At 60.3% G+C, this 230,686-nt stretch carries 168 protein-coding genes, 44 pseudogenes and 2 riboswitches (1 of these 214 cut by a window edge); of the genes and pseudogenes, 109 read left to right on the plus strand and 103 right to left on the minus strand.

What is annotated here, in order from left to right; genetic code table 11:
- Nucleotides 1–190: 190 nt before the first annotated feature.
- Nucleotides 191–637: pseudogene (locus LJU32_15660) on the minus strand (hemerythrin domain-containing protein).
- Between the two features lie 254 nt (nt 638–891).
- Nucleotides 892–1,107, minus strand: coding sequence for a PLD nuclease N-terminal domain-containing protein (locus tag LJU32_15665; protein WKV87227.1), 216 nt, complete (start codon nt 1,105–1,107; stop codon nt 892–894).
- A 171-nt stretch (nt 1,108–1,278) separates the two neighbouring features.
- Between LJU32_15665 and LJU32_15670 the strand changes: the two are divergent.
- Nucleotides 1,279–2,405: pseudogene (locus LJU32_15670) on the plus strand (saccharopine dehydrogenase NADP-binding domain-containing protein).
- A 1-nt stretch (nt 2,406) separates the two neighbouring features.
- Complete coding sequence (locus LJU32_15675) at nt 2,407–2,904, plus strand: DUF2269 domain-containing protein (protein ID WKV87228.1); 498 nt, start codon at nt 2,407–2,409, stop codon at nt 2,902–2,904.
- On the opposite strand, the gene LJU32_15680 is transcribed toward LJU32_15675, so the two are convergent.
- The 3 genes and pseudogenes from LJU32_15680 to LJU32_15690 form a co-directional block, all read right to left on the minus strand.
- Nucleotides 2,887–3,339, minus strand: a complete 453-nt coding sequence (locus tag LJU32_15680) for a thiol-disulfide oxidoreductase DCC family protein (GenBank protein ID WKV87229.1) — start codon at nt 3,337–3,339, stop codon at nt 2,887–2,889. The genes LJU32_15675 and LJU32_15680 overlap by 18 nt on opposite strands.
- A 51-nt stretch (nt 3,340–3,390) precedes the next feature.
- Complete coding sequence (locus tag LJU32_15685) at nt 3,391–4,104, minus strand: AraC family transcriptional regulator (GenBank protein ID WKV91111.1); 714 nt, start codon at nt 4,102–4,104, stop codon at nt 3,391–3,393.
- Nucleotides 3,987–4,310 (minus strand): annotated as a pseudogene (locus tag LJU32_15690) (cupin domain-containing protein). Before LJU32_15690 ends, LJU32_15685 begins: the two are co-directional and overlap by 118 nt.
- Before the next feature lie 87 nt (nt 4,311–4,397).
- Here LJU32_15690 and LJU32_15695 point away from each other — a divergent pair.
- A complete protein-coding gene (locus LJU32_15695; GenBank protein ID WKV87230.1) occupies nt 4,398–5,366 on the plus strand; it encodes an SDR family NAD(P)-dependent oxidoreductase in 969 nt (322 codons plus the stop codon).
- A 106-nt stretch (nt 5,367–5,472) separates the two neighbouring features.
- On the opposite strand, the gene LJU32_15700 is transcribed toward LJU32_15695, so the two are convergent.
- On the minus strand, nt 5,473–6,441 hold the full coding sequence (locus LJU32_15700; protein WKV87231.1) for a LysR family transcriptional regulator: 969 nt from the start codon (nt 6,439–6,441) through the stop codon (nt 5,473–5,475).
- A 98-nt stretch (nt 6,442–6,539) separates the two neighbouring features.
- Between LJU32_15700 and LJU32_15705 the strand changes: the two genes are divergently transcribed.
- The 5 genes and pseudogenes from LJU32_15705 (at nt 6,540) to LJU32_15725 (ending at nt 10,643) form a co-directional block, all read left to right on the plus strand.
- Nucleotides 6,540–7,709, plus strand: a complete 1,170-nt coding sequence (locus tag LJU32_15705) for a mandelate racemase/muconate lactonizing enzyme family protein (protein ID WKV87232.1) — start codon at nt 6,540–6,542, stop codon at nt 7,707–7,709.
- Between the two features lie 102 nt (nt 7,710–7,811).
- Complete coding sequence (gene dctA / locus LJU32_15710; GenBank protein ID WKV87233.1) at nt 7,812–9,119, plus strand: C4-dicarboxylate transporter DctA; 1,308 nt, start codon at nt 7,812–7,814, stop codon at nt 9,117–9,119.
- 143 nt (nt 9,120–9,262) lie between these two features.
- Nucleotides 9,263–9,694, plus strand: a complete 432-nt coding sequence (locus LJU32_15715) for a MarR family transcriptional regulator (protein WKV91112.1) — start codon at nt 9,263–9,265, stop codon at nt 9,692–9,694.
- A gap of 12 nt (nt 9,695–9,706) precedes the next feature.
- Entirely contained in the window at nt 9,707–10,495 is a 789-nt protein-coding gene (locus tag LJU32_15720) for an NAD(P)-binding domain-containing protein (GenBank protein WKV91113.1), read from the plus strand.
- 58 nt (nt 10,496–10,553) lie between these two features.
- Nucleotides 10,554–10,643, plus strand: a pseudogene (locus LJU32_15725) (DUF4381 domain-containing protein).
- A gap of 568 nt (nt 10,644–11,211) precedes the next feature.
- Here the strand turns inward: LJU32_15725 and LJU32_15730 are convergent.
- Together LJU32_15730 and LJU32_15735 are read right to left on the minus strand one after the other, a co-directional pair.
- Entirely contained in the window at nt 11,212–11,520 is a 309-nt protein-coding gene (locus tag LJU32_15730) for a hypothetical protein (protein WKV91221.1), read from the minus strand.
- Nucleotides 11,521–11,567: 47 nt separating this feature from the next.
- Nucleotides 11,568–11,876, minus strand: a complete 309-nt coding sequence (locus LJU32_15735; GenBank protein ID WKV91222.1) for a hypothetical protein — start codon at nt 11,874–11,876, stop codon at nt 11,568–11,570.
- Between the two features lie 17 nt (nt 11,877–11,893).
- Between LJU32_15735 and LJU32_15740 the strand changes: the two genes are divergently transcribed.
- Nucleotides 11,894–12,751, plus strand: a complete 858-nt coding sequence (locus LJU32_15740; GenBank protein ID WKV91114.1) for an alkene reductase — start codon at nt 11,894–11,896, stop codon at nt 12,749–12,751.
- A gap of 65 nt (nt 12,752–12,816) precedes the next feature.
- On the opposite strand, the gene LJU32_15745 is transcribed toward LJU32_15740, so the two are convergent.
- Nucleotides 12,817–13,488 carry an SOS response-associated peptidase family protein gene (locus LJU32_15745; protein WKV87234.1) on the minus strand — a complete coding sequence of 224 codons (672 nt, stop codon included), beginning with the start codon at nt 13,486–13,488 and terminating at the stop codon, nt 12,817–12,819.
- A 96-nt stretch (nt 13,489–13,584) separates the two neighbouring features.
- The gene (locus tag LJU32_15750) at nt 13,585–13,842 is read right to left on the minus strand and encodes a hypothetical protein (protein WKV87235.1); all 258 of its coding nucleotides are present in this window, start codon (nt 13,840–13,842) and stop codon (nt 13,585–13,587) included.
- Between the two features lie 442 nt (nt 13,843–14,284).
- Between LJU32_15750 and LJU32_15755 the strand changes: the two genes are divergently transcribed.
- The gene (locus LJU32_15755) at nt 14,285–14,503 is read left to right on the plus strand and encodes a hypothetical protein (GenBank protein WKV87236.1); all 219 of its coding nucleotides are present in this window, start codon (nt 14,285–14,287) and stop codon (nt 14,501–14,503) included.
- An 82-nt stretch (nt 14,504–14,585) separates the two neighbouring features.
- On the opposite strand, the gene LJU32_15760 is transcribed toward LJU32_15755, so the two are convergent.
- The 5 genes and pseudogenes from LJU32_15760 to xylA form a co-directional block, all read right to left on the minus strand.
- A complete protein-coding gene (locus tag LJU32_15760; GenBank protein WKV87237.1) occupies nt 14,586–14,813 on the minus strand; it encodes a hypothetical protein in 228 nt (75 codons plus the stop codon).
- Nucleotides 14,814–15,950, minus strand: a complete 1,137-nt coding sequence (locus tag LJU32_15765) for a sugar ABC transporter permease (protein WKV87238.1) — start codon at nt 15,948–15,950, stop codon at nt 14,814–14,816. It lies immediately after the preceding gene.
- Nucleotides 15,951–17,507, minus strand: coding sequence for a D-xylose ABC transporter ATP-binding protein (gene xylG, locus LJU32_15770; GenBank protein WKV87239.1), 1,557 nt, complete (start codon nt 17,505–17,507; stop codon nt 15,951–15,953).
- A 165-nt stretch (nt 17,508–17,672) separates the two neighbouring features.
- Nucleotides 17,673–18,673 (minus strand): annotated as a pseudogene (gene xylF / locus LJU32_15775) (D-xylose ABC transporter substrate-binding protein).
- 147 nt (nt 18,674–18,820) lie between these two features.
- Nucleotides 18,821–20,136, minus strand: a pseudogene (xylA, locus tag LJU32_15780) (xylose isomerase).
- A gap of 175 nt (nt 20,137–20,311) precedes the next feature.
- Between xylA and LJU32_15785 the strand changes: the two are divergent.
- Entirely contained in the window at nt 20,312–21,487 is a 1,176-nt protein-coding gene (locus tag LJU32_15785; GenBank protein WKV87240.1) for a DNA-binding transcriptional regulator, read from the plus strand.
- Between the two features lie 13 nt (nt 21,488–21,500).
- On the opposite strand, the gene LJU32_15790 is transcribed toward LJU32_15785, so the two are convergent.
- Entirely contained in the window at nt 21,501–22,667 is a 1,167-nt protein-coding gene (locus LJU32_15790) for an MFS transporter (GenBank protein WKV87241.1), read from the minus strand.
- Nucleotides 22,668–22,762: 95 nt separating this feature from the next.
- On the opposite strand from LJU32_15790, the pseudogene LJU32_15795 reads away from it, so the two are divergent.
- Nucleotides 22,763–23,655 (plus strand): annotated as a pseudogene (locus LJU32_15795) (LysR family transcriptional regulator).
- Between the two features lie 103 nt (nt 23,656–23,758).
- On the plus strand, nt 23,759–24,148 hold the full coding sequence (locus LJU32_15800; GenBank protein ID WKV87242.1) for a hypothetical protein: 390 nt from the start codon (nt 23,759–23,761) through the stop codon (nt 24,146–24,148).
- A 112-nt stretch (nt 24,149–24,260) separates the two neighbouring features.
- Here LJU32_15800 and LJU32_15805 read toward each other — a convergent pair whose 3' ends face one another.
- On the minus strand, nt 24,261–24,776 hold the full coding sequence (locus LJU32_15805) for a hypothetical protein (protein WKV87243.1): 516 nt from the start codon (nt 24,774–24,776) through the stop codon (nt 24,261–24,263).
- A 72-nt stretch (nt 24,777–24,848) separates the two neighbouring features.
- The gene (locus LJU32_15810; protein WKV91115.1) at nt 24,849–25,799 is read right to left on the minus strand and encodes an aromatic alcohol reductase; all 951 of its coding nucleotides are present in this window, start codon (nt 25,797–25,799) and stop codon (nt 24,849–24,851) included.
- 93 nt (nt 25,800–25,892) lie between these two features.
- Here LJU32_15810 and LJU32_15815 point away from each other — a divergent pair, with 93 nt between their 5' ends.
- A complete protein-coding gene (locus tag LJU32_15815) occupies nt 25,893–26,351 on the plus strand; it encodes a helix-turn-helix transcriptional regulator (GenBank protein ID WKV87244.1) in 459 nt (152 codons plus the stop codon).
- 11 nt (nt 26,352–26,362) lie between these two features.
- On the opposite strand, the gene LJU32_15820 is transcribed toward LJU32_15815, so the two are convergent.
- The 4 genes and pseudogenes from LJU32_15820 to LJU32_15835 form a co-directional block, all read right to left on the minus strand.
- Nucleotides 26,363–26,776: a PaaI family thioesterase gene (locus LJU32_15820; GenBank protein ID WKV87245.1), complete on the minus strand. Its 414-nt coding sequence runs from the start codon at nt 26,774–26,776 to the stop codon at nt 26,363–26,365.
- 119 nt (nt 26,777–26,895) lie between these two features.
- A pseudogene (locus tag LJU32_15825) lies at nt 26,896–27,836 on the minus strand (AraC family transcriptional regulator).
- Between the two features lie 18 nt (nt 27,837–27,854).
- Nucleotides 27,855–28,679, minus strand: coding sequence for an oxidoreductase (locus tag LJU32_15830; protein WKV87246.1), 825 nt, complete (start codon nt 28,677–28,679; stop codon nt 27,855–27,857).
- Between the two features lie 186 nt (nt 28,680–28,865).
- Nucleotides 28,866–29,033: a hypothetical protein gene (locus LJU32_15835; protein ID WKV87247.1), complete on the minus strand. Its 168-nt coding sequence runs from the start codon at nt 29,031–29,033 to the stop codon at nt 28,866–28,868.
- Nucleotides 29,034–29,242: 209 nt separating this feature from the next.
- On the opposite strand from LJU32_15835, the gene LJU32_15840 reads away from it, so the two are divergent.
- Together LJU32_15840 and LJU32_15845 are read left to right on the plus strand one after the other, a co-directional pair.
- Entirely contained in the window at nt 29,243–29,629 is a 387-nt protein-coding gene (locus LJU32_15840) for a MerR family transcriptional regulator (protein ID WKV87248.1), read from the plus strand.
- A gap of 76 nt (nt 29,630–29,705) precedes the next feature.
- A complete protein-coding gene (locus LJU32_15845) occupies nt 29,706–30,092 on the plus strand; it encodes a carboxymuconolactone decarboxylase family protein (protein WKV91116.1) in 387 nt (128 codons plus the stop codon).
- A 37-nt stretch (nt 30,093–30,129) separates the two neighbouring features.
- Here the strand turns inward: LJU32_15845 and LJU32_15850 are convergent, their stop codons facing one another.
- Nucleotides 30,130–31,044: a LysR family transcriptional regulator gene (locus LJU32_15850; protein ID WKV87249.1), complete on the minus strand. Its 915-nt coding sequence runs from the start codon at nt 31,042–31,044 to the stop codon at nt 30,130–30,132.
- 157 nt (nt 31,045–31,201) lie between these two features.
- Between LJU32_15850 and LJU32_15855 the strand changes: the two genes are divergently transcribed.
- On the plus strand, nt 31,202–32,212 hold the full coding sequence (locus LJU32_15855; GenBank protein ID WKV87250.1) for an NAD(P)-dependent alcohol dehydrogenase: 1,011 nt from the start codon (nt 31,202–31,204) through the stop codon (nt 32,210–32,212).
- A 47-nt stretch (nt 32,213–32,259) separates the two neighbouring features.
- Here the strand turns inward: LJU32_15855 and LJU32_15860 are convergent, their stop codons facing one another.
- A complete protein-coding gene (locus tag LJU32_15860; protein WKV91117.1) occupies nt 32,260–32,910 on the minus strand; it encodes a glutathione S-transferase in 651 nt (216 codons plus the stop codon).
- A gap of 188 nt (nt 32,911–33,098) precedes the next feature.
- Here LJU32_15860 and LJU32_15865 point away from each other — a divergent pair, with 188 nt between their 5' ends.
- Complete coding sequence (locus LJU32_15865) at nt 33,099–33,674, plus strand: TetR/AcrR family transcriptional regulator (GenBank protein ID WKV87251.1); 576 nt, start codon at nt 33,099–33,101, stop codon at nt 33,672–33,674.
- Here LJU32_15865 and LJU32_15870 read toward each other — a convergent pair.
- Both LJU32_15870 and LJU32_15875 read right to left on the minus strand, forming a co-directional pair.
- Nucleotides 33,632–34,615 (minus strand): alpha/beta hydrolase, encoded by a 984-nt coding sequence (locus LJU32_15870; GenBank protein WKV87252.1) that lies wholly within the window; start codon nt 34,613–34,615, stop codon nt 33,632–33,634. The genes LJU32_15865 and LJU32_15870 overlap by 43 nt on opposite strands.
- On the minus strand, nt 34,612–35,055 hold the full coding sequence (locus LJU32_15875) for a tryptophan-rich sensory protein (protein WKV87253.1): 444 nt from the start codon (nt 35,053–35,055) through the stop codon (nt 34,612–34,614). Before LJU32_15875 ends, LJU32_15870 begins: the two co-directional genes overlap by 4 nt.
- Before the next feature lie 163 nt (nt 35,056–35,218).
- On the opposite strand from LJU32_15875, the gene LJU32_15880 reads away from it, so the two are divergent.
- The gene (locus LJU32_15880; GenBank protein WKV87254.1) at nt 35,219–35,455 is read left to right on the plus strand and encodes a hypothetical protein; all 237 of its coding nucleotides are present in this window, start codon (nt 35,219–35,221) and stop codon (nt 35,453–35,455) included.
- Between the two features lie 3 nt (nt 35,456–35,458).
- On the opposite strand, the gene LJU32_15885 is transcribed toward LJU32_15880, so the two are convergent.
- The gene (locus LJU32_15885; GenBank protein WKV87255.1) at nt 35,459–37,042 is read right to left on the minus strand and encodes a sensor domain-containing diguanylate cyclase; all 1,584 of its coding nucleotides are present in this window, start codon (nt 37,040–37,042) and stop codon (nt 35,459–35,461) included.
- Between the two features lie 159 nt (nt 37,043–37,201).
- Between LJU32_15885 and LJU32_15890 the strand changes: the two genes are divergently transcribed.
- Nucleotides 37,202–37,633, plus strand: a complete 432-nt coding sequence (locus LJU32_15890) for a DNA methylase (GenBank protein ID WKV91118.1) — start codon at nt 37,202–37,204, stop codon at nt 37,631–37,633.
- A gap of 19 nt (nt 37,634–37,652) precedes the next feature.
- On the opposite strand, the gene LJU32_15895 is transcribed toward LJU32_15890, so the two are convergent.
- The 4 genes and pseudogenes from LJU32_15895 to LJU32_15910 all read right to left on the minus strand — a co-directional run bounded on the left by LJU32_15895 (nt 37,653) and on the right by LJU32_15910 (nt 40,860).
- Nucleotides 37,653–37,793: a hypothetical protein gene (locus LJU32_15895; protein ID WKV87256.1), complete on the minus strand. Its 141-nt coding sequence runs from the start codon at nt 37,791–37,793 to the stop codon at nt 37,653–37,655.
- A 12-nt stretch (nt 37,794–37,805) separates the two neighbouring features.
- Nucleotides 37,806–38,108 (minus strand): hypothetical protein, encoded by a 303-nt coding sequence (locus LJU32_15900; protein WKV87257.1) that lies wholly within the window; start codon nt 38,106–38,108, stop codon nt 37,806–37,808.
- 52 nt (nt 38,109–38,160) lie between these two features.
- Nucleotides 38,161–39,042 carry a manganese catalase family protein gene (locus LJU32_15905; GenBank protein ID WKV87258.1) on the minus strand — a complete coding sequence of 294 codons (882 nt, stop codon included), beginning with the start codon at nt 39,040–39,042 and terminating at the stop codon, nt 38,161–38,163.
- Between the two features lie 280 nt (nt 39,043–39,322).
- Nucleotides 39,323–40,860, minus strand: a pseudogene (locus tag LJU32_15910) (class I SAM-dependent methyltransferase).
- A 337-nt stretch (nt 40,861–41,197) separates the two neighbouring features.
- Between LJU32_15910 and LJU32_15915 the strand changes: the two are divergent.
- Complete coding sequence (locus LJU32_15915; GenBank protein ID WKV87259.1) at nt 41,198–43,117, plus strand: tyrosine-protein phosphatase; 1,920 nt, start codon at nt 41,198–41,200, stop codon at nt 43,115–43,117.
- 36 nt (nt 43,118–43,153) lie between these two features.
- Here the strand turns inward: LJU32_15915 and LJU32_15920 are convergent, their stop codons facing one another.
- Nucleotides 43,154–44,281, minus strand: a complete 1,128-nt coding sequence (locus LJU32_15920) for a mechanosensitive ion channel family protein (protein ID WKV87260.1) — start codon at nt 44,279–44,281, stop codon at nt 43,154–43,156.
- Between the two features lie 92 nt (nt 44,282–44,373).
- Nucleotides 44,374–45,165, minus strand: a complete 792-nt coding sequence (locus LJU32_15925) for a helix-turn-helix transcriptional regulator (GenBank protein WKV87261.1) — start codon at nt 45,163–45,165, stop codon at nt 44,374–44,376.
- Between the two features lie 377 nt (nt 45,166–45,542).
- On the opposite strand from LJU32_15925, the pseudogene LJU32_15930 reads away from it, so the two are divergent.
- The 4 genes and pseudogenes from LJU32_15930 (at nt 45,543) to LJU32_15945 (ending at nt 48,996) form a co-directional block, all read left to right on the plus strand.
- Nucleotides 45,543–45,686 (plus strand): annotated as a pseudogene (locus LJU32_15930) (AraC family transcriptional regulator).
- A gap of 64 nt (nt 45,687–45,750) precedes the next feature.
- Nucleotides 45,751–46,677, plus strand: coding sequence for a DMT family transporter (locus LJU32_15935; protein ID WKV87262.1), 927 nt, complete (start codon nt 45,751–45,753; stop codon nt 46,675–46,677).
- A 909-nt stretch (nt 46,678–47,586) separates the two neighbouring features.
- Nucleotides 47,587–48,327, plus strand: a complete 741-nt coding sequence (locus tag LJU32_15940) for an NAD(P)-dependent oxidoreductase (GenBank protein ID WKV87263.1) — start codon at nt 47,587–47,589, stop codon at nt 48,325–48,327.
- 249 nt (nt 48,328–48,576) lie between these two features.
- Nucleotides 48,577–48,996, plus strand: coding sequence for a VOC family protein (locus LJU32_15945; GenBank protein ID WKV87264.1), 420 nt, complete (start codon nt 48,577–48,579; stop codon nt 48,994–48,996).
- 67 nt (nt 48,997–49,063) lie between these two features.
- Here the strand turns inward: LJU32_15945 and LJU32_15950 are convergent.
- Nucleotides 49,064–49,234, minus strand: a pseudogene (locus LJU32_15950) (ATP-binding protein).
- 341 nt (nt 49,235–49,575) lie between these two features.
- Here LJU32_15950 and LJU32_15955 point away from each other — a divergent pair.
- The 4 genes from LJU32_15955 (at nt 49,576) to LJU32_15970 (ending at nt 52,119) form a co-directional block, all read left to right on the plus strand.
- Complete coding sequence (locus tag LJU32_15955; protein ID WKV87265.1) at nt 49,576–50,058, plus strand: class I SAM-dependent methyltransferase; 483 nt, start codon at nt 49,576–49,578, stop codon at nt 50,056–50,058.
- Complete coding sequence (locus LJU32_15960) at nt 50,055–50,285, plus strand: hypothetical protein (protein WKV87266.1); 231 nt, start codon at nt 50,055–50,057, stop codon at nt 50,283–50,285. Before LJU32_15955 ends, LJU32_15960 begins: the two co-directional genes overlap by 4 nt.
- 156 nt (nt 50,286–50,441) lie before the next feature.
- Nucleotides 50,442–51,545 (plus strand): sel1 repeat family protein, encoded by a 1,104-nt coding sequence (locus LJU32_15965; GenBank protein ID WKV87267.1) that lies wholly within the window; start codon nt 50,442–50,444, stop codon nt 51,543–51,545.
- Nucleotides 51,546–51,663: 118 nt separating this feature from the next.
- Nucleotides 51,664–52,119, plus strand: a complete 456-nt coding sequence (locus LJU32_15970; protein ID WKV87268.1) for a hypothetical protein — start codon at nt 51,664–51,666, stop codon at nt 52,117–52,119.
- A 114-nt stretch (nt 52,120–52,233) separates the two neighbouring features.
- Here the strand turns inward: LJU32_15970 and LJU32_15975 are convergent, their stop codons facing one another.
- A complete protein-coding gene (locus LJU32_15975; GenBank protein WKV87269.1) occupies nt 52,234–52,845 on the minus strand; it encodes a transferase in 612 nt (203 codons plus the stop codon).
- A gap of 110 nt (nt 52,846–52,955) precedes the next feature.
- On the opposite strand from LJU32_15975, the gene LJU32_15980 reads away from it, so the two are divergent.
- On the plus strand, nt 52,956–53,255 hold the full coding sequence (locus LJU32_15980; protein WKV87270.1) for a hypothetical protein: 300 nt from the start codon (nt 52,956–52,958) through the stop codon (nt 53,253–53,255).
- Nucleotides 53,256–53,298: 43 nt separating this feature from the next.
- Here the strand turns inward: LJU32_15980 and LJU32_15985 are convergent, their stop codons facing one another.
- The 3 genes and pseudogenes from LJU32_15985 to LJU32_15995 form a co-directional block, all read right to left on the minus strand.
- On the minus strand, nt 53,299–54,201 hold the full coding sequence (locus LJU32_15985; protein WKV87271.1) for an effector protein: 903 nt from the start codon (nt 54,199–54,201) through the stop codon (nt 53,299–53,301).
- A gap of 165 nt (nt 54,202–54,366) precedes the next feature.
- Nucleotides 54,367–55,676 (minus strand): annotated as a pseudogene (locus tag LJU32_15990) (MFS transporter).
- Between the two features lie 57 nt (nt 55,677–55,733).
- Nucleotides 55,734–56,716, minus strand: a pseudogene (locus LJU32_15995) (SDR family oxidoreductase).
- Nucleotides 56,717–56,925: 209 nt separating this feature from the next.
- Here LJU32_15995 and LJU32_16000 point away from each other — a divergent pair.
- From LJU32_16000 to LJU32_16020, 5 genes and pseudogenes are all read left to right on the plus strand, one after another.
- Nucleotides 56,926–57,794: pseudogene (locus LJU32_16000) on the plus strand (LysR family transcriptional regulator).
- A 186-nt stretch (nt 57,795–57,980) separates the two neighbouring features.
- Nucleotides 57,981–58,511: a PAAR domain-containing protein gene (locus LJU32_16005; GenBank protein ID WKV91119.1), complete on the plus strand. Its 531-nt coding sequence runs from the start codon at nt 57,981–57,983 to the stop codon at nt 58,509–58,511.
- The gene (locus LJU32_16010) at nt 58,508–59,401 is read left to right on the plus strand and encodes a glycine zipper family protein (GenBank protein ID WKV87272.1); all 894 of its coding nucleotides are present in this window, start codon (nt 58,508–58,510) and stop codon (nt 59,399–59,401) included. The genes LJU32_16005 and LJU32_16010 overlap by 4 nt, the downstream gene beginning before the upstream one ends.
- A gap of 26 nt (nt 59,402–59,427) precedes the next feature.
- Nucleotides 59,428–60,033: a hypothetical protein gene (locus LJU32_16015; GenBank protein WKV87273.1), complete on the plus strand. Its 606-nt coding sequence runs from the start codon at nt 59,428–59,430 to the stop codon at nt 60,031–60,033.
- Nucleotides 60,034–60,310: 277 nt separating this feature from the next.
- On the plus strand, nt 60,311–60,949 hold the full coding sequence (locus LJU32_16020) for a hypothetical protein (GenBank protein WKV87274.1): 639 nt from the start codon (nt 60,311–60,313) through the stop codon (nt 60,947–60,949).
- A gap of 357 nt (nt 60,950–61,306) precedes the next feature.
- Here LJU32_16020 and LJU32_16025 read toward each other — a convergent pair whose 3' ends face one another.
- Entirely contained in the window at nt 61,307–61,819 is a 513-nt protein-coding gene (locus LJU32_16025; GenBank protein ID WKV87275.1) for a nuclear transport factor 2 family protein, read from the minus strand.
- Between the two features lie 272 nt (nt 61,820–62,091).
- On the opposite strand from LJU32_16025, the gene LJU32_16030 reads away from it, so the two are divergent.
- Nucleotides 62,092–62,991: an AraC family transcriptional regulator gene (locus LJU32_16030; protein ID WKV87276.1), complete on the plus strand. Its 900-nt coding sequence runs from the start codon at nt 62,092–62,094 to the stop codon at nt 62,989–62,991.
- 65 nt (nt 62,992–63,056) lie between these two features.
- On the opposite strand, the gene LJU32_16035 is transcribed toward LJU32_16030, so the two are convergent.
- The 3 genes and pseudogenes from LJU32_16035 to LJU32_16045 all read right to left on the minus strand — a co-directional run bounded on the left by LJU32_16035 (nt 63,057) and on the right by LJU32_16045 (nt 64,173).
- Nucleotides 63,057–63,374, minus strand: coding sequence for a hypothetical protein (locus LJU32_16035; GenBank protein WKV87277.1), 318 nt, complete (start codon nt 63,372–63,374; stop codon nt 63,057–63,059).
- A complete protein-coding gene (locus LJU32_16040; GenBank protein ID WKV87278.1) occupies nt 63,329–63,742 on the minus strand; it encodes a hypothetical protein in 414 nt (137 codons plus the stop codon). The genes LJU32_16035 and LJU32_16040 overlap by 46 nt, the downstream gene beginning before the upstream one ends.
- A gap of 70 nt (nt 63,743–63,812) precedes the next feature.
- Nucleotides 63,813–64,173, minus strand: a pseudogene (locus LJU32_16045) (hypothetical protein).
- Nucleotides 64,174–64,724: 551 nt separating this feature from the next.
- Here LJU32_16045 and LJU32_16050 point away from each other — a divergent pair.
- The 10 genes and pseudogenes from LJU32_16050 (at nt 64,725) to LJU32_16095 (ending at nt 76,880) form a co-directional block, all read left to right on the plus strand.
- Nucleotides 64,725–66,049, plus strand: a pseudogene (locus tag LJU32_16050) (APC family permease).
- Complete coding sequence (locus LJU32_16055; GenBank protein ID WKV87279.1) at nt 66,046–66,585, plus strand: DUF488 domain-containing protein; 540 nt, start codon at nt 66,046–66,048, stop codon at nt 66,583–66,585. The pseudogene LJU32_16050 and the gene LJU32_16055 overlap by 4 nt, the downstream one beginning before the upstream one ends.
- 130 nt (nt 66,586–66,715) lie before the next feature.
- Entirely contained in the window at nt 66,716–67,342 is a 627-nt protein-coding gene (locus tag LJU32_16060) for a TetR/AcrR family transcriptional regulator (GenBank protein ID WKV87280.1), read from the plus strand.
- A 169-nt stretch (nt 67,343–67,511) separates the two neighbouring features.
- Entirely contained in the window at nt 67,512–68,783 is a 1,272-nt protein-coding gene (locus tag LJU32_16065) for an outer membrane protein transport protein (GenBank protein ID WKV87281.1), read from the plus strand.
- 100 nt (nt 68,784–68,883) lie between these two features.
- Nucleotides 68,884–69,993, plus strand: a complete 1,110-nt coding sequence (locus tag LJU32_16070) for an efflux RND transporter periplasmic adaptor subunit (GenBank protein WKV87282.1) — start codon at nt 68,884–68,886, stop codon at nt 69,991–69,993.
- Entirely contained in the window at nt 69,990–73,058 is a 3,069-nt protein-coding gene (locus LJU32_16075; protein ID WKV87283.1) for an efflux RND transporter permease subunit, read from the plus strand. The genes LJU32_16070 and LJU32_16075 overlap by 4 nt, the downstream gene beginning before the upstream one ends.
- Nucleotides 73,059–73,200: 142 nt before the next feature.
- The gene (locus LJU32_16080) at nt 73,201–74,019 is read left to right on the plus strand and encodes an alpha/beta hydrolase (GenBank protein WKV87284.1); all 819 of its coding nucleotides are present in this window, start codon (nt 73,201–73,203) and stop codon (nt 74,017–74,019) included.
- Nucleotides 74,009–75,183 (plus strand): annotated as a pseudogene (locus LJU32_16085) (PAS domain-containing sensor histidine kinase). The gene LJU32_16080 and the pseudogene LJU32_16085 overlap by 11 nt, the downstream one beginning before the upstream one ends.
- 226 nt (nt 75,184–75,409) lie before the next feature.
- Nucleotides 75,410–76,437: pseudogene (locus tag LJU32_16090) on the plus strand (chemotaxis protein CheB).
- 194 nt (nt 76,438–76,631) lie between these two features.
- Entirely contained in the window at nt 76,632–76,880 is a 249-nt protein-coding gene (locus LJU32_16095; protein WKV87285.1) for a hypothetical protein, read from the plus strand.
- Between the two features lie 110 nt (nt 76,881–76,990).
- On the opposite strand, the gene LJU32_16100 is transcribed toward LJU32_16095, so the two are convergent.
- Both LJU32_16100 and LJU32_16105 read right to left on the minus strand, forming a co-directional pair.
- Nucleotides 76,991–78,007, minus strand: a complete 1,017-nt coding sequence (locus LJU32_16100) for an NAD(P)-dependent oxidoreductase (GenBank protein ID WKV87286.1) — start codon at nt 78,005–78,007, stop codon at nt 76,991–76,993.
- 114 nt (nt 78,008–78,121) lie between these two features.
- On the minus strand, nt 78,122–79,945 hold the full coding sequence (locus tag LJU32_16105) for an NAD(P)/FAD-dependent oxidoreductase (protein WKV87287.1): 1,824 nt from the start codon (nt 79,943–79,945) through the stop codon (nt 78,122–78,124).
- 244 nt (nt 79,946–80,189) lie between these two features.
- Here LJU32_16105 and LJU32_16110 point away from each other — a divergent pair.
- Together LJU32_16110 and LJU32_16115 are read left to right on the plus strand one after the other, a co-directional pair.
- Nucleotides 80,190–82,078: pseudogene (locus LJU32_16110) on the plus strand (sigma-54-dependent Fis family transcriptional regulator).
- 355 nt (nt 82,079–82,433) lie between these two features.
- Entirely contained in the window at nt 82,434–82,913 is a 480-nt protein-coding gene (locus LJU32_16115) for a serine protease (protein ID WKV87288.1), read from the plus strand.
- On the opposite strand, the gene LJU32_16120 is transcribed toward LJU32_16115, so the two are convergent.
- The 15 genes and pseudogenes from LJU32_16120 to LJU32_16190 all read right to left on the minus strand — a co-directional run bounded on the left by LJU32_16120 (nt 82,914) and on the right by LJU32_16190 (nt 104,930).
- Nucleotides 82,914–84,098: an HlyD family type I secretion periplasmic adaptor subunit gene (locus LJU32_16120; protein WKV91120.1), complete on the minus strand. Its 1,185-nt coding sequence runs from the start codon at nt 84,096–84,098 to the stop codon at nt 82,914–82,916.
- Nucleotides 84,099–84,114: 16 nt separating this feature from the next.
- Entirely contained in the window at nt 84,115–86,268 is a 2,154-nt protein-coding gene (locus tag LJU32_16125; GenBank protein WKV87289.1) for a type I secretion system permease/ATPase, read from the minus strand.
- Nucleotides 86,265–87,596, minus strand: a complete 1,332-nt coding sequence (locus LJU32_16130) for a TolC family outer membrane protein (protein WKV87290.1) — start codon at nt 87,594–87,596, stop codon at nt 86,265–86,267. Before LJU32_16130 ends, LJU32_16125 begins: the two co-directional genes overlap by 4 nt.
- A gap of 147 nt (nt 87,597–87,743) precedes the next feature.
- Entirely contained in the window at nt 87,744–91,055 is a 3,312-nt protein-coding gene (locus LJU32_16135; GenBank protein ID WKV91121.1) for an Ig-like domain-containing protein, read from the minus strand.
- Nucleotides 90,947–91,582, minus strand: coding sequence for an Ig-like domain-containing protein (locus tag LJU32_16140; protein WKV87291.1), 636 nt, complete (start codon nt 91,580–91,582; stop codon nt 90,947–90,949). The genes LJU32_16135 and LJU32_16140 overlap by 109 nt, the downstream gene beginning before the upstream one ends.
- Nucleotides 91,576–93,564, minus strand: a complete 1,989-nt coding sequence (locus LJU32_16145) for an Ig-like domain-containing protein (protein WKV87292.1) — start codon at nt 93,562–93,564, stop codon at nt 91,576–91,578. The genes LJU32_16140 and LJU32_16145 overlap by 7 nt, the downstream gene beginning before the upstream one ends.
- Nucleotides 93,486–96,401 carry an Ig-like domain-containing protein gene (locus LJU32_16150; GenBank protein ID WKV87293.1) on the minus strand — a complete coding sequence of 972 codons (2,916 nt, stop codon included), beginning with the start codon at nt 96,399–96,401 and terminating at the stop codon, nt 93,486–93,488. The genes LJU32_16145 and LJU32_16150 overlap by 79 nt, the downstream gene beginning before the upstream one ends.
- Nucleotides 96,296–97,213: an Ig-like domain-containing protein gene (locus LJU32_16155; GenBank protein ID WKV91122.1), complete on the minus strand. Its 918-nt coding sequence runs from the start codon at nt 97,211–97,213 to the stop codon at nt 96,296–96,298. The genes LJU32_16150 and LJU32_16155 overlap by 106 nt, the downstream gene beginning before the upstream one ends.
- Nucleotides 97,183–99,465, minus strand: coding sequence for an Ig-like domain-containing protein (locus LJU32_16160; GenBank protein WKV87294.1), 2,283 nt, complete (start codon nt 99,463–99,465; stop codon nt 97,183–97,185). The genes LJU32_16155 and LJU32_16160 overlap by 31 nt, the downstream gene beginning before the upstream one ends.
- A 421-nt stretch (nt 99,466–99,886) precedes the next feature.
- Nucleotides 99,887–100,684, minus strand: coding sequence for an alpha/beta hydrolase (locus LJU32_16165; GenBank protein ID WKV87295.1), 798 nt, complete (start codon nt 100,682–100,684; stop codon nt 99,887–99,889).
- Nucleotides 100,681–100,830 carry a hypothetical protein gene (locus tag LJU32_16170; GenBank protein ID WKV87296.1) on the minus strand — a complete coding sequence of 50 codons (150 nt, stop codon included), beginning with the start codon at nt 100,828–100,830 and terminating at the stop codon, nt 100,681–100,683. The genes LJU32_16165 and LJU32_16170 overlap by 4 nt, the downstream gene beginning before the upstream one ends.
- A 61-nt stretch (nt 100,831–100,891) precedes the next feature.
- Nucleotides 100,892–101,920, minus strand: coding sequence for a transketolase family protein (locus tag LJU32_16175; protein WKV87297.1), 1,029 nt, complete (start codon nt 101,918–101,920; stop codon nt 100,892–100,894).
- Nucleotides 101,917–102,765: a transketolase gene (locus LJU32_16180; GenBank protein WKV87298.1), complete on the minus strand. Its 849-nt coding sequence runs from the start codon at nt 102,763–102,765 to the stop codon at nt 101,917–101,919. The genes LJU32_16175 and LJU32_16180 overlap by 4 nt, the downstream gene beginning before the upstream one ends.
- 17 nt (nt 102,766–102,782) lie before the next feature.
- Nucleotides 102,783–104,080: pseudogene (locus LJU32_16185) on the minus strand (MFS transporter).
- A gap of 100 nt (nt 104,081–104,180) precedes the next feature.
- Nucleotides 104,181–104,930 (minus strand): SDR family oxidoreductase, encoded by a 750-nt coding sequence (locus LJU32_16190; protein ID WKV87299.1) that lies wholly within the window; start codon nt 104,928–104,930, stop codon nt 104,181–104,183.
- Between the two features lie 193 nt (nt 104,931–105,123).
- Between LJU32_16190 and LJU32_16195 the strand changes: the two are divergent.
- The 4 genes and pseudogenes from LJU32_16195 to LJU32_16210 all read left to right on the plus strand — a co-directional run bounded on the left by LJU32_16195 (nt 105,124) and on the right by LJU32_16210 (nt 107,168).
- Nucleotides 105,124–106,040, plus strand: a pseudogene (locus LJU32_16195) (LysR family transcriptional regulator).
- An 83-nt stretch (nt 106,041–106,123) separates the two neighbouring features.
- Nucleotides 106,124–106,348 (plus strand): DUF2188 domain-containing protein, encoded by a 225-nt coding sequence (locus LJU32_16200; GenBank protein ID WKV87300.1) that lies wholly within the window; start codon nt 106,124–106,126, stop codon nt 106,346–106,348.
- Nucleotides 106,349–106,395: 47 nt separating this feature from the next.
- On the plus strand, nt 106,396–106,926 hold the full coding sequence (locus LJU32_16205; GenBank protein WKV87301.1) for a hypothetical protein: 531 nt from the start codon (nt 106,396–106,398) through the stop codon (nt 106,924–106,926).
- Nucleotides 106,926–107,168, plus strand: coding sequence for a hypothetical protein (locus LJU32_16210; protein WKV87302.1), 243 nt, complete (start codon nt 106,926–106,928; stop codon nt 107,166–107,168). Before LJU32_16205 ends, LJU32_16210 begins: the two co-directional genes overlap by 1 nt.
- 336 nt (nt 107,169–107,504) lie before the next feature.
- Here LJU32_16210 and LJU32_16215 read toward each other — a convergent pair whose 3' ends face one another.
- Nucleotides 107,505–108,413 carry a LysR family transcriptional regulator gene (locus LJU32_16215; protein ID WKV87303.1) on the minus strand — a complete coding sequence of 303 codons (909 nt, stop codon included), beginning with the start codon at nt 108,411–108,413 and terminating at the stop codon, nt 107,505–107,507.
- Between the two features lie 134 nt (nt 108,414–108,547).
- Here LJU32_16215 and LJU32_16220 point away from each other — a divergent pair, with 134 nt between their 5' ends.
- From LJU32_16220 to LJU32_16230, 3 genes are all read left to right on the plus strand, one after another.
- Nucleotides 108,548–109,576, plus strand: a complete 1,029-nt coding sequence (locus tag LJU32_16220; protein ID WKV87304.1) for an alpha/beta hydrolase — start codon at nt 108,548–108,550, stop codon at nt 109,574–109,576.
- Nucleotides 109,577–109,693: 117 nt separating this feature from the next.
- On the plus strand, nt 109,694–110,038 hold the full coding sequence (locus LJU32_16225; protein ID WKV87305.1) for a hypothetical protein: 345 nt from the start codon (nt 109,694–109,696) through the stop codon (nt 110,036–110,038).
- Between the two features lie 141 nt (nt 110,039–110,179).
- Nucleotides 110,180–110,812, plus strand: coding sequence for a carboxymuconolactone decarboxylase family protein (locus LJU32_16230; protein WKV87306.1), 633 nt, complete (start codon nt 110,180–110,182; stop codon nt 110,810–110,812).
- A gap of 40 nt (nt 110,813–110,852) precedes the next feature.
- Here the strand turns inward: LJU32_16230 and LJU32_16235 are convergent, their stop codons facing one another.
- The gene (locus LJU32_16235) at nt 110,853–111,851 is read right to left on the minus strand and encodes an AraC family transcriptional regulator (protein ID WKV87307.1); all 999 of its coding nucleotides are present in this window, start codon (nt 111,849–111,851) and stop codon (nt 110,853–110,855) included.
- Between the two features lie 62 nt (nt 111,852–111,913).
- Between LJU32_16235 and LJU32_16240 the strand changes: the two genes are divergently transcribed.
- On the plus strand, nt 111,914–113,140 hold the full coding sequence (locus LJU32_16240) for an MFS transporter (protein WKV87308.1): 1,227 nt from the start codon (nt 111,914–111,916) through the stop codon (nt 113,138–113,140).
- Between the two features lie 54 nt (nt 113,141–113,194).
- Here the strand turns inward: LJU32_16240 and msrA are convergent, their stop codons facing one another.
- The 5 genes from msrA to LJU32_16265 form a co-directional block, all read right to left on the minus strand.
- Nucleotides 113,195–113,701, minus strand: a complete 507-nt coding sequence (msrA, locus tag LJU32_16245; protein WKV87309.1) for a peptide-methionine (S)-S-oxide reductase MsrA — start codon at nt 113,699–113,701, stop codon at nt 113,195–113,197.
- A 91-nt stretch (nt 113,702–113,792) separates the two neighbouring features.
- Entirely contained in the window at nt 113,793–114,857 is a 1,065-nt protein-coding gene (locus tag LJU32_16250) for an alpha/beta fold hydrolase (protein ID WKV87310.1), read from the minus strand.
- Nucleotides 114,857–115,645, minus strand: a complete 789-nt coding sequence (locus LJU32_16255) for an enhanced serine sensitivity protein SseB C-terminal domain-containing protein (GenBank protein ID WKV87311.1) — start codon at nt 115,643–115,645, stop codon at nt 114,857–114,859. Before LJU32_16255 ends, LJU32_16250 begins: the two co-directional genes overlap by 1 nt.
- Before the next feature lie 35 nt (nt 115,646–115,680).
- Nucleotides 115,681–116,142 (minus strand): NUDIX domain-containing protein, encoded by a 462-nt coding sequence (locus LJU32_16260; GenBank protein ID WKV87312.1) that lies wholly within the window; start codon nt 116,140–116,142, stop codon nt 115,681–115,683.
- A 542-nt stretch (nt 116,143–116,684) separates the two neighbouring features.
- Nucleotides 116,685–118,811 (minus strand): TonB-dependent receptor, encoded by a 2,127-nt coding sequence (locus LJU32_16265; GenBank protein WKV87313.1) that lies wholly within the window; start codon nt 118,809–118,811, stop codon nt 116,685–116,687.
- On the opposite strand from LJU32_16265, the gene LJU32_16270 reads away from it, so the two are divergent.
- The 5 genes and pseudogenes from LJU32_16270 to cydB all read left to right on the plus strand — a co-directional run bounded on the left by LJU32_16270 (nt 118,786) and on the right by cydB (nt 122,291).
- Nucleotides 118,786–119,061, plus strand: a complete 276-nt coding sequence (locus LJU32_16270; GenBank protein ID WKV87314.1) for a hypothetical protein — start codon at nt 118,786–118,788, stop codon at nt 119,059–119,061. The genes LJU32_16265 and LJU32_16270 overlap by 26 nt on opposite strands.
- 212 nt (nt 119,062–119,273) lie before the next feature.
- On the plus strand, nt 119,274–119,489 hold the full coding sequence (locus LJU32_16275) for a hypothetical protein (protein WKV87315.1): 216 nt from the start codon (nt 119,274–119,276) through the stop codon (nt 119,487–119,489).
- A 23-nt stretch (nt 119,490–119,512) separates the two neighbouring features.
- Nucleotides 119,513–119,902, plus strand: coding sequence for a VOC family protein (locus tag LJU32_16280; protein WKV87316.1), 390 nt, complete (start codon nt 119,513–119,515; stop codon nt 119,900–119,902).
- A 27-nt stretch (nt 119,903–119,929) separates the two neighbouring features.
- Nucleotides 119,930–121,277, plus strand: a pseudogene (locus LJU32_16285) (cytochrome ubiquinol oxidase subunit I).
- Nucleotides 121,278–121,313: 36 nt separating this feature from the next.
- Nucleotides 121,314–122,291: a cytochrome d ubiquinol oxidase subunit II gene (gene cydB, locus LJU32_16290; GenBank protein ID WKV87317.1), complete on the plus strand. Its 978-nt coding sequence runs from the start codon at nt 121,314–121,316 to the stop codon at nt 122,289–122,291.
- A gap of 3 nt (nt 122,292–122,294) precedes the next feature.
- Here cydB and LJU32_16295 read toward each other — a convergent pair.
- Nucleotides 122,295–124,902: pseudogene (locus tag LJU32_16295) on the minus strand (EAL domain-containing protein).
- A gap of 220 nt (nt 124,903–125,122) precedes the next feature.
- On the opposite strand from LJU32_16295, the pseudogene LJU32_16300 reads away from it, so the two are divergent.
- Nucleotides 125,123–127,326, plus strand: a pseudogene (locus LJU32_16300) (OsmC domain/YcaO domain-containing protein).
- Between the two features lie 217 nt (nt 127,327–127,543).
- Here the strand turns inward: LJU32_16300 and LJU32_16305 are convergent.
- The 3 genes and pseudogenes from LJU32_16305 to LJU32_16315 form a co-directional block, all read right to left on the minus strand.
- Nucleotides 127,544–128,038: a PaaI family thioesterase gene (locus LJU32_16305; GenBank protein ID WKV87318.1), complete on the minus strand. Its 495-nt coding sequence runs from the start codon at nt 128,036–128,038 to the stop codon at nt 127,544–127,546.
- 8 nt (nt 128,039–128,046) lie between these two features.
- Nucleotides 128,047–129,203: pseudogene (locus LJU32_16310) on the minus strand (GGDEF domain-containing protein).
- Between the two features lie 104 nt (nt 129,204–129,307).
- Entirely contained in the window at nt 129,308–129,556 is a 249-nt protein-coding gene (locus tag LJU32_16315; protein WKV91123.1) for a hypothetical protein, read from the minus strand.
- 166 nt (nt 129,557–129,722) lie between these two features.
- Between LJU32_16315 and LJU32_16320 the strand changes: the two genes are divergently transcribed.
- The gene (locus tag LJU32_16320; GenBank protein ID WKV91124.1) at nt 129,723–130,364 is read left to right on the plus strand and encodes a class II glutamine amidotransferase; all 642 of its coding nucleotides are present in this window, start codon (nt 129,723–129,725) and stop codon (nt 130,362–130,364) included.
- Nucleotides 130,365–130,450: 86 nt separating this feature from the next.
- Nucleotides 130,451–130,792, plus strand: a complete 342-nt coding sequence (locus tag LJU32_16325) for a hypothetical protein (GenBank protein WKV87319.1) — start codon at nt 130,451–130,453, stop codon at nt 130,790–130,792.
- Between the two features lie 1,069 nt (nt 130,793–131,861).
- Here LJU32_16325 and LJU32_16330 read toward each other — a convergent pair.
- The 4 genes and pseudogenes from LJU32_16330 to LJU32_16345 form a co-directional block, all read right to left on the minus strand.
- Nucleotides 131,862–132,818, minus strand: coding sequence for a 2-hydroxyacid dehydrogenase (locus LJU32_16330; protein ID WKV87320.1), 957 nt, complete (start codon nt 132,816–132,818; stop codon nt 131,862–131,864).
- 31 nt (nt 132,819–132,849) lie between these two features.
- Nucleotides 132,850–133,596 carry an SDR family oxidoreductase gene (locus tag LJU32_16335; GenBank protein ID WKV87321.1) on the minus strand — a complete coding sequence of 249 codons (747 nt, stop codon included), beginning with the start codon at nt 133,594–133,596 and terminating at the stop codon, nt 132,850–132,852.
- Between the two features lie 42 nt (nt 133,597–133,638).
- Nucleotides 133,639–134,330 (minus strand): annotated as a pseudogene (locus LJU32_16340) (fumarylacetoacetate hydrolase family protein).
- Nucleotides 134,331–134,429: 99 nt separating this feature from the next.
- Nucleotides 134,430–135,778 (minus strand): annotated as a pseudogene (locus tag LJU32_16345) (MFS transporter).
- A 550-nt stretch (nt 135,779–136,328) separates the two neighbouring features.
- Between LJU32_16345 and LJU32_16350 the strand changes: the two are divergent.
- Complete coding sequence (locus tag LJU32_16350; GenBank protein WKV87322.1) at nt 136,329–137,261, plus strand: AraC family transcriptional regulator; 933 nt, start codon at nt 136,329–136,331, stop codon at nt 137,259–137,261.
- Between the two features lie 8 nt (nt 137,262–137,269).
- Here LJU32_16350 and LJU32_16355 read toward each other — a convergent pair whose 3' ends face one another.
- The 4 genes and pseudogenes from LJU32_16355 to LJU32_16370 form a co-directional block, all read right to left on the minus strand.
- Complete coding sequence (locus tag LJU32_16355) at nt 137,270–138,463, minus strand: GAF domain-containing sensor histidine kinase (GenBank protein ID WKV87323.1); 1,194 nt, start codon at nt 138,461–138,463, stop codon at nt 137,270–137,272.
- Between the two features lie 126 nt (nt 138,464–138,589).
- Nucleotides 138,590–140,759: pseudogene (locus LJU32_16360) on the minus strand (TonB-dependent siderophore receptor).
- Between the two features lie 285 nt (nt 140,760–141,044).
- Nucleotides 141,045–141,884, minus strand: a complete 840-nt coding sequence (gene yghU, locus LJU32_16365) for a glutathione-dependent disulfide-bond oxidoreductase (GenBank protein WKV87324.1) — start codon at nt 141,882–141,884, stop codon at nt 141,045–141,047.
- Nucleotides 141,885–142,116: 232 nt separating this feature from the next.
- Complete coding sequence (locus LJU32_16370; protein WKV87325.1) at nt 142,117–142,620, minus strand: cupin; 504 nt, start codon at nt 142,618–142,620, stop codon at nt 142,117–142,119.
- Between the two features lie 179 nt (nt 142,621–142,799).
- Here LJU32_16370 and LJU32_16375 point away from each other — a divergent pair, with 179 nt between their 5' ends.
- From LJU32_16375 to LJU32_16450, 16 genes and pseudogenes are all read left to right on the plus strand, one after another.
- Nucleotides 142,800–144,587: a thiamine pyrophosphate-requiring protein gene (locus LJU32_16375; GenBank protein ID WKV87326.1), complete on the plus strand. Its 1,788-nt coding sequence runs from the start codon at nt 142,800–142,802 to the stop codon at nt 144,585–144,587.
- A gap of 10 nt (nt 144,588–144,597) precedes the next feature.
- Nucleotides 144,598–145,334: pseudogene (locus LJU32_16380) on the plus strand (DUF72 domain-containing protein).
- Between the two features lie 74 nt (nt 145,335–145,408).
- The gene (locus tag LJU32_16385; GenBank protein WKV87327.1) at nt 145,409–146,296 is read left to right on the plus strand and encodes a Dyp-type peroxidase; all 888 of its coding nucleotides are present in this window, start codon (nt 145,409–145,411) and stop codon (nt 146,294–146,296) included.
- A 9-nt stretch (nt 146,297–146,305) separates the two neighbouring features.
- Nucleotides 146,306–147,271 carry a Gfo/Idh/MocA family oxidoreductase gene (locus LJU32_16390; protein ID WKV87328.1) on the plus strand — a complete coding sequence of 322 codons (966 nt, stop codon included), beginning with the start codon at nt 146,306–146,308 and terminating at the stop codon, nt 147,269–147,271.
- A gap of 214 nt (nt 147,272–147,485) precedes the next feature.
- The gene (locus LJU32_16395) at nt 147,486–148,238 is read left to right on the plus strand and encodes a GntR family transcriptional regulator (protein WKV87329.1); all 753 of its coding nucleotides are present in this window, start codon (nt 147,486–147,488) and stop codon (nt 148,236–148,238) included.
- Nucleotides 148,235–149,964, plus strand: a pseudogene (locus LJU32_16400) (fumarate reductase/succinate dehydrogenase flavoprotein subunit). The gene LJU32_16395 and the pseudogene LJU32_16400 overlap by 4 nt, the downstream one beginning before the upstream one ends.
- A 27-nt stretch (nt 149,965–149,991) precedes the next feature.
- Nucleotides 149,992–150,237: a ferredoxin family protein gene (locus tag LJU32_16405; protein WKV87330.1), complete on the plus strand. Its 246-nt coding sequence runs from the start codon at nt 149,992–149,994 to the stop codon at nt 150,235–150,237.
- 223 nt (nt 150,238–150,460) lie between these two features.
- Entirely contained in the window at nt 150,461–151,885 is a 1,425-nt protein-coding gene (locus LJU32_16410) for an ABC transporter substrate-binding protein (protein ID WKV87331.1), read from the plus strand.
- Between the two features lie 50 nt (nt 151,886–151,935).
- Nucleotides 151,936–152,717, plus strand: a pseudogene (locus tag LJU32_16415) (ABC transporter permease).
- Nucleotides 152,717–153,565, plus strand: coding sequence for an ABC transporter ATP-binding protein (locus tag LJU32_16420; GenBank protein WKV87332.1), 849 nt, complete (start codon nt 152,717–152,719; stop codon nt 153,563–153,565). The pseudogene LJU32_16415 and the gene LJU32_16420 overlap by 1 nt, the downstream one beginning before the upstream one ends.
- On the plus strand, nt 153,562–154,524 hold the full coding sequence (locus tag LJU32_16425) for a HEAT repeat domain-containing protein (protein ID WKV87333.1): 963 nt from the start codon (nt 153,562–153,564) through the stop codon (nt 154,522–154,524). The genes LJU32_16420 and LJU32_16425 overlap by 4 nt, the downstream gene beginning before the upstream one ends.
- Nucleotides 154,521–154,799 carry a DUF971 domain-containing protein gene (locus tag LJU32_16430; protein WKV87334.1) on the plus strand — a complete coding sequence of 93 codons (279 nt, stop codon included), beginning with the start codon at nt 154,521–154,523 and terminating at the stop codon, nt 154,797–154,799. The genes LJU32_16425 and LJU32_16430 overlap by 4 nt, the downstream gene beginning before the upstream one ends.
- 193 nt (nt 154,800–154,992) lie before the next feature.
- Nucleotides 154,993–155,610, plus strand: a complete 618-nt coding sequence (gene lexA / locus LJU32_16435) for a transcriptional repressor LexA (GenBank protein WKV87335.1) — start codon at nt 154,993–154,995, stop codon at nt 155,608–155,610.
- Entirely contained in the window at nt 155,610–156,227 is a 618-nt protein-coding gene (gene imuA / locus LJU32_16440) for a translesion DNA synthesis-associated protein ImuA (protein WKV87336.1), read from the plus strand. Before lexA ends, imuA begins: the two co-directional genes overlap by 1 nt.
- A 5-nt stretch (nt 156,228–156,232) precedes the next feature.
- A complete protein-coding gene (locus LJU32_16445; GenBank protein WKV87337.1) occupies nt 156,233–157,648 on the plus strand; it encodes a DNA polymerase Y family protein in 1,416 nt (471 codons plus the stop codon).
- A pseudogene (locus LJU32_16450) lies at nt 157,645–160,721 on the plus strand (error-prone DNA polymerase). Before LJU32_16445 ends, LJU32_16450 begins: the two are co-directional and overlap by 4 nt.
- Nucleotides 160,722–161,666: 945 nt before the next feature.
- Here the strand turns inward: LJU32_16450 and LJU32_16455 are convergent.
- Nucleotides 161,667–161,783: pseudogene (locus LJU32_16455) on the minus strand (metal ABC transporter ATP-binding protein).
- Between the two features lie 127 nt (nt 161,784–161,910).
- On the opposite strand from LJU32_16455, the gene LJU32_16460 reads away from it, so the two are divergent.
- The 3 genes and pseudogenes from LJU32_16460 to LJU32_16470 all read left to right on the plus strand — a co-directional run bounded on the left by LJU32_16460 (nt 161,911) and on the right by LJU32_16470 (nt 167,518).
- A complete protein-coding gene (locus LJU32_16460) occupies nt 161,911–162,600 on the plus strand; it encodes a GntR family transcriptional regulator (GenBank protein WKV87338.1) in 690 nt (229 codons plus the stop codon).
- A gap of 134 nt (nt 162,601–162,734) precedes the next feature.
- A pseudogene (locus tag LJU32_16465) lies at nt 162,735–164,845 on the plus strand (PAS domain-containing protein).
- Between the two features lie 39 nt (nt 164,846–164,884).
- Nucleotides 164,885–167,518, plus strand: coding sequence for an excinuclease ABC subunit UvrA (locus tag LJU32_16470; protein WKV87339.1), 2,634 nt, complete (start codon nt 164,885–164,887; stop codon nt 167,516–167,518).
- Between the two features lie 123 nt (nt 167,519–167,641).
- Here the strand turns inward: LJU32_16470 and LJU32_16475 are convergent, their stop codons facing one another.
- The 6 genes from LJU32_16475 to LJU32_16500 are packed head-to-tail and all read right to left on the minus strand — an operon-like array spanning nt 167,642 to nt 173,072.
- Nucleotides 167,642–169,585 (minus strand): response regulator, encoded by a 1,944-nt coding sequence (locus tag LJU32_16475; protein WKV87340.1) that lies wholly within the window; start codon nt 169,583–169,585, stop codon nt 167,642–167,644.
- Nucleotides 169,575–170,450 (minus strand): histidine kinase, encoded by an 876-nt coding sequence (locus LJU32_16480; GenBank protein ID WKV87341.1) that lies wholly within the window; start codon nt 170,448–170,450, stop codon nt 169,575–169,577. The genes LJU32_16475 and LJU32_16480 overlap by 11 nt, the downstream gene beginning before the upstream one ends.
- Nucleotides 170,443–171,456, minus strand: coding sequence for an ATP-binding protein (locus tag LJU32_16485; protein WKV91125.1), 1,014 nt, complete (start codon nt 171,454–171,456; stop codon nt 170,443–170,445). Before LJU32_16485 ends, LJU32_16480 begins: the two co-directional genes overlap by 8 nt.
- Complete coding sequence (locus tag LJU32_16490; GenBank protein ID WKV87342.1) at nt 171,453–171,857, minus strand: anti-sigma regulatory factor; 405 nt, start codon at nt 171,855–171,857, stop codon at nt 171,453–171,455. The genes LJU32_16485 and LJU32_16490 overlap by 4 nt, the downstream gene beginning before the upstream one ends.
- Complete coding sequence (locus LJU32_16495; GenBank protein WKV87343.1) at nt 171,854–172,216, minus strand: STAS domain-containing protein; 363 nt, start codon at nt 172,214–172,216, stop codon at nt 171,854–171,856. The genes LJU32_16490 and LJU32_16495 overlap by 4 nt, the downstream gene beginning before the upstream one ends.
- 4 nt (nt 172,217–172,220) lie before the next feature.
- Nucleotides 172,221–173,072: an STAS domain-containing protein gene (locus tag LJU32_16500; GenBank protein ID WKV87344.1), complete on the minus strand. Its 852-nt coding sequence runs from the start codon at nt 173,070–173,072 to the stop codon at nt 172,221–172,223.
- Between the two features lie 260 nt (nt 173,073–173,332).
- Here LJU32_16500 and LJU32_16505 point away from each other — a divergent pair, with 260 nt between their 5' ends.
- The gene (locus LJU32_16505; protein WKV87345.1) at nt 173,333–173,596 is read left to right on the plus strand and encodes a hypothetical protein; all 264 of its coding nucleotides are present in this window, start codon (nt 173,333–173,335) and stop codon (nt 173,594–173,596) included.
- Between the two features lie 56 nt (nt 173,597–173,652).
- Here the strand turns inward: LJU32_16505 and LJU32_16510 are convergent.
- A pseudogene (locus LJU32_16510) lies at nt 173,653–174,173 on the minus strand (DUF4142 domain-containing protein).
- A 204-nt stretch (nt 174,174–174,377) separates the two neighbouring features.
- Between LJU32_16510 and LJU32_16515 the strand changes: the two are divergent.
- Nucleotides 174,378–174,632 (plus strand): DUF465 domain-containing protein, encoded by a 255-nt coding sequence (locus LJU32_16515; GenBank protein ID WKV87346.1) that lies wholly within the window; start codon nt 174,378–174,380, stop codon nt 174,630–174,632.
- 370 nt (nt 174,633–175,002) lie between these two features.
- Here the strand turns inward: LJU32_16515 and LJU32_16520 are convergent, their stop codons facing one another.
- The 3 genes and pseudogenes from LJU32_16520 to LJU32_16530 all read right to left on the minus strand — a co-directional run bounded on the left by LJU32_16520 (nt 175,003) and on the right by LJU32_16530 (nt 178,195).
- Nucleotides 175,003–176,079, minus strand: coding sequence for an SMP-30/gluconolactonase/LRE family protein (locus LJU32_16520; GenBank protein WKV87347.1), 1,077 nt, complete (start codon nt 176,077–176,079; stop codon nt 175,003–175,005).
- Nucleotides 176,076–177,218 (minus strand): annotated as a pseudogene (locus LJU32_16525) (SRPBCC family protein). Before LJU32_16525 ends, LJU32_16520 begins: the two are co-directional and overlap by 4 nt.
- A 113-nt stretch (nt 177,219–177,331) precedes the next feature.
- The gene (locus LJU32_16530) at nt 177,332–178,195 is read right to left on the minus strand and encodes a LysR family transcriptional regulator (protein ID WKV87348.1); all 864 of its coding nucleotides are present in this window, start codon (nt 178,193–178,195) and stop codon (nt 177,332–177,334) included.
- Between the two features lie 350 nt (nt 178,196–178,545).
- Here LJU32_16530 and LJU32_16535 point away from each other — a divergent pair, with 350 nt between their 5' ends.
- Together LJU32_16535 and LJU32_16540 are read left to right on the plus strand one after the other, a co-directional pair.
- Nucleotides 178,546–179,022, plus strand: coding sequence for an MbcA/ParS/Xre antitoxin family protein (locus tag LJU32_16535; protein ID WKV87349.1), 477 nt, complete (start codon nt 178,546–178,548; stop codon nt 179,020–179,022).
- Nucleotides 179,019–179,513, plus strand: a complete 495-nt coding sequence (locus LJU32_16540; GenBank protein ID WKV87350.1) for an RES domain-containing protein — start codon at nt 179,019–179,021, stop codon at nt 179,511–179,513. The genes LJU32_16535 and LJU32_16540 overlap by 4 nt, the downstream gene beginning before the upstream one ends.
- A 104-nt stretch (nt 179,514–179,617) precedes the next feature.
- Here the strand turns inward: LJU32_16540 and LJU32_16545 are convergent, their stop codons facing one another.
- Nucleotides 179,618–179,935 carry an SCP2 sterol-binding domain-containing protein gene (locus LJU32_16545; GenBank protein WKV87351.1) on the minus strand — a complete coding sequence of 106 codons (318 nt, stop codon included), beginning with the start codon at nt 179,933–179,935 and terminating at the stop codon, nt 179,618–179,620.
- A gap of 63 nt (nt 179,936–179,998) precedes the next feature.
- Nucleotides 179,999–180,709 carry a histidine phosphatase family protein gene (locus LJU32_16550; GenBank protein ID WKV87352.1) on the minus strand — a complete coding sequence of 237 codons (711 nt, stop codon included), beginning with the start codon at nt 180,707–180,709 and terminating at the stop codon, nt 179,999–180,001.
- Nucleotides 180,710–180,913: 204 nt separating this feature from the next.
- On the opposite strand from LJU32_16550, the gene sohB reads away from it, so the two are divergent.
- On the plus strand, nt 180,914–181,945 hold the full coding sequence (sohB, locus tag LJU32_16555) for a protease SohB (GenBank protein WKV87353.1): 1,032 nt from the start codon (nt 180,914–180,916) through the stop codon (nt 181,943–181,945).
- A gap of 67 nt (nt 181,946–182,012) precedes the next feature.
- On the opposite strand, the gene LJU32_16560 is transcribed toward sohB, so the two are convergent.
- The 3 genes and pseudogenes from LJU32_16560 to LJU32_16570 all read right to left on the minus strand — a co-directional run bounded on the left by LJU32_16560 (nt 182,013) and on the right by LJU32_16570 (nt 184,868).
- Entirely contained in the window at nt 182,013–182,507 is a 495-nt protein-coding gene (locus LJU32_16560; GenBank protein WKV87354.1) for a DUF934 domain-containing protein, read from the minus strand.
- Nucleotides 182,491–184,148, minus strand: a pseudogene (locus LJU32_16565) (nitrite/sulfite reductase). The gene LJU32_16560 and the pseudogene LJU32_16565 overlap by 17 nt, the downstream one beginning before the upstream one ends.
- Nucleotides 184,149–184,649: 501 nt before the next feature.
- Nucleotides 184,650–184,868: a DUF2970 domain-containing protein gene (locus tag LJU32_16570; GenBank protein ID WKV87355.1), complete on the minus strand. Its 219-nt coding sequence runs from the start codon at nt 184,866–184,868 to the stop codon at nt 184,650–184,652.
- 356 nt (nt 184,869–185,224) lie between these two features.
- On the opposite strand from LJU32_16570, the gene LJU32_16575 reads away from it, so the two are divergent.
- From LJU32_16575 to LJU32_16590, 4 genes are all read left to right on the plus strand, one after another.
- Nucleotides 185,225–187,393, plus strand: coding sequence for a hypothetical protein (locus LJU32_16575; GenBank protein WKV87356.1), 2,169 nt, complete (start codon nt 185,225–185,227; stop codon nt 187,391–187,393).
- Nucleotides 187,394–189,735: 2,342 nt separating this feature from the next.
- A complete protein-coding gene (locus tag LJU32_16580; protein WKV91126.1) occupies nt 189,736–192,201 on the plus strand; it encodes a hypothetical protein in 2,466 nt (821 codons plus the stop codon).
- A gap of 249 nt (nt 192,202–192,450) precedes the next feature.
- Nucleotides 192,451–197,982, plus strand: a complete 5,532-nt coding sequence (locus tag LJU32_16585; protein ID WKV87357.1) for a leucine-rich repeat domain-containing protein — start codon at nt 192,451–192,453, stop codon at nt 197,980–197,982.
- Between the two features lie 125 nt (nt 197,983–198,107).
- Nucleotides 198,108–199,691, plus strand: a complete 1,584-nt coding sequence (locus LJU32_16590; protein WKV87358.1) for a hypothetical protein — start codon at nt 198,108–198,110, stop codon at nt 199,689–199,691.
- 49 nt (nt 199,692–199,740) lie between these two features.
- On the opposite strand, the gene metH is transcribed toward LJU32_16590, so the two are convergent.
- Nucleotides 199,741–203,451, minus strand: a complete 3,711-nt coding sequence (metH, locus tag LJU32_16595; GenBank protein WKV87359.1) for a methionine synthase — start codon at nt 203,449–203,451, stop codon at nt 199,741–199,743.
- Nucleotides 203,452–203,605: 154 nt separating this feature from the next.
- Between metH and LJU32_16600 the strand changes: the two are divergent.
- Nucleotides 203,606–205,898 (plus strand): annotated as a pseudogene (locus LJU32_16600) (fatty acid cis/trans isomerase).
- Nucleotides 205,899–206,001: 103 nt separating this feature from the next.
- On the plus strand, nt 206,002–206,586 hold the full coding sequence (nfuA, locus tag LJU32_16605; GenBank protein ID WKV87360.1) for a Fe-S biogenesis protein NfuA: 585 nt from the start codon (nt 206,002–206,004) through the stop codon (nt 206,584–206,586).
- A 144-nt stretch (nt 206,587–206,730) separates the two neighbouring features.
- Here nfuA and cobM read toward each other — a convergent pair.
- From cobM to LJU32_16625, 4 genes and pseudogenes are all read right to left on the minus strand, one after another.
- Nucleotides 206,731–207,476 (minus strand): annotated as a pseudogene (gene cobM / locus LJU32_16610) (precorrin-4 C(11)-methyltransferase).
- A 73-nt stretch (nt 207,477–207,549) separates the two neighbouring features.
- Nucleotides 207,550–207,963: a cobalamin biosynthesis protein gene (locus LJU32_16615; protein ID WKV87361.1), complete on the minus strand. Its 414-nt coding sequence runs from the start codon at nt 207,961–207,963 to the stop codon at nt 207,550–207,552.
- Nucleotides 207,960–208,661: a CbtA family protein gene (locus LJU32_16620; protein ID WKV87362.1), complete on the minus strand. Its 702-nt coding sequence runs from the start codon at nt 208,659–208,661 to the stop codon at nt 207,960–207,962. The genes LJU32_16615 and LJU32_16620 overlap by 4 nt, the downstream gene beginning before the upstream one ends.
- An 11-nt stretch (nt 208,662–208,672) precedes the next feature.
- Nucleotides 208,673–208,870: a CbtB-domain containing protein gene (locus tag LJU32_16625; protein WKV87363.1), complete on the minus strand. Its 198-nt coding sequence runs from the start codon at nt 208,868–208,870 to the stop codon at nt 208,673–208,675.
- A gap of 122 nt (nt 208,871–208,992) precedes the next feature.
- A riboswitch (cobalamin riboswitch) is annotated at nt 208,993–209,212 on the minus strand.
- A 188-nt stretch (nt 209,213–209,400) separates the two neighbouring features.
- Nucleotides 209,401–209,613, plus strand: a riboswitch (cobalamin riboswitch).
- 98 nt (nt 209,614–209,711) lie between these two features.
- Here LJU32_16625 and cobW point away from each other — a divergent pair.
- The 5 genes and pseudogenes from cobW (at nt 209,712) to LJU32_16650 (ending at nt 218,356) form a co-directional block, all read left to right on the plus strand.
- Nucleotides 209,712–210,776 carry a cobalamin biosynthesis protein CobW gene (cobW, locus tag LJU32_16630; GenBank protein WKV87364.1) on the plus strand — a complete coding sequence of 355 codons (1,065 nt, stop codon included), beginning with the start codon at nt 209,712–209,714 and terminating at the stop codon, nt 210,774–210,776.
- Nucleotides 210,777–210,779: 3 nt separating this feature from the next.
- Nucleotides 210,780–214,626 (plus strand): annotated as a pseudogene (gene cobN, locus LJU32_16635) (cobaltochelatase subunit CobN).
- A gap of 141 nt (nt 214,627–214,767) precedes the next feature.
- A pseudogene (locus tag LJU32_16640) lies at nt 214,768–215,614 on the plus strand (AAA family ATPase).
- Nucleotides 215,550–216,440, plus strand: a complete 891-nt coding sequence (locus LJU32_16645) for a VWA domain-containing protein (protein ID WKV91127.1) — start codon at nt 215,550–215,552, stop codon at nt 216,438–216,440. The pseudogene LJU32_16640 and the gene LJU32_16645 overlap by 65 nt, the downstream one beginning before the upstream one ends.
- A gap of 357 nt (nt 216,441–216,797) precedes the next feature.
- Nucleotides 216,798–218,356, plus strand: a pseudogene (locus tag LJU32_16650) (TerC family protein).
- A gap of 125 nt (nt 218,357–218,481) precedes the next feature.
- Here the strand turns inward: LJU32_16650 and LJU32_16655 are convergent.
- Both LJU32_16655 and LJU32_16660 read right to left on the minus strand, forming a co-directional pair.
- A complete protein-coding gene (locus LJU32_16655; protein ID WKV87365.1) occupies nt 218,482–218,913 on the minus strand; it encodes a thioredoxin family protein in 432 nt (143 codons plus the stop codon).
- A gap of 90 nt (nt 218,914–219,003) precedes the next feature.
- Nucleotides 219,004–219,408 (minus strand): hypothetical protein, encoded by a 405-nt coding sequence (locus tag LJU32_16660; GenBank protein ID WKV87366.1) that lies wholly within the window; start codon nt 219,406–219,408, stop codon nt 219,004–219,006.
- Nucleotides 219,409–219,826: 418 nt separating this feature from the next.
- Here LJU32_16660 and LJU32_16665 point away from each other — a divergent pair, with 418 nt between their 5' ends.
- The 8 genes from LJU32_16665 to LJU32_16700 all read left to right on the plus strand — a co-directional run bounded on the left by LJU32_16665 (nt 219,827) and on the right by LJU32_16700 (nt 226,536).
- Complete coding sequence (locus LJU32_16665; protein ID WKV87367.1) at nt 219,827–220,675, plus strand: transporter substrate-binding domain-containing protein; 849 nt, start codon at nt 219,827–219,829, stop codon at nt 220,673–220,675.
- 51 nt (nt 220,676–220,726) lie between these two features.
- On the plus strand, nt 220,727–221,389 hold the full coding sequence (locus LJU32_16670; protein ID WKV87368.1) for an amino acid ABC transporter permease: 663 nt from the start codon (nt 220,727–220,729) through the stop codon (nt 221,387–221,389).
- A gap of 9 nt (nt 221,390–221,398) precedes the next feature.
- Nucleotides 221,399–222,061: an amino acid ABC transporter permease gene (locus tag LJU32_16675; protein WKV87369.1), complete on the plus strand. Its 663-nt coding sequence runs from the start codon at nt 221,399–221,401 to the stop codon at nt 222,059–222,061.
- Nucleotides 222,058–222,849 (plus strand): amino acid ABC transporter ATP-binding protein, encoded by a 792-nt coding sequence (locus LJU32_16680; GenBank protein WKV87370.1) that lies wholly within the window; start codon nt 222,058–222,060, stop codon nt 222,847–222,849. The genes LJU32_16675 and LJU32_16680 overlap by 4 nt, the downstream gene beginning before the upstream one ends.
- Before the next feature lie 31 nt (nt 222,850–222,880).
- Nucleotides 222,881–223,270 (plus strand): RidA family protein, encoded by a 390-nt coding sequence (locus LJU32_16685; protein WKV87371.1) that lies wholly within the window; start codon nt 222,881–222,883, stop codon nt 223,268–223,270.
- A 158-nt stretch (nt 223,271–223,428) separates the two neighbouring features.
- Complete coding sequence (locus LJU32_16690; protein WKV87372.1) at nt 223,429–224,193, plus strand: IclR family transcriptional regulator; 765 nt, start codon at nt 223,429–223,431, stop codon at nt 224,191–224,193.
- Between the two features lie 38 nt (nt 224,194–224,231).
- A complete protein-coding gene (locus LJU32_16695) occupies nt 224,232–225,446 on the plus strand; it encodes an amino acid deaminase (protein WKV87373.1) in 1,215 nt (404 codons plus the stop codon).
- 154 nt (nt 225,447–225,600) lie between these two features.
- Nucleotides 225,601–226,536: a sugar kinase gene (locus LJU32_16700; GenBank protein ID WKV91128.1), complete on the plus strand. Its 936-nt coding sequence runs from the start codon at nt 225,601–225,603 to the stop codon at nt 226,534–226,536.
- Between the two features lie 125 nt (nt 226,537–226,661).
- Here the strand turns inward: LJU32_16700 and LJU32_16705 are convergent, their stop codons facing one another.
- Together LJU32_16705 and LJU32_16710 are read right to left on the minus strand one after the other, a co-directional pair.
- Nucleotides 226,662–226,937, minus strand: a complete 276-nt coding sequence (locus LJU32_16705; protein WKV87374.1) for a peptidylprolyl isomerase — start codon at nt 226,935–226,937, stop codon at nt 226,662–226,664.
- 51 nt (nt 226,938–226,988) lie between these two features.
- A pseudogene (locus tag LJU32_16710) lies at nt 226,989–229,524 on the minus strand (PAS domain-containing protein).
- 109 nt (nt 229,525–229,633) lie between these two features.
- Between LJU32_16710 and LJU32_16715 the strand changes: the two are divergent.
- A pseudogene (locus LJU32_16715) lies at nt 229,634–230,686 on the plus strand (PilT/PilU family type 4a pilus ATPase) (it continues 53 nt past the right edge of the window).

Below are 230,686 nucleotides of genomic sequence, written 5' to 3' on the forward strand. Positions count from 1 at the left end.
GATCTGGCTGACCTGACGCCTTCGTGAGCAAGCTCACTCCCACAGGTTTCCTGGCTTGCCCGGAAATTCCGGAACACCCCCAAATCCAGTGTGAGAGGAGATTCATTTTGAGCGCACAAAAAAGCCCGGCATCGCTGTCGGGCTTCGGTGTCTTCAGCGCTTCATGCGGCGATCTTGTTAGCCGCCATTTCCTTTTGTGGCTCGCCTTCAAGGCTTCCATTTGCGCGCCCAGTTCCTCGAGCTTGGCTTTGCCCAGAAGCTTCTGCGCTTTCGGGAACATTTCCTCTTCTTCCTCTTCGATGTGGTGCTCCAGCAGCTCCTTGACCACTTTGACCCGACCGGCAAATTCCGGGGTGCCCGGATCGGTTTCTTTCAGATCAGGCAGCACCAGCGAGTCCACGGTGCGGTGCTCTTCCTTGGCCTCGTAGTACATGATGTCTTCTTCCTTGCTGCCGGCTTCCTTGAAGGCAGGGTAAAGAATTTCTTCTTCAAGGCGAGTGTGGATGGTGATTTCCATTTCCAGTTTGCCCAGCAACTCGACGCGTTTTTTCAGCGCGCGGTCGGTGGACTCACTCAGTTGGCTGAGGATGGCTTTTACTTTTTCATGGTCGGCTTTGAGAAGGTCGATGGCATTCATTTTTTAAGGCCTCTGCTTTTCACGGATTGAACACAGCGTTCTTTTTTCACGCTGCTGTGTATTCAGGAAGAGGCTATCGCAGGACTCATGCCAACTCGCCGATCAAGCACAACCCTTCTAAATCAAGGGCTGGCATCGAAGCAGGCACAATGCTTTCGTGCAGCCTGCAAGATCTCCGCGCAACAGACATTGCATATAACAAGCCCGGCATAAGCCGGGCTGTGGTGATGCTGAGACGGGCCTGCATCTCTGGTTCACCGGTTCGCCTGGGAAGGCGAAATGCGACCGACATGCTTGGGCCCCGCCAGTGCCCAGGCGATCAGACCGAACAGCGGCACAAACACGATCAGCACGATCCACACGCCTTTATTGCTCGATTTCCCCTCGCTTTTACGCACCCGGTTGATGGCCCAAAGCTCGATCAGCACGAGAATGACCGCCAATACGATCCACACGGTTTCGATTTGCATAGGCTTACCTCCTGATGGTCTGTGCGTTAGGCGACAAGCGGGGCGTTGGGTTCATTCTTTTTGCCCGGGACAAGCGGACGCAGTGATACCCGGTTGCAAAATAGATGTCTGATTGCCGCTGCGGCCTATATCCTCAGCGCCATACGTTTGGGCTGGAACAGGGACAGGGCAATGGCATTCAGGGTGATGGTCGTCGGTGGTTACGGCAATTTCGGCAGCATCGTCTGTCGGCATCTGGCGCAGATGCCAGAGATTGAGCTGCTGCTGTCGGGCCGCGATGCGCGCAAGTTGCAGCGCAAGGTTGACGAGCTGCAAGCGCAGTCGGGCCGCCCGTGCGAAGGCTGGTGCGGCGATGCAATGGGCGCAGATTTTCAGGCGGCGCTGCGCGAGCTCAATATCCAGTTGGTGGTGCACACCGGCGGGCCGTTTCAGGGGCAATCCTACGCAGTGGCTGAAAGCTGCATCGGCGCCGGGGTCAATTATTGCGATCTGGCTGACTGCCGCACCTTCGTCAACGGCATTGATGTACTCAACGCCCGCGCCAGGGAAGCCGGCGTAGCGGTGCTCAGCGGTTGCAGCTCCGTGCCGACCTTATCTTCGGCAATCATCGATCAGCAGCGCTCGCGTTTTGCGCGAATCGACTCGATCGAGCATGGCATTTCTTCCTCGGCAAAAATGCCGGGGCTGTCCACGGTCGAGGGGTGCTCGCCTATGCCGGCAAACCGATCAAACAATTGAAAAACGGCCAGGTTCACGAAGTATTGGGCTGGCTCGACCTGACCCTGCGCAGCATGCCGCAACTGGGCAAGCGGGTGCTGGCCAATGTCGATGTGCCGGACATGGGTATTTTCGCACGCCGCTATGGCGCACAGACGCTGCGCTTCAAGGCTGGCGCCGGCCTGAAGCTCGGCGGTGTCGCCAACGCCTTGCTCGCGCAAGCCTTGCGCTTTGGTCTGGTGCGCGATCATGTGCGCTGGGCGGCGCGTCTGCATCGCTTGGGCACGTGGTTCGAACGCTTCGGTGATGGCAAAAGCGCGATGTACATCGATGTTCAAGGCATCGGACTTGACGACCAGCCGCTGAGCATGACCGCGCAACTCACCGCACTGAATGACAAAGGCCCGGAAATTCCCAGCTGCGCCGCCGTCGCTCTCGCAATCAAAATGGCTCGGGGTTATGTACCGCAGGCCGGCGCGCGGCCGTGTGTTGGCGAAATCAGCGTCGATGAATATCTGGCGGCGATCAACGATCCGGCCAACTTGAGCCTGTCGGTTCAGTTCGCCGAAGGGCATCGTTGAGATGCTCTATCTCTGCCTGAAGTACTTGCACGTCATTGCGGCGATTTTCCTCTTTGGTTTCGGCATGGGCTCCTACCTCTACCTGATCGCCGCCAGCCGCAGCGGCAACCCGCAAGTGATCGCCCATGTCGCACGAATGGTGGTGCGCTTTGATACGTGGATCACCACGCCGGCCGGGTTTGTGCAGGTCATTACCGGCTATCTGCTGATGCGGCTCTCGGGGCTTGCGATGAGCACCGAATGGCTGCTGACTTCGCTGATCATTTTTATCTGTGTGGGCGCGTTGTGGCTGCCGGTGCTGGTGTTGCAAAAGCGTTTGCAGACCATGGCGCTGAGCGCGGGCGAGGCTGACCAGCCGCTGGATGATCGCTACGCGAGCACGTACCGCTGGTGGTTCTGGATGGGCGTCGCCGGGTTCGCCGGGATGTTTGTCATCGTGCTGATGATGGTGACGAAAATGACGCCGCTGCAACTGATCAACTTAGCCGTGGGCCTTTAGGAAACGGCTTTCGTGATCCGCTGTTGGCAGCAGGCAAGTGTCGTACCTGCCGAACAGGCGATAGCGATTCAGCGCGATGCGATCGTAAGCCCAATCGCGCAGACGACGCGGGACAATGCGCAGCAGTTTCAGCGGCTGCCAGCGCCCCGGCAATTGCCCGACCACTTCCAGGAATGCATCCGAGCGCTCCCAATAATGCCGGTCGCGGAGCACCGCCATGGTGTCGAACTCGTCCAGCGGCAAACCGGCCCACGCCAGCAAGGCCTGGCCCTCGGGCGATTGCACGGTCGCCAGCCGCACGCGGCGCTGGCGGTCATGGCGAATCAGAAAACGCGCCCAGCCGTTGCACAGTTTGCACACGCCGTCGAACAGCACCACGGTTTCGCCGGGCTTGAGCAGTGGCGCGGGGGTAGGGCAGGTTTTCATGGCAGGCATCGGCGGATGTCCTTGGCGGCGATTGTCGTGATCATAACCTCGATTATCGGACTATAAGAATGGATCGCGCCGGTAGTGCCCAGGCGATATTCCGTGCACGCGGCGGAAGGCAGCGCCAAAAGCCGCGTCGGACAGATAGCCCAGTGACGCGGCGACAGTCGCCACAGTGTCTCGACCATTGCGCAAGCGAAACGCGGCCACGCGCATCCGCCAGCGCGTGGCGTATTCGACTGGCGCTACACCCATGCATGTCTTGAACAGCGCGGCGAAACCGGATCGCGACATACAGGCAATCTCGGCCATTTGCGTCAGGCGCCAGGGCTTTTCCGGAGCCGCATGAATGGCGCGCAAGACGCCAGCGATCGCCGGTTCCCGCAGCCCGCCCAGCCACGCCAGTTGTTCGGCATCGGCGCTATTGATGTGATGGCGCAGCGCATGGATGAAGATCAGCCGCAGCAGGTCATTGCACATTGCCTGCGAGCCGGCCTGATGCGACGGCCACTCGCGGCCCAGTTCATCGAGCAGCCAGCCAAACGACGAGGCGCCTGCGGTTTCGGCACGAATGATCAGCGAGGCCGGCAACACCTCAAGCAGCTCTGTCGCGCCTGGACCCGACAGCGACACGCTGCCCCCAGCAACTCCACATCCTCGCCGACGCCGAACGTCGCCGAGGCGCCGTCGAAGGCAAAAACATCTGCAGCGTTCACCGCCTCGACATCGACGCCGCTGGCCAGAATGAACGGCGTACGCGACACCACAAAACAGTCGCCGGCCTGCAACAGGCGCGCCGGCATGCCTTGCATGCGCAGCCAGCATTCGCCTCGTCGCACAACGTTGAATTTCAGTTCGATGGGTTGGAAACGCAGCGCCCAGTCGCCTCCCGCTTGCAAGCGAACCGAGCAGGCTGCGCGCAGTTCCGAGAGTGCCAATACGGCAGAGAGTGGATCGCCAGCAGGATTTTGGATGACCACGACAGAAACCTGGATTTATCAGACTGGTTCGTCCCGAGAGCTTAGCCAAGAATGAAGGCCTTCGATAGCTCACTCAGGATTACCCTCATGGTCACGCTTCAACAACCTGTGCAATCACCGTTCAACGCCGCCAGCACAGCGGCCGAGGTCATGGCCGGCGTCGATCTGCACGGGCAACTCGCCGTGGTCACTGGCGGTTATTCCGGCCTCGGTCTGCTGACGGTGAAAAGCCTCGCGGCGGCGGGCGCGCAAGTCATTGTGCCGGCCAGAGATACGGCGCGTGCTCAGGCAGCATTGGCGGGTGTTGACGGTGTCAGCGTGATGCCCATGGATCTCATGCAGGCCGAGTCGGTGGCGGCGTTCAGCCACAGCGTGGTCAGCGCGGGTCAGCCAGTGTCATTGCTGATCAACTGCGCCGGAATCATGGCCGCGCCATTGCTGCGTGATGCCGATGGCCATGAAAGCCAGTTCGCGACCAATCACTTGGGCCACTATCGCCTGACCTGCGGCCTTTGGCCGGCGCTGGTCAAGGCTGGGCAGGCGCAGGTGCTGTCGGTGTCCTCGCGCGGGCATCAGATTGCCGGGGTCGACTTTGATGACATCGATTTCTTGCAGCGGCCGTATGACAAATGGGTCGCCTATGGTCAGTCGAAAACGGCCAACGCCTTGTTCGCGATTGCACTGGATCAGCGTGGGCGTAGCCATGGCGTTCGCGCATTTTCATTGCATCCGGGGCAGATCCTGACGGACCTGGCACGGCACTTGAGCACGGCGGAACTTGCCACATTCGATGCGCTGGATGAGCAGGGCCGGCCACGGCTGGATGCCCACAACGGACTGAAAACGGTGGAGCAGGGCGCCGCGACGGGGTTGTGGTGTGCGACCAGTGCGGCGCTTGCGGAGTTGGGTGGCGTGTATTGCGAAGACTGCAATGTTGCGCCGATCAATCAACCTGAAGTCGGCCGCAAGGGTGTTGCGAAATGGGCGGCGGATGGCGAGTTGGCGGAGCGACTCTGGGCGGTTTCGGAGCAATGGACTGGGCTCACGGTGGCATAAATCGAATCAAAGGCCAAAAGCCCCTCATCCTAGCCCTCTCCCGGAGGAGAGGGGACTGACCGAGGTGTTTAGTAGAGATACGCCGACCTGAAATACCGGGTCGAACTCAGGATTGAACCTCAGCGAAATCGGCTCCCTCTCCCTCGGGAGAGGGCTGGGGTGAGGGCTGAGGTTTCCGGCAAAACGCACAATCGCGGCGCTCACTCCCCAGCTTCGCCCAGAATTCCTCCGCCGACGGACTGATCGGTGCCGTCGGGCGAGTCAAATGAATCTCCAGTGGTATATCCCAACTTTCATCCAGTGCCCTGACCAGACGCCCGTCAGCCATTTCCTGTTCGGTCAGGCTTTTCGGCAGCCAGGCCACACCTTTGCTTTCCAGCGCCATCGACATCAGCACTGCGGCCAAGTGGCTGCTGAACAGCGGTTTCAGGTGCAGATAATCAGCCTTGCCATGCAACCTGTGGGCGACGATTCGGCCCAGTCCGGATTCGTGGGTGTAGGCCAGATAGGGCAGGGTTTCAGGCGACGTGCCGAACTGGGCTGAAGCACTCGCCAGCGGCACAAGTACGTCCTCGCCGACCTTCTTGCCAATGAACTGATCAGGCGCCAGTAATGGCGGAACGTCGGGGTGGCGATGGCATAGCAGGAACTGCACCTGGCCATGAATCAGCATCTGTTCGCACACGGCCATGCTGTCGGAATGCAGGCGAACCGCATCGATCGGCGCGCCACTTTCGGCGCTGCGCAACCAGCGTGGGAAGAAGGTGAATGACAGCGAATGAGTGGCGGCGAACTGCAAGGTTTTCGCGGCCATGCCGGCCACTTCCTGAGCCTCGGAGCGCATGCGGTACAGGCGTCTGGCCGCTTCCTGGGCGCTGGGCAAAATCTGCCGGCCGGCCTCGGTCAACGTCGCGCCTTGCGGGGTGCGCACGAACAATTCGACACCCATCCAGTTCTCCAGCGAGCGCACTCGGCGACTGAACGCCGGCTGCGTCACATGGCGCGCTTCGGCGGCCCGGACAAAGCTGCCGTACTCGGCCAGTGCTGAAAAATCCTCAAGCCAAACCAGTTCCAAGGGCAATGCCTCCTGTGCATAGGGCGCGGCATTAATAGCATTGGGCGGGTGTCGTCGCAAAGCATAACGTTGGGTCACCACAACAAGAGGAACCCGTCATGCGTATCGTCGATATCCGTGAAAAAACCGTCTCCATTGCTTCCCCGATCGCCAATGCCTACATCGATTTTTCGAAGATGACCTGCTCGGTCGTCGCGGTCATTACCGACGTGATTCGCGACGGCAAACCGGTCATCGGTTACGGCTTCAACTCCAACGGTCGCTACGGCCAGGGCGCGTTGATGCGCGACCGTTTTCTGGCGCGGATCACTGAAGCCGACCCGGAAACCCTGATCGATCACGAGAACAATAACCTCGATCCGTTCGCCATCTGGAAAACCCTGATGACCAACGAAAAACCGGGCGGGCATGGCGAGCGTTCAGTAGCGGTCGGCACCATCGATATGGCGGTGTGGGACGCGGTGGCGAAGATCGAAGGCAAGCCGCTGTATCGCCTGCTAGCCGACCGTTATCGCAACGGCGTCGCCGATGACAAAGTCTGGGTGTATGCGGCGGGTGGCTATTACTACCCGGGCAAGGACCAGAGCAAGCTCAAGGCGGAAATGCAGAGCTATCTGGATCGTGGCTACGACGTGGTCAAGATGAAGATCGGCGCGGTGCCGCTGGACGAAGATATCCGCCGCATCGAAGCGGTGCTCGAAGTGGTGGGCGACGGCCAGCGCCTGGCGGTCGACGCCAACGGCCGCTTCGATCTGCAGACCGGTATCGCCTACGCCGAAGCGATCAAGAAGTACAACCTGTTCTGGTACGAAGAAGTCGGCGACCCGCTGGATTATGCGCTCCAGGCTGAGTTGGCCAATCACTACGAACTGCCGATGGCCACCGGCGAAAACCTCTTCTCTCACCAGGATGCCCGCAACCTGTTGCGCCACGGCGGCATGCGCCCTGACCGCGACTACCTGCAATTCGACTGCGCGCTGTCCTACGGTCTCGTCGAGTACATGCGCACCCTGAAAGTGATGGAAGAGCTGGGTTGGTCCTCGCGCCGCGTGGTGCCGCATGGTGGTCACCAGATGTCGCTGAACATCGCCGCCGGTCTGCACTTGGGCGGCAACGAATCGTACCCGGACGTGTTCCAGCCATTCGGCGGGTTTGCCGATGGCATCCGAGTGGAGAACGGCTACGTCGGGCTGCCGGATATCCCGGGCGTCGGCTTCGAAGCCAAATCTGCGTTGTATGCCGTCATGCGCGAACTGGGCGAGGGCTGATTCGGTTTTATCTGCGGCCTCGTTTGCCGAGGCCGCACCTTCCGGCGTCATCCTCGACGCCAAAGCCACATGCCCACCACAACAATAAAATGAGGTGCTTCCGTGGAAACTTCAAAATCGCGCTGGTACAGCCAGCTCTATGTGCAAGTGCTGATCGGCATCGTCATCGGCGCTGCCATCGGATACTTCGTGCCCGACATCGGCGCCAAGCTGCAGCCGTTTGCCGACGGTTTCATCAAGCTGATCAAGATGCTCCTGGCGCCGATCATTTTCGGCACGGTGGTGGTCGGTATCGCCAAGATGGGCAGCATCAAGGAGGTCGGACGGATCGGTGTGAAAGCGCTGATCTACTTCGAGATTCTTTCCACCATCGCTCTGGTGGTCGGCCTGATCGTAGTCAACGTGGTCAAGCCCGGTGCCGGCATGAACATCAACGCCGGAACCCTCGATGGCAGCGCTGTCAACAAATACAGCCAGGCGGCGAGCGAGCAGGGCGGTCTGGTCGAGTTCTTCCTCAATATCATTCCGCATACCTTCCTCGGCGCTTTCTCCAATGGCGTCATGCTGCAAGTGATTCTGTTGTCGGTGCTGATGGGCGTCGCCTTGGTGCAAATGGGCGAAACCAGCAAACCGCTGATCAACACCATCGATCTGTTCCTGCAAGGTCTGTTCAAAATCGTCGCGATGGTCATGCGTCTGGCGCCGCTGGGCGCGGGGGCCGGCATGGCATTCACCATCGGCAAATACGGCATTGGCACTCTGCTGTCGCTGGGGCAGTTGCTGGTCGCGCTGTACATCACCACGCTGATCTTCATCGTCGTCGTACTGGGCACGGTGGCGCGATGGTCGGGTATGCCGATGATGCAGTTTCTGCGTTATTTCAAAGATGAAATCCTGATCACCCTGGGCACCTGTTCGACCGAAGCGGTGCTGCCGCGAATGATGGTCAAACTGGAAAAGCTCGGCTGCAAGAAATCCGTGGTCGGCATGGTCCTGCCGACGGGCTACACCTTCAATGCAGACGGCACCTGCATCTACCTGACCATGGCGGCGATTTTCATTGCCCAGGCGACCAACACGCCGCTGACGTTCATGGATCAGATGATTCTGCTCGGCGTGTTCCTGCTGACCTCCAAAGGCTCGGCCGGTGTGGCGGGGGCGGGGTTTGTAACGCTGGCGGCCACCCTCACCACCATTCACTCGATTCCTCTGGTGGGCCTGGTGCTGCTGTTGGGCATCGACCGCTTCCTCAACGAAGCGCGAGCAGTGACCAACCTGATCGGCAACGGCATCGGCACCATTGCCATTGCCAAGTGGGACAACTCTTTCGATGTCGAAGCGTGCGAGCGGGAAATCGCTGCCATGAAGCACGCCAAGGCCGAACGTAAATCGTTGCTGGCGCACAAGTAAACCCGAAGCGTGGCGATCAGCACCTCTGTTGGCGATCCGGGTCGCTGAAACAGGTGCTGATCGACACCGCACGAGCTGCCTGGGTTGACACTCCTATCGTACTCATGAAATATATAGCGCACTATACAATAGCGAACTATGAAATGAGCTCGAGCCGAAATCACGTGGGAACGCAGCTGTCGTTTTCACTCTACGCCGCCGCCAACCGGGTCGTGCGTTTGCACAAGCCGTATCTGGAACCCCTGGGCATAACCTTTCCGCAATATCTGGTGATCCTCCAACTTCTCGATGGCGCGCCACTGTCGGTGGGCGAACTCGGCACTTACCTGGCCATGGATGCGGGAACCATCACGCCGCTACTCAAACGCTTGGAAAGCGCCGGACTGGTCACGCGCAAGCGCGATCCGGCAGACGAGCGCCGCGTGCTGATCGACCTGACGCCTGAAAGCCGAGCCATGGAAAATGACATCAGAGCCATCACCGGCAAAATCAAATCTGCCTGCCAACTCGATGAGCAGGGGATTGAGGCGCTTCGTCTGACGCTGGATGCGCTTGCCCATCCGGCGGCTGACTGAGCCGACGACTCAATCCAAACGCGCGCTCAACCGGGCGATAACACACGTACCAGAGAGGGTATTGAAATGAACATCGGAATCATCGGCGCCGGCCACATCGGCGCGACGCTGGCACGCAAGCTGGCGGCCTGCGGTCATCAGATCAAACTGGCCAATTCGAAAGACCCGCAAAGCATTCAGACGCTCGCTGACGAGGTCGGTGCCAAGGCGGTGACCAAAGAGCAGGCCGTGGCCGACGTCGACGTGATCATCCTGTCGATTCCCTTCGCCCGATACCCTGATTTGAAACAAATGCTGAGCCAGGTTCCCGAGCAAGTCGTGGTCATCGATACCTCCAATTATTACCCGCAGCGTGACGGGGCAATCAGGGAAGTGGACGAGGGCAAACCTGAAAGCGTCTGGGTCAGCGAGCAGATCGGCCGCCCGCTGATCAAAGCGTGGAACGCCGTACTCGCTGCTACGCTGGCCGATCAAGGTCAACCTGCCGAATCCGCAACTCGCATCGCCTTGCCAGTCGCCGGCGATGATGTGCGTGCTGAGGCGATCGCGCAGGATCTGGTCGAAGAAACCGGATTCACCGCGCTCGCTGCCGGCGGTCTTCAGGATTCATGGCGTCAACAACCCGGGACCCCCGCTTACTGCACCGAGCTGACCCTGCCGGAACTCAAACAGGCGCTCGAAGCTGCGGACAAAGCCCGCGCGCCGCTGAACCGCGATGCTTTGATGGCCCGATTCATGGCGCCCGGCACAGAGTTCACCCGCGAGCAGATGGTTGCGATCAATCGGGAAATGACTGCCTGATTAGCGAGCCGACGCCTTCAGGTTTAAAGTCAATCTCAATTGCCATGCCGAAAAACCTGTGGGAGCGGGCTTGCTCGCGAAGGCGTCGGCACATTCGACACCATCATCGCCTGACACACCGCTTTCGCGAGCAAGCTCGCTCCCACAGTAGATAGATGATTCCCCCAGATCCTTGGCAACCTCAAAAACCAGCTTGTATTGCCACACCACAAATCCCCAGCCATGCCGAAAAAACTGTGGGAGCGAGCCTGCTCGCGAAGGCGTCGGCACATTCAACACCGTCATCGCCTGACACACCGCTTTCGCGAGCAAGCTCGCTCCCACAGTAGATAGATGATTCCCCCAGATCCTTGGCAACCTCAAAAACCAGCTTGTATTGCCACACCACAAATCCCCAGCCATGCCGAAAAAACTGTGGGAGTGAGCTTGCTCGCGAAGGCGTCGGCACATTCAACACGATCATCGCCTGACACACCGCTTTCGCGAGCAAGCCCGCTCCCCGCAGTAGATAGATGATTCACCCAGATCCTTGGCAACCTCAAAAACCAGCTTGTATTGCCACACCACAAATCCCCAGCCATGCCGAAAAAACTGTGGGAGCGAGCTTGCTCGCGAAGGCGTCGGCACATTCAACACCATCATCGCCTGACACACCGCTTTCGCGAGCAAGCCCGCTCCCACAGTAGATAGATGATTCCCCCAGATCCTTGGCAACCTCAAAAACCACCTTGTATTGCCACACCACAAATCCCCAGCCATGCCGAAAAAACTGTGGGAGCGAGCTTGCTCGCGAAGGCGTCGGCACATTCGACACCATCATCGCCTGACACACCGCTTTCGCGAGCAAGCCCGCTCCCACAGTAGATAGATGATTCCCCCAGATCCTTGGCAACCTCAAAAACCAGCTTGTATTGCCACACCACAAATCCCCAGCCATGCCGAAAAAACTGTGGGAGCGAGCCTGCTCGCGAAGGCGTCGGCACATTCAACACCGTCATCGCCTGACACACCGCTTTCGCGAGCAAGCTCGCTCCCACAGTAGATAGATGATTCCCCCAGATCCTTGGCAACCTCAAAAACCAGCTTGTGCTGCCACACCGCAAATCCCCAGCCATGCCGAAAAAACTGTGGGAGTGAGCTTGCTCGCGAAGGGGGCGGCACATTCAACAGCATCATCGCCTGACACACCGCTTTCGCGAGCAAGCCCGCTCCCACAGTAGATAGATGATTCCCCCAGATCCTTGGCAACCTCAAAAACCAGCTTGTATTGCCACACCACAAATCCCCAGCCATGCCGAAAAAACTGTGGGAGCGAGCCTGCTCGCGAAGGCGTCGGCACATTCGACACCATCATCGCCTGACACACCGCTTTCGCGAGCAAGCTCGCTCCCACAGTAGATAGATGATTCCGGCTGGCGCAAGGTCACCGATGCAGTGCATGGCGCTGGTGGCCGGATCATCGCGCAGCTGTGGCACATGGGCCGGGTCGTGCACCCGAGTTTCCTTGGCGGCGGCCAGCCGGTTTCCGCATCGGTCACCACCGCGCCGGGGCAGGCGCACACCTACGCCGGCAAGCAGCCGTATACCCCGGCGCGCGCGTTACCGCTGGAAGAAATCCCCGCATTGCTGGAAGACTTTCGACAGGCGACCCGCAATGCAATCGAGGCGGGTTTCGATGGCGTGCAGATCCACGCCGCCAACGGTTATCTGATCGACCAGTTTCTGCGCGACAGTGACAATTTCCGCAGCGATGCCTATGGCGGTTCGATCGACAACCGCATCCGCTTGCTCAAGGAAGTGACCGAGGCGGTCGCCGAAGTCATCGGCGCCGACCGCACCGGCGTGCGCTTGACCCCAAGCAGCTACGAGCAGGGCATCCTTGACAGCGATCCCGAAGCGCTGTTCATCCGCGCCGCCGAGGTGCTGTCAGCGATCGGCATTGCTCATCTGGAAGTCCGCGAGCCACCGCTGGACGGCACTTTTGGCAAGTCTGAACGACCGCCGCTGGCCGGGGTGATCCGCGATGTATTCAAAGGCGTGCTGATCCTCAATTCGGACTACGGATTTGCGCGGGCGCAAGCACAATTGGACGCAGGGCTCGCCGATGCGATTGCGTTTGGACGGCCGTATATAGCCAATCCGGATCTGCCGCTTAGATTTGCCCGCCAGTTGCCATTGGCCCAGAGCGAAATGAGTACGTGGTTCAGCCAGGGCTGGGAAGGGTATTTGGATTACCCGGCGGTGAGTGACGTTTGAACGCATGATTGCCACGTTTCGACTGCCCGCTGTGGAGTGCTCAATGGGCAGATGTTTTACCCGATTCAGCGCAAGCGCGATGTCCGTTGCGAGGACAGCACCTGTTCAAGCTGAGGTTCGAGCACGGCTTTGTGCGCGGCCAATACATGCGCCTGCGCCCACTCCAGATCAGGGTGCAGCCATTCCAGCGCATCCTTTGCGGTGAACGCCAACAGACGCTGACGTTTCATTTCTGTGTCCTCATGGGTGATCAATGCCAGGCCATCACAACCGCTACGGGTTCCGCTGACCTGAGCAAGTGCGGCGAGAAAGATCGGACAAGGCTCACGGGCTGTGGTGTAGGCAAGGTTGCGCGAATGAATGAACATTCCGGCGTCGAGGGCCTCATACCAGCCTTCCACCGCGACGAGCATGCGCCCGTCGTGTTTGACCCGGTCAAATAACTTCGAGCGCATGACCAGATGCAACGGCAAATGGGTCAGCGGAGGCAGGGCGCCCATCGACCAGGTGGGTGACCAGCCCCAGCGCACGGGCAAGCAGTCCAGAGCACCGTCGCGGCGACAGATGCCATTGACCTGCATACCCGGTTTGATGAGGTGGCGCCCGTCAGGTGCGCATTTGCCGGAAGCGCCGTCACCGGCCGTATCGGCTTGTGCGTCAACGTTTGCCATCTGGCCGGTCACCAGAAGAGTCGCCAGTTGTTGCGGGGCGGTGTGTTGAACGATGTACTCACACATTGCAAATCTCCTGGTCGGCAGAGCTTTGCGCACGGCACGCAAGTCCGGCGTTTCTCGCGTTGTGCTGCTCTGGGGCAGATGGGCGGCGCGGGTTTTTCATATCGCCAGATCCTCGTCCCAACACACCGCCTTCGATTCGTGCCATTGCACGTCGGTAACGCCGAACCGTTCGGCCATAGGCTTTGAGAAACGCTTCAGCGGAGGCCGGCCGGGCTTGGGGATCGGCGTCAACCCTGCGTCGCAACTTGCCCACTGCCAGGCTTCCGCGTTGTTCATCAATTTGGCGCGGATAATGAAGGATTTGGGCACGCCGTGAAGGCGGTATTTGATCATGTACAAATCTGTCTGGCTCATGAGGCTCTCCTGTTGCTCATGAAAGAGGGATGTTCCTCGTGCCAGGAAATTCATAGATTTTTCTAACATCTCGACATGCGTTCGTATCGGTTGAAAATAAGTTATACAGACCGCGCTTACGGTATAAGGAGCTCGTGTTTTCCACTGAGCTAGTTTGAGAAAAGAGACTAAGCGGAACGACGGAATATAATGAAGTCACATGGCCGGTGGTGGCATTTAGATGTTATTTATCTTCACGACGAATATCGCTGCGTTTATTCCGCACAACTCTGCAAATTAGCAGCCGATACAACTAAGCTGGAACGCAAGTACAAGTAAGTCTGCGGGTTCTATTAATTAGGAAGCTTTGCAAACGAAGCGACAAATTGATTTTTTTGTACAGATTTGATTCGACTCATGTAATGGTTGATGACCCGATTGTGCCTTGACAGGAAGAAGGGCCATGGAAAACGACGACCTGCGTCAAACTTGTACAAGTTGCAACAAGCTGTACAAAACCTCGCCGCAAGCAGAGCGTTACAAGGCAAGCGCCGGCCATGCGGGGCTTTGTGAGACCTGTCTCCAAACCGAACAGGAGCGGGTGATCGACGAGCGTTTGGCCCTGTGCGCCGCGAAGATGCTGGTGATTGATCGTCAGTTCAAGCCACCGGCGAAGCGCTGATGTCGTCGTCGGCTTTCAAGTAAAGCGGGGCGCCGGACTGCCGATGCCCCAGTTTTGGTTTGCCGTTTTTATTGACCAGCGTTCAAGCTCCTCGATTAATCAGCCACGCGAAAAACGCCAAGAACGGCGCCAATAAAACTGCACCGCCAATCACCACTGCCCAACCCCAGGCAAAGCCACGCTCACCCTTGAACCGCCCGCCGCTCAATAACCGCAGTACAAAGACGCCTGTGCGATGGGCCAGCAAATCAATAATGAAATCCATGTCATCACGGCTCCTTTGTGCAATCTGACTTGCCAGTTCATTCATTTAACGCCGCGCCGTGCGTGTACTCACATCCACCCAGACCGCCAACACCAGAATGCTGCCCTTGACGATCATCTGCCAGTAACTATCCACGTCGAGCATGGACATGCCGTTGTCCAGACTGGTGATCACCAGCGCGCCGAGGAGGGCGCCGTAGACGGTGCCGGAGCCACCGCGCATGGAGGTGCCGCCGATGAAGCAGGCGGCGATGGCGTCGAGTTCGCCCATGCTGCCGGCCGAGGGCGAACCGGCGGCGAGGCGTGCGGTGTTGACCACGCCGGCGAGGGCGCACATCACGCCCATGATGCCGAAGATCCACAGCTTGACCGCTTGCACATTGATGCCTGACAGGCGCGTCGCTTCCATGTTGCTGCCGACCGAATAGACCCGGCGGCCGAACACGGTCTGGCTGGTGACGTAGCTGAACACACCGAGCAGAATCAGCAACAGCAGCACCGGCACGGGAATGCCGTCGTAACTGTTGAGGGTCTGGACGAAACCGGCCAGTACCGCGCCGATCACCAGCACGCGCACAACATCACGCACCAGCGAATGCGCCGCCAGACCGTGCAGGGCGCGATTGCGTCGTTGTTTCCAGGTCAGAAAAATCGTCAGCACGAACAGCAGCACACCCAGGCCAGTGCCGATCGCGTGGGGCAGATAACCCTGGCCGACGTAGACCAGCTCCGGCGATACCGGGGCGATGGTGGTGCCGCCGGTGATCCCCAGCAGAATCCCGCGAAACGCCAACATCCCACCGAGGCCGACGATAAATGAGGGGATGCGCAAGTAGGCGGCCATGTAGCCATTGGCGAGGCCGATCATCAGGCCGCACAGGGCAACCAGACTGAGATTCGCCAGCAGCGGAATGTGATAGACCACGTCGAGAATCGCCGCGAGGCCACCCAGCAGGCCGAGCAATGAGCCCACCGACAAATCGATCTCGCCGCTGATGATCACCAGCACCATGCCGCAGGCAAGGATTCCGGTGATCGACATCTGCCGCAGCAGGTTGGAAAGGTTGCGCGGGGTGAGGAAGCCGCCCTCGGTCTGCCAGCTGAAGAACAGCCAGATCAGCACCACGGCGAATACCAGCGCGAGCATCTTGTAGCGGGTGAACAGTTGTTTGACCTGATTCATTTACGCGGTTTTCCGATCATTATTGTTATGGCTGCCCGGCTGGCTGAGGGCGGCGGCGAGTACCTGTTCCTGGGTCAGTTCATGGTTGACGAAGTCTCCACGCAACTGGCCTTCGCCGATCACCAGCACGCGGTCGGAGACGCCGAGCACTTCGGCCAGTTCCGATGAAACCATGATGATCGACACGCCTTCGGCGGCCAGCGCGCCCATCAACTTGTAGATCTCATACTTGGCGCCGACGTCCACGCCTCGGGTCGGCTCGTCGAGAATCAGTACGCGCGGTTTGGCCAGCAGCATTTTCGCCAGCACGGCTTTCTGCTGGTTACCGCCCGACAGGCTGGTGATCGGCAAGGACGGACTTGCGGTCTTCAGATGCAGACGGGAGATTTCCCGGTCGATGCAGCCCAGTTCGGCTTCGGCATCGATGCGGGTCATTTTCGAATAACTCTCGAGCACGGCGAGGGTGATGTTCTGGCCGACGCCGAGATCCGGAATGATGCCTTGGCGCTTGCGATCTTCGGGCACCAGGCACAGGCCGGCGCGGATCGCTTTCAGCGGCGTGCGCGTGTCGATTGGCTGGCCGTCCAGCCAGACTTCGCCTTCGTGGCGGCCGGGGTAAGCGCCGAACAGTGCGGTGACCAGTTCGGTGCGGCCGGCGCCGACCAGCCCGGCAATGCCAAGAATCTCGCCGCGCTTGAGGCTGAAGGAAATGTCGTCGACCCGTTTGCGCTTGGGGTTGTCGACGTCGTAGCAAGTGATGTGGCGCGCCTCGAAAATCACCTCGCCAATCTCATGCGGCTCGCTGGGGTAGAGGTTGCTCATTTCGCGGCCGACCATCTGCGTGATGATCTGCGGAATGTCCATGTCCGCCATGGCGGTGGTGGCGATGTGTTTGCCGTCGCGGATCACCGAAATGGTGTCGCACACGGCGGCGACTTCATCGAGCTTGTGCGAGATGTAGACGCAGGCGACACCCTTGGCTTTGAGGTCGCGGATGATGTCGAGCAGCACTTCGATTTCCGAGCGGCTCAGGGCCGAGGAGGGCTCATCGAGGATCAGCAGACGCGCCTGTTTGTTCAGGGCTTTGGCGATTTCCACCAGTTGCTGATAACCGCCGCCGTACTGCGAAACCGGCAGCGAAACGTTCATGTCCGGCACTTTCAATTCACGCATCAACGCTTCGGCGCGGTGGATCATCGCCGGATAGTTCATGCGCCCGCCGGGCAGCGTCAACTCATGGCCCATGAAGATGTTTTCCGCCACCGACAGATCGGGAACCAACGTCAGCTCCTGATGGATGATGACGATGCCGGCGGCTTCGGTTTCGCTGATCGATTGCGCCCGGAGCGGTTGCCCGTCCCAGAGGATTTCGCCGTCCCAGGTGCCATGGGGATAGACCGCCGAGAGGATCTTCATCAGCGTCGACTTGCCGGCGCCATTCTCGCCGCACAGGCCCACGCATTCGCCGGGCCGGACCTTGATGTCGATGCCGTTGAGCGCTTTGACACCGCCGAAGGTTTTGACGATGCCGTTCATTTGCAGCAGATAGTCGGACATGGAAAAGGCTCGTATACCAGGGACCTGAACACCACAAAGCCCTTGTGGGAGCGAGCTTGCTCGCGAAAGCGTCAGTTCAAGCAATGCATCGCTGACTGATACACCGCCTTCGCGAGCAAGCTCGCTCCCACAGGGTTCTTCGCATAACTGAGATTTGGGCTCTGGTTATTTCCCGGCAATCTGCGCCTTGGTGTAGAAGCCGTCCTGTTCGAGCAAGTCGATGTTGTCCTTGGTCAACGGCGTTGGCGTGAGCAGGATGGTGTCGACCTTTTGCTGCCGTTGTCGTACTGCGAGGTGTAGGCCGGTTTTTCGTTGCGTGCCAGTTGAACCGAGAGCTTGGCCGCTTCGGACGCAATGAGTTTCAGCGGTTTATACACGGTCATGGTTTGCGTGCCGGCGATCACGCGTTTGACCGCTGCGAGGTCGGCGTCCTGACCGGAAATCGGCACCTTGCCGGCCAGTTGTTGCGCGGCCAATGCCTGGATAGCGCCGCCAGCGGTAGCGTCGTTGGAGGCGACGATGCCGTCGATTTTGTTGTTGTTACGGGTCAGGGCGTTTTCAACGATGCTCAGCGCTTCGGTCGGGTTCCATTCCTTGACCCACTGCTGGCCGACGATCTTGATATCGCCCTTGTCGATGGCCGGTTGCAGCACCTTCATCTGGCCTTCACGGAGGATCTTGGCGTTGTTGTCGGTGGGCGCGCCACCCAGCAAGAAGTAATTGCCCTTGGGCGCTGCTTTCAGCACGCCGCCGGCCTGCATCTCGCCGACCTTTTCGTTATCGAAGGAGATATAGGCGTCGACATCGGCGTTGAGAATCAGCCGGTCATAAGACACCACTTTGATCCCGGCTTTCTTCGCCTCGGCCACGGCGTTGGTCAGCACTGTCGCGTTGAACGGCACGATGACGATCACATCGACGCCGCGAGAGATGAGGTTTTCGATCTGTGAAATCTGCTTCTGCTCATTGGCGTCCGCCGATTGCACGAAGACTTTGGCGTCCATTTTTTCCGCCGCCGCGACGAAGTAATCGCGGTCGCGCGACCAGCGTTCCAGACGCAGGTCGTCAATGGAGAAACCGATTTTCGGGTGGGTGGCGTCGGCCATTACCGGCAGGGCCAACAACGCCAGGGCACTGGCCAACAGCGTACGTTTCAAGTTGTTCATGGTGGTGCGTCCTTTTATTTTTGTTGGAAAGACACGGCCTGACGATGAATCGGGCTGGTAGAACTGTAGAGAATCTGCCGACGCAGCAGGCACAGAATTGTCGTGCAATTGTCACAGCGTCGTTGCGTCGGCAGCCTCCCTTGGCGATCAGCGATACAGGTAACGGTTGACGATGTTTTCGAGCATTTCCTGGCGGCCGCTGACGGCTTGCGGGTTCAGCTCGTTGGTGAACGCGTGCTCGGCCAGCGACTCGAGATTGAAGTCGCCCGCCATCACCGCCTGCCCGAACGGCTGACGCCAACCGGCGTAGCGTTGATCCTTGAGCACTTGCAGTTGATCGTTCTCGACCATCGCGGCAGCGCGTTCCAGCGACAGGGCGAGAACGTCCATGGCGCCGACGTGGCCGTGGAACAGGTCGATCTCGTCGAGGCTCTGCCGGCGCACCTTGGAGTCGAAGTTGAAGCCGCCATTCTTGAAACCGCCGGCCTTGAGGATTTCATAGGTCGCCAGGGTCATTTCTTCGACGCTGTTGGGGAACTGGTCGGTGTCCCAGCCGTTTTGTGGATCGCCACGGTTGGCGTCGATGCTGCCGAAAATACCCAGCGATGCAGCCGTGGCAATTTCGTGATGGAAGCTGTGGCCGGCCAGGGTCGCGTGGTTGGCTTCGATGTTGACCTTGATTTCCTTCTCCAGCCCGTACTGCTGGAGGAAGCCGAACACCGTGGCGCTGTCGTAATCGTATTGGTGCTTGGTCGGCTCCTGCGGCTGGGTTCGATCAGCAGATCGCCGGTGAAACCGATCTTGTGCTTGTGCTCGACCACCATGCGCATAAAGCGCCCGAGTTGTTCGCGCTCACGTTTCAGGTCGGTATTGAGCAGGGTTTCGTAGCCCTCACGACCGCCCCACAGCACGTAGTTGGAGCCTTTGAGGCGATGGGTGGCGTTCATTGCGCTGAACACTTGCGCAGCGGCGCAGGCGAACACTTCCGGATCGGGATTGCTCGCAGCACCGGCGGCAAAACGTGGATTGCTGAAGCAGTTGGCGGTGCCCCAGAGCAACTTGATACCGCTCTGTTCCTGATGTTGCTCAAGGCGGTCGACCATTTGCGCGAAGTGTTCGCGGTACTCCTTCAGCGAGTTGCCTTCGGGGGCGACGTCCGTGTCGTGAAAGCAGTAGTAATCGATGCCCAGTTTACTGAAGAACTCGAACGCGGCTTCAGCCTTGCCAATGGCCAGTTGCATCGGCTCGCCGCTGCGTTGCCATGGGCGTTTGAAGGTGCCGGCACCGAACACATCGGAACCCGGCCAGACGAAGGTGTGCCAGTAGCACGCGGCCATGCGCAGGTGTTCGCGCATGGGTTTGCCGAGGATCAGCTTGTCGGCGTTGTAGTGGCGGAAAGCGAGGGGCGAATCACTGTTCGGGCCTTCGTAGCGAACCGGCTCGATATTGGGGAAATACTGCATGGACCTTGTCCTTGTTGTTCTTGGCGGTGTCTCGATACTAGCAACGGCCCCGTGCCCGCTGATTATGAAAAGCCTCAACTGCGAGTGCGATTTTGCGTATTGAGCTTATACGCTCGCACGCCTAGTCTGTGTCCATCGTCGCCGCGACGAAGCGACCCGGAACAGTCTAAAAACAATGAAGAGCCTACCGCCCGTGCACCGCATCGCCCTGTTGTTCAACGGCAGCAAGATCTACGACCGTGGAATCATCAGCGGCATCGGCAACTACCTGATCAGCACCCGCGCTTCCTGGGACCTGTTTCTGGAAGAGGATTTTCTCTGCCGCTTGAAAGGCATCGAGCGCTGGCAGGGTGACGGGATCATTGCCGACTTCGATGATCCGCTGATTGGCGAGGCGCTGGCCGACATTCATTTGCCGGTGGTGGCGGTGGGCGGTTCCTACGAGGATGCACGCGCCTATCCCAAAGCGATTCCCTACGTTGCCACTGACAACAACGCATTGATCACGCTGGCTTACTCGCATCTGGTCGAGGCGGGGTTGCAGCGCTTTGCCTGTTTCAGCCTGCCCGAGGCACAAGCCAATCGCTGGGCGCAGGAGCGGGAAAAGGCCTTTCGAAAACTGATGCAACGAGACGGCCTCCACGCTGAGATCTATCGCGGCATGGGCACCAGCGCGCCGCTCTGGGACAGCGCTGTGGAACAACTGATCGCCTGGCTGCACAGCCTGCCCAAACCGATCGGCATCATCGCGGTCAGCGACGCCCGCGCCCGGCAGTTACTGCAAGCCTGCCTGACCGCCGGCATTGCTGTGCCGGAGCAGGTCGCGCTGATCGGCATCGACAACGACCCGCTGACCCGCAGCCTGACTCGTGTGCCGCTGAGTTCGGTGATTCAGGGCACCGAAACCATGGGCCGCACCGCCGCGCAATTGCTGCACCAGATGCTCCACGGCATGCCGTCCACCGGTACGCAAATCCTGATTCCGCCTGACGCGGTCAACGTGCAGGTGTCGAGCCTGCACCAACCGTTGGGCAATCCCTACGTCATGCAAGCGCTGCTGTTCATCCGCCAATATGCCTGTCAGGGCATCAAGACCGCGCAAGTCGCGGCCTATGTCGGCGTGTCGCGCTCATCGCTGGAAGCGCATTTTCGCGCCGAGCGCGGATGCAGCGTGCATGACGAGATTCTGCGTTTCAAACTGGCGGCGGCTACCAGCGGTTTGAAGAACACCGATGCGGCGATTGCCGACATTGCCCAGGCCTGCGGCTTCAAGTCTGCGCAATACCTGCACACGGTGTTCCGTCGCGAGTTCGGCTGCACGCCCCGCGAATATCAGCAGGGCGGAGCGTAGTGCTGCGAATGGCTCACGCCAGCGCAGCGGCACTGGCTCTGGAGCGCCAGGCGAACGTCAGCACCATCAGCAGGCCCAGACCAGCCATCGCCGCGCCGGCCAGGGAAATCGCTGGATAACCCAGCCCGGCATTGATCACCGCGCCACCCAGCGCCGCGCCGATCGCGTTGCCGAAATTGAACGCGCCGATGTTCACCGCCGAAGCCAGATTCGGCGCGTCCTTGGCCGCTTCCATCACGCGCATCTGCAGCGGCGGCACCAGAGCGAAGCTGGCGATACCCCAGATCAGAATGGCCACGGCGGCCGGCAGCGGCCAGCGCATCAGCACCGTGAACGCCAGCAACACCACAATCAATGCGCTCAGCGACACGATCAGGGTGCGGTCGATCGAACGGTCGGCAGCCTTGCCACCCCACATGTTGCCCAGCGTCAAACCAATTCCGAACAACACCAGCATGGCGGTGATGAACGCGGCGGAGGCGTGGGTTTCGCTGCTGAGAATCGGCGCGATGTAGGTGAACACGGTGAACATCGCACTCGAGCCGACCACGGTCAGGGCCAGCGCGGCCAACACCGGACCGCGGCCCAATACACGTATTTCCGCCAGCGCACCCGCGCCTTGCTCTGCTTTCAGATTGGGCAGGGCGAACCACAAGGCGATCATGGTCAGCACGCCGAGACCGGTAATGCCCCAGAACGCCGTGCGCCAGCCGAACAGCTCACCAAACCACGCCGCCAGCGGTACACCGCCGATGGTCGCCAACGTCAGGCCCATGAACATCGCCGCCACGGCGCCGGCACGTTTTTCCGGCGCGACCACGCTGGCGGCCACCACCGAGCCGACCCCAAAGAATGCGCCGTGGTTGAGCGAGGTGATCACCCGGGCGACCATCAGGCTGTAGTAGTCGGTGGCCAGCGCCGACATCAGATTACCCAAGGTGAAAATCGCCATCAGCCCGATCAGCAGATAGCGCCGGGGGATCTTGCCAGTGGTCAGGGTCATCAGCGGCGCGCCGAGCAGCACGCCCAAGGCGTAGGCACTGACCAGCAACCCCGCAGCGGGAATGGAAACGCCGAGATCGGCGGCGATGCCGGGCAACATGCCCATCGGCGCGAACTCGGTGACGCCGATGCCAAAGGCGCCGACAGCGAGTGCAACAAGTGGTGGATTGATACGCATGGAAAGTCTCCTCATCTATGCCGCCAATGCTACGATCCATCGTTTTCAGGCGGTAGATGGCGATTTTGGCAATCACCTTTGCGTAAGAGGCACGAATGGACTTCAACGGCAGATCAGGGGAAATGAGCGTGTTCGTCACCGTGGCGCAGGAGGGCAGCCTCTCAGCGGCTGCGCGTGCGCTGGGGCTGACGCCTTCGGCGGTCAGTCGGATCATCGCCCGCGCTGAACAGCGACTCGGCACTCGGCTGTTGCTGCGCACGACCCGCGCGCTGACGTTTACCGCCGAGGGCGAGGCCTTCCTGCGCGGTGCCCGGCGAATTCTCGCCGACATGGACGAAGTGGAAGGGGCCATCACCGATCAAGGCGTACCCAAGGGCCGCTTGCGTGTCAGTGCCGCCCTTGGCCATGGACGGCTGACCATTGTGCCGCTGGTCGCAGCCTTTACCGTCCGCTACCCGAACATCGTCGTCGACCTCAGCCTTGGCGACGAAGTCGTCGACATCCTCGCCGGTCAGGCGGACGTCGCCATCCGCTTCGGCCATTTGCCCGACAGCCCACTCACCGCGCGCCGGCTCGGTCACACCGGCCAGGTCGTGGTGGCATCGCCCGACTATCTGCAACGTCATAGCACGCCTCAGCAACCCGAAGACCTGCTCAAGCACAACTGCCTACGCTTCAACTTCCGCCGCGCCGAAGCCAACTGGCCGTTTATCCGCGACGGCAAGGAGTTCTCGCTGAAAGTCAGCGGCAACATCGAATGCAGCAGCGGCGAAGCACTGGCCCAGTTCGCCAGACTCGGCGCCGGAATTGCGCGGATTGGCGAGTTCACCGTCAGGGAAGATTTGCAGCGCGGTACGCTGATCCCGCTGCTGCAAACGTTTAACCCGGGCGATGAGGAACCGATTCATGCGGTGTTCGTCGGCGGCGCGGCGATGCCGGTGCGGGTGCGGTTGTTTGTGGATTTTTGCTGGAGCAGCATCGGATGTAAGAGGTGGCGTCTTTTCATCGGATCTGATTCTGTGCACGCAAATGCAATCATATTGCTATCATTTGCAGCTCTTCATTTTTCAGTCTGAATACAGTGAGTACCGATGTTCGTGAAAACGCTGACTGGGTTGCTTGTCTTATTGGTTTGCGGCGTGCTGGGCGCTTGCGGAAAAACAGACCGTTTTGCCGACGGCTGGGATCAAGGCGGCAACCTGCATGACGTGAGTCTGCGCGAGTGGGCCTTTGCAACCGATGCCAACCGGCTTGCCAGTGCTGCCGATTTTGTCCGGGAATTTATTCCGGCGTTGCCAGCAGTGTCTTTGCCGCTTGCGAGCGCCCTGGTTGAAAAGTGCCTGACCGAGAGTGCGTATATAGCCGCTATCGAGGAGATTGGGGTGCGAAGCAGAATTGAACCCTGTATTGAATATGCTCAACAAACCGCCCAGAGCCTCGCGCAGGAATATGCCAAGCGCCAGGCTGTTTCCAGCCAGTAAACGGTCGCCAGCGAAGTATTGTCGAGTGTCGGCTCCCAGTTACAAAGGGCCACCGCAGAATGATGGACCAGGATGTTCTTTACTGGGCGCCGAGCGAGACAGGTTGTTGTTTTCACTCGACGAATCTGAGGCATGCAAAAGCGGTTTTGATACGCAGTTGCTTGATGGGTTCGATGCTTTCCTGAGATCCGATTTTTTTGACTACGCCCAGGCCGCAGTATTGTTGATTGAAGGTGAAGATCGGGAGAAGGCCAGCCTTGGGTTCAGTCCAGTAGCCCGACTTCAACGTATAGCTGGCCCCAGCCTGAGGGGTGAAAGAGAAGGGTATCTGGCAAAACTTTCCACCAACTGTTTGTCGGTAAGTCAAAACCAGCTCTTTGTCGACAGCTACCGGCGATTGGATAAAACCCTCGGTATAGGGCAAAGGCGTGAAGCCTGCGTAACATCCCGATTCGTTGAAGGTCATCGCATCGAGGTTAGTGCCGCTTTCATATTTAAGCCTGACCGTCGCCGAGGGTTCATCCTGCCGGGGAAATTGATACTGTTTACCCTGAAACAGTGAAGTACAACCGCTAAGTGCCAATGCTCCAGCCAAAAGCGTCAAACCAAATCTGCCATTCCCGTACATGTACTGCTCCTGGATACCATCGGACTTTTCAGAAGCAGATGATACCGAAAAGTGGCCACATGCTACTAAGCTTTACGAGGTTGCAGACAGCCCAAGATTTTCCCTCGCCCACTGCTCAGCCGTCGTGACCTGAATCGCCCGCTGCTCATTGAACGTGCCTGCTTTAGGCCACGCCACACCTCGACCTTGGGCAAACACCGCGCGGTATTTTTTGATGTGGTGAGTGGGGTCTTTTTCCAGTTCCTGCATCAGGTGCGGCACTGTCCAGACGTTACGCTTGAAGGGCCGTCCGAGCACGCGTTCGAGAAGGCCCGCGACCTGTTCATAGGTCAGCGTGTCGCCCGACAGATACACGATCTCGTTGCGAAAACGCGGTTCGAAGAAAACGATTTCTGCGGTCAGCTTGCCGATGTCGTCCGGGGTCGTGAGCGTCACACTGGTGTCCAGGCTGCCCAAGGCGTTAACGGTGGCGTTGTCGAAATCAACGACTTCAAATACTGGCTCAAACAGGAAGCTGGTAAACATGCCGGTCGAGATGATCACCCATTCGGTTTTGTCCTGCGCGCGCAGCAGTTCGCGCACGTCGAGTTGAGCATCGAACAGATCCTGCGGACTGCCCCGGCCGATCACCTCGAAATCCACGCCAAACTGCCAGGGAAAGTAGCGTTTGATGCCGGACTTGAGAGCAGCGGTCGCCAGCTTCATCGGCGTCTCGCGACCAGCCACCATGCCGGCGCAGCCGATGACGGTATCGAAAGGTGCGAAGACTTCGGCCAGTTGGTCGATCGAATCGTTGACCAGATCTGCCGCCACCATCTGCATGCCGAGACGGCGCAGTTCATCGATTTCGGATTTCTTTGCCGGCACCTGACTGTCGATCGTCGAGGCCCTGAGCAGGACGCTGATCCTGCTGCCAGGCGAGCGCTTTGCCACTCGCGCAAGGTTGCGCAAAACCGGCAGGCCGAGCTCGCCTGCGCCAAGGACAAGAATGGATTGCGGGGAAGGGTGGTTCGATTCGGTCATGATGTCTCCTGAGATCTGCATGTAAGATCGGCAAATGCTGGCACGATCGGGCAGCACTCAGAAGAAGGCACACGCGTGATACCAGGTGAAGAAGTGACTGATCAGCAAGCGCTCAGTGAGGCAGAAGCAATCTGCCAGACGCTCAGACGAGACGATGATGGCGTGCGCCGCGAAGTGCTTGCGCACGCCGGTAGTCGCTGGTCTTTGGGCATCCTGCATGCCTTGGGGGTGTACGGCACGATGCGTCACGCCGAGATCAAACGGCAGATGACCGGCGTGACTCAGCGCATGTTGACCAAAACCCTGCGTGCGCTGGAACGCGACGGCCTGCTGACCCGGCGCGAGCTCGACCATGTGCCGCCGCACGTCGAGTACGAGCTGACGCCATTGGGCATGGGCTTACTGGTGCGGATGTCGCCGATCTGGACTTGGGTGGTGGAAAACGTCGAGGGTTTCCGCCAAGCGCGACGCACGTTCGATAGCCAGATCGGCAAGAAACCCTCATGGCAAATTCCTGTTCCAGCGCGGGATGATTCTGAAGCGTCAGACTGAGGTTTCGCGCTTCAGCTCAGCGGCACCGCGAACACGGCACTGGCGCGCGCAACCGTTCGCTCACCGACGTGCAGACTGACGCCAGCAAACGCCAGTTGGCGGCCCTTTTTGGAGTGTTCAAGACGCACTTCGAGCCACTCGTTGATTTGCACCGCACCGAGATAATCCAGGGTCATGCTCGCCGTGATCAACGGCTGCGGCGGATCGCTGGAGAAAGCCATGGCGTAGCCCATGCCGACATCGGCCAAAGTCGCCAATACACCACCATGCAAAGTGCCGCGACCATTGGCGTGGCGGGAGTCGGTCAGCAAGCCCAGTTCCAATTGCAGGCCGTGGCCTCTGGCGTAGATCGGGCCGAGCAGATCCAGCAATGGACTGCTACGGGTGAACGGAGTGAAACCTTCGGGAATGGCCGTGGTGTTCATGATCCCATCCTGAGGCAGGTGGCTGACCTGTGTGATTGGGCGAGGAAACACAGGAAGGGGCAAGCACTATGCGGATGGGGAATTTGCTGCGATAAGTGCGCGGGGCGGGGCACCGGAAGTCAGTGCGACGACACAAACGGCGAAGCAGTCGTCGGTGCCGGCAACGCATAGGCCTGTTTCATCCACGCCACTTCCGCAAGCGGTGTGCGGCCGAAGAGGCGTTTGAAGTCGCGGCTGAATTGCGAGGCGCTTTCGTAACCGACCAGAAATGCCGATTTTGCCGCGGTCAGGTCGTTACGCAGCATCAGCAATCGCGCCTGGTGCAGCCGCGTCGACTTCAGGTACTGCATAGGCGAAGAGTCGGTAACTTTGCGAAAGTGCAGATGAAAATTCGGCACGCTCATCTGCGCTTCCTCGGCCAAGGTTTCTACGTCGAGATGCTGGTGATAGCAACTGTGGATCTTGTGGATGGCGCGGGTCACTTTGCCGAACTGGCCCTGTTGGGCGATGGCGGCGCGCAGGGTGCCACCTTGTTCGCCGGTGAGGATACGGTAGTAGAGCTCGCGCAGCATCGCCGGGCCGAGGATTTGCGCGTCGGCATCGTTGCTCATCACTTCAAGAAAACGCAGGGTTGACCGGCGCAGCGGTTCGTCCAGAGGCGAGGCGTACATGCCCATCGGCTGCGCTCTGGGGAAATCCCACCGTTCATCGACCTGCTGAATCAGCTCGCCAGCCAAGGCGAAATCCAGACGCACGTACACCGCAAGCATCGGCTCGGTTTCGCTGGCATCGGTTTCCATGGTGAAGGGTACCGGCACCGACACCACCAGATAGTGCTGGGCGTCGTAGACGTAGATTTCATCGCCGAGATAACCGCGTTTACGCCCTGACAAAGGATGACGATGCCCGGTTCATACAGCACTGGCGTGCGGGTCAGCGGTCGGTTGGAGCGCAGGAAACGCACATCGTCCAGCTGGCTGAGGTTGTAACCCTCCAGCGGGGCGAGCTGGCTCATTAGCTGGACCATGCGCGTTGTGAGCGGGTCTTTCGGTTTCCGCATTGAGGTTCTCCGCGTTGCTCAGCCATCCGTCGAGCGGCTAAGCGCTGCCCATTGCTCAATACTCTCCGCCGTCAGTTGCAACTTGTCACGCACCAACGCCAGAGCATCACTGCCAAGCAGCAGGTGGGCCGGCGGGTTTGGACTGTCGATAATCCTCAGCATGACCCGTGCAGCTTTCTGCGGATCGCCCAGCTGATGGCCGCTTTTCTCCTCCCGGGCCTTGCGCACCGGATCGAAGCTTGCGTCGTAGTCGCTGATGCTACGCGGCGTGCGCTGCATCGAGCGGCCTGCCCAGTCGGTGCGAAATGACCCCGGCGCCACAGCGGTGACAAAAATATTGAAGGGCGCAAGCTCCTTGCTCAAGGTGTCGGAGATGCCCTCCAGAGCGAACTTGCTGCCGCAGTAGTACGCGATCCCTGGCATGGTGATATGGCCGCCCATCGAAGTGATATTGAGGATATGCCCCGCGCGGCGCTGGCGGAAATACGGGACGAAGGCCTTGGTCACCGCCACTGCGCCAAACACGTTGACGTCGAACTGGCGGCGCATTTCCTCCAGCGATGACTCTTCGAAAATCCCCTCATGGCCATAACCTGCGTTGTTGACCAGCACGTCCACCGGGCCGTGACGATCCTCCACTGCCGCAACCACCCCATCGATGGCATCGAAATCGGTAACGTCCAGAACCACCCCATGCGCGCGCTCGGGCGATAAAGCTTCGAAAGCTGCCAGAGCGGACTCACTGCGCACTGTGCCGATAATCCGGTGACCTTGAGCGAGCGCTTCCTTGGCCAGCGCCTGGCCGAAGCCGCTGCTGACACCGGTGATGAAAAGGGTCTTCATGGATCTGTACTCCAGCAGGCGATTGGAGAGTCCATGCTAGGACGGATAACGCTGTTGGACTATGCCGGATCGGATCGAAGTATTGCCTGTTCCTATCAATAGGGTTTTCCAGGTCTTGCCTCAAGAAACGGAAAAGTCCTGCGGGTTTCAAACCCGCAGGACTTTTCTTGTCTCGGCAGCACGCGCTTAGGCTGCGCGACGACCCGGGGTGCGGTCAGAACCGTCGGCAGCAACAGTCTGCTGTGGTTCGCTGACCCGGGTGAAGAAACGATCTTCCTGATTGCTCGGTACGGCGAATGCGCTGGCGCTGAGGGCAAAGGTGGCGATAGCGATCAGTTGGCTTACAGTTTTCATGGCGGTGACTCCGGTCAAATTTCGATTGAGGTCCGGGTCGTTCAGATCAGTCTCTGGCTAACCCGTTGCAGTGGTGTGTTCTGCATGGGTTCAGATTAGGGGGCAGGGCGGTGTCGGCGTTAGGCGGATACTGTTGGCGATTTGCCTGATTCTGCTCGATGGAAAATAGCCATTGACTTAGAGCGCACTCAAACCTTTACGGTGATGACATGAATTCAGAACTGACAATTTCAAAGTTGGCCAAACGCCTTGATTTGAGCGCTCACACGATCCGCTATTACGAGCGCATCGGGCTGTTCGACCCGGTTGGGCGCGGTGGCAATGGCCACCGGGTATACGCCGAGAAGGATGTGCTGTGGGCCGAGTTTCTGCTCCGGCTGAAGGCGACCGGAATGCCGATCCAGCAAATGCTGCGGTATGCCGAATTGCGTCGATCAGGCGACTCGACCCTGGCAGAACGCCGCGACCTTCTCGAGCAGCATCGCCGGCACGTGCAAGCGCAGATCAGCCAGTTGAGCCAGTCCCTGAAGGTTCTGGATAACAAGATTCAGATCTATCACCAACTTGAGCAAAAGGAGCAACACCATGATCCGTAAACTTCCCGGTTTCAACCGCTTGCTGTCCGCCACATTGATCGGCGCCAGCGTGACCAGTGTCGCAGCGCCGGTGGAGATGACTGATCGTCGAGCGCGCGGAGAAGCCGCTCTGACGCAGATTACTGGCGGACCTGGTCAGGCAGTGGTCGATTCATTGAAGGATACTGCTCCAGAGCTTGCGGACTGGATTCTGAGTTTTGCCTACGGCGATGTCTTCGCCCGCCCCGGCCTCGACCACTGCACTCGTGAGCTGGCAACCGTTGCGGCATTGACCGCACTGGGCAACGCACAGCCACAACTGAAAGTGCATATCGGCGGAGCCCTGAACGTCGGGTGCACACCGGAGGCGGTGGTCGATGTGATCTTGCAAATGACCGTATACGCAGGATTTCCCAGCGCCTTGAACGGAATAACGGCTGCGCGTGAAGTCTTTGCTGCTCGCGGGATCAGTGTTAAGTCCTAGGTGCGCACGCTGCAGAAACTGCGGGATAAAGCCAGATTCAACCTACCACCCACCCCGCATACAACTGCACAAACCGCACCTGCAACCATTCGATAAACACCTGAACCTGCGCTGGCAAGTGCGTGCGGCTCGGGTACAACAGCGATACCGGCCGAGGCTGCGGGCGCAGCGGTTGCAGAATTTCCACCAGAGCACCGTTAGCCAAATGCTCGGCCACCGCAATACCCGGTGCCTGAATGATGCCGAAACCCGACACGCCACACTGCACGTAGGCGTTCGACTCGGTGACGGTAATACCTTGGCGGCTGACGTAGGTTTTCTGTTTGCCCTCAAGTGAAAACTGCCAGGGCAAGGTGCGGTTGTTCTGGCCCGAGAGAAAGTTCACGCCTTGATGGTTCGCCAGATCTCCAAGCGTTTCCGGCGTGCCGTGGTCGCGCAGGTATTCGGGCGCGGCGCAGGTGACCATGGTCGCCAAGGCGATAGGGCGGGCGATCAGCGTTGAGTCGGGCAGCTCGCCGATGCGCAGCGCGCAGTCGATGCCTTCGCCGACCAAATCAACCGCACGATCGGTGACGCCCAGCACCATGTCGATGCCGGGGTAGGTGTCGGTGAATTCGCGCAGGCTCTTGATGAATTCCAGTTGCGCGAACGCAGTGGGGATATCGATGCGCAGGCGGCCGGACAGCGTGGCTCCGGTGCGATCGAACATCGTGGTGGCGGCGGTGATCTCGGCGAGGATTTCCTGTACCCGCTGATAGAAAAGTTCACCCTCGGCGGTGAGTGCGACTTTCCTCGTAGTGCGCTGGAACAGGCGAACGCCCAGCGATGTTTCCAGTTCCTGAATATAGCGAGTGACCTGCGGCCGGCCGATATCCAGCGACTCGGCGGCTTTGGTGAAACTGCCCAGCTCCGCCAGCCGGGCGAACAGGCGCATCGATTGCAGTAATTCCATGACTTTTCCGCTGAGCTTCAGTATCTGGATTTGTTGCCTGAGAATAGAACAATCCTGTCTGTTTCCAAGCATTTATTGCGCTGGTGTAAAAGCCAATCATGGCCCCAAGGCAAACCTGCTGAGGGTTTGCGGCCAATAACGCATCTGGAGACTCACCATGAAAGCGTGGTTACTGAAAGATTTCGGGCTCGACAATCTGCAGCTCGGCGAGACGCCAACGCCGCAGCCCAAGGCTGGCGAGCTGTTGGTCAAGGTCGGCGCGGTCTCGCTGAATTTCCGCGACAAGGCCATCGTTGACGGTATCTACGAGCCGCACCTAGTGCCAAAACCGCTGATTCCGGTGAGCGATGCCGCCGGTACCGTAGTCGCAATCGGCGCCGGTGTTACTCGTTTCAAGGTCGGCGACCGGGTCAATTCGCATCTGTACTCGCGCTGGCTGGACGGCGAGCCGGGGCCGAACGAACCGGATTATTGCTTTGGCTCGCCACTGCCCGGTGGCCTCGCCGAGTACATGATCATTCACGAGGACAGCGCCGTCGGCGCGCCGGCCAACATGAGCGATGAAGAGGCGGCGACGCTGCCAATCGCCGCGCTGACCGCGTGGTACGCGCTGGTGGATTTCGGCGCGATTCAACCGGGCCAGACCGTGTTGGTGCAGGGCACTGGCGGCGTATCGATTTTCGCCGTACAGATCGCCACCGCGCTGGGCGCCAAAGTCATCGCAACCTCAAGCAGCGATGAAAACCTGCACGCGGTAAAACGTCTGGGCGCGGTCGCCGGTATCAACTACCGCAGCACGCCGAACTGGGCGGACGAGGTGCTCAAACTCACCGAGGGCAAGGGTGTGGACCTGCTCCTTGATGTGGCGGGAGGCAATGGCATCAATCAGTCGGTATCAGCGACCATGGCCTCGGGGCGGATTGCGCAGATTGGCTTTCTCACAGGGCAGACCGTCGAGCTGAACCTGATGCCGCTGATCTTCCGCCAGACCACCATTCGCGGCATTGCGGTGGCACCGCGTTCATCGTTCGACCGGATGAACGTGTTCCTCGCCGAGCACGACATTCGCCCGGTGATCGACCATGTCTATCCGTTCGAACAGGCGCGCGAGGCCTATGAGCATCTGGCGAAGGGGGCGTTTGGCAAGGTTGTGATCAAGGTGAGCTGACAACGAAAAAGGCGCCGATCAAGGCGCCTTTTTTGCTGGTCTGGTTTTTACGGTTCGCCGCGCTCAACCATCGCGCGCCATTGCTGCACACTCGGACGTTGCTGCATGCGCGCGTGCCATTCGCGCAGTGCCGTGCAATCTTCCGGGACTTCCAGCTCAACCAGCGCCGAGAAGATCATCCCGCCCAACACGGCGATATCGGCCATGGAAAAACTCGCGCCGGCCACGAACGGTTGATCACGCAGCAAGTTGTCGAAATAGCGCATGCCGCGCACAGCTTTGTCCCGCATGCGCATGCCCCACTCGGCGTTCTGGTACAGCTCCACTTCCGGGCCAAGTCCCGGGGTTGCATGGTGGAAATACACGCTGACGGCATCGAGAAATTCGATCTCGGCACGTTTGGTCAGCATGTGGATCCGTCCTTGCTCAACCGGAGTGCGGCCGGTGAGCACCGTGTTGCCGTCGAGGGCGTCAAGATATTGCGTGATGGCGGTGCACTCGGCGATTAGCGTGCCGTCGTCCAGCTCCAGCACTGGCAGCGTTCCGGAGTAGTTCAAGCGCAAGAACTCGGGGTTCTTGTGTTCGCCTTTCCACAGATTTACCGAGACGAATTCGGTGCGCTGCAACAGCGATTTTTCCGCCAGGGCGATGCGTACGCGGGCCGGGTAGGGGCCGTTGTACCAGTCGTAGATTTTCAGTTTCGAAACGGATTGAGCATCGTTGTGAGTCGAGTCAGCGGTCATATCATTTTCCCTGCCTGTCAGTTGGTAGGCAAAGATTGCGGTCAGAATTTACTGCTGTCAATCCCCTACCTGCCAATTGGCAGGTAAATCTTACGCGAGTACAATCGGCCCCATTGATCGATGGTCATCAAGGACACACAGACATGAGCGTGAACGCACGCGAAGCGATTCTGGACGCCGCCAAAACAGCGGCGCAGACCCACGGCTACAACGGCATCAACTTCCGTAGCATCGGTGAAGTGGTGGGTATCAAGAACGCCAGCATCTACTACCACTTTCCCAGCAAGGCCGACCTCGGCGCGGCAGTCGCCGAGCGTTACTGGCAAGACGCGGCCAAGGCGCTGGACGACATTCGTGAGGCCGATCCCGAGCCGCAGCAATCTCTGAAGTTGTACCCGTCGATTTTCCGCACTTCGCTGGAAAACGGTAATCGGCTGTGCCTGGTCAGCTTCATGGCTGCCGAATATCAAGATTTGCCAGATGCGGTAAAGGATCAGGTAAAGAAATTCGCAGAGGTCAATATCGAATGGCTGACCCAAGTGTTGATCGCTGCTGGATCTGCCGACGAAGACAGCTGCAAGGCGCGGGCACGGGCGATCTACGCCGCGGTGGCGGGCGCGCAGTTGATTGCGCGCAGCCGAGGGGATATTGCGTTGTTTGATGAGTTGATCGGCAGCTACGAAAGTGCCGGGCTGATTTCGGCGGATTTCACTGAGTAGCTCGCCACTCGTGCCGAGATCCACTGCCTGCTGTAAGCCAGCACATGGTCAGCAGTGGCGGTGGGGAAGTGGATGAAGCCATGCGGACACTCCGGCAGCACGTACAACTCCACCGGCGCCGCGTGTTGCCAGCGATCGGCGATGAGCCGCGTGTCATCCAGCAGCGGATCTAGGTCGCCGGCAAACAGCAGCGCTGGCGGCAGCCCGCTGAAATCGCCATACAGCGGTGACAGCGGTGGCTGGCGTCGTTGTTCGTCGCTGATATCCGGCGTGAGCAGGCGTAACGCGTCGACCATGCCGGGGCCGTCGAGCACCAGCGTATCGGCGGGTGCGGTGCGCACGCTGGGTGTGCCGGTCAGGTCGTAGACGCCGTAATACAGCAGCGCGCCGCAGATCCGTTGCAGCAGTTCGGGCGAAGATTTGAGCGCGAGCAGGGTGGCCGCCGCCAGATGCCCGCCGGCCGACTCACCGACGACGACTGCGGGCAATCCAGCAAATTCAGCATCGTTCAAGATGCCGCGCGTGGCGCACAGACAATCGTCCAGCAAGCCCTCGATCGGCGTCGACACGGCCAACCGATAATCCACAGACACCACCGCCACGTCGCAGGTATTAACGATGGCGATGTTGAAGTTGTCGTTCATCTGCGCATTGCCGATCACCCAGCCACCGCCATGGAAGTCCAGTACCACGCCTCTGGCTTTGCCCTTGGGACGGATGATGCGTACCGGCACCGTGGCGATGATCTTCCGTTCGGCGGTCAGCCCATGCTGGCGCAACTTGCCGGCGCCGCCGAGCTGACCCGCCCGCAGCAACGCCTGAATCAGCCGTGGGGTGACTCGATTGCGCACCTTGAAACGCGGCAGCCAGGCGAGCTTTTTGTTGAACGCGCGAACCTGCGCCAGTTCGCGCTCGCCTTGCGGCCATGGAAAGTCGCTCACAGGCGATTCTTCATCAGGATCGAGCAGTTCAGCGCCAGCGCAACGCAGAGCCAGGCCAGGTACGGGAACAGAATCAGCCCGGTGACCACGTCGAGTTGCAGCGCGAGTACTACCATCACCGCGACCACCACCCACAACACCGCCAGAATCACCAACGCCGCTAGCACCTGATGCGCGCCGAAGAACACTGGCGTCCACAGCGTGTTCAGGGCGATTTGCGCGGCCCACAAGGCCAGCACCGTTTGGCTGCCGGGGATCAGGCTCAGGCGATAACCGGCCCAGGCCAGCAGCAGGTAGATGATCGTCCACGCTATCGGAAAGGCCCAGTTGGGCGGGGTGAAGGAGGGTTTGGTCAGCGCTTCGTACCACGGGCCGGGTTTGAACATCACGCCAGTGGTTGCCGCCGCCGCGCAGGCCAAGAGGAAGATGAAGAAGGTCATTGCCGGTCCTTAGCTGTGATCAGCTGTTATGGAGAGTTAAGAAGAGGACGCTTCGCTGCGCAAAAAGTTTGTTTGCAAACGCAAAATGGCAGTCAGGTTGAACTAAAAGCTGACCGTCGCGTCAGGATAAACACTGCCTTTTCCCACCGACGCGGACGACATCATGTACACCTATCACATCGAATACCGATTCAACGGCGAGCCCCGTACCTATCTGCTCGAGCTCAAGGAAGCGCAACTGGCCGAGCACGACGCGGCGATGCATCTGTTGGAACTGCATCTGGGCGATGCCGAAAACAGCCTGGTCATGCCGCCCGCGGACTCGACTCCAGAGCAGATTCTCGAGCAGGCAGAGCGGGTGGGGATTACACATATCCGGGTGGTCAGCCGGACTAATTGACCGTCACGGTCCATCACATTCCAGGCCACTGTCCCCGCCACTGCAATAACGGTCCCGGCCTTGCTGCTTTGCCGCATAGAGCATCTTGTCAGCCGATTCGATCAGCACGGCGGGGGACACGTCCTGTTCGGCTGGCTGGCCAACCGCAATGCCCGCGCTGGCAGTGACGTGACCCAGCGGGTGAGCACTGTGCTCCATCTGCAATGAGCGAATGGTCTCAAGTATGTCCTCTGCCACAAGCGCCGCCCCTCGAATATCCGTGTTGGGCAGCAACACGGAAAACTCCTCGCCGCCATAGCGCACGGCCAGATCACCCGGTCGCTTGACCGCTCGCGCAATCGCTTGGCCGACAGCGCTCAGGCAATCGTCGCCCGCCGCATGTCCGTAGGTGTCGTTGTAGAGTTTGAAGTGATCAACATCAATCATGATCAGTGAAATCGAGGAGCCCTGGCGTCTGGCCAGACGGATTTCGTCAGCCAGCGCGGTGTCCAGGCGGCGGCGGTTGGCCAGCCCGGTCAGGCTGTCGGTCAGGGCCATGTCCTTCATGGCCTGGTGTGCACGGCGCAAGTCCTTTTCCATGACCATCCGTTGGCGCAGTTGCCTCAAGACGATCCACCCAAAGATCGTGAAAGCGGTGATCACCGACATCAACACGAAGCCGGTTTTGATCAGGTCCCAGCGCCACGGCGCAATGATCGATTCGCGGGAAAGGCCTGTTTCTACCACCAACGGATAGGTGCTCAAAGCCCTGTAGCCATACAGACGCTGGGTGCCGTCGACGACGGCTCTGACTTCGGCGATGCCTTGATTGGAATAGGGCAGGTAGTTCTTGAAAACCTCGCTGTCGGCGAGGCTCTGACCGATCACCGAGGCGATAAAGGGGCGACGTACAAGAATCGTTCCGTTGCGCAACGCCAGTACCAGTGCGCCCTTGTCGTCGATCTTGAAATCGCCGTAATAGTCGACGAAATAACTGACCTTGATCGTCCCCAGCAGCACGCCGGCGAAGGAGCCGTCCGGGTTGTTCAAGCGGCGGGAAATCGGAATGATCAGGTCGTCCGTGGATTTGCTTTTGACGACATCACCGATGCGCACGTTTCGGTCGGTGTGGGTTCGGTGGTACTGGAAGTAATCGCGGTCGGCATTGTTCGCCGGATCCGGGATGTTTTCCTTGTCGGTGACGATCCAGTGCCCGTCCGGGCCGTAGATGAACAGGCCGTGCAGCTGCGGCATCAACTTGGCCTGCTGGACCAGCAACTTGTGGATCCGGGGCACATCGATGTTCTGCAAGCCATCGCCTTCGACGCGCTCGCCCAGCGCGGCGGTCAACACGTCTACCTGGCGAATGGCGTCCTCGGCGTGCTGCGCCGTTGCGCGCGCGAGGTTGGTGACCGAATCCCGGGCGGACGAAAACGCCGAATGGTAGTCACGCCACGTCCGCCATCCTTCCACTCCCAGAAACGCCAGAATCACCGTCAGCATGAAGATCACGGTCAGGCGGAAAGCGGCTATGTCGCTGGAAGCTTTGATGGGAGCGGTTTCTGCAGCGTCATGCCCTTGGCTGTCGGGCAGTTTGCGGCCGAGCATTTGAAGGTCCTTATGCTTGTCATCTCGCATCTCTGAAAGATGACCATCCTTTTCCACTGGGGATTCAATTTATTGCCCTTGTCGGGCGGCGGCCATTGGATCGTTCAAAGCCGTGCCGGGTCAACATCTGTAATAGACGCGCGCCTTGAGGTGAGACTTGTGAGTGAAATCATCACGGCCGGTGACCTGAACATCGACCTGCGAAACGCCAACGAATCCGGCCTGTTCAAATGGCTGCTGGCCAGTTTTCTGATGGGCAAAAGGATACAGGGCGCGATCGCCGCCAAGGCGTATCAAGTCATAGTAGAGCAGCATCACAAAGACACCCCGCAAAAGCTTGCGCAGTGTACTCACCGGCAACTGGTGTCGATGCTGGGGCAGGCGCGTTACGTGCGCTATGACGAGAGCACGGCGTCGCGATTACTCGCGTTGGCCAGCAAGCTCAACAACGAGTACGCCGGCAAGGTCAGTAACATCGTCGCAGCGAGCGCGGATCGCAAGGCGCTGGAGAAGCGCCTGTCCGAGTTCGAGGGGATAGGGCCGAAGACCATTGAGATCTTCATGAGGGAAGCGGCTGCGGTGCTGTTTTGAATGTGCAGCAGCGACAGGCTCACATCGCAACGACTTTCCCCGCCAGCTCGCTCATCATGATCAGCGTTCCGCCGGCGAATATCGCGCAGCCCAGCAGAAACAGGAGGCCGGGGGCGATGATCGGCCTTGAGGGCAAACCCGGATTTTTAAGTGTTCTCATGTCGCGCTCCTTTTACCGATGGAATGGTTCAGCCACCTCGATTGAACGGTTGCGCGATGCCAATGCGCGCTTGGCAAATACCGGCATCGTGGGCAAGGCGTCGTCGACGGCTGGATGTTCGTCCGCTGGCGGGACGGTGGTCTCCTCGGCGAAGTTATTCGGCAGCAGCGTACCCAGGCCAAATACATTGACGGCCATGCTGACTTTCAGCCCCCGACAGGCCTGTTTGCAGTCGAGCTCAAAACACGCGTATGCATGCTCCATCAAGCGTTGAAAATGTTCAGTGGTCAGTGCCGAGACTTTGCTGCTTTTCATGTTGTTCACCTTGAGCAAGTGGCGACCCCGGATCGGGGCCGCCGGGCTGGACTCAGACATCTTTGCCTTGCACGTAACCGGAGCCCAGATCAGCACCAGTCACCGGTTCGCTGAGTGGGTCGGAGGCCGTGCGGGTCTTCATCGCCTCAAGCACTTGTGCGTCTTCAGCCGGAAGGGAGACGGTCGCCAGACCATCGCCGCCATCGACCGCAGGTTCTGGGTTCTCGACGTACTCCCACGCACCGCCCTCGTTCCAGGGGCCACGAACGTTGGGCTCGCCGGACATGTTGAAGTACTTGTTGGTGAATTCGGGCATTCCCTGCAGCTTGCCTTGCGGGAAGTTGGGCTGGATCGAATGCAGGGCTTTTTCGAACGACTGCTGATGGGCGATTTCCCGCGTCATCAAAAAGCCCAGCGCCTCTTTGACGCCCGGATCATCGGTGATGTTGATCAAGCGTTCGTAGAGGATTTTCGCCCGTGCTTCGGCGGCGATGTTGGAGCGGAAGTCGGCGGTCGGCTCGGTGATCGAGTCAACGTAGGCCGCCGTCCACGGCACACCAGCCGAATTGACCAGAGGTGCGCCGGCACCATAGAGCAGGCTGGTGATGTGCGAGTCATTACCGGCGCCATTCAACGCGCGGTATAGCTCGCCTTCTTCCTGCACGCCCTCGGCGAGTTGACCTTTGGCACCCTTGTTGAGCATCACGATGATCGAGCCGACCACCTCTAGGTGACTCAACTCTTCGGTGGCAATGTCCAGCAGAAGGTCTTTGCGCCCCGGATCTTCCTCGGCCAAGGCTTGGGTGAAATAGCGCGCTGCTGCGGCCAGTTCGCCATTGGCACCGCCGAATTGTTCCAACAGCAGATTGGCCAGGCCCGGATTGGGCTCGGCTACTCGAACGGTGTACTGAAGTCGCTTGTTATGTATGAACATTCAAAAACTCCTCAGACCAGCTATCGCGCATCAGCCCGTGTGGGCGTCAGCGCATGCATAGTTTGTGAGGAGTCGGCGAAGCAGAAATTTCGTTTATTGCAGGGTGGCTGGACGGACGGCAGAGGGCGGAAAGTTCCGAAAACAGGACGGTTGGCTTGACCCTGTTTCATGAGCAGCGTGGGAGCGAGCCTGCTCGCGAATGCGGTACGTCAGTTACCGATTTGGCGGCTGACCTGGCGCTTTCGCGAGCAGGTTCGCTCCCACCTTGGTTCGTTTGCAATCAAGCGATTTTAAGCGCCCTCAGCACAGGCAGCGTTTGCTCGGCGAACACCTGCGCCTGTGCGGTCAGTGCGGCGATATTGGCTTCAGCGGTGAGCAGCGGTTGGCCATTGTCGATCAGCACTTCACCTTGTTCGCTGATCACCCCCACGCCAGTTGCGCCCATTCGGCCGGCTGCTGTTTGCCTTGCTTGATCGAGATCAGGAACAGTTGCTGGAAGCGGCTGACCGTCACGCCACCACCGGTGACCGGGCTGGCCAGGGTCTGGATGTTGGCGCCGTACAGCGAGCGTTTGCACAGTTGCAGATTGAGCGCGGCGCAGCGACCGCTGACCTGCGCCTCGGCGGCCTCGCTTTGGCACGGAGCGACCGCGCCCATACCGATCAGCACGGCCAGGGCTTGTTCGAGGTCGTCGTAAGCCATTGCAGTCTCGGAGAGCAATTGGCGCATGGATTTGGCCGCATAGTTCTGCGCCGCCAAGGCATCGAGCACCGGGCCGTAGATTTCCGCTTGCAGGGTCGCTTCGCCGGCAGGACCGGTGACCGAGCCCGCGACAGTTTCCCAAGATTGCAGCAACGCGAAACGGCTGTGCAGCATCCTCGCCCGGCGTTCGGCAGCGGACAGGCGCGTCGCGCCACGCACGTACAGGTCGCGGCGGAAGTGCTGGTTGACGAAGTAGTCCCGCGCTTGCTCGCGCATGATCGGGTGTTCGATGGTTTCCAGAAAGTCCATGCCTTCGGCGCTCAGGTTGAGCGGGTCGACCGAGTCCAGCGGCACTGCCGTGGTGGCGTAGTCGAGTTTGGCCGGGGCCAGCGCGTCGACCATGTCGGCGAAGTACATGCAATTCCAGTCGCGATTGAAATATTCGTGGGCGACGTAGTGACGATCCTGGCCCTTGATGCTCTGCAGCCGCGCACCGAGACTCGGCGCCGCAGCGGCATACTTCGGATTGGCCGCGAGCAGCGCTTCGGAAAACTCCAGTGCGGCGTCGATGCGCTGATCGGAGCGCGCCGAGGCGTTGGCGAATCGGTCATGCAGGCTGAACAGATTGCGCAGCGGCGCCGACGGCGACCAGCCGGGGAAGCAGTTGTAGCTGACGTAAAGCATACCGCCCGGTTTAAGGTGACGGCGGGCGAATTCGACGATCAGTTTTTGATTGTCGCGGCTGACCCAGGTCCAGATACCGTGCAGGCTGATGCTGTCGAACTGCGGCAGGTCATTGCGCGCTAGCAGCTGTTCGAAACTGTCGTCATACAGACGCGCGCCATTGTTGGCGGCAGTCGCGAGGTCGATGGCATGGGCGGCCATACCCGGGTGAAAGTCCGTACCGACAAACGAACCCGGGTTGGCCGTGGCGTGGATGTTGATCGACACGCCCTGACCGAAGCCCAGTTCGCAGTGCACGCCGTCGTTGCTTTCCAGCGTGGCGAACCCACGCAACAACAGGCAGTAACGCAGGAACACCGGATTGATCTCCCGGCTATAGCTGTAGGTGTAGCCTTCGTCGGTGAAATAACCTTCGTTCCAGGCGTTGCTCATGGGTACAGCCTCTTGTTCTTGAAAGTGATGGCAGTCTTATAAGGGGTTGGCATTGCGCGCGACAAATTGAAAAAACGGATACTTTCCCAAACCCTGTGGGAGCGAGCCTGCTCGCGAAAGCTTTTTTCAGTTTGAATATAATCGGCTGACACGCCGCTTTCATGAGCAGGCTCGCCGCCACAGGGATCGTCAACACATTCAAGCAGGATTGATGGACCGATCACGCACCCCACGGCCCATTCGCGCAGGCATTTTGTAGCCAGCCGAAACTGTCATATTCCTTCCCACTCGCCTGACCATAGTGACCAGCCCAACGCTGATTTCATGAGGCTGCACTGTGTTCCAACGTCTTCTGTGTTCGCTGTCCGTTCTGAGCCTTTCCATCGCCGCTGCCCATGCGGCCGAGCCTGTCACCCTCGACACGCCGCGCTTGTCCGGCATCGACAACTTCCGCGACATCGCCGGCATTACCACCGCGTACTCCACCGCCCACGGCGGCGTTATGCGCAGTGGCGTGTTCTACCGCTCCAACGCGCTGACCCCATCGGCGGCGGATCTGGCGACACTCAATGGTCTCGGCATCAAAACCATTTACGACCTGCGCACGCCCAGCGAAATTGCCGCCACGCCTGACACGATGATCAGCGGCGCGGTCTATCGCAACATCGACATCATCGGCAGCACCACCTCGGGTGCGAACATCACCAATATCTCGTTCCACAGCGCCGCCGAAGCGGTGGCGATGATGGAGGACACCAACCGCGCTTTCGTCAGCGATGCCGGCATGCGCGGGCAGTTCGGCCAGTTGTTCAATGAGTTGGCCAGTGTCGACGCCGCGCAGCTGTTCCACTGCACCGCCGGCAAGGATCGCACCGGCTGGACCGCCGCTGTGTTGCAGAGCATCGCTGGCGTCGATGAGGCTACGATCATGGCCAATTATCTGGCGACCAACGACTACACCGCCGCCCGTGTCGCCGCGACCTTGAAAGCGCTGCCGCCGAGCATGGCCGCTGTCTACGAGCCGTTGCTCGGGGTGCAGGCCAGTTACTTGCAGGCCGGTCTCGACCAGGTCGCCGCCGAGTACGGCAGCATGGACAATTACCTCAAGCAGGGCCTCGGTCTGTCCCAGGAAACCATTTACGTGCTGCGCGGCAAGCTGGTCGAGTACAACAGCTTGCCGGGGCAGGCCGGGCTGATCGGCAACGCCGCTGCTGGCGCCGAGTTGCTGCGGCAGTTGCAGAACTCCGAGCTGTCCGGCACTTACAGCGCCTACAACTATTACCTGCAATCCGCGATCGACGCCGGCACGCTGGGCGGTGTCGAATCTCAAGTTGGCGGACAGGTCCACGCTGATGCGGCCAGCTACCTGCTGCGGCAGAACGCGATGATCGAACAAGCCGCCGCAGCGTTCGCCAGCGGCAGCGATCTGAAAGCCGGCCAATACCGCCTCTGGAGCACCGCGCTCGCCAGCTACCTCGGCACTGACGGCTCGGCCCATGTTGAGAGCAGCAACGAACACAGCCAGGGCCTGATGCTCGGCATCACCCAGCGCTTCAACGAACAACTCAGCGCGCGCGGCGGTTTCGGCTACAGCAAGGGCAGCGTCGGCGGGGCGGGTGGCGAGGCCGAGACTGACTTGACCTTCCTCAACCTTGGTGCGCGTTACGGCCTCATCAGCCTTGAGCGCGGTATGTTTGTCGATGCCAACGCCAGCGCCGGTTACGTCGACTACGACAGCAAACGCGAGCTCGGCGGTGGCCTCGGCACAGCCAAGGGCGACACTCACGGCAATCTCACTGGCGCGACCGTGGCGTTGGGTTATCGCCTGCCGCTCAGCAGTGTGATTCTCGAGCCGAGTCTGGGCTTTCGCGTCAGTCATCTCGACTTGCAAGGTTTCAAAGAGAAGGGCAGTGAGCTGGCACTCGACGTCGATGGCATCGAGCAGACCCGCCGCAGCGCGGTTGCCAATCTCGACGTGTCATTTGCCCCAGTGGCCATGGGCGCGTGGCAGTTGGTCCCGGGCGTTCGCGTGGGCTATGAACGTGCGCTCGGCGATCAGCACGTCGACAGCGAAGGCCACCTGCTGGGGCTGGATATCGAGCAGCGCGCGGCGTTCGATAACCGCGATCAGTTCAGTGGCGGCGCCAACTTGATGGCAAACCTCGGCGCCCTGAGTGTCGGCGCTGAGGTCGGGGCCAACGGTGGCGGTGACAGCCACGGTTTCAATGGCGGACTCAAGGCCAGTTACGCGTTTTGAACACAGCGAGCCCGGCAAATTGCCGGGCTCTTCAGTTCAAGCATGCTGCGCACGCGAAGGTTGCTGTGTGCGTGCCGGCTGCGCGGTGGGTTCGGGCAGCGAGGCGACATGCACGGTGCGCGCCGGGAAGGCGAACGTCGCGTCCAGCTCGGCCACCGCTTCCATGATTGCCAGATTGATGCGTTGCTGCACGTCCATGTAGACGTTGTAGCTGGCGTCCAGAACGATGTACACCGTTTCGAATTCCAGCGCGCTTTCACCAAAACTGCGGAAATGGCAGCGGTCGAAGCGTGCCTGTTTTTCATTCTTGATGATGCTTTCTACGCGCTGGGTGATTTGGCGAATCTGTCCGGTGGTGCATTCGTAAGTCAGACGAAACTCGAACACCACCCGACGCTCCTGCAGGCGTTTGTAGTTCTGAATGGTGCTGCCGATCATGTCGGCGTTGGCCATGACAATCTGCTCACCGCCAAGACTGCGGATGCGCGTGGTCTTCAGGCCGACGTGCTCGACCGTACCGGCCAGCGTGCCGACGACGATGAAATCGCCCACCTCAAACGGCTTATCGACGGCAATCGACAGCGAGGCGAACACGTCGCCGAGAATGTTCTGCACCGCCAGCGCCACAGCGATACCGCCGACACCGAGGCTGGCGACGAACGCAGTGATGTTGACGCCCAGGTTCGACAGCATCGCCAGCAGAATCACTGCCCACAGCAACACCTTGACGCCCCACAGGCTCAGGGTCGCCAATGCGCTCGCCTGAAAAGTGCCGGTCGCGTTATGCCGCGAGAAATAGCGATGCAACCCCAGCGCCAGCGCGCGGTTGGTCCACAGGCCGACCTGCAACGCCGCCACCACGAACCATAAACTGCTGACCCGCCCGAGCCAGCGCTCCGGCAAATCCAGCAAACCGATGCCGACCAGAATCGACGCCAACAGCAGCAGCGTGGTGCTGGTCGCCGCCAGCACTTCGCTGGCCATGTAGGTCAGATGCCCATTGCCGGCGCTGGCCCGCGCCTGCACCTTGCGGAACACGAAACGGATCGCCGTGGTGGTCAGCAGATAACTAAGCGTCGCGGCGAGAAACGCCAGTACCCAGTTCGCCAGTGAAATGCCTAAAATCGTGTGTGCTGTGAAAAAGCCGATGAAATCCTCGGTCATAAAAACCCCTTTCTGCCAAGTGGCCTGTCTGGGGTTAGTCGCCCTGAGATTTCTGCTGTTCAATCAAATGCAGGTTTCGCCGGACCGAATGGTCAACGCCTGGCCTTCAACTCCGCCGGGCTCACGCCGTAAGCACTTTGAAAATACTGACAGAAGCGCCCGACATTGCTGAAGCCAAAGCGCAACGCCACTTCCGTCACGGAGCCTGCATACCCGCGCGCCAACGCCTCATAGGCGCGCTGCAAACGCACCTGACGCTGATAAGCCACAATCGTCATCCCGACAAAACGCCGAAAGCCTTCCTGCAAGGCGCGCTGGCTGACATGGCTCAACCGCGCCAGATCCACACCACTGACCAACTGCTGCGGATGCGCCTGGATAAACTCCATCGCCACCTTCACATATCGCGGCGCCACACATGGCGCCGGCTGGCGCAGCGCCTCGGTGAAATTGTGCGGCCACGCCTCCAGCACCGCATCGATCAACATCTCGCGCAAGCGCGACGGCATCAGCGTACCGCTGTTGATCAAGGCATCGAACTCAGTGCCCGTGGCCAGATCAATCAACGCCTTGAGGCCCTTGAAAGCTGGCGCATTCAGATCAACGCTGGGCTCAAACACGATCCTCTGGACAATCGGCTTCTCCAGCAGCGCCGCCAACCGCTCGGTGAGCTGCTGACGATTGATCGAGATGCCGTGATGCGCGTGATCATCAACAAAGCGCATCGAACGGATATCCGCCTTGTCGATCGCCAGACCGACATGCGCCATGCCGATGGACTCGGTGGCGTGGTTGAAAACGATCTTGCCGGCTGTGGGGATGACGAAGGTGATTTCGTTCTGCGGATCGGGGAGGGTGACGCTGAAGTCGCCGTGGTAATGCATACGCCGAAAACTCACTCCGTCGTGCCGCCCGTAGACCCCGCCGATGATGATGTTGGAGGGCGGCGGCGGAGTATCGGCGTAGCGTTTGCCGAAGAGCCTGGAGAACAGGGCGCCGAAGTCGGAAGAGGTGAGGTTGTCGGAGCGCAGGATGATTTTTGGCGGGTTGGGGAGGTGGCGGTGATGGGCAGCATTTTGGAATGCGGGCTCTTGGGGCGATGGCGGGGACTGGTAGAGCCTAAGGAGCAGGCGTGACGGTTCAGTGACAAGACTGGAGCCATGGACTGCTTTCAGGCAAAAGCAGACAGCCAATACTCGCACTTGTATATTCCCGGCAGACAGATCACCACGTCCGAACAGACTCGGGAACGTACGCATTCATGGATAGGAAAAAAGGCCAACCCGACAGCACTGACTGGGTCATCCGCAGTGTTCAACCAGGAGGAATCGAGCGTATTGAAGCGTGGTTCGGCAGCCACGGCTACGATCCTCATCGACATGACACCTACTCCATCGGCCGCACCCCGTGCCTTGGTGAAGTTTTACGAAGTGGGTAGGCTTAGAGCTTATTGGGCAGGGAAGCAATTCATGAACGAATACGGTACTCGGATCGATAACGCTCCCAAGGGTATAGCACTCATTGTCGGCGCTGTTTTTGTGCTTGCCCTGGCCGATGCAGCAGTCAAATACTTCAGCGCTAAGCTGCCCCTGTGGCAGCTATTCTTGATCGTGTCTTGCCTTTCGGTTCCCGCCCTAGGCACTTGGCTTGGCCGACGCATACGCACAGGCCGTCTCAGAATTACTTCCGTTCCGTGGATAATGGCCAGGAGTCTTCTGCTGTTATTGATGTGGGTGACTTACTACTCGGCACTGCCGTTAATCCCACTATCGGTCGCTGCCGTTGCAATCTACACGACACCGATTTTTATAGCCCTTTTCTCCACCTGCTATGGCGGTGAGCCTTTGTCTCCATCCGGCTGGGCTGCAGTGGGATCAGGTTTTGCCGGCGTAGCCTTGGTGCTGCGCCCGGGTTCGGAAATCTTCACGCTTGCGACGTTGCTGCCTGTCGTCGGCGCTGTCTTTTACGCACTCGCGATGGTGGTGACGCGCCGAAATTGTCGCAGTGAACATCCTCTCGTACTGGCGCTAGGATTGAATGTCGCTTTCCTTTTTGCCGCCTGCATGGGAGGTATCGCCTCGCTGAACGTCAGCGAGGCAACGGTTGTTCGCGCTCCGTTTTTACTATCTCCATGGCAGACACTCGGTTGGCAGGAGATAGCCTTCATTTCCTGTTATGCCTGCATGCTGATTCTGATAAATACAGCTACCGCCAGGGCCTACCAGATTGCACCTCCCGCACTTGTCGGCACCTTTGACTATGCTTACCTGGCCTTCGCTTGCCTGTGGGGTAATCTACTATTTCACGAAGTGCCAGACGGCTTTACATGGGCGGGAATGCTGTTGATCTTGATCGCGGGTTGGACGATTTTTCGCGTTCAGAAAGACGTTGAATAAGCGCCCGTTATCGCGCAACTGACGCAGGTTTTGCGGGAGAGGAGCGGGGAGCTCAAGAGTTGTTGCACCGCCTCCCGAATTCATCGAGACGGTAGCTTTGGGTCTATCAGATTTCCACTCCAGACGGCTCGACGCAATGAGACCGCGGCCTCGAGTTAAGGTGGCCGCTCACAGCCTGAGCCGAGGTCTGCCAATTACCTCTTGCCAATACGGTTGAGTTGCAGGGGCTATGTCGATAGCAGAGATACCGACTTTACCGGTCGTCCGGGTGTCCGTACTAACTATACAGTCCAATGTCATGATGATGTCATGTGGGGAGCGCCAATGCGTTTACCCACTCACTCACAATAAGCGTGATCCTATGCCTGCGACCGACGATTTCCGTTTCAACGCCCACCACCTCTTGCTTGATCTGGATGCAGCCACAAATCACCTCATGATGCTCGTTGTGGCGCACGAAGTGACAGGACACCGCTGGGATGAAGCTGTGTCTCGCCACAAGCAAGCTTACGCAGCATGGGCGTCCATACTCACTGGCATTTCAACCGATCCGCTGCCTGCCCTTGATGGTCGACCGGTAGAAGGGAACAGCTCTACCGCTAAGTAGCCTCCAACGCTCGAAAATCTTCAGAAATCTCCTTCTGTGCCTCCATGCCGAGGCGAAACAGCTTTTGTTGGCAATAATCGTCTGAGCCCTCGGTGACAGGTGGAGAGTGACCAGCGTTCGGCTACAGTTCAACGACTGCAGGGAGTGACGTATGAGCCGTTCAATTTGTCAATGGCCTGGTCAGCTCGAAAGCATTGCCAGCTACAGCGCTTGTCTGAATTCACGATTGCTCATATCGGTGGTTGTAAACCGATCACAAGGCTGGGAGGCTGGCGTGACATTTACCATAAGGACATGCCGAAATGAGCTCAAGGAAAATCCTCGTCACAGGTGCGGCAGGAAAGATCGGCACTGCTTTTTGGCAAGAGCGCGACGATAAATCCGATTTGCGTTTGGCCGATCTAGACGTAACTCAACTCCCGGACTCGGCACAGCGTTTCGCTCTGGATGTCCGGGATCAAGCCAGTTGCCTTCGAGCTTGCGAAGGTATCCATACCGTCATCCATCTTGCCGCTGACCCTGACCCAGACGCCGATTTCATGGACTCACTGCTTCCAGTGAACATCGTGAGCACTTACAACATGCTTTTTGCCGCAAAGGCACAAGGTTGCAAGCGCTTCATATTTGCAAGCAGTGCCCAAGTGATTGAGGGATATCCAACGGATGTTCAGGTCCAGGAATGCATGGCACCTAAACCAGGCAATCTCTACGGAGTCAGCAAGGCGTTCGGAGAAGCTTTGGCTTCGCTGTATGCAAACGATGGACAGATGACGACCATCGCAGTCCGGATTGCCAACGTAGCCAAATTTCAACAAGGGCAAACCCACAGTCCCAGAGACGTTGCGGCCTTCATCAGTTTTAGGGATGTTGTCGCACTTCTCAATAATTGCGTTGAAGCCGAGCTGAAGGGTTTTCACGTTATCCATGGGGTCTCAGATAACCGATATAAGCGTCTCTCTATTGATCAGAGCAGAAAAGTTGTCGGGTATGCCCCCGTTGATGACGGGTTTGAGATATTGGAAGGAGGCGCTCAATCTGATTGAACGCAAATTACCTAAAGAGGGCGGATAACGGCCAAAAGCGGACAAAGTGTTCAATGCGATGTAGCATTCAGCTGTCGAAAAAGACGGGCCGGTATGGTTAGTCCGGCCGTTCCCTCGGGAGCTCTGCGTTGGCATCAGTCCAACCCCGCGACCTTCACCTGACTTTACGGGCTCAGGATGGTGGTCGTGTGTCCCACTGCACAGCGATCCCGATTGGTGATGTTCAGTCCTTTTAAATTGGAGAACGTCATGCAAGCTAGAATTTCTGTTCTTACCCTCGGCGTACAAGATCTTGAGCGCTCCGTCAGCTTCTACCGCGACGGGCTTGGCCTTGTCACGAAAGGCATTATTGGTACTGAGTTCGAGAACGGTGCCGTCGCATTTTTTGATCTGCACGGTGGAATCAAACTCGCCTTGTGGCCGACGAAAAGCATTGCCTCGGATACTGGAATACCGCTTCTGAACGGGAATGTTTGCTCAACCATAGGGCACAACGTTTTTTCCAGGGATGAAGTCGATACGGTTCTAGAAGAAGCGAGGAAAGCCGGAGCGCAGATTGTCAAGCCGGCGGCAGAAACGTTCTACGGAGGGTATGCGGCCTATTTCGCTGACCCGGATGGGCACTTGTGGGAGATCGTGTTCAATCCGCAAATGCTTCCAATGCTGTAGTAGGTGGCCCGACAGGTCTCATCATCCAGTTCGATGTAGTGGAAACAGTGGGGAACTCCAGCAGCCGCGAAAGCCGTACGTAATCGAGCACTGATTCGACCTGATCAGGGTAGAGCTGTGAGAGCCAATGATCTTCACTGAGCAGAATGGCCGAACAATCGGATGCCAAGGACTTGGCCAATGTCGATTTGCCGGATGCAATCTTGCCTGCCATCAGGTGCAGTATTGGTTCGGGCATGAGAGACGTCTCCTTGTCGAGTTTTCATGATGTGCATTGAAAAGCGTCGAAGCAACTAGAGCTACCACTGGTAGCCTGGGGCCGAAAGCAAAAAATTCAGTCCCGGCATGGCCATCTCCATACGTCAGGCACACGCTTCCACTGAAAGATAGGGAGCCGGGCCCGTGCCGGAGGGCCATTGAATCGTGAATGAAACGGTGTCCTGGTGCTCGCTCACGCAAAGTCTGTCGGGACTGCACAGGCGATGCAGGCGCGCCAATCGCGCAAGTCCGTCGCGAAAATCAGCCGCATATAACGCCGTGATGACAATGCCGCTCAACTGACTCGACTTCACTACACGCTTGCTGATCGAGGCGGGCATCGGAGAAGGGATGCGAATTCTGGACGTAGGTTGCGGTTCGGGTGATGTTGCTTTTCTGCTGTGTGATCTTGTGGGAAGAAGCGGGGAGATCATCAGCGTTGATCATGACGCCGATTCCATTGCCATTGCACGCCAGCGCATCACAGGACATGCGCTGACTTTTCTCGAGGGCGACCTCCTGGAATTGCCGGACTCTATCGCCACGTTCGACGCCATCGTCGGCAGGCGCGTCCTGATGTATCAACGGGATGCGGTGGCGACAATCCGAGCCTTGGCGAAGTGTCTGCGTCCCGGCGGGCTCATGGTCTTTCAGGAACACGATACGACGCTGGCGCCTGCCAGCGTCGAGCCTTTCCTTTGCATCAAAGAGCGCAACTTTGGTTACAGCAGATGCTTGCTCGCGAAGGGGCGGATTTGCACATCGGATTCAACCTGCACGGCATTTTCACCCAGGCAGGCTTGACCGTTGAAAGCGTGCGCGCTGAGTGCCTGGTACAAACGCCTGACGCGCCCTACAACCTTGGTGCCATTGTTCGTGCCTGCTTGCCGCGAATCATTGCGTTAGGGGTGGCCAGTGCAGAAGAGGTCGACATTGAAACGTTGCAGGCGCGTCTGGATCAGGAGCGTTCAGTCTCTTCAGGCGTCTATGTTGGGGATGTGATGTTTGGGAGTTGGGCGAGGAAAAATTGACTTCGGTGTTTTTTATCTGACACGAAGAGTGGCAGTCGGCGAGAGTAATTGGCACTTTGTAAAGGCGATGTCATAAAGCTAATCATGAAACTGGCGATAACCTGTTGGGCGACTCGGCCCCGAACGTTGTCCTCCCATTTATGAACGGATTCAAAATTGCGCAAGTTCTCGATTGCTCTATGCCTCAGCCTCTTGGCCTTTCTTCTTGTTACCTTCGTGATCGCACTATGGCGAAGCCCTTATGGCCTTCCTGTCCTGATCGCCTCAGCTTATGAGGAGGGTTTGATAGTCAGCCGCAACCCTGGCAAAGCCGCAGACTGGTACTTGGGCGCTGCGGAAAAAGGCGACCCTGTGGCGCAGTACAAGCTCGGCATCATTCAATACTACGGTCGAGGCGTCGAAGTTGATCGACCAAAAGGTATGCAGTGGATAACGGAGTCGGCCAATCAGGGAAACGCGGACGCACAATATTACATGGGGGCTGCAAGCATCGCGGGCGGAGATGTGGCCAGTGATTTTGTCCAAGGTGCACAATGGTTCAGCAAGGCAGCAGAACAAGGTCATGCCAAGGCTCAACGACAACTCGCTATCTTTTATGACAAAGGTTACGGCGTTGAGGCAAACGACCAACAGGCGTTCAAATGGGCTAGCAAGGCAGCCGATCATGGAGATGCCGAGGCTCTGACGCTATTAGGCACACTCTATCTTTCCGGTAAAGGAACTCCAGCCGACCCTCAACACGCCGTCAAATTGCTCACCCAAGCGGCCAATGCTGGCGATAGCTTTGCATTTGAATTATTGGGGGCGGTCACTTTACAAGGCACTGGTACTCCTAAAGACGTACCCGCCGCATTGCGTTGGTATACCCGTGCCGCCGATCAGGGCCGGGTCAACGCCCAGTACGTCCTCGGCTATCTCTATAGCAGTGGCGGGGATGTACCGGTGAACTATCCACTTGCCAATCACTGGCTGTTGCAGGCGGCAGTTCAAGGTCACGCTGTGGCGCAGATTACCCTCGCCGTTCATTTCGATAATGGGCAGGGCGTCAGCCGTAACAAGCTCAAGGCTTGTGGATTGTTGCGCGTGGCGCTCAAACAGACGTTGCCGAGCGATATTGCAGGCCCCATGCGTGAGCAACTTGAGAAAGAAGAGAAAACACTTACGCCGCAGCAACTGGCTGAGATATCGGCTCTGGAGAACCTCTATTCAAGCCCGGCGGGTCTCGGGGCACTACAAGGTGATCTGACACGCGAACAGTAAGCTGCGATGGTGTCCCGCCTGATATCGCATTTTCATTTACCATTCGCACGTCGCCTGTTCCGGCGGCGTTCAGCCCAACGGCTGCATTACCAAATTGCAATGGAAGGATTCCCGCGTCATGTCCAATACGTTGTTCCGCACACTGGCTTTGTCCAGTCTGTTCGTGCTCGCCAGCTGCACCACTGCAACGCCAACCGCACCGACACCTGTCACTTCCAAAGCCATTGAAGCTTTTATCGACATTTGCCTGAAGACCGCCCCGTCGTTCGCCGGCTCGGCTGAAGCAGCCAAGAGCAATGGCATCACCGACCTTGTGGACATGGGCTTTACACGCATCGGCTTCACCGCAGACAAAAATCTCTCCGTGCAACTATCCGAAAAGGAGTGCGTCGTCGCCACTGATAGTCAGTCGGATAACAGCCTGACCCGGCAATTGCTGAGTGCCGCGCAGACTTATTCGCAAACGCCGGTTGCTGATCGTGTGCCGTCGAAAGTGCGTATTCAGGACAACAACTTTATTCTCCAGCACGACCGCAAGGGCGGTGAGACGTATGTACTATTGAGGAACAGGTGATCAGCGCTTTTATCTGTGCATGAAAAAGCCCGCTTTGCGGGCTTTTTCATGGGAATTTGCTGAGTGGTGCAGCCCCGCGCGATAGCGATTCAGTTCCGGAGGGGACATTTCGTTTTAATCGTAGGCGAACTGGTCAACCAGTCCCAGACGAGGAACACGTATGTGGGGCCGCAACAAAGCGCCAGGAGCAATCACAGCGTTTGCGCCAATCTTGCAGCCGTCACCCACCAGCGCTCCGAATTTGCTGACGCCTGTTTCGATCACCTGATTTTCGTGGCGGATCTTGATATCGGCTCCGTCCAGTTCGTTACGGTAGTTGGCGATGATCGCACCGGCTTCAATATTGACCGCTTCGCCGATCAATGAGTCGCCGACGAAGTTGAAGTGGGCAAGCTTGCTGCCATCGAGCATGAAGGTACTTTTCAGCTCGCAGCTGGGGCCAACAATGCAGTTTTTGCCGAGATATACACCTCCCCGTAGATAAGCCCCCGCCGCGACGAAGCAGCCTTCGCCGATGATGATTGCGCCTTTCAGCACAGCGCCTTGCTCAACGATGGCGGTTTCATGAATCGCACAATTATTGTGGCGCCGGTATCCCGGGCCGAGCGTTTCAAGCAATTTCAGAATCCGGCTCTCGCAATCCTGAACCACCGCCCAAGGGGCAGCGGAGTCCACGCCCAGTAATGGCCATTGAGCGATGTAATCTTCGATTTTTGGCGCTTTCATAAGAATCTTCCGGACAAGTGAGAGTGGGGCGTTGGTGGACTGTCGACGACTTGAACGACTCGCTATGCCTGCCAGTCGTACCTGTACAAGCATTTTCAAGGTACGGCGCAATGGATAAGACAATCACCGTGGATCAACTGGCAACCACTGATCTTGGATCAATCAACGAGATATGGCTCGGCGGGACCCATACTCAGTTATGCCTATGGCGTGCTGAACAAGTCTTCACCCACGAAATGCTCAGCGAGGGGACCCATGACCAAAATGTTCGACGCCTGTGCTTGCAGTTGGTTGACCCTGACGATCGAGACGCAATGGCCCGTGTTGAGGCGGTAGCGCGCGAACGACTCGAAGAAATGGGCAAGCAGGGCGAGTTTTACCCGGCCGAGGCGGCGGACACTCGTCAATAGCTGCTCCGCATCTGATGAAAAGCGCAGTTGCTAAAGCAGCGCCTCAAGCGGGCTCCTCAACCCTGCGCACATCCCCCAACGAATCACGCTGCATCGACTGCAAATTCTTTTCGATGGTTTCACACAGCGCTTCCATTTGAATCTGGTGTTCGCTGTGGCGGAACGGGCTTTGCAGATCAGTGCCGATGCGCTCGATGGCCAGCAGCATGAACCCCACCACGGTCGACGCCAGCGGCGTGAACCAGCCGAGGGATTCCACCAGACCTATCGGGACGATCAGGCAGAACAGCGAAATAAACAGCCGCGGAAAATAAACATAAGGGTAGGGCAGCGGGGTGTTGGCGATCCGCTCCATGCCGCCCTGACTGTTGGACAGGTCCACCAGCGTCGACTCAAGGCGCGCCAGGCGAATACTGTCCAGATGCCCGGCCTTGTATTCGCGAGCGAGCAAAGTCGCCGAGCCGGTGAGAATATCGTTGGCAAAGTTGTTGGTCGTGCCGCTGCGCGCGAACTCATCGGCGGGAATAAACGCCCGTACCTCGTCGGGACACGGCTGACCTTGCAGGTGCGCGGCAAGGCAATTCACGTAGGCAACGTGGCGGCGCAACAGCGTGGATTTGACCGGATTCACCTCGCCACCTGCATCGTCCAGCAGCGTCAGCACCTGCCGGGCGAAGCTGCGGGAATTGTTGATCATCGATCCCCACAGCGTCCGCGCTTCCCACCAGCGGTTGTAAGCGCTGCTGTTGCGAAAACTGATCAACACGATCAACGCTGAACCGAGCAAGGTCAGCGGCATCAACGGCAGGTTCAGCTTGGCGTTGAGAAACAGCATGAAGTCGACGGTGACGGCGATGTCCCAGAGCAGCAACCAGAACAAAGACCAGCCCACGTAGCCGAGGGTCTTGATGATCAGACGGTATTTTTTGACGATGGCAGCTTTCAAACGGAAACCTCGTGGCGAGCTGTTTGCTTAAACGCTTAAGCTCGGACGATGGTTGGCACCGGCAGTTCCCTGGTGGAGCGGTCAGCCGTCAGTCGGTCTGCAAAGCCTGGCCGTTGGAATGGTCAACGTTTGCGAGAAAAATCCCCGCCTCCCGATTCGACTGCGCTATGCGTGGGTTTGCCGCACTCCCGCGACACTGGCTCGGCGGTCCGCTCGCTCGCCGAGCCGCCATCCCAGCAGCCCCACAGCAGTGCACACAACGCGCCGACCAGCGCTGCCATGCCTGCTCCCTGGCTGAGGGCGTCCAGCGCGCTTTTCGCCCAGGCACTGATGGCGTCGCCGGCGCGGTAGACCACGGTGTCGATGAAGTTCTTTGCCTTGTACTTGCTTTCGGCATCGAGCGGGGCAAACAGCATTTCCCGACCTGGGCGCACGAAGGCGTACTCACCGATGCGGCGCACGATCATCAGCGCGGCGATCAGGCCAAAGCCGGGCGCGAAGATCAGCCCGATAAACCCCGCGCACATGACCAGCGGCACCATGGCCAACAGCACGCCGACACCTAGTTTTTGGGCGAGGCGTCCAGTGATGAACAGCTGACAGAGCAGGGCGCCTGCCTGCACGACAAAGTCGATGATGCCAAACACGCGCACCTGCGCCTCGCGGTCCGGGAAGTGTTCGGCGACGACGCGTGCCTGCTCGAAGTAAAGGAAGGTGGAGACTGTCGCCAGCAGCACCACAAAGCCGCAAATGCCGAGCAGATAGGGTGATTTCAGAACGGCGGTCATACCGCTGAACGGATTGCCCGGCAACGGCCTGCGAGGGCTTTCGCTCGGCGCGGCATCGGGGCGTCCTGCGCCACCCCGTTCACGCCAGCGCATCAGCTGGCGCTTGAACCACATCGCAGCGGCGAGCAGAACAGCGGCCAGCAGCATCAGGCCGGACTCGCCCAGCGGACCGATCAGCAAGGCGCTCAGCGCAGGTCCACTCAAGCCGCCGACGCTGGCGCCCGCCGCGATGAAAGCGAATAGACGTTTGGCCTGGGCACTGTCGAATACATCGGCCATCAGGCTCCAGGCGACCGATACGACAAACAGGTTGTAGACCGATATCCATACATAAAACACGCGCGCCAGCCACGGGCTTTCCTCGCCCAGGAACAAGACGGCGAACAACAGCAGATTGGTGCAGAAGAATCCGTACACCCAGTCCACGAAATGCAGGCGCGGCACGCGTGCGCTGAGCCAGGCGAACAGCGGAACGGCCGCCAGCATGACCAGGAAGGTCGCGGTGAACAGCCACTGCAAGTTCTCGACGCCGGCAGTGATGCCCATCGATTCGCGGATCGGACGGAGCATGAAATAGCCGGCGAACAGGCAAACGAACAGCAGAAAACCGTTGAGCGCAGGGCGCAGCTCGTGAGCCTCGGCATTGATGATGGCGCCGGCGCGGTGGGCGAGAAGAGACGTATCCATGTTGCGCTCCTGTGGGAGTGGCGGGGCAATGGCACGGGGCCTGCCCGTGCCGGGCGGTCAGCGGTAGGTGACGCCAGTCAGTCGCTCGGAGAGTTGCCACAGTGTGGCCGAATTCGAGCGATCGGCAGCGGCCGGCGGCATCTTGGCGAAGCCCAGCGGCCCGCGCTTTTCGTTATCACCGGTGGGGCCGTAGTAGGCGCCGCCAACCGCCTCAAGCGCCGTGGCTGCATACAGCGTGGGCAGCGCGCCCTGCGCTGCGGAATGATACAGGTCCCGCTCTACTGCCCATTGTTTGCCGAATTGACTGTCCAGGCCAGGCCCCGGGCGATCAGCTCCGTCACGGCAACGCCGGGGTGCGCGGCGATGCTGCGTATCCCCCAACCGGCGGCATCGCTGCGCTGCTGCAGCTCAATACTCCACTTCAGAACCGCCAGTTTCGATTGGCTGTAGCTGGCGAAAGGGTCGTAACTGCGCTCAGCCTGCAGGTCATCGAAGTTCAGGCTTGCGCGTCCGGCGGCGATGCTCGACAGGCTGACCACCCGACCATCGTCGCTTTTGCGTAGCAGGGGCATCAGCAGGCCGGTCAGGGCGAAATGCCCCAGATAATTGGTCGCCAGTTGCATCTCGTAGCCATCGGCGGAAACGCCTCGAACAGGCGGCGACATGATCGCAGCGTTGTTAATCAGCACGTCGAGCCTCGGCAGGCGCCCTTGCAGACGGTTGGCGAGATCGCGCACCGATTGCAGATTGGCAAGGTCCAGCGTTTCGAATTGCACGCGCGCCTCAGGCACGGCTTGCTTGATCCTCGTGATTGCTTCGCGGCCGCGCTCGGCGTTGCGTGCGGCGATGATCACCTCGGCACCGGCGCGCGTCAGGGCCAGCGCGTCTTCATAACCCATGCCGCTGGTTCCCCCGGTGACCAGCACGATGCGGCCTTTCTGGCTGGGCATGTCGTGGGTTGACCAGTCCGGCTTCGGCTCAGTTCGAGGAGTCGCCTGCGCAGCCAGTGTGCCGGCCATCGCGGAAATGGCGAACAGCATTCGGGTGGCCTTGAGAAGGCGTTGGGTCGCGGTATTGCTCGGCGTAGCGGGTGAATGGCTCATCGGGGGATTCTCATTCGCGTGACAGATTCCCGGTTAGCGGGGGCGAGTGAGCAGTATCGGTGTACGAATGCGCGAGGATAAGTCGGGCACTGGTGGATGGCCCGTACGACATGGCGTACAGTCAGCTGCTTGCGGAGGAAGCGTTCATGCGTAAACCAAACCTTACCGATGTGTCGATATTTGCTGCGGTGGTCGAGGCGGGGGATTTCGTGCTGCCGCGCAAAAACGCGGTCTGTCCGCCTCGTCGCTAAGCGATTGCATGCGTCGGCTGGAAAGCGACCTGGGTGTGCGCCTGCTCAATCGAACCACGCGCAGCGTCACGCCGACGGCGGCCGGCGAGCGATTGCTCGAACGCCTGCGCCCGGCCTTGCAAGAAATCGACGCCGCTTTCAACGATCTGGCCGACGACGCTCAGCGCCCGGTCGGCACGCTCAAACTCAATGTGCCAGTGCCGGTGGCACGTTTTCTGTTGCCCGACCTGCTGGCGCGTTTTCTGCGCCTCTATCCAGGGGTCAGTGTCGAAGTCGTCATGGACAACGCCTTTGTCGACGTCAACGCTGGCGGTTATGACGCCGGCGTGCGCTATGAAGAGAGCCTGGCCAAAGACATGATCGCCGTGCCCATCGGCCCGCGTCGCCAACGCTTCGTTGCAGCCGCCGCCCCGGGCTATCTGGCTGAACGCGGTACGCCCACTCACCCCGAAGAACTGCCGGGCCATGACCTGCTTGGCCATCGCTTCGAGAGCGGCAAAGTCGGCGTATTCGAGTTCCATCGAGACGGCCGTATCGTGCGTATCCCGCCTCAGGGGCAACTGCTGACATCGTCGCACGATCTGAAAATTCGCTCGGCCATCAACGGACTGGGCATCGTCTATACCTTCGAGGACTTTCTACGCGAGCCGCTTTCCGACGGTCGACTGGTGCCGATTCTCGACGACTGGTGGCAGTCCTTCGACGGCCCGTTTCTTTACTACCACGGCCGCCGCCACATGCCTTCGCCGCTCAGGGCGTTTGTGGGTTTTTGCGGGGGAAGGGCAGGTTGCGGAGAGTTCAGGTGTTTGCAGCGCTGTTTCGTAAGGCCAATCACCCCTCAATTGAACTCTGCATCAAACCCCCAATGCCCCAATCTGGGGTACATATGGTTGGCGACCCTCCTTTTATGCCAGAATTCTTCCGATTCTAATTTTACAAGGATGTTAAAGATGTCAGGCAAACCTGCCGCTCGCGTTACCGATCCTACCTCTTGCCCTCTGCCTGGTCATGGCGTTAATCCAATTGCCTCTGGGTCTCCAGACGTTTTCTTCGATGGGTTAGCTGCCGCTCGGCAAACTGATAAGAGCGCATGTGGCAGCCCTATCGTCGGAGATGTAGCTTCGACGGTGCTCATCAATGGGTTACCTGCAGCAACCGTTGGTAGCACTGGCGCCCATGGGAATAACGTCATCACTGGCTCCAGTACCGTAATAATTGGTAACTCGCATACTCCAGCGGATTTCACACCTCCTTCCGCAATGCCGCTTTGGGCACTGGTGTTCGATGAGCAGTTTCGTATCGTTGGTACTGATGGTCAGCCATTAGTTAACGTTCCCTACCACATCAAAGATGAGTCAGGAATGGTCTATACCGGGTTTTCGGATGAGTCAGGACGTACTCCGAGAATTGCTACGAGCAAACAAGAAACTCTGGAAATTACTACAGGAGTTGCGGCCCTTGAAAAGTGGGGTGAAGCATGACGGAGTTTTCTTGCAAAGTACCCACAAACAAGGAAGCCGGCTCGGTAAGTAACGTACCAGGCTATGCGATGCCGGCGAATATTCATCTTTTCGTCGCAGTCGATGAAATCGGAAAGGATGGATTTTTAGTTAGAAAAATTTACTCGTCTCCGGACAATCCTCATCTTGTTGCAAAAAATTTACCGGAATTCCAGATGAAACACGAAGTCTGGCCCGAAAAATATGGTATGCGCCCCGTCGCTCCGAACTCAAATGCCACCGTAGCAGAACATGTATTCAGCAGCAGGAAATATCCATCAAGCTATCTTTCAACAAGCTCCGAGTTTCCCGGCGGCTCTCCAAGGTTCGACGGTAAAGTTGTCTATATCGACATTGAGAAAGCGAAGGCGGCTGGAGCAAAGTTAGTTACGACGGAGGAAATCCTTAAGTCGTTAGAAGACTATAAAAAAGTAGCTCCGAAGAGCTCGGCGAGAATCGACCAGATTGCTAGCTGGGTGAGAGATATCGACAAAGAAGTACTGGTGAAAGCAGAAAAAGTACCAGCTAATGCGATTTTCACACCAAGGTCTTATCAAGTGACCAATACGCTCATGAAGGGTGCAAGAGTCGTAAGGGTTTTCGCCATTGGATTTACTGCGTATGACCTAAAATTAGCCACAGAAGAATCAATTAAGCAGAAAAGCGTTAAACCTATTTCTGTCGAAGTGGTGAAACAAGCAGGCGGCTGGGGAGGCGCGATGGCCGGTGCAAGGATAGGGTTCGTTGCAGGTGCTGCGGTTGGTATAGAAACCGGACCTGGTGCATTTGTAAGTGGTGCAATCGGTGGAATAATATTTGGCACTGCAGGGTACCTGGGCGCGACCTGGCTCGCTGACTACTTACAAGAGTGAAAAAGTATATGAGCTGGTTAGGTCGTATGAAGAAGGTGTTCAAGACTACCCCTGAGGAGCAAATCGTTGGTTATTCGGTTGTAGAGTTAAAATCTATATTTGGAATCACGATCACTGAGGCTGTAGCAGGGCATCGAAATTACCCTGCTTACTCAGCGTTGACTCCTGCAGGAATACAAGCCTATTACTCAAGTTTTGTCATCGACAAAGCTGAGGTGGCTGGTGTTGAAAACCTTATTAACGAACGGTTCTCACCCGTCAATGAAAGAGTGTTCAATGGATTGGTCGTAACTCGCTTTCAGCATCGACTGAGTGGTGAGCAGCTTATATTGTCTATTTCATATAAAGAATTCAATAGCGCTACGATTCGGCTGGTCACCAACAGTTCTCAGCTATTGTCCCTGTTAAGCGAAACAAAAATTGCGGCTCCTCCTCCGTGGTTGGTCTTCGATGGATACGAGGCGTCTTGGTGGGGAGGTGACATGCAGGGGGCACAAGGTTTTTACAACGACAACTATTTCTTTCCGTTTTTTTCATCGCTAAGTCCAGCAGAAAGAACTGCTTATTACGCAAGATATTCCGCACCTGAGGAGTGGATCAGGAGCCTAGAGTTGACTCTGGATCTTGAATAGCGATAGCTATAGCTCTGCTTCGGTCAAAAATAGGGCACAGTTCGATGGCTGCTTTCGGCCAAGAGCTGTCGTTTATTATGCCTACAGATTTTGGAGCGATCCGATGATCCGAGCACAGTCTCTACTCGAATAAAAGTGCCTCATCGCGGCTTTAATCAAGACTCACCATTTTAAATACGATCTTTTTTAGGATAAAAATGCAAGAAATCTTAGAGTCAATAACCCTTCTCGATACGAAGGACTTGATTTTGCTGGGGCTAGGGGAGTTCTCGGATATTTGCTCAGTCTTATCGCCGCCAAACAAACCGAGAAAAAGAAAGACTTGGTATTGGAAGTCTTAGGGCGCCAGATCGTTGCAGAGGCCACTGAATATTGTCCTTTTCGGATTGTCGATCTTGCTGGTGAGCCGCTGGACAACGTTTACTTTATCGTTGTGCGCGTGTGGAATAGAGGTCGAGAAGCAGTGCGAGGCGATGAAATTTCACCCAGTGCACCTATCACGATTGACTTGGGTGACGATATCAAAGTTATTGGGCCACCCCGTGTGACTAAACCTCATCAGGCGATGGATTTTTCCATCAATTTAGTAGATCAGAACAGATATCAAATTTGTTTTGACTGTTTGAATCAAGACGAATGGGTGCAAATCGGTTTTTACACGGCTGGCAATCCCAGAGCAGTAATAAAAGGGACTGGCCGTGTGTTCGGACAGCATTCAGATTTTGCTATAACCACTGATGATTCCAAGGCTACTATTTATGAAAGACTAACTGCTTTGATTGCGTTCGCGATGATCGTTAGTAGCCCGTTCTGCCTTTTTTTGCATTATGGTGGATATACGAGGACTACACATTGGCAGAAATTTTTCATCAGCCTGACAAACTACCAAAAACTCTATCAGCGATGCTATACCTAGGCATACTCATACCAGTGATCTCGGCATTCTATTTCTTTTCTCTGTGGCTAAAGCGTAAACGCAACCCTAAAGGCTACCCTATACGCGAAGATTTTGAGCCGACCCAGAGCCAGTCGTTAAAAGCTTTTTATCTGACAGCGCTGCATGGAAAACGCTACGAAGTATCTACATCAGTCCATGACTACGGTGAGATAACAGTGCGTTCTTCCCCAAGCAAAGAGCCGTAACTCATTGAGACGCAAGTAGCCTCTCATGGATGGCGGCTATTGGCCGAAACCCGACATTCGGTAGCTGGCCCCTCCGTATATCTTGCAGCTTCTTGCAAGCAGATCCTTCAGCCGATCCTGGCGGGCTTATCTATTCAACATCGCCAGCTTCAAGCGGAATTCGCCTGATAACGTCGTCGTAAGGCACCAGGTCGAGAAAGGCTACGACCTCAACTGCCTGCAAGTTTCGCATGCGCATGATCCATACGTAGCTGTTGCGATAAGGCGCGCCATCGGCTGCTGTGGCGGTGCCGTTCCAGTGCACAACGACGTCATCGCCTTCAGCCCAGATATTTACCACGGTAGGGCGAACGGGCGAGGCGAGCCGTTTTGCGAAGGGTTGGACTGCGCGTTTCATGAAGTCATCTCGGCCCCGATAAGTGCCTGCCGAGGGGCTCGTCCCCTTGATTGTCCAGATCACATCGGGAGCCAGCACATCTGTGAAGAACGTCCGGCCGCCTTGAGCCCACTGGTTGAACGCTTGCGCAACGAATTGGCGATTGCGTTCCGTAGTTGGTTCGCTGGCCACGGCGGGCGCCGGCTCTGCAATGAGTGTGGTGAGGACCAGTGCTAGCGCTGTAGAGAGGCGTTGAACAAACGTCATTTCCTGTGCTCCTTAATCTGTCCGATGAGCCCCGTCGAGTTGGATGGGCCGTTGTTGTTATCTGTAAGCCGCTAGTTGCGTTCCCTCACGCCGTTGCTCTATATGGGGCTTTGGCAAAGAATCGGCGCGGGTGTGGCCGGCAGTACCTCTGGGCTTCATCTGAAGTGTGACTTATGAGCGGAGGAGGGCTGTTGCAGGATCGTCCTGATTTCTTGCTTGATCATCCGATACCAGATGTCTAGCCGCCGCATTCCCACGTTATGGAGTTGTGTTTGAATTCCCTTTTCAAGCTTGTCGATATCGTTGGTCGTCACGCCCGGAATGACGGCATTCACAGCACCGCGATTCCGGGTGTCAGCCTGATTCGTTCGGCTTTTCCCACGATGCCTATGCCGGTGGTGTACGAGCCAACACTCTGTCTGGTCGCCCAAGGACGAAAACAAGCGATGCTGGGCACTACCGCCTATGTTTACGATCCGGCCAAGTACCTGATTGCATCGGTAGATCTTCCGGTAATGGGCTCGGTCATCGAGGCGAGTGAGGCTGTTCCCTATCTGTGCCTGGCGCTGGATCTCGATACCGCTGTATTGAGTGAACTTGCGCTGCGCCATCCGCTAAGAGAAGAGAGCGTCAGTGCACCGCCGGCAGGCATTACGCTCAACGATACGACTCCAGAACTGCTGGATGCTGCGGTTCGGCTGGCGGGGCTGCTCGACAGGCCACGGGATATCGAAGCGCTCGCTCCGCTGGTGATTCGCGAAATGCTTTATCGCCTTCTTACCGAGAATGGCAACAGCCTCATCAGGCAGATGGCACAAGCAGACAGCCGCTTGAACCAGATCGCCAAGGCTATTGCCTGGCTGCGCAGCCACTACAACGAAGCGTGTCGAATAGATCAACTCGTCGAAATCGCCGGCATGAGCCGTTCTTCGTTTCACACGCATTTCAAGGCGATCACCTCGATGAGCCCGCTGGAGTTTCGTAACCAGTTGCGGCTACAGGAAGCACGGCGGCTGATGGTCACCGAAGCGGTCGACGCCGCAGAGGCGGGATATGCAGTCGGTTATGAAAGTCCCTCGCAGTTCAGTCGGGACTACGCCCGTCTGTTCGGCATGTCACCGGCGAAGGACGCCTGGCGGCTGCGCAGGGCAGTCGAGGTGTCGAGCGGATGACCTGGCGGCTAAAGCGACTGGCGTCCATGCACGCGATCCACACTAAGCGGCATAGATTACAAACTTCACCGCTTGTATTTATAACTCTGCACCTCGCCAGTGATGCTTTTGAGCCCTGTCTTCGGTAGCTCTAACGTCTGAAATTCAACGCCTTTCGCGTCAACCTTGACTCGTTTCAGTAGATAAAGCATGTCGTCAGATTCTGAAATCTTGCACCCGCTGAACTGGTCGAGATTTTTGTAGGTCAACTGCCGCACCTCGCACGTTGTTGCCAGTTCCAGCGCTGCTGCTCGTCCCGAATTTGAAGGCACTCGGACCAACAGATACCAGGCGGTCATCAACAAAAACGCGAGCAGGAAAATAGAACCCACGATGATAAACATGCCGCGGTTTTCTGCGGCTCGTTCACGCACATTGGCGACCCATTTTGCCGGTGGGGCAGGTTGGGGCGCGTCCAGTTTTCTTTTTCGAAAAGCAGTATCAGCAGGGAAACAATCCCGACCAGAGCCACGGCGAAGAAGAGAGCAGAGAGAAAAGATCCGAACCCGGAAGCACCATAGGAAAGGTATTGCTGGGCGCTGATGTTCAATCGTTCGATGGGCACATCGAGCGTTAGATAAAACTTCTCCAGGTGAGCGAAACCGCTGAGAGTAAAAGCGCCCAGCATGCTGGCTATAAAAAGAGCTGCATCGATGCGGAGATATTTTTTCAGTCCGCGCGGGTCTGCCGATGGGTTGTTCTGGTCGCTCATCTCTTGTCCTTCAGATCTGAAGATTGGAAACCCTGTGAGAGCCTGGTAATCCGTCACAGGGCGTTTTCGTTTACTCCACCGGCACGACGTTATCCAACGCCTGATTAACCGCCAGCTCCCCGAGCATCACTACCTGCGCGATACCTTGCAGTGTCTTGCGCGCAGATCCTTCAACCATCCCGATCACATCACTCAACATCACCGAGGCGGAGCCTGGCGATTCGCTGGCGTTGACCAGCAATTCTTCGGTGGCGGTTTTCGGGTTGGCGAGGAACATGCTGCTGGTTTGGTAGGGCGTGGTTTTGAGGGTGTCGGTGGGTTTGAGGTAGTGGTCGAGGGCGCGGTCGGCGGCTTCGTGGAGTTTTTTGAGTCGAGGGATTCGTAGGGGAGGTTGCGTCTGACTGTGGCGGGTTGGGCGTGACTTTGAACATGATCTTTCTCCTCGTGCCGCTTTAAAAGGAGCCATCACCCGTTCGCTACCAAACGAAGGGTGGCGGCCATGCACAGGTTGGTAGACCGGGACACGAGGCAAAACCGGCGCGCTCGAAAGCGCCCTGCGCATGGCCACCATAAAACCGATGCGAAAGCATCTGCATACGATGACGTTATGCGCCATGTGGAGAGCGGGCTACCAAACCCGATCACTGTTTTCAGTGACCGGCCAACGATAGAACCCCGGCCCGAGGCGCACAAGCCGGCGGATTCTGGCGTAGTCGTAGGCAATGGCGCAAGGCGTTGTAGCTTGCTGGCATAGTCTGGGTATCGCTTTTAAACGAGGTGTTTAGGGAATTGGTTTTGGCGGAGGTTTTGTGTTGATCGGGCTGGCTTCTTCGCGAGCAGGCTCGCTCCCACAGGTGTCGAGTTGGCAATGTTTATAGCGTCGTGCCGACAAGCCCCATCACACATTTTGAACTTTGCCTTACCCACCATTTCCATTGTTTGAGGTGACAACTTTCCAGCTCCTCCCCACCTGAACCAAGGAATGACCGTGACGGCTCCCACTCATAAACCTGCTCTGCGCCGGGCTATCACTTTCCCGATGCTGTTTCTGTTTATTCTCGGCGATGTACTCGGCGCGGGTGTTTACGCACTCGCCGGAACGATTGCAGGGGAGGTGGGCGGCGCGATTTGGGTGCCGCTGCTGATTGCGCTGTTCTTCGCCATGTTGACGGCGGGTTCCTACGCAGAGCTGGTGACCAAATATCCCCACGCCGGCGCGGCTTCGGTGTTCGCGGAAAAGGCGTTCAAATCACCGCTCATTTCCTTCCTGGTCGGTTTTTGCATGCTGGCGGCTGCGGTCACCAGCGCTGCGGGTTTGTCGCTGGCGTTTGCCGGTGATTACCTCAACGCCTTTGTCGACGTATCGCCGCAGATTGCAGCCTTGGTCTTTCTTCTGGCTATCGGCCTGCTCAATGCGCGGGGATCAAGGAGTCGCTTGGGGCAAACCTGGTGATGACGGTGATTGAACTGTCCGGGTTGATTCTGGTGATCGTGGCTGCGGTCTGGTATTTCCGCACAGGCGATGCGGATCTGGGGCGGACGCTCACGTTCAAGCCCGGCGTCAGTCCGATGCTGGCGGTGCTGGGGGCGGCATTGTTGGCCTTCTATTCTTTCGTAGGCTTCGAAACCTCGGCGAATCTGGCGGAGGAAATCAAGGACGTGCGTAAGGTCTACCCGCGCGCCTTGTTCGCCGCTTTGCTCACCGCTGGTGTGGTTTACATGGCGGTGGGTGTGGCAGCTTCTTCGGTGTTGCCTACCGAGAAGTTGGTCGCCACGTCGGCGCCTTTGCTCGAAGTTGTCCGCGCATCGACCCTCCAAATTCCACCGACACTCTTCTCCTTCATTGCGCTGATCGCTGTCGCCAACGGTGCGCTGTTAACCATGATCATGGCCAGTCGATTGACCTATGGCATGGCCAATCTGGGGCTGTTGCCGGGTGTTTTGGGTGCGGTGCTGCCTGAACGAAAAACCCCTTGGGCTGCCATTGTCGCAACCACCCTGGTAGCGATTGCGCTGACGCTTACCGGTACTTTGGCAACGCTGGCAGAGACGGTGGTTTTGCTGCTGCTGTTCGTGTTTCTGAGTACCAATGTGGCGGTGCTCGTCCTTCGTCGCGACAGGATTGAGGAAGATCACTTCCGCGTGCCGACCTTTGTCCCGGTGCTTGCGATCGTCTCGTGTCTGGTGCTGCTCAGTCAGCAAGGCTGGGAAACGTGGTTGCGCGCGGGGGCGTTGCTCATTGTCGGGATGTTGCTGCACGGCTGCTCTCGCATGAAGTTTTCCGCGATCAGCAAGCCCAGCCAATGAGCACAGTCATTTTCACCATTGGCCATTCCACCCGGCCAATCGACGTCTTCATCCAGATGCTGAAAAGTTTCGACGTTAACGCCGTGGTGGACATCCGCACCGTGCCACGCTCGCGGACCAATCCGCAGTACAACCTCGATGTGTTGCCAGACCTGCTCGCCGAATCTGACATCCAGCATTACCAGATCGCCAGCCTCGGCGGCTTGCGCAAGAAATCGAAAACCGTGCCGGATGAGGTCAACGCATTCTGGGACAACCGCAGCTTCCACAACTATGCGGACTACGCCTTTTCGGAAGAGTTTGAAGAGGGACTCAATCAGCTGTTGCAGCTCAGCGACAGCAGACGCTGCGCGATCATGTGCTCGGAGGCTGTCTGGTGGCGCTGCCATCGTCGGATAGTTGCCGATTACCTGCTGAGCCGAGGCGTGGAGGTCTTGCACATCATGGACATAGGCAAGTCCACGGAGGCAATACTCAATCCTTCGGCCGAGCGAACAGGGATTAAGCTTTGCTATCCGAGGCGTTTGGAGGGGTAGGGTTCGACTGAGGTTCTTCGTCGATTGGGCGGGCGTCTTCGCGAGCAGGCTCGCTCCCACAGTGGGTGGATAGTGGTATTGAAATGTGTCACACGTTGTCAGTCGGCGGGCGGGTGAGTAAGCTGCCGACATGAATCAGACTTCAGTTTCCCCATCCTTCCCCGGCCCGCGTGGTCCCGTCGAACACGACATTCGTGATCAGATTGTCGCGGCGGCCAACGAGCATTTCAGCCAGTACGGCTATGCCAAAACCACGGTGTCCGATCTGGCCAAGGCCATCGGTTTCTCCAAGGCGTACATCTACAAATTCTTCGATTCCAAGCAGGCGATAGGCGAGGCCATCTGCGCGAACTGCCTGGGACAGATCGTTGCGGCGGTCGAGCAGGCGATCAATGAAGCAGACCTGACGCCGACCGAGCGCTTCCGTCGTTTGGTAAAAACCGTGATCGCCACGGGTGTGAACCTGTTCTTCAACGACCGCAAGCTCTACGACATCGCAGCCTTTGCCGCCGGCGAAAACTGGCCGAGTGCGCAGCGTTACGATGCGCAGATCAAGCGCTTTATCACCGACATTGTCCGTGAAGGGCGAGAGGCCGGTGAGTTCGAGCGCAGGACGCCGCTGGATGAAACCGTCGAATCGATCCACTTGGCCCTGCGGCCCTTCGTCAATCCGCTGATGCTGCAACACAACCTGGACTTCATCGAAGTGGCGCCCACGCTGACTTCGAACCTCATCTTGCGCAGCTTGATGCCTTGACGCTCTGCTGATCCGAGGAGTCGGATCAGTCGCCCCAAACCAATCCTGTTCCTGACGCAACAACATTTCTGCTGCTCTGAAAGTGACTGTTGACTGATATGGTCACTCGGATAACATCGCCACCGCAGTTTGGTCATTCCATTTCCGAGACACTCATAGAGTCCACACAATGAAAAAAACAATGCTCAAGCACCCGGTGGGGCTGGCTGTCGTTCTCGCGTCCTCCAACGTTCTGGCGGGCGGTTTCGCGCTCAACGAGCAAAGCGTCAGCGGCATGGGATCGGGTTTTGCCGGTCGCTCTTCTTCGGCGGAAGACGCCAGCACCGTTTTCGGCAACCCGGCAGGCATGGCGCGGCTCAAGCGCGAGCAGGCCAGCGTGGGGCAGGCGACGTTGTTTGCGAAGTCCGATATCAGCCAGACCCGCAGCACTTTCGGCGGCAAGGAAGACGGCGACATGGTGCCGACCACCACGGTGCCGATGGGTTATTACGTCAAACCGATCGACGAGCATTGGGCGTTCGGCGTCGGGTTTTACGTGCCGTTTGGCCTGATCACCGACTACGGCAGTGGTTTCGCCGGCCGCTACTACGCCAACAAAAGCGAAGTCACCACGCTGACGTTCCAGCCGACGATCAGCTATGCCTTCAACGACAAGGTGTCGATCGGCTTCGGCCCGACCATCAACCGCATCAGCGGCGAGCTGTCGGGGATGGTCGCCAATCCGCTGAGCCCCGGGCGCAACGACGGCAAAGTCAAAAGCACCGGCGACGACACCGCGCTGGGCTTCAACGCCGGGGTCATGGTGCAGGCCACCGAGCAGACCCGCCTGGGCCTGACCTATCACTCAAAAGTCAGTTACCACCTCGACGCGAAAAGCAAACTCAGCGATGGCATCTTCAACGTGCTCGGCGTAAGCGGTCGCAGCTATGACGCGTCGCTTGACGTCGACACCCCGGAATCCGTGGACTTCTCGGTCACCCATCAACTGAACAACGACTGGACGCTGTATGCCGGCAGCACCTGGACGCGCTGGAGTCGCTTCAAAGAGCTGACCATCGAAAACAGTGGATTGCCGCCATTGCTAGCCGGCCAGTTGGGCACGATCAGCGAGGAGCAGAACTGGCACGACACCTGGGCGCACGCCATCGGCGCGGCGTACCGGTTGAACAACCAATGGGTGCTGCGTACCGGGTTCTCGGTTGATCAGTCTCCGGCGAACAACACCCATCGCGGGCCGCGTATTCCCACGGGCGATCGCAAGGTGTTCAGCCTCGGCGCCGGTTGGACTCCAGCGGAGAATGTCACCATCGACGTCGCCTATTCGTATCTCTGGGAAGAGAGCGTCGAGATCAACGACACCTCGGCGGGCAAGGGTTCGTACAGCGCGAAATACAAGAACAGCGCCAGCGGGCTCGGTACTTCTGTCAGCTATCGCTTCTGATTCAGCGCTGAACATCGGGCCGGTGACTCCGTGACTGTTGACGATATTGGTCACAAGACTGAGAATATGATGATCATCCTATTTTCAGTGAAGGAATTCCATGCGCCGGCTCCGACCTTTCCCCCTCGCGGTATGTTTGTTGCCCTTGGCCCTGACGGCGTGCGGGGATTCCTCCAGCGCAAAAGATCCACGTACCTTGGCGCCGATTGTCAGATCGGCGGCGGTGCAGCCGGCAGAAAATGGAACACGATCATTCACCGGCGTCGTCGCTGCGCGCACCCAGGGCGATCTGGGCTTTCGCGTCTCTGGCAAGGTGCTCGAGCGTCTGGTTGATACCGGTCAAACGGTCAAGCGCGGTCAGCCACTGATGCGCCTCGATCCGATCGACCTCGGCCTGCAGGCGCGAGCCCAGCAAGAAGCGGTTAGCGCCGCTCGCGCCCGAGCCCTACAGACTGCCGGTGACGAAGCGCGCAATCGCAAGCTCGTCGCCGCCGGCGCTATTTCGGCATCGGCCTACGATCAGTTCAAAGCTGCGGCCGACACCGCCAGGGCGCAACTCAATGCCGCTGTGGCGCAAGCGGACGTCGCGCGCAACGCCTCGGGTTACGCGGTTCTGGTGGCAGACGCTGATGGCGTAGTGGTGGAAACCCTCGCCGAGCCCGGGCAAGTCGTCAGCCCGGGACAACCGGTGGTGCGGCTGGCGCGGGCCGGTCAGCGGGAGGCCATCATCCATTTGCCCGAGACCCTGCGGCCCGCACCGGGCTCCACCGCTCAGGCAAAACTGTATGGCGATACGTCGGCTGCCGTGAGCGCAAAACTGCGACTGCTTTCCGATTCGGCCGACAGCACCACTCGTACTTTTGAGGCGCGCTATGTGCTCGAAGGCAGGTTGGCCAATGCGCCAATCGGCTCGACGGTCACCCTTGATATCGGCCAGGGTTCTGCGCCAAGACAGGCATTGAAAGTGCCCATCGCCGCGATCTACAACGCAGGCGAGGGCCCCGGTGTGTGGGTGATCGCAGGCACACCGGCGAAAGTGAGCTGGCGCCCGGTCGAGGTGCTGGGCTTGAGCGATGATTCGGCCCGTGTCGCTGGCCAGCTCAACGTCGGTGAACCGATTGTTGCGCTGGGCGCGCATCTGCTGCGCGATGGCGAAGAAGTGCGCTTGCTTGCGCGCGACGATGGCCAGGTTGCCGGGAGCCGTCCATGAGCGAGGGCCGGTTCAACCTTTCCGCCATCGCTGTTCGCCAGCGCGCAATCACGGTGTTTCTGATTTTTCTGATCGCCGTGGCCGGCGTCCTGTCGTTCTTCAAACTGGGCCGGGCGGAGGACCCGCCGTTCACGGTCAAGCAGCTGACCGTCATCACCGCGTGGCCGGGAGCGACCGCGCAAGAGATGCAGGATCAGGTCGCCGAACCCCTCGAAAAACGCTTGCAGGAACTGAAGTGGTATGACCGCTCGGAAACCTACACCCGCCCGGGTCTCGCATTTACCGTTGTCTCGTTGCTCGACAGCACACCGCCATCGCAGGTGCAGGAAGAGTTTTATCAGGCACGGAAAAAGCTCGACGACGAAGCGATCAAGCTGCCGGCGGGTGTCATGGGGCCGATGGTCAACGACGAGTTTTCCGACGTGACCTTCGCGCTCTTCGCCTTGAAAGCCAAGGGCGAGCCGCAGCGCTTGCTGGTGCGCGACGCGGAGACTTTACGCCAACGCCTGTTGCACGTACCGGGAGTAAAAAAGGTCAACATCATTGGTGAGCAGGCCGAGCGGATATTCGTTTCGTTTTCCCATGATCGCTTGGCGACGCTGGGCTTGTCGCCGCAGGACATCTTCGCCGCGCTGAACAATCAAAACGTGCTGACGCCCGCCGGATCGGTCGAAACCCAAGGGCCAGAGGTGTTTTTGCGCGTCGACGGCGCGTTCGACACGTTGCAGAAAATTCGTGAAACGCCGGTTGTCGCGCAGGGACGCACCCTGAAGCTGTCTGATGTCGCGACGGTCGAGCGCGGCTACGAAGACCCGGCAACCTTCCTGGTGCGCAACAACGGCGAAGAAGCGTTATTGCTCGGCGTGATCATGCGCGAGGGCTGGAACGGCCTCGATCTGGGCAAGGCGCTGGATGCCGAGACAGTCAGGATCAACGAAGAAATGCCCTTGGGCATGACCCTCTCGAAAGTCACCGATCAGGCAGTGAATATCGACTCGGCGGTCGGCGAGTTCATGGTCAAATTCTTTGTCGCGCTGCTGGTGGTCATGCTGGTGTGCTTTCTCAGCATGGGCTGGCGTGTCGGCGTGGTGGTCGCAGCGGCAGTGCCGTTGACCCTGGCGATCGTGTTTGTGGTGATGGCGGCCACTGGCAAGAACTTTGACCGGATCACCTTGGGTTCGCTGATTCTGGCGCTCGGCTTGCTGGTCGATGACGCGATCATCGCCATTGAAATGATGGTGGTGAAAATGGAGGAGGGCTACGACCGCATCAAGGCCTCGGCCTATGCCTGGAGCCATACCGCAGCGCCAATGCTGGCCGGTACGCTGGTGACGGCGATTGGCTTTTTGCCCAACGGATTCGCGCAATCAACGGCAGGTGAATACACCAGCAACATGTTCTGGATTGTCGGCATCGCGCTCATTGCGTCGTGGGTCGTCGCCGTGGTTTTCACGCCGTACCTGGGCGTGAAGCTGTTGCCGGATATCAAGAAAGTCGAAGGCGGGCATGCGGCGATATACGATACGCCGCGCTACAACCGTTTTCGGCGGATTCTGGCGTGGGTGATTACGCGCAAATGGCTGGTGGCGGGCGTGGTTGTCGTGTTGTTCACCGTTGCGATCCCAGGCATGGGGCTGGTGAAGAAACAGTTCTTTCCGACCTCTGACCGCCCGGAAGTGATGATCGAAGTGCAGATGCCCTACGGCACGTCCATCGAGCAGACCAGCGCCGCGGCGGCCAAAGTCGAAGCCTGGCTGCACAAGCAGGAAGAGGCCAAAATCGTCACCGCCTATATCGGTCAGGGTGCGCCACGGTTTTTCCTGGCGATGGCGCCGGAGTTGCCGGATCCATCGTTCGCCAAAATCGTCGTGCTGACCGACAACCAGGACGCCCGTGAAACTCTGAAGTTGCGTTTACGCGAAGCGGTCGCCGAAGGGCTTGCTCCAGAAGCGCGCATTCGGGCCACGCAAATCGTCTTCGGGCCGTACTCGCCATTCCCGGTGGCCTACCGGGTGCTGGGGCCGGATCCGGCGAAATTGCGCGACATCGCCGAGCAGGTCAGGGCTGTGATGCAGGACAGCCCGATGATGAGAACCGTCAACACTGACTGGGGGCCGCTGACGCCGACCTTGCATTTCAACCTGGATCAGGACCGCTTGCAGGCAGTGGGGCTGACGTCCAGCGCGGTCGCCCAGCAGTTGCAGTTTCTGCTCAGCGGCGTGCCGATCACGGCGGTGCGCGAAGACATCCGTTCCGTGCAGGTGGTTGGTCGTGCGGCGGGCAATATCCGCCTGGACCCGGCACAGATCGAAGGCTTCACCCTGGTCGGTGCGGCGGGGCAGCGCATCCCGCTGTCGCAGATCGGCCAGGTCGAAGTGCGCATGGAAGACCCGATCCTGCGCCGCCGCGATCGCACGCCGACCATCACCGTGCGCGGCGACATCGCCGAAGGTTTGCAGCCACCGGACGTGTCCGGCGCGATCATCCAGCAGTTGCAGCCGATTATCGAAAACCTGCCTTCCGGCTACCGGATTGAACAGGCGGGCGCCATCGAAGAATCCGGCAAGGCCGGCAAAGCGATTCTGCCGTTGCTGCCGATCATGATCGCCATGACGCTGCTCATCATCATCGTCCAGGTACGCTCGATCTCGGCGATGATCATGGTCTTCCTCACCTCGCCGTTAGGCTTGATCGGTGTGGTGCCGACGCTGCTGATCTTCAACCAGCCATTCGGTATCAATGCGCTGGTCGGGTTGATTGCGCTGTCCGGGATTCTGATGCGCAACACGCTGATTCTGATCGGGCAGATCCATCACAACGAGCAGGAAGGGCTGGCGCCGTTCCATGCCGTGGTTGAAGCGACAGTGCAACGGGCGCGGCCGGTGTTGTTGACCGCGCTGGCGGCGATTCTCGCGTTCATTCCGCTGACCCACTCGGTGTTCTGGGGCACGCTGGCCTACACGCTGATCGGCGGCACGTTTGTTGGCACGATTATCACGCTGGTGTTTCTGCCGGCGATGTACGCGATCTGGTTCAGGATTCGGCCTGAGAACAAACAGCAGTAGCGGGGCTGTCGAAGGTCCGTATGAAGAAGGCTTGAATCTGAACTTTCGTGCCGGGCAAGCCCTTGACGGTGACGTGCAGCGTGCAGCTGTCTACACTGCGCGCTGCACCTGAAAATCCTTCGGGTGATTCGGAGCGTCCAGCATGTCTGTCCAGCATCGCAATAACGTGAACGTAGTAGGCGATGGCTCGGCAACGTTGGTCTTCTCCCACGGGTTTGGCTGCGATCAAACCATGTGGTGTTACCTCGTGGAGCATTTTACCGATCGCTTCAGGGTCGTCCTTTATGACCTTGTCGGTGCCGGACAGTCTGATCTCACGGCTTATGACCCGCAGAAATACAGTTCACTGGAAGGCTACGCGCAAGATCTGGCTGAAATCATCGATGAGTTCGCTGTCGGCCCGGTCATCGTCGTCGGTCACTCCGTCAGTGCCATGATTGGCGCATTGACTGACAGAGCGCATCGGGGTCGTATCGCAGCTCATGTGATGATTGGCCCGTCTCCTTGCTATGTCGACTCCGGGGGTTACGTCGGGGGATTCACACTCGAAGACATCAACTCTCTGCTGGATACCCTCGACAGCAATTATCTCGGCTGGTCGAGCACGATGGCCCCCGTCATCATGGGGGCTCCCGGCCAACCGGCGCTTGGTGAGACGCTGACGAACAGTTTTTGCCGGACTGATCCGGAAATCGCCAAGCAGTTCGCGCGGGTGACATTCATGTCGGATAACCGCGATGACGTGGTCGGTCTGGACACGCCGACCCTGATATTGCAGTCCACCGATGACATCATCGCTCCGGTCGCCGTAGGTGAGTATCTGCACCAGAGCCTGCCCAACAGCACCCTCTGTCTGGTCACCAATGTTGGTCATTGTCCGCACATGAGTGTGCCCAGCGCGTGCTCGCAAGCCATGGACCGCTTTCTTCTACCTTGGACGAAAGACGCAGATGGTCGCTGAACCCTCCCTGATTCCCGATCCTCAGGCGCTTTTTGACGACGCGCCATGCGGCCTGATCGTTACCCGCGAAGACGGCAGCATCCTGCGTGCGAATAAGACTTTCTGTACCTGGATCGGTTGGGAAAACCCCGATCTGCAAGGCCGGCGCTTTCAGGATTTGCTCACCATGGGCGGACGGATTTTTCACCAGACTCATTGGTCTCCGCTGATACAAATGCAAGGCTCGGTGTCGGAGGTGAAACTGGATCTGGTGCGTCGCGACAAGGCCTTGATACCCATGTTGCTCAATGGCGTTCGTCAGCAGCACGAGTCCGGCGTTGTCTATCAGTTGGCATTGTTCTGCACCACCGACCGGGACAAGTACGAACGTGAGCTATTGAAAGCCCGGCAACTGGCTGAAGGGCTTCTGGCGAATAAAGTGGCCGCTGAAACAGCATTGTCGCAGGCGCAGATGGAGCTGAAAGAAGCTTACGAAAAAGCGCAGCGTCGGGCGCTATTTGCTGAGCAAATGGTTGCCATTGTCAGCCATGACCTAAAGAACCCGCTGACGGCTATCAAAATGGCGGCAGAGATGCTCGGTCGGAAAATGCCTGAGGGGAGGAAAAGCTGATGCTGAGCCACATCGGCAGCTCAACGGATCGAGCGCATCGAATGATATCTGATCTGCTCGATTTCGCTTCGGCCAGAGTCGGCCGAGGGCTATCCGTTTCGCCCACGGTCATCGAATTGCATTCGGTGGTGGCTCAGAGCGTCGCAGAGCTGCGGGTGGCCTTTCCAGATGTCGCTATCGAGCATCAATCGGTTGGGTGGGGAGATGTCGAACTCGACGCTGATCGCATGCAACAGATCATCGGTAACCTGGTCGCCAACAGTGCCGCCTACGGCGACCAGAAAAGGCCGATTACTGTAATTTCCACGCTTGATGCCAACCGGGCAAGCATTTCGGTTCACAACTTCGGCCCGGCGATTGCCGAGTCAGCTCGGGCGAAGCTTTTCGAGCCCATGACCCGTGGCTCAGACCAGGATGATCACGTTCGCAGCGTCGGGCTTGGTCTCTTCATCGTCCGGGAAATCGTTACTGCCCATGCAGGCGATATCTCCGTGCGCTCGACGGCTGATGACGGCACTACGTTTACGGTGAATTTTCCTGCTCAAGCAAACTGATCAGGCTCCACACATCAGCCTTTACGGGTGCCTGGAACACAAGCCAATTCCTTTGATCAAGACCAAACATGGTGGTTTTTTCGAACCTTTTCAGCGAAATACCTATCAACACGAAGGAGAGGTTATCGCTTGACGGCGAACACAGACAAAACACTCATTCACATGGCTGGATGGGGGCGCTGAGGTATGTAGGTGCATGCGTCAGCGCGCAACCCGGGATTGATCCATGCAGCAAGAAAGCCACAATTACCCAGTCATCGTTATCGGCACTTCCAGCGGCGGACTCGCTGCGTTGCGTGAATTTGTAGCCGAGCTTTCGTCCGATTTGCATGCGGCCGTGTTCGTCACAATGCACATCGGAGAACAACCTAGCGTTCTGCCAAACCTTCTGGTCCAGGCGAGCCCATTACCCGTCGCCTTCGCCGTGCATGAAGAGCAGATACAGCCGGGGCGTGTCTACGTTGCGCCTCCGGACAAGCATCTACTGGTCAAAAAGGAATTATTCAGGTTTCTCGCAGTGCCAGGGAAAACCACTCTCGGCCTGCAATTGACCCGATGTTCAGATCGGCGGCCATCAGCTACGCAAGCAATGCCATAGGGGTGTTGATGACCGGTGATCTTGATGACGGTGTAGTTGGGCTCCAGGCAATAAAGGCCTATGGCGGACTGGCTTTTGTGCAAGATCCCGAGACTGCCGAAGCACCGTCAATGCCGTCGAGCGCTCTTCGTCATGTGAATGTGGACGGATGCCTTCCGCTCAGAGAATTGGGCAAGAGACTGGTACAGATCATCGAACAGCGTGCAGCCGAGGCGAACCTCCCTGGGGAGGCACAACGCATCGAGCCGTTCGCCACTGAAAATGATCTCACCGAGGATTTCAGCAAAGGCGGCTCCAGAGCGCTGGACGAGATAGGTGAAATCGCTGGCATGTCTTGTCCTGAATGCGGAGGCGCGCTGTGGGAGGTAGAGTCGTCCTCACCACGCTTTCGCTGCCATACCGGTCATGCCTACACCGCCGCCGCGTTATTTCACGCCCAGAATGAGACGTTGGAGGAAGCGCTCTGGGTGGCCGTTAGAGCCCTGCATGAAAAACAGTTGCTCCTGGGGCGGCTGATTCAAAGCAGCAAGGATCGCGGCCGCATTGGCGCGTTACAGGAATACGAACTCGCAAGTCAGGGGCTCGAAAGTCACAAGGAGACGCTTCGAGCATTGATCGCATCGTTACGACCGGTTTCACTGACAAGCCAAATCTAAAGCTGCCGGTGGGCATTTACTCCGGTCAAAGTAGCGAGGTAGGAACTTTCTCATGCCGATCGGAAAGCTGACCGTCAAGGATTTGCAGGTAAACGTCTCAATCTCCGGCGAGGGCCCGCCGTTACTGCTGCTTAACGGTTTGGGTGGTCTGATCAGAACATTCGATGCCTTGCCGCTTCGGTGTTGCCAGGGGCATGCTTAGCGTCAACCCGCGAACTTATTACCACCAGCTAGCCGCTTTGGCAGGTTGGACCAGCCTGCTGCGGCTAGCCCGTTTGCGCGCGCACACGCTCATTCTTGTCGGCGACCGTGACACCTTGGTACAGCCGTACAACGCGCACATTCTGCGACGTTCGATTCCACAAGCCGAACTGCGCGTGCTGAAGGGGAAGGGCATTTTTTGTGGTGACCAGCGCTCGGCGAACTGCCGAGCTGATGCTTGATTTCCTTGGCCGACATCAAGAGGAAGAACAGGATGCGTCTCTAAGTGCAAGCCGCTTCCAGATCGCCAACCACTTGTGAACTTTCAACCGCCATTTTTGACGTGTATTTTTTATCCATTCACATCCCCGTCCAGCTCAATCAACTCACCGCCGTCGTCTCTCAATCGCTGCAAAAACACTCGGGCATCCAGCAACTGATACGGAAAATACAGCCCCGGCCTTACAGGCGCTTGCCCATTCAGCCCAACCAATCGCTCCAGCAACATGGCCACACTGAGCCCGGTCAACGCCGCCGCACCCGCGCGGTGAACCACCGCATGCCGTGTGCGCAATGGCTGGCCATCGTGATCCGTGCCTTCAAGTTCGATGAGTATTTCCGTCGACATCGGCTGGCCCTGACGCCGGGTCGAGCTGATGCCGCTGGCGAGGTTGAACTCGACGTTCGGGGCGTCGGTGGCGGCGGCCAGGCCTGTCACGTCGATGGAGGAGAAGCCGGCGCCCTGCAGGGTCGTGCCGTCGACGGCGCGGAAGCTGACCTTGGCATCGTCGCCTTCACGCCAGATGAATTCGCCGTCACGGCGGGTCAGCGCGGCGGGCAGCATTTTGTTCAGGTGCTCGAAATCGACGGCTACGGTCGGGCCGCCGCCGTCCTGTTCGTCGACCAGGGCATGAATGCGGATGTCGTGCACGCGGGCGAATGCCTTGGCGATGTGCAGCGTCGCTACCGTGGTCGCGCCGACCATCCATTCGTAGCCGAGGACAATGGGCGCCGCGTCAGGCGCGTGAATGAAACTGGCGATTTGCGGGGCGATTTCGAACACGCCGGAAGAGATGCTCAGGTGCGGCACCTTGCGCTTTTGCGCAAAGCGCATCCCGGCGAGGGCGTGGTCCATGTAGAACAGGACGATAGCGCTGACCGGGCGATCACCCAGCCCCAGATCTTCTGCGCGAGCATCGATGACCACACCTTGGGCATTGCCGATGTGCTCGGCGGTTTGCTCAGCCTTGGCGAGGTCGCGTCCGCCGATCAGCAAGGGTACGTCGGGATGCGCCGCGCGCAATGCGCGGGCCGTCTGGTGGCCGATAGCGCCGGAACCGCCCATGAACAGGATGGGATGAAGTGGCATGAATCCTCCGCATTTTTCCTGGTTTGAAATGTGCTCTGGCTAGACACCCTAGCACGCACTTTCCAGTTCGCCGGTGCGCCTGGCCGGCGCACCGACGAACGACCCCTTGCGGAATCAGCCCAGATGATGCCGCTCTGCAAGGCGATAGACATCGGTGTCGAGGCCTTCGAAACGAGCCTTCAACTGCAACGCCAGGTACAGCGAATAGTGCCGTGACTGATGCAGGTTGCCGCCGTGGAACCAGAGGTTTTGCTGCTGGGTCGGCTTCCACATGTTGCGCAGTTCGCCTTCATACGGGCCGGGGTCGTTGGTGGTGCCGGAACCCAGGCCCCAGCAGCGCCCGACCTTGTCGGCGACTTGCTGAGAAATCAGCTTCGCCGCCCAGCCGTTCATCGAGCCATAACCTGTCGCATAAACGATGAGATCGGCCGGCAAGCGGCTGCCATCGGTGAGCACCACTGCATCCGCTTCGATGCGTTCGACACCGAGGCCCGGCGCGCTCTTGAGCTTGATCGTGCCGTTGGCGATCAGTTCTGAGGCGCCGACGTCGATGTAGTAACCCGAGCCACGGCGTACGTATTTCATGAACAAACCCGATTCGTCATCGCCGAAATCGAGCATGAAACCCGCGCGGGTCAGGCGTTCATAGAAGTCCTTGTCGCGCTCCTTGATCGCGTCGAAGACCGGCCGATGAAACTGTGGCATGACCTTGTACGGAATCGAGGCGAACAGCAGATCGGCCTTGTCCGTGGTCAGACCCGACTCGAGCGCCTCTTCGGAATAAAGCCCGCCGAAAACCAGTTCCATCAGGCTGTCCGAACGCACGATGTGCGTGCTCGAACGTTGCACCATAGTCACCTCGGTGCCGTTTTCCACCAGATCGGCGCAGATGTCGTGGGCCGAGTTGTTCGCGCCGATGACCACTGCGCGCTTGCCTTTCCACGCATCGCCGCCGGGGTGACGGCTGGAGTGATGTTGCTGGCCCTTGAAGTCTTCGGCGCCGGGATACACCGGCACATTCGGTACCCCAGACATGCCGGTGGCGAGGATCAGTTGCGTCGGCTGCAGGGTGATGCGCTCGCCGTTGCGCAGGACCTCCACGGTCCAGCGGCCAGTCTGTTCGTCAAACGTAGCGCCGAGGCATTCAGTGCGCGGCCAGTAGTTGAGTTCCATGACCTTGGTGTACATCTCCAGCCAGTCGCCGATCTGGTCTTTCGGGGTGAACACCGGCCAGTGGTCGGGGAAGGGCAGGTAGGGCATGTGGTCGTACCAGACCGGGTCATGCAGGCACAAAGACTTGTAGCGGCCGCGCCATTGATCGCCGGGGCGCTCGGCCTTGTCGATGATCAGCGTCGGTACGCACATGCGTTTAAGCCTCGCGCCGAGGCCGAGCCCGCCCTGACCGCCGCCGACGATCAGACAGTACGGTTGCGTGGTGATGCCCAGCGCCGCTTCTTCATCGCGGCGGCGCTCCAGCCAGTTGCGCTTGTCGGCGTGGGCATGGCCGTGACTGGCGCCGATTGGCCGGCGGCGGCCGCTGGGTTCTTCGAAGCCTTTGAGTTCGCGCATGGTGGTCAGCAGCGTCCAGCACAAACCGTCCTTCAGGCGCACGTAGCCTTTGCCGCGCGCCATGTCGGTTTCCAGGCTCATCCAGCCTTCGAGCACGCCGTCGCTGAGCGTGGCTTCACCTTCGAGTTGCCAGCGCTCGGGCCGGGTCTGCTCAAGGCGTGTTTCGAGCATGTCGCGAATCGCCGGTTTGCCTTCCAGCGTGACGAGGTTCCAGCTGAACAGCAGCAAGTCACGCCAGTGGCATTCTTCGGCAAACAGCTCCAGCGTGCCGTCCACATCTCGTTGCGCCAGACGTTCGCCGAGGCGTTCGACCCAAGCGGCAAGTTGCGCTGTTGGCGTTTGCAAAGGGGTTTCGATAGCGATGTTCATGGGGCCACTCCCGATCTTGTTGTTTTGGTAAGCCATGGCACCAGAGCAAGGCTTGGGCCAGCTCTTTGAAAGGCGCTGGCCAGAGCGTCTGATGCAAAAATCGGAGCGAGGTGCAGAGGGCGCCCTGTCACGAATTCGGGAATCGAGGATGACACTGTGTCACTCGGCGCGAAATTCCCCGCAGCGAGCTTTTCATCTAAGCTGCGGACAGACCGTGTCTTCACCGAAGCGGAGCACAACAACAATGAAACCGGCCTCGATCAACGCCCACGCACGCCAGGTGCTGCAAGCCGTGCAGGGCACTGTAGCCAGTCCCGGCGCGGCGGCAGACCTGGCGATCACTCGCTCATGGCGGCGTTGCCTGGATCAATACCAGCTCGATCCGGCCAGCCGCCGCGCGCCGGATGTGCTTGAACAGGCACGCTTGCGCGAACACCGTGCGCCGCTGGAACACATCATTTCCGTCGCCCACTGGCAGATGAACAGCCTGCACCAGCAACTGGGGCGTGACGGCCATGTCGTGCTGCTCACCGATGCACGCGGCGTGGCGATCGACAGCGTGTTCAATGAGGCTGAACGCGGTGAATTCCAGCGCTCCGGGCTGTGGCTCGGCTCGGTCTGGAGCGAGGAGCACGAGGGCACCAACGGTGTCGGCACCTGCCTGGTCGAGCGCCAGCACGTGACCATTCGCCGCGACGAGCATTTCCGTGGCAAGCACGTCGGCCTGACCTGTTCGGCCAGCCCGATATTCGACGCCAGCGGCGAGTTGCTCGCGGTGCTCAACCTGTCTTCGGTGCGCGAGGAGAGCAGCCTTGAGCAACGCTTCAAGGCCATGGCCCTGACCAATCTGTCGGCCAGGTTGATCGAGAGCTGTTTTTCCTTGGCCATGATCCGCAGCGCTATTTGCTGCGGTTTCATCCGGATGCCGGGTTTGTCGGATTGCTGGGTGAAGGCCTGCTCAGCTTCGACGAGAGTGCGCGGATCTGTTCGGTAAATGCGGCGGCGCTGGATCTGCTGGGCCTGAGCCGCGAGCAAATGGTCGGGCAGTCGCTGACCCTGCTGCTGGAAACGCCGATGGAGCAGTTGCTCGATCAGGCCAGTGCTCAGGCCCACGTCTGCTGGCCGATGCGGCTGATAGATGGACGCCTGTTCTATGGCCAGTTGCGTGAACCGATTCGCTCGGTGCCGTTGACCATCCCGGCCATCGCAAACATCAGTGACGAGCGCGTGTGCCTGGAAGACCCGCGCCTGCAACGCGGATTCGCCCGCGCGTTGCGTGTACTCGAACGTGACGTGCCGGTGTTTCTGCAGGGTGAAACCGGCACCGGCAAGGAAGCCTTTGCGGCAGCGCTGCACCGCGCCAGCTCCCGTGCAGGCCAGCCGTTTATCGCGATCAACTGCGCGGCCATTCCTGAAACGCTGATCGAGAGCGAGCTGTTCGGCTATCGCGGCGGCAGCTTCACCGGCGCACGCAGGGACGGCATGGTCGGCAAGCTGGAGCAGGCCCATGGCGGCATTCTGTTTCTCGACGAAATCGGCGACATGCCCCTCGCGCTCCAGACACGCCTGCTGCGGGTCCTCGAAGAGCGCCAGGTCGTGCCGCTGGGCAGCGCAACGCCACGCGCGCTCGATGTCCGTTTGATCAGCGCCAGCCACCAGAATCTGCAAGCCTGCGTAGCTGACGGACGCCTGCGCGAAGATCTGTTTTATCGCATTGGCGGTTTCGCCGTGGAACTGCCGCCGCTACGCGAGCGTTCCGACAAGGGCCGTCTGCTTGACCTGTTGCTGCGCGAAGAAATGGCGGGCGCCAATGTGCGGCTGGAAGCGGGAGTTCGAGAGCACTTGCTGGCGCAGCCCTGGCCGGGCAACGTCCGGCAACTGCGCACCTGTTTGCGGACGTTGGTAGCGTTAGCGGTGGACGGGCGGATCACGCTGGAGGATGTGCAGGAGTTACTGCCAGCAAGTCACGACCAACCTGTTGACGATCCACTGGGCGTATCCGAACGCCAGACGTTGCTGAGCTTGATTGAGGCGGAACACTGGCATGTCGCGCGTGTTGCCAGTCGTCTGGGCATCAGCCGCAATACGCTGTATCGCAAACTGCGTCAGCATGGAATCATTCGACCTGGTTGAAGACAATCGCGATCATTTGCGTACATTCGCTGTTGATCGCGCGCATTGCCGGGATATTGCTTGGATCCAATCATTGATTCACTATATCGCATGCCGACAAGCGGTAGGCTCAGGCTATTGCTAGAAGTGATGGCGCAATGACATATTGCAGCACCTTTCCTCACTTCAAGATGTACCGAAAATGCGCCCCCTCAAGTCACTTGTTGCAGCGTCGTTGCTGCTCAGCGGGTGCAATGGAATGCCAGTCGCTTTTGTTCAGGATCCTGTTTTAGACCAAGCCTTTGTCGTTCACTCCGGCGCGCCTTTGCCTTACGTGCTGATGGGTTCGGCTGTGCAATGGAATGAGGATTTTGCCGTGACGGTGAAGCACATTCCTTACTTGTCGGGCACGGTTTTCCAGGGGCAGGCAGACGTGCAGTTCTTCCGTCACAAGGCCAGTAGTGTGCCGGCGTGGCGCGGCTACACGCCGGGCGAAGAGCTGACTTCGGTGGGATTCAATTCGCTGTACATGTCAATCAAGGGCACCGGTCAGGCTTTACCGGCCATGGTTCGCCTCGACGTCAAAGAGGGCAACGTGCTTTACGGCACCCACAATGGCGCACTGGCCAAAGGCATGTCCGGCGGGCCGGTGTTTTCCGCCGATGGCAAAGTGGTCGGCATCAACGTGGCGTTCCTCACCCGTGACGACGTCAGCCGCCTCAAGCGCAAGGACTTGCTCGATCAACCGCGCGTAAGCATCTTTTTGCCGTACGCGGAGATCAATCGCGAGTGGTCGCGCTATCAGGCCAGCATCACCCCGACAGCGCCGCCGGCGACCAAACTGGCCAGTCGCTGATCAGCGTTCGCGCAATGCTTCGCGGGCGCGGTTGAGCGGTTTGATCAGGTAGTCCAGCACGGTTTTTTCGCCGGTGCGGATGTCCACCGTGGCGATCATCCCGGGCACGATGGCGAAGCGTTTGCCGGCCTTGTTGCGCAGCTCATCCGACGCGGTGCGGATGAACACGCGGTAGTAGAAGATTTCCGGCTTGGCTTCGTCCTGAATCGTGTCCGGCGAGATCGTCACCACTTCGCCGTCAAGGCTGCCGTAGATCGAATAGTCATAGGCGGTGATTTTCACTTTCGCCGCCTGGCCCGGGTGAATGAAGGCGATGTCGCGCGGCGAGATACGCGTCTCGATCAGCAGTTGTTCATCCAGCGGCACGATCTGCATGACCTGGCCGTTGGGTGCAATGACGCCGCCAATCGTGCTGACCTCGATGTCCTTGACGATGCCGCGCACCGGCGAGCGCAGGGTCAGACGCGACAGTGAATCGGTGCGACCACGGATTACCGCTTCGAGCATCTGCGCTTCGGCGTTGGCCTTGGCCAGGTCTTCGCGGGCGCGGACCATGTAATCGGAACGCGCCTCGGTGGCCTTCAATTCCAGCTCCGAGCGCTGACGGGTCAGGCGCAGCACTTCGACCCGGCTCGAGGCACCGATCTTCGCCAGATTTTCAGTGATCGCCAGTTCGCTGCGCACCAGTTTCAGCGAGCTTTGAATTCCGTCGAGGGTTTCCGCCAGACCTTTGCGCCGGGTCTGATAGAGCTCGGTTTCGGCGCGGATCAACTCGGGAAATTCCTGCAGCGATGCGTCGAAAGTCAGGGGCTTTTCGCTGACCTCGGCCTGCAAGCGGTTGACGCTGGCCAGCGCTGCACGGTACTTGGCCGCGCTTTCGCCGACATTGGACTGGTTCTTCACCGGGTCCAGTTGCGCGAGAATCTGCCCGCGCTCGACCAAAGCGCCTTCGCTGACGTTGAGCTGTTCGAGAATGCCGCCCTCCATCGACTGAATCACCTGCTCGCGCGAGCTGGGCACCACTTTGCCAGTGCCGGTCGAGACTTCGACCACTTCAAACCACGCCGCCCAGGCGACGAAGCAGGCGAGCATCAGCGCGCAACCCCAGATCACTTTTGCACCACCGGCGATGGCGCGCTCGTCGCGGCCGTCGAGGTAGGACATCGGGTCCGGCACGTCAGTCATCATGGTTTTCATACCGTCACTCCTTTGCCGGGGCGCGCAACCGCGCCAGTGCCGCGTCGCGATGGTCGTCGATGACGATACGTCCGTTGTCGAGAACGATGATCCGCTCGACCAGTTGCAGGACACTGACCCGGTGCGTGGCGACCACCAGCGTTCGGCCCTGCGTCCAGATCGCGAGTTTTTCCAGCAGCAGGCGCTCGGTGACGTCATCCAGCGCCGCGGTCGGTTCGTCGAGCAAAAGCACTTGTGGCTGACGGATCAACAGGCGCGACAGCAACAAGCTCTGACGCTGACCGCCCGAAAGGCCCAAGCCACCTTCAAGCACTAAATGATCCATGCCTTTGGGCAACTGCCGAACGAAGTCGAGCGCGCCAGTGACAGTCAATGCGGCGATGATTTCCTGATCGCTGGCCTGACCGGCGCCGAGGGTGATGTTGTCGCGCAAGGTGCCATGAAACAGTCGCGCCTGTTGCGACAGCAGGCCGACGTCGCGGCGTAGATCGGCCGGATCCAGATGCGCCAGGGCGATGCCGTCCAGCGTGGTTTCACCGCTGCTGAGATCCATCGCGCCGCCCAGCGCTTGCAGCAACGTCGACTTGCCAGCACCGTTGCGGCCGAGCAGGGCGATGCGCTCGCCGGGCCGAATGCTGAGGTCGATGTTGTTGAGCGCCGGGGTCAATTCCTCGCTGTAGCGAAAACTGGCCTGACGCAAGCGATAGTCGCCACGAATCGCCGGCAGGTGCACGCGCTGACTGCCTTCGGGATGATCCACCGGCATCTGCATGATCCGGTTCAAGCCTTCGAGCGCGACCTTGGCCTGCTGCCATCGGGTGAGCACGTGGGTCAGTTGCGCCATCGGCCCCATCATCCGCGACGACAGAATCGACGCCGCGACCAGACTGCCGGTGGTCAAGTCGCCGGCAATCACCATAGGCGCGCCGAACACGATGACCACCGCAAACACGCCGCCTTGTACGTTCTGCGTCCACGCCACCAGGCTGTTGGTCAAGGTGCGCAGGCGCAGGCTGCTGTCCGCCGAGGCGGCGTTGTACTGGTTCCACTGTTGCTGAAAACGCTGCTCGGCCTGCAATGCCTTGATGTCGTCGAGGCCCTGAATACTTTCCACCAGCATGGCGTTGCGCAGCGCCGCTTCACGCATCGAGGCATTGGCCAGTCGCGCCAGGCGCGGTTGCGCGATGATCCCGGGCAACAACATGAACACCAGCGCCACCAGTGGAATCAGCACCAGTGGTCCGCCGATCAAATAGAACACCAGCAGGAACAGCAGGAAAAACGGCATGTCCGCCAGTGCCGTGGCGGTGCTGGAGGTGATCAGGTCGCGGATCTGCTCCAGCTCGCGCAATTGCGAAATGAACGAACCGGTGGATTTCGGCCGTGCGGAATTGCGCAGGCGCAAAGCGTGGCCGAAGACCAGATCGGAGACGCGCAAATCGGCGCGCTTGCCCAGCACATCGGTGATGCGCAGACGCAGAATGCGCATGACGAAATCGAACAGCAGCGCCAGCATCACCCCGCCGAACAACACGTACAGGGTCGGCAGCGACTCGGCCGGAATAACCCGGTCGTACACCTGCATGGAAAACAGCACCCCGGCCATGCCCAGCAGGTTGGCGACCAGCGAGGCGATCATCACTTGGCTGTAAGGGCGCAGATCGGTGAGGACGATGCGCCGGAACCAGTGCTCGTCGTAGGGCTTGATGTAATCGTTGGTGCGCACGTCGGCCACCGGTTGCGTCGGACGCAGAATCACCGTGCGCAGGGCCTGCTCGGCGAGAGCGGCGGTGTCCATGCGACTCTGTAAACCTTGATCGCCACTGAAGCAGATGCCCAGCTCGCCGGTTTCGCCGATGCTTTCGAGCACACCGACCTGACCGTCGCGCAGTTGCACCACCAGCGGCGTGCGCCAGCGGCTCAGGCTCTTGTTATCGAAGACCGCGAATTTGACGCTCAAACCGGCCTGACGCGCCATGTGCCGAACCACTTCTTCGACGCGGCCTTCGCTGTGCACCGAGGCCAGGCGCACGCTTTCCGGCGAGACGTCGAGTCGGTAGTGGCGGGCGACCTTGAGAACGGCTTCCAGCCACGGCGAATAATCTTCGCGAGCTTCGGCCGCGACGGGTTCGGGAACAGTGATGCTGGCATCGGTCATGGCAGGATCTCGACATTCTGGATGGCGCTGTGGTCGATGCCGAAGACCCGGCGAATCGCACCGCTGTTGTAGAAGCAGTCGATCTGCAGGCGTTGCAGATCAGCCTGGGTGTTGACCAGATCGAAGCGCGACTGATGGATTTCCTGCTCGGCGTTGAGCAGGTCGAGCAGCGGCCGTGTGCCCAGTTCCAGGTATTGGCGGCCATACAACATGCGCGCCTCGGTGATGCTGCTCTGGCGAAACTCCAGCGAACGCAGCCGTCGGTTCAGGCCCGAGGTTTGCGCCTGGGCTTCAGCCAGACCCTGGCGCGCTTGCAGGCGGGCGAAGTCTTCGGCCGAGTCCGCTGCGGTCAGCGCATGTCCGGCGGCGCGGCTGCGCGCACTGATCGCACCGCCCTGATAGATCGGCACTTCGAGGTTGAGGAAGATTCCGACCTGAGTGCGATCGGCGCGCGAGTTCTGATCGTCGTAGTGGTCGTCCAGGTATTGGTTGACCGACGGTTGCAGCGACAGCGTCGGATAGGCTTCGGCCTTGGCCTGGGCCAGTTCGGCCTGGGCCTGGGTGCGTTGCGCGGCCGCCTGGAGAACAGCGGGCAGGGTGTCGGAGATTTGCGAAGCGTCGCAGGCCTGAGTCAACGTCGGCGCGGCGGCGTCGCTGACTGCCGGCGGCGTGCGCCGTCCGAGCAGGCTGGTCAGCGTCGCTTGCCAGCGCGCGTATTGCGCCTTGAATTCCTGCAATGTCGCCGTCGCGCCTTCGGCCCGGGACTGCGCCTGGACCATATCGGAACGGGTGCTGGCGCCCATGTCGCTGCGTTGTTTGGCCAGATCAACGATGCCACCGATGCCCTGAATCTGTTCGCGTGCAACCTCGAGCAGACGCTGATACCGCTGCACTTCGATGTAGGCCCTGGCGGTGTCGCGGGCGATGTCGTCGATCGCCAGCAGAATCCCCGCCTGACTGCGCGCCACCCGGGCGCGGGCGGCGTCGACCGAACTGGAAACCTTGCCGAAGTCATACAGCATCTGTTTCAGGGAAATGTTCACCGATTGGCTGCCGGCATCGCTGCCGTAACCGCTGGTGTAGCCACCCTTGATGCCGCCGGTGACCTGCGGGTAATAGCCGGATTCGGCGACGTTGACCCCTTCGCCTTGCTGGAACAGGGTGCCGATGGCCTCGCCGATGCGTGGGTGCCAGTCCACGGCCAGCCTGACCGCTTGTTCCAGCCCCAACGCGTCCGCATCGGCGGACGCTTTCAGAGCAGGGGCAGGGCGCTGACGGCTTTCATTGCCTGCCGGTTGTTGCAGTTGCGACGGGCTGATGCTGCGCAAGCTGCTGTCGAGATTGTCGTCGGCGCGAACGCCGACGGTGAAAGCGGGTATAGGCCGATGGTCAACAGGACCACCGGCCATTTCTGGCGAAAAACTGACTCCACAGACTTCCCTTACTGTTGAGAGACCAACGTTCGATGTCTTGTTTCAAACCACTTGAATGCCGTTCTGTACCCACAAGTGGTGGCTCGGATCCTCCTGTGCCGTGTATTGAACATAGTCGATGCCGTCGGCCTGTTGCGTACCATCGGCGACCCAGCCATCGGTCATGTGCACGCTGTCCCTGTCGTCACCTTTGATCAGCAGGGTGTTGTTGTCCGAAGAGGTAATCGCCAGCAGATCGCTGAGATTCAGTGTCAGCGCAACGGCACTGGAATGGTTGAGGTCAAGGATTTCGACGTTGTGGATCTTGCTCTGCAGATCGCCGAGGTTGATCGACACGTCGCCACCGGCCCAGAGCAGGGTGTCGGTGCCGCTGCCGCCGTCCACCGAGGTGAATTGCTGATCGGCGATGATCAGCGTGTCGTCGCCACCGCCACCTTGCAGGGTCACGGCGCCACCGTGCGAGCCGTCGAGGGTGTCGTTGCCCTCGGTGCCCTGGATCAACTCACTGCCAGTGGCATGGGCCAGACCGAGGTCATCACTGGCCAGTGCCGAGAACGCGGTGCTGGCAAATGCGCCGGCCTTGTTCAGGTCGATGGTCAGTGTTGCGGTGTCGACAGTGCCGTTGGGGTGGGTGAGCTGATAGGTGAAGATGTCTTCCTGACCGATCACCGCATCGGTCAGCCCGGCCTTGAGCGTGTAGGTGTAGTTGCCGTTGGCCTGGACCACCAGGGTGCCGTAATTGCCGACCAGCGAGACGCCGTTGTAACCCGGCGCAACGTAACTGCCGGCGACCAGCACGCTGAGCAAGGTGTAGACCGAGCCCAACACATCGGCTCCGCCGCCAGCGGTGTCGGTGAGCAGATTGCCCGATACCGGCGTGTAGCTGCCGACCACGAACTGATTGTTGTAGGTCGCGACGTTGATCAGGCTGGTGTTGACGCTGGTCAGCAGGCCGAGGCCGCCCACTGCCACCCGCACCTGATAACTGCCGGCGGTCTGGTCGTCGAACTTGATCCCGTAGTTGCCGCCGCCGAGATTGACCAGCGCGTTGCCGCCGTAACTCTTGACCAGCACGTACTGGTTGGTGGCGGTGTTGAGCTTGTACAGGCCCACCGTCATCGAACCGAGCAGCGCCAACAGGTTGCTCGAATTGACCACCACGGTCAGGTCACTGACGGTATCGGCCGCGACCACGGTGTTGTAGTTACCGCTGCCGCCGCCCAGCAGCACATTGAAGGTGCCGAGGGCTGAGTTGGTGGTGACTTCGCGGTTGATCAAGGTGACGTCAGTCGAGGCGATGTCCGCTGTGGCATCAACCACCAGTGCTGGGCTGCCAAGGTTGGCGTCGTTCCAGACTTCGGTGGCTTGCGGGCTGTCGATGCGCACATACAGATTGGCGGTGTCGCTCAAGCCGTTCGGGTGCACCAGTTGGTAATTGAACACGTCGACCTTGCCGACACTGCCAACACTGCCGTTCGGCTTGTAGCTGTAATTGCCGTTGGCATCGATGGTCAGCGTGCCGTACAGCCCTTGCACCGTGGTGCCGGCCCCGGCGCTGACCCAGGCGCCGTTCTTGAAGATTTGCAACTGCGCGCCGTTGTCCGGGCCGGTCTGATCGACCGTGCCATCGACGCCGACGTTGGTGATTACGTTGCCGGTCACCGCTGGCCCGGCGATGCCGTTGAACTGGGTCAGGCTGCTGACGTCCAGTTGCAGCTGGGTATTGACCGTGGTCAGCACGCCAATGCCGGTGCTCGACACCGTCAGTCGATAATCGCCCGAGAGCAGATTACCAATGTCGACCCGCACGCCCTGGCCGGCCAGGGCAATCAGATCGAGCAGGCCGCCGCTGCCGTTGACATCCAGAGTGACCCAGGTGCCGCTGGCATTCTTCACCTGCAGTGTGTAGACCACGCCGTCGATCAGCGAGATCAGGCTGTTGGTGGTCAGCGTCAGGGTTGGATCAAGACGCGTACTGCCGGCCACGGTGAAGGTAAAGGTTTTCGAGAACCCGGCCAACAGCGTGGTGAACGAGTCGTTGAAGGTCTGCGACGCGGTGACCGGGGCCAGCGTGACAGTGCCGACGGCGAGGTTATCGCTGGCGACCACTGGCGCGTTGACGTCGACATCCGGCGCGGTGACGTTGGCGGCCACCGAAACGTTGCCGCGTGCGTCGCTGAGGTTGATGGTGAGTTTTTCGCCGTTGATCTGCGCACTGCTAAGGGTGACGGTAAACACGCCGAGGTTGTTGACCGTGCCGGTGCCCAGGACAGTGCCGCTGGCCGACTTGATGGTGACGGTTGCGCCGGCTTCGCCGGTACCGGTGACGCTGAGGCCATCGGCACCGACCAGCAACGCCGTGGCCGCAGCGGGCGGCGTCAGGTCTGGTGCCGTCGCGGTCGCCGCTGCCGATACGTTGCCGCTCGGATCGGCCTGGGTGACGCTGAGCACTTGGCTGTTGATCTGCGCCGAAGCCAGCACGACGGAGAAGCTGCCGTTGGCGGCGACGGTGGCGGTGCCGAGCACCACACCGCCGACGCCGCGTACGCTGATGGTTGAACCGGGCACACCGACGCCAGTGAGCAAGGTGCCGCTGCCATTGACGCTGACGCCAGTCGGCACGCCGGGTGCGGTGATGTCCGGTGCGGTCAGGCTGGCATTGGGCGACAGGTTGCCGGCAGGGTCGACCAGCCGCACGGTCAACAGCTGTCCATCCAATTGCGCGGTGTTCAGGTTGAAGCTGAACGTGCCGCCACTGCCCACGGTGGTGGTGCCAATCAGCGCGCCGCCCGGACCGTAGACGTTGACCGTTGCACCGGCCTCACCCGAACCGCTCAAGGTCAGACCATTGGCAGCGAGCGTCAGACCGCTGGCCGCGATCGGCGCCTGTACGTCAGGGGCCGTCAGGTTGAATACCGGCGACAGATTGCCCGTCGGGTCGGCCTGTTGGACGTTGAGCTGTTGGCCGTTCAGTTGCGCGCTGGACAGTTGCACGGTGAAGGTGCCGCCAGCATTGACCACGGCGGTGCCGAGTACGGTACCGGCCGCATTGGTCACACTGACCGTGGCGCCGGCTTCACCCGTGCCGCTGACCGCCAGGCCGGTGCCGTTCAAGGTGACATTGCTCAGCGGCGCCGGCGCGGTGGTATCGGCGACGCTGAGGTTGGTCACCGGCGAAATGTTGCCTGCCGCATCACTCTGCGTAACGCTCAGCTGTTGGCCGTTGAGTTGTGCAGAGGACAAGGTCACCGAGAACGAGCCATTGCCCGCCACCGTCGCCGTGCCCAATACCGTACCGCCGACACCGCGTACGGTGACGGTGGCGCCGGCTTCACCGAGCCCGCCGAGCACCAGGCCGGCACCGCTGAGTACCAGCGCCGTCGGAGCGGCCGGGGAGTGATGTCGGGCGCGGTTACGTTAAGCCCGGATGAGGTGTTATTGGACGCATCGGTCTGAGTCGCGTTGAGCACCTGACCGTTAACCTGCGGCGCATTGAGTTGCGCGCTGAAGGTGCCATTGGCGCCAACCGTCGCATTGCCCAGCACCACGCCGCCAGCGCCGGTGATGGTCACCGACGCGCCGACTTCGCCGCGACCGGTAACCAGTGTGCCGCTGGCATTGACCGCCAGATCGCTGAGTGGCGCCGGCGCCGAAGTGTCACCTGCGGTGATTTCAGTCGGCAGCGAGGCACCACCCAACGCAGTGTTGGCGGTGACTTCAAGGCTTTGGCCGTTGGTTTGCGCGGGCGTCAGCACCACGCTGAACGTGCCATCCGGGCCAGTGACGCCGGTGCCGATCAGACTGTTGTCAGGCCCATAAACATTGATGGTGGTGCCGATCGCCGCCGTGCCGGTCAGCGTCACGCCGTCGGCTGTCAGCACAAGATTGTCCGGCGCAGCCGGGCTGGCACTGCTGGAACAGCCAGGATGGCGTCTTCCGAGACATTGGTTGCGACGTCGGTCTGAGTCACGGTCAACACCTGGCCGGCAGTGATGCCCGTGGCCAGATCGATCAGGAATGTACCGTTGGCCGCGACCGTACCAGTGCCGACAACATTGCCCAGCGCATCGGTCACCTCGACACTCGCGCCGGCTTCGCCGCGCCCGGCGAGCTGGCTCAGGTCGCCGCTGATGGTGAGGCCGGTGACGGCATCGGGAGCGGTAATGTCAGGTGCCGGGAAGAGGAATGTCGGCGATGAGTTCTGTGCCTCGTCCGTCGCGATCACTGACAACAATTGGCCATTGGCCTGGGGCGGATCAAGTTCGACGGTGTAGCTGCCGTTGCCCAGCGCCACTGCCGTGCCCAGCACGGTACCGTCAGCCGACAATACCGTGACGGTGCTGCCCGCTTCGGCGGTACCGGCGAGCAAGGTGCCGGCGCCGGTCAGCGATGTGACCGTCGGTGCGATCGGTGCGGTGCTGTCCGGCGCGTCGACCAAGGCTGGCTCGGACAGGTTGTTTTTCGCGTCGGCTTGCACCACAGAGAGTGCGCGGCCGTCCAGCTGCGCAGCTGACAGGTTGACGCTGAAACTGCCGTCTGCGGCCACGGTCGCGGTGCCGAGCAGCACCGTGCCGTCGCGCACGGTAACGATCGCCCCGGGCTCACCGGTACCGGTCACGGTCAAGCCGTCCTGGCTGACGTTGAGATCAGCGACTGCCAGCGGAGCGGTGGTGTCGCCTGCTTGTACGGGCGCGGTTGGCGACGTGTTCGACGCCAGATCGGTCTGATTGACGCTCAACAACTCGCCATTCACCTGCGGCGGGTTGAGGGTCACGCTGAACGAACCATTGCCGGCCACGGTTGCCGAGCCCAGTACCGTGCCAGTCGCGCTGAGCACGCGCACGGTGGCGCCGGCTTCACCGGTACCGGTCAGTGTCACGCCGTCGGACGTGAGAACGAGGCCGGTGGGCGCAGCGGGCAGGGTGGTGTCCGGTGCAGTGATTGGCACGATCGGCGAAGGATTGCCCGCCGCATCGCGTTGGATCACCGACAAGGCTTCGCCATTGAGCAGCGGCTGATCAAGGGTCACGCTGAAACTGCCATCGGCCTGCACGGTGCCGGTGCCGACGATGGTGCCCACCGCGTTGGTAACGACCACTTGCGCGCCAGCGGCGCCGGAACCGGTGATCAGACTGCCGCTGGCGTCGATGTCGACATCGGTCAGTGCGGCAGGAGGCGTGCTGTCCGGTGCGGTCAGGGTGCCGGCAGGCGAGGCATTGCCGACCGCGTCCGCCAACACCACGAACAGCGCTTGGCCATCGGTCTGCGCCGGGGTTACGGACACCTGGAAACGGCCATCGCTGCCCACGGTGCCGGTGCCCAGTTCGGTGCCGTCCGCCGATGTCACGCGGACAATGGCGCCGACTTCGCCGGTACCGGTGAGCGTGTCGCCATCGGCATTCAGTTGCAGATCGGCCGGTGTCGCTGGCGGGGTCAGATCCGGTGCGGTGACCGACACCGGGGCGCTGACGTTGCCGGGTGGATCGGCCTGCTGCACGCTGAGGATCTGTTCGTTGATCTGCGGCGGATTGAGGGTGACGCTGAACGTGCCGTCGCCGAGCACCACGCTGGTGCCGAGCAAAGTGCCGTTGGCATCGCGCACGGTCACGGTCGCGCCGGGTTCGCCAGTACCGATGACCAACGCGCCGGACGAGTTGATATCGACGTTGTCCAGTGGATCAGGCGGGGTGAAGTCCGGTGTGGTCAGGTTCACTGCCGGTGAGTCATTACCCGCCGCGTCGGCCTGAACCACGGTGATCACTTCAGCGTTGGTCAACGCAGGGTTCAGAGCGAGGCTGAAGGTACCGGTCGAGCTGACCACAGCGGTGCCAAGCACATTGCCGTCGCTGTCGATGACCCGCACCTGCGCCCCGGCTCGCCGCGCCCGGTCAAGCTTGCGCCGTCGCCACCGATGCTCAGTTGCGAAACAGCGGCTGGCGGTGTGCTGTCGACCGAAGTGAACGGCGTGGCTGCCGAGGTGTTGCCCGCCGCATCCGTCAGCGACACGGTCAGCGCCTGACCGTTGGCCTGCGGCGTGGTCAGGGTGATTGCAAAGGTGCCGTCGATGCTCACGGTGCCGCTGCCGATCAGCGTACCGGCAGCGTTGTACACGTTGACCGTGGTGCCGGCCTCACCGGTACCCGAGAGCAAGGTGCCGTCCGCGCTTGCCACCAGCGCCGCCGGCGCATTGGGCGCGAGCAGGTCCGGGGCGGTCAGATTGACGCTGTTGGATTCGTTGCCGGCAGCGTCGGCCTGGCTCAGGCTCAGGGTCTGGCCCGAGGTCTGTGCCGGGCTGAGGGTGACGCTGAACGTGCCGTTGGCCGCCACCACGGCGCTGCCGAGAACCACTCCGCCAGTGCCGAGCACCGTGATGGTGGCGCCGGCTTCACCGCGCCCGGTCAGGGCCGTGCCGTTCGGTGCCAGGCTCAGTTCGCTCGGCGGGGTTGGCGCAGCGATATCGGCAGCGGTGTAATCGGTCGGCGACGAGTTGATGCCGGTGCTCGACGTCGCCACGGCAGACAGCTGTTCGCCGTTCAGCTGTGCGGCATTGAGCGTGACGCTGAAAGTGCCGTTGGCCGCCACCACCGCGCTGCCGAGCAACACGCCCGAGGCATTGCGAATGCTCACGGTGCTGCCGGCGGTGGCCGAGCCGGTGAGGGTCAGACCGTCGGCGCTGAGGGCCAGATTGGTCGGTGCACTTTCCGCCAGATTGCCCGGTGCAGTTACCGGCGCCGCCGGTCCGGTGTTGCCGGCTGCATCGATCTGCACCACGGAAAGATTCGATCCGGCCACCGCCGCCGGGGACAGCGTGACGCTGAAATTGCCGTTGCTGCCAACGGTTGCGGTACCCAGCAAAACACCGCCGGCATCACGCACTTCCACGTTGGCGCCGACTTCGCCGATACCGGTCAGGGTTGCACCGTTGGCGCTGACTGCCAGATCGAAGGCCGCCAACGGCGCGGTGCTGTCGAGGGCATTGACGATGGCCGGAGCAGACGGATTGCCCGCCGCGTCAGTAGCCGTCACGTTCAGCGCCTGACCATTGGTTTGTGGGCTGTTGAGCGTTACCTGGAACGTGCCATTCGCCGTCGCCGTGGTGGTGCCGAGAAGATTGCCCTGGCTGTCGCGCACGGTCACCGTGCTGCCGGCCTCTGCATTACCGGCCAGTTGCACGCCAGCCGCGTTCAGGGTCAGAGCGCTAGGAATCGCCGGTGCAGTCAAATCCACGGCGATGACTTCAACCGCCGTCGAAACGTTGCCCGGCGGATCCTCCTGAGTGACGGTCAGCACTTCGGCATTCAGTTGTGCTGCGTTCAGGGTGACGGTGAACGCGCCGCCGCTGCCGACCTGCGCGGTGCCGAGCAAGGTGCCGTCGGCGCTTCGCACAGACACGGTGGCGCCCGGTTCGCCGTGGCCGGTGACGGTGACACCGTCGGCATTCACTGCGACTTGGGTCAGTGCGGCGGGTGGGCTGATGTCGGGCGCATTGACGCTGGTCGAGGGCGAAACGTTGCCGGCAGGGTCGGTCTGGCTGATCGCCAACGCCTCGCCATTGGTCGACGCTGGCGCCAGGGTCACAGTGAACGAGCCGTCCGCGGCAACCACAGCGCTGCCGAGCACGGTGCCGTTGGCGGTGCTGACATTCACTGTTGCGCCTGCTTCACCCGTGCCGCTGAGGGTGCTGCCATCTGCGCTGATCAGCGGATTCTGCACGGCGGCCGGCGGGGTGCCGTCGACGGTGATCACGCCAGTGGAAGTCGAGGTGTTGCCGTTGGCGTCGGTCAGGCTGACCTGCAGGGTCTCGCCGGTGTTCTGCGCGTTGGGCAAGGTGACCTGGAAGTTGCCGCTCTGATCGACCACGCCGGTGGCCAGAACATTGCCGGCGGCATCCCTGATCGTCACGGTGCTGCCGGCTTCGCCCTGGCCTTTGACCACGGTGCCGACGTCATTGATCGAAACGCCAGTCGCTGCGGCTGGCGGTTGCAGATCGCTGGCAATGATGCCGGCGGGTTGCGACAGGTTGCCGGCGGCGTCGCTCTGGATCGCCGTAAGCGCCTGGCCATTGAGCTGCGCCGGCGTCAGCGTCAGGCTGAACGTGCCGTTGCTGGCGACCAGTGCCGTACCGAGCACGGTACCTGTGGCGTCGGTGACAGTGACCGTCGCCCCGGCCTCGCCGCGTCCCGTGAGTGTCGTGCCGTTGGCATTCAGCGCCAGATTGGTCACCGCGTCCGGGGCCGTGCCATCGAGCGCCGTCACCGTGCCTGGAATCGACACGTCACCGTCGGGACTGGTGGCAGTGACTTGCAGCACTTGCGCATTGATCTGTTTGGCACTGAGCAACAGGGTGAAACGGCCAGAGCTGTTGATCAGCCCGGAGCCGAGCACAGCGCCGCTGCTGTTGGTCACGGTTACGGTGCAACCGGGCGTTCCGGCGCCGGTCAGGGTGAAACCGTCGGTACTCAAGGCCAGATCGGTCGGGGTCGCAACTTGCGTACCGTCCAGACCCGCCAGCGGCACGACGGGCGAATCATTGCCGCCGCCATCCGTGCTGATCACTTCCAGATTGCCGCCAGGCTCGGCCGCTGGATTCAGGGTCACGACGAAGCGGCCATCCGCGTCCGCCGTCGCGGTGCCCAGCACAGCGCCACCGCCCGCGATGCTGACGGTGACCATGGTGCCCGGTTCGGCAAGACCAGACACTTGCGTGCCGGCCGGGTTGAGCGCGAGATCGCTGACCGCCGCCGGCGGGTGCTGTCCGGCGCGGTGACGCTGCCGGGAAGCGAACTGTTGGCGCCGTCCGACACTACGACTTGCAAGGCTTCGCCATTGGTTTGCGCGGTATCGAGATTGACCGTGAAGGCGCCAGAGCCGTCAGCAGTTGCGGTACCGATGATGTTGCCGTCGGCGTCCCGCACCTCAACGGTATTGTTCGGCTGCGTGGTGCCGGTGACCGTGGCCCCTGCAGGATCGACGACCAACCCGGTCGGTGCGGGTGGGGCGGTGATGTCCGGTGCCGTAACCGGAGTGGCCGGCGAGGGCAGGGCACTCGCATCGGTCTGGATGACACTCAATACCTGACCGTCGAGCTGAGCCGGGCTCAGGTTGACGCTGAAATTGCCATCGCTGGCAACTACTGTCGTGCCAATTACCGTGCCGTCCGGTGCGCTGACCGTGACGGTGCTGCCGGCTTGTCCGGTGCCGGTCAAGGTCACGCCGTTGCTGGCGAGCACGACGTTGTCCGGCGCCAGCGGCGCGGTGGTGTCCGCTGCCGTCAGTGGCGCGTTCGGAGAAACGTTCACGCCATCCGATTGGCTGACTTGCAGTTGCTGGCCGTTGAGTTGCGGGCTGTTCAGCGCCACCGTGAAAGTCCCGCTGCCATCGACGATCACGGTGCCCAGCGTATTGCCGGCCGAATCCTTGACCGTCACCGTGGCACCGGGCTCGCCTGTACCGCTCAGTTCAGTGCCGCCTGCATTCAGCGTCAGATCCGAAGGGGCCGTGGGGGCCTGGATATCCGGCGCTTCAACCGGTACCGCCGGGAGCCTGAAGGCGAGCCATCGGTCTGCACCACGCTGAGATTCTGGCCATTGGTCTGTGGCGAGGACAGGGTGACTTCGAACCGGCCGTTGCTGCCGACCACGGCGGTGCCCAACACCGCACCACCAGCGTCAGTGACGGTCACGGTCGCGCCGGCCTGACCAGCACCAGAGACTACGGCGCCATTGGCGGAAATGCTCACATCGGTCACGGCTACCGGTGTGGTCAGATCGGGTGCGATCACGTTGACCGGCGCCGAAGGGTTGCCGTCTGCGTCGGTCTGGATCACTTGCAACTGTTGCGCATCGGTCTGTGGAGTCGAGAGGTTTACCGTGAAATTGCCATCGGCACCCACGGTACCGGTGCCGATGATATTGCCGGCCGGATCGCGCACGGTAATCGAAGCGCCGATTTCGCCTGTGCCGGTCAGCGTCTGCCCTTGGCCGTCGAGCGTAACGCCCGTCAGCGGCGCCGGGCCTTGCGTGTCAGGCGTTACATAGGTCAATGGGGCAGAGGTATTGCCAGCCGCATCGCTGGCACTGATCTGCAACGCTTCGCCATTGTTTTGCGGGCTGCTCAATTGCACCGTGAACGTGCCATCCGCAGCAACGACTGCCGAGCCGAGTACATTGCCGTTCGCATCGCGAACCGTGATCGTTGAACCGACCTGGCCGCGTCCTTTCATCAGCAGGCCGTCCACACTCAGGACAACGTCGCTTGGCTGAGTCAGGCCATCAAGGTCCATGGCGATAACGGTCGTTGCTGGCGACGGGTTGCCGGCGGCGTCAGTGACCAGCACGCTCAGCGCCTCACCATCGATTTGCGCGGCATTGAGTTGCACGGTGAACGAGCCGTCAGCTGCGACTAAAGCCGTGCCGAGCAGCGTACCTTGCGCGTTGGTGACGCTGACTGTGCTGCCGGGCTCGCCACGGCCGGTGACCGAGAGGCCATCGCTGCTCACGGCCAGATCCGTTGCAGCGCCGGGGCCGGTGATGTCCGGCGCATTGAAGGTCACGCTCGGTGATTGCGCACCGGCGCTGTTGACCGCAACGATACTGATGACTTCGCCATTGGCCTGCGCGCGGATCAGCGTCAGCAGGAAGGTGCCGTCAGCAGCCACCGCTGCGCGTCCGAGCAATTCGCCATTGGCGGCGCGGACTTCAATGGTGGTGCCTGCGCGAGCAATACCGGTCAGTTGGCTGCCGTCGCTGCTCAAGCCGAGATCGGTTGGCGTCTGCGGTTCGACGATCTCCGGCGCGCTGACTGTTGCGCCGGTCGAGATATTGCCTGCCGCATCGGTGGCATTCACGGTCAGCGGCTGGCCGCTGGTTTGCGCGGGGCTGAGGGCGACGCTGAAGGTGCCATCTGCCGCCACAACGGCGCTGCCGAGCAGGGTGCCATCGGCGGCGCGCACCTCAATGGCGGCGCCGGCTTCACCGGTGCCGCCGAGTTGCGTGCCATCGGCGCTTACGCTGAGGTTGCCCGGGGCGGTTGGCGCGGTGGTATCCGGCGCGGTGATCGAGCCGGGCGTGGACACGTTGCCCGCAGGGTCGGTGAGCGTCACGTCGAGCGGCTGGCCATTGTTCTGCGGTGTACCCAGGTCGACCTGGAAACTGCCGTCGGCGCCAACCGTTCCGGAGCCCAGGAGATTGCCCGCCGCGTCGCGCACTTGCACGACACTGCCAGCTTCGCCAAACCCAGTCAGCACGCGGCCATCGGACGATAGGGTCAATCCGGTCGCAGGCGCAGGAGGCGTTGCGTCACTACTGCCGCCGCCACCACCTCCGCCGCCCCCACCGCCACCACCCGTTGCGGCCGCCGCACCACCCGCGCCCAACAGGCCGAGCCCGGCAATCGCCCACGCAGGCGTTGCGCCGTCGACCACGCCGACGCCGGCGATCAGTTCGTCCAGCGAATCGATTTCGTCAAAGGTAAAGCCATTGAACGGTTCGGCGCTGTAGCGCGCCTGCCACAGCGTCGCGTCGTCACCCTGAAAGACAATGTCATTGGGCACGCCGTCAGGGCTGGTGACAAAGAAATTGGAAATTTTGATTTGCTCGCCAGACTTAAGATTGACGATCAAATCCTGACCGCTGCGACTGGTCGACGCCAGTTGGTCGGGACGGACCGGCATTTGTACAACGGAAGGCTGATTGAGCTGAACATTGCCCCAGTTCTGGGCAGTGAGCTGAGAATTGGCTTTGTCGGCAATGACGATGTTGTCCATTACTACTCCCTGTATATGGCTGGGCGGACGTCCACGGATGGTTTTAGAACCATAGATAGGGAGTTTGAAATGAGCCTGCCTGATTTCTGGCGAGTAGCCGATGTGGCGTTTTTCTAACGATCAACTGACTGAAAAATAAGGTATATCTATGCGTTACCGTTTGTCGGAACGTTGGATCCAAGCCATGATCGGATGAAACAAAATGTGTCGTTTTTCGCACAGGCAAAAAACGTGGAGAAACACCGGGATTCAAAGTGCGATGAGTGATGGCTAATCAATATTGGAACTTTGAAAAGTTGACCATCCCGGCCGCAGACGTCCATCTGCGAAGGTATTAATCAATAAGCAGAGGAAGCGCGACAGGCTCTGTATAAGAAATCGGGCTGTTTCGTTTCAGCGGACTTTTCGCCTTCAAAATACTTCATGCGCTAGCTATCGATCGCCGAAGTGATCGAAGCACATCCAGCGCCGACTGATCGGTAACACACCCGGGGTATTGATCGAACATATGTGGCGCCCCAGGGTAGACGTGCAGCTCGACGGCAACCCCGGCGCGCGACAGGCGCAGGGCAAATGCAACGTCCTCTTCAAGAAACAGATCCAGCGCCCCGACCGCCAGAAACGTCGGTGGCAAGTCACGCAGATCATCCAGCAGGGCCGGAGAAAACCAGCCGATCTGCTGATCATCCAGCGCTTGGTCAGCGCGCAGGCACTGCCAGCAGAATTGGTTGGCTTGCGCCGGCCAGCCAATCACTCCGGTCGTATCGTTTTGCTGAGGCGCGGCCGGGCTGCCCGAACGGTCATCAAGCATCGGATAAATCAGCACTTGGCTGGCGATGGGGAATTCGCCGCGATCCCGCGCCACCATTGCCAGCGCTGCTGCCAGCCCGGCGCCGGCACTGTGGCCCATGAGGATTACTTTGTCGGCGTCGATATTCAGCGATTGCTGGTGGGCGAAAACCCAGGCGAGGGCGGTGTAGCAGTCCTCGAGAGGAATGGGGAAGGGGTGTTCAGGCGCGAGACGGTAATCGACGGCGACGATGATCGCCTGCAGTGCTTCAGCGAGATCGGCGAGATAATCGTCTGCCATTTCCGGGCAGCCCAAGACGAAACCTCCACCGTGGAGGTACAGGATCACCGGAAAGTGAACACCCAGTACCGCGCCGGCGGGCCGGTAAAGACACAGGCGCAGATCCTCACCGTCGTGGGCCGTTATCAATAGGCTTTCACCGCGCGCTTGTTCTGGGGATTTGAATGTCGCATGGACACGCTCCTGATCGCGGGCAGCGTTTCCAACGTCCAGGCTTCTGCGCCGGGGGTTAAAAAGCTCTTGAAGTCGGGATCCAGCAGTTCATGTGCTTTCACGTTCTGCTTCCTGTGTGCGAATGAACGAGCGCCTCGGATGGAGGCGCCGCTCACGGTGGAGTTACAGCCAGGCTTTGATCTGCGCGCAGACAGCCGGCGTCGAAATGCCATAGCGATCATGCAGCGTCGGCAGGGCGCCGGCGTCGAGGAAAGCATCGGGCAACGCGATCTGTCTGAAGGTGGGCGTCACGCCGTTGCGCAACAACAACCCGGCAACCGCCTCGCCCAAACCGCCGATGATCGAGCTGTTCTCGGCGGTGACCACCAGACGTCCGGATTTGCGCGCTTCGGCGAGAATGGTTTGCTCATCCAGTGGCTTGATGGTCGGCACGTGCAGCACGGCCACATCAATGCCGTCGGCCTGCAATTGCTTGGCCGCTTCCAGCGAACGCATGGTCATCAGCCCGGTAGAGATGATCAGCACATCGTTGCCCGTGCGCAGGGTCTTGGCCTTGCCGATCTCGAATTGATAGCCGTACTCGTCCAGCACCAACGGCACATTGCCGCGCAGCAAACGCATGTAGACCGGGCCCTGGTGAGCGGCGATGGCCGGCACGGCCTGTTCGATTTCCAGCGCATCACAGGGGTCGACAATCATCAGATTGGGCATGGCGCGGAAGATGGCCAGGTCATCGGTGGCCTGGTGGCTCGGCCCGTAGCCGGTAGTGAGGCCGGGCAGGCCGCAGACGATTTTGACGTTGAGGTTTTCCTCGGCGATGGCCATGCAGATGAAGTCGTAAGCACGGCGCGATGCGAACACCGCGTAGGTGGTGGCGAACGGCACGAACCCTTCGCGGGCCATGCCGGCGGCAGCGCTCATCAGCAACTGCTCGGCCATACCCATCTGATAGAAACGCTCCGGGTGCGCCTTGGCGAAAATGTGCAGGTCGGTGTACTTGGACAGGTCAGCAGAAAGGCCGACGATGTCCGCGCGCTGGTCTGCCAGCGCTGCGAGCGCATGGCCGAACGGTGCCGAGCGGGTCGCCTGGCCCTCGGAAGCAATCGAGGCAATCATCGCCGAGGTGGTCAGGCGCTTTTTCACCGGAGCGCCAGTAGCAGTCGAAGGCGCAGTGTTGGCGGCGTTGCTCATTGGTCTTTTCCTTCTTCAAGGTTGCTCAGTGCCAGGTCCCATTCGTGCTCTTCGACGCGAATGAAGTGGGTCTTTTCCCGGTTCTCCAGAAACGGCACGCCTTTGCCCATTTTCGTGTCGCAGATGATCACGCGCGGTTGCCCGCCGGGGTGATTGCGCGCGGCATCGAATGCAGCGACCAGGGCGTCGAGGTCATTGCCGTCGACGCGCTGGGTGAACCAGCCAAAGGCTTGCCAGCGATCGACGATCGGTTCGAACGAGAGAATCTCGCTGGAGTAACCGTCGGCCTGCTGGTTGTTCACGTCGACGATGGCGATCAGGTTGTCGAGCTGCCAGTGCGAAGCCGACATGACTGCTTCCCAGGTCGAGCCTTCATTGAGTTCGCCATCGGAGAGCAGGTTGTAAACGAACGAGGCCGAGCCTTTGCGCTTGAGGCCCAGGCAGGCGCCGACTGCGATGCCCAGGCCCTGACCCAGGGAACCGCCGGTGATTTCCATCCCCGGGGTGTAGGCGGCCATGCCCGACATCGGCAGGCGGCTGTCATCCGAGCCGTAGGTTTCCAGCTCGTCGAGCGGAATGATCTCGGCTTCGATCAGCGCTGCGTACAGCGCAATGGCGTAGTGGCCGATGGAAAGGTAGAAGCGATCGCGCTGCTCCCATTCGGGATCTGTCGGGCGATGTTTCATTGCATGGAAATAGGAGACCGCCAGCAGGTCAGCCGCGCCGAGCGCCTGGCCCACATAGCCCTGGCCCTGAACCTGACCCATGCGCAGTGCATGGCGGCGAATGTTGTGCGCGCGCTCCGCAAGGCTTGGCGATGCAGCGTGTGAAAGATTAGTCGTCATGATGAAACTCCGTTGACTCAACGATTGACCAAAGCGGCGGGAATGCGCAGGACCAGACTGGCGCCGAGGAACAGCACGCCGGTGATCAGGTACATGCCGATGGCGCTGGAACCGGTCAGGGTGGTGATCCAGCCGATCAGATAAGGCGAGCAGAACCCGGCGAGGTTGGCGAAGCTGTTGACCGCCGCGATGCCGGCCGCCGCAGACACGCCGCCGAGCAGCGTGGTCGGCAGCATCCAGAACAACGAGGTGGCGGACAGAATGCCGGAGGCGGCCAGGCACAGACCGAGGATCGACAAGGTCGAATTACCGCCCATCATCGCTGCCAGGCTCAAACCGATCGCACCGGCGATCATCGGCACGATCAGGTGCCAGCGGCGCTCGCGATGTTTGTCGCCACTGCGGCCGAGCAGCAGCATCGCGGCGATGGCGCACAGATAAGGCAGGCTGGTCAGGAAACCGATGTGCAGCGGGTCGGAAACCCCTGCGTTGCGCACCAGTGTCGGCAGCCAGAAGGTAATCGCATACTGGCCCATGACCACACAGAAGTAGATCGCCGCCAGCAGCCACAAGCGCCGGTCGCGGATGAACTCGCCGATCGAGGCGTGGGTGACTTTTGCTGGTCGTCTTCAGCCAGTTCGCGAGTGATCAGGGCTTTTTCATCGTCATTGAGCCAGGTCGCCTGATGCACGCCGTCTTTCAGGTAGCTCAGCACCAGCAGGCCGACGACCACGGTGGGCACCGCCTCGAGCACGAACATCCACTGCCAGCCGGCCCAGCCGTGCACACCGGCAAAGTGGTTCATGATCCAGCCCGACAGCGGGCCGCCGACCATGCCCGACAGCGGAATGGCGATGAACCACAACACGGTCATACGCGCCCGCCGATAGGACGGAAACCAATAAGTGAGATAGAGCAGCAGGCCCGGCGCCAGGCCGGCTTCGGCAATCCCCAGCAGAAAGCGCAGGGCATAGAACTGCCACGCGGTTTCGACGAAGGCGAACAGCGCCGAGACGATGCCCCAGGTGATCATGATCCGCGCAATCCACACCCGCGCGCCGACCTTGTGCAGGATGATATTGCTGGGCACTTCGCAGAGGAAATAGCCGATGAAAAACACCCCGGCACCCAGTCCGTAGACCGTTTCGCTGAGGGCCAGATCGTTCATCATTTGCAGCTTGGCGAAACCGACGTTGACCCGATCCAGATACGCGCACAAGTAGCACAGCATCAGGAACGGCATCAGCCGCCAGGCCGTTTTGCGGTAGGCAGAAGAGCGCACGGTCGAAACCGCTTCGAGCGACAGGGTAGTCATGATGGCCTGATCTCTTGTTTTTATTGACCGCCAGGCCATCAGGCCCGGCTGCGTCATCGATCCAGAACCGCACGGGCCACGCAGGCCCGCCCAGAGTGACTCAGTGAATCAGCATGCCGCCGTTCACATCGAGGGTGATGCCGGTCAGATAAGCGGACAGGTCGCTGGCCAGAAACAGCGCGGCGTTGGCAACGTCCTGCGCTTGACCCAGGCGCCCCAGCGGAATGCCGTCGATGATGGCGTGGCGGCGTTCATCCTGCATCAGGCCGCCGGTGATGTCGGTGTGAATCAGCCCTGGAGCGATGGAGTTGACGCGGATGTTGTCCGGCCCCAGTTCCCGCGCCATGGCCTTGCCCAGCCCCAGAACGCCGGCCTTGGCCGCGCTGTAATGCGGGCCACCGAAGATGCCACCGCCGCGCTGGGCCGACACCGAGGACATGCAGACGATGCTGCCGGAGGACTGCTGACGCATCAGCGGAATCACCGCCTGCGACATGAGCAAAGTGCCGCGCAGGCTGACGTCCAGCACCTTGTCGTAGTCCGAACCGCGAATATCGAGGGTCTTCAGTGGCTGGGTGATGCCGGCGTTGTTGACGAGAATATCGATGCGCCCGAAGTGTTCGATGATGGTGGCGACAGCTTGCTGGACCTGCGCTTCGTCGGCCACGTTGGCCGCCAGGCCCAGATGACCTTCGCCCAGTGCGGCGGCGGCGTCACGTGCTGCGGAGGCATCCAGATCGAGGATGACCACGCGAGCGCCATGTTGCGCAAATGTGCTGGCGGTAGCGCGGCCAATGCCACGGGCAGATGCGGCGCCGGTAATGATTGCGACTTTGCCTTGAAGAAGCATGGAGGATTCCCTCGAATTGTTTTTATTGGGTCGGTGTGTAAGTAACCGATGACTCAGCTTGTCCTCCGGGGCGAGCGTGAGCAATAACGCGGAAGTCACTCAATGCTGAAAAAATTCAGCACTCGTCAGGCTGTTGCGCAAATGCTTGAATGAAACCGGTCCGTACATCACAAGAAATCACCACGGAGTCCCCATGCGCTCTGACACTGAGGCATCGATCATCCTGCCACCGCTGAAAGCAATTCAGGCCTTCGAGCAAACCGCACGTTTCGGCAACGTCGCCAGAGCGGCGGAAGTGCTGGACCTGACCCCTCGGCAGTCAGCCATCAACTGGCGAAACTCGAAGGGATGATCGGCCGGCAATTATTCGTTCGCGCTGCTCGGGGCGTCTCGCTGACGCCGGTCGGCGAGCAGTACCTCAAGGAAGTCTCCGGGATTCTGCACAGTCTCGCCGTTGCCACCGAACGTGCGGCCAGCGATGTCAGCCTCGATTGCCTGCGCTTGCACTCGTCGCCCAGCTTCGGCCTGCTCTGGCTGATGCCGCGTCTGGAAGCGTTTCGCGCCAGTCATCCGGACATACAGATCAATCTGTCGTGCTCCTATGAATCGCTGCACTTCAGTCGCGACAAGATCGACGTCGATATCCGCCACGGTCTGCCGAACTGGCCAAGCTATGAGGTGCGCACCGTCAGGAACGAGACATTCGCCGTGCTGACCTCACCGAAACTGCTCGCGCAACGCCCGGTACGCGGCGCGTCGGATCTGCTGGAGTGCGATCTGATTCTGTCGGAAGCCACCCTGCTCAAATGGCCGCAATGGTTTGCCCAGCATGGTCTGGCGCGTCCGGAGCGGCCTTACGCATTGAGCTTCGATCGCTCGTACATGTCGCTGGAAGCCGCGAGTCACGGCCTGGGTTTCGCGCTGGAAAGCACATTGCTGGCGCAGAAGTATCTGGCCGCGGGCACGCTGGTTGAAGTAGCGCCTGAATCACTGAGTGCTGCGGTGGCGGCGCACCATCTGGTATTCCCCAAAGCGCATTCCAGCTTTCCACGGGTCAGGCGTTTTCTGGCGTGGATGGAGAGCGAATTGGGGCACGAGTTCGCGTATTGAGTCGGGCTCAATTCTTTCAAACTCTCTGATCCGCTCAAGGTCAATCCATTATCGATCTTGTCATTCATATCAGAGGTGAAGGAATGGATAACTACCACATCAACAAAAACCAGCAGCGCTGGGAACTGGTCAAAGAGGGCGCGCAGCGTGCGTCGAAAACGGCTGCGACCAAAGCCGAAATCACCCAGATCGCCAGCGACTATCTGCAGGACAAGACCGCCTCGCTGAAAATCCATAAAGAGGACGGGACGATCCAGGAAGAGCGCACCTTTCCGCGCGCTGCCGACCCGCGAAAAACCAAAGGCTGAGCCGCGTTTTTCTCTGTATTCATCGTTTCTGCAGAAGGGTCTGATTTATGGTCATCGCATGTCTGGGATGGGGCTCACTGATCTGGAAGCCGGACGGTTTGCCGCTGGCAAGCGAGTGGTTTGCCGACGGGCCGCAGGTACCGATCGACTTCGTTCGCGTCAGTGACACTGGCGAGTTGACTACAGCCATAAGCGCGAACGCGCCGCCGTGCAAAGTGCTGTGGTCGGTACTGGATGTCACCGACCTTGATCAGGCCCGTGAAGTCTTGCGTCTTCGCGAGGGCGTGCCTGAGGGCAGGGAGGACGGCATCGGCAGCTTCACCATCGGTACCTCGGCAATGGGCGTGCTCGCTGAATGGGCCATCCCTCGGCAACTGGACGCGGTGATCTGGACGGCGCTGCCCGGCAGATTCAAGAACATTGAAGGCTTGGTGCCAAATGTCGACGACGCGGTCTCCTATCTGGCCGGGTTGAGCGGCGCAGCGCACGAACAAGCGCGCGACTATATCGAGCAGGTACCGGCGCAGATCGACACGCCGTATCGGCGTGAGATCATTGCCAGGCTTGGGTGGAAATGATGAGCACCCGCACCCAAGCGCAGATTGCCGCCATCTTCGATCAGCTGTTGGCACTGCGAGAAAGCGTGGACATCCTCCAGCACGTGGAGAGCGGTAGCGTCGAGTCGCTTCGTGGCCATCAGACCGTGGACGCCCCCGAGTCACTGGATCTGGTGTTTCAAAAGCTGCATGAAGACATCGCCAGCATGGAGGAAACCTTGGCGACGATTGCCGAGGCTACCGGGGACGTGCCGAAGTTGTAAGGGTGTCGCGGGGCCGGCACGCAGAGATGATGTGGCTGGTCTGGCGCCTTCGCGAGCAGGCTCGCTCCCACAATGGGTTTGTGAATCGACTGATTTCCGGGGGCTGACGCAAATATCTGTGGGAGAGAGCTTGCTCACGAAAGCGCTGGGTCAGCCTGGTCATCAATTCACTGACCTGACGCCTTCGCGAGCAGGCTCGCTCCCACAAAGTATTTGTGAATCGATGATTTCCCGGGGCTGACGCAAAACCCTGTGGGAGCGAGCCTGCTCGCGAAAGCGCTGGGTCAGGCACTTACTCTGCTGGATGTGCCGACGCTATCGCGAGCAGGCTCGCTCCTACAATGGGGCTGGATCTCTGACCACGCGCAACGCTTCCACCACCAGTGAAAACGCCGGCGACGGTTGGCGGCGGCTGGGGTAGTAGAGGTGGAAGCCGCCGAACGGTTCGCACCAGTCCTCCAGCACTCTGACCAAACGCCCTTCGGCCAGGTGCGTACCGAACTCGTCTTCAGGCAGGTATGCAATCCCTAACCCGTTCACAGCCGCGTCGGCGATGTGCACGGTGGAGTTGAACACCAGTTGGCCGTCAACCCGTACTTTCAGCTTTTTGCCCTGACGCTCGAATTCCCAGGCATCGACACCGTCGTAGGTCGGAAATCGAATATCGATGCAGCGGTGTGCCGCCAGTTCGCGCGGGTGTTGCGGGGCGGGGTGCCGGGCAAAGTAGCCGGGCGAGGCAACCACGGCCATGCGCAGCGGCGGGCCGATCGGCACGGCGATCATGTCCTGGGCGACGGTGTCGCTGAAGCGCACGCCGGCATCGAAGCGGTCGGCAACGATGTCGCGGAAACCGTAGTTGATATCGAATTCGAGCTTGATGTCCGGGTACTGCAGCAGTAGCGGCGTCAGCTTGGGCAGCAGAGTGGTATTGATGATGTTGTCGCCGCAGGTGATCCGCACGGTGCCGGCGGGCTTGTCGCGCAACTCGGTCAGGGCGTCCAGCTCGGCTTCGATTTCATCGAAGCGGTGCCCGATGGCGTGCAGCAAGCGTTCGCCGGCCGCCGTCAGCGACACGCTGCGCGTGGTGCGGGTCAGCAGGCGAATTTTCAGACGCGCTTCCAGCGCCGAGACTACCTGGCTCACCGCCGATTGCGTCACGCCCAGTTGCACCGCCGCGCGGGTGAAGCTGCCGCTGCGGGCCACGGTGACGAAGGCGAGCAGGTCGTTGAAGTTGGGTTTGGCCATGGCGCAACGCTCGGGTTTATTGATTAGCGTGGTTTATAACCGCATTAAGCACTCATTAGCTAATCAAAGCCTCAAGCCTGCGTAACAATACCTCCATCCCGGCCTCGCCTGGGTTCCCGATCAAGGACGCCCCCATGAAACGACTGTTCATACTGCTCGGGTTTGTCCTGAGTTCATTCACTGCATTCGGAGCTGACATGTCCCACGGTGCCGATAATTTCTTCAAAAGCGACAAGGTGACCGTGCAGAAGGTCAGCTTCAAAAATCAATACCAACTCACCGTGGTCGGCAACCTGTTTGTCCCCAAAGGACTCGACCCGGCAGCACGCAGCGCGGCGATTATCGTTGGCCATCCGATGGGCGCGGTAAAGGAGCAGAGCGCCAATCTGTATGCGCAGAAACTGGCGGAGCAGGGCTTTGTCACCCTGTCGCTGGATCTGTCGTTCTGGGGCGAAAGCGAGGGCGCGCCGCGCAATGCCGTGCTGCCGGACATGTACGCCGAAGACTTCAGCGCGGCCGTCGATTACCTCGGCACACGGCCATTCATCGACCGCGAGCGCATCGGCGTGCTGGGCATTTGCGGCAGCGGCAGCTTCGTGATCAGCGCGGCGAAAATCGACCCACGCATGAAAGCCATCGCTACAGTCAGCATGTACGACATGGGGGCGGCCAACCGTGACGGCCTCAAGCATTCGCAAAGCCTCGAACAGCGCAAACAGATCATCGCCCAAGCGGCCGAACAGCGTTACGCCGAATTCACCGGCGGCAAGGTCGCATACACCGGCGGCACGGTGCTGGAACTGAAGGCCGACACCCATCCGATCCAGCGTGAATTCTTCGACTTCTACCGCACCCCGCGCGGCGAATTCACCCCGGCCAGCTCGACGCCGCAACAGACCACGCGGCCGACGCTGAGCAGCAACACCAAGTTCATGAACTTCTATCCGTTCGTCGATATCGAGAGCATCTCGCCGCGCCCAATGTTGTTTATTGCCGGTGCCGACGCGCACTCCCGCGAGTTCAGCGAAGAGGCGTTCCGGTTGGCGGGGCAGCCGAAAGAACTGGTGATCGTGCCGAATGCCGGCCATGTCGATCTGTACGACCGGGTCGAGCTGATTCCTTTTGCCAAGCTGACACAGTTCTTCAAGAGCAACCTGAAGTAACTTTCAACGCGACGGAGCGAAGCGATGCGGATTTTTGCCAACGGCTGGAAGGGATTCGTACTGATGGCATGGCTGCCCTTTGCTCTGTCTGCAACGACCGCTACGGAGGACAGCACGATGTGGATGACCGTCGGAGAACAGCGTTTTGCCATTGCTCTGGATGACAACCCGAGTACCCGGCAATTGCTCACGCGATTGCCGCTGAGCCTGGAAATGACCGACCTGCACGGCAATGAAAAATACGCCACCGTGCAGCCGCCATTGCCCACCCAGCCCTACCGGCCGGGCACGATCCACAACGGCGATTTCCTTTTGTATGGCGACGATACGTTGGTGGTCTTCTACAAGACCTTCGATTCGTCCTACCCCTATTCGCGTCTTGGTCGCATCGACCGGCCGCAGGACTTGGCCGAAGCCTTGGGGCGCGGCGATGTGCGGGTGACGTTCACTCTGCATGAGTGAGGAGAGTCATTGATGAACCAGAGATCGTTATATCAAGGGCGTCTTTTGCGCATCGTCGCCCTCGGCTGCGCGGTCCTTGCCAGTGCAGCCTGCGTGAATCCCCTTTGCGCCAATCCTTCCCGATCACCGGAGAAACCGATCATGAAAGAACAGCCTCTGACGCCTAAACAACTGGCGATCGCGCCGATTGCCGCCAACGCTGCAATCGGCGACATGCCGCGTTTGCACGACGCACTCAATCGTGGTCTCGATGCCGGGCTGAGCATCAGCGAGACCAAGGAAATTCTGGTGCAGCTGTACGCCTACGCCGGTTTTCCGCGCAGCCTCAACGCCTTGTCCTTGCTGATGAAGGTTGCGCAGGAACGCGCTGCACGCGGCATCGATGACGCAGCAGGACGTGAGCCCGGTCCGGTGCCATCGGGGTATGCGCTGATCGAACTCGGCACCGACAATCAGACTCGTCTGGTCGGAGCGCCGGTGTCCGGCCCACTGTTCGAATTCGCCCCGGCGATCGATCAGTTTCTGAAAACGCACTTGTTCGGCGATATCTTCGCCCGCGACAACCTGCAATGGACGGATCGGGAACTGGCAACGGTTGGTGCGCTGGCAGCGATGGCTGGGGTGGAATCACAGCTGGAGTCGCATTTGAAGATCAGTCTGAATGTGGGGTTGACGGTTGAGCAGTTGCGCCAGGTTGCGCAGGAATTGGAGGCGCGTGGGGATTTGCAGGCAGCGGAGCGGGTGGTCGCGGGGCTGGAGAAAGTCCAGCGGTGAGGGCGGTTCGGATTCATTGCCGCGCTGTTAATGCAAATTCTTACAGTGCGCGCTGGCGCCGACTCGCTCCCGGCGAGGCGCCTGTTATGCGCTTGAAGGCACGACTGAACGCCGCTTGGGAGGTGTAGCCCAGGCGCTGCGCCACTTCTTCGATCGGCAGTCTTTCCAGGGTCAGCCACTGACTGGCCAGGCGCATGCGCAGTTCGGTGGCATAGCGTAGCGGCGGGGTGCCGAGGGTGGTCTGGAAGCGTTCGGCGAAGACCGAGCGCGAGGTGTTGCACAGCGTTGCCAGTTCGGCGACGCTCCAGTCGCGCCCCGGTTGTTGGTGCAGGGCCAGCAAGGCCTGCGCCAGGCGAGGGTCGCGCAGGGCGGCGACGAGACCGGAGGCATTGCCGCAAGCGCATTCGACCCATCCGCGAACAATCATTGCTGCCACTACGTCCGCAAGGCGCGCGAGAATGCCGGCGAAGCCGATGCGCGCTGCGCTGACTTCGCGTTCCATGGTCGCGAGAATCGGCATGAGTCCCGGATAGCGCTGGCCACCGGCGTCGATCAGCATAAGACCCGGCATCAGCCGACCGAGGCCTTGCAGGCTGCCGAGTTCGAACTCCATACAGCCACTAAAGAGCAGGGCGCTATCGGGCAAATCGGCGCTGTGTCCGACCTGCACCGCGCAGACCGTGTCGCCGAGCGGTGCGGCGACGGCGCTGTCAATGTCCTGCACCTCGGCGCCTGCATGAGACAGCAACTGGTGCGCAGCACCATGGGCAATGAATACCGCATTGCCTGCCGACAATTCGTACAAGCTGCCGTCCTCCAGTCGCAACACTGTCGATCCGGCGGCAACGAAATGGAAATACGCATGGCCGGGTTTGTCGCTGAAACCCAGGCCATAGGGCGGGCCGGCGTGGATCCGCCGATATTGCACGCCACGCAGGCGCATGCTGCGCAACAACTCGGTGATCAGGTCTGAAGACACAGAGAAGGAATCAATGCTCGTCATGTTCGGGGTTTCGATCAAAAGTTCAAGACTGCGCATCATAGATCATCCGGATTGCCCTCAATAGACTGCCTTCTCGAAATGTCCGAGGGAGTCTTGAAATGAATGAACGTGTAGGTGATGGGCGAATTGAAGAGGCGCCGATGGTGCCTGCATGGATGGCGGTGTTTTCACTGGCGATGGGTGTGTTTGGTCTGCTCACGGCGGAATATCTGCCGGCCAGCCTGCTGACACCAATGGCGCTCGATCTCGGCGTCAGTGAAGCGCTGGCGGGGCAAGCCGTTACCGTGACAGCGGTGGTCGCGCTGTTTGCCGGATTGCTGGTGCCAGGATTGACGCGCAGCCTTGATCGGCGGCTGGTATTACTCGGCTTTTCGGCACTGATGATCGCCTCGAATCTGCTGGTGGCGTTGTCGTCCAGCCTCGCAGTGTTGCTGATCATGCGCATCCTTTTGGGCATAGCTCTGGGCGGATTCTGGAGCATGGCGGCGGCCGTGGCCATGCGCCTGGTGCCGGCGGCGCTGCTGCCCCGCGCGTTGTCGATCATCTTCAGCGGGATCGCCGTGGGTACCGTGGTGGCGGTGCCGTTGGGCAGCTATCTCGGCGGCCAGTTTGGCTGGCGCAGTGCGTTTTTCGCAGCAGCAGCGGTGGGCGTGGTGACGCTGGTCTTTCAGATGTTCACGCTACCCAGTCTGGCGCCGCATCGTCCGTCACGCCTGCGTACGGTGCTTGAGGTGTTGCTGCGACCGGGCATTGCCGTCGGCATGTTTGGCTGCGTATTGGTACACACCGGTCATTTTGCGTTGTTCACCTATATCAGGCCATTTCTGGAAAGCACCACCGGCGTCGGCCCGCAGACGCTGGCGCTGATGCTCCTTGGTTTCGGCGTGGCGAACTTTGCCGGCACGCTGTTCGCCGGCTGGCTGTTGCAGCGCAATCCAAGGGCAACGTTGGTGCTGATGCCAGTGCTGGTGGGCGTTGCTGCTCTGGCGTTGGTCGGGTTACCGGCGTCGGTCACCGGGCAGGCGTTGCTCTTGGCGCTGTGGGGGATGGCCTTCGGTGGCGTGCCGGTCGCATGGTCGAACTGGGTGGCGCGCTCGATACCCGATCAGGCCGAAAGCGCAGGCGGCATGGTTGTCGCATCGGTGCAGTCGGCGATTGCCGCAGGCGCCGCCGCCGGCGGTTCGGTGTTCAGTTTCAGCGGTATCAATGGCGTGTTTGTAGCGGCTGGAATTCTGATGTTGCTGGCCGCGCTGCTGATTGCACTGAAGGTCAATGTCGATGTGCCGGAGCCGGGCTCGGCGCCAGCGGTGCCGGTGCATTTGTGATTTGATCAGGGGGCGGCGTTGGTGGGGCACCGAGCCCAGCCAACGCCGTTGTCGTCAAGCGCGCTTCGGCAGTTTCCAGTTTGGCCGGATGAAGTGGCAGGTGTAGCCGTTCGGAATCCGCTCCAGGTAATCCTGGTGCTCGGGTTCCGCTTCCCAGAACGGGCCGGCAGGTTCTATTTCCGTAACTACTCGGCCGGGCCACAATTTCGAAGCGTCGACGTCGGCAGCGGTGTCTTCGGCGACGGCGCGCTGCTCGTCGTTAAGGTAATAGATCGCCGAGCGATAGCTCGGGCCAAGATCGTTGCCCTGCCGGTTGGGCGTACTCGGGTCGTGGATCTGGAAGAAGAACTCGAGGATCTGACGGTAGCTGATTATCGCCGGATCGAATTTGATCTCAATGGCTTCGGCATGGTTGCCGTGGTTGCGATAGGTCGCATTCGGCACATCACCGCCGGTGTAACCGACGCGGGTATTCAGCACACCCGGGTAGCGGCGTAACAGATCCTGCATACCCCAGAAGCAGCCGCCGGCGAGAATGGCAGTTTCGGTTTGAGTGGTCATGGTGTGTGCTTCCTCTCGGAGACGATGGGGGATACCCACTGTTATGAGGGCGGGTTGGCTGATTCCAAGGTCATGAACGAACGTGATCTGATCAAAGGGTTTGATGGCTGCTCGCAGTTTTTGCAAGAAAATCGCTGATCAGTGACGTTACCTGTTGCTGAATCACCGCACGTGGCCGGGCATTTTCACCATCGCGACAAATGATGCCGTCACCCGGACTGTCTTCTTCAAGCAAAGTCTCCGCCACTGGTTTGCACTGCGACATGAAGCTGAAATGGCTGGCGTCGGCGATTTCGATATAACGCGTCGATGCCAGAGGCAGGCGCTTGGCCAGATCAACTGACTCCAATGCTGCCGGCAGATCCTGCGACGGTGCACCAGCAGCGATCACCAACGTTGGCACCGGCAATGTCGCCAGGCTCTGGCTGGTCATGCCGCGCGAAAGGCCCAGGTCCAGCGAAATCACAGCGGTGACGCGCTGGTCGCGCAGGTCACCGGCCAGTGCTGTCTTCAATTCCGGGGTGCTTACCGGAGTCATCTGTCGATAGACCTTGCAGCTGGAGAGCTGCGGATGGATTTTACAATCGCCCGCAAACAGGTCCGGATCGAACCGTGCTCCGGCGATTTCCAGCGCAGTCCAGCCGCCGAGGGAGTGGCCGACCACCGCAATGCGACCCTTGTCGACGGCGCCGAATTTATCCGGTTGAGAAGTGACTGCGTCAATGGCGCGGCTCAGGTCGGCGGGGCGCAGCCACAACTGTGCCGCCGCCACCGCGCTACGGTCATGGGTGGTGGTGCCGGGATGGTTGACGGCAGCGACGATATAACCCTGATGGGCCAGCGCACTCGCCAGCCAGGCCTGATTGCTCCAGTTGCCTCGGTAACCGTGGGACAGCACGACCAAGGGATGCTCACTCGCAACGGGCGGCGCATCACGAACGGCTGAGGCACCAACAAAGACTGCGTCATCGGCGATCAATTGGGCGGTGGTTGTTGTCGTGCCTGGGTACCAGACGACCATTTCCAGCGGACGTTTGTGTTGCGGGTCGGGCAGGATGGTGGACTGGAAACCGATGGCGCTGATGTCAGCCAGTGCGCTGGTCGAAAGGCCGATGACAAGCGAGGCCGCGAGTGCTGCTTTAAGTGGATTGATCATCACGCTCTACCAAACCCAAAAAGAACGCAGCTTGCTCGGTGACTTGCGTTCGTAAAAGGCTTGGTCTCCCTGAGGAAGTAATCACTCAGCCCGGCTTCTCCCATCAGCACGCGACAAAAATCAACCGGCCCGCCATCAGGGGCTGTATCCCCAGCGACATTGCCGGCCTCGCGCATGACCTGCTCGATATCGCCATCCGCTTCGATGCCGACGATCAGGTGCGGTTTTTCATCAACCGAGGCGTCGTGCATCAGCGCCAGGAATGCGCGTTTCACATTGGCGTGTTTGGCCAGCAATTGCGAAAGCGAATGGACCATCGTCGATGGGTAGTCCGAAGGCTGTCCAAGCAACACGTTGGTTTCTTTTTCAACGGTACGCTGCGTGGCGGGCCGGCCGATTTCGCCTGAGAGCAGGCGTTGCACTTCCTCCGGAAGGAATTCCTTGCCGTACGGCGACTTCGGATTCAGAAAGAGCAGCGCGCCCAGCGTGATTTCGAACAATGATCGTGCAGGTATCTCCACATAGCTCTGCTCGCTGTCGATGGATTGTTGCAGCGTTGGCAGCGAGGAGAAGAACGGAATGACCGGCGTGCCATCGGGCTTCTGCCAATGAGCGATGCTGATATTGCTGCCGGCTTCGAGATTGACATGACCTTGCGCCGCACCGGCGGTGCCGAGGATGTAGACAGTGGAATCCAGCAGGGTGCGATAGAAGTCAGGGCGATGCGCGGGTTCGTCCGCGGCCAGCCGGAGTGATGTTTCCAATGGGGTTTCTTGGGAAGTATCCATGAGGTCAGTCCGTTATTTTCAATGGAGATCGATGATTACCTGACCGACTCGAAGATGCCTGCATTCACCAGCATTTCATCCAGCCTCTCGGGCCATACCTGATCGTCGGTGCCTCGTAGCGATTCAGCGGACCACCAACGATGATCGGCTATGACCTCGGTTTCTTCCTGAGTCCAGCCAGTTCTGGATAGCCGCTCGCTTGGCGTATGCACGACGAAATATTGTTCGACCGCGAGTACTGTTTCGCCGCTGGGTAATAGCATGGAAAAATCACGGTGCGCTACAGGTCCCTCAACGCCGCTGGCCTCTATGCCGGTTTCCTCAAGCAACTCACGTATTGCAGCGTCATGGAACGTTTCGTCGCTTTCAAGGCCGCCGCCTGGGGTTGCCCAGTAATTTCTGCCGGCCAAGGCGCCGTTTTCATGGATAAATCTGAAAAGCAGAACTTCTTGCGAAGGACTTATGACCAGTAATCGTGCTGCTTTGCGTTCGCGCATCTACATCTTCCTTGAAGGGCTTGCCACTGCTTGTTGCGTTTCGGATTCGTATTGCAAGAGGACGTCGGGCTGGCAAGAGTTCCTTATTGCAAAGCCATTAAAGACCACCCAACCCGCTAAACCATGGAAAAACAACGCCAGATTCATGGCCTTTATACGCTGACCTTGCCCGTAATTGTCTGCGACAGCGAAGCCAGCTGATGATCGCCGGTATCGCCAATAGCGTCAGAAACCACTGGAAAGCATTGCTGGACTGAAGCGCGAGGGCCAGAAGTACATTGATCAGCAATGCCCCAAGAATCGCGACGTTGTACTTGATGTGCCGACGTTTGATCGCAGCAAATTCTTCCCAGTCGTAAATCAACCAATCGTGGGAAAACTCTCCGCACTCAGGGCATTTATGCGTGGGCGGAAGGTTATCGGTGGTGAACCCACAATCAGGGCAGCAGACTGTCATTGAGCGAACCTTCCGCAAGCTGTCTCATATCGCTAGCCAGCGTAGTGCAGATTGGCTGGAGTTGTCCGTCTACAGCCAACAGGCCTCACAACAAACTCCACGAAACCCCAACATAAACCCCCATCCCTTCACCCGGAGTCGACCGCGCAGCATCCAGACCTTTGTCGTCATACCCCGGCGTGACCGTTGCCGCATAACGCTTGCCGGTCAGGTTGCGCATGTCGACCCAGCCTTGCCAGTCGCCCTTCGGCGCGTTGTAGCCCAGGGTGGCGCCGAACAGGGCGTAAGGGTCGGCGTAGTAGCTGTTGGCGTAGTCCACGGCAACTTTGGACACCAATTGTGTGTTCACGGCGGCGAAGAAACCCTGCGGCCAGTCGTAACGCAGTTCGCCCTGGTAATAATGCATCGGCAGGCCCGGCAGGCGGTTGTCGCCGAAGCGTTCGTCGTCGCGGTAGTGGAAGTCGCTGAAGGTGTAGGCCTGGCGCAAGCTCAACTGGCGGCCGTCGGCGGTGGTCCAGAGTTTGCTGTTGAGGCTGGCCTCGATGCCCTGGTGCACGGTCGGGCTGGCGTTGAGTTCGTACGGCGTGACGGCGTTGGCGTCCGGCAGCACCGAGAGCAGTTCGTGACGAACTTGCGCGTAGTACCAGGCCATGCTCCATTCGCCCAGTTTGCTGTCGCCACGGCCACCGAGTTCCAGAGTGGTAGCGGTCTGGTTTTGCAGTTCGACCGGGTCGCGCTGGGTGCCGGTGGCGGCGCCGTTGCCGGCAGGGAAGCGCACGTTGGAGCTGTAGATCAGCGACCACGGGTGCGGTGCTTCGACGGAGCGGCTGAGGTTGCCGAACACTTGCACGTCGGAGGTAATCTGATAGCGCAGGCCGATGCGCGGTGCATAGTCCCAGTCGCTGAGACTGGTCTTGCCGCCGCCCTGCGGATAGGTCACGGCGCTTTCGCGGCGGGTGTAGATGGCGGCAAGGCCGGTGGTCAGCCACAGGTCGTCGGCGATTTCCAGGTCGTTACCAAAATGCAGCACGGTGTCCGAGCCCTGATAAGTGAAATTACGCATCCGTGTGCCGGGCGCATAGCTGGCGGTGTTGCCACTCGGGATGCGCACGAACTCGCTGGCGCCATCGTTGGGCAGATGCTTGGTCACGCGCAGGCCGACAGTGCTGCGGCTCTCCATGCCGAACAGGCTGTCGCGGCGCTTGTAGTCGAAGGTGCCGCTGACGTCGGTGTATGCCACTTTCAGACGGTTCGGGCCTTCGCGCAGATCCATCGGGTAGTCGTGGTAGACGAGGCCGGTCTGGATGCTTGAATCATCGTCGAGGTAGAAGGTGGTCTTGTTGCCGATGAAGGTACTGCCGGGTTGCTTGCGGCTGTCATCGCGGGCCACATACGCCGGGTTGGCTGCCCGTGGGCTGTGTTCGATGGAATGCTTGGTCACGCGGCCGGCGAGGTCGTTGTCGGTTTCCCGGTAGCGGATGTAGAAGCGGGTTTCCAGGTTCGGGTTGAAGCGATAGCCGAAGTTGGCGATCAGGCCTTTGCTCTCGCTGGCGGTGTGGTCCTGATAGCTGTCGGCGTTGGCATCGGTCAGCGACACGTAGTAATCAAAATCCCCCAGCACTTGCCCGGAGCTGATCTGGCGCTGCTGATAGCCATGGCTGCCGGTGGCGTAGCGTAGTTGCAGTTTCGGCGCGGTGTAACCGGTATGGCTGACGTAATCGATAGCGCCGCCCAGCGCCAGCGAGCCGCGATCGAAGCCGTTGGCGCCTCGCAGCACTTCGACATGGTCGACCCACAGTGGCTCGAGCAATTCATACGGCGTGCCGCCGGGGCCGGTGAGGGGCAAGCCATCGAGCATCGTGTAGAGGCCCGAGGCGTGGGCGCCGGGTGCGCGGTTGATGCCGGAACCACGGATGGAAATCTTCACGCCTTCGTTGCCCGCCGACTGTGCATATACCCCCGGCTGATAGGCGAGCACATCCTGATTGCTGGCAACGCGGCCCTGCAACGGCTGGCGCATGTCGACCACGTTGGTGGCGCCGGGTACCTGTTCGAGGCGTTCCCTGGCGTCTTCGACCGAGGCATCAGCGCCACTGCGCTGATCCGCCGAAATCAATACTTGCCCCAGTTCCAGACCTTGGGCCTCGGCCATCACCGGGCAGGCCAGGGCCAGACCGAGCAGGGCAGTGGGCAATGATTTGGGCGACGGCATCGAGAAACTCCAGCAAACAGGGGATCGGGCAATGAACAGTGCGACGTCGGAACACACGCGGGAAACACATGGCGATCCGGGTTTTTGCCCGGCAATCGCAGACAACCGAACGTCGGCTAACCTCGCGGATCAGGCCTTTGTGGTCAATAAACAATTTCTGCGGCCTGTTGAAGCGCGCGAAGGTCAGAGCCATGAATCTGTGATGGGCGGACACCTTCGCGAGCAAGCCCACTCCCACAGTGTTCAGTGATGCACCTGATATTGAAGACACACCCAATCCCTGTGGGAGCGGGCTTGCCCGCGAATGGGCCAGACCGGTCAACACCTTCACTGCAGATTCACCGCTGTCGCGGGCAGGCTCACTCCTGCAAAGGTTTCTGCATAACCAGTCCATCCGTCGTCTGCCCTGAACCTCTGTCGCGCTGTTTTTTCTACCGGGTAAGTCCCTCAGGAGATACCCGTATGTTCGATCAGCAAAAGAAGGCATCACTGGCGGCATGGCGCAGGATGGCGCAGCAGGCCGAGGGCGATCTGGATCCGGAACAGCAATATGACGAGTTGCTCAAGGCTGCGGATCAGATGGAGGAGCAAGGCCTGATCACCAGTGCCGAATGGCGCCAGTTGGTGCGCGACGCTGACAATGTTTTTACCCTGAACGAGGAACAGCCACAGCGCTGACAGCTGCCATCGGAGGACATCCCATGCTCAGTTATCTGTTTATCGGCGCCAACGATGTCGAGCGTTCGGCGGCTTTTTACAAGGCGATCCTGACGCCGCTTGGCTACCGGCATGACCGTGAAGAACACTACTGTTTCTACTTGCCCGATTGCGCCGACAAGTCCAACGGCCCAGGCAGTGTGCACATCTCGCAACCGTTCAATGGTGAGCCGGCGACACCCGGCAACGGCATGATGCCGGCATTTCGCGCCGACTCGCGGCACAAGGTCGATCAGGTGCACAAGGCCGGGCTCGACCATGGCGGCAGCGACGAAGGCGCGCCTGGCACGCGCGAAGCCTATACGCCGGACTTTTACGTGGCCTATCTGCGCGATCCTGAAGGCAACAAGCTGGCTGTGTTCTACAGCGGCTGATGGATGGAGCCTGTTGATTCGGCCCTGATGGCCGCCCGCGCCCAGTTCGCGATCACGATCAGCTTTCATATCGTGCTGGCGGCGTTCAGCATCGGTCTGGCGAATTTCCTCATGGTGCTGGAGGCGTGTTGGTTGAGGACCGGGCGCCAGGTTTATCTGGATGTCTATCGCTACTGGCTCAAAGTGTTTGCGCTGAATGTCGCAGTGGGCACGGCGTCGGGATTGATTCTGGAGTATCAGTTCGGCCTCAACTGGTCGCGGCTGTCGGTGCAGGCCGGCGATGTCCTCGGTCCGCTGATGTTCTATGAGGTGATGGCGGCGTTTTTCATTGAAGCCGGATTTCTCGGCATCATGCTGTTCGGCCTGAAAAAGGTCGGCCCGCGTCTGCACTTTTTGCCACATGTGCGGTGGCGGTGGGCTCGCTGATCAGCGCGTTCTGGATTCTTTCCGCCAACTCATGGATGCAAACCCCGCCGGCTATTCGATTGGCGCGGACGGGCGTTTCCTCGCCGAGGACTGGTGGGCAATCATCTTCAATCCTTCGTTTCCCTATCGCTTGGCGCACATGCTGCTCGCCGTGTTCATCGGCAGCGCGACGCTGATTGCCGGGATCAGCGCCTGGCAATTGCGCAAGGCCCGGGAAAACCCGCGTGCTCGCCTGCAATTCTCCATGGCGCTGTGGGTGATTGCGCTGCTGATGCCGGTGCAGATCGTTGTCGGGGACCTGCATGGCCGGCACAGTTTGCAAGCCCAGCCGCAGAAAGTGGCGGCGATCGAAGGCTCATGGACGCGCCCGCCAGAGGGCGCGGGGGAGCCACTGCGCCTGTTCGCATGGCCCGATATGCAAGAGCGCCGCAACCACTGGGAGGTGGCGATTCCGCGCATTGGTTCCCTGTACCTGCAGCATGACCTGACCAGCACCATCGCCGCGCTTGATGAGTTCCCGCCTGAGGACATCCCGCCCGTGGCGCCGGTGTTTTTCGCGTTCCGACTGATGGTCGGGCTGGGGCTCTTGATGCTTGGGCAGGGTGTGGTCAGCCTGATCCTGCGCCGACGTAATCGCCTGTACACGGCGCGTCGGTGGTTGGGCGCGTGCGTGCTGCTGGCGCCGGCCGGGTTTCTGGCGATGCTCAGCGGCTGGGTTGTCACCGAAGTGGGGCGACAGCCGTTTACCGTTTACGGATTGCTGCGCACGGCAGACAGTCTGTCGTCAGTGTCGAGGGCTCAAGTCGTCGGGTCGACCTGGTTGATTCTGCTGTTTTATCTGCTGATCTTCGGCATCGGCCTGTGGGTATTGCTGCGCCTGTTGCGCGAGCCGCCACAGCAGGATCAACCCGGGCCGCAGCCCACCCTTGGCGACGAAACCGGACACTGAGGAGGGCGCAGACATGGACACGGACTGGCTGACCCTTTGTGCGCGGCGGCGCTGGCGTTCTCGGTGATGAACTACGTGGTGCTCGACGGCACTGATCTGGGCGTCGGCATGCTGATGGGCCTGACGCAATCCAGCCAGCAGCGGCGGGCGATGGCCGTGACGATTCTGCCAGTGTGGGATGCCAACGAAACCTGGCTGGTGCTCGGCGGCGGAGGGCTGTTGGCGTTGTTTCCGCTGGCCTATGCGATCTTGTTGCCGGCTCTTTACGTGCCCTTTATCGTCATGTTCCTGGCATTGATTGCACGGGCCATGGCGCTGGAGTTTCGCGACTACGCAGCGAACGAACAGCGCAAACGAATCATCGATGGCGTGTTGGCGCTGGCGTCGCTGCTGACGGGTTTTGTTCAGGGCGTGGTGCTGGGGACTTTGGTGCAGGGCGTTGCGCATCAGGAGGGTCAGTACATTGGCGATGGCCGCGACTGGCTGAATCCGTTCCCGGTGTTTTGCGGTCTGGTACTGGTGCTGGGCTACGTGTGGCTGGGGACGTGCTGGTTGTACTGGCGCACCCTTGATGAATTGCAGCAGCGCTCGGACCGCCAGGCCCGCGTCCTGGCGCTGGTCGTCGCGGCATTATTGCTGGTGTTGATCGCATGGACGGCGATGTTGCAGCCGCAATATGCCCGGCGGCTCGCCGATATTCGGCTGTGGTTGCCGGCAGGGCTGATCCTCAGCGCTCTGGGATGGGTGTTCAGCAAAGGCTTTCACAGCCGCTTCGACTTCATCCCTCTGTTCGCCGCATTGGGCGTCTTCGTCCTGGCTTTCGCGATGATGCTGGTCGCGCTATTTCCCTTCATCATTCCGCCAGATTTGACCTTGAGCGAAGCCGCATCAGGCCCGAACAGTCAGATGTTCATGCTGGTCGGCTTCGCCGTGCTCATACCGATCACCCTGGCCTACAACACCTTCGGTTTCCGCGTGTTCAGCGGCAAGGTGCGCGTTGCCACCGACGACTGAGCTTCAGGTGACTCGGCCCTTTTTGCTGACTGGTGACAGCCTCGAAGCCCGCAATAGATCAGCAAAAGCCGCCTTGTCGATCGGCCGGCTCATGAAGTAGCCCTGCACCTCGTTGCATTGATCCTTGCCGAGAATCGCCAGTTGCTCCTCGGTCTCGACGCCTTCGGCCGTCACCGTCAAACCCATGGCTTTGCCCAAACCGATGATCGCCTGCACCACGGCGCGATCATTGGTGCCGCTGCTGATCGAGGCGATAAAGCGCTTGTCGATCTTGATCCCGTCGAACGGGTAGGCGCGCAGATAACCGAGCGACGAATAGCCGGTGCCGAAGTCGTCCATGTTCAGACGCACGCCGAGTTCCTTGAGCTGATTCATGGTCGTCAGCGCGCCATCGGTGTCGTTCAGCATCACGTTCTCGGTGATTTCCAGCTCCAGGCGGCTGGCCGGGAAACGCGTTGCCACCAGCACTTCGCGAACGTCTTCGACCACATCGCTAAGGGCAAACTGCGCTGGCGAGAGGTTCACCGACAGCAGAATGTCAGACGGCCAGTCCAGCGCGGTTTCGCAGGCTTCGCGCAGAACCCAGCGCCCCAGCGGCACGATCAGGTCGGTCTGTTCGGCGAGCGGAATGAACACGTCCGGCCCGAGCAAGCCTTGGGTCGGATGCTGCCAGCGCACCAGCGCTTCCACCGAGACGATGTGCTTGCCATCAACCTTGTAGCGCGGCTGATAGTGTAGGACGAACTCGTTGTGCTTGAGCGCATGGCGCAGGTCATCTTCCATTTGCCGGCGCGTCTGGATCTGATCGCTCATATGCGCTTCGAAATAGCACCAGGTGTTCTTGCCGTCGGATTTGGCCTGGTATAGCGCGATGTCGGCGTAGCGGATCAGATCGCTGGCGACGAAGCCGTGCCGACGGCTGAGCGCGATACCGACACTGGCGCCGATGTGCAGCGGATGCTGTTCGTAGAGAATCGGCTGATGCAGGCTGCCGATCAGCCGAGTGCAGAACTTGTCGATTTCCTGATGGCTGTCCATGCCATTGAGCACCACCACGAATTCATCACCACCGAGGCGGGCAACGAGGTCGTGCTCGCGGGTGCACTCACGCAGACGCGTGGCGACTTCCTGCAGCACCGCGTCGCCGGCCGGATGGCCGAGGGAATCGTTGATCGGTTTGAAATTGTCCAGATCGATCATCAGCAGCGACAGCGGCGGTGCATGTTCCTTCAATAGCAGCACTTCATCCAGATAACGCGCCAGTTTGTTGCGGTTGGGCAGACCGGTCAGGGCGTCGTGCATCGACAGGTGCTGGATCTGCGCGTGGGCGGCGACTTCGTCGGTGATGTCGCTGGCGGTGCCGCGATAACCGACGACATTGTCCTTGTCAAAAATCGGCCGTGCGGAGAGTCGGCAATGGCGCGGCTGGCCGGATTCATCGCGGTAGGTGCAACGCAAATCGCCGGCGCTGTTTTCTTCGCTGAGTTTGCGCAGCCACAGCTCCAGTGGTGTGGTATCGCAAGTCAGTAACTCACCGATGTCCTGGCCCAGCCACAAGGCTTGCGAGTAGCCGGTGACCTCGCTGAAACGAGCCGACAGATAGGTCAGCGCCAACTGACCATCGACTTCCCAGATCCAGTCCGACGCCGCCTCGGCCACGGCGCGAAAACGTTCTTCGCTGGCTTCCAGCGCGTGGTTGGCCGCTTCCAATGCCTGATTCGACGCCTGCATCGCTTGGATACTGTTATCGACGTATTGCGAAGAGCGCAGGGCGTGGCGAAAAATATGCCGTCAGCAGCATCAGTACCAGGAATGTCGCGCCGAGCGGTGGCACCAGCGTCCACAACAATTGCTGACCGGGCCGCTGCAGGTCGGCCACGAGGCTGTAGCCGGTGCTGTCGAGCGGTACGCTTGGATGGTCATTTTTAACCGTGTCATCCGGGACAAGGGTCAGGTTTGACAGGCCATAACCGCTGCCGATCTTGCGCAATTTGGTCGGCGTCAGCTTGTCGACGAATACCAGCACCGAGGTGTTTCTCAGTTCGTCCAGCGGACGCTCGTCGTTGGGAATGATCGCGGCAGCGGTGATCAGCGCCGGCCAGCCTTCGAACAGCGAATAGCTGCTGATCGGTTTGGTCAGGTCGGGCTGACTGAGCACCTGCTCGACCAGCGCCGAGGCAGGCGCTTGCAGCACCGTGGACACGTCGGTTTCGACCATCTGCCCGCGAATCACCGCGTACTTGGTGCGATTGCGATCGAGAACGAACACGCCGTCATAGCCGTCGGTCGTGAACATGGTTTTGCCCATGTTCTGTTCGGTGTAGGCCCAGTCGACGTCGATCGGCCCGCTCAAGGCCTCATAGGCGCGGGTCCAGTAGGCGTAGCTGGTGATGTAGTTTTTCGAGGTGGTGATGCGGTTCTCCACGGCGCGCACGGAGTAGAACTGGTTCTGTTCCAGGTCTTTGGCATCAAGGGTATTGGCGATACCCAGCAAGGTGCTGATGGCGGCAATGACGCCAGCGACGAACAACGCGCCAACGGCGATGGCCAGGCGTCGGGTCACAGCGCGCTGTGGGGTGGGGATTGGCGGCGCAGCGTGAGTTACGGCCATGTGCTCGTCCTTGATCCGGTGTCTTCTGAATCTAGAACAATGGCGCGGGCACAATGTTCAGATTGATGTTATTGGCATCGCCGGGATTTGTTCAAAGTGTAGCGAATCTTGCGAGATTTCCAGCATGGCCGGCCAGCGGCGAATCCCGAAAGGGCGAGACTTCCCGCACAAAAACCGGATAATGGCCGCCATTCGTTTAGCCGTATTCTGGTAATCCCGCATGGAAATCAAGGTCAACTTTCTCGACAACCTTCGACTTGAAGCCAAGTTCGACGACTTCACGGTGATCGGCGATCAGCCAATTCGCTACAAGGGCGATGGCTCGGCACCGGGGCCGTTCGACTACTTCCTGGCGTCGTCGGCCTTGTGCGCGGCTTACTTCGTCAAGCTGTACTGCGACACGCGCAACATCCCGACAGAGCACATTCGCCTGTCGCAGAACAACATCGTTGACCCGGAAAACCGCTACAACCAGATCTTCAAGATCCAGGTCGAATTGCCCGCCGATATCTCCGACAAGGATCGCCAGGGCATCCTGCGTTCCATCGACCGCTGCACGGTCAAAAAGTGGTGCAGACCGGCCCCGAGTTCATCATCGAAGAAGTCGACAACCTCGACGCCGATGCCCAAGCCTTGTTGATGCCGCAGTCCGATTCCCAGGCGGGCACCTACATCGCCGGCAAGGACCTGCCGCTGGAACAGACCATCGCCAACATGTCGAAGATCCTTGCCGACCTCGGCATGAAGATCGAAATCGCCTCGTGGCGCAACATCGTGCCGAACGTCTGGTCGCTGCATATCCGCGATGCGCATTCGCCGATGTGCTTTACCAACGGCAAGGGCGCGACCAAGGAAGGTGCACTGGCCTCGGCGCTGGGCGAGTTCATTGAGCGCCTCAATTGCAACTTCTTCTATAACGACCAGTTCTGGGGCGAAGACATCGCCAATGCCGAATTTGTGCATTACCCGGACGAGAAATGGTTCAAGCCGGGTGCGAAGGACGAGTTGCCGGGCGAGATTCTCGACGACTATACCCTCGGCATTTACAACCGCGACGGCGAGTTGCGCGGTTCGCACCTGTACGACACCAACTCCGGCAACACCCAGCGCGGTATCTGCTCGCTGCCGTTCGTGCGCCAGTCGGACGGTGAGGTGGTGTACTTCCCGTCCAACCTGATTGAAAACCTCTACCTGAGCAACGGCATGAGCGCCGGCAACACCTTGGCCGAAGCGCAGGTGCAGTGCCTGTCGGAAATTTTCGAGCGCGCCGTCAAACGCGAAATCCTCGAAGGCGAAATGGCCCTGCCGGACGTACCGCAAGAGGTACTGGAGAAATATCCGAGCATCCTCGCCGGCATCAAAGGCCTGGAAGAGCAGGGCTTCCCGGTGCTGGTCAAGGACGCCTCGCTGGGCGGTGAATTCCCAGTGATGTGCGTGACCCTGATGAACCCGCGCACTGGCGGCGTCTTCGCTTCCTTCGGCGCGCACCCGAGCCTGGAAGTCGCGCTGGAACGCAGCCTGACCGAACTGCTTCAGGGCCGCAGCTTTGAAGGCCTCAACGACTTGCCGCAGCCGACGTTCTCAGGGCAGGCAGTGACTGAACCGAACAACTTCGTCGAGCACTTCATCGATTCCAGCGGTGTGGTGTCGTGGCGCTTCTTCAGCGCCAAACCAGACTTCGAATTTGTCGAGTGGGACTTCTCAGGCCAAGGCGAAAACTCCAACGCCGAAGAAGCCGCGACCCTGTTCGGCATCCTCGAAGACATGGGCAAGGAAGTCTACATGGCGGTCTACGAGCACATCGGCGCCAAGGCCTGCCGCATCCTCGTGCCGGATTACTCGGAGATCTACCCGATCGAAGACCTGATCTGGGACAACACCAATAAAGCCCTGCAATTTCGCGCCGACATTCTCAATCTGCACAACCTCAGCAAGGTTGGCCTGCGCAATCTGGTCCAGGGCCTGGAACGCAGCGAGCAGGATGACTACACCGATATCACCACGCTGATCGGCATCGAGTTCGACGACAACACACCGTGGGGCAAGTTGACGATTCTCGAACTGCGCCTGTTGATCTACCTCGCGCTGCAGAAGTTTGACGAGGCGAAGGATCTGGTCGAGGCGTTCCTGCAATACAACGACAACACTGTTGAGCGCGGCTTGTTTTATCAGGCTGTGAATGTGGTGCTGGAAATGGAGCTGGACGACGATCTCGAACTGGAAGACTTCGAGGCCAACTTCCGTCGGATGTTTGGCGACGAGCGCATGGATGCGGCGATTGGTTCGGTCAATGGCAGCGTGCGCTTTTACGGTTTGACACCGACGAGCATGAAGCTGGAAGGGCTGGATCGGCATTTGCGCTTGATCGAGAGCTATAAAAAGCTGCATGCGGCGCGGGCGGGTGTGGCGGCTTTGTCGCGTTGAAGAGCTGGCTCAGAATGCTTCGCTTTCGGCTTGAGTGTGGCTGCGTGGCTTGAACCGCAGCCCCTCACCCCAGCCCTCTCCCGAGGGAGAGGGAGCCGATCCATGTGTTTTTCAATATTCGCGTTCGACTCGGTTTGCCAGGTCGGCGTATTTAGACCAAACACCGCGGTCAGTTCCCTGTCCCTCCGGGAGAGGGCTAGGCTGAGGGGCTTTGGCTTTAGCGGCCATGCGCTGCATCCGCCAACTGCCCCGTATCCACTCGCACAAACACTGAATCACCCACCGCCGTCAGCACTTCCCCGGCATACACCTCGCAAATCACCCGGGTCTTGCGCCCGACCTCACCTTCGACCCGTGCACGCAAGAGCAGCGGTACGCCCATGGGCGTCGGTTTGATGAACTTGATCCCGAGGTTGCCCGTCACGCAGTCGATGCGCGGCAGGCTGCCGGCTTTGCGATTTTCTGCGCGGTAGTGCCAGGCCATGGCGGTCCAGTTGGAGTGGCAGTCGACCAGCATGGCGATCAGCCCGCCGTAGACCAGATCCGGCCAGCCGCAGTATTGGGCTTCGGGCACGTGTTCGGCGATCACGTGGCTGCCGTCTTCGTCCCAGCGACTCTTGACGTGCAGGCCTTGCGGGTTGCGGCCGCCGCAGCCGTAGCAAACGCCGTCGGGGGCGGCGAGGTCTTGCAGCGGGGTGTCGTGGCTGGACATGGTGTGGGTCATCCTGAAATGGCGAGGCCGGACAGGCGCAAGCGGTTGCGGCCGCCACGTTTGGACTCGTAGAGCGCGGCATCGCCAAGTTCGATCAGCGCATCCAGACTGGCTGGTGGTTTGTCGAACAGGGTGGCGCCGATGCTCAAGGTCACCGCAGCGGACGTGGGATAGGTGTGCGACGCCAGGGCCAGAAACTGTTCGCGCAAGGCATTGCCCAGTTCAAGGATAGCTTCGGGCGAAGCGTTGTTGAGCAACATCAAAAACTCATCGCCACCCAGGCGCGCAGTCAGCGCATTGGCCGGTAGTTGGGCACGGATCATCTCGCTCAAAGCGATCAGCAAGCGGTCGCCAGCGATGTGCCCATACTGATCGTTGACCAGTTTGAAGTTGTCGATGTCGATCAACAGCAGCGCACCCGGGCGTTGCGGGCCTACGCTGGCGAGCAGGCGTGGCGTGCGTTTTTCCAGGGCGCGGCGGTTGTAAAGGGCGGTGAGCGGATCGCGCTCGGCGAGGCGGGCGATCTGCTTTTCCCGGCGATAACGCTCGGTGCCGGTCATCGACAGCGCAATCAACATGATCGCCATGGCGCCTTCGACCAGTGAAATCTGGATGATCTCGCCACGAAACGCCGCCAGATCGATCAGCGTGCCGGGGATCACTACGGTCAGAGCCTTGGCCACATAAAAGATGCCATGGGCGAGCAGCACAAAGCGCAGTTGCACCGCGCCGACGCTCAGTGACTTGCCGTGCGGACGCAATAGCGAACTGGCCTTGAGTGTCGGAAGCGCCACCAGCAGCGAGTTGGCCACCAGCATGGCCTTGGACCACAGCGGTCCGTCCGGCAACATCAACATGATCAGCCACGTTGCGAAAACCAGGTACCACGCCGGCGACAGTCGGGTCTGGGTGAAGCGCGCGACGCCGAGCAGGAAAAGAAGTGTGCAGTCACCAGCAGACCGTTGGCGAACCAGATGCCCAGCAGCAGAAAACCGCTGCTGCGCAGCAGGGCGAGGGTAGAACCGATGGTGATGGTGGCGAAACCGGCGCTCCAGAACAGTAGCGAAGGCTCACGGATGCTGCGCCATTCGACCGCCAGATACAGCGCGGCAGCGGCTGCGAGGGCGATCGTGATGGTCAGCATCGTTGGCGGGTCGAGCGGCATTTCCGGGCAGGCCTGTATGTATGGCAATAGGCCTGCGATTGTAAGCGTTTGGTCAGGTTTTTCGCAGGGGCGCGTCGCCGGGCAGACCACTGGCGCTCCGGCGGTCACTCCTGGGCGGTCAGCCATGTGTCAATAACGCGGCGATCGAGCTCTTCCCAATAGGCCATGCCCAGCACTCGCGTGGTGTTGAGCCCGCGCAGGTAACCGCGCAGTTGCTGGGCGGTGTCGCGGATCAATGGCTTGTCACGCGCATTTTTGTCCAGCAGGACGCTTTCGTACTGCATCAGGTATTCGGCTACGCGCTCGCGATATTCGGGCAGCACGGCATCACGGATCAGATCAAACGTTCTCAAGGCGAGACCCTCATCATTTTTCTTGGTTTGCGCAGTGTGCATCAGTCTGCGCGGCACGCAACTATTGCTGGAAGTAATAGTGACCATCAAGAAACGCAAGTTCTGCTTTGCCAGCGATCGGCGGAAAATCGCCTCCATCGAAGACGCAGCTCAAGGAAATTGCGCGATGAACATTCTGACTCGACTGGCAATGATCGCCCTGCTGATGGGCGGGGTGGTTACCGCACCGGCTTACGCAGACGACGCCCGGTCGTGTCACCTGCAACCCATCGCTGCCAGCGCCTCGGCGTTGCAGCACACGCAGACCGTAGGTGTATTGCTCAGCGAAAACACGCTGCAGAACCTGCAATACCTGGAGCGCTACCACGACATGGCGCTGAACGGCGCGAAAGATGCGCTGGATTCGCGAATCCGCGACGCCTTTGTCGGCAGCTCCGACCCGGAACTGGCGCTCGACTGGCTGGTGAGTTCGCTGCAGCAACAGTTCGTCTCGGTGACCGTTTACGACAACCTGGATGAACTGCTTCAGGCCCATCCGGATGTGGTGGTCAAGCTCGACACCTTCAATCGCTTGCTGACCCAACGCAACAGTCTCGTCGAGGCGCGCTTCTCTGCACGGTTCTACGACGCCGACCTGCAATACATCGGCAAGGCCGAGGGCGCAATCGAGCAGGAGTTGCCTTCGGTCTGGGTGCATGACCGTGCGGCGCCGCAAATCGCCGCGCAGATCAATCAGCAGCGTGACCTGCAACTCAATGCGCTGAAGCAATTCGATGTGTCGCTCAAGGCCTTGGTGGCGTCGAGCTGATTCTCCAAAAATTGAATGGCAGCGGCGATGCCGTGAAGTCGAACCGTTGCCGGTTGAACCGAACCTTTATTTTCAGGATTTACCCCATGCGTCCTTTATTCGTGCCAGCCATGGCTTTTGTTTCCCTGTTGCTCGCCGGTTGCGCTTCAGCGCCGAACGATCCGACGCTGACGTTGCAGACCAGCAAAACGCCGGCGCAGTACGCCGATTGCGTGGTGCCGAAGTTGCAGGGCAGTGCGTTGAACCCGACGGTTTCGCAGAATCAGCGCAGTTATCGGATTGTGGTGCCGAGCAAGGTGTCGGCGGACAACGTGCTGGAGGCGTACAAGGCGGGGAAGGGCGGCAAGGTGTTCATTTATGAGCGGCATTTGCTGGCGTCGAATCTGTTGCCTTCGAGTTTTGAGCGGGCGGCTCAGGAGTGCATTTGATCTGAGCGCTTGACGGGTTTTGACAGAGCTCCTTTGGTTGGCCGCAACCAACCAATTTTTTGGCCCCATACTGGTTATCGGTTGTGGGGCTTTTTTTGGTCTTGGCGGCCTTTGGGCCGACCATGCTCTTCGGGTTTGGGTGTATATCCGTTTCTGCGGGTGTGGCTGATTACGGTTCCGCTCTTACAGCGGGTCACTTTTTCAAACGCCAAAAAGTAACCAAAAGGCTGCGCCCTGACGTTCGGCCCGCTCGCTGGGGCTCGGGTTCCTTCGCTCCGGAATCGATCCGGGCGCAGCGGCTCCGGTTTGCTCCGCTGCACCTCCTTCCGCTGTGTACGACTGCGTCGTACGGTCGCTGCGCTCCCACCCCCGGATCAATCCCTCCACTCAGCCTGCCGACGGGCTCCAGGATCAAAAGCTTTACTCGAGCTAACGCTCATCGTGTTGGGTGGCGGGACGGCCTGCTTGCTTTGCTTTTGCTTTTCTGTGGGAGCTGGCTTGCCAGCGAAGGCGGCCTGCCAGCCGACCTGTTCTTGAGCGGAACGCGATCCAACTGTAGGAGCTGCCGAAGGCTGCGATCTTTTGATCTGGCCTTCGCTTTTGCTTTTCCGTTGAGAGCAAGCCTGCATTGGACGTTGGGTGTTGACCAATTCATGTCCACGCCACAAAAAACTGTGGGAGCTGGCTTGCCAGCGAAGGCGGCCTGACAGACGCCCCATTTTTCACTGAATGTACGCAATCAAACCTGTGGGAGCGAGCCTGCTCGCGAAGGCGGCCTGCCAGCCGACCTGTTCTTGAGCGGAACGCGATCCAACTGGAGCTGCCGAAGGCTGCGATCTTTTGATCTGGCCTTCGCTTTTGCTTTTCCGTTGAGAGCAAGCCTGCATTGGACGTTGGGTGTTGACCCATTCATGTCCACGCCACAAAAACTGTGGGAGCTGGCTTGCCAGCGAAGGCAGCCTGACAGACGCCCCATTTCTCACTGAATGTACGCAACCAAACCTGTGGGAGCGAGCCTGCTCGCGAAGGCGGTGTGTGCCGCGATCACGAACAGCGCTCCGGAACCCGTTTACCCTGTCACACACCCCACCGGCACTTTCCCCGCAAACGTATCGACCAGACTCGCCACGACCATTTCCCCCATCCGCGTGCGTGTCTGAAGCGTGGCGCTGGCCCGATGCGGTTGCAGCACCACTTGTTCATTACCAAACAACGCTTCAGGCACATTCGGCTCATCGACAAACACATCCAGCCCAGCCCCGGCAATTTCACCAGCCGCAAGCGCGGCAACCAGATCCGCTTCGTTCACCAGTTTGCCCCGGGCGACGTTGATCAGATAACCGTCCTTGCCCAGCGCTTGCAGCACTTGCGCATCAATGATCGCTTCGCCCTTGTCCGCCGCGGCGGCGAGGATCAAGGCGTCGCTGTCGCGGGCCAGTTGTTTGAGGTCGGCGATGAAGGTGTGGGGGACGTCGCTCATCCGTTGCAGGTCGGTGTAGCTGATCGGGCAGCCGAAGGCGGCGGCGCGGGTGGCGATGGCGCGGCCGACGCGGCCCATGCCGACGATGCCGATGCGCATGCCGGAGACTTGTCGGGCCAAGGGCAGCGGGGCGAGTGGGGTCGGGCTTTGTGGCCATTGGCCGGAGCGGACGTAGCGGTCGCTGGTGCACAGGCCTCGACAGACCGAGATGAGCAGGCCGATGGCGAGGTCGGCGACGTCTTCGGTGAGGGCGCCGATGGTGGCGGTGACGCGGATGCCACGGTCGCGGGCGTAGGCCAGGTCGACGGCGTCGGTGCCAACACCATTGACCGCCACCACTTCAAGGTTCGGCAGTTGCGCCATCAGCGCCTGGCTGATGCCGGTGTGGCCGCCCGTTATAACGCCGCGAATGTTGGCGCCGTGTTCTTTTATATAGGCGGGTTTGTCCGCTTGCTGGAAGTAGCGGCGTACGGCGAACAGTTCTTCCAGACGCGCGTTGATTTCCGGGATCAGGATCGGGCTCAGTTGCAGGATTTCTGGCTTCATGGCTACCTCGTTACGCAATAAAAAGGCCGGCTCAACCGCGGCCGGCAAACGGCATGGCGCTGGCCATGACGGTCATGTTCAGGACGTTGGCCGACAGCGGCAGGCCGGCGATGTAGCGCACCGCATCGGCGACGTGTTTGACGTCGACCATTGGCTCGACGGCGATGCTGCCGTTAGCCTGGCGTACGCCTTTGGTCATGCGCACCGACATTTCCGTCAGTGCATTGCCGATGTCGATCTGGCTACAAGCGATGTTGAATTCGCGGCCGTCCAGCGCCAGGGATTTGGTCAGGCCGAGCACGGCGTGTTTGCTCGCGGTGTAGGCGCTGCTGAACGGGCGCGGGGTGTGTGCCGAGATCGAACCGTTGTTGATGATCCGCCCGCCCTGCGGCTGTTGTTTACGCATCAGCCCGAACGCGCCGCGAGCGCAGAGGAAGACGCCGTTGAGGTTGGTGTCGATCACGTTGCGCCATTGCTCGAAGGTCAACTCGTCCAGCGGTACGGCGGGGGCGTTGACGCCGGCGTTGTTGAAGACCACGTCGAGGCGGCCGTAGACCTCGGCAATGGTCGCGAACAGCACGTCGACACTGTCCGGATCGCGCACGTCGGTGGGGACCGCCAGTGCTTGGTGGCCCTGGCTCTGCGCCAGTTCGACCAGCGCCTGCAAAGGCTCGGGCCGGCGGCCGGCGAGCACGAGGGTGAAACCGTCGGCCATCAGGCCCAGCGCCACGGCGCGGCCAATGCCAGTGCCGGCGCCGGTGACCAGCGCGACTTTCAAAGGGTATTCATATTGTTGTTCTCCTTTTTCTGAACCGCTGGGTCAGGGCCGTGGGCCGACGCGCATTTCCAGGTCGCCGATGCCGTCGATGCCGGCGCTAATCACATCGCCCGGTTGCAGACTGTCAACGCCGGCGGGGCTGCCGGTCATGATCAAGTCGCCGGCGCGCAGGGCCACCGATTGCGAGATGCGCGCGATCACTTCACTGACCGACCAGATCTGGCTGTCGAGGTTGTCGCGCTGGCGTTCTTCGCCGTTGACGTTCAGCCACAACTCGCCTTCGGGATGGCCGCAGCGGCTCACCGGGACGACGGCAGTCATCGGCGCGGCGCCGTCGAACACCTTGGCGCCTTCCCACGGCAAGCCGTTGCTCTTGGCCGCGCGTTGCACATCGCGGCGGGTCAGGTCGAGGCCGGCGGCGTAGCCCCAGACGTAGGCGAGCGCTTGATCCTCCGGGATATTGGCGCCGCCTTCACCGATGGCTACGACCAGTTCGATTTCGTGAACGAAGTCCTCGCACACCGAGGGAAAGCCACGTCGCCGAGCGCATCGACCACGCAACTTGCCGGTTTCATGAAAAATACTGGCGGCTGGCGCGATTGGCCTTGCGAGTCCGGCCACGGGTAGTTGCGGCCGACACAGAACACTCGGCCGACGGGGAAGCGCTGCTCGGTGCCGAGGACCGGCAAGGTCACCGGCAGATCCGGGGTAAAGACGTATTCGGTCATGTTCATCCTGCGGGTCATCCTGTTTGAAAGGGCAGCGTACGGCGGCTGGCGTCGGCGAAGTTGGACGAAAGCCGCCTGCGTTTGGACAAATCCGGGTTATTCGCCTCAGCGCACCTTCAGTTCGATGCGATACAGGCGCCCGAGCAGCAACGAGTAGGAGAGGGTGCCGATCAGTGCCACGCCGCCGATAAACCAGAAGGCATAGGCGAAGGTGCCGGTGGCGTGGACGATGGCGCCGATCACGATCGGCGTGACGATGCCGCCGATGTTCGCCGCCAGGCTGGTAATGCCGCCGGTGAGGCCGATCAGCTCTTTCGGCGCCACTTCCGACACCGCCGCCCACGACGAAGACGCGATGCCTTGGGCGAAGAAAGCGATGGTCAACACCGCGATGCAGATCAGGTTGGAGTCGGTGAAGTTCACCAGCACGATCGACATGCCCAGCATCGAACCGACCACCAGCGGCAACTTGCGCGCAAACGACATCGAGTAGCCGCGACGGATCAGCAGGTCGGAAACGATGCCGGCCAGCAGGATTCCCACGGTCGCACCGACGAAGGGCAGCACGGCGAAGATCCCGGCCTTGATCATGGTCAGTTTGCGTTCTTCGATCAGGTAGGTCGGGAACCAGGTGAGGAAGAAGTACAGCGCCGAGGTGCTGGCGAATTTGCCGATGCAGATCGCCCAGATCTGCCGATAGCTGAACAGCTCGGCAATCTGCCGCCAGTTGAAACGGGTGCGTTCCTGGCTGCTCTTGACCAGACCGCCACCGGTTTCGATGTACTTCAATTCTTCCTGGCTGACTTTCTTGCAGTTCAGCGGGTCGCGATACAGGTACAGCCACAACACACCGAAAACGATGCCGAGTGCGCCGGTGCTGTAGAACACGTGGCGCCAGTCGAAGGTGGTCGCCAGCCAAAGCAGCGCGCCGGTGAACAGTGCCGTACCGAGGTACTGGCCGCACACGTAGATGCTGCTGGCCAGCCCGCGTTCCCGCGCCGGGAACCACACCGTCACGGCGCGGCTGTTGGCCGGGAAAGCCGGGGCTTCCATGGCGCCGACCGCCAGGCGCAGGCCGAAGAGCGAGGCAAACCCCGTGGCGAAACCCTGACAGACAGTGACGGTCGACCAGCTGATCAGCGATACGCCGTAGGTGAAGCGCGAGCCGAACCGGTCAGCGATAAACCCCGCCGGCACCAGCGCCAGCGCATAGGTCCAGGCGAAGGCGGAAAAATCAGGCCCATCTCGATCTTGTCCAGACCCAGATCCTTGGCCATGAACGGCGCGGCGATCGAGATGTTCACCCGGTCGATGTAATTGATGATCGTCGCGATCAGCAGCAACGACAGCATGAACCAGCGCCGCCGCGTAGGCAGACGCTGCGTCGTAACGGCATCGCGTGCGCCGGCTATCACCGGCGGCACAGTGGCACTGGAGGAATGGGAGTTGGACATGCGGAGACCTCGTTATTGTTAGAAGAGTCGAGATTTTTCGAGCAGCCGATGCCGTTGCCCGCAACGTGTGGGGCAATGCAAGCGAACGGGTTGCAGCGCGGGTTTCAGACGTTCAGGAGCGTCTTTGTGCAATTGACTTCAAGGGGAGGTCGGGCGGGGCGGCGAGGGGAAATAGCAGGATCATGACGTGCGCACCTTTGATTGTTTTTGAAAGAGGTTGGGCTGCGTTGGTCATTACAGTGGTCGTACAACGGTTCTAAATCAACCGATGGGTTAGAACGTTTTTTCTTCACAAAAGCCGGTTTGGCGAACGTGTCCAAAAAATAAATACGTTAAGTTTTAATAATTCTAATTAGGAATATTTCCTAAGCTTCTGAAAATCATCAGTTTGTGTCGAGCTTTGACTATTTCTGCTTTTGGACAGGCGCATTGCCACTCCATTAGCAGAAAAAACTCCAGGCGCTGTCGTCATCGTATGACTGATTGCCGACCACCGCTCAACCCTGCAAGATGACAAGCGCCACCTCACTGCCCGGAGGACCTACTGCCCATGTCTTCACCCAGCCGTATTCCGACCTACGTCATGCAGCAACGCAGCGAATTGACCGATTTCTACATTCGCGACAAAAAGGGTCGGCGCGCCGAAACCGCTCCTCATCGGCATGAGTACTTCCAGATCCAGATCAACCTCGGCGGCGACACCGTGCAGCACATCGGCAGCGTCCAGCGGCCATTCCCGCGCAATACCCTGGCGTTCATCCTGCCGCACCGCGTACACGTGATTCCGCATCCCGAGGACAGCAATTTCATCGTCATCAACTTTTCCCAGACGTTCCTCTTGCCGCATCTGCAATGCGACCCGATGGACCTGGAAGAAGTGTCGATCCTGCTCGCGCCGGAGCTGTCGCCGTTCCGCTTTCAGGAGCATCTGGATTTCATTTTGGGCGATGAGGATTTCGCTCAGGTTTGTGGCCTGATCGAGCAGATGCGCGCACTTGATGAGAATCGTCAGTTCGGCACGCGGGAAATGCTCAAAGGGCTCTTGCTGCAGATGATCGGTAGCGTGTGTTTTCTCTATGCCGAACCGCTCAAGCGTCTGGCGGAAGAGAATGCTGCCGAGAACAGTCGTCGCGACGCCTTGAGCCGCATGTTCGAATACTTGCGGAAGAACATCGCCGATCCTGATCTCAACCTGATCAAAGTCGCCGCTGCGACCTATCTGTCACCGACTTACCTGACGCACTGGCTGCGCAAGGAAATCGGCAAGACCTTCACCGAACTGGTGCTGGAACGGCGCATGCACGCCGCGCGCAATTTCCTCCTCAACAGTACGCGCTCGGTGGGCGAGGTGGCGCGGTTGTGCGGGTTCGCCGATGAGGCCTATTTCTCCCGGCGGTTTCGCCAGATTCATGGCCAGCCACCGGGGCAGTTCCGCCGCCGCCAGCTCAACCCGGACACGCCGCAGACGCCACTGAATACTTAGAGCGGCGCTCAGACCCACTTGAAGCGGGCAGGGAAGCGCGCCACAAAACAGGTGCCCGTTTCACGGTCGGACGTCACGCTCAAGGTGCCGTTGTGCGCATTGGCAATTTGCCCAGCGATGTACAACCCCAGTCCCAGCCCTTCGTTGCGTTGGCCTGCTTCGGAACGGGAAAACGGTTCGAACAGCAGCGGCATCAGCGCTGGCGGGATTGGTGTGCCCTGATTGGTCAACGAAATAACGATCTCGTCGCCCTCGGCAAAGGCTTTGAGCACGATCGGTTCGGCCGTGGAGCCGTGGGTCACGGCGTTGCCCAGCAGATTCGACAACAGTTGGCTGATGCGCAGCGGGTCGCAATAAACCCCGGTCGGCACCTCCAGCGAATCAATGAACTTCGCCTGCGGGTACGCCACCTGGATTTCTTCAAGGGTCTGGCGCAGCGTTTGCTGCAAGTCATCGACCAGTTTGCGCTGTACCGGAATTCCACTGCCGAGCCGACCCCGGGCAAAATCGAGGATGTTTTCGATCAGCACGCCCATGCGCACCGAGCTGGTGCGGATCGCCGACAACAGCGTACGCGAGCGCTTGTCCTCGGCTTTGCTTTCCAGCAGGTCGGCACTCATGCGGATGGCACTGAGCGGCGTACGCAAGTCATGGCCCAATACGGCGATGAATTGCTCGCGCAGACGGCCCAATTCATGGGCATCGGCCAGCGCGGTTTTGGTCGCGTGCAAATGGCTCTGGGTATCCAGGCTCATCGCAATCAATTGGGCGAAGAGCGTAAGGGTTTTCTCAATGGCCGGCTCGTCGAGGTTCGCTGGAACCGAATCGATGGCGCAGAGTGTGCCGAAAAATTCGCCATTGGCTTTGATGATCGGAATGGAAATGTAGCTTTCCAGGCCGTAGGTTTTCGGCGTGTGATGCTTGGAGAACAGCGGGTGCTGGCTGGCGTGGCCGAAGATCACCGGCTGATGGTGCTGACGGATTTCATGGCAAATCGTCGATTCCAGCACCAGCTCGCCGCCAGGCAACAGGCCGAAGTCGATCGAGTCATCCACGGCGCAGGCGATCCACTTGCTCTCGGTAACCCGCGCTACGGCGGCGAAGCGCATGCCGGTCATGTGCTTGACCATGCTCAGGATCACCGGCACGGCGTCAATGCTGCCGATGGCTTCGAGGTCGGAGGAGAAATCTGTCTGGGGCATGGCCGGCGCTTCGCGAAAGTGTCGCCAGAGACTATCGGTAATTCCCGGCCATGCCTAATGAACATGCAAAAAGGGCGCCGGGAAAAGTCCCGGCGCATTTGGCGTTACTTGCTGACCACTATCGACTCAGAACTTGTACTTTGCGGTCATCATGTAGCTGCGCGGCGTGCCGTAGTTGTCGGTCGAGCCCCAGGTCACGTCGGTGCCGATGGAGGAGTAGTACTTGCGATCAAAGATGTTGTTGGCGTTGACCTGCAGGTCGAGGTGCTTGTTGACCTCGTAACCGGCCATCAAGTCGGTGGTCGCATAGCCACCCTGTTGCAGGCGATAGCTGCTGCCATTGGCCAAAGCGATGTCGTTGTACATGCGGCTCTGCCAGTAGACGTTGCCACCCACGCGCAGTTTCTCCAGTGGGCCTTGGAAGCGGTACACGGTCGAGACCTTGAACAAGTGCTCGGGCATGTCGGTGTCGAATTTCTGATTATTGTTGGCCGGGTTTTCGTCCTTGATGTAGTGGGCGCGGGTGTAGGTGTAGCCGGCGCCGACTTGCCATTGCTCGGTCAGCGCACCTTGCAGTTCCATGTCCACGCCTTGGGCGCGAACCTTGCCGGAGGTTTCGTAGCAGGTCAGTTCCGGGCAGCCGAGCTGGGTCGCCGCCTGGGTGGCGCGGTTGGTCTGGTCCATCTGGAACACCGCCACGCTGCCGTTCAGCGCACCGTCGAAATATTCGCCCTTGATACCGACCTCATAGTTTTCACCAACGATCGGCTCCAGCACTTTGCCGCCGAGATCTTTCTGGGTTTGCGGGGTAAAGATGTCGGTGTAGCTGGCGTAGACCGAGTGATGGTCGTCGAGTTTGTAGATCAGGCCGGCGTAACGGGTCAGGTTGCGGGTGACTTTGAAGTCGCCGTCGGCGCTGCGATCGTCGTAGTCATACCAGTCCAGACGACTGCCGAGAATCAACGTCAGCGGGTCGGCCAGGCTCAAGCGAGTGGTCAGGTAAACCGCGTCCTGAGTGGTGACGTTGCGCGACTTGCCGCTACGGACGAAGTCAGGTTTTGGCGCGGCGATCGGCAGGCCGGTATCGTAGGGCGAGTATTCCTTGGTGGTGGCGTCGTACACGCGATTGCTCGCGCCGACCACCAATTCGTGGGTACGGCCGAACGCTTCGAACGGGCCGCTGGCGAAACCGTCAAAGGCGCGTTGCTTGTCGGTGTGGTGCGACTGGTAGGCGGTGGTTTCCAGCGGGCCGTCGTAACGCGACAGGTACGTGCCGGAGAATTCGCCCTCGAGGGTCGACGTCGAGCCACCGAGGTGCAGTTTCCAGTCGTTGTCGAAACGGTGTTCGACTTCACCGAACACGGTGTCGACCTGCAGCTTGCGGTTTTCCCAATCGGTGCCCGGGTAAGTGGAGCGGGGCAGATCGAGGTGGTGGCCGTTTTCGCCGATCGGCAGGCCGCCCCAGAAATAGTTGGTCTGATCGTTCTGCCGGGAGAGAACCCAGGGTCGCGGTGGTGCTGTCGCTCAGGTCGGCTTCCCCGATGGCGTAGAACAGGCCGTGATCGTTTTCTTCCTTGTCGCGGAAGCTGTCGGCGCCCTGGTACGACGTCACCACGCGGCCACGCAGGGTGCCGCTTTCGTTCAGCGGGCTGGAGGCATCGACTTCGCCACGGTAGTCATCCCAGCTGCCGGCGGCGCCAGTGAGGGTCACGCGCTGATCAGCGGTCGGGCGTTTGCGCACCATGTTGATCGCCGCCGACGGGTTGCCGGCACCGGTGACCAGGCCGGTTGCGCCACGGACGATTTCCACTCGGTCGAACATCGCAAGGTTCGGTTGCACGGCCAAAGTGAACGGCGAATACGAGCTGGGCAGGCCGTCGTACATGATGTTGTCGATGTCGAAACCGCGCGCCTTGTAAGTCTGCCGGCCCGGGCCGCTGGCCTCGCTGAGGAACAGCCCCGGCGTGCCGCGCACCACGTCGTTGACGCTGGTCATGTTCTGATCGTCCATGCGCTGGCGAGTGATCACCGTCACCGCCTGCGGCGTTTCGCGCATGGTCAGCGACAGTTTGGTCGCGGTCTGCATCGGGCCGGTGGTGTAGGACTGTGTGTCTTCGGTGGTGCTGCTCATCTGCGTGGCGCCGATTTCGGTCGCTTGCAGTTCCAGCGGGCCATTGGCTGGCGCAGTGGGTGCGGTTTCTTCGGCCAGCGCAGGTGCGATGCTGGCCATGCCGATGGCGATTGCGAGGAGGTTAGGTGAGAGGTTCGAACGGCGGTGGATCGTGTGAAACGACATCTATCTGCTTCCCCAGATTACCCAAACGAAACTGATGCGAGTGCATGTAAGAATTATTCGCATTAGTATGTAGGAAGTTTCTGAGGGAATAAACCCGTACGGCTCAGTTAGTTAATGAATTTTTCACAATTGAATCGATGCTCTCGTGGAAACGAATGTGGGAGCGGGCTTGCTCGCGAGAGCGTCGTGTCAGCCAACACATTTGTTGAATGACGCGACGCTTTCGCGAGCAAGCCCGCTCCCACAGTTTTTGCCTGGTGGTCGGTCAGACAGACCGCGTCTGGTTCAATTCAGATCTTCTGCACCATGCCGCTCCGGCACCTGGCTGTCTTCATCGCCCCAGGTGCGGTTCACCCGTTGCCCACGGATGACCGCCGGCCGCTTGGCGATTGCTTCCGCCCAGCGCTGCACATGGGTGTACTCATGCGCCGCGAGAAACTCCGCCGCCGAGTAAACGTTGTTGCGCACCAGTTGCCCGTACCAGGGCCACACGGCGATGTCAGCGATGGTGTACTCGTCGCCGGCCAGGTAGGCGTTGTCGGCGAGACGGCGGTTGAGCACATCCAGTTGCCGTTTGGCTTCCATGGTGAAGCGGTTGATCGGGTATTCGAGCTTCTCCGGCGCATACGCGTAGAAATGCCCGAAGCCACCGCCCAGGTACGGCGCCGAGCCCATTTGCCAGAACAGCCAGTTGAGGGTTTCGGTACGACCGGCCGGATCCTTGGGCAGCAAAGCGCCGAACTTTTCCGCCAGGTACAGCAAGATCGAACCGGACTCGAACACCCGGATCGGCGGCTCGACGCTGCGATCCAGCAGCGCCGGAATCTTCGAATTGGGATTGACCTCGACAAAGCCGCTGGAGAACTGATCGCCCTCGCCAATGCGGATCAGCCAGGCGTCGTATTCGGCCTCGCTGTGCCCGAGTGCAAGCAGCTCTTCGAGCATGATGGTGACTTTGACGCCGTTGGGCGTGGCCAGCGAATACAGCTGCAACGGATGCTTGCCGACCGGCAGCTCTTTGTCATGAGTCGGCCCGGCAATAGGGCGGTTGATGCTGGCGAAGTGGCCGCCGGACGGGGCTTCGTGTTTCCAGACCTTGGGCGGAACGTAAGACGCGTTGCTCATGAAACGGACCTCGTCGATGCTGGGAGAGAACAGATAGACACCGTATCTCGAAAGGATTGAGAACACTACCTTGTGGGAGCTGGCTTACCAGCGATGACGGCGGCACATCCAGCATCAATATTGGCTGACCCACCGCAATCGCTGGCAAGCCAGCTCCCACAGGTTCGGAGTCAGGCACAAATCTCCCGTGGGAGCGAGCCTGCTCGCGAAAGCGGCGGCAGGGTCGCCGCGCCTAACAGCTCCAATACCGCCCAACCGCACCCCCGACTCCCTGCACCGGATCTGTCTCAGGAAACGCCAGCCCCTCGATCCGCGCCAACTGCGCATCACTCGGCGCGGCCCGGCAAATATCCGCCTGCTGCCCCGGCGGATAAGCACCGACCACGAGAAAATCCGCGCTCGATTCCAGATTGCAGTGCCCGGTCCCGGCCGGCAGCAGCAATACATCCCCGGCACTGACGTCGACGACTTGCCCATCAGGCCCGCCCAACATCAACCGCGCCTGACCGGCCGCCACGCCAAGCACTTCATGGCCTTCGGTGTGGTAGTGGTGATAGTCGTAAACTCCGTAGCGCCACTGCGCCGGCCAGCCATTGGCGCCGAAGGTCTGCTCGAAGCGCGCCGCCGGGTCGTCGCCCTCGATGGCCACCGCGCTGCGGTAGATCAGCACCGGCAGATGTGGATTGTTCGGCACCCAGTCATTGCGTACCAGCAGCAGGGTTTGTACTTCAGTCATGGCCCATCCTCCTTCGATCATTTCTCAATCGACCGCAGGGCAGGGCACTCGCCTCAAAAATCATTGCTGCGTAAACATGGGGCCAGGGCCCATGCCCACACAATCCATCGAAACTTCATCGCTAAGCGGGCTGTCCAGACCCTTACATGTCCATGCAGCAGCAAATGGCGAGGGTCAAGATGACGATGACAGTAGGGGATTTTCTGGTTGAACGGCTCAGCGAATGGGGCGTGACACGAATTTTTGGCTATCCGGGCGATGGCATCAACGGCGTGTTCGGCGCCATGAGCCGGGCCAAGGGCAAGATCGAATTCGTCCAGGCACGGCACGAGGAAATGGCTGCGTTCATGGCCTCGGCCCACGCCAAGTTCACCGGCGAGCTGGGCGTCTGCATCGCTACTTCCGGTCCCGGCGCTTCGCACCTGATCACCGGCCTCTACGACGCGCGCATGGACCACATGCCGGTGCTGGCAATTGTCGGTCAGCAGGCGCGCACGGCGCTGGGCAGTCACTACCAGCAGGAGCTGGATCTGGTGTCGATGTTCAAGGATGTCGCCGGTGCGTTTGTGCAGCAGGCTTCGGCGCCGTCGCAAGTGCGCCATCTGCTCGATCGCGCGGTGCGCACTGCGGTAGGCGAACGCCGCGTCACCGCGCTGATTCTGCCCAATGACTTGCAGGATCTGCCTTACGAACAACCGGCGCGCGCCCATGGCACCGCGCATTCCGGCGTCGGCTACAGCAAGCCGAAAGTCGTTCCGTATGTAGCCGATCTGCAACGCGCCGCCGAGGTACTGAACAGCGGCGAGAAAGTCGCGATTCTGGTCGGTGCCGGTGCGCTGGAGGCGACTGATCAAGTCATCGCCGTGGCAGAAAAACTCGGCGCCGGTGTCGCCAAAGCGCTGCTGGGCAAAGCCGCATTGCCCGATGATTTGCAGTGGGTCACCGGCAGCATCGGCCTGCTCGGCACCGAGCCCAGCTACAAGCTGATGAGCGAGTGCGACACCTTGCTGATGATCGGATCGGGCTTCCCGTATTCCGAATTTCTGCCCAAGGAAGGCCAGGCGCGCGGCGTTCAGATCGATCTGCAGCCGGACATGCTCAGCCTGCGTTATCCGATGGAGGTCAATCTGGTCGGCGATTCAGCAGAAACTCTCGCCGCGTTGCTGCCGCTGCTGGAACAGAAGACCTCGAGCAAATGGCGCAAGAAGATCGAAGGCTGGCGCAGCAGTTGGGAGAAAACCCTGGAAAAACGCGCCATGGCCAAAGCCGATCCGGTCAATCCGCAACGGGTGGTCTATGAGTTGTCACCACGTTTGCCCGATCAAGCGATTATCACCAGCGATTCCGGCTCCTGCGCCAACTGGTACGCCCGCGACCTGAAAATCCGTCGCGGCATGAAATGCTCCTTGTCCGGTGGCCTGGCCTCGATGGGCGCGGCGGTGCCGTATGCGATCGCGGCGAAATTCGCCTTCCCCGAGCGCCCGGTCATTGCCCTGGTCGGCGACGGCGCGATGCAGATGAGCAACATGGCCGAGTTGATCACCGTCGCCAAATACTGGCGGCAATGGCAGAGCCCGAAATGGATCTGCGCGGTGTTCAACAATGAAGACCTCAACCAGGTCACCTGGGAGCAGCGGGTGATGGAGGGCGATCCGAAGTTCGAAGCGTCGCAGAGCATTCCCGATGTGCCGTATCACCTGTTCGCCATCTCCATTGGCCTCAAGGGCATTTTCGTTGATCGCGAGGAAGAGGTCGCCGCTGCGTGGGAACAGGCACTCGCCTCGGAAGTGCCGGTGCTGATCGAGTTCAAGACCGACCCGAACGTGCCGCCGCTGCCACCGCACATCAAGCTTGAGCAAGCGAAGAAATTCGCCACGACCCTGCTCAAGGGCGATCCGGACGAAGCCGGGGTGATCGTGCAGACCGCCAAGCAGGTACTGGGCGCCGTGTTGCCCGGGAAGAAATGACGGTGTGCGCTTGAACGAGTCAACCCTCTACATCGGTTGCGCCGGCTGGAGTCTCGGGCGCGAGCACTGGCCGGCATTCCCCGCCGAAGGCACGCACCTGCAACGCTACGCCGCGCGCTTCAACTGTGTGGAAATCAACAGCTCGTTCTATCGCCCGCATCGCCGTCAGACCTACGAGCGCTGGGCCGACTCGGTGGCGCCGGACTTTCGCTTCGCAGTGAAAGTGCCGAAGCTCATTACCCATGAACAGCGGCTGGCGGACAGCGCGGCCGCGCTCGATGAGTTTCTCGGGCAATGCCAGGGCTTGGGTGATCGACTCGGCTGCTTGCTGGTGCAATTGCCACCGAAACTGGCGTTCGATGCGCCGGTGGTCGAGGGGTTTTTCATGTCCTGCGAGAGCGGTTCAAGGGCAGTGTGGTGCTGGAGCCGCGACACGAATCGTGGACGGGCGCTGGGGCCATGCTGATGGAGCTGCAGATTGCCCAGGCGGTGGTCGATCCCTCGCGGATCAGCACCGACACCGCGCCGGGCGGCTGGCAAGGCCTGCAGTATTGGCGCCTGCACGGCTCGCCACGGATTTATCACAGCGCTTATGACGCGGCTTATTTGCAGCAGCTTGCTCAGAACCTGCAGAGCCCGAAGGCTGAAGGCAAAGACATCTGGTGCATCTTCGACAACACCGCCAGCGGCGCTGCCACAGCCGATGCGCTGGCTTTGAAGGCCTTGATCGAAGGCGTCGAACGCTGAACGACGACGCTCTCGCCACCCACACAAACCATCCGGCTACAGGTAAACTCCGCGCACTTTTTCAAGGAGTTCACATGAGTTACTACCAGCCGGGCATTCTCGCCACCCCTGTTCCTGCGCAAGCACGTCATCTGTTTTTCGCCATGGCGTCGGTTGAAGCCTTGCCGCAAGCGATCGACAACCTGCTGATGCTGGTGGATGGCAAGTCGGCGGTGCTCGGTTTTGGTGAGTCGTTGACCAAGGCGCTGAATGTCGAAATCGCCGGCCTGCGCAGCTTCCCGGCGCTGACCGGCGTGGGCGTGAACAACCCGTCGACCCAGCATGCCCTGTGGATCTGGCTGCACGGTGTCGACCGGGGTGAGTTGCTCAACCGTTGCAACGCTATTGAAGCCGCGCTGGCCCCGGCCTTGCGTCTGGTCGAGATGCAGGAAGCCTTCCGCCACATGGACGGCCACGACCTCACCGGGTACGAGGACGGTACGGAAAACCCCCACGATGACGCCGCCGTCGCCGCCGCGCTGCTAAGCTCCGGCGCTGACGGACTGGTCGGCGGCAGCTTCGCCGCGATCCAGCAATGGCAGCACGACCTCAAGGGTTTTCATCGCCTGTCTGCCGGCGCCAAGGACGACATCATGGGGCGGCGCTTGAGCGATAACGAAGAAATCGACGACGCGCCGATTTCCGCCCACGTCAAACGCATCGCGCAGGAGAGCTTCGCGCCGGAAGCGTTCGTTGTGCGCCGTTCGATGCCGTGGATCGAAGGCGATCGCGCTGGTTTGATGTTCCTCGCTTTCGGTTTCTCGCTGGATGCCTTCGAAGCGCAACTGCGGCGCATGAGCGGTCTGGAGGACGGTATCGCCGATGGCTTGTACCAGATCAGCCGACCAATCACCGGCGGTTACTACTGGTGTCCGCCACTCAAGGACGGACGCCTTGATCTGCGCGCGTTGCGCATCGGCTGAGGACTGCCTATGAACGTGGTGCGCTGGGGCATGATCGGTTGCGGCAGCGTCGCTGAACGCAAGAGCGGGCCGGCCTTCTACAAGGCCCCCGGTTCGGCGCTCGTCGCGGTGATGGGCCGACGGCCTGAAGCGGTGACCGATTACGCCGCGCGCCATGGCATCAGCCGCGTCTATACCGACGTCGATGCGCTGATCAACGATCCCGAAGTCGACGCGGTGTACATCGCCACACCGCCCGACAGCCACCACGCCTACAGCCTGAAAGTCGCCGCCGCCGGCAAGCATTGCTGCGTGGAAAAACCCATGGCGCTCAACGCCGGGCAAAGCCGCGAGATGCAGCAAGCGTTTGCCGCTGCCGGTCTGCACTTGTTCGTCTCTTACTACCGTCGCTCGCTGCCGCGCTTTGCCCAGGTACGGCAATGGCTGGAGGAGGGGCGCATCGGTGATGTCCGCCATCTGAACTGGACACTGACCAAAGCGCCGTCGCCGGCTGATCTTGAGGGGCGCGATAATTGGCGTACCGATCCGGCGGTGGCGGGCGGCGGCTACTTTGCCGATTTGGCCAGCCATGGCCTGGACCTGTTTCAGTATCTGCTTGGCGACATCGTTGAAGTCGCCGGTTTCACCGCGCGTCAAGCGGGTTTGTACGCGGCGGAAGATGCGGTCAGCGCCACTTGGCAATTCGCCTCCGGGGCGCTGGGCATGGGCTGCTGGAACTTTGTTGCGGACCGCCGGGAGGATCGCGTCGAGATTATCGGCAGCAAAGGGCGGATCGGGTTTTCGGTGTTTGACGAGCATCCGGTGCAGCTGTTTGCCGATGAGCAGATCAGCCTGGAGATTGCCCATCACGAGCATATTCAGTGGCATCACGTGCTGGGGATGAATGCGCATATTCGGGGTGATTCACAGCATCCCGCCGTGGCCGAGCAAGCCGTCAAGACCGATTGGGTCATGGACCGGATCCTCAAACGCTGAATAGCTCACGATCCCCGGTGGGAGCGAGCCTGCTCGCGAAAGCGGTGTGTCAGTCACGGAGGTATTGACTGACAGAATGCTTTCGCGAGCAGGCTCGCTCCCACAGGTCTTCCGGCGCAACACGCATCTAAGGTTATGCCCAAACAATATTTCTCAACCTCTTCATAACGTCTCTAAGATCACGTCATAACTCGTTATAACAAGTGATCCCGCGATGACCGATAACGTTCTCTCCCTCAGTAGCGTTCCGCTGCACACCCAACTGCGCGACGTCCTGCGTGCGCGGATTCTCGACGGTGAATACCCGCAAGACAGTCAGATGCCTTCCGAAAGCGAACTCGGTGCGCTGTTCAAAGTCAGCCGCATCACCGTGCGCCAAGCCTTGGGCGATCTGCAAAAGGAAGGCCTGATCTTCAAGATCCATGGTAAGGGCACCTTTGTCGCCAAGCCGAAAACCTTTCAGAACGTCAGTAGCCTGCAAGGCCTCGCCGAGTCGATGACCGGGCGCGGTTATGAAGTGATCAACCGCCTGCGCAGTTTCAAATTCATTCCGGCCGACAAGCGTGTCGCCGAGCGTCTGCAGGTGGCCGAAGGTGAGATCGTCGCGCAGATCAAACGCGTGCGCCTGATCAACCGCGAGCCGATCTCGCTGGAAATCACCTACCTGCCCAAAGCGGTCGGCGAACGGCTGGAGAAGGCCGACCTGGTCACTCGCGACATCTTTCTGATTCTGGAAAACGACTGCGGCATCGCCCTTGGCCACGCCGATCTGGCCATCGACGCAGTGCTGGCTGACAGCGACCTGACCCAGGCACTCAACGTCGAAGCGGGCTCGCCGATCATGCGCATCGAGCGCCTGACCCATGACGCCCAGGGCCAGCCGTTGGACTTCGAACACCTTTATTACCGTGGCGATGCGTTCCAGTACCGCCTGCGGATCGACCGGCAAAAAGGGGAGCAGGCATGACCCGCAACGTTCTAGAACAGGAATACGACATCGTCGTGATTGGCGGCGGTACGGCCGGGCCGATGGCAGCGATCAAGGCCAAGGAGAAGAACCGCGATTTGCGCGTATTGCTGGTCGACAAGGCCAACGTCAAGCGCAGCGGCGCGATCAGCATGGGCATGGATGGCCTGAACAACGCGATCATTCCCGGCCACTCGACACCGGAGCAGTACACCAAGGAAATCACCATCGCCAACGACGGCATCGTCAATCAGGCGGCGGTCTACGCCTATGCGACGCACAGTTTTGAAACCATCGAACAACTCGACCGCTGGGGCGTGAAGTTCGAGAAGGACGAAACCGGTGACTACGCGGTGAAAAAGGTCCACCACATGGGCGCCTATGTGCTGCCGATGCCGGAAGGGCACGACATCAAGAAAGTCCTGTATCGACAGTTGAAACGTGCGCGGGTGAGCATCACCAATCGCCTGGTCTGCACGCGTTTGCTGACCGACGAGGAGGGCGCGGTCAACGGTGTGATGGGCTTCGATTGCCGCACCGCCGACTTCCATGTGATCAAGGCCAAAGCGGTGATTCTCGCCTGCGGCGCGGCCGGACGCCTTGGTCTGCCGTCGTCGGGCTACCTGATGGGCACTTACGAAAACCCGACCAATGCCGGTGACGGCTACGCGATGGCCTATCACGCCGGCGCCGAACTGGCCAATCTCGAGTGCTTCCAGATCAACCCGTTGATCAAGGATTACAACGGCCCTGCCTGCGCCTACGTCACCGGCCCGCTGGGTGGCTACACCGCCAACAACAAGGGCGAACGCTTCATCGAGTGCGACTACTGGAGCGGGCAGATGATGTGGGAATTTCACCAGGAACTGGAAAGCGGCAACGGCCCGGTGTTCCTTAAACTCGATCACCTGGCCGAGGAAACCATCCAGAACATCGAGGAAATCCTGCACAGCAACGAGCGCCCGAGCCGTGGCCAGTTCCACGCCAATCGCGGCACTGACTACCGCACGCAGATGGTCGAAATGCACATTTCGGAAATCGGTTTTTGCAGCGGCCACTCGGCGTCCGGCGTGTGGGTCAACGAGCGTGCCGAGACTTCAGTCAAAGGCTTGTACTCGGCCGGCGACATGGCTGCGGTGCCGCACAATTACATGCTCGGCGCGTTCACTTACGGCTGGTTCGCCGGGCACAACGCCGCGGACTTTGTTGCCGGCCGCGAGTTTTCCGCACTGGACAGCGAGCAGATCGCCAAGGAACAGGCCCGGGTCTACGCGCCGCTCGATCGCCAGGACGGTCTGCCGCCGGCGCAGGTCGAATACAAGCTGCGGCGCTTCGTCAACGATTACCTGCAACCGCCGAAAGTGACCAAAAAATGCAGATCGGCCTGCAACGCTTCAGCGACATCGAGCGCGATCTCGAGCAGATGAAAGCCAACAACGCTCACGAACTGATGCGAGCGATGGAAACCAGCGTGATCCGCGACTGTGCCGAAATGGCCGCCCGCGCTTCGTTGTTCCGCGCCGAAAGCCGCTGGGGCCTGTACCACTATCGCGTCGATCATCCGCAACGCAACGACGCCGATTGGTTCTGCCACTGCCATCTGAAGAAGGGCGAGGACGGCCAGATGACCAGTTTCAAGAAGGCCGTCGAGCCCTACATCATCCCGCTCGACGCCGAGGAAATGCAGGCTTACGACCGCCTGCGGGTCGGCGCCTTCGCCGCTTGAGACATCATTTTTCAGAGAGTCCGAACCATGGCTTATCAAGCTCAGGAAATCTTCTTCCGCTCCAATGCCCCGGTCACCGTCGACGAGGACAAATGCATCGCGGAAAAGGGCTGCACGGTGTGCGTCGACGTCTGCCCGATGGACCTGCTGGCGATCAACCCGGCCACGCAAAAGGCCTATATGGCGTTCGATGAATGCTGGTACTGCATGCCATGCGAGAAGGATTGCCCGACGGGGGCCGTCAAAGTCGACATCCCCTATCTCCTGCGTTGAAACCCGGTCGAAGGTGGGAGGGGCTTGCTCCCGAAGAGGCCGGCATTGCTGGCATCACCCTTGACTGAAAAAACGCATTCGGGAGCAAGCCCCTCCCACAAAGGTTTCCCACATTCAATGGTGTGGCAAGCCATTAGCTATCCGGAAACCCCGGACGCTCGATTCACCAAAACCCCTCGTTTCCCACCGCGCCCCGATCGCGGCGGAGACGAACTTCAAACCAATGATTCGAGGGGAAACACTCATGTTGCGTGCAGCACTCGCCGGTCTGGTACTGGCTTCATTCACCTTGTCGGCCTCGGCCGAAACCATCCGCATTGCCATCGGCACCCAGGACACCACCATCAACTGCGCCGCCGGCGGCCTGTTGATCCGTGAACTCGGTCTGCTGGAAAAATACCTGCCCCACGATGGCGCCTACAAAGACGCGAAGTACGACGTGCAGTGGAAGAATTTCACCAGTGGCGCGCCGCTGACCAACGAGATGGTCGCCGGCAAGCTCGATTTCGGTGCCATGGCCGATTTCCCCGGTGCGTTCAACGGGGTGGCATTCGAAACGGCGGGCAAGCACAGCCTGTTCATCAGCGTGCTGTCGGGCAGCATCAAGGGCAGCGGCAACGGCATCGTCGTGCCGAGCGCTTCGTCGGTGCAAAGCCTCAGCGAACTCAAGGGCAAGACCATTTCGGTGCCGTTCGCCTCGACGGCTCACGGCATGTTGCTGCGCGCCGTGGCAGAGCAGGGCTGGGACCCGCTCAAGGATGTCAACATCATCGCCCAGCCACCGGAAGTCGCTGGCTCGGCATTGCAGGCCGGCAAGATCGACGCCCACGCCGATTTCGTGCCCTTCGCCGAGCTGTTCCCGAGCCGTGGTTTCGCCCGCAAGATCTATGACGGCGCCCAGGCCAACGCGCCAACTTTCCATGGCGCACTGGTGGATCAGGCCTACGCGAAAAAGTATCCGGAAATCGTCGTCGCCTATTTGCGCGCGAGCATCGAAGCCAACCAACTGCTCGCCGCCGAACCGGAGAAGTACAGCGAACTGATCGCCAAGGTCACCGGCGTCGATGCCGAGGTCAACTACCTGTTCCACGGCCCGTTGGGCGTGCAGACCCGCGACCTGAGTTGGAAACCTGAATACCGCCAGGCTGTGGGTACTGCCATCGATACCTTGAAGCTGCTGAAGAAAGCCGATCGCGGGCTCGACCTGAACAGCTTCATCGACGATCAGTACATCCGCGCCGCCTTCAAGGCTGCGAACCTCGATTACACCGCGCAACTGGCCAACTACGCGCAGACGCCGGTGCCGGGTGTGGATGCGGCGACGGGCAAAGCCATCACCGACGTCAGCCATGTCGCGGAAATCTGGGTGCGTGGCGAGGAAAAAATCCGCCGTTATGGCTCGGCTGAAGCGGCCTTCACCGCGTTGGCAGGGTTGAAACAGGAGGGCAAGAACATTCGTGCGGTGTATGCGCAGGCCAGTGACAGCGGGATCAAATTGCTCGCTGAACAGGCGTGGTTTGCCAGCGACGCCAAGGGCCGCCTCAGTGCATTTCTGCTCAAAGGCCAGGCCCAGCAATACGCTGCGGCGCAGGGTGGCAAGGTGTTCGATTTCAGCGATGCCACTGCCCAGGTCGTTGCCGTGCGCTAACCCCAAAAACACTGCATTCCCCCTGTAGGATCTGGTTGAGAGGAATATTTGTGTATCGATCCTGTTTGCGCTGGATTCCGAGGACCAGCTCACTGCTGCTCTGCCTGCTCTTCTGGCAACTCGCCGCCAGCCATCACTGGAACCTCGGCCTGGTCACCTTCGCCAACGTGCCAACTCCCTTGGCCGTCGTCGAAGCCGCGCTGGGCCTGGGCGACTCGGGCAAACTCTGGCAGCACCTGAGCAGCAGCCTCGGCCGCGTCTTCGCCGGTTACGTGGCGGCGTTGATCATCGGCATCGCCCTGGGCCTGGCCATCGGCCGGTCGAAATGGGCCGAAGACATTCTGCTGCCACCACTGGAGGTCCTGCGCCCGATCCCCGCCGTGGCGTGGATTCCGCTGGCGATCCTGATGTTTCCATCCTCGGAATTGTCGATGGTCTTTATCACCTTCACCGGCGCGCTGTTCCCGATTCTGCTCAACACCGTGCACGGCGTCGAAGGCGTCGATCCACGCCTGATCGCCTCGGCAAAAGCCTCGGGGCAGGGCGTCGGGCGATTCTGCTGGAGGTGATTCTGCCGGGCGCTGCGCCGAGCATCATTACCGGCCTGGCGATCGGCATGGGCACGTCGTGGTTCTGTCTGGTGACGGCGGAAATGATCTCCGGGCAGTTCGGCATCGGTTACTACACCTGGGAGTCCTACACCATTCAGAACTACGCCGACATTGTCGTCGGCATGCTCCTGATCGGCGTGTTGGGCATGGGCAGCAGTTGGCTGATCAAACGCCTGGGCGGCTTGTTCACGCCTTGGCATCGACCGCGAGGCAAAGCCTGATGAGCGTGATGCAAACCCCGGAAGGGCGGATCGACATTCGCCAGTTGTCCATCGTCCTCGGCCAGGGCCGCGAGGCTTTCGAAGCGGTGCAGGGTCTCGATTGCCAGATCGAACCCGGGCAGTTCGTGTGCATTCTCGGCCCGTCCGGTTGCGGCAAGTCGACCTTGCTCGGCGCTCTGGCCGGGCACTTGAATGCCAGTACCGGCAGCTTGAAAGTCGACGGCAGCGCGGTGGCCGGCCCGTCGCCGCAGCGCGGCATGGTGTTTCAGCACCACACGCTGTTCCCGTGGCGTACGGTGCGCGACAACGTCGCCTTCGGCCTGAAGATGCGCGGCGTCGGCAAGGCTGAGCGGCATCGCGCGGCTGATGAAATCCTCAAACTGGTCGGCCTCGAAGGCTTCGCCGAGCGCTGGCCGGATCAACTCTCCGGAGGCATGCAGCAGCGGGTGGAGATTGCCCGGGTGCTGGTCAATCGCCCGCGCCTGTTGCTGATGGACGAGCCGTTCGGCGCGCTGGATGCGCTGACCCGCTTGAACATGCAGGAACTGTTGCTGGACATCTGGACGCGCATCCGCACGACCGTGGTTTTCGTCACCCATGACATCGACGAGGCGCTGTTTCTAGCCGATCGCTTGCTGGTAATGAGCGCGCGACCAGGGCGAATCATCGAAGACCTGCGTCTGGACTTTCCACGCCCGCGTATCAGTGAACTGGTGACCAGCCCCGAGTTCGCTCGCCTGAAACGCCATTGCCTTGACCTGCTGCGCCACGACAACGACCGACCGCTGCCGCGCCTCAATCCGCTCGGCCTGCCTCCTGAAAACCCTTTACCGCGATTTGCCCTATGACCTCTATTTTTGCTGTGACCGACAACGAAGACATCCTCGCCCTGCAACCGCGCCTGACGGCGGAAGACGCTGGCGTGCGGCGCATTGCCCTGATTGATCTGGCCGATCTGGAGGAATTGGATGGTTTGCTCTGGCTGGTTGATCGACTCCGGCAGGATCCTGCCGAGGACGTCCGCGCTGAAGCCGCACGATTGCTCGAAGCGTGGGAGGATGAAGCGGTCGTGCAAGCCTTGTGCGAAGCGCTGACGGATCCGGCGCCCGCCGTGCAATCGGCGGCGGCGCAAAGCCTGAGCCTGCTCAAGACTGCGGCGGCGGGGCGGGTCATTCTGCCGTGGACCGCACATGCCGATGTCAGTGTGCGCATCGCCGCCTTTCGGGCGTTACGCGAATTGCGCTTCGCCGAGGCCGCGTCGGCTGCCGTCGCCGCGTTGGAGGATGCCGATGCTCATGTTCGGCGCGAAGCGGTAGGCGTGCTCGGCTGGCTCAAACAGCTCGACGCGCTGCCAGCCCTGGCGCGCCTGGCCAGCGACGACCCGGACACCGAAGTGCGCCGCGCCGCCACCGGCGCGCTCGGTCTGGCCAGCGACGCCGAAGTGCTGCCGGCGTTGCGCCAGGCGTTGCGCGACCCTGCCTGGCAAGTGCGCGAAGAAGCTGCGACCACGCTGGGCAAGGTCGGTCACAGCGACGCCGGCCCGGCCTTGGTCGATGCGCTGAGCGATGATTACTGGCAAGTGCGCCTGCGCGCCACCCGCAGTCTCGGTCGCTTGCGCTTCGTCCCGGCCCTGGACGCGCTGATCGAAACCCTCGGCCACCGCATCAGCAACCTGCGTAAGGAAGCTGCGCTGGCCCTCGGTGAATTGAACGATCGCGGCGCCGTGGCCGCATTGCAGGCGGCGCAGGACGACGGCGACCCGGAAGTGCGCAAAGCCGTACGCATCGCGTTGAGTCAGTTGCAATGAACCCGCTGTCGGTGGGCAACTCGCAAAGTGAGCGCACGTTACGCCTGAGTTGGCCGGACGGGCGTGAATCACTGCTCAAGCATGCCGATCTGCGCCGGCAATGCCCATGCTCGCAATGCCGCGCATTTCGCCTGCGCGGCGTCACGCCGCTGGTTGATGAGCGCGTGCGCCTGATCGAGGTCAACCCGCAGGGGTATGGCGTGCAACTGGTGTTCAGCGACGGGCATCAACGCGGGATTTACCCGTGGGCGTACCTGGCGCAACTGGCTTCCTGACCTTACCCGATGATCGTTCCCACGCTCCGCGTGGGAATGCAGCCCGTGACGCTCCGCGTCACTGGACGCGGAGCGTCCCTTGAGGCATTCCCACGCAGAGCGTGGGAACGATCAGATCGCAGCCTTCGGCAGCTGCCTGCGTCGGCTTGCGCCGACTGGCGGTTCTTGTCAGGAAATTCCTACAGGAGTACAAATGTACTCCATGACAAACCTGACTCCCCGCCGTACCGCCATTCTGACGTTTATCCGCGATCGCATCGCCGAGCACGGTCAGCCCCCAAGCCTCGCTGAAATCAGCGAGGCTTTTGGTTTTGCCTCGCGCAGCGTGGCGCGCAAGCATGTGCTGGCGCTCACCGAAGCCGGTTTCATCGAGGTCAACCCGCATCAGGCCCGGGGCATTCGCCTGGTTGGCCAGCCGCCGCGTCCGGAGCTGCTGGAAATCCCCGTACTCGGTCGCGTGGCCGCCGGCGCACCGATTGGCGCCGATGCCGACATCCATAACCGTTTGCTGCTCGATCCGGCGCTGTTCTCGCGTACCCCGGATTACATGCTGCGGGTACAGGGTGACTCGATGATCGAAGACGGCATCCTCGACGGCGATCTGGTCGGGGTGCGACGCAATCCCGAGGCGCTCAACGGCCAGATCGTCGTTGCGCGTCTGGACGGTGAAGTCACCATCAAACGCTTCGAACGGGTCGGGGATGAAGTGCGCCTTCTGCCGCGCAACCCGGCCTATCAGCCCATCGTTGTGCGTAAGGATCAGGATCTGGCCATCGAAGGCGTGTTCTGTGGTCTGGTGAGGCAAGGCTGATGGGCGCCGTCGTTGCACTGGATACGCTGTTCAATGGCGGCCAGGTCTGGCGCGGCCGGCCTGCGCCACCTTCGGCGAGCCCGCAGCCGACCGGGCATGCGGCATTGGACGCGGCCCTGCCCAGCGGCGGCTGGCCGGAAGCGGCGCTGAGCGAAATTCTCTTGGCCGGCCCCGGTGTCGGCGAGCTGCAGCTGGTCTGGCCAACCCTGGCGCGATTGTCGGCGGCGGGTGAGCGCATCGTGCTGGTGGCGCCGCCGTTCTTGCCGTACCCACAAGCGTGGGCCAATGCCGGGGTTGATCTGCGCCAGTTGTCGGTGATTCAGGCCAGCGAGCGCGATGCCTTGTGGGCGGCGGAGCAATGCCTGCGTTCGGGCAGTTGCGGCGCGGTGCTGTGCTGGCCGAACAAGGCCGATGACCGAGCCTTGCGGCGTTTGCAGGTGGCGGCTGAAACCGGCCAGACCCTGGCCTTTGCCTGGCGCCCGTTGAGCGAAGCGGTCAACCCGTCGCCGGCAGCGTTACGGATTGCCATCGATGCCAAACCGGCGCAGCTACGCGTACTCAAATGCCGTGGCGGCCTGGCGCGTGCTACGCCGATTGCCTTTGCCGTGGGGCACTGATTGTCATGCGCTGGGTATGTATCCTGTTTCCGCAATTGGCCCTCGACGCCGTACTGCGTCAGCGGCCCGACCCTGAAGAGCCGCTGGTCCTGCTCAGCGGCCCGGCCCAGCGGCGGGTGCTGCAAGCGGTAAATCCGGCGGCACGCAAACTCGGCCTGCGCCCCGGCATGTCGATGACCGCCGCGCAAGCCATGAGCAAAGGCTTTGCCACCGCCGATTACGAGGTGGCCGAGGTCGAGCACTGGCAGCAGTTTCTCGCCGCATGGGCCTACCGTTTCAGCGCGCAAGTCAGCGTGCATTACCCGCGTACCGTGGTGTTCGAGATCGAATCGAGCCTGGGCCTGTTCGGTACCTGGCCGCAATTCGAAGCTCGCCTGCGCCAGGAGTTGAAAGACCTGGGCTTTCGTCACCGCATCGTCGCCGCGCCGAACCCAGTGGCTGCGCGAGTGCTGGCCAATGCCTACGATGGCTTGGTGGTGCCGGACGGCGAGGCCTTGCAGCATCATCTCGGGCAATTGCCGGTCGACCGCGTCGGGCTGGAGCCGAATGTCGCCACGGCGTTGTCGCGCATGGGCCTGCGCAATCTCAGTCAGGTGCAAAGCCTGCCACGCCAGGCACTGGCCCGGCGTTTCGAAGCGCAGATGCTCAAGCACCTCGACACCCTGTTCGGCGCACGCCCTCTGGCGCTGGCGTTCTATCTGCCGCCCGACCGATTCGATATCCGCATCGAACTGAATTACGACGTGCAGTCCCATCAGGCCTTGTTGTTCCCGTTACGGCGTCTGACCGGCGACCTGTCAGCGTTCCTTTGCGGGCGTGACAGCGGAGTGCAGCGTTTCGATTTGCTTCTGGAACACGCCGGGCTGCCGGATACGGAGATCAAGGTCGGCCTGCTCAGTGCCGAGCGTGATGCGGCGATGCTCTTTGAGTTGGCACGCGGGCGACTGGAACAAATCCAGGTCGAGGCGCCGGTGCGTGGTTTTCGCTTGCGCGCCGAAGACCTGCCGAGTTTCGTTCCGCAGTATCAGGAACTGTTCGACGATCGCCCGCAGCAAACCTTGCCCTGGGAGCAACTGCGCGAACGCCTGCGCGCACGGTTGGGTGATGACGCTGTGCAAGGGCTGCGCTTTCAGGCCGATCATCGCCCCGAGTACGCGTGGCAGAACGCTGCCGATAAACAGCTTTGCAGCGGTTTGCCCAACGTCCAGCGGCCGGGCTGGCTGCTCAACGAACCACAAAGCGTGCCGGAAGGCTCGGCGCGGATTCTGATGGGGCCGGAGCGTATTGAATCCGGCTGGTGGGACGGCGGTGACGTGCGGCGTGATTATTACCTGATCCAGAACCGCGCCGGTCAGCAAGGCTGGGCCTGGCGCGCCGTGGGTGAGGGCGGTCCGTTGTGGCTGCAGGGCTGGTTCGCATGAGTGCCGATTACGCCGAACTGCATTGCCTGTCGAACTTCAGTTTCCAGCGCGGAGCCTCGAGCGCGCTGGAGCTGTTCCAACGGGCGAAAAAGCACGGCTATCAGGCGCTGGCGATCTCCGACGAATGTACCCTGGCCGGAATCGTCCGTGCCTGGCAAGCGGCGAAGTCCGTTGAGTTGCCGTTGATCATCGGCAGCGAGATACGCATCGACAACGGCCCGAAACTGGTGCTGCTGGTGGAAAACCTTGCTGGTTATCAGGCCTTGTGCGGCTTGATCACCCAGGCCCGGCGCCGAACACAGAAAGGCCAGTATCAAATCCTGCGTGAAGACTTCGCCGAAGCGCTGCCGGGTTTGCTGGTGTTGTGGGTGCCGGATTCAGTGGATGACCGGGAAGAGGGGCGCTGGCTGAAACAAACCTTCGGCGACCGCCTGTGGCTCACGGTGCAACTGCATCGCGGGCAGAACGATCAGCAGCGCCTGGCGGCATTATTGGCTCTGGCGGCTGAGTTGCAGATTCCAGCCGTGGCCAGCGGCGATGTGCACATGCACGCCCGGGGGCGCCGTGCCTTGCAGGACACCATGACCGCGATCCGTCATCACGTCCCCGTGGCCGAAGCGGGTTTGCGCCTGCATCCCAACGGCGAGCGGCATTTGCGTTGCCTTGATGTGCTGCGCGAATTGTATCCGCCGGCCTTGCTCGAGGAATCGGTCAAACTGGCCCGACGTTGCACCTTCGATCTGAGCGAACTGCGCTATCAGTACCCGAAAGAGCTGGTACCTGCTGGTCACAGTGCCAGTTCCTGGTTGCGCCATCTGACCGAGGAGGGCATTGCCTGGCGCTGGCCGAAAGGGCCTCAGGCCAAGGTGCTCAAGCAGATCGATGACGAGCTGCAATTGATCGCCGAACTCGGCTACGAAAGCTACTTCCTCACCGTGCATGACGTGGTGCGCTTTGCCCGCACACAGAAAATCCTCTGTCAGGGCCGTGGTTCGGCAGCCAACTCGGCGGTGTGTTTTGCCTTGGGCATCACCGAGATCGACCCGGACCGCACCACGCTATTGTTCGAACGCTTCATGTCCAAGGAACGCAATGAGCCGCCGGACATCGATGTTGATTTCGAGCACGAGCGCCGCGAGGAAGTCCTGCAATACGTGTTCAACCGTTACGGCCGGCGGCGTGCGGCGTTGACGGCGGTGGTCAGCACCTATCACGCCACCGGCGCCGTGCGCGATGTGGCCAAGGCTCTCGGCCTGCCGCCGGATCAGATCAACGCGCTGGCCGACTGCTGCGGGCGCTGGAGTGATGAAACGCCGCCGCTGGAACGCTTGCGCGAAGGTGGCTTCGATCCGGACAGCCCGGTGCTGCGCCGGGTATTGAGCCTGACCGGGCAACTGATCGGCTTCCCCGGCACCTGTCGCAGCATCCCGGCGGTTTTGTGATTTCCGAGCAGCCGCTGGACACCTTGGTGCCGGTCGAAAATGCGGCAATGGCCGACCGCACCATCATTCAGTGGGACAAGGACGACCTCGATGCGGTCGGCCTGCTCAAGGTGGATATTCTCGCCTTGGGCATGCTCAGTGCGATTCGCCGCTGCTTCGACCTGCTGCGCCGGCATCGTGATCTGAACCTGACACTCGCGACAATCCCGCCCGAAGACAAACCGACCTACGAAATGATCAGCCGTGCCGATACGGTCGGGGTGTTCCAGATCGAGTCGCGGGCGCAGATGTCGATGCTGCCGCGCCTGAAGCCAAAGACCTTCTACGATTTGGTCATCGAAGTGGCGATTGTCCGGCCCGGGCCGATTCAGGGCGGCATGGTTCATCCATATCTGCGCCGACGTAATAACGAAGAGGCGGAAACCTATCCATCGCCGGCGCTCAAAGTCGTGCTGGAAAGAACCCTGGGCGTGCCGTTGTTCCAGGAACAGGTCATGCAGATCGCCATCGTCGCTGCCGACTATAGCCCCGGGGAGGCCGATCAGTTGCGCCGTTCCATGGCGGCGTGGAAACGCCATGGCGGACTGGAGCCGCACAAGGAACGTCTTGCCGCCGGCATGAAAAAGAATGGCTACACGCCGGAATTTGCCGCGCAGATCTTCGAGCAGATCAAGGGGTTCGGCAGTTACGGCTTCCCCGAATCCCATGCCGCCAGTTTTGCTTTGCTGACCTACGCCAGTTGCTGGCTCAAGTGCCACGAGCCGGCGGCGTTCGCCTGTGCGCTGATCAATAGTTGGCCGATGGGTTTCTACAGCCCTGACCAGATTCTGCAGGACGCGCGCCGGCACCAGTTACAGATCCGTCCGGTGGACGTGCGCGCCAGCGACTGGGATTGCAGCCTCGAACCGCTGAGTGCCGGGCAGCCGGCGATTCGCATGGGCCTGCGCATGATCAAGGGTTTTCGCGAAGAAGATGCGCGGCGCATCGAAGCCGCGCGCCGACACGGAGCCTTTGCCGATGTCGCTGACCTGGGTGAGCGCGCCGCTCTCGACAGTCGTGCGCAGGCCCTGCTGGCTGACTCCGGCGCTTTGCGCGGTCTGGCCGGGCATCGCCATCGCGCGCGTTGGGAAGTGGCCGGGGTACAGAAACAACTCGGCCTGTTCGCCGGCCTGCCCAACGAGGAAGAAGTCAAAATCGTCCTGCCCAAACCCAGCGTTGGCGAAGACCTGCACGCTGATTACGCCACGGTGGGGACGACGCTGGGGCCACATCCATTGGCCTTGTTGCGTGGCGAGTTGCAGGCCCGGCGCTGCCGCAGCTCGCAGGAATTGATGGATATCGAGCATGGCCGGCCGGTCAGCGTGGCCGGCCTGGTCACCGGCCGACAGCGCCCCGGTACGGCCAGCGGCGTGACGTTCGTGACCCTGGAAGACGAGTTCGGCAACGTCAACGTGGTGGTCTGGCGTGACCTCGCCGAGCGTCAGCGACAGGTGCTGGTGGGTTCGCAATTGCTCAAGGTCGACGGCCGCTGGGAGCGCGAAGGCGATGTGCGCCACCTGATCGCCGGGCGCATGAGCGACCTGAGTCCACTACTCAATGGCATTCACGTGCAGAGCCGGGATTTCCACTGATTCCATGTAAGAGTGAGTCTGCTCGCGCAAGCGGTAGGCCAGGCGATGACGATGTTGAATGTACCGACGCCTTCGCGAGCAAGCTCGCTCCCACAGGGATTTTGGTTGCGATGAAGATGGTCGATCTGCCCCGTATCAGTGTGGGAGCGAGCCTGCTCGCGAAAGCGCAGTGTCAGGCAATGACGATGTTGAATGTACCGCCGCCTTCGCGAGCAAGCTCGCTCCCACAGGGATTTTGGTTGCGATGAAGATGGTCGATCTGCCCCATATCAGTGTGGCAGCGAGCCTGCTCGCGAAAGCGCAGTGTCAGGCAATGACGATGTTGACTGTGCCAGCGCCTTCGCGAGCAGGCTCGCTCCCACAGAGATTTTGGTTGCGATGAAGATGGTTGATCGGCCCCGGATCAGTGTGGGAGCGAGCTTGCTCGCGAAAGCGGACTGTCAGGCGATGACGATGTTGAATGTACCGCCGCCTTCGCGAGCAAGCTCGCTCCCACAGGGATCTTGGTTGCGATGAAGATGGTCGATCTGCCCCATATCAGTGTGGCAGCGAGCCTGCTCGCGAAAGCGCAGTGTCAGGCAATGACGATGTTGACTGTGCCAGCGCCTTCGCGAGCAGGCTCGCTCCCACAGAGATTTTGGTTGCGATGAAGATGGTTGATCGGCCCCGGATCAGTGTGGGAGCGAGCCTGCTCGCGAAAGCGCAGTGTCAGGCAATGACGATGTTGACTGTGCCGCCGCCTTCGCGAGCAAGCTCGCTCCCACAGGGACTTTGGTTGCTCTGGAAATGGTCGATCTACCCCGTATCAGTGTGGGAGCGAGCCTGCTCGCGAAATCGCAGTGTCAGGCGATGACGATGTCGAACGTGCCGACGCCTTCGCGAGCAAGCTCGCTCCCACAGGGGTTTTGGTTGCGATGAAGATGGTTGATCGGCCCCGGATCAGTGTGGGAGCGAGCTTGCTCGCGAAAGCGGACTGTCAGGCGATGACGTTGTTGACTGTGCCGACGCCTTTGCGAGCAGGCTCGCTCCCACAGGTTTTGGCTGCTTATTCAAAATCGAGATAAATCAAAAGGCTGCACCTTTGGACCGAAGGCAGATATTCTGCGCTTCACACGGGGACGGGAATCCGATCAATCTCCATGGCCAGCCATTGCCAGGATGAATTGCCCGACGCCGAAGGAGTGTTCGAATGACCGAAAAGAAACTGGAAACCACGGTCGACCGCGTCTACCAAGGGGTTTACGCGGCGATCAGCAAGCGTTCGTTGCGTCCCGGCATGAAGCTGGGCGAGGCCTCGCTGGCCGAGCTGTTCAATGTCAGCCGCACCTCGGTGCGGGCTGCGCTCAAGCAATTAGAGGCCGATGGCCTAGTGACGACCGAGCCTAACAAAGGCGCGTCGGTTTCTTTGCCCAGTGACGCAGAGCTGCGTTCGCTGTTCGAAACCCGGCGGCTGATCGAAATCGGCATCGTCACCGAACTGTGCCGACGCAAGGACACCGTTGCCCTGCAGGACCTGCGCGAGCACTTGCTGCTGGAAGACGCCGCCCATGCAGCCGGCGACCATGAACGGCTGATCCACTTGCTTGGCGAATTCCACCTCAAACTGGCGCGCAGCCTGAACAATCCGGTGCTGCTCGACTGGTTCCAGAAACTGATCTCGCGCGCCTCGCTGTATGCCGCCGCGCTCGACGACGACAGTCACCAGGCCTGCCGCGACGATGAACACCTGCGCCTGCTCGAGTACATCGAGGCCGGCAATCAGAGCGCCGCGATCGAGCTGACCTGCACGCACCTCAACGGAATCGAGAAAGCGATTCTTGACGTTGCTGCAAAAATGAAAACCGGCTATCACCCGCTCAAACACCTCATTGGCGTCTGAATCGGCTCGCGTTGGAAATCGCTGTATCTCCAATGAAACCAATGCGCTTTCAGAGCCTCGAAACACACGGGCGTCGCGTCGTTGTAGCGTTGCGATAGATCGGAAAACCGCAAAAAAGGACACTGAGTCAGGCGATGCAGTTTTTATCCGAAAGCCACGGCTGTGAGGGCTGGAAAGGCGAAATGGCCGAACGCATTCGGGCGTTTGACTGGAGCCATACCGAACTGGGTCCGCTCGCCGACTGGCCGGCCAGCCTGTGCAACACCGTGCAACTGATGCTGGCTTCGCCGTTGCCGATGGTGATGCTCTGGGGGCACGCCGGTTACATGATCTACAACGACGCCTATTCCGAATTCGCGGGGGCCGCCATCCCTATCTACTCGGCGTCCCGGTTGAGCTGGGCTGGCCGGAAGTCGCCGAATTCAACCGTCACGTCGTCGACACCTGCCTGGCCGGTGGCACCTTGTCCTATCGCAACAAAGAGCTGGTATTGCTGCGCGACGGCGTCCCCGAAGATGTCTGGATGGATTTGTATTACAGCCCGGTGGCCAACGATGAAGGCGTGCCCGGCGGCGTCATGGCGATGGTCGTCGAGACCACCGAACTGGTGCACTCCGAGCGCCTGCGCCAGGCGGCGGAAGACGCTTATCGCGCCGACAACGAACGCGTGCGTCTGGCCTTGAATGCCGGCGCACTGCTGGGCTCGTTTGTCTGGGACATCAAGAACAATCGCTTCTCCGCTGACGAACGTTTCGCCCGCACCTTTTCCTATCCGCCGGATCAGGACCTGAGCGATCTGCAACAAGAGATCGCCGAATCGCGCATCCATCCCGAGGATCATCGATGGGTGCAGGAGCGGGTTGCCCAATGCGTGCGCACTGGCGAACCGTACAACGCCGAATACCGCGTGCAGCGTGGCGACGGCCAGTATCTGTGGGTCTTGGCCAGTGGTGCCTGCGAGTTCGATGAAGACGGCAAGCCGTTTCGTTTCCCCGGCGTGCTGATCGATATTCATGAGCGCAAGAACGCCGAAGAATCCCTGCTCAAATTCACCCGCAACCTCGAACAGCGCGTGGCCGCCGAAGTGGATGCGCGACTGGCTGCGGAAGAGCAATTGCGTCAATCGCAGAAACTCGAAGCCATCGGCGGCCTCACCGGCGGCGTCGCCCACGACTTCAACAATCTGCTGCAAGTGATCGCCGGCAACCTGCATCTGCTCGCTCGGCATGAGCCGAACAATGCCAACGTACAGCGCCGGGTCGGGGCTTCGCTGGCGGCGGTCGAACGCGGTGCCAAACTGTCTTCGCAATTGCTCGCCTTTGCCCGGCGGCAACCGCTGTCACCGGCCGTGTGCAACCCCGAGCAGATTTTCGAAGGCGTCGGCGAACTGCTGCAACGCGCCCTGGGCGAAACCATTCAGATCGACGTGCAACTGCCGCCGCAGCCCTGGCATATCAACGTCGACCGCAACCAACTGGAAAACGCGATTCTCAATCTGGCCATCAACGCCCGCGACGCGATGAAGGGCGAGGGCGTTATTGGCCTCAGCGCCGCCAACGTCTGCCTGGACAGCGAATACTGCGCCGGCAAGGGCATCGCGGCCGGTGAGTATGTTCGCGTGGCGGTCAGCGACACCGGCGTGGGCATTGCCCCACAAATGCTGGAACAGGTCTTCGAACCGTTTTTCACCACCAAGGCCGACGGGCAGGGCACCGGGCTGGGCTTGAGCATGGTCTTCGGCTTCGTCAAGCAGAGTGGCGGCCACGTCGAGATCGACAGCAAGCTCGGCGAAGGCACGCGGGTGCAGTTGTATTTCCCGCGCAGCTTGCGCCCGGTCCGCGAAGAGACCGCGAGTATCGGCGAACGCAAGGGCGGTGGCCACGAAACCATTCTGGTGGTGGAGGACAACGACGCCGTGCGCGCTTCGGCGGTGGAGTTGCTGCGCGAAGAAGGCTATCGAGTGATGACCGCGTGCAATGGCGACGTCGCCATGCAGATGTTGCTGGAAGGCATCGAGATTGAGCTGATCTTCACCGATGTGGTCATGCCCGGCCTGATCAAGAGTTCGGATCTGGCCGCATGGGCCAAGGTGCAGACGCCGCCGGTGCCGGTGCTGTTCACCTCCGGGCATACCCGCGACATCATTTCCCGCGACCACCAACTCAGCCCCGATACGCATCTGCTTGGCAAACCTTACAGCCCGCAAGCGTTGCTGCAGATGATTTGCGAGGTGCTCGGCACTTGAGGCCGAGCGCTGCCACTGTTTTCCAATCAAGGCAGGTCGATGACTTCCAAGCGCAATTCCAAAGCACCCGCCGGCATGGTCCGTGTGCGCGGCGCCCGCGAACATAACCTGAAAAACGTTGATGTCGATATTCCCCGCGATGCGCTGGTAGTGTTCACCGGCGTCTCGGGATCGGGCAAGTCATCGCTGGCGTTTTCCACGCTGTATGCCGAGGCCCAGCGGCGTTATTTCGAATCGGTGGCGCCGTACGCGCGGCGGCTGATCGATCAGGTTGGCGTGCCGGATGTCGACTCCATTGAAGGACTGCCGCCCGCCGTCGCCCTGCAACAGCAGCGCGGCACGCCGAGCGCGCGTTCCTCGGTGGGCAGCGTGACGACGCTGTCGAGCCTGATCCGCATGCTGTATTCCCGTGCCGGCAGTTACCCGCCGGGACAGCCGATGCTGTATGCCGAGGACTTTTCACCGAACACACCGCAGGGTGCTTGCCCGGAGTGTCATGGATTGGGCCGCGTCTATGAAGTGACCGAAGCGCTGATGGTGCCGGACCCCAACCTGACCATCCGCCAGCGCGCCGTGGCCTCTTGGCCGTTGGCGTGGCAGGGGCAGAACCTGCGCGACATCCTCGTGACCATGGGTATCGACGTCGACATTGCGTGGAAGAAATTGCCGAAAAAGCAGCGCGACTGGATTCTCTTCACGGAAGAGACGCCGACGGTGCCGGTGTACGCCGGGCTGACCCCGGAAGAAACCCGCGTCGCCCTTAAACGCAAGATGGAACCGAGTTATCAGGGCACCTTCACCGGCGCGCGGCGCTACATCCTGCACACCTTCACCCACTCGCAAAGTGCGCTGATGAAGAAGCGTGTTTCGCAATTCATGCGCGGCAGTCCGTGCCCATTGTGCGAGGGCAAGCGGCTCAAGCGCGAGGCGTTGTCGGTGACCTTTGCCGGCTACGACATTGGTGAGCTGTCGCAGATGCCGTTGCTGCAAGTGGCCGAAGTGCTGCGGCCGGTGGCAGCTGCAAATTATCTTGAACAGGCCGAAGAGAACGGCGACACCCTCAGTCATGCGCAAACCCGCGAGGCCCGCCAGCAACGGGTCGCCCATGGCGCCAGCGGTCATGCCAGCGCACCGGACGTGCGCCACACGCCGAACCTGTCGCTGGAGAAACGCTTGGCTGCGCAGCGCATTGCTGAAGATCTGCTGGAGCGCGTCAGCACGCTGACCGATCTCGGCCTGGGTTATCTGGCGCTGGAACGCAGTACGCCGACGTTGTCGTCGGGCGAGTTGCAGCGTTTGCGCCTGGCCACACAGTTGGGGTCGCAGCTGTTCGGCGTCATGTATGTGCTGGATGAACCGTCTGCCGGTCTGCACCCGGCGGATGGCGAGGCGCTGTTCGAGGCCTTGCAACGGTTGAAGGCTGACGGCAACACCTTGTTTGTGGTCGAGCACGATGTCGAGACCATGCGCCGTGCCGACTGGTTGATCGACGTCGGCCCGGCAGCGGGCGAGAAGGGCGGGCGCGTGCTGTACAGCGGTCCGCCTGCGGGACTCGCTGATGTTGCCGATTCGCAGACTCGCGCTTATCTGTTTGCCGAAAACCAGCGCCCTGAGCGCACCGCGCGCAAGCCGAGCGGGTGGCTGAAGCTGGACGGCGTGACGCGCAATAACCTGAATAATCTCAGCGCCGAATTTCCCTTGGGCTGCTTCACCTCGGTGACCGGTGTGTCTGGCTCCGGCAAGTCGAGTCTGGTCAGTCAGGCCTTGCTGGAACTGGTCGGCACACAGTTGGGCCGTCCGGTGGCCGAGGCCGAGTCAGAAGAACCGAGCCTGGAAGATGACGCGCCGCCGCCCAGCACCGGCCAGATCAGCGCCGGCCTGGAGTCGATCAAGCGCCTGGTACAGGTTGACCAGAAACCGATCGGCCGGACACCGCGTTCCAATCTGGCGACCTACACCGGGCTGTTCGACAACGTGCGCAAGCTGTTCGCCGCGACTCCCGAAGCGCAAGCGGCAGGGTATGACGCCGGGCAATTTTCCTTCAACGTCGCCAAGGGCCGTTGCGCCACTTGCGAGGGCGAGGGCTTTGTCAGTGTGGAACTGCTGTTCATGCCCAGCGTGTATGCGCCATGTCCGACCTGCCACGGCGCGCGCTACAACCCACAGACATTGGCGATCCTCTGGCAGGGATTGAGCATTGCCCAAGTGCTGCAATTGACAGTCGATGAAGCGGTGACGGTGTTTGCCGAACAGGCAGGAATCCGCCGTTCGCTGGAAGTGCTGCGCGATATTGGTCTGGGTTATCTGCGCCTCGGGCAACCGGCCACGGAATTGTCCGGCGGTGAGGCGCAGCGGATCAAACTCGCCACCGAATTGCAGCGCAGCCGGCGTGGCGCGACCTTGTATGTGCTGGATGAGCCGACCACGGGATTGCACCCGAGGGATGTTGATCGGTTGCTGGAACAACTCGATACGCTGGTGACGGCGGGACACACGGTTATCGTGGTGGAGCACGAAATGCGTGTAGTGGCGCAGAGCGACTGGGTGATCGACATCGGCCCCGGCGCCGGTGATCAGGGCGGCAGAATTGTCGCCGCCGGCACACCGCAAAAAGTCGCCGCGAGCAAAAAGAGCAAGACTGCGCCGTTTCTGGCTCGGGCTTTGAGCCGATAACTGCTGCGCCTTGCTGGCCGCCATCGCTGGCAAGCCAGCTCCCACAGGAATTCAAGTTGTTGCCGAAAATCTGCGCACACTGATGCCCCTTGTGGGAGCTGGCTTGCCAGCGATGGCGCCAGTTCAGGCGCCATCGATTGTGCGGCGGACTTTGTCGAGCAGTTCGCTGATCTGGAACGGTTTGACCAGCATGTCCATGCCGGTGCCAAGGAAGACCTGGCGGTTGAGCGCGGTTTCGGCGTAGCCGGTCATGAACAGGATCGGCAGCCCTTCGTGCCAGCCACGGGCAACATCCGCCAGTTCACGGCCGCTCATGCGCGGCAAGCCGACGTCGGTCAACAGCAGGTCGATCGACGGGTCGTTCTGCAAGCGCTCCAGCGCCGATTCGATATCCGCCGCTTGCGTGCAGCGATAGCCGGCGTCTTCCAGCACTTCGGTAACGAACAAGCGCACCGTGGCCATGTCCTCGACGATCAGCACATGCTCACCACTGCCTTTGGCATCAGGCACGGGCACAGGCGCGTCGGCGCCGGTCGGGTCGTTGGTGCCGGGCAGCATGATCGTCACTTCGGTGCCACGGCGGGCAACGCTGCGAATGTGCGCGTCACCGCCGGACTGGCGGGCGAAGCCGTAAATCGTCGACAGACCGAGCCCGGTGCCCTGGCCCAGCGGCTTGGTAGTGAAGAACGGCTCGAACACCTTGTCGATCACGTTGTGTTCGATGCCGGTGCCGTCGTCGCGTACCGACAGCGCCACGTAAGCGCCATCGGCCAGATTCGGATCGCCGTGGGAATAAGCGGCGTAAGTATTGACCCAGATATTGCCGCCGGAGGGCAGGGCATCGCGGGCGTTGATCACCAGGTTGAGCACCGCGCTTTCCAGCTGCACCGGGTCGACCAGGGCAATCGCAGGTTTGTTGGTCAGCTCCAGCTTGAGATTGATGCGCTCACCGATGGTGCGCACCAGCAATTCTTCCAGCGAGCGGACATGCTCGTTGATGTCCACCGGCCGTGTATCGAGCGGCTGCTGACGGGCAAATGCCAGCAGACGATGGGTCAGCGAGGCCGCGCTCATCGCTGAGTTCAGCGCTGCTTCGGTGTAGAACTGCACCTTGTCCAGACGCTCATCGGCCACGCGTTTCTGGATCAGTTCCAGACTGGTGATGATCCCGGTCAGCAGGTTGTTGAAGTCGTGGGCGATACCACCGGTAAGCTTGCCCAATGCATCCATTTTCTGCACTTGCAGCAATTGCGCCTCGGCGTGCACGCGTTCGGCGACTTCCTTGGCCAGTTGCGTGGTGGTGTCATCCAGCCGTGCGAGGTGCGAACGCTCGCGCCGGCGGTGTTCGGTGACATCCTCGACAAACACCAGGCTGAGCTCTGGCGTGCGATACGGCGAAATCTGCCATTCGGTTTCGCGAATTTCACCCTGCACGCTCATGTTCAGCGTGCCTTTCCAGCGCTCGCCGTCGACCAGACGCAGACGCAGTTCATCGAGGATCGAGCATTGATCTTCGGCGAAGCATTCACGCAGCGCCTGCGGATCGCGGTTATCGACGATCAACTGGGAGAAGGCGTGATTGCATTCATGCACTTTCAGATTGGCATCGAGCACGGCGATCGGCGCTGAGACGTTAGCGAAAATCTCGCGGAAGCGCGCCTCACTTTCGCGCAAGGCATTTTCCGTGTCGCGCACCCGCAGCAGGGTACGCAGCGTCGCCAGCAGCACATCGGGGTCGACCGGGTGAATCAGATAGGCATCGGCGCCGGCGTTGAGTCCGGTAATGATGTCGCCGGTCTGGATCGACGCCGCCGACACATGAATGACGGGTAGCAGCGCGGTGCGCGGGTCGGCGCGCAACAGGCGGACGATGTCGAAACCGCTCATGTCCGGCAGGTTGACGTCGAGGATCAACGCATCGAGGGCTTCGCTCTCGATCAGGGCCAGGCCGTCGCTGCCGGTGCCGGCTTCGAGCACCGTGTAGCCATGGCGCTCCAGGCGTCGGCGCAGGGCGTAACGGGTGGCGACGTTGTCATCGACGATCAACAGGCGGATGTCACGATTCATCGACGTTCTCCAGAGCGATCGCCAGCGGGATGATGACAAAGAACGTCGAGCCCACGCCCGGCGTACTGTCTACCCCGACTTCACCGCCAAGCAGGGCGGCGAAACGCTTGCACAGTGACAGGCCCAGACCGGTGCCGCGCAGACGCTTCTGCAATGGCGAATCGACTTGGGAGAAGTCCTCGAACAGCGTGTCATGCAACTCGGCCGCGATGCCGATGCCGGTGTCGCTGACGGCAAAGCGCACCTTGTCTTCGCCTTCCAGTCGCGCCGACACGCGCACTTCGCCACGGGTGGTGAATTTCAGCGAGTTGGAAATGAAGTTGCGCAGGATCTGCCCGAGTTTCTTGTCATCGGTATACAGGCGCGGCAGGCCCAGCGGCTCTTCAAAGATCAGATCCACCGCCGAAGCATCGACGATTGGCCGGAACATCCCGCGCAGCGCCGAAAACAGGTCGAACATGTCGAACCAGGCCGGCGAAATGCTGATGCGCCCGGCTTCGATCTTGGCCAGATCGAGCAGATCGTCAACCATGTCGCTGAGCTCGCGGGCAGCGGTGCTGACGAAGGCTACCTGCTTGTGCTGTTCAGGGCTGAGCGGGCCGTCGAGTTCGTCAGCGAGCAGACTGTTGATGCTCAGAATCGAGCCCAACGGCGTGCGGAATTCATGGCTCATGTACGACAGGAAGCGGCTCTTCAGATCTGAGGCCTGACGCAACTCGTCTGCCTGGTTGTCGAGTTCAGCGTATAGCGCCAGTACGCCTTGGTTGGTCTCATCGAGTTCTTCGCGCAGGGCAGTGTTTTCACGTTGCAACTGTGCGATGAGCGCCGCCTGTTCAGCAGGGCTCAAGGTTGCCGATTCAGCCATGGGTGGCCTCCAGGTCAACGACCAGCACCGTCACGTCATCGCGGCCACGACAGAAATCGCGGTGCAGGACGCTGGCTATCACGGCGGGATGGCGATGCACCAGACCGGGGTAGTCTTTGAGGTTCCAACGGGACTGTAAGCCGTCGCTGTACATGATCAATAAATGTCCGTTCACGTGAGCATAGTCAAAAGGTTTGGCTTTACGGTACTGGCCGCCGACGATGCCGGGATGCGAGGCCAGCCCGCGTGATTTTTCCGGGTCGAGCAGGCTGGCGCCGATATTACCGACACCGGCGAACGTCAGGCCATCGCGCTGGCTGTCGAATTGCGCGAAGGCCACGGCGCCGCCGCGGGTGCCGAGCATTTCCTGATGCAGGTCTTCCATCAACACCACGGGGTCGGCAAACGGCGCTCGGGCGAATGCTTGTGCCCCGGCCAGGCCTGCGCGCTCGGCGTCTTCGCCATGACCGAGACCATCCACCACCAGCGCGCTGATCCGCGCGCCTTCATACGCCAGGTGCCAGACGTCGCCGCAGGCTGGATCGGCATGCAACGAATGCTGGCTGACGCCGAAGCGGACATCAGCCTGACGATCGCTACGCGCAAAGATCCGCGCCAGCAGCACGGCGCCACGGTGGTCGGCATAGACGTCGAAGACGTTGGTCTGCCGCGACACCGCGCCCAGGCCAATGCCTTGCGTGCCGCCCGTGGAAAAACCGTCCGCCAGACAGGCATCCAGATCAAAGCCCTGAGCCCGGTCTACCGTCTGCATTTCAATGCCGAAAGCGTTGCCTGGCCGCGCCAGTACACGCAGGTGAAACTCTCCGCGCTGGGCATGCTTGAGCACATTGCTCGCCAGTTCGGTCGCGACCAGCGCCACGCGCCCGGCATCGTTTTCGTCGAAGCCGTGCTGCTCGGCGAGTTTCTGCGCGGTGCGTCGGGCGTGACCGATCTGGCTGCTGTCCTCGATCGGAAAAACCTGGGTCAACGACCCAGCGATATTCATGTCCATCGGGTGATCGTTATGCGTGTGCCTTTGCCGGGCTCAGTGTCGAGTTCGAATTCATTGACCAGGCGCTTGGCACCGGTCAGGCCCAGGCCGAGGCCGCTGCCGGAGGTCCAGCCGTCGGTCATCGCCAGTTTGATGTCGGGGATGCCCGGGCCCTCGTCGCGGAAGGTAATGCGCAGGCCGACCCGGCCGTTTTCCTCGAGGATCTGCCAGTCCATGTCGCCGCCACCGCCATACACCATGGTGTTGCGTGCCAGCTCGCTGACGGCGGTGACCAGTTTGGTCAGGTCGATCAGGCGCATGCCGCACTCGGTGGCGAGCTTGCGCGTGGTCTGGCGGGCCAGCACCACGTCCTGTTCAATCAGGATGGGTTGAGTACCGCTGCTGCGCACGGTCATTGCAGGCGTACTCGATCCTGCAGCAGTTTCATTCCGCGTTCGACGTTGAGCGCGGTGCTCACGCCCGGCAAGGTCATGCCCAACTCAACAAGGGTGATTGCCACGGCCGGTTGCATGCCGACCAGCACGGTTTCGGCGTCCATGATCTTCGACAAACCGGAAATCGTGCCGATCATGCGTCCGATGAACGAGTCGACCATGTCCAGCGCCGAGATGTCGATCAGCACGCCACGCGCCGAGGTCCGGCTGATACGCTCGGATAGATCGTCCTGCAGGGTCATGGCGAGCTGGTCGTGCATGTCGACCTGAATGGTCACCAGCAGCAAATCGCCCATCTGAAGAATCGGAATACGCTCCATCGGCTCAGACCGCTTTGCCGAGGCTGATGCCCAGGCGAGTCAGGGCCAGTTTCAATGCGTCGGCCAGATTGGCCTTGGTCACCACACCTTGCAGATCCAGACCCAGGTGCACGATGGTTTGCGCAATTTGCGGACGCACGCCACTGATGATGCAGTCGGCGCCCATCAGGCGAATCGCGGTCACGGTTTTCAGCAAGTGCTGAGCGACCAGGGTGTCAACGGTCGGCACGCCGGTGATGTCGATGATGGCGATTTCCGAACCGGTGTCGACGATGCGTTGCAGCAACGATTCCATTACTACTTGGGTGCGCTGCGAATCGAGGGTGCCGATCATTGGCAGGGCGAGGACGCCGTCCCACAGCTTGACCACAGGGGTCGACAGTTCCAACAGCTCTTCCTGCTGACGCTTGATCACCGCCTCGCGGGATTTCTGGAAGGTGCCGATGGTGTGCATGCCGACCGTGTCGAGCAGTTCGGAGACTTCCAGCAGTTGCTCGGCGAGCAGTGCCGGCTGGTCCTGATAATGGTTTTGCAGCAGGGCAAACAACGGACCCTTCAGGGCGAAGATGAAGTTGGCGGTTTGCTGGGAATCCTGGCCGAGCAGGGCGCGGCTCTGCGACAACTTTTCCAGGAACTGGCGGGTGTCTTCCCAGCCTGCAGCGGCAATCTTGCTGCCGTTGCCGTTTTCCAGACCGGCCAGCAGCAAACTCAGCAAGTCGCGGGTTTGCTGAGCGAGGTCGTGCTCCTTGAGATTGCGCGTGGCGCCGCTGGCTTCGAGGCGTTTGGACCATTCGCTCAACAGTTGAGCCTGGTTGTTCTTGATTGCTACAACTGTGCTGTTCTGCAGTGCTGCCATGTGCGTGTCGCTCCGTTACGTATTGGTGCCGGCTCAGCGAAATGACCGGCGCGAATTGACTGACATTCGCCGCTTGAAATAGTTGTTCACCCAGCGGCGAATTTTTCCGCCTGTCGCGTCGAACGCCCCGCTAACTCTAGTCGGCGTGGCAGCAGGCAACGATGTTTTGAACGAATCTGCGGCGTCAGGCTTCGAATCTGCATGCCCGACGTTTTCCAGTCGTGCTGGAAGAAGGAGGCAGGACTATGAATGAGGTGGATATGAACGAGCAAGCGCCGCAACAGCAAAATCAGTCCTCTGAGTCGATTAACCGCAATGATCCCGCCATCGACCCGCAGACACCGGGGCAAAATACCCCCGCGCCGGCTGAAGAAGGACAGGCGGACAGCGCGGCTGCCGAGGTCGATCAGAAGCAGCATCACAATGACAACAGCAACGACTTCAGCCCCGGCTTCAAGCCTGACCCGGACCGTCCTGAACCGGGCGAAAGCACCGATGCCGATATCGATACCGATGGCGGTTGATCGCTGAAACGCAAAAAGGCCGCATCGAAGGAAGCGGCCTTTTTATTGCCGGGCGGTTACTTGCTCGGGTGTTTGGCTTGCAGCTCTTTGGCATGGGCCAAGTGTTTTTCCAGCGCTGGCAGCATTTTCTGCGCGAACGCTTTCAGCTCCGTAGCGCCTTTGGTCTTGTCATCGGTCACGGTGTTCGCCTGTTTCTTGAACAGCTCGATTGTTTCCTGGTGAGCCATGACCTGGTTGTTAGCGTAGGCCGCATCGAAGGATTCATCGCGCATGTCGAGAATCTTTTCCTTGGCCTGTTTGACCAGGGTAGTGGTGTCCGGAACCTCGATGTCGTTGGCTTTGGCAATCGCCGCCAGTTCGTCGTTGGCCTTGCTGTGATCGGTGATCATCTGGTTGGCAAAGGCTTTGATGTCAGCAGACTGGCTTTTTCCAGAGCCAGGCGGCTGGTTTCGATTTCAGCGATGCCACCGGCGGCGGCGTTATCGACAAAATCGTTGTCGGTCGCGGCAAAGGCGCTGCCCATACCGGCAGACAGTGCAACAGCCAGAGCGAGATGACGCAGGTTGAATCCGTCCATTGGGTATCTCCACGCAGGTTTTTGTGAGCGTTATCCAATGGAGCGAGCGCACCAGCCAAAGGTTTTATCGCATTTACGACAGGGCGACGAACGGCAACCGCTGGTCTGACAGGGTGTCGACAGAAGCTGTTGCGCAAGGCCATGCTGATAAAGAGTCAGCGCATCGGTCGCGCTGGTTGTCGATCAATTTGATGGAGGTGTTTCATGCCGGTTTCACATGATCTGTATCAGGACTTGGGTTGCAAGAAGGATGAGATCGAGCAAAAGCGCTCCGAGGATCCGAAGCTGGATTCGCTGCTCAACAAGTATTTCGAGGTGGATGCTGAAGTGGTCGAGGCCGAGAACGCCCAGTCAGACGCCCCCAGTGACGACGAATTGAAGAAGCTCAAAGAGAAGCGCGTGATCGTCAAGGAGCAGATCGTCGCCCGGTTGGCCGGGCAGCCGCTGACCGGTCAGTAATTACCTGACCCGTGGTCGCCATCCGAAGGGAACGGCGACCACCCACGGCACCTCCAATGTGCAGAGTTTGCAAACCATCGACTCGTTGCGAGGTGCCTCATGAACGATCCGAAATTCCCCAGTGAAGAGCAGGGCGGCTTCGACCCGATTCCGACCCGCCCTGAACCGAACAGCCCGGCGCATACCACTGCGCATCCGGAAAAACCGTGAAAGAACTGCCGGAGGATGAAGATCCGGAGAAGTTCGACCGGTCCAGCAACTGACAGACCGCCTTCGCGAGCAGGCTTGCTGCCACATTGAAAGGCATTTCCCCTGTGGGAGCGAGCCTGCTCGCGAATGCGTCAGTCCATTACATGCACATCCCTCAGGCTCACTTCAGCGCCGAATCCAACCCCATCCGCCCCATATGCGTGGCCTTCAACGATCCAAAGTACAACCACTGCCCATACTCGCGCACGGTGGTAATCGGCGAGTAATTGCCTTCGCTCGCGTCTTGCAGACTGGCAATCACCTTGCCGTCCAGATCCAGCCCCAGCACGAATCCGCGCTTCTCCACAGGCTTGGGCAGAATCGTCAACGCCCTCACGATCATCTTGCGTACGAACGGGTGCTGCGCCGTGCCATCGAGTAACGCGTTGCGCGGCGCGTACAACGCTACCCAAAAGCGATTGCTGCCATTGAACGAGAGGTTGTCCGGAAGCCCCGGCAAGTTGTCGATGAACACATCATTAGTGCCTGCCTTCGGCCCGCTCAGCCAGTAGCGGCTGATGCGATAAGCGCCGGTCTCGTTCACCAGCACGTAGGCTTCGTCCGGGCCCAGGGCGACGCCGTTGGCGAACTGCAGCTTGTCGAGCAGCACGCTGGTCTTGCCGCTCTGAAAATCGTAACGCAGCAGGCGCCCATCGGCGCCGTGTTCGATGATTGCCTCGCCGTCATGGCCGTAGCCCCAGCGGCTCGAGGCATCGCTGAAATAGGCATAGTGGCCGGACTTGTCGACCGCTACATCATCAGTGAAGCCAAATGGCACACCGTTGGCCTCGGTGGTCAAGGGAATCACGCGGCCCTGCGCATCCAGCGACAACAAGCCTTTGACCGCGTCGGCAATCACCAGCATGCCGTTCGGATGACGGGCCAGGCCCAACGGGCGGCCGCCGGTGTCGGCGAGTACCTTGCGCTGCGTGCCGTCGAGGCTGCTGCGGATGAGCCGGCCGTCATGCAATCCGGTGATGAGGAATTCGTCTTCCAGCAGCAGCGCCTCAGGCCCTTCGATGTCGCTCGGCCCGACCTTTGCCACGGCTTTCAGGCGCTGGTTGTCCGCGTAGATGCCGTCTTTCAATGACGGCGCCGGTGGCGGTGTCCAGGCCACCGGTTCGACCTTGGTCGGCAGCAACAACAAGAAGGCGATGACCAGAGCGATCAGCAGGCACAGCACATAACGTAATTTCACGCGCTGGCCCTCGCCGCGCCGATGTACTGCGCGGTCGTGTCGCGCAGGGCAAGCATGGACGCGGCAGACTCGCGTTCAATGCGACGCTTGAGCAACAGGCGATTGGCGAAACGCATGAGCAAACCGTCAAAGCGATATTCCAGTGTGCGCACGAAACGCGTGCCGCCAGCCTCCGCCGAACACTCGTAAGTCAGCTGTAGCGACAGGCCCTGATCACTTTGCGCCCGTGCGCACCAACGCCGACCCGGCAGATATTCAGTGACCTCCCAACGCAAATGGCCGGCCCGTCCCCGGCATGGATGTCCTCTTCGAACCGCGCGCCGGCATGCAGCGGTCCTTGCGGACCGTCAATCTTCAATGAGGAGGGATGCCAGTCCGGCCAGTGACTGACGTTGGCGGCATAGGCCAGCACAGCGACCGGCTCGCCGGCGATATCGATCTGGTGCTGCATGCGCGTCATGGGCATTTGCGAATCACTCAAAGGGCGGGTTCCGGCTCGCGGTACAGCGTGCCGAACAGGTAGTCCATCAAGGGCAGAACGATGTTGAAATTGCGCTCCTGCATGCGCTCGCGGCGGTGATGCAGTTCATGCAGACGACGCATCTGGCGGATCCACGGCAACCGGGTCAACGGATTTTTCGGCGGCAAATGTTCGCAGGCATGGAACACTTCGTAGAGCAGATAGCCAAGCACCATGCACCCGGCGAACAGCCCGGCGACATTGGCGTTGACCTGCGCGAGCAGCCACCACAGGGGCAGGGTGATCACCAGGGTATGAATGACGATGAGCCAGGCTGGAAACAGAATCACCCGCCAGTCCCGCGCGCTGTCGTAGGTCATGTGACCGGGGGTGAAAAAGCTGTGATGGTCGCCGGCATGCCGCGCGTAGAACATCTTTGCGAAGGTTTTTTGTGATGGCCCAAATGGCGATGGACCATGTACACGCCGAAGTTGAACAACAGCAGGGTCAACGGCACGGTCAGCCATTCCAGCCAACTCACTGAATGCACCGTGCGCCAGAAAGCAGCCACCGCCAGAAGCCCGAACAGCAAGACAAACGTGCCGTGCAGCCACGGGTTGTACAAAGGATGAATGGCCGCACGGTAGCGGCTACGGAATGCCTCGGTGGTCTGCCTCAATGCGTTTCACCTGTAGGTATTGTTGTTATACCCGGCAGATTAGCCGATCCGCTGACTTGTGCAGAGCGAACCTTGAGGTCACAAATGCCATGCTCAGGACTGCAAGCGCGGGATCAGCTCAACGGGTTCCAGCGTTGCGACCAGTCGTCATCGGTGCGGATCACTTCGCGCAACAGGTCGAAGGCCTGTTGCAGCACTGCCGAGTCGCGATCACGCGAATACACCAGATAGGTCGGATAACCGAATTCCGGCGCTTTGGTGACGGCTTCCAGCGCGCCGGTTTCCAGATAAGTGCGCACGACCCGGGTGCGGAAATAGCCGCTGCCGCCGTGTTCGAGGATGTATTGCAGGGCCAGCGGGCCAAGGTTGAAGCTCAGCGCGGCTTTGGCTTTTTCCGGTAGGGCGGCGTCGTGCTGGCGGCGGAAGTCCGGTCCCCAGTCGATGTAGACGTATGGTTCGGGACGCTCGGGCGCGCGCACCAGAATCAGTTTTTCTTCCAGCACTTGTTCGACCTGCAGACCCGGCCAGTATTCCGGCTGATAGACCAGCGCGGCATCTAGCACACCAAGTTCGAGCTGACGCAGCAGATTCTCGCCATCGCGGATTTCCATGCGCAGCGCGTGGCCGGGGATTTTCTCGCGCAGTTCCGCTGCCCAACTGAGCATCAGCGGGTTGCACAGGCTGACCTCGCCACCGATGTGCAGCACGTTGTGATACCCCTCGGGCAGCGGCAAGTCGCGGCGGGCGGCTTCCCAGGTCTGCACCAATTGATTGGCATAAATCACGAACGCTTCGCCATTGGCCGTCAACTTCGCCCCGGCACGATTGCGCACGAACAGCGTGCTGCCCAACTGGCTCTCGAGCTTCTGCACCCGCGCGGTGATCGCGGTTTGCGTGACGAACAGCTTCTGCGCAGCGGCGGCGAGACTGCCGTGACGGACGATTTCGAGGAAGGTGCGGGCGAGGTCGATGTCCATGGGGCGGGGCCGGTTTCTGGAGGTGGGGCGCATTGTAAGTCAAAAGCCCCTCATCCCACCTTGAAAGCAACAACGGATTGAACCGCTGAAAATTGCGTTTGAGTCCTACGGAAACAGGAGCGGTTTGATCAGATTTGGGGATGTTTCTAACGACTTTTTCAGGTTGGTCGTCGGACGCCGGGTCTATAGCATCAGTCCTGACATTGAAGTCATCGAGCGCACAGATCGCTCTGGACCCGGACAAAGGATGGACTATGCGAATCCCACTGATTGAAAGCCATACGCCTGCTTACTCGTCTCGCCATTACTGGCGCGACGATCGCGCCAGGTGTCCCTCGGAGGACGTTGCCATGCCGAGCGCCAAAGTGCCCCGGCTCACGGGCTTGAAGAAGCTCGAGGGCAAACCTCTGGAGTTGCTGTTGCGTGGGCAGGATACCGGCGACGATCCGATGCTCATCCTGCGCTGCACAATCGAAGGATTTGAGCTGCTTGATGTGGTGAACATGATCGCAACCTCCGAGCTGTACCAACAGGGAGAGATGGTCAAACGTATCACCGGCAAATCTGTGAGAACCGTGCGACGTCTGCTCAAGGAAGGCGCGTCGGTGCGCCTGGACACGCCGCAGAGCGTCATCGCCTACCAATATGCCGCTGCGCTGGAACTGGCCATCGAAGTATTCGGGCGTCAGGCCAAGGCCGAATCATGGCTGGAGCAACGCGCTACTTACTTCTACGGTTATGTGCCGCTCGATCTGGTTGGACATGCGCTGGGCTTCAGGATGGTGGAGGAGTATCTGAACCAGATCAAATACGGGGTTTATCAATGAACCCCTTGCCCTGGGATGATCGCTGGTACGCCTGGCGGCTGGATCGCGAGGTGTACAGCGAGACCTGGGACAGCGGCCTGGGGTCAAAACGGGACGGTGGCCGCTGGAACACGCCCGGCCGCAGAGTCGTTTATGCGTCGGTCGACCCCTCCACGGCGATCCTGGAAGTGGCCGCCCATGGCAGTTTTGATGCGCTTGATCAGGAGCCCTATGTGTTGACCTGTTTTGAGATCACCCACGACGCCAGCGTCAGAATCGTGCAGCCGGAAGATGTGCCCAATCCGCATTGGCTCACCCCGATCAAAACCTCGCCCAACCAGCGAAAGTTTGCCGATGCGCTGTTGGCCGAACACCCGTTTATTCTGGTTCCATCCGTGGCAACACGGCACTCGTGGAATTTGCTGGTGAGCTGCGATCTGGCGGAGGGTCAGTTCAGAATGGTTTCGCAAGAGCGGTTTGGGCTGGATACGCGGTTGTTGCAGGAAGGTTGATCGTACCTCCGCGAGCGGAGCGCGAAGCCGAGCCCTGCGCTGATCTCCTGCATGAACGACAAATCCCGTCACAAGGACGGGATTTGTTTGAACCAGGCTGCTTCTTACGAAGGGAACAGCTCGGACAGTTTCATCGACAGCATCATGTCGCCTTCAACGCGCAGCTTGCCGCCCATGAAGGCTTGCATGCCGTCGGTTTCGCCGCTGACGATGTCTTTCAGAGTCTGGCTGTCCAGCACCAGCGTGCAGTTGGCGTCCGGGTTTTCGCCTTCCTGGATGTCGCAAGTGCCGTCTTTGACGATCAGGGCGTATTGCTTGTCTTCGTCGGTGATGTTGAAACCGAAGACCAGGTCCAGACCGGCAGCGGCGGCTGGGTTGAACTTGGCTTGCATTGCTTTTACGGCATCAGCTACGGAGGTCATGGTTCGATCCTTTCTTGGTCATGGGAGCTGGGTGGTTACAGCCAGGGTCACAGTAAGCCGGACTCAGCGAAAAGTGATGAGTTCCGGGGCCTTCAGCAGTTGCAGGTGTGCGTGACTGTTGAAGGAAGCCAGAGCCACCTCGCGACCACGAAACTTAAGTTGGTTGAGCGAGGTGTTGACGATTTGCCAGTTCAGTTCAAACGCCTGTCTGGCAGGCATCTGCGTAATCAGGTGGAGCAGGGCAGTGATGGTGCCGCCGGAAGTGAACACGGCGATTTTCTGGTTCTTTTGCGCCAGATCGAGGATGCGCTGCAGCCCGGCCTGAACCCGCTCGACGAAACCCAGCCAGCTTTCCAGTCCCGGTGTGTCGTAGGTGCCAGCAAGCCAGCGCTCGACGATGAGGGCGAAGATGCGCTGGAATTCGCCACGGTTCTGTGCGGCGTTGCGCAGGATGTCGAGGGCTTCCGGCTCCTCCGGCAGCATGGCGGGGAGCAGGGCGCGGATCACCGCATCGGCGTCGAATTCGTTGAAGGCGGAATCGGTTTCCAGAACGGGTACCGGCAGGCCTCTGGCGCTGAATTGCTCAAGTGCGCTGGTGGCCGTGTGCTGTTGACGACGCAGGTCACCGGCAAGGCAACGATCAAAGCTGATGCCCAGATCGGCGAGGTGCTGGCCGAGGATTTCTGCCTGACGCACGCCGGTCGGTGACAGCACGTCGTAATCGTCTGCACCAAAGGAGGCCTGGCCATGTCGTATCAAGTAGATGCTGCCCACGTCCGCGTCGTCCCGGTACGTTGAAGGTCAGGCGAGGTTATGAGGATGGCGTAAGGCTGTCAATGAAAAAACATACGCTTGTTTGAAATGCCCGTTACAGGCGTGTTGCCAGAGGTTTCACGGCTGGCCGATGAGCCGGCGCATGGGTATGCTGGAACCATTCCGCGTGTATTACATGTTCACGCATTGCTTTGAGGAGTCTCTGTGGATTTTTTCACCGAATACGCCAGCTTCCTGGCCAAGACCGTCACGCTGGTGATCGCCATTCTGGTGGTGCTTGCCAGTTTTGCTGCATTGCGCAGCAAGGGCCGGCGCAAATCGGCGGGCCAGTTGCAGGTCAGCAAGCTCAATGATTTCTACAAGGGCCTGCGTGAACGCCTGGAGCAGACGCTGCTCGACAAGGACCAGCTCAAGGCTTTACGCAAGGGCGAAGCGAAAACCGATAAAAGTGCGAAGAAGCAGAAGAACAAGCCTGAGACCAAGTCCCGGGTATTCGTGCTCGACTTCGATGGCGATATCAAGGCTTCCGCCACCGAGAGCCTGCGCCACGAGATCACCGCGCTGCTGACCCTGGCCACGCCGAAAGACGAAGTGGTTCTGCGTCTGGAAAGTGGCGGCGGCATGGTGCACAGCTACGGTCTGGCGTCATCACAATTGGCGCGCATTCGCGACGCCGGGGTGCCACTGACCGTGTGCATCGACAAGGTTGCTGCCAGCGGCGGCTACATGATGGCGTGCATCGGTGACAAGATCATCAGCGCACCGTTCGCCATTCTCGGTTCGATTGGCGTAGTCGCGCAGCTACCTAACGTCAATCGTCTGTTGAAAAAGCACGATATAGACTTCGAAGTGCTGACCGCCGGTGAATACAAACGCACTCTGACCGTGTTTGGCGAAAACACCGAAAAGGGCCGCGAAAAGTTTCAGGAAGACCTCGACATCACCCATCGCTTGTTCAAAAACTTCGTCGCCCGTTATCGCCCGCAACTGGCGATCGATGAGGTGGCCACCGGTGAGGTGTGGCTCGGTATCGCTGCGCTGGAAAACCAACTGGTGGACGAACTGAAGACCAGCGATGAATACCTGGCGCAAAAGGCCAAACTGGCCGAGGTCTACCATCTGCACTACGCCGAGCGCAAAAGCCTGCAGGAACGCATCGGCATGGCCGCCAGCGGCTCGGTTGACCGCGTGCTGCTGAGCTGGTGGAGTCGCCTGACCCAACAACGCTTCTGGTAAACAACAGGCATAAAAAAACGCCGGTCAATGACCGGCGTTTTTCTGTCCGCACCCAAAGCCCTGAGGCTTAACGCCGACGGAACAACGGCAGCGGTTCGTCACTGGCAGCCTGGTAGGTCACCGAGAAGTCCTTGAGACCTTCCAGCGCTTCGTACGGGTCTTTATCCGCGCGAATGGCGAAGGCGTCGAAACCGCAACGATGCATGTAGAACAGTTGGTCCCGTAGAACATCGCCAATTGCGCGCAGTTCGCCTTTGAAGCCATAACGGTCACGCAGCAGACGGGCGTTGGAGTAACTGCGGCCATCGGTGAACGCCGGGAAGTTAAGCGCGATCACTTGAAACTCACTGACGTCTTCACCGATTTCTTCGGCTTCTTCGTCGGCATCCAGCCACACGCCCAGACCGCCATCGCGGGCCTTGAGCATGCGGCTGTGCTCGCGCCACAACTGCAGAGGAACGATCAGATCGTCGCAGTTGCTGATCTCGTCGATGTTGAAATCCTTCGGCAGCAAGTGCCAGGTCTCGTCGACGACTTCGTTGTTCTTAATGATTCGCTGCATAGACGCGTTCCTTGAAGAGGTCGATGCCAATACGCTGATAGGTGTCGATGAAGCGCTCGTCTTCGGTGCGTTGTTCAACGTACACATCGATCAGCTTCGAGATCACGTCAGGCATGGCTTCCTGTGCGAAGGACGGGCCGAGGATCTTACCCAGGCTCGCATCACGGCTGGCGCTGCCGCCGAGAGAAACCTGATAGAACTCTTCGCCTTTCTTGTCCACGCCGAGAATGCCGATGTGGCCAACGTGGTGATGACCGCAGGCGTTCATGCAACCGGAGATGTTCAGGTCCAGCTCGCCGATGTCGAACAGGTAGTCCAGGTCATCGAAGCGACGCTGGATCGACTCGGCAATCGGGATCGACTTGGCGTTGGCTAGCGAGCAGAAATCGCCGCCCGGGCAGCAGATGATGTCGGTCAGCAGGCCGATGTTCGGCGTGGCGAAACCGCCTTCGCGCAACTCGCCCCACAAGGCGAACAACTGACTCTGCTCGACATCGGCGAGAATGATGTTCTGCTCGTGGGAGGTGCGCAGTTGACCGAAGCTGTAGCGGTCGGCCAGGTCGGCAACGGCGTCGAGCTGCTTGTCAGTGATGTCGCCGGGGGCAACACCGGTCGGCTTCAACGACAGCGTTACGGCAACATAGCCCGGCTTCTTGTGCGCCAGGGTGTTGCGGCTGCGCCAGCGAGCGAAGCCCGGATGTTCTTTATCCAGATCGGCCAGTTGTGCGGTCTGGTTGTCGAGGGTCTTGTAGTCCGGATCGACGAAGTGCTTGGCAACCCGATGCAGTTCGGCCTCGGTCAGCGTGGTCTGGCCACCGCGCAGGTGTTCCATTTCCGCATCGACTTTCTGCGCGAACACTTCAGGCGTGAGCGCCTTGACGAGGATCTTGATCCGCGCCTTGTATTTGTTGTCACGACGGCCGTAGCGGTTGTACACACGCAGGATGGCGTCGAGGTAGCTCAGCAGGTCTCGCCACGGCAGGAATTCATTGATGAACGCGCCGACCACCGGCGTACGACCGAGACCACCGCCGACCAGCACGCGGAAGCCCAGCTCGCCAGCGGCGTTGTAGACCGGTTCCAGACCGATGTCGTGAACTTCAATGGCTGCGCGGTCGCTGGTCGAGCCATTCACGGCGATCTTGAATTTGCGCGGCAGGTAAGCGAATTCCGGGTGGAACGTGGTCCACTGGCGGACGATTTCGCACCATGGCCGTGGATCGATCACTTCATCGGCGGCGACGCCGGCAAACTGGTCGGTGGTGACGTTGCGCAGGCAGTTGCCGCTGGTCTGGATGGCGTGCATCTGCACGGTTGCAAGTTCAGCGAGAATGTCCGGGATGTCTTCCACCGCCGGCCAGTTGAACTGCACGTTCTGCCGCGTACTGATGTGGGCGTAGCCCTTGTCGTAGTCACGGGCGATTTTGGCCATCATGCGCACCTGGCGCGAAGTCAGTTGGCCGTAAGGCACCGCCACGCGCAACATCGGCGCGAAGCGCTGGATGTACAGGCCATTTTGCAGGCGCAGGGGCGGAATTCTTCTTCGCTCAGCTCACCTGCCAGATAGCGTCGGGTCTGATCACGGAACTGCTTGACGCGGTCCTCGATGATCCGCTGATCGTACTCGTCGTATACGTACATATAAGTCCTGTTCTCAGGCTTGGGCTACTCGGAAAACGCTGCGTTTTCGCTTGCTGGAGTCCGATGATGCCTCTGCAATTCTGCGCGCACGGCCGCGCACTCCGTCACGGAGCCGGGGCAATATACCCGTTTGCAGTTATGCGCAAAAGTGATGTTTGAGTATATGTAAAGAACCAAATCGCCTAACGCGAATGCCGGTCATCTAATCCACATTTGTCGTGCGGACAATCATCGTCTTTACTCTGATCGAGTCTTTGTGCAATCACCGATAAAACCGACAAGAGGCGATGCAATGAGCAACCCGACCAAAGCCAGGAAAAGCGACAGCAGCGTCGACGCATGGGCCATTTTGTTCCTGATCATTCTCGTTGTAGGAACAGCGGTCTTCTGGGTCAGCCACCAGTGAGTGAAATTCCGGGTCTGACCGCATGCCTGTCGCCGGTGGTTCGCCAGTGACAAGGCTCGATCGCTTTGCCAAGGCCCGGATTTTTCATATTGGCCTCAAACACCGGCCAGATGCAGCACCAGTTTGACGATTCCGAACAGCGTCAGACCGAAAACAGCTGTGAACAAAACGCCCAGTATCACGAAATGGCTGGGCTTGCCGTGGGCAAAATCCCTTTCCCGGTTCTTGCCACTCTGTACGCCGAAGGCTGCAGCCATGACGCTGTGCAGCATCTGCCAGAAGGTCGGCGGTTTGTTGTCGACTGGATCGTCCATAAATCCCTCTCCGCTAAATCGTGCGTTACAAGCATAGTCAACTCTGCGCCCGACCGTTCAGACACGTCGTAACAACTCTCTCTGGACTCGATAACTATGTACCGCCGCACCGGTCGGTGCGGATGATGTGCTGTCGCTTCATTTACAGGAGCGATGTATGTCCCCCGATTCCCTCGTATCCAAAAGCGCGGCCCCCTGATCAAACCGGCGGCAACGCAGAGTCTGCACGCGCCGTTGCTGGAAGCGTCGGTACCGCAATGGTTGATTGATGCTCCCGCGCGCAGAAGAGCTGAGTTCAAACAGGCCACCAAGGCAACCCCGACTGGTACAAAAGCGCGTCACCCGCGCAACGCGACGTGCTGCACAAACGCTTCAGAGACAGCTTCCAGGCGCAGGTGCAGCTGGATAAAACCATGTCATCGTTCAAAGACATTGACGCCTTTGCCAGGCCTTTGCTGCTGGAGGCGCTGAAAAGCCGCTATCAGGTGGAAGTGGATGTCGACAAGACGCTGTTGTGTTTGAAGCGACCGATTCTCGTAACTGTTGCTCGCGTGGAAGTTGGCACTCACGAGGTACTGACGCTGCCCATGCTGCAGGCAGCCTTGCACAACTTTGAAAGTGACGAATGCAAGTACGGCGCCTTTCACAAAAGCTCAACCTTCGCAGTAGCAACCGGCACGCCCGGTAACTACAAGGCAGTCCCGGTCAATGTCTCGATCAGGAACTTTCTCAGTCTGTGCCGTGAGCTGGACATTGGCGCGAAATATCAAGCCTACCTGACTTCGTTTTTCCATCCAGCCGACCCCAAGACGGAAGCCGCGCTGCGCCGCCAGTTCATCTTGGCTCAGAAGAGCGCTTTACACGCGGCGGCCGAACAAGCGTTGTTGACCAAGGACATCCGCCGCCAGGATCACGCGATGATTCTTTCCGTTCTTGCGGGCAACAGGACCCCCAGACTGGATAACAAAACAGTCTCGTTTCAGGATTTGGGCGTGATGCGCCATAGACTGGTTGGCTGCGTTGTCTTTGTGATTTACGACAGATATCCGTTATATGACGAAGTAATTCTTTACGTGCCCAACGACCCCGAGCATCCGCTCAAGCGCTACACCGGCACGCAAATGCAGGACACACTGAAACGCTTGTTGTCTGCTCGGGATCCACAGCATCCGCAAAGCACCGCGCCGACGGCCTATCAGGCGTTTTTCAGCCAGTTCTTTCCTTATAGGAAGCGCGCTGAATATTTCAACCGGTTCATCAAGCCCGCCCATCCCGCGTCCGAGTGGTTGTGGTCGGCATGGCGAACGATAGGGCAAACAGTGACGCCTCTAGGGCCTTGGGAGACGCCCCACAAGGATCCGCAAATGATTCCGGATACCGATCCTTTCGTGGCGGCCGCACCGTTTCCGGACCCGAACGCTTATTTCAAGGGCACAAACCCTGATCTCTGGAACTGTCTCTACGAAAAACACCGCGACAAGCTGTTCGATGATGCCCGCAGCCACGCAGTGCCCACTGAAGACGTCGATGCCAAGGCGCGCGACGCCAAACTCGCTGCGCTGCTGCAGTTCGGTCTGCTGGCAGCGAACGTGGCGTCGATGTTCATCCCCGTACTCGGCGAAGCGATGATGGTGATCATGGCTGGCCAATTGTTGTATGAAACCGTTGAGGGGGTCGTCGAATGGAGCGACGGCGACAAGCACGCGGCCAAGGCCCATCTGGTCGATGTTGCCGAAAACCTCGCACTGATCGGGGTCACCGCCGTTGCGGGTGCAGGTTTGAGCCGGTTGAGGCCTGTCAAGCCGGAACCGGTCATCGAGAACCTGCACCCGGTGACCTTGCCCAGCGGTAAAACCCGACTGTGGAAACCCGACTTCAGTGGTTACGAACAGGACGTCACATTTGACGCCTTGGGCGAACCCAACGCACTGGCGCAGTATTCGTTCGAAGGCAAAACGTATATCCGCCAGGGCAGCAAGGTCTACGAGCAGGTCCAGGATCAGACGACCGCGCAATGGCTGCTCAAACATCCCAGCGATCCCGATGCCTACCGGCCGGTCCTGGTCAACAACGGCCACGGTGCCTGGCGTCTGGCACTGGAACAACCCATGACCTGGGGGCGTCTGGACTTGCTGCGCCGCATGGGGCCGCTGACTGACGGTTTTTCCGACGACGCCCTGCTGATGCTGGCCGATACCAGCGGTATCAGTGACAACACGCTGCGCAAAATGCACATGGATCATTTACCGCCGCCTGCCGAACTGCGTGACGCCATGCGCTTGTTTGCCGCCGATCAGGGAGCCAGACAAATGATCGAGCAGTTGCGCGGTGCCCAGGCAATTGATGAGCAGTACCTGTACGCGCTGCCGCTGGTCCCCGAAATGCCACGTTGGCCGTCGGGCCGCGTGCTGGAGATCGTCGAGGGCGCGGGGAGGCGGCGCGATCCATCCAGTACGGCGCACAAAAACTGCTGCCGGGGATTGAGCGCAAACCGGCGATCCGGATCAGCCGCGAGCAAGTGCTGAACGGCGAACTGCCGGCACGAATCATCGCTGCGCTGGAGGAAAATGAAATTGTTCATCTGCTGGGAAGCAGGGGCGCGCAATTGCGTCCGGCGAGGCCAGATGAATTCACTGCGAGACTCACCGAATACGCCTACACCCGACAGCCAGCCATCTTCGACAGTCTCTACCGGCGCAACGGACCCGCGAGTGGGCGGGTGCGCATTCTGCAGCGCGAATGCCCGGGGCTCAGCGACGAAGCCGCGCAAGACGTGCTCAACCACGCATCGGCCGCCGAGCTTGCCCGACTGGACGCGACCCGACGCTCGCCCTTGAAGCTGCTGGAAGAGGCCCGCTGGTACGCTCGCCAAGGCCGACAGATTCGTGCATTCGCCGGTTTGCACGGCGAAAACCTCGCCTCCGCAGACAGCCGACGCCTGGCATTGCATGCACTGGAACAATTGCCGCAATGGCCGCAAACCTTGCGGCTGGAGATCCGTGACGGCAGTACAACCGGTGCTTTGCTCGACGGTATTGGCGAAATCACCGCACCGGTTAAACGCTACCTGGTGAAAAACGGGCCTTTCTATCAGGCCTTCGATGCCAGTGCCCAAGCGCTTGATAGAGTGCCCCGGGTGGAAGACAGTTTTTACCGGTCGCTGTTGGCCGCCTTGCCTGATGAAACCCGGTCAGCGCTGTGGCTGGCGGATGTGCGCACAGGCCGCGAACTGCAACAGAGCATCATCCGGTCAGCCCACGCGCATCGTCTTGATGCTGCACGGTTACTGGAGCCGCAAGCCAGGTGGTTCAAGCCTCCGACGCGAGTGAATGCCCGGTTGAGCGGTTATTACGCCAGCGGACGCGGCGCCAGTTGGAATCCGCATCTGCGCAGCCGCGCGCAGCATTTGTATCCGGAGCCGCGCCAGGTCGAAGCGTTTTTCGCTCGGCGACGCGGCAAAACCGACGCGCAGATCTTCGATGAGCTGGAGTCTCGACTGAAGGATTGGGAAACACTCAATGCCACCCTCGACCGATGGCAGGCAGGCCCCTCGAGCAGTCAGACCGCAGCGCACCGTTCGCAAGTGGCCCAGGCCCTCAGAGAGGCCTGGCGCAATGAGCCGTTGGCGGCGCAGGCCCGGGAAGTGGCGCAGCTGTCATTGGTCTGCGATGCGCCGCTGCCTGCGCTGACCACGAGGTTTGACCATGTGCGTGAATTGTCGGTGACGGGCAGCGGCCTCGCCGACGCCAATGCCGAGGGTGTTCTGGCAGCGTTCCCCCAGGTCACCGATCTGTCGATTGGCGAGCCCGGCCTTGGGATCGAGCAGACGCTGGTGAACGGATCACTGACCACGCTGCCTTTAGCGGTGGGCCGCATGCCTGAGCTGACCCGCCTGCGCTTCGCCACCGACGCGCCGTTACTGGCCCAGAACTTCGCGCAGCGGCTCGAAGCGTTGTCTTCGCTCGAAGCGCTGCGCATCGACTACTCGGGTACCGATTCAACGTCCTTGCATGGACTCGATTTTTCAAGGCTCAGGCAGCTGCGCACGTTACGCATCGACGCGCCTCGTGCTTTGTGGCGATGGCCGGCGTCGGTCGAACGGCTTGGGCAATTGCAGCGTCTGGACCTCAGTCATACCTTGATCGAGACGCTGCCGTCGTCGCTCTACCACGGGCAGGAACGCCTGTGGGCCGGCCTGTCGCTGGACTGGTCGAGCGTCACTCCGGACACGTTTCTGCGCGCTTATGAATACGTCAGCAACTACGCCGGTCCCTTGGGGCATCTGCTCGATGTGCACCAGATGGTCAGCGAGTTCTGCCGGGCCGAACTCGATTCCATGCTCGCCGCGTCCGGGCTGATTGATCCGTTGCCGCTGGCGTTCGATGCCGCATCGGCTACGCCCGAGGCACGGCTGGCCGCGATCACCGCGCTGCGCGCCGAGCATGACAGTATTTTTGCTCGATTCCATGCCCCAGCCCCGCACGGTACTCGCTACGCAGCGCTCAGCCCGCAATGGACAACAGGCAGCAACGCCGAGATTTTCAATGCGCTTAGAAACAGTTGGCAAGGCGCCGTTCGGCAGCGGTACGGCCTGCCGTCCCGTGTGACGATTTTTGAACTGAGTACTCCAACGGGGGCCGAACGCGTTGTGCAATTGCCCGTATTGCCGCCAGGCAGTTTTGCCCATGTGCTCACGCTGCGCCTGGGAGGACTGGACGTTTCCGCCCGAGCGGCCCGCCGTTTCATCCGCGCCTTCAGCCGGACCGAAACCCTGCAGATCAGCGGCAACACCTTCACGGAACTGCCCTTTGCTGCAGCCGAACTGGAAGGTCTGGCACAGCTCGATGCTACCAATAACCGGATTGCCATGACGCCAGTGGTGCAGCGCCAGATCAATGGCTTGCAGCGCCTCAGGGCGCTGGACTTGAGTCATAACCCGCTCGGGGATGTCGATGTCAGCGCCTTGAATGAGTTGCAGGCATTAGGCCTGCGGTCGACGAGGCTGCAAGGCTGGCCCGCTGGTGTCGAGGATCTGAGCCGATTGTCCTGGCTGGACTTGCGCGATAACCGCATCGACTTTGTGTCGCCGAGGGCGTTGACGCACACGGACTTGCTGTTGAGAACCAACCTGGCCGGCAACGTGTTCAGCCCGCAGGGTGAAGCTGCGTTGAACACGGCGCTGCAGCGTATTGAGCAGCAAACGGGCCTGGCGCACGGCACGCTGGCGCGATTCGCAGCCGAACCCGTGCCGGAACGATTTCCGCCAACGGAAACCGGTGCATCGTTCATCGACGAGCTGTTGCCGCTTGCGCAATCCGCTGCGGTGGCGGGCGAGACCGGCGCGGCTGCGCATTTGCAGCGGTTGCGGCAGATTTTTCCAGACGAGCGTGCTCGACTCAGCTTGCACAGTCTGCGCAGGATGGCGCTCAGCGACGTGCAGATCGACGCACGAATCACTGAGTGGCATCAAACGTTCGACGCGCTGACCCGCCGTTTGAACGACTGGTTGTATACCCGCGAGGTCACTGGAGAAGGCGTCTTCATCAATGCGCGCAGTCGCTCCTTCGCTGCACGGCGCATCCGCGCCGCATGGCTCGATGGGCTCAGCGAAAGCCCAGGCACGCCCCGGCTGGAGCTGGAATTTTCAGAGCGGCAAACCGGTGACCTGCCGGAGCTGGACGTGCAGTTGCCAGGTGTGACGAGCCTGGACTTGACCCGCGTCGATATCACCACGCGCGGCTCTGATGCTTTCCTGCAGGCCTTTCCCAACCTCGAAACCTTGTTTGTCAGCGGCAATGAATTGCTGGCGTTGCCCGCGCCGGTGCAACGCATGCGGCATCTGCAGCGTCTGGAAATGCAGTATTGCAATCTGCACAGCGCGACGAGCCTGTACCCATTGCTCGGTAGCGGCCGACTGCGCGCGCTGGATCTGGGTTACAACGAGATCCGCGCTTTTCACCCGCCGGCGTTCGGCGCTCTCGAAACCCTGGATTTACGTTTCAACCAGTTGAGCGAATGGCCGGACGGCGTGTTGATGGCGCCTCGTCTGCACACGCTGAATCTGAGCGGCAACCGGATCGAGGAGTTGCCTGTTGGCTTGTTCAGCGGTGGGCACGGCAATCTGCTCGAGGGCACCGACTTGTCCGCGAATGAACGTTTGTCGTTGTCAGCGTTGCAGGATCTGCGGCGCTACTCGCGCGAGCGTCCGGGGCGCCCCGTGTTGGGTGTATCGCGCGCACGGATCGACGACATGATCAACAGGCAGATATTTTACGACGGCATCGGTTTGGAGGAGCCGGTCGGGATCCCTGAGGAGGAGGGCGGCGTTGATTTTGATGTGCACGCCGCCGTAGCGCCTGTCGAAGAGCTGTTGGATCCGGCAACTGACATTGCACCGCGCTCGCTTGCCCCTTGGCTCCAGGACACCTCCGCATCAGTGGCAGAACAACGAACCGTGATCTGGACGCGGTTGGCACAGGAACCGAACCACGAACGTTTTTTCCAGCTGCTGCGGCTATTGCGCGATACCAAGGATTTCAATCGCGTGCGGGCTGATCTCACGCGCAGAGTGTGGGAGGTCATGCAAGCTGCCTACGACGATACATCGTTGCGAGATTTGTTGTTTCACAGCGCTGAAACCCACGGCACCTGCGTTGACGGGCGGATTCTGACGTTCAGCGACATGGAGGTCCGGGTCTGGGCGGATCGCGTTTTGCGCCAAATTGCGCCGGATCAAACAGCACTCAGGGGGCAGGCACTGGTGCGTTTGTCCCGGCAAATGTTTCGTCTGGACCGGGTCGAGACCCTTGCTGAAGCCGCGGCCACGGCTGAGAGACTGGACCGCGCCGAGGTGCGCTTGCAGTACCGCATCGGGCTGACTGGCAATTGGGGCGACGGTGTGGATTTGCCCGGGCAGCCGGTTTTCATGTCCTATTTCGATCCCCTCAGCGGGGATTTGCTCACGCAGACCCGTGAATCAATCCTTGCGGCAGAGCGGACCGACGCGCTGCCAATCAGCATGGTGGCCCGCGATTACTGGACGGACTATCTGCGAGAACGCTATCCGCAGGAAATGAACGATCTGAATGCATCGGTCGACGATCAGCGTTTGCAGCTCTGGGGAGCGTTGGACGGACGCCTCGAGCGGGCTGAGATCGATGCCGGACAATATGACCTGGAACTGGATGCCCTGGGCCAGGCGATGGAAACGCTGCGTGTGGAGAAACTGGTCGCACTGACGCGTCGGGCGATCGACGAGCTACAGCAGGTCGCTGACGAGTCGCAGCCGCCTGGCCGCACCTCGCCGGAACCCGGGCTATCGTCGCGTCCCTGAAACACGGGATCGGGGCAGGATGTTTCAAGGTCAAAATCCACATTCGCTTACTCATTAACACTCGAGCGATATTCCGATACCGCAGACGGGATAGCGTGAAATGGTCTGCTGCTTGCTCCATCAACAAGGAGTGACCATGGACGCTATCCCGATTCATCCCTCATCGCGCCCCGCAGGCGCGACCGCTCAATCCACAGGAACGACCCCGCCCGTCAAACGCGAGGCGACGCTGAGCATTCACGGCAGTTTTTGGAAAAAACCGTCCCGACGTGGCTGAGCGATGCAACCACGCAACGACGTCAGGCCTTGAAGGACGTATCAACCACGCTGCCGTCTTGGTATCAGGAAGCAACGCCGGCACAGCGCAGCGCACTGACCGACAGTTTCACCGCCAGCGTCACCGCACAAAACTCGCTGGACAAAAGCCTGGCGACGCTGCAGCAGGTCGAGGATTTTGCCCGGCCGTTGCTGGTCAAGGCACTCAAGGATCAATACCAGATGCAGGTCGACGTCGACCAGACCTTGCTGTGCCTCAAACGCCCCGTGGAAATGGGCATTCTGCAAATCGAGCTGGCGTCGTATGAGTTTCTCAAACTATCGATGCTGGACGCAGCCTTGCATAATTTCGAAGCCCATGAATGCGATGAGGGAGCCTGGCACGAAACTTCCGGTTTCCTGGTTGCCACGCAAACTCCGGACACCTTCGAGTCGCTCAGCCCTGGCATAACGGTCAGCCAGTTTCTGGGCTTGTGCCGTAGCCTGGATATTGGCAAGCAATATCAGACTTACCTCAAGGCGTTCCTGCAACCTGCCGATCCGCTGGCAGAAGCCGCGCTTCGCGACCCGTTCATCGCCAGCCAGAAGGCGACAATGCGAGCGGCTGCCGAACAGGCGTTGCTGCAAAAAGACATCGAGCCGGCGGATTACACAATGATCCTGTCGGTCATCGCTGGCGAAATGCATCCCTGGATGGGCAACAGGCAAGTGTGGTTCGAGGACCTTGGCGTGATGAAAAAGCGCCTGACTGGCTGCGTCGCGTTCGTGATCTGCGAAAAGTATCGTTACAACGATGAGCTGATCCTGTATGTCCCCCACGATCCGCACCACCCGCTCAAACGGTACACGTACGAGCAGATGCGCAGCGAATTCAAGCGTTTGTTGACCGCGCGGGACGCAGCCGACACGAACGGCGCAGCCCCGACCCGCTACCAGCAGTTCCTCAGCCAGTTCCTGCCTTATGACCAGCGTCCTTACTATTTCAGCCAATTCACCCAGGTGGCCGCCGATTCACCCAAGGATGCCTGGCAAATAGTGCGTTCGCCCTGGGCTGTGGTTATCCAGGCGATCAGCCCCGGCTCGGCATTTACCACCCTCAGCGAGGTGCCGCCCCAGCGCAAGGTGAAACTGCAACCGGTGCCTGAACCCTATATTGCCCCGTCGACGGTCGGTCGCAAGGGACGAGGCCTTTGGGCCCCCAATGATGATCTCTGGGAGTACCTGTTTACCCAGAGTCGGGACAAGACCATTGCCGATGCGCGAAGCCATGCGGTGCCGACTGCCGATGTCGATGCGAAAGCCCGCGACGCCAAACTGGCGCACCTGATGCAGATCGGCATGCTGGGCTTGAACATGGTATCGATGTTCGTGCCTGTGCTGGGTGAGGTAATGATGGTGGTGATGGCCGGGCAATTGCTCTACGAAACCCTGGAGGGCGCCATTGAATGGAGTGAAGGCGATCGCAGGGCAGCCAAGGATCATCTGATCGATGTAGCGGAAAACCTGGCACTGATCGGAGCCATGGCGGGGGTCGGCGCCGGCGTGCAGAAATTCGCCGCAGCCCGCGCGGTGCCGGTGATCGAACAGATGAGTCCGGTGACGCTGGTCAATGGTGAAACCCGGCTGTGGAAGCCTGATCTCAGCGCTTATGAGTCGCCCGTCATCCTCGACGCCAGCCTTGCCCCCAATACAGCGGGCCAGTACGGGGTTGACGGCAAAACCTATGTCCGGCTCGACGGCAAGCTCTATCAGCAGACGTTCGATGAGGTAATCGGAAAATGGCGCTTGCAGCATCCCACCGATGCCAGCGCCTATCAGCCTGTTCTGGACAGTAATGGCGCCGGCGCCTGGCGCGCCACTCTGGAACGTCCACTGACGTGGGATCGCCGTACACTGCTGCGCCGCATGGGCCATCGCAGCGAAGCGTTTTCCGACGCCGAGTTGAGCAAGGCCGCCGACATCAGCGGTATCAGCGATGACGCATTGCGCAAGATGCATCTCGACCACGCGTTGCCGCCTCCGGAGCTGCTGCAAGCCTTGCGCATGCTCAAGGCCGATACGGATGCCGGGCGAGTCATTGGGCAGTTGCGCGGCACGCAACCGATCGACGAGATGTATTTGTATGCCTTGCCGCTGGTCACTGAGATGCCGTTGTGGCCAGCCAACCGGGTACTCGAAGTGTTCGACGGCGCGGGCTTGTCGGGTCAATCCGTCAAGTACGGCGGCGCGCGCCGGGTGCGTGGCAGCGGTGTTCGGGCGCCGATCCGGATTACCCGATCCGATATTCTTGCCGGAGAGCTGCCCACGGTCATTCTGGCGGCACTCGACGAAGCTGAAATCACCCGACTGCTGGGCGTGCAGGGCGCGCGCCTGCGTGACGCCAGGCCTGTCGAGTTTGCCAGGCAAATGGCGGATTACGCGCAAACGCGCCAAGCTGCCATATACGACAGCATCTACACAGGGACCGAAGCCGCCGACCCCTTGGTCAAGCACTTGCAGACTGCCTGCGTGGGGCTCACCGAATCGGCTGCTCAGGACGTTTTGGCTCACGCCGGACCCGCTGAGCTCGAACAGCTGACGACGACCGGACGCGCGCCGCTGCGCATGCTCGAGGAGGCGCGCTGGTACGCGCGCAAAAGCCGGCAGGTCAGGGCTTTTGCCGGCCTGCGCAGCGACAATATCGCGTCAGCGGACAGCCGCCGTCTGGCACTGCACGCACTGGGAAGTCTGCCCGGTTGGCCGGACGGCTTGCGTCTGGACGTTCGCGAAGGCAGCGTCGAAGGTCCAGTGCTCCACAGCGTGGGCCCCGAGACAGCTGATGAGAAAAAGTACCTGGTCAAAAAAGGTGCACAATTTCAGGCATTTAACGATCGCGGCGAGGCGCTCAACAGCCTGCCTCGCCACGGCGACAACTTTTACCCATCGATCATGCACGCCTTGCCTGATGAGGCGCGACGCAGCCTGGGACTGCCAGCAGTCGGCCAGTGGGCTGAACTGCAGCAAGCGATTATTGCGCAAGCCGAGCAGGATCCCCGTACAGCGCTGGCTTTGCTGAAACCGCAAAAATGGCTGAAGCCGCCCGCACGCATCAGCGAAAATCTGGTCGGGTATTCCGCCAGCGGGCGAGGCCCGGCTTTCAATCCGGAACTGGTCGAGCGATTGCGTGATCTCTATCCGGAGCTGTCGGTCGAGCAAGCGAACGGTTTTATCCTGACGCAGGTGCGCGAGGGCAAAAGCAACCGCGAAATTTTTGCGATGCTGCAGTCCCGTCGTCAAGAGTGGGAACGACTCAAAGCAACGCTCGATGAATGGGTGGGAGATTCGCGTACCACCTCAAATGACCTGTCGGGCGTGTTCCAGAGATCACAAACGGCGAGGGCGCTGGAAGCGAGCTGGCGCAAGGCACCGTTAGCCGCCGATGATCACAGCGCCGCGAGGCTTTTGATTGTCAGCTACTACCCGCTGCCAGCGATCGAGGCCGATTTTTCCCACGTGCGCGAGTTGATCCTGAGCGGTGACGGCATGACGGACCCGGGGGCCGACGCGTTTCTGTCGCGCTTCCCCAATCTTGAGCAGTTGACCCTCGGCGAACGAGGCAGTGCTTTCGGCACCTACATGGGGCGCGAACAATCACTGAGCGACCTGCCGCCGGCCGTGAGTGCAATGGCTTCGCTGAAAAAACTCAGGTTCAGAACCGGCGCGACGTCTTTGACACAGGGCTTTTCCCAGAGACTGGCGACGATGACGACGCTGGAGGACCTTGATCTTGAATTGGTTCGACTGGACGCCGCTGCCACGCCAGAGCTTGATCTGGCCACGTTGCAGCGGCTGAAAAGACTCAAAATCGACGCACCGCAACTGGCTCGATGGCCTGCGTCCGTGCAAAGTCTGCCAGATCTGCAACGGCTGGATTTGTCACGAACCGCCATTGCCCACATTCCCTCGGCACTGATGGCTGGCCATGAACGGCTGTGGGCGGGGCTAGCCCTGGATTGGTCGAAGTTTTCCCACGAAGCATTCAAACCGGCTTATGAGTACGTAAAAAATTATCTGGGACCTTGGGGACATCTGGTTGACCTGGACTTGATGGTTCGCCAGTACTGCGTCGGCGAACTGGATTTTCTGACGGGAGAGGCGGGATACGTCAATCCACTGCCACAACATATCCTGGGCCTGTGGAATACCCCCGAAACCCGACTCAACGCCGTCGAAATCCTGCGTCTGGAACACGCCGGAATATTCCGCGCGTTTTATGAGCCAACGACATCCAGTGGTTTGCGCACTGCGGCTCCGGCTTCGCGCTGGCGATCTCTGCCCAACAGACAAGTCCTGGATGCGCTGGCGGCCAATTGGCGCGCTGCCGTGCGCAAGCGCTATGGTCTGGAACGCGCTATCCGGCCCCGCAGCTCGCTGGATCGGGACTTCTACGTGCCTGGAGACGCTCGTGTATTCGAGTTGAGTGATCGCAACTGGCTGACTGGCGGCTCCTCCATTACCGAACTTGCGCCAATACCGGCCGGTACTTTTTCCCACGTTGAGACCTTACGCCTGGACCGGCTGAATGTTCCGGCCGCACAGATCGAGACTTTTCTGAAGGCTTTCAGCGAGATGCGCACGCTGGAAATTACCGCTTGCGGGCTGACTGAGGTGCCGGTCGGCCCGCAAGACCTTGCGCAGCTCACTCGGCTGAATCTTTCAACCAACCGCATCGTCATGACGCCGCAGGTGCAACGGCAGTTCAGTGAATTGAAAGGACTGAAATTCCTCAGCGTGCGCCTCAATCAGCTGACAGCACTGGATGTGTCGGCATTGACCGGGCTTGAGGTTTTGGACCTGAGTTCCAATGGACTCAAAACCTGGCCGGCCGGTGCTGAAAACCTTCCCCGCCTGCAGTGGCTGGATCTGCGTTACAACGCTATCGATTCATTGCCTGAGCAAGTGCTGGCTTGCGATGACGTACTGTTGAAGACCAGCCTGACGGACAACCTGTTCAGCGCAGAGGGCGAGGCCGCACTGTCGATGGCCCAGCAGCGTATCGAAGCTGCCATTGGTCTGCCCGCAGGCGCTTTGACAGCGTTCAGAAGCCCATCCGCCGCGCTGTATGCCCATACGCTTACGACGCCGCAAACCGCGTTTTCCATTGTCCACGATTTTCTCTTGCCGCTGCGCCCTTTGACGTCCGTGGCTGAAGATGCGGCAGACAGCGTCGGCCGGCTACAGCAGCTCAACCCACGGCTCTCCCATGAATATGCGCAGCAATGTGTGGCGCGCCTGCGCAGTGAGGGGCTGGATGATATGCAGATAGATGCCCGGATAAGCGAGTGGCGGGACAGCGGCGACTCACTGACGCGGCAGTTGAACAGCTGGATCTTTGCCGGTGCAACCGACTCCAGGACAACCGCGCTGACGACGCAAGGTCGCGCTTTCGCGGCGATAAAAATTCGTGATTGCATGGTCGACGGGCTGACACGGCATACAGAGGAGCGGGGCGTGAGCTTGATCTGACCGGGCTCTCCACCGGTGATCTGCCGCCCCTGTCGGACACGCTTTCCCACGTACAGACTCTGAATCTGACAGGCGCAGGGTTCTCGGCACAGAGCTTCAATGAGTTCTGCACGGCGTTTCCGGAGTTGACCAGACTGGTGCTCAACGGCAACGCATTGCAGACGGTGCCGGACGCCGTCAGCGGCCTGAGTCGTCTCGAACGTCTGGAGTTGAGCGGCAACCTGCTGACGGATGCGCAGCCGCTGCATCGCCTGGTCAGTGCCAATCGCCTGCGCTGGCTGGACCTGAGCCACAACCGGCTCGACGTTATGGATGCCAGCGTGTTCGTTCAGCTTGAAACACTCGAGCTCGCCTACAACGGGCTGGATCGCTGGCCGGCCGGTGTGCTGGACTTGCCGCAATTGCATACGCTTAACCTCACAGGCAACAACATCACGGCGTTTCCGGACCGGCTGCTGGGCGGCAATCATGAGGGGCTGGTCGCGGGTACTGATTTATCCGATAACGCCCTGACGCTCAACAGTCTTGAGCAGCTGCGTGACTACAGTATCGCTAACGGCAATCGCGACGTAATGGGCTATTCGCGGCTGTTGCTGGATGAGGAAATGGCGCAGCGCCTGGCGTCTGGCAGCGAATCCGATTCTGACCCGGACTCCGACTCGGGGTCCGATGGCGGCAGCGACGACAGCGACGACAGTGACGACAGCGGCGGTGGCACAGGGTCGAGGCGCGTCGATACACATGCGGTAGTCGAAGCCGACGAAGTCATCGATAACCCGCTGCAGGACATTGCTGCACCGGCAATGGACATCTGGCTGACATACACCCCGTCCGATCTACGCGTGGAGCGCGCCGCGCTATGGAGGCAGCTGGCCGAGGAACCCGGCCATGAGGCGTTTTTCCATCTGCTCTCGACGCTGCCCGATACCGGTGAGTACAAGTTGGCGGGTGCCGACCTGACGCACCGGGTATGGCAGGTGATACAAGCGGCGACAGACGACAGGGAATTGCGCCAACTGTTGTTTGCCAACGCCGCGACGCATGGCACCTGTGTCGATGGGCGGATTCTGACTTTCAGTGAGCTGGAAACAAGGGTTTACTTGCACAATGCCCTGCGCGACGTGCCGCTTCGTCCGCAACAGCGCGGCAGAGCCTTGATCGACCTGACCCGACGCTTGTTTCGCCTGGAAAGAATTGACAGGCTGGCCGAAGCTGTCGCGAAAAAGAAGGACCGGGCGGAGAGGCGCTTGCAGTACCGGATCGGCATGATCCGAGGTTGGCCTGACGATCTGGAATTGCCCGCGCAACCGGAACACATGGTGTTTGACACTCCGATTCGCGATCAAACCCTGACCAACGCGCGCAACGCCGTGCTGGCGGACGAGGCATCCGACCTGTTCCTCGAAGATCTGATTTCTCGTGATTACTGGATCGATTACATGCGCGACCAGCACCCCGAGGTATTCGATGAGCTGGAACGAAACGCCACACGGCGTCAGGAAGAGGTTGAAGATGCGTATCCGGAGCGCGATGCCAGTCAGCAAATGCTTGATCAGTATCTGGATGCAATGCGTCAGTTGGAGATCGAAATCGCCGAAGCGCGAACTCTCAAGCTCAAGGAGTTGACCCGCGCAGAACTGGCAAAAACGCCAGCGGTCCAGGCACAAACGGGCCCAGCGTCACCGCAACCAGGGCCTTCTCGACCCTGAAACCGATTGAGCCCGCCAGGGCCTGAGAGCCTCAGGCCCTGGCGGTGTATCAGCTGTCGTAACCCAGGTTCGGCGCCAGCCAGCGCTCGGTGACGCTCAGATCCTGGCCTTTACGCGCGGTGTAGCTCTGCACCTGATCCTTGTCGATCTTGCCCACGGCAAAGTACTGCGCCTGCGGATGGGCGAAATACCAGCCACTGACCGCAGCGGCGGGGAACATCGCGTAATGCTCGGTGAGGAACACGCCGCTGCGTCCGGCACGCATTTCAGCCGCTTCGGGATCAAGCAAGGTGAACAGTGCGGCTTTCTCGGTGTGATCCGGGCAAGCCGGGTAGCCGGGAGCGGGGCGGATGCCACGGTATTGCTCTTTGATCAGCGCATCGTTATCGAGCGTTTCATCCTTGGCATAACCCCAGTGCTCTTTACGCACCTGCTGGTGCAGCCATTCGGCGCAGGCTTCGGCCAGGCGGTCGGCGAGGGCCTTGACCATGATCGAGTTGTAGTCGTCGCCCGCGTCCTGATAGGCCTTGGCCACTTCTTCGGCGCCGATGCCGGCGGTGGTGATGAAGCCGCCGACGTAGTCGGTGACTTCGCTGTCTTTGGGCGCCACGAAGTCGGCGAGGCAGAAGTTCGGTTTGCCGTCGGTCTTGATGATCTGCTGACGCAAGTGATGCAGCTTGGCCAATGGCTTGCCGTTATCGTCGTACAGTTCGATGTCGTCTTCGTTGACCTGATTGGCCGGCCAGAAACCGAACACCGCACGGGCGCTGATCAGCTTTTCGTCGATCAGCTTGGTGAGCATTTCCCGGGCGTCCTTGTACAGCGCAGTGGCAGCCTCACCGACCACTTCGTCTTCGAGGATGCGCGGGAACTTGCCCGCCAGGTCCCAGGAGATGAAAAACGGCGTCCAGTCGATGTACTCGGCCAGCACGTTCAAATCGATATTGTCGAGCACTTTGCTGCCGGTGAAGGTCGGTTTGACTGGCTGATAACTGGCCCAGTCGAATTGCGGCTTCTTGGCGATGGCGGCGGCGTAGCTCAGGCGTTCGGTGCGGGCGCTGCGGTTGGACGTACGCTCGCGCACGTCGATGTATTCCAGGCGGGTCTTCTCGACGAACCCGGCCTTGAGCTCCTTGGATAACAACTGAGTCGCCACGCCGACGGCGCGCGACGCGTCGGTCACGTAGACCACGGCATCGTTGCTGTACTTCGGCTCGATCTTCACCGCGGTGTGCGCTTTCGACGTCGTTGCGCCACCGATCATCAGTGGCAGATGGAAATCCTGACGCTGCATTTCGCGGGCAACGTGGACCATCTCGTCCAGCGACGGAGTGATCAGGCCGGAGAGGCCGATGATGTCGCACTTTTGTTCTTTGGCAACCTGCAGAATCTTTTCGGCCGGAACCATCACGCCTAAGTCGACAATGTCATAGCCGTTGCAACCGAGCACCACGCCGACGATGTTCTTGCCGATGTCGTGCACATCGCCTTTCACCGTGGCCATGAGGATCTTGCCCTTGGCTTCCGGCTTGTCGCCTTTCTCCAGTTCGATGAACGGAATCAAGTGCGCCACGGCCTGCTTCATCACGCGGGCGGATTTCACCACTTGCGGGAGGAACATTTTGCCGGCGCCGAACAGGTCGCCGACGATGTTCATGCCGGACATCAGCGGGCCTTCGATCACTTCGATCGGCCGTGCGAACGACTGTCGGGATTCTTCGGTGTCTTCAACGATGTGCGTGGTGATGCCCTTGACCAGTGCGTGTTCCAGACGTTTGTTGACGTCCCAGTTACGCCACTCTTCGGTCTCGGCTTCCTTGACGCTGCCGTCGCCCTTGTACTTGTCGGCGATGGCGAGGAGGGCGTCGGTGCCGTCCGGGGTGCGGTTGAGGATCACGTCTTCGACCGCGTCGCGCAGCTCGACCGGGATCTGATCGTAGATTTCCAGCTGGCCGGCGTTGACGATGCCCATGGTCAGCCCGGCGCGGATCGCGTAGAGCAGGAACACCGAGTGAATCGCCTCACGCACCGGGTTGTTGCCACGGAACGAGAACGACACGTTGGACACACCGCCGGAGCTCAGCGCATACGGCAGCTCATCGCGGATGTAGGCGCAGGCATTGATGAAGTCGACGGCGTAGTTGTTGTGCTCTTCGATGCCGGTGGCGACGGCGAAGATGTTCGGGTCGAAGATGATGTCTTCCGGCGGGAAGCCGACTTCGTTGACCAGAATGTCGTAGGAGCGTTTGCAGATCTCTTTCTTGCGCGCTTCGGTGTCGGCCTGGCCGGCTTCGTCGAAGGCCATCACTACCACCGCAGCACCGTAGCGCTTGCACAGCTTGGCGTGATGGATGAACTGCTCGACGCCTTCTTTCATGCTGATCGAGTTGACGATGCCCTTGCCCTGGATGCACTTGAGGCCGGCTTCGATGACTTCCCATTTCGACGAGTCGATCATGATCGGCACGCGCGAGATATCCGGTTCGCCGGCGATCAGATTGAGGAAGGTGACCATGGCCTTCTTCGAATCGAGCATGCCCTCGTCCATGTTGATGTCGATGATCTGCGCGCCGGCCTCGACCTGCTGCAGCGCGACTTCGAGGGCTTCGGTGTAGTTGTCTTCACGGATCAGGCGGGCGAATTTTGCCGAACCGGTGATGTTGGTGCGCTCGCCGACGTTGACGAACAGCGAGCTGCGATCGATGGTGAACGGCTCCAGACCGGAGAGGCGGCAGGCCTTGGGAATGTCCGGAATCTGCCGCGGCGCGTAACCGGCCACGGCTTTGGCGATGGCTTCGATGTGGCCCGGCGTGGTGCCGCAGCAACCGCCGACGATGTTGAGGAAACCGCTCTGGGCGAACTCTTCGATGACTTTCGCGGTTTGCGACGGCAGTTCGTCGTACTCGCCGAATTCGTTCGGCAGGCCGGCGTTCGGGTGCGCGGATACGTGGGTGCTGGCCTTGTTCGACAGCTCTTCCAGGTACGGGCGCAGTTCGCTGGCGCCGAGGGCGCAGTTCAAACCCACGGAGATCGGCTTGGCGTGGGCCACGGAGTTCCAGAACGCCTCGGTGGTCTGGCCCGACAGGGTCCGGCCGGAGGCATCGGTGATGGTCCCGGAAATCATGATCGGTAGTTCGATGTGCAGCTCCTCGAACACGCCCTGCACGGCGAAGATCGCCGCTTTGGCGTTGAGGGTGTCGAAGATGGTTTCGATCAGGATCAGATCGGCGCCGCCCTCGATCAGACCTTTGGTGGCTTCGGTGTAGTTTTCCACCAGCTCATCGAAGGTGACGTTGCGGTAGCCGGGGTTGTTGACGTCGGGCGACAGCGAGCAGGTGCGGCTGGTCGGGCCGAGCACGCCGGCAACGAAGCGCGGCTTGGCCGGGTTTTCGGCGGTCTTGGCGTCGGCAATCTTGCGCGCCAGACGTGCGCCTTCTACGTTTAACTCGTACGCCAGCTCTTCCATGCCGTAATCGGCCATGGAAATGCGCGTGGCGTTGAAAGTGTTGGTTTCGAGAATGTCGGCGCCGGCGTCCAGGTAGGCTTTTTCGATGCCGCCGATCACGTCCGGACGGGTGATCACCAGCAGGTCGTTGTTGCCCTTGACGTCGCTCGGCCAGTCCGCGAAGCGTTTGCCGCGATAATCCTGCTCTTCGAGCTTGTAGCTCTGGATCATCGTGCCCATCCCGCCGTCGAGAATCAGGATGCGCTCTTTGAGGGCTTGCTTAAGAGCTTGAAGGCGGACGCTGCGATCGGACATGTGGACTACTCGGAAAGACCATTACGAAGGAGCGGGATCATAGCAAACCTGTGCGCTTTTGGAGCATGCGCAGCTTTTGCATGAATATCGCTCATGTTGGTACGGACGTCATAACGGTAGAATCGCAGCCTTTTTTACCATCAGGATCAGCAGCATGCCTTACCGCTTCATCAGTTTATGGTTGCTTGTCCTGAGCGGGAGCGTTGCGGCGCAAGATCCTGCCATTTCGTCTGTTATCTCCTATAGCCGGGATATACAGCCGATCTTCACCGAGAAGTGCGTGGCCTGCCATGCCTGTTACGACTCGGCGTGCCAGCTCAATCTGGGCAGTGGCGAAGGCGCCGCCCGTGGCGCGAGCAAGATGCCGGTGTACGACGGCGAACGTACCCAGGCTGCACCGACCACGCGCTTGTTTTACGACGCCTTCGGCAAGCGCGCCTGGCAGCAGAAAGACTTTTACTCGGTGCTCGACGCCCAGGGCAGTCAGGCCGCGCTGATGGCACGCATGCTTGAACTCGGCCACAAGACGCCGCTGACGCCGAACGCCAAACTGCCGGAAGAGATTGTTCTTGGGCTCAATCGCAACAATCTCTGCGCAATGCCTGCGGAGTTCGACGGCTATGCCGGCGCGCACCCGAAAGAGGGCATGCCGCTGGCGGTCACTGGCCTGACCGACCAGCAATACCAGACCTTGCAGCGCTGGCTGGCGTCTGGCGCGCCGATTGACGAGCAGAGCCTGGCGCCGAGTGCCAAAGAGGCCATGCAGATCCTGCAGTGGGAAAACCTGCTCAACGCCCCGGTGCGCGGCAGAGTCTGGTCGGGCGCTGGTTGTTCGAGCACTGGTATCTGGCGCACATCTATTTCAAGGAGGGTGAGCCGGGGCATTATTTCCAGTGGGTGCGTTCGCGTACGCCGAGCGGCCAGCCGATCGACCTGATCGCCACGCGCCGCCCCAACGACGACCCGGGCACACAGGTGTATTACCGCTTGTGGCCGGTGCAAGGGTGATCGTGCACAAGACGCACATCACCTATCCGCTGAGCGCGGCGAAAATGGCCCGGATCAAAAGCCTGTTCTACAGCGGCAACTGGCAGGTCAACGCGCTGCCGGGTTACGGGCCGCAGAGCCGCGCCAATCCGTTTGCTACCTTCGAGGCGATTCCGGCGCAGGCGCGCTATCAGTTCATGCTCGATAACGCTGAATACTTCGTCCGCACCTTTATTCGCGGCCCGGTGTGCCGTGGGCAGATCGCGACCGACGTGATCCGCGACAACTTCTGGGCGCTGTTCCAGGCGCCGGAACATGATCTCTACATCACCGACCCGAACTACCGCGGGCAAGCCACGCCGCTGCTGGCGATGCCGGGGCAGAACGACGATGTCGGCAGCGTGCTGAGTCTGTGGCGCAACTATCGCGACAAGCGCAACGAGTACGAAGCCCTGCGCCGTGACAGCTATGCCGAACTGCCGGCGCCGAGCTGGTCGACGCTGTGGGCCGGCAACGACAACGCCTTGCTGAGCATTTTCCGCCACTTCGACAGCGCTTCGGTGACCAAGGGGCTGATCGGTGAGGTGCCGCAAACCATGTGGCTGTTCGACTATCCACTGCTCGAGCGCACCTATTATCAGCTCGCGGTCAACTTCGACGTGTTCGGCAACGTCTCCCATCAAGCGCAGACGCGCCTGTATTTCGACCTGATCCGTAATGGCGCGGAGCAGAACTTCCTGCGCCTGATGCCCGCCGACTCACGTGAGGATTACCTCAACGATTGGTACCAGGACGGCGGCCAATTCAAGATGTGGCTCGATTACGAGGCCATCGATGACGACAAACCGACCGCATTGACGCTCGACGAGAAAGACCCGAAACACGATTTCGCCATGCAGTTGCTGGCGCGCTATGGCGATCTGAACGCGCGGCCAGACCCGATCAATCGCTGCGACGGCGCTTATTGCTCGCGACCGAATATCGATCCGGCGTTGCAGAACGCCGAGCAGGCCCTGAGCCGTCTGGCCTCGCGACCGGCCGCAGGGTTGAAAGTCATCGACCAGATGCCCGAAGCGACCTTGCTGCGTGTCGAAACCGCCAGCGGCAAGCGCGAGGTCTACAGCGTGCTGCGCAACCGCGCGCACAGCAACGTGGCGTTTCTGCTCGGTGAGTCACTGCGCTATCAACCGGGTCTCGACACCTTGACGATCTATCCGGGCGTACTCACCAGTTACCCGAACTTCATGTTCAACGTACCGGCCGAGCAGGTGCCAGCGTTTGTGGATGCGATGGAGAATGCCCGGGATGCCAACCGGTTCGAAAAGATTGTCGAGCGCTGGGGCATTCGCCGCAGTCATCCACAGTTCTGGCTGTATTTCCACGATCTGAGCCAGTACATCCACGAAACCGATCCGGTGGAAGAGGGTGTGCTGGATATGAACCGGTACGAGAACCTTTGAGCATTCGCAGGCATATGCCGGGATTCTTTCCCGACAAAAATACTAGGACTTTGTCAGCCGCGCCGATTGGCGTAAACTGCGCCCAAGCCTGCGAGGAGTTTTTATGACCGCTATTACCATTACCGACGCCGCCCATGATTACCTGGCCGATCTGCTCTCCAAGCAGAACACCCCAGGCATCGGCATCCGCGTTTTCATCACCCAGCCTGGCACCCAGTACGCCGAAACCTGCATTGCCTACTGCAAGCCGGGCGAAGAGAAGCCTGAAGATACTGCGCTGGGGCTGAAAAGCTTCACCGCCTACATCGACTCGTTCAGCGAAACGTTTCTTGACGACGCCGTTGTTGACTATGCCACCGACCGCATGGGCGGCCAGCTGACCATCAAGGCGCCGAACGCCAAAGTGCCGATGGTCAATGCCGACAGCCCGGTCAACGAGCGCATCAACTACTACCTGCAAACCGAGATCAACCCGGGGCTGGCCAGCCACGGCGGTCAGGTCAGCCTGATCGATGTGGTCGAGGACGGCATTGCCGTGTTGCAGTTCGGTGGCGGTTGCCAGGGCTGCGGCCAGGCCGACGTGACCTTGAAGGAAGGCATCGAGCGCACTTTGCTCGAGCGCATTCCTGAGCTCAAGGGCGTTCGCGACGTGACCGACCACACGCAGAAAGAAAACGCCTACTACTAAGGCGTTCGCTGCGAACATGAAAAACGGCGCCCCGTGAGCGCCGTTTTTTTATGGGCAACATTTGCTGTGCCCTATTCGCTAGCAGGCTCGCTCCAGATTGAAATGTATTCCCCTGTGGGAGTAAGCCTGCTCGCGAAAGCGCCTTCAAGGGCGATAAAGATGTGCATGCCCGGCGCGATACAGCGAAGACTCGCTGAACACCTCACTGCCCAGCACCCGCCCGACCAGAATCAGCGCCGTACGTCGAAAGCCTTTGGCCTCGACCTTGTCGGCAATGTCCGCCAACGTACCTATCACCCAATCCTGATCCGGCCATGTCGCGCGATGAATAACGGCAATCGGGCAATCTGCGCCGTAATGCGGCAGCAATTCAACCAGGATCTTCTCCAGATGATTGACCCCCAAGTGGATCGCCATGGTCGCGCCGTGCTGCGCCAGGCTGGCCAGTTCTTCCCCGCCGGCATCGCGGTCTTGTCGGCGTAACGGGTCAAAATCACGCTTTGCGAGATGTCCGGCAGAGTCAACTCGGCGCCGAGCAGCGCTGCGCATGCCGCGGTGGCCGTCACGCCGGGAATGATCTCGAAAGGAATGCCCAGCTCACGCAAGTAGCGAATCTGCTCGCCAATCGCTCCGTACAGACTTGGATCTCCGGAGTGCACGCGGGCCACATCCTGGCCTTTGGCGTGGGCGCTCTTGATCAAATCGATGATCTGCTCAAGGTGCAGCTCAGCGCTGTTGACCACGCTTTCGGCTTGGTGACCTTCCAGAACGGCCGCCGGTACCAGCGAACCGGCGTAGATAATTACCGGGCAGTTGCGAATCAGGCGCTGGCCTTTCACGGTGATCAATTCGGGGTCGCCGGGGCCGGCGCCGATGAAGTAGACGGTCATCGTTGAATCCTTGGTCAGAAGCGCAGCCGCAGATGAAGTGTGCTCATGATCGATGGCGGGGATTATCGGGATTTTATGCAGCGCCGGCCAACGCCAGCGTCGCCTGCGCATATTTCTGCCGGGGAATCAGCAGTTTCGCCGGCGCCTGGATCAGTTGCTCGGCCAGCGCCAGCGCGGCGCTTTCTGCCACGCCGTAGCAGCCGGTGCGCTCAAAGGCGATTTGCGATTGATGGCTGAGACGCTGTTGATAGGGCGCCAGCTCGGCACTGTTGAAATACTGCAGCGGCAGGTTCAGTTGGGTGGCCAGTTCAAGCAGACCCGGTTCGTCGCGCTTGAGATCGATACTGGCCAAAGCCCTGACTGCTCGCAGTTCAATGCGATGCGCCTGCAACGCCTGATCGAGTAACGCACGCAACGTACTGGCCGGGCAGCCGCGCTGGCAGCCGAAGCCGACCACCAGAGTCGGCGCTGCGCGGTCATCGGTCATGCCTGATAGTGCCCTGCGCTTTTGCGGCGGAACAACCAGGCGCTGATCAGGCCCAGAGCCAGCCAGAATGCAACGTTGGTCAGCTGCGAAGCGATTTTGAACTGGGTTTCCAATGCCTCTGGAGCGAGCATCGAATGCACCTGCGGTTGCGGCGCGCCGATTACATGCGGCACGGCGAGAATCGCCACACCAAGAAGCTTCATCAGCCAGTGACGACTGAAGGCGATCAGTGCCAGGCCGACGGCGGTCGAAGCGGCAGCGCCGATCCACCAGATCTGCCGCGAAGCCAGATCAGCGGCCGCAGTGCCCGGCAATTCAGGTGGCAGGCCCAAGGTCGGCGCGAGAACGAACGTCGCGTAACCGGCCAGACCCCAGAGCAGTCCTTGCGAGGTCTTGGTCGGCGCGCGCAGGGTGTACAGACCGGCAAGCATCAAGGCGAAACCCACCGCCACCACCAGATTGCCGCCAGTGGTCGAGACCACCCGCTGCCAGCCGTCTTCCGGCTCCCAGGCTTCGCCATCGTGGCTGTGCGCGGCAGTGCCAGCGGCGTGTTCGTGGACTTGCGTTACCGGTTCGGATTTCTCGAAGGTTTCCGCCTCCAAAATCAGTGGCGAAACCCAGAAACTCTGCAGCAAGGTCAGCAGCAGGGCGGCCAGCAAGCCGCTGAAGCCTGCGGTTTGCGCGATACGCTTGATCATCTCGGCAAGCCTCAGTGGCACGGGAACGCGGCGCTGTGGCGGGTATCGTGGGCGGCGTTGTGCACCGCTTCGATGTGCGAGAAACCGGCGAACCAGACCAGGCTGGCACCGAGGATCGAGGCGAAGAGGGCGGCGGCCACGCGTTGACCGAGTGTGGTACTGCTGGAAATGTGGTCAGTGTGGCTAACGGTATTGCTGATGATCGACATAGCGCTTCCCTCTGAAATGTCAGCGGGTAAACAGAGCGCATGAAAATCCCTGCGAGCCGGGCGCACAGGGATTTTGAACAGCGCCCGCCCACCGCGGGTTTGTTTGTGGTCAGCGGCGCTTGCGCGCGCTGGGTGTTGCGGGCCGGTCTCCGGGCTCACGAGGGGTTGGCACGAGGCCGACCTGCAAGCGTCACCTTCCCATGCCGGGGCACAGTGGATCTGACGCTTCGCTCGCTTACCGTTGCGGGGGCAGCACCGGACTGACATGGCTTTGAGTAAAGCACATGATTCACCGGTTTCCCGTTTCACCCTGTGAAGGGCACCCGTAACAAGGTGGGCAGGAGAACATGGGTTTGGGTTTTTAGTCAATTTCTGGGGGCAAAGCCTTTGCTTACTTTTTGCTGGGCCGGCATTCCGCTGTTTGAAAAAGTGAGTCGCTGCAAGAGCGAAACCGCCAGCGGCAGCCTCCGAAGCAACGGATATGCCCCGAACTCAGACTCACCGACCATTGACCCACGACGGACCCATGCGTAGCCTTGCGCTTTCGAGGTTCTTCGGCACTTGCCGAAGCTAAGAAGGGAACGCGGTCGAAGCCGCGGCTGCCCCCGCAACTGTGAACGGTGATGTTCGTTGCCACGCCACTGCCAGCTCAACCGATGAGCCAGCGGGAAGGCGCAGCGAATGCCAGGCCCCGCGCCTGAACGCCGTCAGCCAGGAGACCTGCCTCGTCACAGATTCTCACTACAACCGGGCGGGGTGATCCGGTGGCGAATGCTTCCGGCGTGCACGCGCGCTGCCGGTTCTCGTCCTGTATGCCCGCCGCTTGCCAAAGGGCATACCGATGAAAACACTGGCCAAACTCCCCGTCACCATCGTCACCGGTTTCCTCGGTTCGGGCAAAACCACGCTGCTACGGCACATGCTCGATAACGCTCAGGGCCGGCGCATCGCGGTGATCGTCAACGAGTTTGGCGAGCTCGGCATCGACGGTGAAATCCTCAAGCAATGCACCATCGGCTGCACCGAAGAAGAGGCCAGTGGCCGTGTTTATGAGCTGGCCAACGGCTGCCTGTGCTGCACGGTGCAGGAAGAGTTCTTTCCGGTAATGCGCGAACTGGTCGCCCGTCGCGGTGACCTTGATCACATCCTTATCGAAACCTCCGGCCTGGCCCTGCCCAAGCCGTTGGTGCAAGCCTTCCAGTGGCCGGAAATCCGCGGCGCCTGCACCGTCGACGCAGTCATCACCGTAGTCGACAGCCCGGCCGTCGCCGCTGGCACGTTCGCCGCGTTCCCGGATCAGGTCGATGCCCAGCGCAAACTCGATCCGAACCTCGACCACGAGTCGCCGTTGCACGAGTTGTTCGCCGATCAACTGGCCAGTGCTGACCTGGTCATCCTCAACAAAGCCGACCAGACCAGCGCGGAAGATCTCGCACGGGTGCGCGCTGAAGTCGCCGAAGAGCTGCCGCCAGCGGTAAAAATCATCGAAGCCAGCAACGGCCGTCTGCCGCTTGACGTGCTGATTGGCCTCGGCGCTGGCTCCGAGGAACACATCGACAGCCGCCACAGCCATCATGACCACCACCACGACGGTGATGACGATGACCACGATCACGACGCCTTCGATTCGATCTCCATCGAACTGCCGCAAGCTGACGAAAGCCTGCTGCTCGACGCGCTGACGCAATTGGTGGTGCAGCACGGCATCCTGCGGGTCAAAGGCTTCGCGGCGATTCCGAACAAGCCGATGCGCCTGTTGATCCAGGGTGTGGGCACGCGTTTCGACAAGCATTTCGACCGCCAGTGGGGTGCCGAGGAAGCGCGTATCACGCGGCTGGTGCTGATAGGTCAGGAACTCGATGCCGTGCAACTCGAAGCGCAATTGCGCGCCGCGCTCAGCGTTTAAGCCATGCACCTGCTCAGGACCCAGCCCGGCGGATTCGTCTCGGACGACAACATTGCCGATCTCGGACAAACCCCCGCCGAGCTGGTGATCCTGTGCAGCGGCGATTCCAGCCTGGCGCTGCTCGCCGAGGCTGCGCAGCAACTGCCCGAAGACTACCCGAGCCTGCGTCTGGCCAACCCGATGCAGGTGCAGAATCATGCCTCGGTCGACCTGTACGTCGACGAAGTGCTGCGCCACGCCAAGGTCATTCTGATCTCGCTGCATGGCGGTATTGCCTATTGGCGCTATGGCGTCGAGCGGCTGGTCGAGTTGTCGGAGCGCGGCGTGCAACTGATCCTGGTGCCCGGCGATGACCGCCCGGATCCGGAGTTGAGCGACTTGAGCACGGTCAGCGCCGAAGTCCGCGATCGACTCTGGCAATTTCTGCGTCAAGGCGGCATGGGCAATGCGCTGGATTTCTTCCATTGCCTGGGCAACCAATGGTTCGCCCGCGATTACCCGTGGAGCGAGCCGCAAACCCTGCCGCGCACGGCGATTTATCACCCACAGAAAAACAGCGCTGCCCTGAGCGATTGGCAAGCCGAATGGCGACCCGATCAACCCGTGGCGGCGCTGTTGTTCTATCGCTCGCATTTGCAGGCGGCGAACACGGCGTTCATCGATGTGTTCTGTCAGCGTTTGCAGGCAGCCGGACTCAATCCGCTGCCGATCGCGGTGGCCAGTCTGAAAGAACCCGGTTGCTTGTCGGTGGTCGAGGGCTGGCTGGATGAAGTCGAGGCGGGGGTGATTCTCAACACCACCGGTTTTGCCCAGTCCAGCCCCGAAGCGCCGCATCTGCGCCCGTTCCGCCGCAACATCCCGGTGATTCAAGCGATCTGCGCTCAGGACAACGAGCCCGGCTGGCGCGACAGCGAGCAGGGCCTGGGGCCGCGCGATCTGGCGATGCACATTGCTTTGCCGGAGCTCGACGGGCGCATCATCAGCCGACCGATCAGCTTCAAGGATCTGGCCTGGCGCAGCGAGCGCAGTCAGTCCGATGTGGTCTGCTACCGCGCTCAGCCCGAACGCATGGATTTCGTCGCCGAACTGGCGCGGCGTTGGGTTGCTTTGGCACGCGTGCCGAACGGCGAAAAACGCATCGCCCTGATCCTTGCCAACTACCCGACCCGCGACGGCCGCATCGGCAACGGTGTGGGCCTCGATACGCCGGCGGCGGCGCTGAACATCCTGCGGGCATTGCGTGCCGAAGGTTATCCCATCACAGCTGAGTTGCCCGACAGCGGCACCGAGCTGATCCAGCAACTGCTCGGCGGTGTCAGCAATGACCTCGACAGCCTCGATCTGCGTCCCTGTCAGCAGAGCCTGGCGATGGACGATTACCTGGCAATGTTCAACGCGCTGCCGGAGGCAAATCGCGCGGCGGTGGTCGAACGTTGGGGATCACCACACAACGATCCGATGTGCCGCGACGGCCGCCTGATGATCGCCGGTCTGCGTTTCGGTCTGACCTTTGTCGGCATTCAGCCGGCCCGGGGTTATCAGGTCGATCCGAGCGCGGTGTATCACGACCCGGATCTGGTGCCGCCGCACGGTTATCTGGCGTTCTATTTCTGGTTGCGCAACACCTACGGCGCTCACGGCGTGATCCACGTCGGCAAGCACGGCAATCTCGAATGGCTGCCGGGCAAGGGCGTTGGGCTATCGGAAAACTGCTGGCCGGATGCGTTGCTCGGGCCGCTGCCGAATATCTATCCGTTCATCGTCAACGACCCGGGCGAGGGCGCTCAGGCGAAGCGGCGTACCCAAGCGGTGATCATCGACCACCTGATGCCGCCGCTGACCCGCGCCGAAACCTACGGGCCGCTGCGCAATCTGGAGTTGCTCGCCGACGAATATTACGAGGCGCAACTGCTCGATCCGCGCCGCGCCCGTGAGCTACAGCGCGACATTCTGCAATTGGTGCGAGACACGCAGATCGACCGCGAACTGCAACTGGATGCTGCGCTGGACAGCGACGCCGATGCGGCGATCTGGTTGCCGCGTCTGGACACTTATCTGTGCGATCTGAAGGAATCGCAGATTCGCGATGGGTTGCACATATTTGGCGTATCGCCGAGCGGGCGCTTGCGTATCGACACGTTGCTGGCGCTGCTGCGCATCCCGCGCGGAGACGGCAAGGGCGCGCAGTCGAGCTTGTTGCGAGCGTTGGCCAAGGCGTTTGAGCTCGGTTTTGATCCGCTGGATTGCGCGTTGGCCGATCCCTGGAGCGGCCGGCGGCCGACCGAGTTGCAGACCATCAGCGAAGAAGTCTGGCGCACCGCCGGCGACACCCGCGAGCGCCTCGAATTGTTTGCCGCAGACCTGATCTCCCAGACACTACAAAATCCCTGTAGGAGTGAGCCTGCTCGCGAAGGCCTCGGGTCCGGCAATTCAGTTTTGAATGACACACCGCTTTCGCGAGCAGGCTCGCTCCACAGGGGCCAGGGTGGTCTGATGTGAATGAGATCATCCAGTCCCTGCGCGAAGTCGTCGCCCCGCGCCTCGACGCTTGCGGGCCGGCTGAAATGCGCGGTCTGCTCGACGCCCTCAGCGGTCGTTTCGTCCCCGCCGGCCCCAGCGGTGCGCCCAGCCGTGGCCGCCTCGATGTGTTGCCTACCGGTCGCAACTTCTATTCAGTGGACGTGCGCAACCTGCCGACCACCACCGCGTGGCGCATCGGGTTCCAGTCGGCAACGCTGATCCTCGAACGACATTTGCAGGATCATGGCGATCACTTGCGCCAGTTGGGCTTGTCTGTCTGGGGCACCGCAACCATGCGCACCGGCGGCGACGACATCGCCCAGGCCATGGCGCTGATGGGCGTGCGTCCGGTCTGGGCCACGGGCAGTCAGCGCGTGGATGACTTCGAAATTCTGCCGCTGAGTCTGCTCGATCGCCCGCGTGTTGACGTGACGCTGCGGGTTTCGGGGTTTTTCCGTGATGCGTTTGCCAATCTCATCCGCCTGTTCGACGCCGCCGTGCAAGCGGTGGCCGCGCTGGACGAGCCTGACGACTTGAACCCACTGGCCGCCAAAGTGCGCGCTGAACGTGAAGCGCTGCTGCAAGCGGGCATTGATGAGGACACCGCGCGGCGTCAGGCCGGGTGGCGCATCTTTGGCGCGAAACCGGGGCGTACGGCGCGGGAGTGCAAGGCGCTATCGATGGGCGTTTGTGGCAGACCCGCGAAGACCTCGCCGAGGTTTATCTGAATTGGGGTGCCTACGCGTACGGCGGCGCTGACGAAGGTACCGCCGCCCGCGAGCAATTCAGTCAGCGCTTGAGCCAGGTGCAGGCAGTGCTGCAAAACCAGGACAATCGCGAGCATGATTTGCTCGATTCCAATGATTATTACCAGTTCCAGGGCGGCATGCTCGCGGCGGTGGAGAGCCTGCGTGGCGAGGCGGCAGCCAGTTATCACGGCGATCACAGCCAGCCGGATCTGCCGAAGATTCGTACCTTGAAAGAAGAGCTGAACCGCGTGGTGCGCTCGCGCGCGGCCAACCCGAAGTGGATCGACGGGGTCAAGCGTCACGGCTACAAAGGCGCGTTCGAACTGGCGGCGACCGTTGATAATCTGTTCGCCTTCGATGCCACGACGCAGCTGATCGACGACCATCAATATGCGTTGCTGGCGGATGCGTACTTGCTTGACCCGGCGACCCGGGATTTTGTCCGTGAGCATAATCCCCATGCACTGCGCGACATGACTGAGCGCATGCTTGAGGCGCAGCAGCGCGGGATGTGGCAGGAGCCGGGAGCGTATAAAGAGGCGCTGGAAAACCTCCTGCTGGACATAGAAGAAGACACCTGACACAACGCGATCCCTGTAGGAGTGAGCCTGCTCGCGATAGCGATAGTTCAGCAAATCCATAAGTTGACTGATACACCGCCATCGCGAGCAGGCTCACTCCTACAGTTGAAACAATTCACCGACCATGAGCGAGTACCCAAAATGACCGACACCCCACATTTCCCGCTCTCCGCCGTGGTCGGCGCCGATGACTTGAAGCTCGCCCTGTGCCTGACGGCCATTGACCCGAAAATCGGCGGCGTACTCATCGAAGGGCCGCGCGGCATGGCCAAGTCGACATTGGCCCGGGGCCTGGCGGATCTGCTCGCCAGTGGCCAGTTCGTCACTTTGCCGTTGGGCGCAACTGAAGAACGCCTGGTCGGCACCCTCGATCTCGACGCTGCCCTGAGCGACGGGCGCGCGCAATTCTCCCCGGAGTATTGGCCAAGGCTGACGGTGGCGTGCTGTACGTCGATGAAGTCAATCTGCTGCCCGATCACCTGGTGGACCTGTTGCTCGATGTCGCCGCCAGCGGCACCAACCTGATCGAGCGTGACGGCATTTCCCACCGGCATTCGGCGAGGTTCGTCCTGATCGGCACCATGAATCCGGAAGAGGGCGAATTGCGGCCGCAACTGCTTGACCGGTTCGGCCTGAACGTCGCCCTCAGCGGGCACACCGCGCCCGCCGAGCGCGGACAGATCATTCGCCGGCGGCTGGATTTCGACAGCGATCCACAAGGGTTCTGCGCGCAATGGGAAAGCCAGCAGCAGATTTTGCGTTCGTGTTGTGAACGCGCCCGCGAGCGCTTGGCAGCCATCCCGCTGGATGATGCGGCACTGGCGCTGATTACCGAGCGTTGCTTTGCCGCTGGCGTTGATGGCCTGCGCGCCGATCTGGTGTGGTTGCGCGCAGCGCGCGCCCATGCCGCGTGGCGGGGGCGGATGCGATTGCGCAAGAGGATATCGACGCGGTGGCCGAATTTGCCCTGCGCCACCGCCGTCGCGAGCAGCCCTTGGCTGGCGCGGAGCCACAAGCGCAATCTCCGTCAGCCGCAGACAGCAAACCCAGCGAAGGGCAGGGCCAGTGGGGCGAGATGCCGGCAACGGCGCAAGCCACCGGTGCCCGCCGCGAAGTTCCGAGCTGGCCGCCGCTGGCAAAAAGCCCTAGGCATTCGCCCCCGATCCGATGCGGGGGCGAATGCCAGGCCCCGTGCCGGACAACTCGCCAATGGCCGCCAGGGCCAGCGGAATGGGGCCGGCAGCGGATCGGTGAACTGGCCGGGCACGCTCCTCAATGGCCGCCCCCGGCGCCGCGCCGATCTGCTGTTCCAGCAACGCACCCGCTCACCCCATGAGATCTGGCTGGTGATCATCGATGCGTCGGCTTCCACTCGTCGCCATCAGGCCTTGAGCGATGCCAAGGGCCTGCTCGCGCAACTGTTCGACGACGCTTACCGCCAGCGGGCGCGGCTGGCTTTGCTGACGGCCAGTGGCACCGCGCCGAAATGGCAGGTGCAAGGATTGAAGGCCTCAAGCGGCCTGAGCGTCTGGCTCGACGGCCTCGGCGCCGGTGGCGGCACGCCGTTGCTCGCGGCGCTGGCGCAGGCGCAGCAGTGGCTGACAGTGCGGCGCAAGCGCTTTCCCGCCGAACGGCAGCGCTGCCTGATCGTGACCGATGGTCGCCTGAAGGACGTGTCTGGGTTGCCCGTGCTGGCGTGCCCCGGATTGCTCATCGACATTGAGCGCGGGCCGATTCGCCTGGGCCGAGCGAAAGAACTGGCGACCGCGCTGCAAGCGCAGTATCAGCATATCGATGAGCTGGGTTTACGCTGAAATCCGCTGCGCCGCTCAAACCCTGTGGGAGCGAGCTTGCTTGCGAAGGCGTCTTCAGCAGCGCTGAAAATCTCCGGTCGAGTTCATTCATACAGATTTTGAAATGATTTGCCGCTGTGGAACGGGCCGGTCGACCCTGTACGCTCCAAGGCCATTTTGCATTCAGGATTTACATGAACACCCTCTCGGAGCCTCCCAGTCAGCATTCTCCAGCGCGCCTTCGCGCGGTCTTGATCCATTCGCAGCATCCCGTCTTCCGACTCCCGACTATGGTTGATAACGCGGCTCTTGAGCCTTCGCGTTGCACTTCGCCGTGTCCGGCAGCCTGAATTCACCGAAGAGAGATCGAGACGTTTTATGGAATGGTTAGCGGATCCCACGGCCTGGTTAGGCCTGTTGACTCTGATCGTGCTGGAACTGGTACTGGGTATCGACAACCTGGTGTTCATCGCAATTCTTGCCGACAAACTGCCGCCGCATCAGCGTGATCGTGCGCGGATCATCGGCCTTTCGCTGGCGTTGATCATGCGTCTGGGCCTGTTGGCGAGCATTTCCTGGCTGGTCACGCTCACACAGCCGTTGTTCGAGGTGTTCGACAAGAGTTTCTCCGGGCGTGATCTGATCATGCTGTTCGGTGGTGTGTTCCTGTTGTTCAAGGCGACGATGGAACTACATGAACGCCTCGAAGGCCATGTTGGCGAGCGCTCGACCAACACAACCTACGCGCTGTTCTGGCCGATCGTCGCGCAGATCGTGGTGCTCGACGCGGTGTTCTCCTTGATGCGGTGATCACCGCCGTGGGCATGGTCGATGAACTGGCGGTGATGATGATCGCGGTGATCATTTCCATCGGCCTGATGATCGTCGCCAGCAAGCCGCTGACCCGCTTCGTCAACGCGCATCCGACCGTGATTATGCTGTGTCTGGGCTTCCTGATGATGATCGGTTTTGCCCTGACCGCAGAAGGTCTGGGCTTCCATATCCCGAAAGGTTACCTGTACGCGGCCATCGGTTTTTCGATCCTCATCGAGGTGTTCAACCAGATCGCCCGGGCTCGGCGCAAACGTTCGATGCAGGGCGTGCACCCGATGCGCGAGCGCACTGCGCATGCGGTGATGCGTCTGCTCGGTGGCCGCAAGCTGGCGGCGGAGGAGGTTGGCGAGGAAATCTCCGACCTGCTGGACAACGGTGAAGCGCCGGTGACCGAGCTGTTCGACCGTCGTGAGCGGGTGATGATCAGCGGTGTGCTGCAACTGGCGGAACGGCCGATTCGCAACCTGATGACGGTGCGCGCCGACGTTGACCTGATTGATCTTGCCGATGATGCCGAAACCATTCGTACGAAGTTGATGCATTCGTCGTACTCGCGCTTGCCGTTGATTCGCGATGGTGCGGTGGATGAGCCGTTGGGCTTCGTACACAAGAAGGAACTGCTCAAGGAATATCTGGCCGGAAACGAGCCGAGCCTTGAGCATCTGGCGCGCAAGGCGATCAATCTGCTCGACAGTTATTCGATCCTCAATGCGCTGGAGCAAATGCGCGCGGCATCGACGCACATCGCCTTCGTGGTCAACGAATTCGGCGATTTTGTCGGCGTACTGACCATGACCGACATCCTCGAATCGATCGCCGGCGAGTTACCCGACGCCAGCGAAATCGAAGGCCCGGACGTGGTCGAAGAGCGCGGCGGGTTTCTGGTCAGCGGCGCGCTGCCCTTGGCTCGCGTTCGCCAGCGTACCGGCTTCGATGCCGAGCCGACCGAGGATTATCAGACCATGGCCGGGTTGGTCATGAGCCTGCTGGATCGGTTGCCGATGACCGGTGATCGACTGGAGTACGAGGGCTGGCAATTGACCGTCAAAGCCGTTGAAGAACGACGCGTTACGCGGGTGCTGCTGGAGCGTGCTGCCGCGTAATACTTGAGCTCTCTACAGGCGATGCCGGCCTCTTCGCGAGCAAGCTCGCTCCCACGTTTGAAACGGGTTCCAATGTGGGAGCGAGCTTGCTCGCGAATGCGATTTGGTAGTCTGGTGAGGCTCGTTCAGAACATCCGGCGTAGGCGTGCACGTGGGACTGTACGCAAAGTACGGAGTGTCCGACGCAACCAAGTCAGATCATGCGTTCGTTTGCGCGCGGCAACGGGCGCTTTGGTCTTGCCGATATGCGCAGCGAAATCCCGTGCGAGGGTTTCTTCAGTGCCAATGCCTTTGAGCTTTTTGATCAGCCTGCCATTTTTGTAAAACAGCACTGTAGGCGTGCCGGTCACGTTCGGGTGGCGAGGCGATTGGCTGGTGTTAAGCATATAGATGTTGGCGCGCAGTCGGTAAGGCTCGGCAATCTGCCGAAAGATCGGCCCGGCCCATTCGCAGGCGGGGCAGTGGTCGTTGGCGAAATAAAGAATGACCGGGCGCCAGGTTTTCAGGGTTTTGCGGTATGTTTCTGGCAGGACTGCCATCGGTGCTCTGGACCTCATCGAATGATCCTTTTTTCGAGTGAAACGGTTACGTGTTCGTGGAAAAAACGAGTTACCCCTGGCTGTCAACTCGTTTTCTACAACTATGCGTCAGAGCAGCTTCGACAGAGTTACATCACCGAAGTAGGCACCAAACTCATCGAAAGTCCCGTCATTGGATTCCAGTTTGACTATGAACTTCAGAGTCGAAATCTGCGTCGTGAATTGTTCGAATTTCACTGTCCACTCCTGACCACCCCCGACGTTGAGGTGAACCGGCTCGCCAGTCGGGACAGGCTGCACGGTAATGCGACCCGCAAATCCGGCCAGCGTCATCATCCTTGCCGACAACATAAATGTCCCGCCGCCGCCTTCCCCAGTCATGACCTCCTGACTAATGGAATGCGGCGTTGCAATGACGCAGTCACCGGCCACGAACTTGACGTCAGATGGATTGGACACCGTCCAATGTGTGCCTTCTTGGGAAAAGTCGCCGTTCTTGATCAGATTAGCCATGTCAATATTCCTTATTGAGTGAGAGTTACAAGTGATTCTGCAGCCCTCGTATGGGCTGACCCAGTTAGCCTGCGGAGTTCATCGCGCACAACTGTCAACTCTGACAGGTAGACAGCTAAATCCGACGAGCGGTATGCAGGCCAAACGATCTCAATTGGTATTTGCGCTCGCCTCATAAAAACTCACAACGTGCTCCCAAATGTGACGTTACTTTCCCGATACCGGGTAATTACGGGACGCGGGGTTTCGGGGCAGCCACTATGCGCGGATGCACTCCGTCCGTTAACTCACTGAATAATCTCAACTTTCACGGCTGTCGCATTTTACGCTGAGGCTGTGGCACACTTTCTGCTGTCTATTCCGTAGTAACAAACCGTGTTCCGGTATAGCGGAATAAACACAATCTGGAGTGCTTGCCATGCATCGCCGTCCTTCGTTGTTCAAAGCGTGTGTTTTTGTTCTTGCAGCTTCGTCCGCATTCATGGGTATGGCCCAGGCTGCCGACAGCAAACTCGACAGTGTCCTGGCGCGTGGCAAGTTGATAGTCGGCACCGGCAGCACCAATGCGCCGTGGCACTTTCAGGGCGCGGACGGCAAGTTGCAGGGTTTTGATATCGACATCGCCAGGATGGTGGCCAAGGGGTTGTTCAACGACCCGAGCAAAGTCGAGTTCGTGGTGCAGTCGTCCGATGCGCGGATTCCCAATCTGCTCACCGACAAGGTCGACATGAGCTGCCAGTTCATCACCGTCACCGCCAGCCGCGCGCAGCAAGTGGCATTCACCTTGCCGTACTACCGCGAAGGCGTCGGCCTGCTTTTACCGAACAACAGCAAGTACAAGGAAATCGAAGACCTGCAGGCGGCGGGCGATGATGTAACTGTCGCGGTGCTGCAGAACGTGTATGCCGAAGAGCTGGTGCACCAGGCATTGCCCAAGGCCAAGGTCGATCAGTACGACAGCGTCGACCTGATGTATCAGGCAGTGAACTCCGGCCGCGCCGATGCCGCCGCCACCGATCAGTCCTCGGTCAAATACCTGATGGTGCAGAATCCCGGCCGTTACCGCAGCCCGAGCTACGCCTGGAGTCCGCAAACTTACGCCTGCGCGGTCAAACGTGGCGATCAGGACTGGCTGAACTTCGTCAACACCGCGCTTCATGAAGCCATGACCGGAGTTGAGTTCCCGACCTACGCCGCTTCGTTCAAACAATGGTTCGGTGTTGATCTGCCATCTCCAGCCATCGGTTTCCCAGTCGAATTCAAATGATCCCGTGAAAGTGGGGCGATTTCAGTCGCCCCGCTCAAGGTACTGCTGACCATGAACTATCAGTTGAACTTTGCCGCCGTGTGGCGCGATTTCGACACCTTGCTGGCGGGGCTCGGTCTGGGCTTGCAGCTGGCGCTGGTGTCGATCGCCATCGGCTGCGTGATCGGCCTGCTGATGGCGTTTGCCTTGCTCTCCAAACATCGCGCCTTGCGGGTGTTGGCCTCGGTGTACGTCACGGTAGTGCGTAACACGCCGATCCTGGTGTTGATTCTGTTGATCTACTTTGCCTTGCCAAGTCTGGGGATTCGTCTGGACAAGATTCCTTCGTTCATCATCACGCTGTCGCTGTATGCCGGCGCGTACCTGACCGAAGTCTTCCGTGGCGGCTTGTTGAGCATTCCCAAAGGCCTGCGTGAAGCGGGGTTGGCGATCGGCCTCGGCGAGTGGCAGGTCAAGGCTTACGTCACCGTGCCGGTAATGCTGCGCAACGTGTTGCCGGCGCTGTCGAACAACTTCATTTCGCTGTTCAAGGACACCTCGCTGGCGGCTGCGATTGCAGTGCCGGAGCTGACCTATTACGCGCGCAAGATCAACGTCGAAAGCTACCGGGTGATCGAAACCTGGCTGGTGACCACGGCGTTGTATGTCGCGGCCTGTTACCTCATTGCCATGCTGCTGCGTTACCTCGAGCAGCGTCTGGCGATCCGCCGATAGGAGGCTGCGATGTACCAATCACCCAGTTGGTTGCATGAATTGTGGCTCGCCCGCGAGCCGTTATGGCAAGGCTTTCTGACCAGTGTTCAGGTCTCGGCGCTGGCCATTGTGCTCGGCACCTTGCTTGGTGTGGTCGCCGGGCTGGTCCTGACATATGGCAAGTTCTGGATGCGTGCACCGTTCCGCGTTTACGTCGATCTGATTCGCGGCACGCCTGTGTTTGTGCTGGTGCTGGCCTGCTTCTATATGGCGCCTGCGCTCGGCTGGCAGATCAGCGCGTTTCAGGCCGGAGCCCTGGGCCTGACGCTGTTTTGCGGCTCGCACGTCGCCGAAATCGTTCGTGGCGCGCTGCAAGCCTTGCCGCGAGGGCAGATGGAGGCGGGCAAAGCCATCGGCCTGACGTTCTACCAATCCCTCGGCTACGTCCTGTTGCCTCAGGCGCTGCGGCAGATCCTGCCGACCTGGGTCAACTCGTCCACCGAAATCGTCAAGGCTTCGACCTTGCTCTCGGTGATCGGCGTGGCCGAACTGCTGCTCAGCACGCAACAGATCATTGCCCGGAACTTCATGACCCTGGAGTTCTATCTGTTCGCCGGTTTTCTGTTCTTCGTCATCAACTACGGCATCGAATTACTCGGCCGGCACATTGAAAAGCGGGTGGCCCTGCCATGACTCAAGCTCAAGTTGCTTCACAGGATCAGGCATTGCTGGACATTCGCAGCCTGCACAAACAGTACGGCGCGGTGGAAGTGCTCAAGGGTGTCGACCTGAGCATGCAGCGCGGCAATGTCGTCACGCTGATCGGTTCCAGCGGCTCGGGCAAGACCACGTTGCTTCGCTGCGTGAACATGCTCGAAGAATTCCAGGGCGGGCAGATCCTGCTCGACGGCGAATCCATCGGCTACGACGAGGTCAACGGTAAACGTGTGCGCCATGCGGAAAAGGTCATTGCCCGCCATCGTGCGATGACCGGCATGGCCTTCCAGCAATTCAACCTCTTCCCGCACCTGACCGCGTTGCAGAACGTCACCTTGGGCCTGCTCAAAGTGAAGAAGATGCATAAGGACGAAGCCGTGGTGCTCGCCGAAAAATGGCTGGAGCGCGTCGGCCTGCTGGAGCGGCGCAATCACTTTCCCGGTCAGTTGTCCGGTGGCCAGCAACAGCGCGTGGCGATTGCCCGAGCGATTGCGATGAATCCGAGCCTGATGCTTTTTGACGAAGTCACCTCGGCCCTTGACCCGGAGCTGGTCGGCGAGGTGCTCAACGTGATCAAGGGCCTGGCCGAGGACGGCATGACCATGTTGCTGGTGACCCACGAAATGCGTTTCGCTTTCGAGGTTTCGGACAAGATCGTTTTCATGAATCAAGGGCGAATCGAAGAGCAGGGGCCTCCCAAGGAACTGTTCGAACGCCCGCAATCGCCGCGTCTGGCGGAATTTCTCAAGAGCACGCGGTTTTGAATCTGCACTTTTGCAATCAGGAGAAACACCCATGAGTATTACGCGTTACGGCACCGGCAGCACCGCCGCCGGCGGCCAGCCTCGTCCATTCGCCCGCGCTGTCGAAGCGGATGGCTGGCTGCATGTGTCCGGTCAGGTACCGGCGGTGGATGGCGAGATCATTGTTGGCGGCATCGTCGAGCAGACCCATCAGACCATGAAGAACCTGATCGCGATTCTGGAAGAGGCCGGTTATGGCCTGGAAGACGTGGTACGGGCCGGTGTGTGGCTGGACGATCCTCGGGATTTCAGCAGCTTCAACAAGGTCTTCGCCGAGTACTTCAAACCCGAACACGCCCCGGCGCGGGCCTGTGTGCAGGCGAGCATGATGGTCGATTGCAAGGTTGAGATCGACTGCATTGCCTACAAGAAGAAGGCCTGAAACACGCCGATCGTTCCGACGCTATGCGTGGGAATGCAGCCCGGGACGCTCTGCGTCCCAAAAGCGGACGCGGAGCGTCCGGTGAGGCATTCCCACGCGGAGCATGGGAACGATCATTGGCTGTAAACTCCCGGCGACTTTGAATGGAACCCACTGAAATGACCGAAGACACCATCAAGCGCCGGGCTCGCGGTCTGGACCGGGCGTTCGATATCCTCGATTTTCTCAAGGAAATCGGCCAGCCGCTGCGCCCCAATGACATCGCCAATGGCATTGGCAGCCCGAAATCGACGGTCTACGAATTGGTCGCATCCTTGCTGGAACGGAGAATTCTGGAGCCGGTGGGCAGGGACGGTCACGTCTATCTGGGCCGCCAGTTGTACTTCCTCGGCCAGGCGCATCTGCGCCATTTCGACCTCAGTCGTGAGGCCGATCACGCCCTGCAGGAAATCGTCAGCCAGACCCGCGAAACTGCGCAGATGTGCCTGCTCAATGGGCGCAAATACACGGTGGCGCTGATGAAGGAGGGCGAGCGCCATTTCCGCATCTCATCCGATATTGGCGAAAACGCGCCGATCCCGTGGACCGCCTCCGGGCGCCTGCTGCTCGCGCATTTGAGCGACCAGCAGATCATCGACCTGATCGACGAAGACGACTACATCCTGCCCGACGGCGAACGCCTGCCACTGGAACGTTTTCTGGCGGAAATTCGTCAGGCTGGCATCGATGGCTTCTTCTCCTTCGACAGCGTCGCCGACACCTTCACCCATTGCTTCGCCGCGCCGGTCAAAGACCCGCAAGGCGTGGCCATTTGTACTTTGTGCATCGTCGCCCCACGGGCCGATGCGAAAAACAATTACAACGACTATCGCCGGGTATTGATCGAGAGCGCCAACAGCCTCGCCCGGCGGATCAACGAATAACCGCGGCTGCCTGCGGCCGCGCCTGTGAGGATTCGACCATGACCACTGCCATCAACTCTGCCGTAGAAAAAGGCGATGCCGCCATCGGTGCGCAACTGACCCGCGACGTCAGTCTGCCGGCGCTGGTGCTGCACCGCGAGGCCCTGGAGCACAACATTCGCTGGATGCAGAAGTTTGTCAGCGACAGTGGCGCGGAACTGGCGCCCCATGGCAAAACCAGCATGACCCCAGCCCTGTTCAAGCGACAGCTCGACGCCGGCGCCTGGGGCATCACCCTCGCCAGCGCCACGCAGACACGCGCCGCTTATGCCCACGGCGTGCGCCGGGTGCTGATGGCCAACCAACTGGTCGGCACGCCGAACATGGCGCTGATTGCCGATCTGCTCGCCGATCCGACGTTCGATTTCTATTGCATGGTCGATCACCCGGATAACGTCGCCGACCTCGGGGCTTACTTCGCTTCGCGGGGCGTGAAGCTCAACGTGATGATCGAATACGGCGTGGTCGGCGGACGCTGCGGTTGCCGCAGCGAGCAGGAAGTCATCGAACTGGCCAAGGCCATCGACGCGCAACCGGCGCTGGCCCTGACCGGCATCGAAGGTTACGAAGGCGTGATCCACGGCGACCACGCAGTCAGCGGCATTCGCGAGTTCGCCGCATCGCTTGTGCGCCTGGCGGTGCAGCTGCAGGACAGCGGCGCCTTTGCGATCGCCAAACCGATCATCACCGCGTCCGGCTCGGCCTGGTATGACCTGATTGCCGAATCCTTCGAAACGCAAAACGCCGCTGGCCGCTTCCTCAGCGTGTTGCGCCCGGGCAGTTACGTGGCGCACGACCACGGCATCTACAAAGAGGCGCAGTGCTGCGTGCTCGACCGTCGCAGCGACCTGCACGAAGGCCTGCGCCCGGCGCTGGAAGTCTGGGCTCATGTGCAGTCGCTGCCGGAACCGGGTTTTGCGGTGATTGCTCTGGGCAAGCGCGATGTCGCCTTCGACGCCGGTTTGCCGGTGCCGTTGTTGCGCTACAAGGCCGGCGTGGTGCCGGCGACAGGTGATGATGTCGGCGCGTGCAAGGTCACCGCGGTGATGGATCAGCATGCGTTCATGACCGTAGCGCCGGGTGTCGAGTTGCGGGTCGGCGACATCATTTCCTTTGGTACTTCGCATCCATGCCTGACGTTTGACAAATGGCGTGTTGGGTTGCTGGTGGATGAGCAGTTGGCGGTCATCGAGACCATGGAAACTTGTTTCTAAGGCTTGAGACCGAGTCGCGGCCAATCGCTGGCAAGCCAGCTCCCACAGGGCCGGAGGTGATTACCCAATTTATGTTCACCTTGACTATGTGGGAGCTGGCTTGCCAGCGATGACGCCACAACAGCCACCACCGAACGACCAGAGACCCTACCAGATGACCACGCTCAGCCCTCTGGGGCCCAACACCCCGCGCATCGCCCTGATCGGCAAATGCATGATCGAACTGCAGCAACGCGCCGACGGCAGTCTGCAGCAAAGCTTCGGTGGCGATACCCTCAACACGGCGGTGTACCTGTCCCGTGCGCTGGGCTACAAGGCGCAAGTCGACTACGTCACCGCGTTGGGCGATGACAGTTTCAGCGACGCGATGTGCCAGATCTGGCGCAGCGAAGGCATCGGCCTCGATCTGGTGCAGCGCCTGCCCGGTCGGCTGCCCGGTCTGTACTGCATCCAGACCGACGCCAACGGCGAGCGGCGTTTCCTGTACTGGCGCAACGAAGCGGCGGTACGCGATTGCTTCACCACCCCTGCGGCCGAGCCGATCCTCGCGGCGTTGCCGGACTACGACGTGCTGTATTTCAGCGGGATCACCCTCGCTGTACTCGGAATGCAAGGCCGCGCCCGACTGATCAAGACCCTGATTGAAGCCAGACAGCGCGGCGCACGCATCGTTTTCGACAACAACTACCGCCCGCGCCTGTGGGCGTCGGTGGAAGAGGCGCGCGCGGCATATCGCAGCGTCCTGCCTTATGTCGATCTGGCGTTGCTGACGGTGGATGACGAACAGGCGCTGTTCGGGTTTGCCGATTGCGCTGAGGTGTTTGCCACGTATGCACAGATCGGCACGGCGGAAGTGGTGCTCAAGCGCGGCGCCGAGGCGTGTCTGATTCGCTGCGATGGTGAGGCGTTCGAAGTGCCGGCGCAGAAGGTCGATAAGGTCGTCGACACCACAGCGGCGGGGGACTCGTTCAGCGCGGCGTATCTGGCCAGGCGCTTGCTCGGCGGCAGTCCGGCGGAGGCGGCAGCGGCGGGGCATGAATTGGCCAGTCGGGTGATTCAAGTACCCGGAGCGCTGATCCCCAGAATTTGAAATGCAATCCCTTGTAGGAGCTGACGAGTGCAACGAGGCTGCGATCTTTTGATCTTGATCCGCAAACGCAGAATCAACAGATCGCAGCCTCGTTGCACTCGTCAGCTCCTACACAGCAGCAGTGATCAATCCCGATAAAACACCTGCACCAGGTGATAGCCAAACTTGCTCTTGATCGGCCCATGCACGGTGCGCAGCGGTTTCTTGAAAATCACTGCATCAATCGCCCCGACCATCTGTCCCGGCCGCACTTCGCCCAGATCGCCGCCGCGCTTGCCGGACGGGCAGGTGGAAAACTTCTTCGCCAGCACATCGAACGCTTCACCCTTGGCGATGCGCTGTTTGAGTTGTTCGGCCTCTTCGGCAGTTTTCACCAGAATGTGGCGGGCTTGGGCTTTCATCGTGCGATACCTGATAACGGGTGACGGCGGGGCGCGCGATTATGCCTCAAGTCACGGGATCGGGGTGCTCAACTTGCGGATCTTGCTCGCCAGGACCTCGAGTACAAACGGCTTGGCGACCATGTCCATGCCTGCTTCGAGAAAGCCCTGACGCTCGGCAGCTATTTGCGCGTAACCGGTCATGAACAGCACTTTAAGATCCGGCCGATGCTGGCGAGCAATCTCCGCCAACTGGCGACCGTTCATGCCCGGCAGCCCGACATCAGTGACCAGCAGATCGATGCGTTGTGCGGATTCGAGCAGCGGCAGGGCGGTCTGCGCGTTTTCCGCTTCGAAGGTTTTGTAGCCCAGCTCCTTGAGCAGATCGAGTACCAGCATGCGCACCGCCGGATCATCTTCAACGACCAGCGCGGTTTCACCGGTCGATGACGCCGCAATCGGTTCGGCATTCTTCACCGACACCGCCTCGGCATCCAGTTCAAGCAAACGCGGCAAGTACAGACGTACGCAAGTGCCTTGTCCCGGCACACTGTCGAGGCTGACATGGCCGCCGGACTGCTGGGCAAATCCGTAGATCATCGACAGCCCCAGTCCGGTGCCCTGGCCGATCGGCTTGGTGGTAAAAACGGGTCGAACGCCTTGGAGCGAATTGACGGCGTCATGCCGGTGCCGTTATCGCTGACCGCGAGCATGACGTATTCCCCGGCCTTTACCGGCTCGAGAATGGTGATGTCGCTGCTGTCGAGGTACACGTTCGCGGTCTGGATCAGCAACGCGCCGCCCTCCGGCATCGCATCGCGGGCGTTGATCACCAGGTTGAGCAGGGCATTTTCCAACTGACTGACGTCGGTGCTGACGGGCCACACGTCGTCGGGCAGGCGCAATTGCAGATCGATGGCATCGCCCTTGGTGCGCCGGATCAGGTCTTCCAGCGAGTGCACCAACTCGTTGACGTTCAGTTGTTTGCGGTCCAGCGACTGGCGCCGCGAGAACGCCAGCAAGCGGTGGGTCAGCGCCGCTGCGCGATTGGCCGATGACACCGCCGCCTCGGTGAAGCGGCCAATCTCGTCGGCGCGTCCGTTGGCGATATAGCGCTGCATCAAATCCAGACTGCCGATGATGCCCGTGAGCATGTTGTTGAAGTCATGAGCGATGCCGCCGGTGAGCTGGCCGACAGCTTCCATTTTCTGCGCGTGGCGCAGAGCATCTTCGGCGCGCTCGCGCTCGAACATCTCGTTCTGCAAACGCTGGTTGGCCTGGGCCAGTTGTTCGGTGCGGGCGCTGACTCGCTCTTCGAGGGTTTCATTGAGATTGCGCAGGGCTTCCTCGGTTTTTTGCGCTCGGTCTCATCGATGACAAAGATGTAGAAACCGTTGACCGCACCGTCCGCGCCATGACGGGGCAGATAGTTCATCAACGCGTGACGGGTGCTGCCGTCGCGGTGCGGCGTGTAGAAACTGAACGAACAGGAGCGTCCTGCCAGCGCTTCAGCGATAAAAGGTGCACGCAGGAAATACGCCTCTTCGCCGATGACTTCGCGAATCGTACGACCGTACAGCTCTTGCGGAGTCAGCCCGTACCAGTCGAGATAGGCCGCGTTGTTCAGGCGAAAACGTTCTTCGGCGTCGACATAGCTGATCAGGATCGGCATGGCGTTGATGATCAGCTGCAATTCGGTCTGGCTCTGACGCAGCGCCTGTTCGGTGTGTTTGCGTTCGGTCAGGTCCAGCGCCGCGCCGAGAAAACGCACCGGCCGACCATGATGATCCTTGTAGCAACGGCCGCGTGCGAACACCCAGCGCAGCGTGCCATCAGCCTGCAGCAAGCGGTATTCCTCGGCGTACTCAGTGCCATGAGTAATGCAATACTTGATGCCGCGCGCGACCATGGCGCGGTCTTCGGGGTGTACCCCGTGCAGATATTCGCTGATCGGCAACTGCCCGGCCCTGGCCGGATCGACACCGTGCAATTCGGCAAAGTGCGCATCGGCGATGAAGCGGTCTTCGCCAATGTCCCAGTCCCAGGTACCTACCGCGTCGGTGGCGGCCAAGGCCAGTTGCAGGCGTTCTTCGGACTGGCGCTGGGCCTTGAGGCTTTCCTCGGAACGGCGCTGCAACTCCAGGGCGATGCGGCGGCGTTCGTTGGTTTCGATGGCGGTGATCAGAATTCCAGCCACCTGGGCGGTTTCATCGCGAATCGGGCTGTAGGTCAGATCCAGCCAGAAATCGGTTTTCTTGCCGTCACGTTGCACGCTGAACCGCTGCTCGCTGAAGCTGCGTACCTGGCCCTGTAACACCGCCTGATAAATCGGTTCGGAGAAATCCCGGACTTCCGGCCAGACGTCATGAGTCGGTTGCCCGAACGCTTCGGGATGTTTGCTGCCAGCGAGCAGGGCAAAACCATTGTTGTAGATCTGCGTGAGTTGCGGACCCCATAACAGCAGCATCGGCATCGGTGAATGAATGACGATATCCACCGCCGTGCGCAAGCTCTGCGGCCAGGTGCCGGCGGGGCCCAGCGGGCTGCGGCTCCAGTCGGTGCGGGCAATCAGGGCCTGAGCGTCATCGGTGGTGGGTACAGCGTTCATGTTTCAATCCTGAGCGTGGTTCGGTGAGACGGGGTCTATCATTGTTGCAGGAGCCGCGCCAAGCGTAGGCCAAATCTGCTCATTCAATGCTTCGCGGGTGCTGTCAGCCATGGAAATCGATGCACTGTTGACAATATTGTCGCAAAAAAACGGTTCTGATCTGTTCCTCTCTACCGGCGCAGCGCCGAGCGCGCGCATTGACGGTGTGCTGAGAGCTTTGAGCGATCAGCCATTCAAACCCGGCGAAACCGCGGCCATCGCCGCCTCCTGATGGACGCCGAGCAACGCCGGGAGTTCGACCGGGATCTGGAAATGAACCTGGCAATCTCCCGAACGGGCGTCGGGCGCTTCCGGGTAAACATTTTCAAGCAGCGCAACGATGTGTCGATTGTCATCCGCAATGTCAAACTCGACATCCCGCGATTCGAAGACCTGAAGCTGCCGCCGGTGTTGCTGGAAACGGTGATGCTCAAGCGAGGGTTGATTCTGTTTGTAGGCGCAACCAGTTCAGGCAAGTCGACGTCGCTGGCGGCACTCATAGATCACCGCAACCGCCACAGTGCCGGGCACATCGTGACGATCGAAGACCCGATCGAATATATCCACCGGCACCAGCGCTCGATCGTCAATCAGCGCGAAGTCGGTGTCGACACACGCAGTTTCCAAGCTGCTTTGAAGAACACGCTGCGCCAGGCCCCGGATGTGGTATTGATCGGCGAAATACGTGATCGCGAAACCATGGAGCATGCGTTGTCATTCGCCGATACCGGGCATCTGGTGTTGTCGACCTTGCACGCGACCAATGCCAATCAGGCGCTGGATCGGATTATCAATATGTTCCCTGAAGAGCGGCGACCGCAGTTGCTGCAAGCGCTAGGCAATAACCTGAAAGCATTTATCTCACAGCGCTTGGTGCGTACTGTTGATGGTCAACGAAGGGCTGCTGTTGAGGTATTGCTAGGCACGCCAACGGTGGGAGATCTGGTTCGGCGAAATGAACTGGGAGAACTTAAAAGCGTTATGGAAAAGTCGGAGGGTGCAGGTATGCAAACATTCGACTCCGCGCTTTATAAGCTGGTTGAAGAAGGTGTCGTCGATGTAGATGAAGCAATTAAACATGCAGATTCTGTGAATAATTTAAGATTGCGGATAAAGCTGCGCT

The sequence above is a fragment of the Pseudomonas sp. B21_DOA genome (genome assembly GCA_030544685.1).
GTDB lineage: Bacteria > Pseudomonadota > Gammaproteobacteria > Pseudomonadales > Pseudomonadaceae > Aquipseudomonas > Aquipseudomonas fluorescens_AO.

Bases quoted from the DNA above. Each gene is read 5' to 3' on its own strand.
- LJU32_15665 (WKV87227.1), bottom strand. From the start codon at position 1,107: ATGCAAATCGAAACCGTGTGGATCGTATTGGCGGTCATTCTCGTGCTG.
- LJU32_15675 (WKV87228.1), top strand. From the start codon at position 2,407: ATGCTCTATCTCTGCCTGAAGTACTTGCACGTCATTGCGGCGATTTTC.
- LJU32_15680 (WKV87229.1), bottom strand. From the start codon at position 3,339: ATGCCTGCCATGAAAACCTGCCCTACCCCCGCGCCACTGCTCAAGCCC.
- LJU32_15695 (WKV87230.1), top strand. From the start codon at position 4,398: ATGGTCACGCTTCAACAACCTGTGCAATCACCGTTCAACGCCGCCAGC.
- LJU32_15705 (WKV87232.1), top strand. From the start codon at position 6,540: ATGCGTATCGTCGATATCCGTGAAAAAACCGTCTCCATTGCTTCCCCG.
- LJU32_15715 (WKV91112.1), top strand. From the start codon at position 9,263: ATGAGCTCGAGCCGAAATCACGTGGGAACGCAGCTGTCGTTTTCACTC.
- LJU32_15745 (WKV87234.1), bottom strand. From the start codon at position 13,488: ATGTGTGAGTACATCGTTCAACACACCGCCCCGCAACAACTGGCGACT.
- LJU32_15750 (WKV87235.1), bottom strand. From the start codon at position 13,842: ATGAGCCAGACAGATTTGTACATGATCAAATACCGCCTTCACGGCGTG.
- LJU32_15755 (WKV87236.1), top strand. From the start codon at position 14,285: ATGGAAAACGACGACCTGCGTCAAACTTGTACAAGTTGCAACAAGCTG.
- LJU32_15760 (WKV87237.1), bottom strand. From the start codon at position 14,813: ATGAATGAACTGGCAAGTCAGATTGCACAAAGGAGCCGTGATGACATG.
- LJU32_15765 (WKV87238.1), bottom strand. From the start codon at position 15,950: ATGAATCAGGTCAAACAACTGTTCACCCGCTACAAGATGCTCGCGCTG.
- xylG (WKV87239.1), bottom strand. From the start codon at position 17,507: ATGTCCGACTATCTGCTGCAAATGAACGGCATCGTCAAAACCTTCGGC.
- LJU32_15785 (WKV87240.1), top strand. From the start codon at position 20,312: ATGAAGAGCCTACCGCCCGTGCACCGCATCGCCCTGTTGTTCAACGGC.
- LJU32_15790 (WKV87241.1), bottom strand. From the start codon at position 22,667: ATGCGTATCAATCCACCACTTGTTGCACTCGCTGTCGGCGCCTTTGGC.
- LJU32_15800 (WKV87242.1), top strand. From the start codon at position 23,759: ATGTTCGTGAAAACGCTGACTGGGTTGCTTGTCTTATTGGTTTGCGGC.
- LJU32_15805 (WKV87243.1), bottom strand. From the start codon at position 24,776: ATGTACGGGAATGGCAGATTTGGTTTGACGCTTTTGGCTGGAGCATTG.
- LJU32_15810 (WKV91115.1), bottom strand. From the start codon at position 25,799: ATGACCGAATCGAACCACCCTTCCCCGCAATCCATTCTTGTCCTTGGC.
- LJU32_15820 (WKV87245.1), bottom strand. From the start codon at position 26,776: ATGAACACCACGGCCATTCCCGAAGGTTTCACTCCGTTCACCCGTAGC.
- LJU32_15830 (WKV87246.1), bottom strand. From the start codon at position 28,679: ATGAAGACCCTTTTCATCACCGGTGTCAGCAGCGGCTTCGGCCAGGCG.
- LJU32_15835 (WKV87247.1), bottom strand. From the start codon at position 29,033: ATGAAAACTGTAAGCCAACTGATCGCTATCGCCACCTTTGCCCTCAGC.
- LJU32_15840 (WKV87248.1), top strand. From the start codon at position 29,243: ATGAATTCAGAACTGACAATTTCAAAGTTGGCCAAACGCCTTGATTTG.
- LJU32_15845 (WKV91116.1), top strand. From the start codon at position 29,706: ATGACTGATCGTCGAGCGCGCGGAGAAGCCGCTCTGACGCAGATTACT.
- LJU32_15850 (WKV87249.1), bottom strand. From the start codon at position 31,044: ATGGAATTACTGCAATCGATGCGCCTGTTCGCCCGGCTGGCGGAGCTG.
- LJU32_15855 (WKV87250.1), top strand. From the start codon at position 31,202: ATGAAAGCGTGGTTACTGAAAGATTTCGGGCTCGACAATCTGCAGCTC.
- LJU32_15865 (WKV87251.1), top strand. From the start codon at position 33,099: ATGAGCGTGAACGCACGCGAAGCGATTCTGGACGCCGCCAAAACAGCG.
- LJU32_15875 (WKV87253.1), bottom strand. From the start codon at position 35,055: ATGACCTTCTTCATCTTCCTCTTGGCCTGCGCGGCGGCGGCAACCACT.
- LJU32_15880 (WKV87254.1), top strand. From the start codon at position 35,219: ATGTACACCTATCACATCGAATACCGATTCAACGGCGAGCCCCGTACC.
- LJU32_15885 (WKV87255.1), bottom strand. From the start codon at position 37,042: ATGCTCGGCCGCAAACTGCCCGACAGCCAAGGGCATGACGCTGCAGAA.
- LJU32_15895 (WKV87256.1), bottom strand. From the start codon at position 37,793: ATGAGAACACTTAAAAATCCGGGTTTGCCCTCAAGGCCGATCATCGCC.
- LJU32_15900 (WKV87257.1), bottom strand. From the start codon at position 38,108: ATGAAAAGCAGCAAAGTCTCGGCACTGACCACTGAACATTTTCAACGC.
- LJU32_15905 (WKV87258.1), bottom strand. From the start codon at position 39,042: ATGTTCATACATAACAAGCGACTTCAGTACACCGTTCGAGTAGCCGAG.
- LJU32_15920 (WKV87260.1), bottom strand. From the start codon at position 44,281: ATGACCGAGGATTTCATCGGCTTTTTCACAGCACACACGATTTTAGGC.
- LJU32_15925 (WKV87261.1), bottom strand. From the start codon at position 45,165: ATGCATTACCACGGCGACTTCAGCGTCACCCTCCCCGATCCGCAGAAC.
- LJU32_15935 (WKV87262.1), top strand. From the start codon at position 45,751: ATGAACGAATACGGTACTCGGATCGATAACGCTCCCAAGGGTATAGCA.
- LJU32_15940 (WKV87263.1), top strand. From the start codon at position 47,587: ATGAGCTCAAGGAAAATCCTCGTCACAGGTGCGGCAGGAAAGATCGGC.
- LJU32_15945 (WKV87264.1), top strand. From the start codon at position 48,577: ATGCAAGCTAGAATTTCTGTTCTTACCCTCGGCGTACAAGATCTTGAG.
- LJU32_15970 (WKV87268.1), top strand. From the start codon at position 51,664: ATGTCCAATACGTTGTTCCGCACACTGGCTTTGTCCAGTCTGTTCGTG.
- LJU32_15975 (WKV87269.1), bottom strand. From the start codon at position 52,845: ATGAAAGCGCCAAAAATCGAAGATTACATCGCTCAATGGCCATTACTG.
- LJU32_15980 (WKV87270.1), top strand. From the start codon at position 52,956: ATGGATAAGACAATCACCGTGGATCAACTGGCAACCACTGATCTTGGA.
- LJU32_16005 (WKV91119.1), top strand. From the start codon at position 57,981: ATGTCAGGCAAACCTGCCGCTCGCGTTACCGATCCTACCTCTTGCCCT.
- LJU32_16010 (WKV87272.1), top strand. From the start codon at position 58,508: ATGACGGAGTTTTCTTGCAAAGTACCCACAAACAAGGAAGCCGGCTCG.
- LJU32_16015 (WKV87273.1), top strand. From the start codon at position 59,428: ATGAAGAAGGTGTTCAAGACTACCCCTGAGGAGCAAATCGTTGGTTAT.
- LJU32_16025 (WKV87275.1), bottom strand. From the start codon at position 61,819: ATGACGTTTGTTCAACGCCTCTCTACAGCGCTAGCACTGGTCCTCACC.
- LJU32_16035 (WKV87277.1), bottom strand. From the start codon at position 63,374: ATGTTTATCATCGTGGGTTCTATTTTCCTGCTCGCGTTTTTGTTGATG.
- LJU32_16040 (WKV87278.1), bottom strand. From the start codon at position 63,742: ATGAGCGACCAGAACAACCCATCGGCAGACCCGCGCGGACTGAAAAAA.
- LJU32_16055 (WKV87279.1), top strand. From the start codon at position 66,046: ATGAGCACAGTCATTTTCACCATTGGCCATTCCACCCGGCCAATCGAC.
- LJU32_16060 (WKV87280.1), top strand. From the start codon at position 66,716: ATGAATCAGACTTCAGTTTCCCCATCCTTCCCCGGCCCGCGTGGTCCC.
- LJU32_16065 (WKV87281.1), top strand. From the start codon at position 67,512: ATGAAAAAAACAATGCTCAAGCACCCGGTGGGGCTGGCTGTCGTTCTC.
- LJU32_16070 (WKV87282.1), top strand. From the start codon at position 68,884: ATGCGCCGGCTCCGACCTTTCCCCCTCGCGGTATGTTTGTTGCCCTTG.
- LJU32_16075 (WKV87283.1), top strand. From the start codon at position 69,990: ATGAGCGAGGGCCGGTTCAACCTTTCCGCCATCGCTGTTCGCCAGCGC.
- LJU32_16080 (WKV87284.1), top strand. From the start codon at position 73,201: ATGTCTGTCCAGCATCGCAATAACGTGAACGTAGTAGGCGATGGCTCG.
- LJU32_16095 (WKV87285.1), top strand. From the start codon at position 76,632: ATGCTTAGCGTCAACCCGCGAACTTATTACCACCAGCTAGCCGCTTTG.
- LJU32_16100 (WKV87286.1), bottom strand. From the start codon at position 78,007: ATGCCACTTCATCCCATCCTGTTCATGGGCGGTTCCGGCGCTATCGGC.
- LJU32_16105 (WKV87287.1), bottom strand. From the start codon at position 79,945: ATGAACATCGCTATCGAAACCCCTTTGCAAACGCCAACAGCGCAACTT.
- LJU32_16120 (WKV91120.1), bottom strand. From the start codon at position 84,098: ATGACTGACGTGCCGGACCCGATGTCCTACCTCGACGGCCGCGACGAG.
- LJU32_16125 (WKV87289.1), bottom strand. From the start codon at position 86,268: ATGACCGATGCCAGCATCACTGTTCCCGAACCCGTCGCGGCCGAAGCT.
- LJU32_16160 (WKV87294.1), bottom strand. From the start codon at position 99,465: ATGGACAACATCGTCATTGCCGACAAAGCCAATTCTCAGCTCACTGCC.
- LJU32_16175 (WKV87297.1), bottom strand. From the start codon at position 101,920: ATGAGCAACGCCGCCAACACTGCGCCTTCGACTGCTACTGGCGCTCCG.
- LJU32_16180 (WKV87298.1), bottom strand. From the start codon at position 102,765: ATGACGACTAATCTTTCACACGCTGCATCGCCAAGCCTTGCGGAGCGC.
- LJU32_16190 (WKV87299.1), bottom strand. From the start codon at position 104,930: ATGCTTCTTCAAGGCAAAGTCGCAATCATTACCGGCGCCGCATCTGCC.
- LJU32_16200 (WKV87300.1), top strand. From the start codon at position 106,124: ATGGATAACTACCACATCAACAAAAACCAGCAGCGCTGGGAACTGGTC.
- LJU32_16205 (WKV87301.1), top strand. From the start codon at position 106,396: ATGGTCATCGCATGTCTGGGATGGGGCTCACTGATCTGGAAGCCGGAC.
- LJU32_16210 (WKV87302.1), top strand. From the start codon at position 106,926: ATGAGCACCCGCACCCAAGCGCAGATTGCCGCCATCTTCGATCAGCTG.
- LJU32_16215 (WKV87303.1), bottom strand. From the start codon at position 108,413: ATGGCCAAACCCAACTTCAACGACCTGCTCGCCTTCGTCACCGTGGCC.
- LJU32_16220 (WKV87304.1), top strand. From the start codon at position 108,548: ATGAAACGACTGTTCATACTGCTCGGGTTTGTCCTGAGTTCATTCACT.
- LJU32_16225 (WKV87305.1), top strand. From the start codon at position 109,694: ATGTGGATGACCGTCGGAGAACAGCGTTTTGCCATTGCTCTGGATGAC.
- LJU32_16230 (WKV87306.1), top strand. From the start codon at position 110,180: ATGAAAGAACAGCCTCTGACGCCTAAACAACTGGCGATCGCGCCGATT.
- LJU32_16235 (WKV87307.1), bottom strand. From the start codon at position 111,851: ATGCGCAGTCTTGAACTTTTGATCGAAACCCCGAACATGACGAGCATT.
- LJU32_16240 (WKV87308.1), top strand. From the start codon at position 111,914: ATGAATGAACGTGTAGGTGATGGGCGAATTGAAGAGGCGCCGATGGTG.
- msrA (WKV87309.1), bottom strand. From the start codon at position 113,701: ATGACCACTCAAACCGAAACTGCCATTCTCGCCGGCGGCTGCTTCTGG.
- LJU32_16250 (WKV87310.1), bottom strand. From the start codon at position 114,857: ATGATCAATCCACTTAAAGCAGCACTCGCGGCCTCGCTTGTCATCGGC.
- LJU32_16255 (WKV87311.1), bottom strand. From the start codon at position 115,645: ATGGATACTTCCCAAGAAACCCCATTGGAAACATCACTCCGGCTGGCC.
- LJU32_16260 (WKV87312.1), bottom strand. From the start codon at position 116,142: ATGCGCGAACGCAAAGCAGCACGATTACTGGTCATAAGTCCTTCGCAA.
- LJU32_16265 (WKV87313.1), bottom strand. From the start codon at position 118,811: ATGCCGTCGCCCAAATCATTGCCCACTGCCCTGCTCGGTCTGGCCCTG.
- LJU32_16275 (WKV87315.1), top strand. From the start codon at position 119,274: ATGTTCGATCAGCAAAAGAAGGCATCACTGGCGGCATGGCGCAGGATG.
- LJU32_16280 (WKV87316.1), top strand. From the start codon at position 119,513: ATGCTCAGTTATCTGTTTATCGGCGCCAACGATGTCGAGCGTTCGGCG.
- LJU32_16305 (WKV87318.1), bottom strand. From the start codon at position 128,038: ATGTCCAGCCACGACACCCCGCTGCAAGACCTCGCCGCCCCCGACGGC.
- LJU32_16320 (WKV91124.1), top strand. From the start codon at position 129,723: ATGAACATTCTGACTCGACTGGCAATGATCGCCCTGCTGATGGGCGGG.
- LJU32_16325 (WKV87319.1), top strand. From the start codon at position 130,451: ATGCGTCCTTTATTCGTGCCAGCCATGGCTTTTGTTTCCCTGTTGCTC.
- LJU32_16330 (WKV87320.1), bottom strand. From the start codon at position 132,818: ATGAAGCCAGAAATCCTGCAACTGAGCCCGATCCTGATCCCGGAAATC.
- LJU32_16350 (WKV87322.1), top strand. From the start codon at position 136,329: ATGTCTTCACCCAGCCGTATTCCGACCTACGTCATGCAGCAACGCAGC.
- LJU32_16355 (WKV87323.1), bottom strand. From the start codon at position 138,463: ATGCCCCAGACAGATTTCTCCTCCGACCTCGAAGCCATCGGCAGCATT.
- yghU (WKV87324.1), bottom strand. From the start codon at position 141,884: ATGAGCAACGCGTCTTACGTTCCGCCCAAGGTCTGGAAACACGAAGCC.
- LJU32_16370 (WKV87325.1), bottom strand. From the start codon at position 142,620: ATGACTGAAGTACAAACCCTGCTGCTGGTACGCAATGACTGGGTGCCG.
- LJU32_16375 (WKV87326.1), top strand. From the start codon at position 142,800: ATGACGATGACAGTAGGGGATTTTCTGGTTGAACGGCTCAGCGAATGG.
- LJU32_16385 (WKV87327.1), top strand. From the start codon at position 145,409: ATGAGTTACTACCAGCCGGGCATTCTCGCCACCCCTGTTCCTGCGCAA.
- LJU32_16390 (WKV87328.1), top strand. From the start codon at position 146,306: ATGAACGTGGTGCGCTGGGGCATGATCGGTTGCGGCAGCGTCGCTGAA.
- LJU32_16395 (WKV87329.1), top strand. From the start codon at position 147,486: ATGACCGATAACGTTCTCTCCCTCAGTAGCGTTCCGCTGCACACCCAA.
- LJU32_16405 (WKV87330.1), top strand. From the start codon at position 149,992: ATGGCTTATCAAGCTCAGGAAATCTTCTTCCGCTCCAATGCCCCGGTC.
- LJU32_16410 (WKV87331.1), top strand. From the start codon at position 150,461: ATGATTCGAGGGGAAACACTCATGTTGCGTGCAGCACTCGCCGGTCTG.
- LJU32_16420 (WKV87332.1), top strand. From the start codon at position 152,717: ATGAGCGTGATGCAAACCCCGGAAGGGCGGATCGACATTCGCCAGTTG.
- LJU32_16425 (WKV87333.1), top strand. From the start codon at position 153,562: ATGACCTCTATTTTTGCTGTGACCGACAACGAAGACATCCTCGCCCTG.
- LJU32_16430 (WKV87334.1), top strand. From the start codon at position 154,521: ATGAACCCGCTGTCGGTGGGCAACTCGCAAAGTGAGCGCACGTTACGC.
- lexA (WKV87335.1), top strand. From the start codon at position 154,993: ATGTACTCCATGACAAACCTGACTCCCCGCCGTACCGCCATTCTGACG.
- imuA (WKV87336.1), top strand. From the start codon at position 155,610: ATGGGCGCCGTCGTTGCACTGGATACGCTGTTCAATGGCGGCCAGGTC.
- LJU32_16445 (WKV87337.1), top strand. From the start codon at position 156,233: ATGCGCTGGGTATGTATCCTGTTTCCGCAATTGGCCCTCGACGCCGTA.
- LJU32_16460 (WKV87338.1), top strand. From the start codon at position 161,911: ATGACCGAAAAGAAACTGGAAACCACGGTCGACCGCGTCTACCAAGGG.
- LJU32_16470 (WKV87339.1), top strand. From the start codon at position 164,885: ATGACTTCCAAGCGCAATTCCAAAGCACCCGCCGGCATGGTCCGTGTG.
- LJU32_16475 (WKV87340.1), bottom strand. From the start codon at position 169,585: ATGAATCGTGACATCCGCCTGTTGATCGTCGATGACAACGTCGCCACC.
- LJU32_16480 (WKV87341.1), bottom strand. From the start codon at position 170,450: ATGGCTGAATCGGCAACCTTGAGCCCTGCTGAACAGGCGGCGCTCATC.
- LJU32_16485 (WKV91125.1), bottom strand. From the start codon at position 171,456: ATGAATATCGCTGGGTCGTTGACCCAGGTTTTTCCGATCGAGGACAGC.
- LJU32_16490 (WKV87342.1), bottom strand. From the start codon at position 171,857: ATGACCGTGCGCAGCAGCGGTACTCAACCCATCCTGATTGAACAGGAC.
- LJU32_16495 (WKV87343.1), bottom strand. From the start codon at position 172,216: ATGGAGCGTATTCCGATTCTTCAGATGGGCGATTTGCTGCTGGTGACC.
- LJU32_16500 (WKV87344.1), bottom strand. From the start codon at position 173,072: ATGGCAGCACTGCAGAACAGCACAGTTGTAGCAATCAAGAACAACCAG.
- LJU32_16505 (WKV87345.1), top strand. From the start codon at position 173,333: ATGAACGAGCAAGCGCCGCAACAGCAAAATCAGTCCTCTGAGTCGATT.
- LJU32_16515 (WKV87346.1), top strand. From the start codon at position 174,378: ATGCCGGTTTCACATGATCTGTATCAGGACTTGGGTTGCAAGAAGGAT.
- LJU32_16530 (WKV87348.1), bottom strand. From the start codon at position 178,195: ATGGACATCGACCTCGCCCGCACCTTCCTCGAAATCGTCCGTCACGGC.
- LJU32_16535 (WKV87349.1), top strand. From the start codon at position 178,546: ATGCCGAGCGCCAAAGTGCCCCGGCTCACGGGCTTGAAGAAGCTCGAG.
- LJU32_16540 (WKV87350.1), top strand. From the start codon at position 179,019: ATGAACCCCTTGCCCTGGGATGATCGCTGGTACGCCTGGCGGCTGGAT.
- LJU32_16545 (WKV87351.1), bottom strand. From the start codon at position 179,935: ATGACCTCCGTAGCTGATGCCGTAAAAGCAATGCAAGCCAAGTTCAAC.
- LJU32_16560 (WKV87354.1), bottom strand. From the start codon at position 182,507: ATGCAGCGAATCATTAAGAACAACGAAGTCGTCGACGAGACCTGGCAC.
- LJU32_16570 (WKV87355.1), bottom strand. From the start codon at position 184,868: ATGGACGATCCAGTCGACAACAAACCGCCGACCTTCTGGCAGATGCTG.
- LJU32_16580 (WKV91126.1), top strand. From the start codon at position 189,736: ATGACGCCAGTGGTGCAGCGCCAGATCAATGGCTTGCAGCGCCTCAGG.
- metH (WKV87359.1), bottom strand. From the start codon at position 203,451: ATGTCCGATCGCAGCGTCCGCCTTCAAGCTCTTAAGCAAGCCCTCAAA.
- nfuA (WKV87360.1), top strand. From the start codon at position 206,002: ATGACCGCTATTACCATTACCGACGCCGCCCATGATTACCTGGCCGAT.
- LJU32_16615 (WKV87361.1), bottom strand. From the start codon at position 207,963: ATGACCGATGACCGCGCAGCGCCGACTCTGGTGGTCGGCTTCGGCTGC.
- LJU32_16620 (WKV87362.1), bottom strand. From the start codon at position 208,661: ATGATCAAGCGTATCGCGCAAACCGCAGGCTTCAGCGGCTTGCTGGCC.
- LJU32_16625 (WKV87363.1), bottom strand. From the start codon at position 208,870: ATGTCGATCATCAGCAATACCGTTAGCCACACTGACCACATTTCCAGC.
- cobW (WKV87364.1), top strand. From the start codon at position 209,712: ATGAAAACACTGGCCAAACTCCCCGTCACCATCGTCACCGGTTTCCTC.
- LJU32_16645 (WKV91127.1), top strand. From the start codon at position 215,550: ATGCGATTGCGCAAGAGGATATCGACGCGGTGGCCGAATTTGCCCTGC.
- LJU32_16655 (WKV87365.1), bottom strand. From the start codon at position 218,913: ATGAGGTCCAGAGCACCGATGGCAGTCCTGCCAGAAACATACCGCAAA.
- LJU32_16660 (WKV87366.1), bottom strand. From the start codon at position 219,408: ATGGCTAATCTGATCAAGAACGGCGACTTTTCCCAAGAAGGCACACAT.
- LJU32_16665 (WKV87367.1), top strand. From the start codon at position 219,827: ATGCATCGCCGTCCTTCGTTGTTCAAAGCGTGTGTTTTTGTTCTTGCA.
- LJU32_16670 (WKV87368.1), top strand. From the start codon at position 220,727: ATGAACTATCAGTTGAACTTTGCCGCCGTGTGGCGCGATTTCGACACC.
- LJU32_16675 (WKV87369.1), top strand. From the start codon at position 221,399: ATGTACCAATCACCCAGTTGGTTGCATGAATTGTGGCTCGCCCGCGAG.
- LJU32_16680 (WKV87370.1), top strand. From the start codon at position 222,058: ATGACTCAAGCTCAAGTTGCTTCACAGGATCAGGCATTGCTGGACATT.
- LJU32_16685 (WKV87371.1), top strand. From the start codon at position 222,881: ATGAGTATTACGCGTTACGGCACCGGCAGCACCGCCGCCGGCGGCCAG.
- LJU32_16690 (WKV87372.1), top strand. From the start codon at position 223,429: ATGACCGAAGACACCATCAAGCGCCGGGCTCGCGGTCTGGACCGGGCG.
- LJU32_16695 (WKV87373.1), top strand. From the start codon at position 224,232: ATGACCACTGCCATCAACTCTGCCGTAGAAAAAGGCGATGCCGCCATC.
- LJU32_16700 (WKV91128.1), top strand. From the start codon at position 225,601: ATGACCACGCTCAGCCCTCTGGGGCCCAACACCCCGCGCATCGCCCTG.
- LJU32_16705 (WKV87374.1), bottom strand. From the start codon at position 226,937: ATGAAAGCCCAAGCCCGCCACATTCTGGTGAAAACTGCCGAAGAGGCC.